Below are 225,211 nucleotides of genomic sequence, written 5' to 3'. Positions count from 1 at the left end.
CGCCGTCAAGGAGAAGGTGCTGGCGCACTTCTTCCCGGAAGGCCAGGAGCCGAAATACGACAAGCTTCGCGTCGCCGGCGTGTTCAAGGAACTGGAAGCCAAGATCGTTCGCTGGAACATCCTTGACACCGGCAAGCGCATCGACGGCCGTGACGCCAAGACCGTGCGCAACATCATCGCCGAAGCCGGCGTGCTGCCGCGCGCCCACGGCTCGGCGCTGTTCACCCGCGGTGAGACCCAGGCGATGGTCGTGACCACGCTCGGCACCGGCGAGGACGAGCAGTACATCGATGCACTGTCGGGGACGTACAAGGAAACGTTCCTGCTGCACTACAACTTCCCGCCCTACTCGGTCGGTGAAACCGGTCGCCTCGGCGGCACCAAGCGCCGCGAAATCGGCCACGGCAAGCTCGCCTGGCGCGCGATCCACCCGGTGCTGCCGCCGCACCACGAGTTCCCGTACACGATCCGCGTGGTCTCCGAGATCACCGAGTCGAACGGCTCGTCCTCGATGGCCTCGGTGTGCGGCGCCTCGCTGTCGCTGATGGACGCCGGAGTGCCGCTGAAGCGGCCGACCGCCGGTATCGCCATGGGCCTGATCCTCGAAGGTCAGCGCTTCGCGGTGCTGTCGGACATCCTCGGTGACGAGGATCATCTCGGCGACATGGACTTCAAGGTCGCCGGTACCGACCACGGCATCACCTCGCTCCAGATGGACATCAAGATCGAGGGCATCACCGAAGAGATCATGAAGGTTGCGCTTGGCCAGGCCAAGGAAGGGCGCATCCACATCCTCGGCGAGATGGCCAAGGCTCTGACCGCGGCGCGCGCCGAGCTCGGCGAATACGCACCGCGCATCGAGACCTTCAAGATCGCCACCGACAAGATCCGCGAAGTGATCGGCACCGGCGGCAAGGTGATCCGCGAGATCGTCGAGAAGACCGGCGCCAAGGTCAACATCGAGGACGACGGCACCGTGAAGGTCGCCTCCAACGATGGCGAGGCGATGAAGGCTGCGATCAAGTGGATCAAGTCGATCGCCTCCGATCCGGAGGTCGGCCAGATTTACGAGGGCACCGTCGTCAAGGTGATGGAGTTCGGCGCGTTCGTGAACTTCTTCGGCGCCAAGGACGGCCTCGTCCACATCAGCCAGCTCGCGTCCAACCGCGTGCAGAAGACCTCCGACGTCGTCAAGGAAGGCGACAAGGTCAAGGTCAAGCTGCTCGGCTTCGACGATCGCGGCAAGACCCGCCTGTCGATGAAGGCTGTCGACCAGGAGACCGGCGAGGATCTCGAGGCCAAGCAGAAGACCGAAGCGCCGGCTGCGGCGCCGCGCGAAGCTGCCGGCGAGTAAGCCAGGGCAAATCGATTGTTACCAAATCGACTGTTACGAAAAGGGCGGCCCTGTGGCCGCCCTTTTTGGTTTGCCGAGATGGGCGCAAATCAATCTCCGCTGATCGGCATGCGCGGTTTTGACCCGGCATTGTGACCGGATTCGCTGGAACCCGTTCACAACTCGGGCCTAACATCAGGAAGCTTTCCCAGCACGGAGAACCACGATGTCCTCGATGTCCCGACGCCATTTGATCATCGCAGCAGGCGGCATCGCCGCAGCCGCAGCCGCATCGCGCACGGCATTCGCGCAGGCCACGGCGCAGGTCCCAGCCGGACCGTTCAAGATCGATCCGCTGACCTATCCCACCAATGCGCTGGAGCCGCATATCGACGCCAAGACGATGGAAATCCATCACGACCGGCATCATCAGGCCTATGTCACCAACCTCAACAATTTCGCCAAGGACAATCCGCAGATCGCCGAGAAGCCGGTCGTCGAGGTGCTCGCCAATCTCGGCAGCGTGCCGGAGGCGATCCGCACCGGCGTGCGCAACAACATGGGCGGCCACGCCAACCACACCATGTTCTGGCAGATCATGGGACCGAACGGCGGCAAGGCGGACGGCGAGGTGCTCGCCGCGATCGATCGCGACCTCGGCGGCATGGAAAAATTCCAGACCGATTTCAACGCCGCCGGCGGGCGCGTGTTCGGCTCCGGCTGGGTGTTCGTCACCGTGACCAAGGACGGCAAGCTCGCGATCGAGACCCGGCCGAACCAGGACAATCCGATCATGGACGGCAAGCGCGCGCTGCTCGGCAATGACGTCTGGGAGCACGCCTATTACCTGACCTATCAGAACCGTCGGCCCGATTATCTCAAGGCGTGGTGGAATACGGTGAACTGGAAGGCCGTGGCTGAGCGCTATGCGGCAGCAAAGGCCGGCACGCTCGGCGTGTGAGCCGCCGGGCTCGCCGGTCGCACACAACTACGCTAGAGTTGAAAGCTCCGCGAGGCGCTCGCGGGCTTTCACCTTTATGCACCCACAGCGTCGCGCCGCCGGCGTCGAAGGCGATAGGGAACAATGACGCTGCCGATCATCCGCCCCGCTCGTCCCGACGAACATGACGCGATCGCGCGCGCCTGGATGGCGAGTTGGGTTTCGACCGGGCTCTCACAAGCCAGCGACAACCTGTTGAACGATCTGCGTGTCCGCCTGCCGCGCGAGATCGCTGGTGGCTGGAGCCTGTTCGTCGTCGACGATCGCGGCGCCATCGCCGCCATGCTTGCGCTGCACCTGCCGACCTCGCTGCTCGATCAGCTGATGGTGGTCCCCACCTATCAGGGCCGGAGCCTGGGACGCGAGCTGCTTGCCTTCACGCGCCGGCAGATGCCCGACGAGATCTGGCTGAAATGCGTCCGGGAGAACGAGAAGGCCTGGCGCTGGTACGAGCGCGAAGGCTTCATCTTCGAGAAGGAAGCGCCCCATCCGGTCACCGGCTTCATGATGAAGCACTATCGGTGGATGAGAACAAACCGCACATCGGAGGCTAAGCCATGATCAAGGTGTACTGGTCGCCGCGCTCGCGCTCGTTCTCAGCCATCTGGCTGCTGGAGGAATCCGGCCTGCCATACGAACGGGTGCTGACCGACATCAGCACCGGGGCGCAGAAATCGCCCGATTTTCTCAAGATCAACCCGATGGGCAAGGTGCCCGCGCTGACCGACGGCGACGCGCAGCTCGCCGAGGCCGCCGCGATCTGCGCCTATATCGCCGACCGCTATCCCGAGACCAAACTCGCGCCGGCAGCGACGGACCCGAAGCGGGCGCGCTATCTGCAGTGGCTGTTTTTCTCGCCGAGTTGCATCGAGCCGGCGCTGATCCAGCTCTTCACCAAGCTCGAGGTGCCGACCAGCACCGCGGCATGGGGCAACGCCGCGCAGGTGTTCGACGTGCTCGACGCCGAGCTGCAGAAGGGGCCATGGATCCTCGGCGATCAATTCTCCGCGGCCGACATCGCGATCGGCGCGGGACTGAACTTTGCGGTGCGCGTGTTCAAGATGGTGCCGTCGCGGCCGTCATTCGAGGCCTATATCGGCCGCTGCGTGGCCCGGCCCGCGTTCCAGCGCGCAGAGAAGATCGCGGCGGGGTGAGACATGTAGCCCGGATGAAGCGCAGCGAAATCCGGGGCTCTCTGCCACAGAGGGACTGTCCCGGATGCGCTGCGCTCCATCCGGGCTACGAAGCTGTGATTGCGATGTTTCCCGAACGGCCTAACCCGGCACGACGCGGGGATCGACATCCTGCGTATAGTCGACGCCGTCGATGCCGAAGCCGAACAGGCGCAGGAACTGGCTCTTGTACTCGCCGAGATCGGCCAACTCGCCGAGCGTCTCGGTGGTGAGCAGTGGCCAGCGCCGCGACACTTCCGTCTGCACTTCGGGCGAAAGCTCCCAATCGTCGACCCGGACGCGCTGCGCGTCATCGAGCTCGACGCCCTTACCGAGCTTCGTCCGGAACAGGCGATCAATCTGCTCGATGCAGCCTTCGTGAAGCCCGAGCTGCTTCATCACCTTGAACAGCACGGTGCCATAGAGCGGCACCACCGGAATCGCCGAGCTCGCCTGGGTGACCACGGCCTTCAGCGCGACGACGCGGGCGGCGTCCGCACCGAGCCGGCCGCGGATCGCTTCCGCCTTGCTGTCGAGATCGACCTTGGCGCGGCCGAGCGTGCCGTTCCAGTAGATCGGCCAGGTCAGTTCGCTGCCGATATAGGTGTAGTTGAGCGTCTGGAAGCCCGGCGCCAAAACGCCGGCATCCGCGAGCTGGTCGATCCAGCGCTTCCAGTCGTCGCCGCCCATCACCGCGACGGTGGCCGCGGTTTGCTCCTCGCTGGCCGGTTCGAGCGTGGTCTGGAACACCTCGCCGGTCTCGGTGTCGAGCGTCTTGATCTCGACCGGGGCGCCCAGCGGCTTGATCACCGAACGATAGGTCTTGCCGGTGTCGGGATCAGTGCGGACCGGAGCGGCCATGCTGTAGACCAGGAGGTCGAGCTGCCCGAATTTCTCGCGCACGCGCTCGATGAAGGTCGCCTTCAGCTCGTCGGAGAAGGCGTCGCCCTCCAGCGTGAGCGGCGAGCGTCCGACCTTCTGGGCCTCGATCTCGAAGGCGCGGTTGTTGTACCAGCCGGCGCTGGCGCTTCTCTTTTCCGACGGCTCACGCTCCAGCGACACGCCGATCGTATCGGCGCCGCCGGCGAAGGTCGCGACGATGCGGCTCGCGAGGCCATACCCCGTCGAGCAGCCCAGCACGGCAACGCGCTTCGGGCAGTCGGCGACCGGACCCTGCTTCAGAACATAGGCGATCTGTTCGCGGACATTCGTGGCGCAGCCGACGGGATGTGCCGTCGTGCAGATGAAGCCTCGCACGCGCGGTTCAATAATCATTCCCACCCCATTCCGGATCGTTGCAATGTTCCCATTCGCTGCCCGCGGATGTCCCTCAGCAAGCGAGGAGAGGCGAAATCACGCGTCAAGCCGCCTGAACACCAGCGTCGCGTTGGTACCGCCGAAGCCGAACGAGTTCGACAGCACGGTGTTGAGCTTGGCGTTGTCGATGCGCCTGCGCACGATCGGCATGTCGGCAAACACCGGATCGAGTTCGGTGATATGCGCGCTCTCGCAGATGAAGCCGTTGTTCAGCATCAGCAGCGAATAGATCGCTTCCTGCACGCCGGTGGCGCCGAGCGAGTGGCCGGTCAGCGCCTTGGTCGCCGAGATCGGCGGGCACTTGTCGCCGGTGCCGAACACCTTGCGGATCGCCTCGATCTCCGGCGGATCGCCGGCGGGCGTCGAAGTGGCGTGCGGATTGATGTAGTCGACCGGCGTGTTCACCGTCGACATCGCCATGCGCATGCAGCGCTCGGCGCCCTCGCCTGACGGCGCCACCATGTCGTAGCCGTCGGAGGTTGCGCCGTAGCCGACGACCTCGCCATAGATCCTGGCACCGCGCGCCTTGGCATGCTCGAGCTCTTCCAGCACCACGACACCCGCGCCGCCCGCGATGACGAAGCCGTCGCGGTTGAGATCGTAGGGACGCGAGGCGGTGGCGGGCGTGTCGTTGTATTTCGAGGACATCGCGCCCATGGCGTCGAACAGCACCGACAGCGTCCAGTCGAGTTCCTCGCAGCCGCCGGCGAAGATGACATCCTGCTTGCCGATCTGGATCGTCTCATAGGCGTTGCCGATGCAGTGGTTCGACGTCGCGCAGGCCGACGAGATCGAATAGTTCACGCCCTTGATCTTGAACCAGGTGGCGAGCGTCGCCGACGCGGTCGAGGACATGCCCTTCGGCACTGCGAACGGACCGACCCGCTTCGGGCCCTTGGCGCGCGCGATGTCGGCGGCCTCCACCAGCGTGCGCGTCGACGGACCGCCGGATCCCATGATGATGCCGGTGCGGATGTTGGAGACTTCGTTTTCCTCGAGGCCCGAGTCGCGGATCGCCTGTTCCATCGCAACGTGATTCCACGCCGCACCTTCGGCAAGGAACCGCATCGCGCGGCGATCGATCACCTCGGCAGGATTGAGTGTCGGCGCACCGTGCACCTGCGAGCGGAAGCCGAGTTCGGCGGCCTTCTCCGCGCGCGAAATGCCCGACTTCGCCTCGTAGAGGCTCGCAAGCACTTCCTGGGTGTTGTTACCGATGGACGAGACAATACCCATCCCCGTGATGACAACCCGCCTCATGTTCGCCTCGCCCTGCCTTTATGTTGCCGCATGATGATCCTGCTCAAGATGGAGCCGTGCCCTGCTTGAACAACCCGACCTTCAAGTCCTTGGCGCGATAGATAATCTCGTCGTCCATGGAAAGCCACCCGTCGGCAATTCCAAGCACGAGCTTTGACCGCATCACGCGCTTGATATCGATGTTGTACACAACCTTGCGCGCTTGCGGCAGCACCTGTCCGGAGAACTTCAGCTCGCCGAGGCCGAGCGCGCGGCCACGACCTTCGCCACCGATCCAGCCGAGGTAAAAGCCGACCATTTGCCACATGGCATCGAGGCCGAGGCAGCCCGGCATCACCGGATCATTCTTGAAATGGCAGCCGAAGAACCAGAGATCCGGTTTCACCTCGAGCTCGGCGCGCACCAGCCCCTTGCCGAACTCGCCGCCATTCTCCGAAATCTCGCTGATCCGATCGAACATGAGCATCGGCGGCAGCGGCAACTGGGCGTTGCCGGGACCGAAAAGCTCGCCCCGCCCGCAAGCCAGCAAATCCTCGTATTCGTAACCGCCGCGCCGATCCAGCATCCTCTTTCCACCTCTGATGTCCCGATGAGCGCTTTGCTTGGTCGGACCTTGATCTACCCACGGGAACCGGAATAACCCGTCCCGCATCTTGGCGCTACCTGGGTACGCTACGGCCTGTTATCTCTGCCGAAAGCGCATATGTGGTCCGCGCGCTCTCTAACATAGCGCCAACTGGGCGGCAAAGCGGCATTCCGAGGATAAATGACCGCTTCTCCTTAGGTTTCTACCGCAGCTTGGATTCGTTCTAGTTGCGAAAAACTTGCATCTGATAGGCATCCTTTTTATATTTATGAGGAATATTGCCTGAGTTGGGTGCATAGAGTGGATATGAACGAGGAAGTACCGGCTGTGAACGATGATGCCGTGCACCCGGCTGCCCGGGGCGCTGGGCACCACCCTGCCCTGACCGGCTGTCCGTGGCATGACGTCAACGAAATGTTGCAGTCTGCCGGTCTGCGGCCGACCCGTCAGCGCATGGCGCTGGGCTGGCTGTTGTTCGGCAAGGGTGCCCGCCACCTGACCGCTGAAATGCTGTACGAGGAAGCCACGCTGGCCAAGGTTCCGGTGTCGCTGGCGACCGTCTACAACACCCTGAACCAGCTGACCGACGCCGGCCTGCTGCGCCAGGTCAGCGTCGACGGCACGAAAACCTATTTCGATACCAACGTGTCGACGCACCACCACTTTTATCTCGAGCATAACCACGAGTTGGTCGACATTCCCGACCCGAACCTCGTGCTGTCGAAGATGCCCGACGTGCCCGAAGGCTACGAGATCTCCCGCGTCGACATGGTCGTACGGCTGCGCAAGAAGCGCTGAACCGTCTTACCGTCGATTTGAGTTGTGATGGCCGGGCTCGTCCCGGCCATTTTCATTTGCGGTCGGGGAAGCTCAATCAACCTTCTCGTCGGCGTAGACGCCCCACAGGCGCTGCTGCTCGATCCAGCCGTCGAACCCGCTGCCGGTGACCCGGCACCAGTTATTGGCGCATTTCTTCACCTGCGCGACGACGCCGGCCTGTAGGCGCGCCGCGATCGCGCTGGTGGCGTCGGGACGATCGTAGAGCGAGGCCAGATCGTCCTTGTTCTTCATGGTGACGACGGCGGTGCGGCGCCCGGACAGCAGGGAATGATAGACCCAGCCTTCGGCGCCCTCGGAATCGCGCACCCGGCGCCAGTTCTCGAACTCGGCGGTGATTTCGACCGGCAGCCCCGACCGCGTATAGACCCAGGCGACGTCATTGTCCTTGGTCGGGCCGGCCCGGACGTTCACGTGATCCGACTTCAGGCTGACATAGCGCGGGATCGGCAGGCCGCTGGTGGTGGGGCTCAAATCCTTGGCGGAATGTCCGGGCATGACCGACGCGCTCAGCATGCTTCCGACCAGCGCCACCAATGAACTGAAACGCCAGAACGCCACCATCAACTCGTCTCCTGCCGAAATGCCCAACCCGCACTCGGCGAATTGCAACCCAAACCACGCCCGAAGGCCCCTGCGCCTGCGCCGTTCGCTCCCGCACTGCAAGTCCGAGGGGTTCTTGTCTTGGCCCGGCCTTCTGCTAGAGAGGACGGAACGCCTGAGAGCCAGAACACCCGAATTTGCCCGTCGTTTCGCCTTGGCGAAGAGCCGGGGCAAGCATCGGGGAACCCTAGGAAACGCGAAGGAAACGCCGGGACAGCGCGGCTATCAGCAGTGTCGAACAACCGGGTTAATGAGGCCTCAACGGTTTGCTTTTTGGCAAGCCGCGCGTCATGAAAGCAGGACATGTCGGTGAAGAAAAAGCCTCTCGTCGTCGTCACCCGCAAGCTGCCGGACTCGATCGAGACCCGGATGCGCGAGCTGTTCGACGCCAGATTGAATCTCGACGACACGCCGATGACGCCGGAGCAGATCGCCGAGGCGGCGCGAACCGCCGACGTGCTGGTGCCGACCGTGACCGACATGATCCGCGAGGACGTGATCAATCAGCCCGACTGCAAGCTGAAGATGATCGCCAATTTCGGCAACGGCGTCGACAATATCGATGTCGCCGCGGCGCATGCCCGCGGCATCACGGTGACCAACACCCCGAAGGTGCTGACCGAGGACACCGCCGACATGACCATGGCGCTGATCCTGGCGGTGCCGCGGCGCCTGATCGAGGGCGCCTCGATCCTGACCGAAGGCAGGCAGCACTGGGCGGGCTGGTCGCCGACCTGGATGCTCGGCCACCGCATCGGCGGCAAGCGCCTCGGCATCGTCGGCATGGGCCGCATCGGCCAGGCCGTGGCGCGCCGTGCCCGCGCCTTCGGCCTGCAGATCCACTATCACAACCGCCGCCCGGTGGCGCCCATGATCGCCGAAGAGCTCGGGGCGACCTATTGGGAAAGCCTCGACCAGATGCTGGCGCGGATGGACATCATCTCGGTAAATTGCCCGCACACGCCGGCCACCTATCACCTGCTCTCGGCGCGGCGGCTCAAGCTGATCCGGAAAGAGGCCTATGTCGTCAACACCGCGCGCGGCGAGGTGATCGACGAGGACACGCTGATCAAGCTGATCGAAGCCGGCGATATCGGCGGCGCAGCCCTCGACGTCTATGAGCACGAGCCCGCGGTGAACCCGAAGCTGGTGCGGCTCGCCAAGGCCGGCAAGGTGACGCTGCTGCCGCATATGGGTTCGGCCACCATCGAAGGCCGCGTCGAGATGGGCGAGAAGGTGATCATCAACATCCGAACCTTCCTCGACGCCCACAAGCCGCCGGATCGCGTGCTGCCGAGCATGCTGTAAGCGCTCGTAGCCCGGATGGAGCCAACGGGTCGCGCGAACGCGCGCCCGATGACAGGCTCCGCGCAATCCGGGACCGCTTCTTTCCATAACCTCCCCTTGAAAAGGGGAGGTCGCTTTGCTCGCCAGAGCAAAGCGGGTGGGGATCATCTCTCTCCACGAGCGACGGTGCGTGTGGCTGGACCCCCCATCCCGACCTTCCCCCTTTCAGGGGGAAGAAGAGAGATCTGTAGCCCGGATGGAGCGCAGCGAAATCCGGGGCCTGTATCCGCGGACAGGCCGCCCCAGATTACGCTTCACTCCATCCGGGCTTCTGTAACGGGCCTTGGTTAGTCAATCCCTTTTCGCGTCATCCACTCGCCGGGCACTTGCTTCTGTACGGGATCGGCGCGAAGGCCGTCGCCTGATGGGGTGCATTGAGGAGCCGGCCGGCCAATCTACGGATTGCGTGGTCGTGAGCCACTTCCCGGATGGCGGCCTGACCGGATCCATCGTCCCAGCGGAGGGACTTCGCTCGGGGAGAGCCTGGTGTCGTGGCCCGCCCGGAACCGATTGCTGCTCCTGGCTAGATGGCCTTGGTCATCGGGTTGAACGGTTTGGTGTCGGCGAGCATGCGATGCAGGATCACGGCGAGCTTGCGAGCCAGCGCTACCTTGGCCTTGCGCATGCCTGCGCGCCGGGCAATCCGCATCGCCCAGCTCTTCAATGCCGAGCAATTCTTGACCGGCTTGGTCAGCATGACGTGAGCTGCCTGGTAGAGTGCCTCGCGCACGGAGGCATCCCCGATCTTGCTGATGCGGCCGGTGTAGTCGGTCTCACCGGACTGGTACTTCTTCGGGGTGAGCCCAAAGTGGGCTCCCGTGGCCTTCGAGGAGCGGAAGCGCTTCGGGTCGTCGATCGCCGCGGCATAGGTGAGCGCCACGATCGGACCAACGGACGGCGTTGTCATCAGGAGCTTGGCGGATGGATGCGTCCTGGCGAGCTTCTGGGTGTGCTTGTCCAGGCTCTTGAACTCCCGCAGCAGCACCGCATGGGCTTGGAGCAGCGCCGCCGCGACCAACTCCAGTCCGGGATGGCCGGTCACGAGCTCGCGGATGCGTCCGGCGAACGTGCGCTCGGTGGTCGCACCGACCTTCAGGCCAAAACCGCGAAGTATGCCGCGCAGGCTGTTCTCGACATCGCGAAGCTTGGATTGCAGCAGCTTGCGCGCCGTCAGGATGGCGCGGGTCTCCTGCGCCGCGACCGACTTGCAGTGCACCGGCCGGAACCAGCCGAGCCGCATCAACTGCGCGATCCGGCGGGCATCGTTGCGGTCCGTCTTCACCGGCATCGACTTGAAGGCTTCGCGAACGTGCCGCGTTTCCAGCAGCTCGACCGCAAGCCCTGCGTCTCGCAGACCCGCATACAGCCATTGCGACAAGGGGCCTGCCTCCAGCCCGATCCGTTCCAGTACCAGACCCAGCGACCGGAACCAGGCGATCAGCGCCGCCGGCTCGCTCGCAACCTTCGTCTCGCGCAAAATCTTGCCTGTCCCATCGACAAGGCAAACGCTCGAGCATTCCAAAGACACGTCAATTCCTGCATAGTGGTACATGGTCGTCCCTTAATGATGCTTGGAGCGGGCTTGCCCGACTCCGTTGAACACCATCAGTTTGAGGGACGACCGCCTTCCAACCAACAGGCCGCTCGCGAGCGCGCTTCCAAATTGCGCCGTAGCGAGCGGGCGGCCGGCCCGTTACCCCATCTACGGGACGTGGGTAGTCACACGCGACAGCCCTGCCGTCGCAGGGGCGCGCTGCCAAAATATCGAAAACAACCCCATGCAAAGGAGCCGGTGCGGCCGGCGAGGCGCATGCTGTAATCACGCATTCGGTGTCGTCCCTGCGAAAGCATGCGAAAGCAGGGACCCATAACCGCAGGGCCTCGTTGTTGCGAGGGCTGTGGCCCCAGCGCTGCAAGGCAATCCGCATTTGTGGGTACGGGTCCCGGCTCAAGGCCGGGACGACGATGTGGCGAGGTCCTGCTCTACTTCTTCCGTCGCGCCTGCTTGCGCCAGTCGGCGACGAACGACACGAACGCAGCGAGCGCCGGCGGCGGCTGGCGACGGCTCGGATAATAGAGGAACGGTCCGTCGAATGGCGGGCACCAGTCGTCGAGCACGCTGACCAGCGCACCGGATTTGACGCCGTAGCGGACATAGCCCTCGAACGTCGCCCAGTAGCCGACGCCGTCATGGACCGCGCGCAGCGCGAGGCCGAGATGGGTCGCGGTCAGCCTGGCCGGCGGCGAAATCTTCACCACGCGGCCGTTCTTCTCGAACTCCCAATCGAACATCACGCCGTTGCTGAAGCGGCTGCGGATGCAGGGGTGCGCCAGCAGATCTTTCGGATGCATCGGCCGGCCGTGCTTTGCGACATACGCGCTGGACGCCACGATCGCGTAACGTTGCGGCGCGCCAAGCGGAACCGCGACCATGTCCTGTGCCAGGTGCTCGCCGTAACGCACGCCGGCGTCAAAGCCCTGCGCGACGATGTCCACGAACGCACTCTCCGCAACGACGTCGAGCTCGACCCGCGGATATCTGGCGAGGAACGGCGCGATCATCGGCGCCAGCACCAGATCGACCGCGGGCGGCGGCGCGTTGATGCGCAACCGCCCCGACGGCTCGGCGCGCAGGCCGCGCACCTCGGTGATCGCATCGGCGACGTTGACCATGGCCGGCGCGACACGGGCAAGCAGCCGTTCGCCGGCCTCGGTCAGCGCGACGCTGCGGGTGGTGCGGTTCATCAGGCGGACGCCGAGCCGCTCTTCCATGTCGCGCAGGCGCTGGCTGAGGCTGGAAACCGAGACGCGCTGCTCGAGCGCCGCACGCCGGAAATTGCGCGTGCGCGCCACCGCCACAAAGGCGTCGAGATCGCGAAGGTCGAAATCCTGCATTGTTCGATATAGTGAACAAGCCATTCGCGATTGTCCAGCTTATCGTCCGAAACCGTCCGGCCCATATCACCTCGGCATTTAGCGACGGATTTCCGCCGCCAACGTTCGAGGAACATCCACATGGACACACGCAAACTCGGCTCAACCGGGCCCACCGTCGCGGCCCTCGGCCTCGGCTGCATGGGCATGTCCGAGGTCTATGGCCCAGCCGATCGCGGCGAGAGCATCGCCACGATCCATGCGGCGCTCGATGCCGGCATCACGCTGCTGGATACCGGCGACTTCTATGCCATGGGCCACAACGAGATGCTGGTGCAGGAAGCCCTGAAGGACGTCGCGCGCGACCGGCTGACGATCAGCGTCAAGTTCGGCGCGCTGCGCGGCCCCGCGGGTGAATTCGCCGGAATGGACACCCGGCCGGCCGCGACGAAGAATTTTCTCGCCTATTCGCTGCAACGTCTCGGCACCGACTACATCGACATCTACCGCCCGGCACGTCTCGATCCCAACGTTCCGATCGAGGAGACGATCGGCGGCCTCGCCGATCTGGTGAAGTCCGGCTACATCAGACATATCGGCCTGTCCGAGGTCGGCTCCGACACCATCCGCCGTGCTCACGCCGTGCATCCGATCGTCGATCTCCAGATCGAATACTCGCTGATCGAGCGTGGCATCGAGCGCGATATCCTGACGACCTGCCGCGAGCTTGGCATCGGCATCACCGCCTACGGCGTGCTGTCGCGCGGACTGATCAGCGGCCACTGGTCGAAGGAGTCCGGCAAGATCGGCAGGGACTACCGGCTGATGACGCCGCGCTTCCAGGGCGCGAACCTCGATGCCAATCTCGCGCTGGTCGAGCAGTTGCGCGCCGTTGCCGCCGAGATCGGGGCGACGCCGGCGCAGGTCGCGATTGCCTGGGTCGCGGCGCAGGGCAAGGAGATCGTGCCGCTGGTCGGCGCCCGCACCCGCAACCGTCTCACCGAAGCGCTCGGCGCGACCAGGCTGACGCTGACGCAAGCTCATCTCGCAGCGCTGGCGAAAGCCTTCCCGCCGGATATCGCTGCCGGCACGCGCTATGCGGCCGAGCAGATGGCGCATCTCGACAGCGAGAAGCCGGCCAGCAGATAACGGCAGCAATCAGGTGCGATGGGCGCTGAGGTCAGTGATGACAGGCCCATCGCCATTGAGCGGGTTCTGCGGATCGCGCGCGTAGCGCAGGGTTTCGAACCGCATCGCGCGCGCATCCACCATCAGGAGGCGGCCGACCAGGCCCTCGCCGAAGCCGACGATCTCGCGGATCGCCTCCAGCGCCATCATCGATCCCAGGACGCCGGCGAGCGCGCCCATCACGCCGGCCTCGGCGCAGGCCGGCACCGTGCCCGGCGGCGGCGCCTCCGGAAACAGGCAGCGATAGGTCGGATTGAACTCGCCGTCCGCATTCTTCTCATGCGCGCGGATCGTGGTCAGCGAACCGTCGAACTGGCCCAGTGCGGCCGTGATCAGCGGCCGCTTCGCGAGGAAGCAGGCATCGGCGACGAGATAGCGGGTCTCGAAATTGTCGGAGCCGTCGAGCACGAGGTCGTAGTTCGCGCTCAGCGCCATCGCATTGTCGGCGGTGAGCCGCATCGAATGCGCCTCGAACGTCACATGCGGATTGAGCGCATGGATCTGTGCCGCCGCGCTGTCGACCTTGCGCTTGCCGATATCAGACGTCGCATGGATGATCTGGCGCTGCAAATTGGAGAGCGAGACGATATCGTCATCGATCACGCCGAGCCGGCCGACACCGGCGGCCGCCAGATACATCAGCACCGGCGCGCCGAGGCCGCCGGCGCCGATCACCAGCACGGAGGCCTGCTTCAGCGCATTCTGGCCGGGGCCGCCCACCTCGCGCAGCACGATGTGGCGGGCATAGCGTTCAAGTTCGTCGGCACTCAGCATTGTCTCATCTATCCTACCCGTGACCCTCATGGTGAGGAGCGCGGCACGCGCGTCTCGAACCATGAGGCCCGGTCCGTGGCCTCATCCTTCGAGACGCGGCTGACGCCGCTCCTCGGGATGAGGGTTGACGCGCTCCCTGAACCCAGGCGCGGTTGTTGCCGACCAAGCAGATGTGCTTAATTGCCTGGACGTCAATGGTGTCAGTCATTCCCCCCGGATTTGTCATGAGATCGGTGCTTTCGGCAACATTGATGGCCGCTTCCATTACGGTCACAGGGATGGGCATGGCGCAGGCCCAGATGACGCCGCCCTCGACGGCGGGGGCGAAGCCGAAAACCGTGGCGACGGTGCCGATACGCCCCGGGCTGCAGAAGCCGGAGGATACCGCTGGCGCGATGGCGCAGGCCGAGCGGCTGGCGCTGCAATCCGACCTCGCCTGGGTCGGCGAATATAACGGCGCCATTACCGGCGACGTCAGCGAGCGCATGGTCAATGCGATCAAGGAATTCCAGAAGAAGCGCGGCGGCAAGCCGACCGGGGTGCTGAATCCGCAGGAGCGCGGCGTGCTCGCCGACACGGCGCGGCGGAAGCAGGAAGGTGTCGGCTGGCGGATCGTCACCGAGCCGGCCACCGGGGCGCGGCTCGGCATTCCCACAAAGCTGGTGCCGCAGCTCACCAGCGACGCTTCTGGCGCCAAATGGACCTCGCCGACCGGCACCGTCCAGGTGCTGCTGACCCGGCGCAAGGAAGCAAGCCCCGCCACCGCAAAGCTTGCCGAGCAGGAAAGGAAGGAGCCGGCCGGGCGCACCATCGACTACACCGTGGTGAAGCCGGATTTCTTCGTGCTGTCGGGCATGCAGGGCCTGAAGAAGTTCTATCTGCGCGGCACCTTGAAGGGCGACGAGGTCCGCATCCTCACCATCCTCTATGACCAGGCGATGCAGACCACGGTCGAGCCGGTGGTGATCGCGATGTCGAGCGCCTTCAACGCCTTTCCGTCCGCCGTGCAGGCCGGTCCGCCGCCGCGCAAGACCGTCGAATATGGCACCGGCGTAGTGGTCAGCGACGACGGCGCCATCGTTACCGATCGCGTGGCGACCGACGACTGCATCACGCTGACGATCCCGGGCTACGGCAATGCCGATCGGGTCGCCGAGGACAGGGATCACGATCTCGCGCTGCTGCGCATCTATGGCGCGCGCGGGCTGAAGCCGCTCAATATCGCAGGCCAGGCGACGCAGACCGCGCTCGACATCACCGGGATTGCCGATCCGCAGAACCAGGGCGGCGGAGCGGCCGCGAGCAACGTGAAGGCTTCGGCCGCACAGATCGGCGGCGGCGATCAGGCGCTGTCACCGGCGCCGGCGCTCGGGTTCTCCGGCGCAGCGGCGACCGATAGCGGCGGCAGGTTTGCTGGGATCGCGGTGCTGAAACCCGTCATCGTCGCAGGCCCCGCAAACGCGGCGCCGCCGGCGCAGGCCGCGCTGGTGCCGGCCGACACGGTGCGCAGCTTCCTGAAGGCGCATGGCGTCACCGCGTCGGGCGACTCGGCAGACGCCAAGGCGGCCGTGGTCCGCGTGATCTGCGTCAGGAAGTAGAGCTACCTCGCCCCGCTTGCGGGGAGAGGTCGGATTGCATCGCCAGATGCAATCCGGGTGAGGGGGTACAGGTCCATCAATGGACACCACCTCGTGGAGTGAGCCCCTCACCCCACCCTCTCCCCGCGAGAGCGGGGCGAGGGAGCCTAACCAACCTCACCTCAACGCAAAGCGCACCCCGGCGCGGGCGAGGCCGCCGGCAATGCCGACCGGGGTGCCGTCGGCGCGCCAGCAGGCTGCGCCCGACATCGTGCCGTCGGCGTGAAACTGGATCGCGTTCATGCCGCCGGCCACCGTCGGCACGACCTGCACCTTGTGGCCCTTGGCTGATAGCGCGGCGCGGACAGCCTCCGGCACCGCCTGCTCGACCTCCAGCGCATTGCCCTCGGTCCAGACCCGCGGCGCCTCGACCGCCTCCTGCAGGCTCATGCCGTGGTCGATCAGATTGATCAGCGCCTGCATCGCGCTCGGGAAGATGCGCTTGCCGCCGGGCAGGCCGAGCGCGTAGGCGAGCTTGCCGTCGCGCAGCGCCATCATCGGCGACATCGAGGTGGTGACGCGCTTGCCGGCGGCCAGCGACAGCGCGTGTCCCGGCCGCGGATCGAACAGGTTCATGTAGTTGTTCGGCACGGTGCCGAGGCCCGGGATCAGGATCTTGGCGCCGAACAGATTGTTGATGGTCTGGGTGGTCGCGACCACATTGCCCATCGCATCCGCCGCAGTCATGTGCGTGGTGTGCGCGCTTTCGAGCTGGGTGACGCCGGCGCTCCAGGCTTGCGCGCGGTCGGGATCGATCGCGCGGCGGCGCTCCTCGGCATAGGCCTTCGAGGTCAACCGCTCCACCGGCACGTTGATATAGGCGGGATCGCCGCTCGCGGCCGCGCGGTCGGCAAAGGCGATCTTCAGCACCTCGGCAAGATAATGGATCGTCTCGGTCGTGCCGAAGCCGAGCCGCGCGATGTCATAGCCTTCGAGGATGTTGAGCATCTGCGTGATATGCACGCCCGATGCCGCGGGCGGCGGAGGCCCGAGGATTTCCCAGCCGCGGTAGTCGCAGCGGATCGGCTGCCGCTCGACGGTCTTGTAGGTCGCGAGATCCTCCTGCGCGATGAAGCCGCTGCTCTTTTTCATGTAGTCGACCAGGATGTCGCCAAGCGGCCCCTGGTAGAGCGCGTTGTCGCCATGATCGGCGATGTATTTCAGCGTCTCGGCATATTCCGCCTGCACCACGCGCTCGCCGGGCTTCAGCGGCGTGCCATCAGGCAGATAGATCGCCGAGATCGGCTTGTCCTTCAGCATCTCCTCGGCGCCGTCGGTGATGCATTCATGCAAATAGGGCGTCGCCGCATAGCCGCGCGCGGCGTGCTTGATCGCGGGCTGCATCACATCGGCAAGGCTCATGGTGCCGAAGCGGCGCAGCGTTTCGCACCAGGCTTTCAGCGAGCCCGGCACCGCGACCGCTTTCGGCCCGTTCAAATTCTCGTTGCCGACGGTGTCGAACACGTCGTGCGCCGATCCTGGCTTCGAAGTGTAGGTGTCCGGCCGCACCGCGTTCGGCACCGTGCTCTGGCCGTCGATGAAGCGATGGCTGCCGTCGGCGAGACGAATATGCGCCATGCCGCCGCCGATGATGCCGATCATCATCGGCTCGACCACGGTCAGCGTGAACAAGGTGGCGATCGCCGCATCGATCGCATTGCCGCCGGCAGCCAACATCTCGGCGCCCGCGCTCGATGCCAGCGGATGATTGCTCACCACCATGCCGCGGCTGCTGGTGGCCGGCTGCTTCTCGCATTGAAAACTTGTCGCGGCGCGGTCGCGCCAGGCGTCATTCATCGACATGCCGTTCATCGCCATTGTGTTCTCGTTCTTGATGGAGCGATCGCAGCCATGTTCTCCGGCCGCGCGTGCACGGTCAAGCCGCCGCGATTTTCCTCGCGGCGGTATTCGCAAATAAGGTCACGGCTTCGCGCGATCGCGCAACCAGGTCTCGCGCGTCACCTTCCACTTCTCCGCTCTGGATTCGCCATTGTGGTGCGGAAGCTCGACGAAGCCGACGAATTCGGCTCCGGTCTTCTGCTTGACCCGGCGCGAGCCGACGTTGGACGGCGCGTTGCAGACATGGAAGTGATCGAGGCCGAGCGCCAGGAAGGCGAAATCGTTCACCGCCGCGATCGCCTCGGTCATGAGGCCCTGATTCCAATACGGCTCAGCGAGCCAGAATCCGCGATTGCCCTTGCGGCCGTCGGCGCGCGGCCGGAAATTGATGTTGCCGATCGCCTCGCCATCGCGGGCACGCAACACCAGTGCCCATTGATAGCTTTCCTCTCCGGCCGCGATCTTGTCGAGCTCGCGCCTGATAAAGCTTTCCGCGCCGTCGCCGGGATAAGGCCACGGCACCACCGTGGCGAGAGTCTTGATCACATTCCAATTGTTGAAGTGACTCTGGATCGCCGCGGCATCCGACAGCGCAAGCGGCCGCAGGATCAGGCGTGGCGTCTCGATGCGCGGGGTCTCGAACATTGCTACTTCTGGCACTTCGGGCACCAGAACGTCGAACGGCCGTTCTGGGTGAAGCGCCTGACAATACCTTCGCAGCCCGACGTACGGCACGTCTCGCCCTCGCGGTCATAGACCTGGAACGAATGCTGGAAATAGCCGAGATCGCCGTTGGTCAATCGATGGTCGCTGATCGAGGAGCCGCCGGCCTTGATCGCCTGGTTGAGCACCGAATGGATCGCGTCGACCAGCCGCCTGGCGTGGTCGGTCGGCTCGCCCCCGGCAACGCCCTTGCGTTGTCCGGACTTGGTCGCGAGCGTCGCGGCCAATCGCCGCGGCGACAGATGCGAACGAAACAGCGCCTCGCAGACATAGATGTTGCCAAGTCCCGCCACCACGCGCTGATCGAGCAGCGCGGCCTTCAGGCTGGTCTTCTTGTTGTGACAGGAGCGCGCCAGCATCGCCGCGTCGAACTCGTTGCCGAGCGGCTCGGGACCGAGCCCTTTCAGGAGCGGTTCATCCTCGATCGCGTTGCGCGCGATGATCTTCATATAGCCGAAGCGCCGCGGATCGTTGAAGACGACGGCCGCGCCCGACGACATGTGGAACACCACGTGATCATGCACGCGATCCTCGCTGCGCGGATGGTGGAATTGCCCCGGCGTCGCCGCGCCGTCCTGCTTCAGCACGCGGAACGAGCCCGACATGCCCAGATGCATCAGCAGCACGTCGCCGGAGTTCAGGTCCGCCATCAGATATTTGGCACGGCGGCCGAGCCCGGTGATGGTCCGGCCCTCCAGCCGGGCGATAAAGTCTTTTTGAAACGGAAACCGCAAATCCTTGCGGCGAGCCTCGGCCTTGAGGATCGTGGACCCCTCCATGGCCGGTTGCAGGCCGCGGCGGACGGTCTCGACTTCGGGTAATTCCGGCATGGCAGGCATTCACCTTTTGGAAGTGACGTGATAGCGCCATTGCGGCCGCCGCGCTATGGTTTGGCTGGAGCGTTTTTCGAGCCAAGCGGCTACCGGTTCGCGTGAAGAAAACGCGACCAAAAAGGGTAAGAGTTCTGAGTGATGGATCGGCCGGATCAAACCACCCATTTCGGCTTCAGGGATGTGCCCCTGGGCGAGAAGCAGACGCTGGTGAACGACGTGTTTCACAGCGTGGCGTCCCGCTACGACCTGATGAACGATCTGATGTCGGCGGGCCTGCACCGGGCCTGGAAGGACGTCATGATCACGATGCTCGATCCGCCGAAGGGCGACCGGCCGTTCGCGCTGCTCGACGTCGCTGGCGGCACCGGCGACATCGCGTTCCGGGCCGCCAAGACCGCGGGCGCGGGCTTTCATGCCACGGTCTGCGACATCAATGCCGACATGCTCGCCGTCGGCCGCGAGCGCGCCGCGAAGCAGCACCTCGATGACCGGGTGTCGTTCGTCGAGGGCAACGCCGAAACGCTGGGTTTTGCCGACCGCGCGTTCGACGCCTACACCATCGCATTCGGCATCCGTAACGTGCCGCAGATCGACCTCGCATTGCGCGAGGCCTATCGCGTGCTCAAGCCGGGCAGCCGCTTCCTGTGCCTGGAATTCTCCACCGTCGACGTGCCCGGCCTCGACAAGATCTACGATCTGTTTTCCTTCAAGGTGATCCCGCCGCTCGGCCGCGCCGTCACCGGTGACGCCGAGTCCTATCAATATCTCGTCGAGTCGATCCGCAAATTCCCGCGGCCGAACGCGTTCGCCGAGATGATCGGCGCCGCCGGCTTTGCCCGCGTGAAGTGGCAGAGCCTCTCCGGCGGCATCGTGGCGCTGCATTCGGGCTGGCGTTTGTGATCTCTGCACTGACCCACATCACGCGCCTCGCCCGCGCCGGTTTCGTGTTTGCGCGCGAGGGCGTGTTCGGCGTCGTCGATCCCGCGCTGGTGCCGCCGCCCGGGCAGCTCGCGCTGAAGCTGGCGCGGCTGATCGAGCGCCGCTCCGCCAAGTCAGGTCCGCGGTTGTCGCGCGCACTGACGCGGCTCGGACCGGCCTATCTCAAGCTCGGGCAATTCCTCGCCACCCGGCCCGACGTGGTCGGCGTGGCGATGGCGCGCGATCTCGAAGCCCTGCAGGACCGGCTGCCGCCGTTCGCGCAGGAAGCGGCCGAAACCGTCATCACGCAATCGCTGGAACGGCCGCTGCCGCAGGCCTTTGTGCATCTGGGCCCTGCGGTTGCCGCGGCCTCGATCGCGCAGGTGCATCGCGGCGAAATCGAGCGCGACGGGGTCCGGCATCAGGTTGCGGTCAAGGTGCTCCGGCCCAACGTCGCCGCGCGCTTCCGCCGCGACCTCAGCGACTTCTTCTTTGTCGCGCACAAGGCCGAGGCGCATTCCGCCGAGGCGCGGCGCTTGCGCCTGATCGAGGTCATCAACACGATGTCGCGCTCGGTCGCGATGGAGATGGATCTGCGGCTCGAGGCGGCCGCGCTGTCCGAGATGGCCGAGAACACCCGCGGCGATCCGGACTTCCGCGTCCCCGCGGTGGATTGGGATCGCACCGCGCACAGCGTGCTGACGATGGAGTGGATCGACGGCATCGCGCTGAACGATCACGTCCGGCTGGCGCAGGCCAAGGTCGATTTGCCCGATCTCGGCCGCAAGGTGATCCAGAGCTTCCTGCGCCACGCGCTGCGCGACGGCTTCTTCCATGCCGACATGCATCCCGGCAATTTGTTCCTCGACGAGGCCGGCCGGCTCGTTGCCGTGGATTTCGGCATCATGGGACGGCTCGGGCTGAAGGAGCGGCGCTTCCTGGCCGAGATCCTGCTCGGCTTCATCACCCGCGATTATCGCCGCGTCGCCGAGGTGCATTTCGAGGCCGGCTACGTGCCCGGCCACCATTCGGTGGAGAATTTCGCGCAGGCGATCCGCGCGATCGGCGAGCCGATCCACAACCGCACCGCCGAGGAAATCTCGATGGCGAAGCTGCTGACGCTTCTGCTCGAGGTCACCGGCCTGTTCGACATGCAGACGCGCCCCGAGCTGATCCTGCTGCAGAAGACCATGGTGGTGGTCGAGGGGGTGGCGCGCGGCTTCGACCCGAAGCTCGACATCTGGAAGATCGCCGACCCCGTGGTGCGCGAATGGATCACGCAGAATCTCGGCCCGGCCGGCCGCATCCAGGGCGCGATCTCAGGCGCGGGCGAGCTCGGCCGCATCCTCGCCAACTTGCCGTCGATCGCCAACCGCGCCGTCACGGTGCTCGAGCAGCTGGAGACCATGACGCTGGAGGGCCACATGCTGTCTTCGGACTCGATCGACGAAATGGCCCGCGCCGAGGCCCGCAAGGCGCGGGTGCAGACCGTCGGCCTCTGGGTCATTGCGATCGCCTCCATCGCGATCTTTTTCGCGATCCGGGCACACTGATTGCAATGCATGCACCATGTGATAGCATCGCTATCATATTTATTTGAGCATGATGCCTGAGGGCACGCCATGGCCAGCCTGACCATCCGCAAACTCGACGACACGCTGAAGGCCTATCTGCGGCTGCGCTCCGCCAGGAACGGCCGCTCGGTCGAGGAGGAGGTCCGGGTGATCCTCCGGGACCTCGCAGACGGCGGTACGGAGCCCTCCGAGGCGCCCGGCCCAGGTTCCGCGACAGTGGCAGCCCCTGCTCCACGGGCCGCCAGCGTGGCCGGCGAGCCGCGCGTCACCCTGATCATCGGCGGGGGGATTGCGGCCTACAAGGCGCTGGATCTGATCCGGCGACTCAAGGAACGGCACATCCAGGTCCGCTGCGTGCTGACCAGGGCGGCCCAGCAATTCGTCACCCCGCTCGCCGCCAGCGCGCTGTCGCATGAGCGCGTCTACACCGACCTGTTCGACGCCGAGAGTGAGTTCGACGCCGGCCATATCCGCCTGGCGCGGGACTGCGACCTGATCGTGGTGGCGCCGGCGACCGCCGACCTGATGGCCAAGATGGCGCAGGGCCATGCCGACGACCTCGCCACCGCCACCTTGCTGGCGGCCAACCGGCCGATCCTGCTGGCGCCGGCGATGAACCCGCTGATGTGGAACAATCCGGCCACCCGCCGCAACGTGCTGCAGCTCCGCCGCGACGGCGTCCACACCGTCGGCCCCAATGCGGGCGAGATGGCGGAAGCCGGCGAGGCCGGCGTCGGCCGGATGGCCGAGCCGACCGAGATCGCCGCCGCCGCCGACCGCATGCTGCGCCCGCCGCAGCCACGTCCGCTAGCCGGCAAGCGGGTGCTGATCACCGCGGGCCCGACCCATGAGGCGATCGATCCGGTCCGCTACATCGCCAACCGCTCGTCCGGCAAGCAGGGCTTTGCCATCGCCGCCGCCGCGCGCGCCGCCGGCGCCGAGGTGGTGCTGGTGACCGGCCCGGTCGAGCTCGACGACCCCCAGGGCATTTCGGTCATGCGCGTGGAGTCCGCGCGCGACATGCTGCACCGGGTCGAGGCGGCGCTGCCGGTCGACGTCGCGATCTTCGCCGCCGCGGTCGCCGACTGGCGGGTCGCCACCGAGGGCAGCCAGAAGCTGAAGAAGACCGCGGCCGGCATGCCGCCGCTGCAGCTGGTCGAGAACCCCGACATCCTCGCGACAATTTCCAAGCTGAAGGAGCAGCGGCCGCCGCTGGTGATTGGGTTCGCCGCCGAGACCGAGCATCTGATCGAGAACGCCAAGGCGAAGTTCGCGCGCAAGGGCTGCGACTGGATCGTCGCCAACGACGTCTCGCCGGCAACCGGGGTGATGGGCGGCGACCGCAACACCGTTCACCTGCTCTCGCGCGAGGGCAAGGACGTCACCGTCGACTCCTGGCCTGTCATGACCAAGGAGGAAGTCGCGACCGCGCTGGTGTCGCGCATCGCAAGAGCGTTTTCGAGCGAAGTGGTCACCGGTTCGCGTCAAGAAAACGCGACCAAACAAAAGGATTAGAGCATGATCCGATTCAATCGGATCATGCTCTAGAGCCGTAGGAACCGCATCGTGAGCGCCACCATCAAGGTCGAAGTCCATCAACTGCCGCACGGCGCCGATCTCCTGCTGCCGATCTATCAGACCGCCGACGCGGCCGGGCTCGACCTGCTCGCGGCGGTGCCGCAGTCGGCGCCGCTGCTGCTGCTCCCGGGCCGCTACGAGATGGTTCCGACCGGACTGACGATCGCGCTGCCGCCGGGCTACGAGGCGCAGGTGCGGCCGCGCTCCGGCCTTGCCGCCAAATACGGCGTCACGGTGCTGAACTCGCCCGGCACGATCGACGCCGACTATCGCGGCGAGATCAACGTGCTGCTGATCAACCACGGCCATGAGGTGTTCTCGATCCGGCGCGGCGAGCGTATCGCGCAGATGGTGATCGCGCCGGTCACACGGGCCGAGCTGGTTCCGGTCGACGTGCTGCCGGCGACCGGGCGCGGCAGCGGCGGCTTCGGCTCGACCGGACGCTAGTGCGCGACGACTTCACTCGAGCGGCGGCGCCACTTCACCTCGCCCCGCGTGCGGGGAGAGGTCGGAACGCATCGTCAGATGCGTTCCGGGTGAGGGGGAGTCTCCGCGAACGCAGCTATCACCGGATATGCGGAGACGGCCCCTCACCCCAACCCTCTCCCCGTAAGAACGGGGAGAGGGAGCCAAGCGCCTTCGCATCGGACAAGTGTGCGGACGAGCTCGGGAAGATCACGCTTCGTGCGCGCTCTCCGCACCAATACGGAGTCAATTCGCGTAAAATCCGCCCCACCCGGCGGCATTTTTTCACAGGGGATTCTGCGTTCACGGTCTGGACTCTTACTCGCCGAGTCCCGTTGGGACTATTCTGTCTTGATTCGAGCACGACGGGGGGTCTTCGTCGGGCTGTCTGGTCCTGCTTGGGCATGATCGGCGGACAAACGTCGTACGTTTGCCGTGAGGGAACACCGGTCTCCTCTTTTCCGGATCATGCCTTAAGGTTTGTGCGTTCTGGGGCAACATATGTCGGGCGTAGTCGCGGCAATGCGTCGAACCCTGCTGTCATGCACCTCACTGGCGCGCGACGGCATGATTGGGCTCGCCATCACCGCATTGCTGCCAGCCCGCACCGCGTTTGCCGCCGAGAGCCCGGTCGCCCAGGCGATGTCGGATCATTTCGGCTTCAATCACCAGGAGGTCGCGGTCCTCGCGACGTCGCTTGCGCTGGTCGGCTTCTCGGCCGTCGCCGCGATCCTCTTGATGCGCACCCGCGTGCGCGCGACGAGGAACGAGGAACAGCTGCAGTCCGAGATCACGGACCTGCAGGCGCAATCGGACCGGCTGCGCGCGCTGCTGTTCGTCGAGCCGCAGGTCCTGATCTCCTGGGCCGCGGGCGACAACCGGCCACAGATCTCGGGCGACATCTCGCTGGTGATGTCGCAGGAAGGATCGCCGCAACGCGTCCTCGCCTTCGGAACCTGGCTGCCGCCCGAGCCGGCGCTGCAGATGGATCACGCCGTCGACGCGCTGCGCGAGAAGGGCGAGGCGTTCCTGCTCAACCTCTCGACCTCGGCCGGCCGTGCCATCGAGGCGATGGGCCGCGCGATCGGCGGCCAGGCCATCGTGCGGATCCGCGAGCTCGGCGGCCTGCGCCGCGAGCTCGCCGAGTCCAACCTGCGCTACAAGGCGCTGCAGGAGGAAACCGAGCTGCTGCGCGATTTCGCCGCCGCCGCGCCATGGCCGATCTGGGCGAAGAGCCTCGAGGGCAATCTGCGCTATGCCAACGCGGCCTATGTCCGCGCCACCGAGGGCAAGAGCGTGTCGGACGCGCTGCAGCGCAATCTCGAACTGCTCGAAAGCGACCAGCGCGGCGAATTGACCCGCGCGCTGAACGACAATGCCAATTATGCCGCGCGGCTGCCGATCGTCGTCAGCGGCGAGCGGCGGATCTACGACGTGCAGGCGCTCAAGCTCTCCGGCGGCAGCGCCGGCATCGCGATCGACGCCAGCGAAGCTGCGGCGTTGCGCGCGGCGATCGCGCGGATGGTCGAAGCGCACCGGCGTACCCTCGACCAATTGTCCTCGGGCGTCGCGGTGTTCGATGCCGACCGGCGGCTCACCTTCTACAACGAGTCCTATCGGCGGCTGTGGGGCCTCGATCAGGCTTTCCTCGACGGCAACCCCGACGATTCCAGCGTGCTGGACCGGCTGCGCGCCAACCGCAAGCTGCCCGAGCAGCCGGATTTCCGCGCCTGGAAGGCCAAGCTGCACGAGGCCTATCGCGCGGTCGAATCCGAAACCTATACCTGGTTCCTGCCCGACGGCCGCGCCATCAGCGTCGTCACCACGCCGAACCTCGAGGGCGGCGTCACCTATCTGTTCGACAACGTCACCGAGAGCCTCGACCTCGCGCGCCGCTACGACCGCCTGACGCGGGTGCAGCGCGAGACCCTGGATAATCTCGGCGAGGCGGTCGCGGTGTTCGGCAGCAACGGCCGCGCGGAACTGTTCAACCCGCCCTTCGCCAAGATGTGGAAGCTGCCGGCCGACGCGCTGCAGGGCGAGCCGCATATCGAGGCGGTGGAAGCACTGTGCCGGCCGCTGTTCGACGACGCCCTGACCTGGCGGACGCTGCGCGAGCAGATCACCGCGATCGAGAACCGCGCCCAGGTCGCGCTCAAGCTCGAGCGCAAGGACGGCAGCGTGCTGAATTGCATGACCATCCCGCTGCCCGACGGCAAGACCCTGCTCGCCTTCCAGGACATCACCGACACCGAAAATGTTGAGCGGGCGCTGCGCGAGCGCAACGAGGCGCTGGAAGCCGCCGACCAGATGAAGGTGGATTTCGTCCACCACGTCTCCTACGAGCTGCGCGCACCGCTCACCACCATCATCGGCTTCGCGCATTTCCTCAGCGATCCCTCGACCGGACCGCTGACGCCGAAGCAGGCCGAATATCTCGACTACGTCACCAAATCGACCAACGCGCTGCTGGCGCTCACCAACAACATTCTCGATCTCGCCACCATCGACGCCGGCGCGATGAAGCTCGAGCTCGGTCCGGTCAATATCGGCCAGGCGATCGAAGGCGCCGCCGAAGGCATCCAGGATCGCCTCGCGACCGACCGCATCACCCTCAAGGTCGATATCGAGCCCGACATCGGCGCCTTTGTCGGCGACGAGCGGCGCGTGGTGCAGGTGCTGTATAATCTGCTCGCCAACGCGGTCGGCTTCTCGCCGCACGACGCCACCGTCACGATCAGCGCCCACCGCACCGAGCACAGCGTGGTGTTTGCGGTGACCGACGCCGGTCCCGGCATTCCGGCGGAGATGCGCGACAAGGTGTTCAACTGGTTCGAGAGCCATTCGCACGGCTCGCGGCACCGCGGCGCGGGCCTTGGCCTGTCGCTGGTCCGCTCCTTCGTCGAACTCCATGGCGGACGGGTGCGCGTCGATTCGACCGTAGGCCACGGCACGACCGTGACCTGCGACTTCCCGATCGACCAGACCGCACACCGCAACGCTGCTGAATGACGGCGACCTCGACATTCTCGGTGGCACTCGCGAACGAGACCGCGACAGCAGAGCTGATGGCCGACCTCGCGCTGCTGATCGGCGCCGGCGACGTCATTACGCTGTCCGGCGATCTCGGCGCCGGCAAGACCACGGCCGCGCGCGCGTTGATCCGCTATCTCGCCGACGACGACGCGCTGGAGGTACCGAGCCCGACCTTCACGCTGGCGCAGAGCTACGAGCTGCCGTCGTTTCCGCTGGTTCATGCCGACCTCTACCGCATCAACGACGCCGGCGAGCTCGAGGAGATCGGGCTGTCGCCGCTGCCCGACGACATCGTGGCGCTGATCGAGTGGCCGGAGCGCGCGCCCGACGCGATGCCCGCCGACCGCATCGATATCGCGTTCAGCCATCGCCCGGCGCTCGGATCGGCGGCACGCGCGGCCGAGATCACCGGCCATGGCAAGGGCGCGGCGAAGGTCGCGCGGCTCAACGAGCTGCGCCAGTTCCTCGACCGCGCGGGCTTTCTCAATGCCCGGCGCGAACGCATGCCGGGCGATGCCTCGACGCGCTCCTATGCGCGGCTGCGCAACGACGACGGCACCGTCATCCTGATGAACTCGCCGCGCCGTCCCGACGGCCCGGCGATCTACAGCGGCCAGTCCTACAGCGCAGCGGTGCATCTCGCCGAAGACGTCAGGCCGTTCGTCGCGATCGGAAACGGCCTGCGCAAGCATGGTTTCTCGGCGCCCGCGATCCGTCACATCGATCTCGGATCCGGCTTCCTTATCACCGAGGATTTCGGCGCCGAGGGCGTCATCGAGGGCGACCCACCGCAGCCGATCGCCGAGCGTTACGAGGCCGCCGTCGACATGCTGGCGGCGCTGCACCGCGAGGTGCTGCCGGAGCAATTGCCGCTGACGTCGGACGAGAGCTACGACATCCCGGTGTTCGACATCGACGCCTGGCTGATCGAGATCGGGCTGATGCTGGAATGGTACCTGCCAGACCGCGGCGCGCAGCCGAGCGAGGAGCTTCGCGCCGAATTTCTCGGGATGTGGCGCGGCCTGCTGGAGAAGCCCGCAGCCGCACCGCAGACCTGGGTGATCCGCGACTTCCATTCGCCGAACATCATCTGGCTTGCCGAACGCACCGGCATCCTGCGCGTCGGCGTCATCGATTTCCAGGACGCGCTGCTCGGCCCCGCGGCCTATGACGTGGTGTCGCTGCTGCAGGATGCCCGGATCGATGTGCCCGAGCAGCTCGAGCTGTCGCTCTTGACCCGCTACATCAAGGCGCGGCGCGCGACCGATGAAAGCTTCGATCCGGCCGGCTTCGCCGAGCTCTATGCGATCATGTCGGCGCAGCGCAACACCCGCCTGCTCGGCACCTTTGCGCGACTCAACCGCCGCGACGGCAAGCCGCAATATCTCAAGCACCAGCCGCGGATCTGGACCTATCTCGAGCGGTCGCTGGCTCACCCCGCGCTGACCAGCTTCCGCATCTGGTACAAAGCCAACGTCCCTCCTCCAGTACCGTAGTTTACGGGTTATTAGCCTCGCCTCCCCTAAGGTTGCGGAGCCCGCACCTGATCCATGGCGCGGCCGGATCTGGAGCGGGACCACACGATGGGGACGGAACGACGCAAGGGCGATCGTGTCACGTTTGAGCGCGGCATAGCAGCGCACATGATGGGCATCGACGGCACCTGGCGGCGCGACTGCACCATGGAAGACGTGTCGGAGACGGGCGCCAAGCTCTCCGTCGACGGCTCGGTCGAGGGCCTGAACCTGAAGGAGTTCTTTCTGCTGCTGTCGTCCACAGGATTGGCCTATCGCCGCTGCGAGCTGGCATGGGTCAATGGCGACCAGATCGGCGTCAACTTTCTCAAACAAGGCGACAAGAAGAAGAAAACCGCCAGACGCGGCACGCAAGCTGCCGACGTCTAGGCCAGGGTCGTCATTGCCGTCTTGCGGCCGTCATGTCTCGTGACTATGGCGTCTGATTGATGTGCTTGCCGAATCGCCGTGATATGATCGGCGCATGAGAGATGATGACCGAGAATATCCGGAAGATGCCCGTCACTCCCCATAAAGCCATGGTGCTCGCTGCGGGCCTCGGCGTGCGCATGCGCCCCCTGACCAACACGATGCCGAAGCCGCTGGTCAGCGTCGCCGGCCAGCCGCTGCTCGACCATGTGCTCGACAAGCTCGCCGGCGCCGGCGTCAGCGAAGCGGTCGTGAACGTGCACTATTTGCCTGACCAGATCATCGAGCACGTCAAGCCCCGCAGCCGTCCGCGCGTGATCATCTCCGACGAGCGCGACCAGGTGCTCGGCACCGGCGGCGCGGTAGTGAAGGCGCTGCCGCTGCTCGGCGATGCGCCGTTCTATCATCTGAACGCGGACACGATGTGGATCGACGGCGTGCGCTCCAATCTGGCGCGGCTCGCGGAAACCTTCGATCCCGCGCGGATGGATATCCTGCTGCTGATGGCGCCGACCGCTACGAGCATCGGCTATGGCGGGCGCGGCGACTATTCGATGTTGCCGGATGGCGCGTTGCGCAAGCGGCGCGAGCACCAGGTGGTGCCGTTCGTCTATGCCGGCGCCGCGATCATGTCGCCTGCGCTGTTCGCCGACGCGCCGGCCGGCGAGTTCTCGCTGACCAAGATGTTCGACCGCGCCAACGAGCAGGAGCGGCTGTTCGGCCTGCGCCTCGACGGCGTCTGGATGCATGTCGGCACTCCGGACGCGATCCAGGCTGCGGAAGAAGCTTACCTGGAAAGCGTCGCGTAGGCGGCGCCTTCGTCAGCCATCGGCGTCGATCGCGAGCACCGCGAAGCTCGCAAGCCAGTGTTCACCCATATAGTCGCTGGCGATATACGGCAGGCCGGCGTCGAGATGCCGGCGCGCGGCATCCTGCAGGATCGGACGGCGCGCATCGGCCGCCGGCAACGCACCGGCCAGCGCCCGCCAGCACCATGCGCGGCTGAGATTGAGCCCGTCGAGATGTGCCAGCTTGCCATCCGAGCGATCGGTGACCGTGGCGGGCCGGAACAGGGTTGCGGGTTCGCGCAGCTCGAGCCGCGGCAGGAAGCGGTCGAACCAGGGCAGGAAGTCACCCGGTGCCAGCAGCCGGCGCATGCACTCCGCTTCGATCAGCGCGGACGACTGGAAGTCATCACCGCTCGGCTCACCCCAGGCGGGGCAGTCCTGATCGGCGCCGTACCAGCGCAGCGCTGTGTCGCGCAACAGCGCACTGAGCGCATCGTCCTGTGTCACCGCGGCGTAGTCGGCTGCCATGCGCAGTCCGAACGCGGTGTTGAAATGGGTGCCGACCCGCACCGGATAGGTGGCGAGCGGCAGGAAATCGCGGTAGCGCTGCGCGAAGATCTCGGCGAGCGGAGCGATCCGATCGCGCCAGTTGGTGTTCTCGACGAGCGAGAGCTCTGCGGCGAGCTTCAACAGCCAGCCCCAGCCGTAAGGCCGCTTGAAGCCGCGCGCGGTCGGGGCGGCGAGATAGCTGCATTCGGCCGCGATCTTCTCCGCAACGAACTGCGCGTCGAACAGCGCGCGGATATCGTCCGCCGCCTCGGATGAGGGATAGCGGCGCAGCAACCGGGCAAGCATCCAGTAGCTGTGGACGCAGGAATGCCAGTCGTAGCTGCCGAAGAACACCGGATGCAGCTCGCGCGGCGTGCGCGCATCCTGCGGCCCCGCCAGCACGTGATCGGGCTTGTTCGGATATTCGCGCGTGACATGGCCGAGCGCGATGCGCGCGAAACGGACGGCGAGGTCTTCGGTCAGGATCGTCGCGCTCATGGTGAGGCATTCTCCTTGCGCTCGCGGCGAACAAGCATCTCGATCAGCCGCGGCGTCATATAGATCGGAAACTGCGTGGCGGCGAAGAACAACGCCGTCATCGGCGACACCGCGGCGCCCATCGCCGACCAGACCAGTCCGACATTGCGGTTGCCGAGAACGAGGCCACTTGTCAGCCGTGCAGCCAGATTGCCCGGCGTGAGCAGCGCGCCACACAATTGCAGGGCAAGATTGCAGGCGAAGGCAAGGCCGACGCAGGTGAACGCGGCGGCCGGTTGCGCTTCGATCTGGGTGCGCACCCCGGCCATGGTGGCGATCGCGAACAGCAGCAGCGAGGCCAGCACGAGCGCGTCGATGATGCGCGCATGCTGCACCAATCGTGCAGCGGCCTGACGGCGCAACAGCAACGCCAACGCGCCGGCGCCGCCAACCAGGAAGACCAGCCGCGTCGCAAGCGCCAGCGGATCGAGCGCGAGACCGGCAAATCCCGCGGCGATCAGCGGCACGGTAACCGGCGCCAGCGCCATCGACAGCAGCGTCACGGCAAGCGGAATGGTCGCATCGAAGCCGAGCATGCGCGCGACGGCCGCCGTGCCGCTCGACGGTGGCGCACACACCGACAGCACCAATGCGACGATCAGCTCGGGTCGAAAGCCGGCGCCGCGCGCGGCAAGGCCGACTGCAAGCGGGCTCGCCAGCATGGCCAGCGCCGGCAACAGCAGCCAGACCAGCGGCCGCTGCAACGCGCGCCGGAACGCCGTGCCGTCGACCTGGAGGAAGGTGCCGAGCACCAGAACGAAGATCGCCGCCGCCATCAGCGGGCGGGCGCCGTCCGCCAAGGCGGGGAAAGCCAATCCTGCCAGCACGCCGATGATCAGCAGTGTCGGCCCGCTTGGCACCAGCCTCGCAAATCTCGCCAAATTCCTGGGTCCCGTCGTCATGTCCGGCCAATGAGCATAGGCCGGGGCAAATCATTGTTGAAATCGATTATTCTTATAAGCATTATTGCTATAATGAATTTATCCGCCGTCGATCTCAACCTGCTGGTCGCCTTCGAAGCGCTGATGGAGGAGCGCCACGTCACCCGGGCGGCCGAGCGCATCGGGCTCGCCCAGCCGTCCATGAGCAGCGCGTTGCGAAGGCTGCGTGCGCTGTTTGCGGACGAACTGTTCCTGCGTGCCGGCGCGGGCATGCAGCCGACCGAAAAGGCGCTGGCGCTGGCCGGGCCGATCGGCGACGCGCTGCGGCAAATCCGGAGCGCGCTGGTGCCCGATCAGGGCTTCGATCCGGCGATCGCGCGACGGCGCATCACCATCGCCGCGACCGACTACGGCGATCTCGTCGTGGTGCCGGAATTGACCCGGCTGCTGCGCATCGAAGCGCCCGGCATTGACCTTGCGGTGCGCCCGCTCACCGATGCGACGGTGGCGCTGGCGAAGCTGGAGCGCGGCGAGCTCGATGCCCTGATCGGCGGGCACCTGCCGGACTCGCCGCGCTGTGTCCGGCACCGGCTGTTCGAGGAACGCTTCGTCTGCGTCCGCGATACCACGCGCACGAACCGATCGGAGCGCCTCAGTCTGGAAGATTACGCGACCTTGCCGCACGCGCTGTTCTCGGCGGCCGGCGGCGATGGCCTGCCGAGCGTGATCGACGCGCTGCTGGCGCGCCATGGACTGAAGCGACGGGTGGCGGTGACGCTTGCGCATGTGGTGGCCGTTCCGTTCGCCGTGGTCGGCACCGATCTGATCGCCACGATGTCCGAGCGCATCGCCCGGCGCTTCACGCATCTGGCCGACATTGCCGTCGTCGCGCCGCCGATCGACATCCCCGCCTTCGCGATCGACCTGATCCATACGAGCCGCGCCGCCCGGGATCCGGCGCTGCGCTGGTTCCTGGATGCCGCCGATCGCTGCGCCGGCCGATTGCGATATTGAGCGGTGACGGTTCTCCGACAGGGGTGGCTAACGACGGTCGCCGCTCCCTATATTGGCGCCGGATTCGAATCAGGCAGCCCATGCGCGTCTTCAGTGTTCCCGTTTCTGCGCCGTTCCTGCGGACCGTCATCTCGGCGCTGGTCGATGGCCGGCTGGTCGCGGGATTCGAGGCGCAGAGCGATCCGGCAAGGCTCGCCAACGCCACGCTGTATCTGCCGACCCGCCGTGCCGGGCGGCTGGCGCGGGAAATCTTCCTCGATGTGCTCAAGTCGGACGCCGCCGTGCTGCCGCGCATCGTCGCGCTTGGCGACATCGATGAGGACGAACTCGCCTTCGCCGACCAAAGCGAGGACGTCGGCGGCGCCGCGCCGCTGGAGATTCCGCCAAGGCTGGGCGAGCTCGAGCGCCGGCTGACGCTGGCGCATCTGGTCGCCGCCTGGGCGAAGACGCCGGTATCGGCGCCGCTGGTGGTCGGCGGGCCGGCCTCGACGCTGCAACTCGCCGGCGATCTGGCGCGGCTGATGGACGACATGGTGACGCGCCGCGTCGACTGGCGCGCGCTCGACCGCCTGGTGCCGGACCAGCTCGACAAATACTGGCAGCACTCGCTCGACTTCCTGCGCATCGCGCGCGACGCCTGGCCCAGCTACCTCAAGGAGATCGGCCGGATCGAACCCGCCGCGCGCCGCGATCTGCTGATCGAGGCGGAGGCGGCGCGGCTGACCGCGCACCACGCGGGCCCGGTGATCGCGGCCGGTTCGACCGGCTCGATGCCGGCGACGGCGAAATTCCTGCACGCGGTGGCGAAGCTGCCGAACGGTGCCGTGGTGCTGCCCGGGCTCGACACCGATCTCGACGAGGACTCCTGGGACACGATCGGCGGCGAGCGCGGCGACGACGGCAGGTTCGTAACGCCGCCCTCGTCGAACCATCCGCAATTCGCGATGCACGCCTTGCTCGACCGCTTCGGCATCACGCGCCGCGACGTCGAGAGCCTTGCCGAGCCGGCGCCGCTCGGCCGCGAGGTGCTGGTGTCGGAGACGATGCGTCCCTCGACCGCGACCGCGCAGTGGCACGACCGGCTGGAACGGCCGGAGATCGTGGCGCGGATTTCCGCCGGGATGACCAACCTCACCGTGGTCGAGGCGCCCAATCCGGAAATGGAGGCGCTGGCGATCGCGGTTGCGATGCGCGAGGCGCGGCATCTCGGCAAATCGGCCGCGCTGGTGACGCCGGATCGCGCGCTGGCGCGCCGCGTGATGGCGTCGCTGACGCGCTGGAAGCTCGAGTTCGACGATTCCGGCGGCGATGCGCTGATCGAGACGCCGGCCGGCGTGTTCGCCCGCCTGACCGCGGAGGCGGCGGCCAAGGGGCTGGAGCCGCCGACGCTGCTCGCGCTGCTCAAGCATCCGCTGTTCCGGCTCGGCGGTTCGCGTGGCGCGCTGCGGCGCGCGATCGAGGTGCTGGAGATCGCGCTGCTCCGCGGCACGCGGCCGCAAGCCGGGACCGGCGGCCTCGCCCGCGACTTCGCGCGCTTCCGCGCCGAGCTGGTCAAACTGCACGGCGGCGAGACCTCGTCGCTGCACGCCATGGAGCCGCGCGCCCGGCTGCGCGACAACGAGCTCAACCGGGCGCAGGACCTGATCGCCAGATTGCAGGCGGCGCTGGCGCCGCTCGAAGGCATGGCGTCGTCAAAACCCTATGATTTCGCGGAGTTGGCCGCGCGCCACCGGGAGGCCCTGATCGCGCTGTCCGGCGACCAGAACGGCGTTGCCGTCGTGTTCGAGGAGCGCGCCGGTGCGTCGCTGGCGTCTGCGTTCGACGAGCTGCTCGCCAAGCAGCAGCCGAGCGGGCTGATGACGCCGCTCGCCGATTATCCCGAGGTGTTCCAGACCGCGTTCGCCGACCGCATGGTGCGGCGGCCGGAATCGGCGCGCGCGCAGCTCAACATCTTCGGCCAGCTCGAAGCACGTCTCACCGAATCCGATCGCGTCATCCTCGGCGGCCTGGTCGAGGGCGTCTGGCCGCCGGCGCCGCGGATCGATCCGTGGCTGAGCCGGCCGATGCGGCACGAGCTCGGGCTCGATCTTCCCGAGCGGCGTATCGGGCTTTCCGCGCACGACTTTGCGCAGCTGCTCGGCCATGACGAGGTGATCCTCACCCACGCCGCAAAAGTCGGCGGTGCGCCGGCGGTCGCCTCGCGCTTCCTGCATCGGCTCGAAGCGGTCGCCGGCGAGGCGCGCTGGAAGGCCGCGACATCGGCCGGCGAAACTTACGTGCAATATGCCGCCGAGCTCGACCGGCCCGACAAGGTCGAGCCGATCCCGCAGCCGGAGCCGCGGCCGCCGCGCGAGGCACGTCCGCTGAAGATGTCTGTCACCGCGATCGAGGACTGGCTGCGCGATCCCTACACGATCTATGCGCGCTACATCCTGCGGCTCGATCCGCTCGACCCCGTCGACATGCCGTTGTCGGCGGCCGATCGCGGCTCGGCGATCCACGAGGCGCTCGGCGAGTTCACGCAGGTCTATGCCGACGCGCTGCCTGCCAACACCCTGCTCACGTTGCGCGAGATCGGGGCCAAATATTTTGCGCCGCTGATGGAGCGGCCCGAGGCGCGAGCGCTGTGGTGGCCGCGCTTCCAGCGCATCGCAACATGGTTTGCCGAATGGGAGCAGGCCCGGCGCGGCCAGATCGAGGCCATCAAGGCCGAGATCCGCGGCGAGATCGGCATCCCGCTCGACGATGCCAGGACCTTCACGCTCTCGGCGCGCGCCGACCGCATCGAGCGGCGCGATGACGGCAGCTTTGCGATCCTCGACTACAAGACCGGCCAGCCGCCGACTGGCAAGCAGGTGCGCATGGGCCTGTCGCCGCAGCTCACCCTGGAAGCCGCGATCCTGCGCGAGGGCGGCTTCGCCGACATCCCGGCCGACTCCTCGGTCGGCGACCTCGTCTATGTCAGGCTGAGCGGCAACAATCCGCCGGGCGAGCAGCGTTCGCTGGAGCTGAAGATCAAGACCAACGACACGCCGCAGCCGCCCGATGAGGCCGCCGACAGCGCGCGGCGCAAGCTCGAGGCCCTGATCCGCGCCTTCGACGACGAGCAGCAGGCCTACACCTCGCTGAACCTCTCGATGTGGGCGAACCGCTACGGCGCCTATGACGACCTCGCACGCATCAAGGAATGGTCCGCCGCCGGCGGCCTGGGGATCGAGGAATGGTGAAGGCGCCCCGTCCGATTCCGCCCGCCGTGCGCGACGCGCAGGCGCGCGCGTCCGATCCGAAAGCGTCGACCTTCGTGTCGGCCAACGCCGGCTCGGGCAAGACCCATGTGCTGGTGCAGCGCGTCATCCGCCTGCTGCTGTCGGGAGTGCCGCCGGAAAAGATCCTCTGCATCACCTTCACCAAGGCGGCTGCCGCGAACATGGCCGAGCGCGTGTTCACGACGCTCGGCCATTGGGTGACGCTCGACGACGCCGGGCTCGACGCCGCGATCCGCGAGGCCGGCATTGCCCATCCTTCCGCCACGTTGCGGCGCGAGGCGCGCAAACTGTTTGCCTGCGCGCTGGAGACCCCCGGCGGCTTGAAGGTGCAGACCATCCACGCGCTGTGCACCCGCCTGCTGCAGCAGTTTCCGTTCGAGGCCAACGTGCCGGCGCGCTTTGCCGTGCTCGACGACCGCGACCAGAACGAGATGATGGAGCGCGCCAATCTCGCGGTGTTCCTCGAAGCCTCGCGGATTCCCGACAGTCCGATCGGCCGCGCGCTGCGGACGGCGATGGCAAATGCCGCCGACGTCACTTTCAAGGAGGTGGTCCGCGAGGCCTGCCTCAGCCGCGACCATTTCATGGCCTGGACCGATGCCGCCGGCAACGCCGCGGCCGCCGCAGCGCAGATGTCGGCCGCGCTCGGCGTCTCCGCCGATGATCGCATCGAGGAGGTCGAGCGCGAGATCGTCGACGGGCCGAACCTGCCGCGCGCGAGCTGGAAGGAGATGGCGACGCTGCTCGATACCAGCAGCAAGGCGGATCAGAAGCAGGCCGAACGGCTGCGGAGCGCGCTGACCTTCACCGGTGCAGCGCAGGTCGACGAATATCTCGGCGTCTTCCTGACCGATGAACGCGCCCCGCGCGCGTCTGTCGTCACCAACAGTTTCATCAAGAAGAATGCGGTCGCGGGCCGTCGGTTCGAGGCGGAGATCGACCGTCTCGGTCCGTTGATCGAGCGCCGCCGCGCCGTGGTCGCGCGCGACCGCACCGAGGCGCTGATCCACATCGCGACCGCGGCCGCCGCGCACTACCGGCGCGAGAAGCTGGAACGCGGCCTGCTCGACTATGACGATCTGATCGACAAGACGCTGGCGATGCTCGACCGCGTCTCGTCGGGCTGGGTGCATTACAAGCTCGACCGCGGCGTCGATCACGTGCTGATCGACGAGGCGCAGGATACGAGCCCGCGGCAATGGGACATCGTCGCGCACATCATCTCGGAATTCACCTCCGGCGCCGGCGCGCGCGACGGCCTGGTGCGCACCGTGTTCGCGGTCGGCGACGAGAAGCAGTCGATCTTCTCGTTCCAGGGCGCGGCGCCGCGCGAATTCGACCTGCGCCGGCGCGAGCTGAAGCGGCGGTTCGAGGAAGCCGGGCTGAAATTCGACCCGGTGTCATTCACCTATTCGTTCCGCTCGGGGCCGGTGATCCTGCATTCGGTCGACCATGTGTTCCGCGAGCAGGAGATCTTCCGCAGCATTCATGCGATCGAGAACGGCTACCCGATCCACAACGCGATGGCCGATGCCGGCCCCAGCCAGATCGAGCTCTGGGATCTCGCCGTGGCCGACGATCGCCAGGATATCGAGGGCTGGCGCGCGCCGTTCGACGGCGTGTCGGTGACCAGCCCCGAGGTGAAACTGGCGCGTCGCATCCAGGCCGAGATCAAGCGCCTCGTTGCCAGCGGCACCATGACCGGCAGCACCGGCGGACGGCGGCCGCTCAGCTACGGCGACATGCTGATCCTGGTGCGGCGGCGCGGCAACGCCTTCGACGCGGTGATCCAGGCGCTGAAGCACGCGGGCATCCCGGTCGCCGGCGCCGACCGGCTGAAGCTGACCGAGCACATCGCGATCATCGACCTGATGAACCTCGCCGATGCGCTGTTGCTGCCGCAGGACGATCTCGCGCTGGCGGTGGCGTTGAAGAGCCCGCTGTTCGGCCTAGACGACGACGATCTATTCAAGCTGGCGTACCAGCGTCGCGGCTCGCTGCGCGAGGCACTGGCCGCGCAGGCACCCACCGATGAGCAATTTTCGGCCGCGCTGCGCCGTCTCGAACAATGCGAGCGCCGCTTCACCCAGGAGACGCCGTTCGCGTTCTACGCCTGGCTGCTCGGCGGCGATGGCGGGCGGGCGCGCATCCTGCGCCGGCTCGGCCATGAGGCGAACGACGCGCTCGACGAATTCCTCGAGCTTGCGCTGAGCTATGAGCGCAAGGCGCCGGCCTCGCTGCAGGGCTTCGTCGCCTGGCTGCGCGCCGCCGACACCGAGGTGAAGCGCGACATGGAGATTTCGCGCGACGAGGTCCGCGTCATGACCGTGCACGGCGCCAAGGGCCTCGAGGCGTCGGTGGTGTTCCTGGTCGACACCACGACCTCGCCGTCGGACACGCAGCGGCTGCGGCTGATCCATCTGCCGCAGGGCAATGCCGCGCCGAACGCGCCCGGCGTCGTGGTGTGGGCCGGCAAGAAGGCCGAGGATCCGCCCGGCGTCGCCGAGGCGCGCAAGGCGATGCTCGGCGACACCGAGGACGAGTATCGCCGCCTGCTCTATGTCGCGATGACCCGCGCCGCCGACCGGCTGATCGTCGGCGGCTGCATGCCCGGCAACATGAACACGGTGCGGAAATCGTCCTGGTACGATCTGATCACCAAGGGGCTCGCCAATTCCGGGCTCAAGCTCGAGGAGCTGGAGACGCCAGGCGGCAAGGTGATGCGCTATTCGCGGCCGGATGACGTCGCCGATCTCACCGGTGCGACAGCGTCAGCGGCCGCGGTGCCGATCGCATTGCCGTCCTGGCTGCGTGCTGCGGCCGCACCGGAAGCATCGGCGGCGAGCATGCTGCGTCCGTCAGATCCGGCTGATGACGACAGCCATCCGATCCGGACCGGCGAATCGGTGCTGCTGCGTGCCCGCGCCCTGCAACGCGGCACGCTGGTACATCGCCTGCTGCAGTCGCTGCCCGACGTCGCGCTCGAGCGGCGGCGCGCCGCCGCGCTCGGCTACCTCGCGCGCAATGCCGACGGCTGGAACGAACAGGAGCAGGTCGCGCTCGCCGATCAGGTGCTCGGCCTGATCGCCGATCCGCGCTTTGCCGCGGTGTTCGCGCCGGGCAGCCGCGCGGAAGTCTCGATCGTCGGGCGGCTGGAGCGGCCGGGCCAGCCGAAGGCGCTGGTGTCGGGCCAGATCGACCGCCTGGTGGTGACGCCAACCGACGTCCTGATCGTCGATTTCAAGACCAACCATGCTCCGCCCAAGACGGCAGCCGAGGCGCCGCGGGGCTATGTCCGGCAGCTCGCGCTATACCGCGCGGTGCTCGCCAGGCTTTATCCCCAGCTGCCCGTGCGGGCCGCCCTGCTCTGGACCGAAACGACTGAAATCATGGAGATTTCCGCCTCCGCGCTGGACGCTGCCCTGGCATAAGTTCATGTCGGCGTGAGCACGCTTGACCCGGCAAGGGGGCGTTCATAGGTTTGACCCATGCTCCCGGGCGCGATTCCCAACCGCGCCCTTTTGTCTCAACCGAACGAGGTATTCACATGGCCGTTGGCAAGGTTTCTGACGCCGATTTCGAAGCCGAAGTGCTCAAGGCGACCGGGCCGGTGGTCGTCGACTTCTGGGCCGAGTGGTGCGGCCCCTGCCGCATGATCGCGCCCGCTCTCGATGAGATTTCCGGCGCGATGGGCGACAAGGTCAAGATCGTGAAGCTCAACGTCGACGAGAGCCCGAAGACGGCGTCGAAGTATGGCGTGATGTCGATCCCGACCCTGATGATCTTCAAGGGCGGCGAGATGGCGTCCCGTCAGGTCGGCGCCGCGCCGAAGGCCAAGCTGCAGCAGTGGATCACCGCTGCGGTCTGATCCCGCTTCTTCTGATTAATAAATTCGTGCACGGCCGGCGGATTCGCCGGCCGTTTGCGTTGGGACCGTGTGTGTTGCGTTTGAAGGTCCCGGCACTTGCCCTCCCCGCGTCAAAAGCCCGCTTCCAGGTCCACGCCGCTCGTCGCGATGGAGGCGCGCTCGGTCGATGCCATCCCGCGCGGGAAGGAGTGGCAGTACGAACCCAAGTGGGACGGCTTCCGCTGCCTGCTGAAACGCGAAGGCCGCAAAGTCGACCTGCGCTCGAAATCCGGCGAAGATCTCGGCCGCTATTTCCCGGAGCTGGTCGCCGCGGCGCTGAGCGTGAAGGCAACGTCATTCGTGCTCGACGGCGAGATCGTGGTGCCGCACGGCCGAACGTTCTCCTTTGACGATCTCCTGCAGCGCATCCACCCTGCCGCCAGCCGGGTGACGCGGCTGGCACAGGAAACGCCCGCCTTGTTTCTGGCGTTCGATCTCTTGGCCTCGCCAACCAGGAAGAAGCTTTCCGGCCAGCCCTTGAGCGAACGACGACCGCAGCTCGAGACGTTCGCCAGGTCGCAATTGAAATCCAATTCCAGCGTTCGGTTGTCTCCCGCGACGACAAGCTACGCGCTTGCCGGGAAATGGCTGGCGCGATCCGGCGGCGGCTTCGACGGCGTGATCGCCAAGCGCCTGGACCTGCCATATCAGGCCGGCAATCGCGACGGCATGCAGAAGATCAAAAGGTTCAGGAGCGCCGACTGTGTGGTCGGCGGCTTTCGCTACGCCACCAACAGGACCGGCGGCCGCCAAGTGGTCGGCTCGCTGCTGCTCGGCCTCTATGACGACGACGGCTTGTTGCATCATGTCGGCTTCACCTCCGCAATCAGGCAACAGGACAAGGCGGCGCTCACCGACCGTCTCGAGCCGTTGATTGCAAAGCCCGGCTTTACCGGGAATGCGCCGGGCGGCCCGAGCCGGTGGTCGACCGAGCGCTCGGCGCAATGGTGTCCGCTGAAGCCGAAGCTCGTGATCGAGGTCTGCTACGACCATTTCAGTGGCGATCGTTTCCGCCACGGCACCTCGATCCTGCGCTGGCGTCCGGACAAGGCGCCGAAGCAATGCTCGTTCGAGCAACTGAAGCAGAAGGCGGCCGACCCGATGAAGCTGTTGAGGGGATAACGGCACTGCCGTTGCGGTGCAGCGAATTGGAACCCGGACAGGCAGTCCATGTTGAGGGATCAAATGGCCCTCAGGAGGGACCCATGTCGAACCCCAGATCAACCGCGCAGGTCGCGGGACATCCTATCCATCCGATGCTTATTCCATTTCCAGTCGTATGCTTTGTTTTGACCTTCGTTGCCGATCTCGCTTTCTGGAAGACGGGCACTGACTTCTGGGCCAGCGCCTCGCTCTGGCTGCTTGGCATCGGCTTGATCATGGCCGCGCTCGCCGCCATCGCCGGCGTGATCGATCTCCTCGGAGACGATCAGGTCCGCAATCTTTCCGATGCATGGCAGCACGCCGGCGGCAATGTCATCGCGGTGCTGATCGCGCTCTACAACTGGTATTTGCGCTTCGAGCACGGCGCATCCGCCATCGTGCCGACCGGTCTCGCGCTATCGTTCATCGTGGTCCTGATCCTGCTGTTCACCGGCTGGAAGGGCTGGGAGATGGTCTATCGCGAGCATGTCGGCGTCTCGGATGAGGCGCATATCCATTAGGCAAGTCAGCGAATCCATCCCGTCGCCAGCGCCGAGGCGAGTTCGGCCTGGCCGTGCTGCCGCGCCAGCGCCGCCATTGCTGCGTGGTCGTAGGGGATGTGGCGGAAGGTTACGTCCCAGCCACCATCGACCTGTTCGAGGATCGCATAGCGCGCATCGGGCGAACCGGCCTCGACGACATGCGGATGCGGCTTGCCGGCGCGATAGCCGGGCGAGCCGACGCTGCCGGGATTGACGATCAGCCGGCCGTCGCGAAGTCGCATGGCGCGCGCGGTATGCGTGTGTGCGCAGAGGATCAGCGATTGCGGCACGCCGGCCGCTCTCGCCTCGATCGCTTCCAGCGGGGACATGCAGACTTCGCCGCCCGGCAGCACCGTCTCGAGCCAGTAGGTCTCGTCATTCTGGGGCGTTGCATGACAGAGGAAAACTTCGTCGCGATAGATCGAATTCGCCGGCAGCGTGCGCAGCCAGTCGAGATGCCGCGGCTCGAGCTGGGTATAGGTCAGCCGCTCCCAGGAGCCCATTTTCTCATGCGGGCGGTCGATCAGGTAGCGGTCGTGATTGCCGAGCAGATGGACCGCATCGAGCGCCATCAGCGTATCGATGGTGGGGCGGGCGTCGAGCGGCCCGCTCACCATGTCGCCGAGGTCGACGATGTCGGAAATGCCCTGCGCGCGGATGTCCGACAGTACGGCTTCGAGCGCGAGATGGTTGCCGTGGATGTCGGCGATCGCAGCAAAACGCATGATGCTCGTCCTCCCTCATGCGCACCGCATCCGGGACGCGTCACCTGTTATGCAGGAGGCGTGCCGTTGGCCGCAAGCACGGGACCGGCCAGATACAGCGAGCCCGTGATCAGGATGCGCGGCGGCACCTCGTAGGCCAGCGCAGCAAGCCGCCGCAAGGCGGCGTCGACGCCATCAGCGATCTCGACCCGCATGCCGAGCGCTCGCGCGGCGTCAGCCAGTCTGTCCGGCGCCATGCCGTTGTCGCGGCCGGGCACCGGGACCGCGATGATGTGGCGGGTCAGTCCGGCGAAATTGGCGAGGAATGCGTCGGCATCCTTGTTGGCCATCATCCCGACGATCACCACCAGCGGCCGCGACACGCGCTCCTCGAGATCGCCGAGCGCCGCGGCCGCGACGCGCCCGCCCTCGGCATTGTGTCCGCCGTCGAGCCAGACCTCGGAGCCCTGCGGCCCCTGGCCGACCAGCGCGCCGGAAACCAGCCGCTGCATTCGCGCCGGCCATTCCGCGTTGACGATGCCGGCTTCAAAGGCCGCGATGTTGAGCTTGAATGCGTCGATCGCGCGCAGGGTCGCGATCGCAAGGCCCGCATTGTCGAACTGGTGCCGGCCAAACAGTTTTGGCGCGGCGAGATCCAGCAGGCCGCGCTCGTCCTGATAGACCAGCCGGCCGCGCTCGACGCCGACATGCCATTGCTGGCCGGCCGCATGCAGCGGCGCGCGCATGCGGTTCGCCTGCGCCTCAATCACGGCCATCGCATCCGGCGCCTGCTCGGCACACACCACCGGCACCTTGCGCTTGATGATCGCAGCCTTCTCGCCGGCGATTGCCGTCAGATTGTCGCCGAGGAATTCCATGTGGTCCATGCTGACCGGCGTGATCACCGAGGCGAGCGGCGCCTCGACCACATTGGTCGAATCGAGCCGGCCGCCGAGCCCGACCTCGAGCAATGCGACGTCGGCCGGATGCTTGGCGAACAGGCAGAACGCCACCGCCGTTTCCATCTCGAAGATGGTGATGGGACTATCGGCGTTGATGCGCTCGCAGTGCTCGAACGTCTCGCGCAGCTCTTCGTCGCCGACCAGCTTGCCGCCGCCGACGGCGCCCAGCCGGTAGCATTCGTTGATCCGCACCAGATAGGGCGAGGTGAAGACGTGCACGCGCAGGCCGGCGGCTTCGAGAATCGCGCGCAGATAGGCGATGGTCGAGCCCTTGCCGTTGGTGCCGGCGACATGGATCACCGGCGGCAGCTTGCGCTCGGGATGATCGAGCCGCTCCATCAGGCCGCGCATGCGATCGAGGCTGAGATCGATGCGCTTGGGATGCAGCGCCGATATCCGCGCGATCAACGCCTCGAACGAGGCTTGCGGTGAGGTGGCGCTTGCGGTCACGCGTGCGGCGCGGCCGGCACCGTCTCAGGCGCCGTGACGATCTGGGCCGGCTCGGTGACCGCGGCCTTGGGCTTCGATGCGGATTCAAGCGCCGGCGCCTTGGTCAGCAGGCGGCACAGCCGCGCCAGCGTGGCCTTCATGTCGTGGCGGTGCACCACCATGTCGACCATGCCGTGCTCGCGCAGATATTCGGCGCGCTGAAAGCCGTCCGGCAGCTTCTCGCGGATGGTCTGCTCGATCACGCGCGCGCCGGCAAAGCCGATCAGCGCACCGGGCTCGGCGATCTGGATGTCGCCGAGCATCGCATAGGACGCGGTGACACCGCCGGTGGTCGGATTGGTCAGCACCACGATGTAGGGCTGGCGCGCCTCGCGCAGCATCTGCACGCCGACGGTGGTGCGCGGCATCTGCATCAGCGACAAGATGCCTTCCTGCATCCGCGCGCCGCCGGATGCGGCGAACACGATGAAGGGCGACTTCTTCTCGACCGCGAGTTCGAGCCCGCGCACCATGGCTTCACCGGCGGCCATGCCGAGCGAGCCGCCCATGAAATCGAAATCCTGCACGGCGACCACGACGCCGGCACCTTCTAACTTGCCGTAGCCGACCTTGATCGCGTCGTTCAGCCCGGTCTTGGTGCGGGCGTCCTTGATGCGGTCGACATATTTGCGCTCGTCGCGGAATTTCAGCGGATCCGCCGTCACCTCGGGCAGCGCGACGTCGAACCAGGTCTCGTTGTCGAAAATCGACTTCAGCCGCGCCACCGCGCCCATGCGCATGTGGTAGTTCGAGCCGGGGATCACGAACTGGTTGGCCTCGACGTCCTTGTAGAACACGAGCTGCCCGGAATCCGGGCACTTGATCCAGAGGTTTTCCGGCGTCTCGCGCCGCAGGATGTTGCGGATCTTCGGCCGGACGACGTTGGTGAGCCAATTCATGGTTCGCTCCGAAATGCGGATCGGTTCCGCACCAGCTGGATATATGGCGGGCCGGGCGAGCCCGGCAAGCCGCCATCGGCGGCCTTGTTGCCGCAAAATGTGGCTTATTCAGCGGCCTGCTTGGCGCCCCGGACCCCCTGCGCCAGCGCCGACACCAGGTCCGCCACCGCGCTCACCGTCTTCGGCGTCGCACGGCCCTCGGCATCGAGATTGGCACGCACCACATCGACGATCGCGGTGCCGACCACCGCGCCGTTGGCGTTCTCGGCGATCGCGCGCGCCGTCTCCGGGGTGCGGATGCCGAAGCCGACGCAGACCGGCAGCTTGGTGTGCCGCTTGATGCGGGCCACGGCCTCCGCGACCACCTTCGAATCGGCCGTCGCGGCGCCGGTGATGCCGGTGATCGAGACGTAATAGACAAAGCCCGAGGTGTTGGCGAGCACCGCCGGCAGCCGCTTGTCGTCGGTGGTCGGCGTCGCCAGCCGGATGAAGTTCAGCCCGGCCTTCATCGCGGGGATGCAGAGCTCGGTATCTTCCTCCGGCGGCAGGTCGACGATGATCAGGCCGTCGACGCCGGCGGTCTTGGCGTCGGCCAGGAAGCGGTCGACGCCGTAGATGTAGATCGGATTATAGTAGCCCATCAGCACGATCGGCGTGGCGTTGTCCTCCTTGCGGAAGTCGCGGACCATCGCCAGCGTCTTGCGCAGCGTCATGCCGCCCTTGAGCGCGCGCAGACCGGCGGCCTGGATCGACGGGCCATCGGCCATCGGGTCGGTGAAGGGCATGCCGATCTCGATGACATCGGCGCCGGCCTTCGGCAGCGCCTTGAGGATGTCGAGCGAGGTCTTGGCGTCGGGATCGCCGGCCATCACGAAGGTGACGAAAGCGGAGCGGCCCTGCTGCTTCAGCTCGGAGAAACGTGCGTCGATACGGGTGGTCACTTCTTCCTCGCCTTCAAGATGTCGCCGACCTGCGGCACGTCCTTGTCGCCGCGGCCCGAGAGGTTGACCACCATCAGGTGATCCTTCGGTCGCTGCGGTGCGAGCTCGGACAGTTTCGCGATGGCGTGCGCCGATTCCAGCGCGGGGATGATGCCCTCGAGCCGCGACAGCAGCTGGAATGCGGCCAGCGCCTCCTCGTCGGTCGCCGAGAGATATTTCACGCGGCCGGTCTCGTGCAGCCAGGCGTGCTCCGGGCCGATGCCGGGATAATCGAGGCCGGCCGAGATCGAATGCGCTTCCTCGATCTGGCCGTCGGCGTCCATCAAGAGATAGGTGCGGTTGCCATGCAGCACGCCGGGACGGCCGCCGGCCAGCGAAGCGGCATGCAGCTGCGTCAGTCCGTGACCGGCAGCCTCGACGCCGAAAATCTCGATCAAGGGATCGTCGAGGAACGGATGGAACAGGCCCATCGCATTGGAGCCGCCGCCGATGCAGGCGATCAGCGAATCCGGCAGGCGGCCCTCGGCCTCCTGCATCTGCTTGCGTGTCTCGTGGCCGATGATCGACTGGAAGTCGCGCACCATCATCGGATAGGGGTGCGGACCCGCCACCGTGCCGATGCAATAGAAGGTGTTGTGCACGTTGGTGACCCAATCGCGCAGCGCGTCGTTCATCGCGTCCTTCAGCGTGCGCGCGCCCGACTGCACCGGGACGACCTTGGCGCCCAGCATCTCCATGCGGATCACGTTCGGCTGCTGCCGCTCGACGTCGACCGCGCCCATATAGACCACGCATCCGAGCCCGAACCGCGCGCACAGCGTCGCCGTCGCCACGCCATGCTGGCCGGCGCCGGTCTCGGCGATGATGCGCTTCTTGCCCATGCGGCGCGCGACCATGATCTGGCCGAGCACATTGTTGACCTTGTGCGAACCGGTGTGGTTGAGCTCCTCGCGCTTCAGATAGATCTTGGCGCCGCCGAGATGCTCGGTGAGCCGCTCGGCGAAATAGAGCGGCGAGGGCCGGCCGACATAATCCTTCAGATAGACATTCATCTCGGCCTGGAACGCCGGATCGGCCTTGGCGTCGGCATAGGCTTTTTCGAGATCGAGGATCAGCGGCATCAGCGTTTCCGCAACGAAGCGTCCGCCGAAAATGCCGAAATGCCCGCGCTCGTCGGGACCGCTGCGGAAGGAATTGGGCAGGTTTGGATTCATCGAACCATCAGTTCTTCTTGCCGGCTTGCGGCGCTGTTTCCGTTCCCTCGCCCCGCTCTTGCGGGGAGAGGGCTGGGGTGAGGGGTTTCTCCAATTGCTCGATCATCGTTGCAGCGCCCCTCACCCGCCCGCGCGTTGCGCGGTCGACCTCTCCCCGTGAACGGGGAGAGGTGAAGAAGGCTGGATTGCGCGCGCGGCGCGGATGAAGGCGCGGATCAATTCGGGATCCTTGACACCGGGCATGCGCTCGACGCCCGACGAGACATCGACGCCGCCGGCGCGCGTGACGCGGACGGCTTCAGTGACGTTGTCGGCGTTGAGCCCGCCGGAGACCATGTAGGGCAGCGCAAGATCGAGATTTTCCAGCACGTGCCAATCGAAGGGCGCGCCGAGGCCACCCGGCCGCGTGGCATCCTTCGGCGCGCGGGCATCGAACAGGATGCGATCGGCGACACCGGCATAACCCGGCAGCGGCGCAAGGTCGGCCGACGTCTCGACCGGCAGCGCCTTCATCAGCGGCAGGCCGAACTTCGCCTTGATGTCGCGCAGCCGCGCCGTGGTCTCCTTGCCATGCAATTGCAGGATATCCGGCCGCAGCGTCTCGACGATGTTTTCCAGGATCGCATCGTCGGCATCGACGGTGAGGGCGACCTTGACGGCGCGGCCCTTGGCGCGGCTGCCAAGCTCGCGCGCGGTCTCGAGGCTGATGTGACGCGGCGACGGCGGAAAGAATACGAACCCCACCATATCGGCACCGCCTTCAAGCGCGACGTCGAGCGTCTCGCGCGTGGACAGGCCGCAGATTTTGACGAGCAGGGGCATGGTCTCGAAACAGGTCTCAAAACGGGTTGTCGGGCGACCGGAACCGGGGTGAACCCTGGTCCGGTGGGGCGGGTTCTACAACGTCGCGCCCTGCTTGTCTCGCCCGGCGGCCCCGTAAAAGCCGAGTTGCGCCGGGGCCGAACGGCGCTGCGCGTCGTCCCGGGAGGCGGCGGCCTTGAGGTCGGCGAGCTCGGCGCGGACATGGCGGGCGTCAGCCTCGTGCTGCCGGGCCGCGCGGCGCCAGCGCCCTTGCTTGAACCAGGTTCCGATGCCGCCCGCGAGCACGCCCAGGATCGCGGAGGCGATGATGACGACGAACAACGGCAGCGTGACCGCAACCGTCGGGGTCACCGAATTGAAGGGATCAAACGACACCGTCACCCAGTGACGGTTAGCGACTGCAAAAATGATGAAGATCAGACCGAGCGGAACGACGACCACTGCCGTGAAGAACTTTCGCATGACCATCTCTCGCAGCGATGGAGCAAATGCGGGCATATCGCCCGCAACACGGCAACGCCTGACGTCGCGCCTTAAGCATCAGCCTTGGGCGCATCGACCTTGGCGGCGCCCGCCTCGGTCACGTCGCGGTTGAGGCGCTCGCGCATTTCCTTGCCGGTCTTGAAGAACGGCACGCTCTTCTGGTCGACCGGCACATGCTCGCCGGTGCGTGGATTGCGGCCGGCGCGCGCCGGGCGGTGCTTCACCGAGAATGCGCCAAAACCGCGCAACTCGACACGGTCGCCACGTGCCAGCGCTGCGACGATTTCATCGAGAATCGCATTCACAATGTTCTCGACATCCCGCTGATAGAGGTGCGGGTTGTGCTCGGCGATACGCTGAACAAGTTCGGATTTGATCATCGAAAGTGGGATCCGGGCTCTTGCGGAAACCCATTTCCGTGAAAATGCCGTGCACTGTCAAGACGCTAAATCGATTTAGGGCGTCGTGAAATCACGTGACAAATAGCCCAATTGGGGCATGCGGCGATTCCCGCAAAGCGGGAATAGCCTGACGAGCACGCCTTTGGCAGCCGATCAGTTGGTTCCAGCCGGGCTCCACAGCGCCAGCATGCCGTCAAGCCCGAACCGGTCGACCGCCTCGGCCACGCCGCCCTGCTCGATCCGCCGCGCGATCGCGCCAAGACCGAACGCATCGAGCGTCACGGACGCCGCCGTGCGCAGGAAGGTCAGGTCGCCGAACCGCGGATTAAGCTTGTAATTGCGCACCGGCAGGTCGCTTTTGACCTTCTTCTCGGCAACCAGCCAGGCGATCGCGGTCTTCTCGTCCCCCAGCTGATCGACCAGCTTGAGATCGACCGCCTGCCGGCCGGTGAAGACGCGACCGTCCGCGACCTTCTCCAGCAGGTCATCGTCCATGCCGCGCCGTTGCTTCACCAATCCACGGAACCATGCATAGGAGTCCTTGACGAGACCGTCGATCGCGGCGCGGGCCTCCGGGCTGGTGGGTTCGAAGCCGTTGGGCGCGGCCTTCAGCGGGGAAGATTTAATCTCCTCCATCTTCACGCCGACAGTCTTGAGCAACTCCGAAACGTTCGGATACTGGAACAGAACGCCGATCGAGCCGACCAGCGAGGTCTGCTGGGCGACGATATGATCGGAGGCGATCGCCGTGATGTAGCCGCCCGAGGCGGCCAATCCCTCGACCACGACGACAAGCGGCTTCTTCGCCTTCAGCTGCATCAGCGAGTCGTAAAGCTGCTCGGAGCCCGCGGTGGTGCCGCCGGGCGAATTGATGTGCACGACAACAGCCGCATAGCTCGACTTGCCGAGCCGCTCCAGCGCCTCGACGCGATCCTGGTCGCTGCGGATCAGTCCGTCGATATTGACCCGCGCGATCGTGTTCGATGTCGAAAAGGTGCCGCGTCCGCCGGCGGCGACCACGCCCACGCCGACGATGGCCGCGATCGCAATGACCGCGGCGGCGACGCGCCAAAAGGTCAGTTTGCGCCTGATGCGGCGACGATCGACGATCACGTCCGAATCCAGCGACATCCGATCTCTCCAGAAATGGTCAGCGCAATCCGCGCGTTTTGCAGTCGCAGCGTCACTATCAGCTTAGCCAAATACATCAATTGCGACGCAATATGAAGAAAACAAGGCCCGGTATTCGGAGGCACTCGTAGCCCGGGTGCACGTGCGCTTCATCCCAGCCGCGCCCTAACCTCCCCTTGAAAAGGGGAGGTCGCTTTGCTCGCCAGAGCAAAGCGGGTGGGGATCTGCTCTCTCCGCAAACAGCATCGCCTGCGGCTGACCCCCATCCCGACCTTCCCCCTTTCAGGGGGAAGGGGAAGACAAATCCGTAGCCCGGATGAAGCGAAGCGTAATCCGGGAGGCTTCAGCAGCACGGATAGAAAGTCCCGGATTTCGCTTCGCTTCATCCGGGCTACGGATGCCCCAAAGCAAAGGGCCCCGGCTTGCGCCGGGGCCCCGATTGTTCGCCTCAAATCGCGCGAACGCTTACTTGTCGGTGCCGCGGTTCTTCAGCGCGGTGCCGAGGATATCGCCAAGCGTCGCACCCGAATCGGAGGAGCCGTACTGCGCGATGGCTTCCTTCTCTTCGGCGACTTCCAGCGCCTTGATCGAGACCTGCACCTTGCGGGCCTTCTTGTCGAACTGGATGACGCGGGCATCGACCTTCTCGCCGACGGCGAAGCGCTCGGCGCGCTGGTCGTTGCGGTCGCGGGCCAGCTCGGACCGCTTGATGAAGGTGGTGAACTCGGTGCCCGAAATCCGGACCTCGATGCCGCTCTCCTTCACTTCGAGCACTTCGCAGGTCACGACCGCGCCCTTCTTGACGTCGCCCGGCTCGGCGAAGGGGTCGCCTTCGAGCTGCTTGACGCCGAGCGAGATGCGCTCCTTCTCGACATCGACATCGAGCACCACGGCCTTGACCATGTCGCCCTTCTTGAAGTTGTCGATGACCTGCTCGCCCGGAAGCTTCCAGTCGAGGTCGGAGAGGTGGACCATGCCGTCGACATCGCCCTCGAGACCGAGGAACAGACCGAACTCGGTCTTGTTCTTGACCTCACCCTCGACCACCGAACCGACCGGGAACTTCTCGACGAAGACTTCCCAGGGATTGCGCATGGTCTGCTTGAGACCGAGCGAGATGCGGCGCTTGACCGAATCCACTTCCAGCACCTGCACTTCGACTTCCTGCGAGGTCGAAACGATCTTGCCGGGGTGCATGTTCTTCTTGGTCCACGACATCTCGGAGACGTGGATCAGGCCTTCGATGCCCGGCTCGAGCTCGACGAACGCGCCGTAGTCGGTGATGTTGGTGACGCGGCCGGTGAAGCGGGCACCCAGCGGGTACTTGCCTTCGATGCCCTGCCACGGATCATCCAAGAGCTGCTTCATGCCGAGCGAGATGCGGTGCGTCTCGTGGTTGATCTTGATGATCTTGACCTTGACGGTCTGGCCGATGGTCAGCACCTCGGTCGGGTGGTTGACGCGGCGCCAGGCGATATCGGTCACGTGCAGCAGGCCGTCGATGCCGCCGAGATCAACGAACGCACCGTAATCGGTGATGTTCTTGACCACGCCGTCGATCACCTGACCCTCTTCGAGGTTCTGCACCAGCTCCTGGCGCTGCTCGGCGCGGGTCTCTTCGAGAACCGTGCGGCGCGACACCACGATGTTGCCGCGGCGGCGGTCCATCTTGAGGATCTGGAACGGCTGCGAATTGTTCATCAGCGGCGCAACGTCGCGGATCGGACGAATGTCGACCTGCGAGCGCGGCAGGAAGGCCACCGCACCGTCGAGGTCGACCGTGAAGCCGCCCTTTACCTGGTTGAAGATGACGCCGTTGACCTTTTCGTTGTTCTGGAACGCCTTCTCGAGCTTGCCCCAGCTTTCCTCGCGGCGCGCCTTGTCGCGCGACAGCACGGCTTCGCCGAGCGCATTCTCGATACGGTCGAGGAACACCTCGACTTCGTCACCGACCTTGAGATCGCTTTCACGGCCGGGGCCGGCGAACTCACGCAGCGCAACGCGACCTTCGGTCTTCAGGCCGACGTCGATGACGGCCATGTCCTTCTCAATTGCAACCACCTTGCCCTTGATGACCGAGCTTTCCTGCAAATTGCCGCCGGCAAAGGACTCATCAAGCATCGCCGCGAAGTCATCGCGGGTGGGAGTATAGGAAGACGCAGAATTCGAAACCATTTGTTCTCCAGATGCGGGATCTCGCCGGCCGTTCGGGTTGATGGGCGCACCGTGCGTGAAGTGTCGGGGTTCCGCAAACCCTGACGACCGCTCATTGCAGGAGGTGCAACAGCGGGCCGGCAGCAAGACTGCACGTTCGGTACGTATGATTGATCCGGAGCCTGAAACGAAAATATCGACTGCAAGACCTGGGAGCGGGCGTTCCTCCAGATGCGGCGTTGGTTTCGTTTGAGGAATAGCTCAAACCCATCGCCGGCCCGCTCAGACACGGCCTCGACATCGTCGATGCTGCTCCGAACGGCGCTGATATAGCCCTGCATGCGACTTTCGGCAAGCAGGAAATGCCCAATTTTGCTGGGTTTTCGGGCCGAGAGCGCCGCGGCGGCCCGCGATTCTAGCGCCTGGCGCGCGCCGCCTCGACGATGGCGATGGCGGCGCGGACGCCGGCCTCAATGTCCAGATTTGAATTGTCCAGCGTGTGGGCGTCCGGAGCCGGCCGCAGAGGCGCAATCGCCCGGTTCTTGTCTCGCTCGTCGCGCTTGAGGATGTCGGCGAGCACCGCCTCTTCGTCGGCGTCCTCGCCGCGGGCGCGCGCCTCCAGCGTGCGCCGCCGTGCCCGCACGCGGGGGTCGGCGACCACGAAGATCTTCACGTCGGCATCCGGGCAGATCACAGTGCCGATGTCGCGTCCATCCAGCACCGCACCGGGCGGATCGGCGGCGAACTGGCGCTGGAAGTTCACCAGCACCTCGCGAACCTGCGGAATCGCCGACACCACGGAGGCGGCATCGCCGACCTTCTGGGTCTTCAGGATCGGATTGCCGAACTTTTCGGGGTCGAGCTCGAGCGCCGCGGCCACGGCCAGCACCTCGTTGCTGAGCTCGGCACCAGCTTGAATCATCGCATAGGCCACCGCACGGTAGATCACGCCGGTGTCGAGATGACGATAGCCGTAGTGGTGGGCGAGCCGCTTGCCGAGCGTGCCCTTGCCCGAGGCGGCGGGTCCGTCGATGGCGATGATCATGCGAAATCAGCTCCGAGCGCGCGCATCATCGGGATGAAATCCGGAAAACTGGTGGCGATGAAGGCGGTATCGTCGATTTTCACCGGCCGATCGGAGGCGCAGCCCATCACGAGCGCCGACATCGCGATGCGGTGATCCATATGCGTGGCAACGAGGCCGCCGCCTGGAACATGGCCGCGGCCCTCGACGATCAGATCGTCGCCGGAGACCTCGACCTTGACGCCGTTGACCCGCAGCATGTCGGCGGTGGCTTCAAGGCGGTCGGATTCCTTGACGCGCAGCTCCTGCAGGCCGCGCATGGTCGTGGTGCCCTCGGCGAAGGCGGCCGCGACCGCCAGCACCAGATACTCGTCGATCATCGACGGCGCGCGCTCCGGCGGCACTTCGACACCCTTCAGCTTCGAGGCGCGCACACGCAGCTGCGCCATCGGCTCGCCGGCATCGCCGCGCACATCGCTCTCCTCGATCGAGGCGCCCATCTCGCGCAGCGTGGTGAACAGGCCGGTGCGCAGCGGATTGGTCATCACGTCTGAGAACACGACATCGGACCCTTCGACGATCAGTGCGGCCACGATCGGGAATGACGCGGAGGACGGATCGGCGGGCACCACGACGTTGGCGCCGTGCAGCTCGGGCTCGCCGTGCAGCGAGATTCGCCTGCCGTGGCTGCCTTCCTGCTCGGAGGAGATCTCGGCGCCGAAATGCTTCAGCATCAGCTCGGTGTGGTCGCGGCTTGCCTCCTGCTCGATCACCGTCGTGATGCCGGGCGCGGAGAGCCCCGCCAGCAACACCGCGGACTTGATCTGGGCCGAGGCGACCGGCGTCTTGTAGACGATCGGCACCGGATAGCGGGCGCCGTGCAGGGTGAGCGGCAGCCGGCCGCCCTCCCTTATGTCGCTGGTTCGGGCGCCCATCAGCTCCAGCGGGTCGAGGATGCGGCGCATCGGCCGCGAGCGCAGCGAGGCGTCGCCGTCGAAAATGGCGGCGATCGGGCAACCGGCCACCGCGCCCATCACCAGCCGGCAGCCGGTGCCGGAGTTGCCGAAATCGAGCGGCGCGGCAGGCTGGGCGAAGCCGCCGACCCCGACGCCGGACACCGACCAGGTAAACGGCGCCGACCGCTCCACTTTGGCGCCGAGCGCGCGCATGGATTTGGCGGTATTGAGGACGTCCTCGCCCTCCAGGAGGCCGGAAATGCGGGTTTCGCCGACCGAAAGCGCCCCCAGGATCAGGGCGCGGTGGGAAATCGATTTGTCGCCGGGAACGCGGACCGTGCCGGCCAGGGGGCCGCACGCGCGCGATTCCAGCGAGGTCGGGGTGTCAGAATGGGCCAAGATTGTGTCCTCTCGCGTCGCGGCAGGTATCACATAGGCAACACCGCGTCACGCGCCCGTCAAATGCGCGCAGACCGCTATTGACAGCGGCTCCTCAACTAGCCAAGTGAAGCTCCGTTTTTCAGGAAAATTCTGGGATTACCACGTGGCCAAGTCCGAGCTCGGAACCAAGCGCATTTGCCCGACCACGGGCAAGAAGTTCTACGACCTCAACAAGAATCCGGTGATCTCGCCCTATACCGGCGAAGTCGTGCCGATCGCGCCGATCGCCCCGCCGCGGGGCCGTGGCGCCACCGTCAGTTCGCCTGCGACCGCAGCCGACATGCCGGAGCCCGCCGAGGCCGAGGAGATGGTCTCGCTCGAGGAGGCCGATGCCGAGGAGAACACCGGGAAGGTCAAGGCCCAGGTTCCCGAATCCGAGGACGATATCGAGGTCGATGAGACCATCGACGACGATGACGACGACGATTCGACCTTCATCGCCGACGAGGAAGAGGGCGATGAGGACGTGACCGACATCATTGGTGACGTCGGAGGCGACGAAGAGACTTGAGATCGGCGCCGATCTATGATCAACGGTGCTGCCGCGCGAGTCGTCCAGGCCGCGCGGACCGGGATCGATCCCCCAGGATCATCCCAACTGGATAAGGGGCCATAGCTCAGCTGGGAGAGCGCTTGCATGGCATGCAAGAGGTCGGCGGTTCGATCCCGCCTGGCTCCACCAGCCTTCGCGAGCTTCGGCTCGGCAAGCCCGGATAGTCCATCGTAGCGAAGTGAGCGAAGGCTGCCGCGGCGTAGCCCAAAGGGCGGAGCCGGGCTCTCTCCGAAATCCGAATGCGTTAGCATCCACCCCATCAGCCGTGTGTTGGGGGGAACAGATGAAATACGTTTACATTCTCGAGAGCCTTGATTGCCTGCACTTCTATGTCCGGATTACCGATCTGCGGGCTAGACTGGCTAAGCACAATGCCGGGGAAGTGCCCCATACATCCAAATTTGGACCGTGGCGGCTCAAGACCTACGTCGCTTTCAGCGACGAGAAGCAGGCCGTCGCTTTTGAAAATATCTGAAGTCCGCATCCGGCCGCGCCTTCGCCAAGAAGCGCCTCTAACCGCCCCGACCGCCCCTACTCCCCCAGCACCGCATTCAGCCGGTCGCGCAGCGCGACGATCTCGTCCTTCATCGCCATCAGTTCGCCGACGGTGCAGTCCGAGGCCGCGAGGATCGACTGCGGCACGGCCTTGGCCTTTTCGCGCAGCGCGTGGCCCTGCGGCGTCAGCGCGATCAGCACCACCCGCTCGTCCGCGGTGCTGCGGGTCCGTTTGATCAACTCCGCCGCCTCCAGCCGCTTCAAGAGCGGCGTCAGCGTGCCGGAATCCAGGAACAGGCGCTCGCCGAGGTCCTTCACCGCGACGTCGTCGCGCTCCCACAGCGCCAGCATCACGAGATACTGCGGATAGGTCAGCCCGAGCCGGTCGAGCAGCGGCTTGTAGACGCGGTTGAAGGCATGCGCGGTCGAATAGACCGCAAAGCAGATCTGATTGTCGAGCCGCAGCGCCTGATCCGCGGCCGTCGGTTTCCTGGCCATGATTCCCATCGAATCCATCTCGTTTCCGGGTCATTCTGGGCTCACGGGACCGCGGATTCAATTGCGAACAATTAAATGTGAGACCGCATATTTTATATTGTGCGCAATCTATTTGCGTGCAATACATACGTCATCGAATTCAAGCCCAACCCACCGATGTCTGTGAACGTGCTCTACAAGACCAGCGCCAAGGCAACCGGCGGCCGCGACGGCCATGCGGCGACGCTCGACGGCGCACTCGACGTCAAGCTCACGACCCCGAAGGAGCTCGGTGGCGGCGGCGGCGCCGGCAACAATCCGGAGCAGCTGTTCGCGGCCGGCTATGCCGCCTGCTTCATCGGCGCGATGAAGTTCGTGGCCTCGCAGGGCGGCCCCAAGGTTCCCGCCGACGCCTCGGTGACCTCGACGGTCGGCATCGGCCCGCGCTCGGAAGGCGGCTTCGGCCTCGCCGTCGAGCTCGCGGTGTCGCTGCCCGGCCTTGCGCGCAACGATGCCGAAGCGCTGGTCGAGAAGGCCCACCATGTGTGCCCCTATTCCAACGCGACCCGTGGCAATGTCGACGTCAAGCTGAGCGTCGTCTAATTCCACATCACGCAATGGTCCGCCGCAACACGTGGCGGACCATTGCTCTTTCAGCGGCTGGTTCGCTTGGCGAACGCATGCGCCGCCTGCTGCATGGGCCTGCGCCGACGGAAGCATTGCTGCCCCGGCTGAAGACCGTTAGCTCTGGGACCCTCGTTATCTGATCCCAACTGAGCGAAGGTTGCTTCCATGAATACCCCAGCGGCTACGGGCGCGATGACCGGCCTGCGCGTGATCGATCTGACGCGCGTGCTCGGCGGTCCGTATTGCACCCAGATTCTCGCCGACCACGGCGCCGACGTGATCAAGGTCGAGCCGCCCGCCGGCGACGAGGTGCGAGACTGGGGTCCTCCCTTCCACGAAGAAGACGCGGCCTATTTCGTCGGCATCAACCGCAACAAGCGCTCGATCGGCCTCGACCTCGCTTCCGAGGGCGGACGCGCGGTGCTGATGAAGATGCTCGAGACCGCCGACGTGCTGATCGAGAATTTCAAGCCCGGCACGCTCGACAAATGGGGCATCGGCAACGACGTGCTGCGCGCGAAATTTCCGCGCCTCGTGCATTGCCGGATCTCCGGCTTCGGCGCCGACGGCCCGCGCGGCGGCAATCCCGGCTATGACGCGATCATCCAGGCGATGACCGGCATGATCGCGGCGACCGGCTCGCCGGAGAGCGGCCCGATGCGGATCGGCGTGCCGCTGGTCGACATCACCACCGGGCTCTACGCCACGATCGGCATCCTGATGGCGCTGTCGGAGCGGCAGCGCTCGGGGCTCGGCCAGTTCATCGAGACGACGCTGTACGAGACCGGGCTCGCGATCATGCATCCGCACACCGCGAACTACTTCATGCACGGCAAGCCGCCGTCGCTCACCGGCAACGAGCATCCCAACCTCGTGCCGTACGCGATCTTCCCGACCAAGACCGACAACATCTTCATCGGCGTCGGCAATGACGGAACCTTCCGCAAGCTCGCCAAGGAGATCGGCAAGCCCGAGCTCGGCACCGACCCGCGCTTTGCCCGCAACAAGGACCGCATCGCCAACCGCGATGCGCTCCGCGTCGAGCTGGCCGCGGTGTTCAGCCAGCACGAGGCCGAGCCGCTGTGCAACCGGCTGCTCGCCGCCGGCCTGCCGGCTGGCCCGGTGCAGAAGATCGACCAGGCGCTGACCAACCCGCACACCATTCATCGCGGCGACGTCATCGAGAAGGATTGGTACAAGGGCGTCGCCTCGCCGATCCGCCTCGAACGCACCAAGCCGAACCTGCGCCGGACGCCGCCGAAGTTCAGCCAGCACGCCGCGGAAGTGCTCGGCGAGTTCGGCTACTCGAAGGACGAGATCAACGGCCTGGTTGAGAAGGGCGTGGTCTGCGGTCCCCAGCGCAAGCGCTAAAGGCGTTTTCGAGCCTGTCCCGCACGCGATGCGGGATGCGCACCGGTTCGCGTCAGGACAAAGCTGGAGCGTCGGCCCGTATCGAACCGGCCGACGCATCAACACTGCGGTGCAACGTCGCGTTTGGCGCTGCACCGCACGGAGCCGGCTGCGGTCTTCGCCTTTTTTACCGCTTCCCTTCGCTTCGGCTTCCCCCCTACCATGACTTTCGTTTATACGGTCATTTGAACGTCATCCGGCGCTGATAACGCGCGCAACGAAAGATGATGTTCCAATTGGGAGGGGTTTTGATGTTCTTTCGACGACTAGGCGCTGCCGCGGCAGCCGCTGCCGCGCTTGCATTCGCGTCGCCCGCGTTCGCGGTGACCGAGATCCAGTGGTGGCACGCGATGACCGGCGCCAACAACGACGTCATCGTCAAGCTGGCCAACGACTTCAACGCCTCGCAATCCGACTACAAGGTGATCCCGACCTACAAGGGCGGCTACGCCGACACCATGAACGCCGGCATCGCCGCGTTCCGCGCCGGCAACGCGCCGCATATCATGCAGGTGTTCGAGGTCGGCACCGCGACGATGATGGCCGCCACCGGCGCCGTCAAACCGGTCTACAAGCTGATGGCCGACGCCGGCGAGAAGTTCGATCCGGGCGTCTATCTGCCCGCGATCACCGGCTACTACTCGACCTCCAAGGGCGAGATGCTGTCGTTCCCCTTCAACTCGTCGTCGACGGTGATGTGGATCAATCTCGATGCGCTGAAGAAGGCCAACATCGCGGAGATTCCCAAGACCTGGCCGCAAGTGTTCGACGACGCCAAGAAGCTGAAGGCAGCCGGCTATAACACCTGCGGCTTCTCCGGCTCGTGGGTCACCTGGGTCAATCTCGAACAGCTCTCGGCCTGGCACAATGTGCCGCTCGCCAGCAAGGCCAACGGCCTCGACGGCTTCGACACCGTGCTCGAATTCAACGGCCCGCTGCAGGTCAAGCATCTCGAGAGCCTCGTCGAGCTGCAGAAGGACAAGACCTACGACTATGCCGGCCGCACCAACACCGGCGAAGGCCGCTTCACCTCGGGCGAATGCCCGATCTACCTGACCTCGTCGGCGTTCTTCGGCAACGTCAAGGCGCAGGCCAAGTTCAACTTCACCGCGGCGCCGATGCCGTATTATCCCGACGCCAAGGGCGCGCCGCAGAACTCGATCATCGGCGGCGCCTCGCTCTGGGTGATGGGCGGCAAGTCGGCAGAGGAATACAAGGGCGTGGCCAAGTTCCTGACCTTCCTCTCGGACACCGACCGCCAGGTCTGGATCCACAAGGCCTCGGGTTATCTGCCGATCACCAAGGCCGCCTACGCCAAGGCCAAGGAAGAAGGCTTCTACAAGGACCAGCCCTATCTCGAGACCCCGCTGCTCGAGCTCACCAACAAGGAGCCGACCGCGAATTCCCGCGGTCTGCGCCTCGGCAACATGGTGCAGCTGCGCGACATGTGGTCGGAGGAGATCGAGCAGGCGCTGGCCGGCAAGAAGACCGCCAAGCAGGCGCTGGACGCCGCCGTCGAGCGCGGCAACCAGATGCTGCGGCAGTTTGAAAAGACCGCCGTCCGCTGACATGATGCCTTCGGGCATGAACCGGACAAGCGCGAAGCGGTTTTCCACCATGCCCAGACGACAAGCTAAGGCGCGATGACGATCCAACCTCATCTCATCGCGCTTTAGGGCGATCAACCGGCGGGCCGCATCCGCGGCCTGCCCTTCTTCCGAGCCCATGCAAAAGCAAGCGATTTTCCAATCAAAGCTGTTGCCTTACGCGCTGGTTGCCCCGCAACTCGCGATCGTCCTGATCTTTTTCTACTGGCCGGCCCTGCAGGCGGTGATCCAGTCCTTCCTGCTGCAGGACGCCTTCGGTCTCTCCACCAGCTTCGTCTGGTTCGAGAACTATCTCGAGCTGTTCAAGGAGCCGGCCTATTTCGAGGCGATCGTCCGAACCTTCGTGTTCTCGTTCGCGATCGCGGTCTCATCGCTGTCCTTCGCGCTGCTGCTCGCGGTGATGGCTGACAGGCCGCTGCGCGGCTCGACGCTGTATCGCACGCTGCTGATCTGGCCCTATGCGGTGGCCCCGCCGGTGGTCGGCGTACTCTGGGTGTTCATGCTGCACCCCTCGCTCGGCGTGCTGTCGCGCTATCTGCGCGCCATGGGCATCGACTGGAATCCGCTGCTCGACGGCGACCAGGCGGCGGCCCTGATCATCCTCGCCGCGGCCTGGAAGCAGATCTCCTACAATTTCCTGTTCTTCCTCGCCGGGCTGCAGAGCATCCCGAAAAGCGTGATCGAGGCCGCCGCGATCGACGGCGCCCGGCCGATGCGGCGGTTCTGGACCGTGATCTTCCCGCTGCTGTCGCCGACCATCTTCTTCCTCTTGGTCATCAACATCGTCTACGCCTTCTTCGACACTTTCGGCATCATCGACACCATGACCCGCGGCGGTCCCGGCAAGGCGACCGAGACGCTGGTTTACAAGGTCTATACGGACGGCCTGCTCGGCGGCAATCTCGGCTCGTCGGCGGCGCAGTCGGTCATCCTGATGGTCATCGTCGTCATGCTGACGGCGATCCAGTTCCGCTTCGTCGAACGCAAGGTGACCTACTGATGGTCGAGGAGGAAGGCTTCCAGCGCTATCTGGCTCACGCCATCCTGTGGATCGGGATCGCGATCGTCGCCTTCCCGGTCTATCTCGCGCTGGTCGCCTCGACCCAGGACAATGCCGTGATCGCCAACGGCCAGATGTCGCTGCTGCCCGGCGGCCATTTCCTCCAGACCTACTACCAGACGCTGTTTGTCGGCACGAGCGGCTCGACCCGCGAGCCGGTGCTCCACATGATGCTGAACTCGCTGGTCATGGCGCTCTTGATCGCGGTCGGCAAAATCGCGATCTCGATCATCTCGGCCTACGCGATCGTGTATTTCCGGTTTCCGTTCCGGATGGCGATCTTCTGGATCATCTTCATCACGTTGATGCTGCCGGTCGAGGTACGCATCTATCCGACCTACAAGATCGTCGCCGATCTGCATCTGCTCGACAGCTATGCCGGCCTGTCGCTGCCGCTGATTGCGTCGGCCACCGCGACGCTGCTGTTCCGCCAGTTCTTCATGACCGTGCCGGATGAATTGCTGGAGGCTTCGCGGATCGACGGCGCAGGCCCGTTCCGCTTCTTCTGGGATACGCTGCTGCCGCTGTCGCGCACCAACATGGCCGCGCTGTTCGTGATCCTCTTCATCCTCGGCTGGAATCAGTACCTCTGGCCGCTGTTGATCACCACGCGCGACGACATGCAGACCATCCAGGTCGGCATCCGCAAGATGATCACGACGACGGACGCGCTGACCGAATGGCCGATCGTGATGGCGACCGCGTTGCTCGCGATGCTGCCGCCGGTGTTCGTCGTCGTCGTGATGCAGAAACTGTTCGTGCGCGGATTGGTGGAGACGGAAAAGTAATGGCTAACGTCACGCTGCGCAGCGTCCGCAAGACCTATCCCGGCGGCTTCGAGGCCATCAAGGGTGTCGATGTCGACGTCGGCGACGGCCAGTTCTGCGTGCTGGTCGGCCCATCCGGCTGCGGCAAGTCCACGCTGCTCCGCATGGTCGCGGGGCTCGAGACCATCACCGGCGGCGAGATCGACATCGGCGGCCGCGTCGTGAACCAGGTCGAGCCTGCTGATCGCGACATCGCGATGGTGTTCCAGAACTACGCGCTCTATCCGCATATGAGCGTCTACAACAACATGGCCTACGGCCTGCGCAACCGCGGCATGGCCGAGGCCGAGATCAAGACCCGCGTCGAGGAAGCCGCGCGCGTCCTCGAGCTCTCGCCGATGCTGGAGCGCAAGCCGCGCCAGCTTTCCGGCGGCCAGCGCCAGCGCGTCGCGATGGGCCGCGCCATCGTGCGCCAGCCAAAAGTGTTCCTGTTCGACGAGCCGCTGTCGAACCTCGACGCCAAGTTGCGCATCGCGATGCGGGTCGAGATCCGCAAGCTGCAGCGCCGGCTCAACACCACATCGATCTACGTCACCCACGACCAGCTCGAGGCGATGACGCTCGCCGACATCCTCGTCGTCATGAACGGCGGCCAGGTCGAGCAGATCGGTAATCCGCTGGACATCTACCAGAAGCCGGCGACCACCTTCGTCGCCTCCTTCATCGGCGCCCCGCCGATGAACCTGATGCCGCTGCGCGCGGACGAGCTGAAGTCCCAGATCACGGGCGCCGACGGCGCCGGCATTGTCGGGATCCGGCCGGAGGATTTCGTGATCTCGAGCGAGACCGCATCCGGCGGCGTCGCGCTTGGCCTTACGGTCGAGGCGATCGAGCATGTCGGCGCCGAGACCTTCGTCTACGGCAGCCGCCAGCGCGAGGAGCAGGGCGTTGCCGCCAATCCGGGCGAGCTGCCGCCCGGTGAGGTGATCGTCCGGGTTCCCGGCGTCTCGGGTCCCGCCATCGGCGAGCGGATCCGGGCCGTCGCCCCCCGCGACAAGCTGCATCTCTTTACCGCCGATGGCCGCAAGCGCGTCGGGGAGTAACCGATCGGGAAGAATTTACCCCCATGTTGCGGGCGTTTAGGCTGGTTTCGGGGCTGCTTGAACGCTATCCAGATCGCCCCCATATCCCTCACTGACCGGAGGCCAGACGGCCCGCCGGTTGCATGGGGCGCCGCAAGGGCCCCTCAAAGTCGCTTCGAGAGGACTTTGTAATGTCTCGTGTTCCATCGTTGTCCAGTCCGTTCCTTCTGGGATTCGACGAGATCGAGCGTGCGCTCGACCGCGTCGTGAAGGGCGCCGACGGCTATCCTCCGTACAACATCGAGCGGTGCGACCGTACCAACGGGCAGCCTGAGCGGCTGCGCATCACGCTGGCGGTGGCGGGCTTCACCCGCGACCAACTCGATGTAACTATTGAGGAAAATCAGCTCGTCATCCGCGGCCGCCAGCAGGACGACAAGGCCCGGCAATACATCCATCGCGGCATCGCCGCGCGCCACTTCCAGCGCACCTTCGTGCTGGCGGAGGGGATGCATGTGCTGGGCGCGGATCTGAAGAACGGGTTGTTGTCGATCGACCTGGCCAGGCCGGAACCTGAACGGGTCATTAAGACAATCGCTATCAATGAGCACGAATAATAGAAACAACGAGCGGACTCGACCGCTTATCTGACTGAGGAGTCGAGACCATGAGTGAACTGAGTACCACCACCATCGAATCCGAGAGCGTCACGCCGGAAGCGCTGGCCCATCTGGGCGAAGGTCATATCGCCTACGTGAAGCAGGTCCGCTCCGAGGACGTGCCGGATCTCTTTCCGCAAGCGCCGAAGATCGCGCCGGGCCTCAAGCTGTTCGCACTGCACGCCGCCGACGGCACGCCGATCATGCTGACCGACAGCCGCGAAGCCGCGGTCGCAAATGCGTGGAGCAACGAGCTGCAGGCCGTCAGCGTCCACTGACGCAAATCTACGGCTGAATTCAGCATCCGCGAATTCAATGCGCGGGCCTGCTTCGTCACCGAGGGGGCCTGCGCATTTTTTATGGCGATGAGGTCGACGTGGCGAGCATCGGGCCCATGCTGAGCTGCACCTCGCCGGGCACGTTGTAGTCGCGCATCAGCATGCGGTTGTTGCGCAGCCCGCAGGCTTCCCGCTGCACCACGAACATCCAGAGCGCATGGCCGGCCTCCCGCACCAGGAGGCGCCGTGCCTGTTGTGTTGACGTCGATGTTTCAGCGCGCGGATGGGCGGCATCGAACTCGCGCAGCCTGGCGAGTGCCTGTTCCAGCGCGCGGCCCATGCGGCCGAGCGCACTCGCCCTCTCTTCGGCGAGCTCGTAAGCGAGAACGTCGACGGGAACGCGATCAAGGCGAAAATCGCGGGACATCAGTCATCCCTGGTTCGTTGCGCGCGTCCGTCTTCCGGCGTCATCGGCTGGTTGTCAATAGGTGCTCGTGTCTTCGATCGCCAAGCGAAAGCTCGCTCAACTTGAGCAATTCATTGCGCAGCCTTGGGCAGCGGACCATGGCCGCGGCTCCATTTCGCTCCGTGCATTTCCGTGCTGTAATAAGTTCCCGCGAGAAGCACTGCGACAAGGAATTTCCAGCACGAATCATTCGCCGCCAAATCGATTGAAGGAGATGCGACCATGCAGAAGAGCTCGCTGATCAATCTCGTTGCTTCGGTGTCGATTTCCGTCCTCGCGACAGGTGTCGCGATTTCCGCGCAGGACAAGTACAGCCTGCAGGTGCCCAACGGTCTCGCGTTCTCCGAGTTCAGGGGATACGAGGACTGGCCCGTGATCGCGATCAGCGAGAACGAAGGCGTCATCGCCGCGATCCTGGGCAATCCGGCGATGATCGGCGCCTTCCGGGAAGGCATACCCGGCAATGGCAAGCCGTTCCCGGACGGCGCCAAGATGGCGAAGATCCACTGGATCCCGAAGAAGCAGGAGGCGTATCCCGGTCAGCCGACGGTGCCGGGCGCGCAGCACGACGTCGACTTCATGGTCAAGGACAGCAAGAGGTTCGCCGACAGCGGCGGATGGGGATACGGCGCGTTCGAGTATGATCCCACCTCGGATGTGTTCAGGCCCGCCACCACGGCGGACAATCCGCCCCAGGAAAACGACGCGAAGTGCGGCCATGCGTGCCACACGGTGGTACAGAGTCGCGACTACGTGTTCACCGAGTACGGCAAGAGGTAGACACCGGATCGCACGGGCTAGCGTTGCACCAGCCGCGCGCGGATGTCCGGCTTCAGCACCTTGCCGACCTTGGAACGCGGAAGATCGTCCCAGACCTCGATCTGCTTCGGCGTCTTGATGCTGCCGATCTGCTGCTTGACGAAGGCGGCGAGCGCGGTCCCATCGACAGTGTGGCCGACGCGCGGCTGCACCACGGCGACGATCCGCTCGCCCCATTTGTCGTCGGGCAATCCGATGACGGCGCAATCCTGCACCGCCTCGTGGGCGCGCAACGCGTTCTCGACCTCGATCGAATATACGTTGAAGCCGCCGGTGATGATCATGTCCTTGGCGCGATCGACGATATAGAGATAGCCGTCGCCGTCGATGTAGCCGATGTCGCCGGTGTGGTGCCAGCCATGCGCCGAAGCCTCGCGCGTGGCCTCGGGGTTCCTGTAGTAGCCTTCCATCACCAGCGAGCCGCGTACCACAATCTCGCCGCGCGATCCCGCCGGCAACAGCTTGCCGTCGCCATCCATGATGCCGGCCTGCACCAGCGGGCCGATCCGCCCGGCCGACGAGAGTCGCTCCATCGCGATGGTGCCGTCCGGATTGTAGTGATCGGCGGGCGGCATCATCGAGATCATCATCGGCGCCTCGGTCTGGCCGAACAGCTGCGCCATCGGCCCGATCCGCTTCAAGGCTTCCGCTAGCCGCGTCGCCGAGATCGGTGCCGCGCCGTACCAGAAGCATTGCAGCGACCTGCGATCGGCCGCGTCGAGCCCGGGATGATCGAGCAGCATGTAGATCACGGTCGGCGGCAGGAAGGTGTGGGTGACGCGGTAGCGCTCGATCAGCGCCAGGAACTCGCCGATGTCAGGGTGGTGCATGATCACGACGCGGCCGCCCAACGTCATGATCGGGAAACAGAGCACGCCGGCGGCATGCGTCAGCGGCGCCAGCGCGAGATAAATCGGGCGGCCCTTGAACGGATAGCCCATCAGAGTCAGCGCGGTCATCGCCTCGATGTTGCGTCCCGACAGCATCACGCCCTTCGGCTTGCCGGTGGTGCCGCCGGTGCCCGGGATCATCGCGAGATCGTCGATCGTGGCGCGCTGATAGACATCGTCGGCGAGCCCGCCGAGCCAGCGGTCGAATGACGGCGCGAATGGCAGCTCGGCGTCGAGACAGACCAGCGCGCGCAGCTTGGGTAGGTCCTGCCGGACCGCGTCGACCATCGGCGCAAAGCTGGAATGAAACAGCAGCAGGCTGCAATCGAACTGATCGAGGATGAACTTGTTCTCGGTCGCCTCGTTGCGCGGATTGATCGGGCACCACACGGCAGCCGCGCGCGAGATGCCGAACACGCAGGCGAAAGCGAGCGGATCGTTGCCGGACAGGATCGCGACCTTCTCGCCGGGAGCGATGCCCGACCGGTCGAGCCCGCGCGCGATCCGGTAGCTCAGCCGCTGCACCTCGCCATAGCTGAGGTCGCGTCCGTCCATCGTGAGGCATGGCGCGTCAGCGCCGAGCGAGGCACCCTTATCGAGATAATCGATGAAGCGCATGGCAGGTCTCGCGCAAGGGGCGGGTGACGCGCTACTGCGTCACCCGCGGAAGGTGCGTTTTCGAGCAAAACGAAAACGCTTCAGGGAACGGAGTGTTGAGCCCCGATCCGGGCGGGGCTCAAGCTCAATCATGCACGGTCAGGACCGGCTTGCCGACCAAGCCGAAGCTGCGCAATTGCCCGAGCAGCTCGCGATGACCGAACGCCTGACAGCCGGAGGCGAAGCCTACGCGCTTGGGCGGCTGCTGCAGCAGGTGCGCGGCAGCATAGGCCTGCAACATGCCGGTCTGCTTGTAGTTGCTGTTGCCGTAGATGACGCAGTGCGCGCGCCCCAGCGGGCCGGAGGCATACACCGAATCCAGCGACTTGTTGACACGCGGGTTCTCGCGCGGCGGCATGGTGTTCATCACGCCGGCAGCGGTCTGTGCCAGCGCGGCGTAGCGCTCGTCGGGCTTCATGTCCTTGGTCGCCTCCAGCGCGGCGGCGACGATCTGCGGCACGCCCAGCATCAGCGCGCGATTGAACACGCCGCCCAGCACCTTCACGTTGGCGACGCGCGGATCCTGCTTGAACCACACCGGGTGCGACGTGCCGCCCCACGGCAGCGCCAGCGCCAGCTCGTGTTGGCCGGGGATGGCGAGGTTGTAGAGGCCGGCATCGGGCTGATGCTCGACGTACTTGTTCTGCTCCAGGTAGTAGGCCTTGGCCATCGCGGCGTTGACCAGGATGGTCTGCGTCGAGGCGATGGTCGGGCTGCCGCCCCAGAACACGGCGATATCGAGTGTGTCGAGGCCGGGCGTTTCCAGGCACAGCTGCGCGGCGATCTCGCCGGTGGTGTACATCTGCGCGGTGCCCGGCGCCAGCAACAGGCCGGCATTGGCGAATTTCGTGCCAAACTCGTGCTCGAGCGTGATCAGCCAGTCCTGCTCGCCGGTCGTATCCGTATAGTGGCACCTGGCAGCCAGGCAGGCCTGCACCACCTCGCCGCCGAACTTGGCGAAGGGGCCCACGGTGTTGAGCACCACCGAGGCGCCCTTGAACAATTCGGTCAGCGCGGCCACGGTGTGCGGCACCGACACGACCTCGTAGTCGGCGGTCTCGATGCCGGCCACGTTCGACTTCATCGCGGCGTTGAGCTTCTCGGCGCTGCGGCCAGCGGCGATGAAGGGGATGTTGTACTCGCGCAGATATTCGCAGACCAGCCGGCCGGTATAGCCGGAAGCGCCATAGACGATGACGGGCTTCTTGTCGCTCATTGCGATCCTCCGAAATGCTTGTTGTCGGCTTTGTTGCTACATGCCCATGCCGCCATCGACCGGCAGGCCGATGCCGGTGATGAATCGCGCATCGTTCGAGCACAGGAACACGGCGGCGTCGGCGATGTCGGAGACCTCCGCGAGCTTGCCGAGCGGCGTCTGCTCCACTACCGAACCGACAGCGGCGTTGACGTCGGGCGCGAGACCGATCTTCACGATGTCGTTGGCGAGCTGCAGGCCCATGTCAGTCGGGATCAGGCCTGGATAGATGCAGTTGACGCGCACGCCATAGCCGAGCTTGCCGGCTTCCATCGCGCCGACCCGCGTCATGCGGTCGACCGCGGATTTGGTGCCGGAATAGACCGCGATGCTCGGGAAGGCGATCGTCGCCGCGACCGAAGCGATATTGACGACCGCGCCGCCCTTGCCCGCGGCGCCGCCCGGCCGCATCGCGCGGAAGGCGTGCTTCATGCCGAGCACGGTGCCGACGATGTTGACGTCGCACATGCGGCGCGCGTCCTCGGCCTTGATGTCGGCGACCAGCGACGTGATCTCGATGCCGGCATTGTTGATCAGGATGTCGAAGCCGCCGAGAGTTTCGACCGTCGCTGCGGCGGCCCGCTCCCATTGCGCATCGTCAGTGACGTCGAGCTTGACGAAGCCGGTCTTGACCCCGGCCTTGGCGATCTCGGCGGCGCTGGCCTTGCCGGCGTCATCCAGAATGTCACCGATCATGACCGCGGCGCCGGACCGCGCCAATGCCTGCGCGATCGCCGCGCCAATCCCCCGGGCGCCGCCGGTGACCAGGGCTTTCCTGCCTTCAAGGCTCTTCCCACTCATGACGTAGTCCTCCCTTTGCTTGCCGATTGATGGTGGTGCTGACAGAGGCAGCGCGGGCCGGGGCCTGCGCATTTGGAGCGCAATGGTGATCGCGGCCGGCGTCGGCAGGGCGCAGCGTTGGCGCGCCCCGGCGGTGCATTTCCTCCTGGTTCGTCGATTGGTCAGCCGTCTTGACGGTTGTCCAAATTATTTCGCCAACCCTCGTCCAGGAACTTGACACTTGTCAAGTCTGAATTTGACAAGTGTCAAAGAGGATGGTTGTGAAGAGATGGAGCGCGCCGCGGTCGCCGCGGTATAGTTGCTCGAGGGAAGAAGCAGAGGGAAGGCACGGAATGGCGCGGCAAGCGACAGGAGCGGCCCAACGGGTGGCTGTAGCGGCCGAGGCGCTGCGCGACGAGAAGTTCAACGCGCGGCGCGTCGAGCTCGCGGAGGCCGCGCTGGAGACGCTTGGCGAGCTCGGCTTCGCGCGCACCAGCCTGCGCGAGATCGCGCAAAACTCCGCATTCACGCACGGCGTGTTTCACTACTACTTCAGCGACAAGCTCGATTTGATCTGCTGCTGCGTCCGCCACTACAAGGCGAAATGCGTGACGCGCTATGACGAGGTGGTGACGACAGCACGCAGCCGCGACGAATTGACCGAAGGTTTTCTCGCCAAGCTCGCGGCCACGCTCGAAAACGAAGCGCGCATGCATCGGCTCTGGTACGATCTGCGCTCGCAGGCGATGTTCGAGCCGGCGTTCCGCAAGGACGTGCTCGAGATCGACAAGAGCCTGGAAGCGATGATCTGGCGCATCGCCACGCGCTACGCCGAGCTCGGCAACAAGCGGCCGGCATCGTCACCGGCGGCGCTGTACGCGCTGTTCGACGGCCTGTTCCAGAGCGCGCTGCTCCGGCATCTCGCCAATGACGAGAAGGCAATCCCCGATCTGCTCGACGAGGTTCGCCGTCTGCTGCCGACGATCTGCTGAGAGGTTTGCGAACGCTCCGTAGCCCGGATGGAGCGCAGCGTAATCCGGGACTGAACTATCCGCAGTTAGAGTAGCTCCGGATTGCGCTTCGCTCCATCCGGGCTACGGACTACTCCAATGAAGCCTTGAGCGCCAACAGCGCGGCCTTCAGCGGTGGTAGATCATCCTTGACCGCTTTCCAGATGATCGTGGCGTCAACGCGCTGGTAATCATGCCGCAAGATGTTGCCTATGCCTGCGATGTCTTTCCAGCGGACATTCTCGTGCTGAGCCTTTAACTCGCTGCCGAGGTGGCGGCTCGCTTCCGAAATGACTTCGATTCCGCGTTCAATTGCGGAGCGCAGCAGCCACGAGCGCTCGTAGTCGCGGATGGATTTTCCTGCCAACGCCTTTTCGATGCCACGGATGCTTTCGAGCATGTCGTGGATACGAAGCAAGGGGGAGCGCACGATCATTCAGAAAACCCGCGTTGCCTCCGCCTCGATCCGCTCTCGAATCAGTGGATGAAGTCCTTTGCGTGTGGTGAGATCGACTTCGACGCCGAGACTCTCTTCGAGCAGTCGCTTGGTCGCGACCAGGTCGAGAGCATTGAACCGGCTGCGAGGATCGTAGTCCACGAAAAGATCAATATCACTCCCTGCACGAGCCTCGTCGCGCGCAGTCGAACCAAATAGATACAGCGAAGTCGCCCCGAGTGCCTTGATGGCATCGGCCTGGTCACGGAGCTTCCTGAGGGCTTCGGTTCGCGTCATGAACGAACTATACCACGGGCCGCCAAGCGCCCGCAAAATCGTACGGCAGGCGGACTTACGCCGCGCTCGCCGGCGGCAGTGCGAGCACCGAGTAGATCGCCTGGGCGTCGCGTGAGGCGCGCAGCTTCTTGGCGACGTCCTGGTCGCGCAGCAGGCGGGCGATCCGCGCCAGCGCCTTGAGATGGTCGGCGCCGGCGCCTTCCGGTGCGAGCAGCAGGAAGATCAGGTCGACCGGCTGGCCGTCCATCGCCTCGAAATCGATCGGGCGCTCAAGGCGGGCGAAGAAGCCGAACAGCTTCTCCAGCTTGGGCAGCTTGCCGTGCGGAATGGCGACGCCATAGCCGACCGCCGTGGTGCCGAGCTTCTCGCGCTGCAGCAGCACCTCGAAGATGGCGCGCTCATTCTGCCCGGTCAGCGCGGAGGCACGCGCGGCGAGTTCCTGCAGCGCCTGCTTCTTGCTGATGACTTTCAAAGCCGGGAGAATCGCCTCGGGTGCGACCAAATCGGTAATCGGCATTGGGACGTTCCGAGGTGAATGACCGTCAGGTTGCGAAATAGGCTTTACAGCGGCGGCGTCAAGAAGATGAGGTGGGATGCGGGCTTAGCCCGGGTCCGGTTGGCAGGGCTTCTACTCCAACGTATCGGCGGTGCCAACACCTGCGAACCCTGTTCCGCCCCCCTTGTTCCTGGAGGCGGCGGACCATAAGCAGGGCCGGCTTCGGACGTCAATGCCATCTGCCAACTATCCTCAAGGGCTCACCGCCGGCGGATCGACCCAGCCGACATTACCGTCCGTACGGCGGTAAATGATGTTCAACCGGCCGCTGCCGCCATGCTGGAACACCAGGCAGGAGGCGCCGGTCAGATCGAGCTCCATCACGGCTTCGCTGACCGACAGCCGCTTCAGCGCGGTGGTTGCCTCGGCAATGATCACCGGGCTGTATTCGGTGACCTCGTCCTCGTTCTCGGGCGCCTCGATGACGTAGCTCGGCGCGTCGAGCCCGACGCCGTTCAATTCGGCGAGCGCGGCCGTCGCGGCATAGGTCTTGCGGGCGGAGCGATCCTTGAGCCGGCTCTTGTAGCGGCGCAGGCGCTTCTCGATCATCAAGAGCGCGGCGTCCGCGCTGGCATAGGCGTCGGTGGCGTTGGATTCGGCTTCCAGCGTGATGCCGGAATCCAGATGCAGCGCGCAATCGGTTCGGAAGCCGAAGCCATCCTTGCTCAGCGTGATGTGACCCGAATAGTTGCCATCAAAATACTTTCGCAGGACCTCGTCGGTGCGCTCGCTGACGCGCGCGCGAAGCGCCTCGCCGATGCTGATGCTCTTTCCCGAGATTCGAAGGGTCATTTGATGCCTCAATTGCTGGATGCCTCGATCACTCTTGCAGGAGCATGATGCTTGCTGGGCTTCCGGTTACCTCCCCTTCTGGACGACGCTCGACCTGGAAAGATTGAGACTATCCCGATTTGGCGCGAACGCAACGAGCGCATGGCCCGGTCCGTACCCGAACGGGGTCACGCTCAAGAAGTAACCTAAACGGAGGCTGTATCGCGCGACCGGTCGGACGAGGAGGAAGGAGCCGAAAGGGCATTACCGAGCATGCTCTGTTTGTCACGGCGGCGCTGCACCGAGGATGGTATCCGCATCGCCTCGCGATACTTCGCGACGGTACGGCGGGCGATATCAATGCCCGAGGCGCGCAAACGTTCCACGATCGTGTCGTCGGACAGGATCGCCGACGGGGCCTCGCCGTCGATCAATTGCTTGATGTGATGACGCACCGCTTCGGCCGAATGCGCCTCGCCGCCGTCGGCCGACGCGATCGAGGCGGTGAAAAAATACTTCAATTCAAAACTGCCGCGATTGGTCGCCATGTATTTGTTGGCGGTGACGCGCGACACCGTTGATTCATGCATCTGGATCGCGTCCGCGACCGCCTTCAGATTGAGCGGCCGCAAATGCGCGACGCCATAAGTGAAGAAACCATCCTGCTGGCGGACGATTTCGGTCGCGACCTTCAGGATGGTGCGGGCGCGCTGATCGAGCGCGCGGACCAGCCAGGTCGCGTTCTGCAAGCAATCGGTGAAATACGACTTGTCACCGTCCTTGCGGATCGTCTTCGACAGTTCAGCGTAATAGGTCTGGTTGACCAGCACGCGCGGCAGAGTGTCGCTGTTGAGCTCGACATGCCAGCCGCCGTCGGGACCCGGACGCACATAGACGTCGGGCACCATGGTTTGCGTTCGCGCGGTGCCGAACTTCAGTCCGGGCTTCGGGTCGAGCCGGCGGATCTCGGCGATCATGTCGGTGATGTCTTCGTCGTCGACGCCGCAGAGCTTTCGCAAGGCCGCGATGTCGCGCTTGGCGAGCAGGTCGAGATGCTCGACCAGTGCCTGCATCGCGGGATCGTAGCGATCGAGCTCGCGCAGCTGGATCGCGAGGCATTCGCTCAGGTTTCGCGCGCATACGCCGGGCGGATCGAACTTCTGCAGCACGGCGACGACCTCGTCGACCGCTTGCTGCGACGCACCGAGCCGCTCGGCGGCCTGGCCGAGATCGGCCGGCAGGTAGCCGGCGTCGTCGACCAGGTCGATCAGATACTGCCCGATCATGCGCTGCGCCGGCGCCGAGAACGCGACCGCGAGTTGTTCGGCGAGGTGGTCGGCAAGCGTCAGCTCGGCGGCCACGAAAGCTTCGAGATTGTACTCGTCGTCGCTGGAGGCGCCGCCGCCCCATTCGGTGTAGACCGATGGCGGTGCATCCTGCGCGGCGCGCGCCGCCGCCTCCGCCGGCTCCTCGGAAAACACGTTGTCGAGGCGGGTATCGAGCGTCTGCTCGATTTCGGCGCGGCTGCCGAGGTCGCGGTTCAGCCATTCCTCCTGGCCGGGATCGAAGCCGGCCTCGCCGCCTGGGCCTGCGGCCATGTCGGAGGCGTCGCCATCGTCCCCATAGCTGCTGGAACCGTCGGAATCGCCGTAGTCCGGCCGCTCCATGGCGGGCTCGCCCGCCACCGGCGGCTCCGGTCCGTCGGCCGCCCGCTCCAGCAGCGGATTGCGCTCCAGCTCTTCCTCGACAAAGGCCGACAGATCAAGGTTCGACAGTTGCAGCAGCTTGATCGCCTGCATCAGCTGCGGCGTCATCACCAGCGACTGCGACTGGCGGAACTCTAGTCTTTGGGTCAGCGCCATGGAGGCAAGAACGATCCTAAAAGTTGGCTCGATTCTTGCTTATATTAGTCCGAAGCCCTTGTACACGGCTTGACGGATTGGAAAATAGCGATAACCGCGATCAGCAAAAGTGGACGCTCCGGTTTTGCGTCCGATCGCGCGTCAAATTCTTTAATTAGCGCATGATCTTATCGCCAAACCGCTTCACATTTGGCGGATCATGCGCTACAGGCGGAATTCCTCGCCAAGGTAAAGCCGACGTACATCGGGATCATTAACGATCTCCTCCGGGCTTCCCTCAGTCAAGATTTCACCGGCATAGACGATATAGGCGCGGTCGGTCAGCCCGAGCGTCTCGCGGACATTGTGGTCGGTGATGAGCACGCCGATGCCGCGGTTGGTGAGATGGCGGACGAGGTCCTGGATGTCGCCGACCGCGATCGGGTCGATGCCAGCGAACGGCTCGTCGAGCAGCATGTAATTGGGGCGCGTCGCCAGCGCGCGCGCAATCTCGACGCGGCGGCGCTCGCCGCCGGACAACGCAATCGACGGGCTCTTGCGCAGCCGCGTGATGTTGAACTCGTCGAGCAGCGAATCCAGCTCGTGCTCACGCTTCTTCTTCGAGGGCTCGACGACCTCGAGCACCGCGCGGATGTTCTGCTCGACCGACAGGCCGCGGAAGATCGAGGCTTCCTGCGGCAGATAGCCGATGCCAAGGCGCGCGCGCTGATACATCGGCAGCTTGGTGACGTCGTGGCCATCGAGCTCGATCGCGCCGCGATCGGCCTTGATCAGCCCGGTGATCATGTAGAACACGGTGGTCTTGCCGGCGCCGTTGGGCCCGAGCAGGCCGACCGCCTCGCCACGGCGCACATAGATGCTGACGCCGCGCACGACCTGGCGGCTGCCGAAGCTCTTTTCCACGCTATGCACAGCCAGATAACCCGGCCGCTTGATCAGCTGCGGCGCGGCGGGAGCGCTGTTCCTGGCCGGCCTCGCACGCGCCGGCGCTGCTGCCGGTTGGGATCGCGGCAGCTCGACGCCGGGAGCCGACGCGGCGCGCGCCATCGGCGGCGCGTCACGCACTGGAGACGTCAGCATCTCGCCGAACTGGTCATCGAGCGCCGTGATGTCGTCATGCGAGCGCGCAAATCCGGTACTGCGTTTCGCAGAGCGCCGCCGGAACATGCCGAGAAAATCCACCATCCCCGCTTCGCTTCAGCCTTTCACGGTGATCCCGCGACCTCGCCTGCGCATCGATCGATTCGCGTGCGAAGCCGCAAGCATGAGCCGGAAATCTGAATACCGGCCTTCCCGCGCGACAAAAGCGGACGCGTTTGCGCGGAGATCATGCTCGAACAACACGGCAAAGCGCGATCACCCGCGCCTTGAATGAATGGATGCCCCTGTCCCGGCCGACATATTCCCCTCGAGGCGCATTGTTCGGCCGGGCCGCTGCAGTAGATACAGTCTCGCCCCGCCGGCTTCAACCACGCGGCCGCAGAATATTATCTAACTGATTGATTCTGCTTGACCTTACGTGAAGCTTACTTGGACTTGCCGCCCGGAAGCAGCTGCATCGGCGACGGGGCCGGGGCTGAGCCGGGGGCGGCCGGCGTGCCGCACTTGCCGCTCTGTCCGCCCGGCGACTGGATGAACAGGCCCTGCACCTTGCCATTGTCGGCTTCGACGCGCGAGACGCCGGTGGTCATGTCGACCAAAAGGCGGTCGCCGCGCAGCACATTCTGGCACTGGGTCAGCACCACCTGGCTGCCGCCGCCGCCAAGCATCGTGATCAGATTGGTCTTGGTGTCGAAGATCGCGGTCTCGCCGGTGACGACCTGATCCTTCTGGGTCACGACGACATTGCCCTTCGCCTCCAGCCGCTTGATCGAGGAGGCGCCGCCGGGGCCCGGGGTTGCCGTCTGCATCGGCGCGGCGCCCTTGGCGTTTGCCCCCTTGGTGCCGGCCGGGGCGGGCGCCGGCGCCTGGGTCGATTTATCCTCGTAGAACACGACCAGCGTCTTCGACGTCATGGTGGTGTCGCCCTGCACGACCTTCACATTGCCGGCGAAGGTCGCCTCCTTTTTCTTGTCGCGCATTTCGAGCGAAGCAGCCTCGATCTGGATCGGCTGGTCGCGGTTCTGCGAGAAGCCCTGCATGGCGTTGGGCACGCCGCTCATCGAGCCCTGCGCGAACGCGGCACTCGCGGAGAAAAGCGCGAGCAGGAACGCCGCAATTGCCATGCCGTGCGGAAAACGTCTCATCATCAAAATCATTTCGTGTTGGCGGATTTGCGCGGCTTCGGCGGCGGCGGCGGTGGAGCGGGCTCGGCAGGCGGGGCAGCATTGTTGTCACCAAGCTTGTCGAGATTCATCACGACATTGCCTTCGAACCGCACCAGCTCGCCGCTGTTGTAGATCCGGAGCCTGTCGGCGGTCAGCGTGCCGTCGAGCAGCTTGACGTCGACATGCTCGTCCGACGACACGTTGCCCTTGTTGATGTCGACGAAGGCCTGCGTCAGCCTCGCCTCATAGCCGGTGGACGACTGCAGGAAGATGTCCTGGCGCAAGTCGAGCAGCTGCTTCTTGTTGTCGAAGAAGCCGGTGCGCGCATCCATCGTCACCGTCGACCGATCCTGCTGCGCCACCTTGGCGCGGATCGTCTTCAGCTCGACATGGTCGGGATCGGTGACATCCTGGATCGCCGCCTTGGCCCACATTTCGTAGGGCCGTCCGTCGTTGGAGAAGCCGGAGATATGCGGCGCTTCCATCGTGATCTTGGTGCCGGACACGACGAGGTTATCCATCTCGAGCGGCAGCTTGGGGATCAGGTCGTGGAACGGATTGAAGAGTGCGATGTAGATGATCACGGCCATCGCCAGCCCGACCATCGCGGGAACCGCGACGCGCAGAATCCGCACCATGCGACTGTGCCGCGCGGCGGCGGCAAAGCGCGCCTCGAGGCCCGTGACATAGGCTGGATTCTGAACCGAATTCACCTGAGCTCCAGAGGCGCGAAACTGCCCCTATTCTAGCCGGAGCCGCCCGAATATGCAGCCCGGACCTCACCTCGCGCCCCTGCACCGGACCACGCGTGAACAGTTTGGCCGAAACGGGGCGGAACTGCCCCGGCCGCGACGAATTCGGCGCTCATCATGAATGGGCGAAAATGTCCTCGGCCTCCCAGCCGTCGAGATCGAGCCTGGCACGGGCGGGAAGGAAATCGAAGCAGGCCTGGGCGAGATCGGTCCGTCCCTCGCGCGCGAGCATGACATTCAACTTGTCGCGCAGCGCATGCAGGTGCAGCACGTCGGAGGCCGCGTAGGCGAGCTGGGCCTCGCTGAGGCTTTGCGCGCCCCAGTCGCTCGACTGCTGCTGCTTCGACAATTCGACGTTCAGCACCTCGCGCACCAGATCCTTCAGGCCGTGGCGATCGGTGTAGGTGCGCGACAGCCGCGAGGCGATCTTGGTGCAATAGACCGGCGTCGGCATCACGCCGAACGTGTTGTAGAGCACCGCGACGTCGAACCGTGCGAAATGGAAGATCTTGGTGATCTTGGGATTGGCGAGCAGCGCCTTCAGGTTCGGCGAATCGGTGTGGCCCTTCGGAATCTGGATCACGTCGGCGGTGCCGTCGCCGTTCGACATCTGCACCACGCAGAGCCGGTCACGGTGCGGATGCAGCCCCATGGTCTCGGTGTCGATCGCCACCGAATCGGTGTAGCGGGACAGATCGGGCAGGTCGCCGCGATGCAGGCGGATGGTCATGCTGTCAAAAACCTCGTCGAATCGCTGTCGGAATAAACTACCGTCCAATCCGCCGACAGGCGAGCATGCGCCAGTCTTCGGATCGCGCATTGGTATCGGGGCCCGTCAGGGCCGGACACGAGCAGCGGGAATCCTTAATTGTTCCGGCACAGATAGTTCAGGGTGTACCGCCATTGTGCAGCGGAGACAATGGGTTGCTGTCCCCGCCGCGCGCCCCCCACGAGGGCGCGCCATCATTGCCAGCTGACGCGGAGGCCGAAGCGGCCAGTGATGTCCTCGCGATGGAGGCTGTCCACCGAGGTCGTGTAGTCGGCGCTCGCATAGGCGCATCGTGCGATTGAGCTGCGCGGAGACGCCGGCACCGATCTCGACGGCGGTGCCGCGGCTTTGCACGCGATCAGGTCCGTCGTCGCGAAGGCGATGCTGCGGTCGTTCGCGGCCGTGTGCCAGAGATTGGCCTCGAGATACGGACGCAGTTCGGTCGTGCCGGCGACGAAGGTTGAGGGAATGCGCACGCCGAGCCGCCCGGTCAACGTATCGGCACTGCCGAGCGCGACGCTCGAAAACATGTCGTTGAAGCTGTCGAACGACTGGCGCTGCCATATCAGCTGCACCTGCGGCTCGATCGCGAGAAAACTGTTCAGCGGGATCGGCGCGCCGGCTTCCAGCGATGCAGCGACGCCGGTGCCCGACACCCGTGCGCCGACCTGACGATCCGACTGCGGGCTTGCGCCGAAGAAGCTGCCCATCAGCACGGCGTCGACATACCAGCCCGACGGGCCGACATGGGTCCAGTAGCCGCCGATATTCTGGCTGTCGATCGAGAGCGTGCCGGTGCGGACGTCGTTCAGGCCGAGCGCGAAGCCGCTGATGTTGCCGCTGGCCCAGCCATACGCATAGAAGAAGCCGGCGCGATCATGATGCTCGGGCGCGGACTGGAAGCGCAGGATGTCGACGCCGACCTGCACGCCGGCCATGGTGCCGTCGAAGGCGGGGCTGACCGTGCCGGCCCAGCTCTGCGAGCTGTGCGAGCCATAGGCACGCGCCCACGCCGCCGGCTGTTCGCCGCCGCTGGTCAGCAAGGCCTGATCGCCCTGGCGCTGATGGAAGGTGCCGAGCGTCGCCAGCCCGAGCTTTTGCGCCACCTGCGGCAGCGCCGAATAGACCGACACCTCCTCACGGTAGAGCTGGACCGGCGCGGCGCCCGCCGGCGGCGGCGTCAGCGACGACAGATCCTCCGCAGGCAGCCCCGGAGGCGGCGGCACCACGTTGGGCGATAAAGGCGGCGCCGGCGCGGGCGAGGCCGTGCCGGGCAACAATGTCGAGCGCAGATACCAGTTGTCGGCGCTGCCGGCGGAGACGCCGCCGCGGAACAAGAGATATTCGTGCGCGCCCGCTACGACGGCGTTGGAGAGGCCGAACGCGCCCGCAGCCGTGGTGCCGCCGTTGACGGCCTGCACCACCATGATGCCGTCGGCGGTGGTCAGCGCGCCCGCGCCGCCGGCATTGGTGACGGTCACCGCGGTCGAGCCCGACGCATTGCCGCCGGAGATGACGAGCCGATCCGACGGCGACCCATCGCCGCCGAGCACGGTGCGCAGATAGAGCCCGCCGCCATTGCCGACATAGTTGCCGGCAATGGTCAGGCTGTTCGCCGCGGTAGCGCCGCCATTGGTCAGGTTGATGACGCCGGCTTGGTGACGGTGATCGGCGGGCCGCCCGGAAACGGCGCGATCGACGGATTGGCGCCGTTGCCCGCCAGCAGGCTGGTGCCGGCCGCGATCGACACATTGCCGGTCAGCGACGTCTGCAGCGTCAGCGAGCCGCTGTTGACGAAGGTGTTGGCGAAGGTGCCGGTGCCGGCCCAGGTCCAGTCATTGCCCTCCATCGTCAACGTCTGGAATCGCGCGAACGCATTGTTGGCCGTGCCGCTGCCTTGCAGCCGCACCTGGTTGTTGCCGCCGCCATCGGCAAGCCCGACGATCTGCGATCCGGTTTGCAGGATCAAATTCACCGCACCGCCGCTGCCCGCGAGCGCCGTACCGCTGTTGCCGGCGATCAGGCCGGCATTGACGATGGTGGTGGCGCCGTTGAGCGTGCGGATCGCGGGTCCCGCCTGGCTGATGATCTTGCCGCCGGCGAGGTTCTAGATGCGGGCGGTGAACGACGATCCGGCGGTGTTGGAGAACACGCCGTCGGCATTGACGCCGCGCGCCTCGATCATGCCGCTGTTGCGCAACACGCCCGCATTGCCTTGCATGAACACGGTGTTGTTGGCGCTGCCGCCCGCGTCCCCACCGGTCGTGAGCAGCGTGCCGGTATTGGTGATGGTCGCAAACTGGCCGGCGGAGAAGATCGCACGGGCGCCTGCGCCGGCCGTGGTGATGGTGCCGCTATTGGTGAAGGTGTTGCTGTCGCCGGTCTGCACATAAAGGCCGTGCGATTGCGGGCCCTGGGAGGTGATCGTCCCGGTATTAATCAGCGTGTTGTTGTGTGCTGCGTGAGACCGGTGATGGCAAGGCCGCGCGAGGTGCCGCTCTGCGTCGTGATCGTGCCGTTGTTGATCAGCGTGTTGCCGTTGCTGCTGGCGGCGATCACATTGCTGCCGGCGCCCGAGGTCGTGATCACGCCCGACGCGCCGTTGGTGAAGACGTTGCCGTCGCCGCTGCCGAAGATGCCGGTGCCACCGCCGCTGATGGTCAGCGTGCCGTTATTGGTGGCGGCACTGCCGGAGACAAGCCCGATCGCGGTCGCTCCGGCGCCGGGCGTGATGCCGGCGCCCTGCAGCACGTTCACGGTGACGTTCGAGCTGCCGGCAGCGGCCTGCACGCCGGCCGGCGAGGGATTCGGCGCTGCGGTCGAGCAGGTTACCGTCTGCCCGCTCGCCGGCGCGAGACTGTCGCAGGCGGCAAACGCCGGCGACGTGGACAACAGGCAACCGCCACTTAGAGCCGTGCACGACAGGATCGCCGCGAGCCGCGAGGAAACCATGCCCTTACTCCAACGTCGGCGCGAAGCCGAGCCCCCGGCCTCCCGCCACCCCCGCCCCGCTCTCAGCTCCGCCGATCGCTCCATTCAAACTTGAAACGATTTGCAGCGACCTGTTGCGCGGTCGCCACAGACGGAACCATGAGATGCATCCGCATGATTCACATCCTTGACGTGCGCACGCTTTCAAGGTTGTGAAGTACAGCATTCACCCGTTGCAGTTATCGACCGACACAACCGGAAACAAAATCGCCATGGCGTCTCGGGTGCGCCGCTGTCCCCATTTTCTCGCCAAGTTCGACGTGGGCACGCGGCCAAGTCGGGGCCAAGTCATTGCCGCGACGCGTTCAATTTCGAGGGAACTGTTGCCCGCGCGCCCCATGAAATCGGGCCGCGCCGACCCTATTTGTTGCCAGCCCGAACCCGCCGTCCCAAATGAAATGAGCCTTATGTCCGACCAAACCATCGCCGCGCCGATCGACGACCAGCAGGAGCGCGGCTTCTCGCGCTACCAATCGTTCCTGATCGCGCTGCTCGCCTTCACGCAATTCACGCTGATCCTCGACTTCATCATCATGTCGCCGCTCGGCGCCATCCTGATGCCGTCGCTGAACATCACGGCCGGGCAATTCGGCGTCGCGGTCTCGGCCTACGCGTTCGCGGCCGGGATTTCCGGCGTCCTCGCCGCCGGCTTTGCCGATCGCTTCGACCGCAAGCGGCTGCTGCTGTTCTTCTATGTCGGCTTCATGCTCGGCACCGTGCTCTGCGCGCTGGCGCAGAATTTCCACGTGCTGCTGCTCGGCCGCATCGTCACCGGCGTGTTCGGCGGGGTGATCGGCTCCGTCGTGCTTGCCATCGTCACCGACCTGTTCCCGCTGCAACAGCGCGGCCGCGCCATGGGCATCCTGCAGACGGCGTTCGCCGCGAGCCAGGTGCTCGGCGTCCCGGCCGGCCTGTTCCTGGCCAATCACTGGAACTGGCACATCTGCTTCGTGGCCATCGTCGGCCTGTCGATTGCCGCGATCGCGGCGATTGCGATCGCGATGCACCCGGTCGATGCCCATCTCAAATTGCAGCACGACAGCAATCCGTTCCGCCATCTGATCGCGACCGTCGGCCAGCCGCGCTACACGCTGGCCTTCCTGGTGACCACGCTGCTCGCGACCGGCGGCTTCATGCTGATGCCGTTCGGCAGCGCCTTCACGGTGCATAATCTCGGCATCGACATCGTCCACCTGCCGACGATCTATCTCGTCTCGGGCCTGTTCAGCATCATCATCGGGCCGCTGGTCGGCCGCGCCAGCGATGCGTTCGGCAAATATCCGACCTTCGTGTTCGGCTGCGTGGTGTCCGTCATCATGGTGCTGATCTACACCAACCTCGGCCACGTCTCGCTGCTGACCGCGATCCTGGTCAATGTGCTGATGTTCATCGGCATCTTCTCGCGCATGATCCCGTCCCAGGCCCTGATGTCGGCGATTCCCGACGCCAGCCAGCGCGGATCGTTCAGCGCGATCTCGGCCTCGGTGCAGCAGCTGTCGGGCGGGCTGGGCTCGGTCTTTGCGGCGGCGATCATCGCGGAAAATCCCGACGGTTCGCTGCTGCATTTCGACCGGCTGGGCTACATCGTCGTCGCAACGACCATCATTTCGATGATCGCGATGTATTTCGTGCAGCAGCCGATCGCGCGACGCGCGGGCCGACGGATCGTGTGACGGCAGGGGCCGCTCGTTCCGGCTACGCAGGCTTCGGCAGCTACATTTGAAGCGAGGAAACGAGAGGAATTGCGCAGAATGCTTTGTCAAGCAAGGCCTTGCGAAGGCGCTGCGCAACACCGCGGAGCTTCGGGTGGTGTTCCACCAGCCGCTTGGTGCGGTCCACCGCGGACATCACTCCGGCGGCCTGTCGGCCGAGCCTGGTGAGCGGAATGAAACTGTCGAACAATGGCTCGTCGTCCTTGCAGAACAGCCGCTTGTACTCATGCGAGCCGAGGCCGAAGTCGAAGGCGCGATAGTGCCGGCCGGCAAAATGATGGATGATTTCCTGCATCAGGAGCAGGCCGGGACTGAATTTCGCGTTGTCTGACAAAGTGTAGGTGTTGAACATCGTCGAGAAGCGGTGGCCATCGGCAGCCAAGGCGAAGATCGCGATCACTTCCTCGTCGCATTCGAGCGCATGGATTTCGATGACACGGCCGCCGTGGGACAGCCTTGTCGTGCAGGCGGCGCGGATGAATTTCTCCACGGCGCGTTCGGCGAACACGTTGGACACCTTCCGCTCGGCCAACCGCTCCGACTTCACGCGGAAAAACCAGTCGAGCAGGCGGGCGATATCGGCATCAGTGGAGGCAACGTGATAGCGGTAGCCGGTCAGCTCCGGCAGTTTGCGCTGCTTGAGCTTCATGCGGCGGGAGGGATTGCCGGTCAGGTTCGCGGCCGTTGCGCCCGGCTCGATTGTGCGCATCGGGCAGTTCAAGACCAGGGGCTCATGAGGCAGCAGCGCCAGCGGGTTTTGCACGCCGCGCCACTGCGCCGGCTGCTGGCGCAACGCCAGCACGTCGACTTTGTCACGCTTGGCGAGCATCGCCATGAATGCGTGGAGATCGGCCTTCGTGGCACCCAAGGCCAACCCACGCTCCCACAGGCCCATATTGAAGTTGCGTGCTCGCCGCCCATGAAGCTCGCGCGGCGCACGCCGAGAGCCGTTTGCAGGGCGAGCGGCAGCAAGCCCCGTGGTTGGCCATCGCCGTCACGCGCGATGACGATGAAAGGCGACAGGCCCGCGCGCTCACCGACCTCACGCTGCCACGGGGCGAGGAAGTCGAACCGCTGAAAGGGCGTGATGGAATGACTCGAGTTCTCAAGACTCCGCCAGATCATCTCGGCGGCGTCGAGATCTTGGACGACGTCGACGGCGGCGATGCGCGCTGATTGAGCTCGCGCCGTCCGGCTTTCGATCGCGATCATCGCCAAGCTCTGTCGTGGTGCATAGTCGGAGCGCGGCTGGGGCCGTCCAGTCGGCGCCCGATCTGAGCGTAATTCGATGTCGGGACAAAATTGGCAAAATGCCGCAGGACGAGAGAACTGGGATTACCTCCATCGTTTATTCGTTGGTCATGAAGCTGTCGCTTCGCGCGACGCGCGGGCCGACGGATCGTGTGACGGCAGGGGCTGCGGCGGCGATCGCCGGCGTTCTCAAATTCCCAGCATCGGCCGACGTGTTCAGCCAATCGCAAACATGTCGGCACGCTCAATGATCAGATCGCGGAATAGTCTCGCGCGGTGCGACATCCAATGCGGGTCAGGATAGACGAGATGCATCGGTAGCGATGGTACCGCATAATCCGGCAGCAGATGAACAAGCCGGCCTGCGGCGATGTGTTCGACGGCGCACCAGCTTGGCAGGACCGCGACGCCGAGCCCCTCAACCGTCGCGAGCGTCATCACGTCGGCGTCGTCGCAGGTCATGGACGGCGCGATCTCGACCACATGGCGGCCGGTCTCGGCTTCGAACGTCCACTGATTCCGCGGCGACAAGCGTGAATACGTTACGCTCGGCATGCGGCGCAGATGGTCGGGGAGGAGCGGGGCTTGATGCCGTGCGAGCAGTGAAGGGGCCGCCACCAGGAGGCGCTTGATGGTGCCGACGCGCCGCGCCACCAGCGAGCTGGAGTTCAGCATTCCGATCCGAATTGCCAGCTCCGTCCCGGTCTCCACCAGGTCTACGAACTGCTCGGTGAAGCTCGCATCGAGCCGCACGTCGGGATAGCGGCGAAGATACTCTGCGAAAATGCCGCGGAAAAAGTAGCGACCGAACGAGGTCGGCACAGTGATCCGCAAGGTCCCCGACGGACTGCGAACCCGGCTCTGCGCCGGCGTGCTGGCACTTTCCAACAGCGCGACGATATCCTTGGCGAGCTTGAGCACGCGATCGGCCTACGGCGTCGGACGAACCTTGCGCGTGGTGCGGACGAACAGCCGGCAGCCGAACTCCGCCTCCAACAACGCCACGCGCTTGCTGATGGCCGGCTGTCCGAGGCCCAGATCGCTCGCGGCCTGGCTGAAGCTGCCGGCCTCCATCACGCGAATGAAGGTTTGCAGCGCATCGATTCGATCCATGCATTCCTCCCAGGAATTTGTAATATTCTTATCATTCCCTACATGGACACAGTCGATCCGGTCTAGCCTCTCGGTAACCAGGGAGGATCAACAATGAACAAATCGATCGGGATCGTCGGCGCCGGAATCGGGGGCCTGCATCTGGCTCTTTATCTCCAACAGCATGGGATCCAGGCGACGGTGCTGACCGACCGCACTCCGGAGCAGTACGCCTCGGCGCGGCTGATGAACACGGTCGCCCATCACAGCGTCACCATCGCGCGTGAGAACGAACTAGGCGTGAACCATTGGGATGACGCCGCCACGATCTACCACCACCACGACCATTTCTTTAATTTCCCAGGCAACGGGCTGCTGTTTCGCGGCGCGTTCAAGAAGCCGAGCCGGGCAGTGGATTACCGCATGTACCTGCCCGCGCTGATGAGGGATTTCGAGCATCGCGGCGGCAGCATCGAATATGCCAGCATCCAGGACGACGACATCCCGGCTCTGGTTTCACGCTTTGACCTTCTCGTCGTGTCGACCGGCAAAGGTGCGCTCGGGCGAATGTTCGCCCATCGGCCGGAGTTGTCCCCCTACAGCCAGCCACAGCGCCTGCTCTGCGTGGGCCTCTATGACGGCGTCGATCACGGCAGCCCGGACGGTGACGACCCGCGCGGTGTCACGCTCTCGGTGTCGCCCGGACATGGCGAGATGATCGTCATTCCGACGCTGTCATTCAGCGGCATGAAGACGGCGCTCCTGATGGAGAACATTCCCGGCGGCGACATGGCCGATCTGGTCTCGCTGAGCTACGACGCGGACCCTGCAGCCTTCCGCCAGACAATTCTCGACAAGCTGGAAAAGCATCATCCGCACACCTACAACCGGATCGACACCCATCGCTTCGGGCTTGCCCAGCCGCTCGACCTGCTGCAAGGCGCGGTGGTGCCGACCGTGCGGCAATCGTCGGTCGCCTTCGATGGTGAGAAATTCGCCGTCGCGCTGGGCGACGTACATTCAGTGGTCGACCCGCTGATGGGCCAAGGCGCCAACATCGCCTCCTACGCCGCCTTCGAACTCGGCAAGGCGATCGTGGAAACGGTGGCCTTCGACGCACGCTTCGTTGAGGAGGTGGATCGCGCCCGCGAAAATCGCGTGTTCGCGGCTGCGCGCTGGACGAATCTGATGCTGCGGCCGCCGTCCGAGGCGATGGGTCGGCTGATCCTCACCATGGCGCAGGACCGAGAACTCTGCGACGAGTTCACCGATAATTTCAACTACCCGGAGCGTCAGTGGGATCGTGTCGCGACCGACAAGCGCATCCACGCTTGGATCGACAGGCGCGCGCCGCTCGCTGCCTGACGCAACAATGATCGCGAGCCGGCCGTACGGTCCACTTGCACCAGGCCGCGACTGCGTGCCGACAAACCATCTCTCGAACCACACGCCGAAAGGCGCGACCTCTTGCGGTTTCGCCATGGAGCGCGATCGATGAACCCGCATCCCGATCCGGCGAGCTTCCGGGCGGCCGCTGCGCGATTCCCCACAGGCGTGACAGTCGTGGCGAGCATCGACCGCGACGGCACTCCGGTCGGCATGACGGCCAACAGCTTCACGACCGTCTCCACCAAACCGCCGACCGTGCTGGTCTCGGTGATGCGAGGGCGGACCTGGCAGGCGATCATGGATTCGAAGCGTTACGCCGTGAATGTCCTTCACGCGGAAGATCTCGCACTCTGCGCGCACTTCTCCGGCAGGCCGCAGGCCGAAAGCTCGCCATCGCTGGTCAACCGGGAAGAGTTTCCCGTCCTGTCGCAAGCGATCGCCCAGTTCGCTTGCGACGTGGTCCGGTCAATTGACGTCGCCGACCACACGCTGTTCATTGGCGAGGTCCGCTGGTGCCGGCAGCGAGACGGTTCCCCGCTCGCCTTTTATTCCAGCCGATTCTGCAACGGGCTCGGCATGACGATCGAGCCCGCGGAGGCAGTCGCCTATCCCGCCGACGGATGGGCGATCTAAGGCGAAGCGCGAAGCCTTCGCGCGACGACCCCTGGAGAACCCGAAATTTGCGGCGCACTGGAGCGGTGGCGCCACGGGGGAACGATCGCAAGCGCCAGCTGAGCAGGGTGCCTGCCAAGCTCGTCAAGCCCGTCCTGAGATGGTGGAATGAAGATCGGGGACAGAGTCGAAGTCGTGGCGATTCCAGATTCGCTACCGGAATACACGGGAACGCGGACATTCTTCACGAGGTGTCTCGGCCGCCATTTTCCGACCGTCGATCTCAAGGGAGAACTGGTCGAACTCGAAGTCGGCGAGGTGGTCGAGGAGTCCAGCTACATGCACTCGATTTGGATCGAACGAGAATACGTCCGTCGCGTCTAACGACGAGAAATGAGGGCCAACGGTAGAATCGCTGTCTCGCCTCTACCCTCGCTGGGTGATGGCTTGCCCGCACCCACCCCCCGGATACTGAGCGATTTCAATCGCTTAAAAGGGGGTGGTGCCCAGGAAAGGACTCGAACCTTCACGGCCGTTAAGCCACTGGCACCTGAAGCCAGCGCGTCTACCAATTCCGCCACCTGGGCATGTGGAGCGGCTTAGTAAGGATCGGTTGCGCGCTTGTCAAATTCGCGATTGGAAATTCAAATACCCTGTACAGGATAAGGCCGATGGCGTATCGCCAGACGGTTAACCTACGTCAATCGCTCTCGAATCCCACAGGAATCACCCCATGGCATCGAACCTGGACACGCTGGTCACGGTCTTCGGCGGATCGGGTTTTCTGGGGCGGAACGTGGTCCGGGCGCTCTGCAAGCGCGATTACCGCGTCCGAGTCGCGGTGCGGCGGCCCGAGCTAGCCGGCCATCTGCAGCCGCTCGGCCGGGTCGGGCAGATCCATGCCGTCCAGGCCAATGTGCGCTACCCGGCCTCGGTCGAGGCGGCGATGCGTGATTCGCATATCGCCATCAACCTGGTCGGCATCCTGGCCGAGGGCGGTGGGCAGAGCTTCGATGCCGTGCAGGTGAAGGGCGCCGAGACCATCGCCAAGGCGGCGGCCGCGGCCGACGGGCGGATGGTCCATGTCTCGGCGATCGGGGCCGACGCGGATTCGCCCTCGAGCTATTTCCGCGCCAAGGCGGGCGGCGAGGCAGCGGTGCTGGCGGCGTTGCCGTCGGCCACCATCATGCGGCCGTCGCTGCTGTTCGGGCCCGAGGATCAGTTCACCAACCGCTTTGCGGCGCTGGCACGGATGTCACCGGTGCTGCCGCTGGTCGGCGGCGGGGTCAACACGGTGCAGCCGGCCTATGTCGGCGACGTCGCGGACGCCGTGGTCCATGCCGTGGACGGCGAGGCGAAGCAGGGCGCAGCTTACGAGCTCGGCGGGCCGGAAGTGCTGACCATGCGCGAGGTGATGCAGATCATCCTCAAGATCACCCAGCGCGATCGCATGCTGGCGCCGCTACCGTTCGGCCTCGCCAAGTTCCAGTCGTACTTCCTGCAGTTCGCGCCGGGGCCGTTCACGCTGACGCCGGACCAGGTCGAGATGCTGCGTTCGGACAATGTGGTGTCCGACGCCGCCAAGGCCGCCGGCCTGACCTTCGCAGGCCTCGGCATCTCGCCGGATTCGATGGAAGCGATCGCCCCGCAATATCTCTGGCGCTTCCGCGCGACGGGTCAGTTCCAGAAGAAGAGCGCGTAGGCAGCTCTCTCCACCTGTCGTCCCGGCCAAGCCAACGGGTCGCGCGAACGCGCGCCCGATGACAGGCTCCGCGCGAGCCGGCACGGCACCACTACGTTTTTCCCACGCTACCAAGCCCTTCCCCGTCATCCCCGCGCAAAGGCTTTGCCTTTGTCGCTGGAGGTGCGAGCCTCGAAGGATGAACGGCCGGGATCGGGGCCGTCGCCCTTCGAGACGGCCGCTTTGCGGCCTCCTCAGGGTGGCGGTGATGGGATGGTGTCCGTCGCGCCTTACCGTCCCATCGCCAGCGCGATCAGGCCGAGCGTGCCGACGATCACGCGCCACCAGGCGAAGAAGGTGAAGCCGCGGCGGGTGACGAAATTGAGGAAGGCCCGCACCACGATCATCGCCGTGATGAACGACACCACGAAGCCGACCGCGATGACGCTGAGATTGTCGGAGGTGAAGTCGGCCCGGTTCTTGTAGAAATCATAGGCGAACGCGCCGACCATGGTCGGGATCGCGAGGAAGAACGAGAACTCCGCCGCCGAGCGCTTGTCGGCGCCGAGCAGCATCGCGGCCACGATGCTGGCGCCCGAGCGCGACACGCCGGGAATCATCGCCAGGCACTGCGCGACGCCGATCCAGAAATACATCAGCAGCGGGAAGCGGGTCGCATCGTCCTCGTACACCTTGAGATCGAGCTGATCGACCCACAGCAGCACGGCGCCGCCGACGATCAGCGTGAAGCAGACCACCCACGGATTGAACAGGAACTCCTTGATGTATTTGCCGGCGATCAGGCCGATCACGACCGCGGGCAGGAACGCCACCAGCACGCCGATCACGAAGCGGCGGTCGTCGGGATTGGTGAACATTCCGAGCGCCACGCGCCACAATTTGACGAAGTAGAGCGCAAGGATCGCGAGGATCGCTCCGAGCTGGATCAGGATCGCAAAGCTCTTCCAGAAATTGCCTTCGCCCAGATTGAAGAAGCGCTCCGCAAGCAGCAGGTGGCCTGTCGAGGAGACTGGCAGGAACTCCGTGACGCCCTCGATGATGCCGAGAATCACCGCCCGCAGCATATCCGTCATCATGTTGTGGCCTGCCCTGTGTGGAAAACGGGATTCTTCTCGCTTATTCGTACATTGGCCGCAATCGCAAAAAATCGTCAAACAATGGGTTACCCGGCCGATTTGCTGAGCTATAGCGTTTTTGTGACCCGCACCATCTGCGGGGATGGCTACCGGTTTGCGTGCTGACGCGACATAGAGACGACCGGAACTAGTCTGGCCAAAGCACAGGTCCAGACCGCACAGGTTGATGATTTCTTAAGCGCCGCGAAACTACCAAGGGCTTCATGTACACGCTGTATCACCATCCGTTCTGTCCGCATTCGCGCTTCATTCGGCTCGTGCTCGGCGAGTATGGGCTCGATTTGCGCCTTGTGGAGGAACGGGTGTGGGAACGGCGCGAGGCGTTCCTGGCGCTCAATCCGGCAGCCACCACGCCGGTGCTGATCGCCGAGAGCTTTCCGCCGATTCCGGGTGCGCCTGTGATCGCCGAATATGTCGACGAGACGCACGGCCTCGATGCCGGCGATCGGCGGCTGTTGCCGACGTCGACGGCCGAGCGCGTCGAGGTGCGCCGGCTGATGGCGTGGTTCAACGAGAAATTCTTCGAGGAAGCCTCCAACCCGCTGGTGACCGAGCGGATCTACAAGCGGTTCATGAGCGAGGATAATGGCGGCGGCCCGCCGGCGCCCGACATCATGCGCGCCGCCAAGGTCAATGTGCGCTACCATCTGAGCTATATCGGCTGGCTGGCGAAGACGCGGAACTATCTCGCCGGCGACCGCCTGACCTACGCGGATCTCGCCGCCGCGGCGCATCTCTCGGCGATCGACTATCTAGGCGACGTGCCATGGAGCGAGGACGACGCGGCAAAGTCGTGGTACGCGCGGGTGAAGTCCCGCCCGTCGTTCCGCCCGCTGCTCAGCGAATGGCTGGCGGGGGTGCCGGCGTCGCGCACCTATGTGGATCTCGACTTCTGAACCCGGCGGTCAGGCTCTCCCCTTCCGATCTCAAGGCAGCGCTTCAGCGCGAGGCGCATGCGCTCGGCTTCGACGCCGTCGGCTTCACCGCGCCTGATGCGACCAGCGAGCCCGGAAAATATTTCCTCGAATTCCTCGGCTCCGGCGGCCATGGCGACATGGACTGGCTCGCGGCCAATCCGGAGCGGCGCACCGATCCGCGCGTGCTGTGGGGCGGCGTGCGCTCGATCATCATGCTCGGCGTCAATTACGGGCCCGACGACGACCCGCTCGACATCCTTGCACGCCGGTCGCATGGCGCGATCTCGGTCTATGCGCAGGGCGACGACTATCACGACGTGATCAAGAAGCGGCTGAAGGTCCTGGCGCGCTGGCTCGCCACGATCACCGGCGATGAGGTGAAGGTGTTCGTCGACACCGCCGCTGTCATGGAGAAGCCGCTTGCCCAGGCAGCCGGCATCGGCTGGCAGGGCAAGCACACCAACCTCGTGTCGCGCGAATTCGGCTCGTGGCTGTTTCTCGGCGCGATCTATTCGGCTACCGAGCTGCCGCGCGATGTTGCCGAGGCCGATCATTGCGGCAGCTGCCGCGCCTGCCAGGACATCTGTCCGACCGCGGCGTTCCCCGCGCCCTACAAGCTCGATGCGCGGCGCTGCATCTCGTATCTGACGATCGAGAACAAGGGTCCGATCCCGCACGAATTCCGCAAGAGCATCGGCAACCGCATCTATGGCTGCGACGATTGTCTCGCGGTGTGTCCGTGGAACAAGTTCGCGCAAGCGGGGCGCGAGCAGAAGCTCGCCGCGCGCGATGCGCTGCGGGCGCCCGCGCTTGCCGATCTCGCACGGCTCGATGATGCCGCCTTCCGCGCGCTGTTCACAAAGTCGCCGGTCAAGCGCATCGGCCGCGACCGCTTCATCCGCAATGTGCTGATCGCGATCGGCAACTCCGGTGACGCAAGCCTTGTCGGCGAAGCGCGGCGTTTGCTCGACGACGCGAGCCCGCTGGTGCGCGGCGCCGCGGTGTGGGCGCTGTCGCAACTGACCGCCCGCGAAGCATTCGCGGCGCTGGCGTCGCGGGCTGGCGGCGAGCGCGACGTCACCGTGCAGCAGGAGTGGCGCGCGGCCACCGCCTCTTGATTTCATCGCGCCATTCCCGTCATGGTCGCACGCCATGACAAACCAGCCCTTCTTCACCAGGCACGGCGACGGCTTCATGCCGACGGCCGTTGCGAACGGACCGTGGAGTCCGGAATCCCTGCACGGCCGCGTCGTGATCGGCCTCCTCGCCTTCGTCATCGAGGAGCGCCACGGCTCCGACGAATTCGTCCCGGCGCGGCTGACGGTCGACATGTTCCGGCTGCCCAGCATCACGACGCCGATCGAGGTGACGACCAAGCTCGTGCGCGACGGCATGCGCATCAAGATGATCGAGGCCGAGTTTGTCTCTGGCGGCACCAGCATGGCGCGCGCCTCCTGCCAATTGTTGCGCCGGACGGAAAATGCCCCCGGCAATGTGTGGTCGCCGCCGAACTGGAACGTGCCGGCGCCATCAGACATTCCGAAGCCGACCGATCCGAGGCTCGGCATGAACGGCAAATGGGAGACGCGGCCGATCGTCGGCCATATGGGCTCGCTCGGCGAGCGCCGGCTCTGGATGAGCGAGGTGCGCGAGCTCGTCGCGGGCGTGAAGATGACGCCGTTCGTCCATGTCGCGACCGGCGCGGATTTCGCCAGCCCCTTCGCCAATGCCGGCGACCAGGGGCTCGGCTACATCAACAGCGACGTCACGATCTATCTGCATCGCTTGCCGGTGACCAACTGGATCGGCTTCGAGGTGGTCAACCATCACGCCACGGACGGCATCGCGATCGGCGAATGCTGGCTCTATGACGAGAAGGGTCCGATCGGCACCTCCACGGTGGCCGCGCTCGCCCAGCGCAAGCCGATGACCAATCCGCCGCCGCCATGATTGTCATTCCCCGGTGCGCAATTGCGCACCTGAGGGCGATGCGCAGCATCGAACCCGGAATCCATCGGGCCGTAAAGACCAACGGAGAAATGGATTCCGGGTTCGCGCTTCGCGTGCCCCGGAATGACGACGGGGGGATTGAGGCTTAGACTAAGCCAGATGCCGCTGCATCTCCGGCCGCGCTTTCAGCTCCGCGCCCTGCTTGCCGACGATCTTGGCGATCCGCTTCGGCGCGAAGTTCAAATCGACGAAGGCCGGCGCGGTGTTGGCGACCTCGTGGTACTCCGTGATCTTGCCGTCGCGCAGCCGCATGATCGCGACGCCCTCGAACATCGCACGCGCGCCCTTGGCTTCCGGCAAGGTCGAGCGGTAGCTGAACGTGTAGCGCGCGTAGAGCGTCGTGCCATCGCTCACGGGATCATGCATCACCCAGCGGAAATCGGTCGCGGTCCGGTAGAACCAGTCGTCGATCATCTCGCCGATTTTGCCGTGGCCCTTGAAGGCACCGTAGAACACATCGTGATAGACGCCGTCCTCGGTGAAAAGGCTAGCGAAGGCCTTGCCGTTGCGCTGTTCGACCGCGTCGCAGAACGCGCGCAGCATTGTTGTCGTGTCCATTGGTAGTCTCTCCCGGCTCCTCGCTTCTTCTTCCCTCTCCCCTTGTGGCAGAGGGTGGATCGAATGAGCGAGAGCTCATTCGAGACGGGTGAGGGGTCTGTGTCCGCGGAGAGAACCCCTCATCCGGCGCGGACATCGTCCGCGCCACCTTCTCCCACAAGGGGAGAAGGAAAAAAGCTTAGCCGATCTCCGCCACCGCGGCGATGATGCGGGCGATGTCCTGCGGACGCGACAAGCGGTGGTCGCCGTCCTGGATCATGGTGAGCACGACATCTTCAGCCGGCAGGCGGTGCACCAGCGCGAAGGCGTGCTTCCACGGCACGTCGGGATCCTGCGCGCCCTGCAGGATGCGCACCGGGCAGCCGACGTCGATCTTGCTTCCGAGCAGCAAATGTTTGCGGCCCTCCTCGATCAGATTGCGTGTGATCGGATAGGGCGTGCCGTCGCCATAGTCGGACGGACGCAGCCACATGCCCTTGGCCTCGATCTCGGCGCGGACCTCCGGCGAGAAGGCCTTCCACATCAGCTCCTCGGTGAAGTCGGGCGCCGGCGCGATCAGCACGAGGCCGGCGAGCTGTGCCTTCCCGTTCCCGCGCCTGGCAATCTCGCGTGCGAGCAGCAGCGCCATCCAGCCGCCCATCGAGGACCCGATCACGACCTGCGGCCCACTGCAGAACTGCGAGAACACGGCCACGCTCTCCTCGAGCCAGCGGCCGATGGTGCCGTCGGCGAAATCGCCGCCGGATTCGCCGTGGCCGGAATAGTCGAACCTGACGCAGCCGCGGCCGTGCTCGGCCGCCCACGCATCGAGCGCCAGCGCCTTGGTGCCGGCCATGTCGGACTTGAAGCCGCCGAGCCAGAACAGCCCGGGATTGCTGCCGGCACGGGCCCGCACCGCGATCCGGCGCGCCTCGCTGCCCTCGCCGACCTCGATGAAGGCAGGTTCCTGTTCCGATGCGGCGGTTTGGCTCATGGTTCGGTCACTCGCGTGTCAGGCATCTGCTTTTCAATTGTCGCGCGGCACCGGTCAACGGCTGCGACCCCTGCCTTGCGGAGCAGACGAGCCCGCTATATGTGCCGGGCGTGGCCAAAATGCCTCGCAATTGGCGGTTTTGCCGCTTAAGAAGCGAGTTCGCTTGCCCGTTGCAGCATCTTGCTTCAAAATATCCGCCTTCCCTTTCACAACTTTGGAGAGTTACCCATTCGCCGTCCCAATAGAGCCCCGCCCACAGTCGCCAAAGAAGGGCCGCGCACCAATGACGAGATTCGCAACGCACAGATCCAGCTGATCGATGCGGAGGGTGTCAATCAGGGCACCGTCGAAACCATGGTGGCCATCAAGATGGCCATGGAAGCCGGCATGGATCTCGTCGAGATTTCGCCGAATACCAGCCCTCCCGTCTGCAAGATCATGGACTACGGGAAGTACAAGTATTCCGCGCAGAAGAAGGCTGCCGAAGCTCGCAAGAAGCAGAAGGTCGTCGAGATCAAGGAGATCAAGCTCCGCCCGATGATCGACGATCACGACTATGACGTGAAGATGCGCGCGATGCAGCGCTTCTTCGAGGAAGGCGACAAGGTCAAGATCACCTTGCGCTACCGCGGTCGTGAGATGGCGCACCAGGAGATCGGCACCAAGCTGCTGGACAAGGTGAAGGCCGACGTCGCCGAATTCGCCAAGGTCGAGCAGGACGCGAAGTTCGAGGGCCGCCAGGTCGTGATGGTTCTGGCGCCACGCTAGTTCGAATTTGTCGCTTTGTTGAAATGAAATGGCCCGTCAGGCGATCTGGCGGGCTGTTTCGTTTCCGTAGCCCGGATCCACCTCCCCTTGAAAAGGGGAGGTCGCTTTGCTCGCCGAGCAAAGCGGGTGGGGATCTGGTGCCCCCGCAGACGGGATCGCTTGCGGCTGACCCCCATCCCGACCTTCCCCCTTTCAGGGGGAAGGGGAAGACGGTTCCGACCCCGATTTCGCGCCGCAAACGTTGCAAAACCGCCGATCCTCTGTCATAAGCCGGGCCTTCGCCGCCCGGCTGATCAAGGGCTGCCGTGGCGACGTCTGGTGCAGGTTCTTTCAATTCGGAAAAAACCTTAGCACTTTCAACGCTCTAACGAGCATTTTAGCCGGCCGGACGCCTCTCGGGGCGATTTTCGTGCTGTGCGACAGGAGAGCCAAATGCCCAAGTTGAAGACCAAGTCGGGCGCTAAAAAGCGCTTCAAGGTGACCGCCACTGGCAAAGTCATGCACGCCCAGCGCGGCAAGCGCCACGGCATGATCAAGCGGACGAAGAAGCAAATCCGTCAGCTCCGCGGCACCCGCGTGCTGTTCAAGACCGACGGCGACAACGTCAAGAAGTACTTCTTGCCGAACGCCTGATCGCACCGATCGCTTGAACCCTCGCCGCGACTGCGCGGCGCCCCGTCACCTCTTCCAGATCAAGGATTTCCGTCATGTCTCGCGTCAAACGCGGTGTGACCGCTCACGCCAAGCACAAGAAAGTCTACAAGGCCGCCAAGGGCTATTACGGCCGCCGCAAGAACACCATCCGCGTCGCCAAGCAGGCCGTCGAAAAGGCCGGCCAGTACGCCTTCCGCGACCGCAAGCGCAAGAAGCGCACCTTCCGCGCGCTCTGGATCCAGCGCATCAACGCCGCGGTCCGTCCGTTCGGCATGACCTACAGCGTGTTTATCAACGGCCTCTCCAAGTCGGGCGTCGTCGTCGACCGCAAGGTGCTGTCGGATCTCGCGATCCACGAGCCGGTTGCGTTCCAGGCGATCGCCGAGAAGGCCAAGGCCGCGCTGGCCGCCTGAATCCTGGCGGGGCGGCCCTAACGCGATTTGGGGCCCGCCTTCAGCGCCTTCTGCGAATAGCGCTGGGCGACGATCGCCCGGCAGAACGCCGTGAACGAGCGGTACATGGTGCCGCTTTCGTGGTCGTATTTGTGGTCGCAGCGCTTGAGCTGGCCGGCATAGGCCTTCTTCTGCGACGCTCCGAGGCCGGACAGGAAGTCCCCCTCGCACCTCTTCTCGACCACGGCGCCGAACTGGACGTCTCCGCTGGCGCCGTATTCGCACGCCTCGAAGATCTTCATCGCGCGGTTGCAGCTCGGCGCCTTCTGAAGCTCCGCGATGATGTCGTCCATCTGGGTCGATTTGGCGGGACATTCCTCGGTCGCGGCATGCGCCGTGGTGAGCATCAACAGCACCGCCGGCACGGCCAGGCAAGATCGCAGCAACATCGCGTGGGCCTCCTTGAACTCCCCTTGGGTAGCCCGGCCTCCGCGCGGGGTTCAATGCTGCCGGCCACCGGCTCGAAATGACCGGCTTTTCGCTTGACGTTACCGCCTTCGGGCGGCGACAACCCAGCCGAATTTTGGCGCATGGTACCGGTTCGGGTAGCGGTTCTTCCCACCGGATCATGCTCCGCTCAAGCGCAGGAATTGACCGTGTCCGACCTCGCAACGCTCGAACAATCCATCCTCGACCAGATCGCCTCAGCCGCTGACGAGGCCGCCCTCGAGGCGGTCCGCGTCTCGGCGCTCGGCAAGAAGGGCTCGATCTCGGCCTTGCTCGCCACCCTCGGCAAGATGTCGCCGGAGGAGCGCAAGACCGAAGGCGCGAAGATCAACCTCGCCAAGGATGCGGTGACGCAGGCGCTCGCGGCCAGGCGCGACGTGCTGAAAGCGGCCGCGCTCGATGCGCGCCTCGCCGCCGAGACCATCGACGTCACGCTGCCGCTGCGCGAGGCGCCGGCGGAGACCGGCCGCATCCATCCGTTGAGCCAGGTCTGGGACGAACTCACCACGATCTTCGCCGACATGGGCTTTGCGGTCGCCGAAGGTCCCGACATCGAGACCGACGACTACAACTTCACCAAGCTGAACTTCCCCGAAGGCCATCCGGCGCGCGAGATGCACGACACCTTCTTCTTCAACCCGAAGGAGGACGGCTCGCGCATGCTGCTGCGGACCCACACCTCGCCGGTGCAGGTGCGCACCATGCTGACCCAGCAGCCGCCGATCCGCGTGATCTGCCCGGGCCGCACCTATCGCATCGATTCCGACGCGACGCACACGCCGCAATTCCATCAGGTCGAGGGCCTCGTGATCGACAAGGGTTCGCATCTCGGCCACCTCAAATGGATCCTGCACGAGTTCTGCAAGGCGTTCTTCGAGGTCGACCACATCAACATGCGGTTCCGGCCGTCGTTCTTCCCGTTCACCGAGCCGTCGCTCGAGGTCGACATCCAGTGCCGCCGCGACAAGGGCGAGATCCGCTTCGGCGAGGGCGAGGACTGGCTGGAGATTCTCGGCTGCGGCATGGTGCACCCCAACGTGCTGCGCGCCTGCGGCCTCGATCCCGACGTCTACCAGGGTTTTGCCTGGGGCATGGGCATCGACCGCATCGCGATGCTGAAATACGGCATCGCCGACCTGCGCCAATTGTTCGACAGCGACGTGCGCTGGCTCAGCCACTACGGCTTCAAGCCGCTCGACATCCCGTCGATCGCGGGAGGGCTGAGTACGTGAGTCAGGTTCTCCTTGACCTACGTCGCGCTCTCTCCGACAGCGCAACGTCCTTCCGAGCAAGTGGCTTACGCCTCTCCCCAATCCTCCCCCGCAAAGGGGGAGGGAGCCCTGCCGCCGTCGCAAGCACGCTAGTCAACACCAACAAGAACCGAGGCATGCAGCCGTGAAGTTCACCCTCTCCTGGCTGAAGGAACATCTCGAGACCGACGAGCCGCTCGACAAGCTCGCTGACAAGCTCACCATGATCGGGCTCGAAGTCGAGAACATCGAGGACAAGGCGAAGGCGCTCGCGCCGTTCACCATCGCGCGCGTGATCTCGGCCGAGCAGCATCCGAATGCGGACCGGCTGCGCGTGTGCATGGTCGACACCGGCGACGGGGCTGAGCCGGTGCAGGTGGTGTGCGGCGCGCCGAATGCGCGAGCCGGGCTGATCAGCGTGTTCTCGCCGCCCGGCACCTACATCCCCGGCAAGAACATCACCCTCGGCGTCGGCACTATCAGAGGCGTCGAGAGCCGCGGCATGCTGTGCTCGGCGGCGGAATTGCAGATCTCCGAGGATCACGACGGCATCATGGAGCTGCCGGCGGACGCGCCGCTCGGCAAGGGCTATGCCGACTGGGCCGGGCTCGGCGATCCCACCATCGAGATCAATTTGACGCCGAACCGGCAGGACTGCACCGGCGTGCACGGCATCGCGCGCGATCTGTCCGCCGCCGACATGGGCAAGTTCAAAGACCCCGGCATCAGGCCGATCAAGGGCGAATTCCCCTGCCCGGTCGAGGTGAAGGTGGAAGACGCCACGCTGTGTCCGGGCTTCGCGCTGCGGCTGGTGCGCGGCGTGAAGAACGGCCCGTCGCCGGAATGGCTGCAGAAGCGGCTGACCTCGATCGGCCTGCGCCCGATCAACGCGCTGGTCGACATCACCAACTTCATGACCTACGACCGCGCCCGCCCGCTGCACGTGTTCGACGCCAAGAAGGTGCAGGGCAACCTCACCGTCCGCCGCGCCAAGGACGGCGAGACGCTGCTCGCGCTCGACGGCCGCACCTATACGCTCGACAGCAACATCTGCGTGATCGCCGACGAGCACGGCGTCGAATCGCTCGCCGGCATCATGGGCGGCGAAGCCTCGGGCTGCGACGACAACACCACCGACGTGCTGATCGAATCGGCGCTCTGGAACGAGATCAACATCGCGCAGACCGGCCGGAAGCTCGGCATCAATTCGGACGCGCGCTATCGCTTCGAGCGCGGCGTCGATCCGGCCTTCATGGTGCCCGGGCTCGAGCTCGCGACCAAGCTGGTGCTGGCGCTGTGCGGCGGCACGCCGTCCGAGAACGTCGTGGTCGGCAAGCAGTTCGGCGAGGATCGCGTCATCGACTTCCCGCTCAGTGAAGTGAAGCGCCTCGCCGGCATCGAGGTGCCGCTGGTCGAGGTGAAGCTGATCCTCACCCGGCTCGGCTTCATGCTGGCCGGCAACGGCCCCGTGGTGAAGATCGCGATCCCGTCCTGGCGCACCGACGTGCACGGCAAGGCCGACATCGTCGAGGAGATCGTGCGCATCGTCGGCGTCGACAAGGTGCCGATGACGCCGTTCGAGCGCGGCGAGGAGCCGCGCAAGCCGGTGCTGACGCCGATGCAGCTGCGCACCCGCCGTGCCAAGCGCGCGCTCGGCGTGCGCGGCATGGTGGAAGCCGTGACCTGGTCGTTCATCACCAATGACGCGGCAAAACTGTTCGGCGGCGGCCAGAGCGAGCTCGTGCTTGCCAACCCGATCGCGGCCGATCTTTCCGACATGCGGCCGAGCCTGCTGCCGGGCCTCGTCGCGGCGGTTCAGGCCAACATCAATCGTGGCTATCCCGATGTGGCACTGTTCGAGGTCGGCCAGGTGTTCCGCGGCGACCGCCCGGAGGACCAGTTGGTCGCCGCCTCCGGCGTGCGCCATGGCTTCGCCTCGTCGAAGGGGATCGGGCGGCACTGGGCCGGCTCGGCTGCGGCGGATGCGATGGATGCCAAGGCCGACGCCTTCGCCGTGCTGGCGGCCGCCGGCGCGCCGATGCAGGCGCTGCAGATCGTCCCCGGCGGTCCGGCCTGGCTGCATCCGGGGCGCTCCGGCACCATCCAGATCGGCCCGCAGAACGTGCTCGGCACTTTCGGCGAGCTGCATCCGCGTGCGGCCGAGGCGCTCGGCGCCGACGGCCCGATGATCGTGTTCGAGGTGATCCTCGAGCGCATCCCGCAAGGCAAGCAGCGGGCGACGCGCGCCAAGCCGGTGCTGGAGCTCTCGGCATTCCAGCCGGTGTCGCGCGACTTCGCCTTCATCGTCGATCGCAGCGTCAAGGCGGGCGACATCGTCCGCGCGGCGCAGAATGTCGACAAGAAGCTGATCACTGATGTGACCGTGTTCGACGTCTACGAAGGCAAGGGCATCGACCCCGACAAGAAGTCGATCGCGATCGCGGTGACGATCCAGCCGCGCGAGAAGACCATGACCGACCAGGAGATCGACGCGGTCGCCGCCAAGGTCGTCGCCGATGTGACCAAGAAGACCGGCGGCACGCTGCGCGGGTGATGTGAACCACAGGCGGTCTATTGCACCGTCACCCTGAGGAGGCCGCGTAGCGGCCGTCTCGAAGGGTCGACGGCCCCGCCTGTGGCCGTGCATCCTTCGAGGCTCGCTCTGCTCGCACCTCCAGCGACAAAGGCGAAACCTTTGCGCGGGGATGACGGGTCTGAGTAGGGGCGCTTTGAGTTGCCAGCCAGCTAGTCGAATCTCGTTATCCTTTCATGACCTCCTTCAGCCTGATCCCCTCCGACATCTCGACCAGCATCGCGCTCGCGATTTGCGCGATCGCCTTCGTGTCGGGCACGGCGCGCGGCTTCTCGGGCTTCGGCTCGGCGCTGATCTTCATGCCGCTCGCGAGCAGCGTCGCGGCGCCGCGGCTGGTGGCGGCGCTGCTGCTCGTCATCGACTTCATCGCCGCCACGCCGCTGCTGCCGAACGCCTGGACCCACGCCGACCGCAAGGCGACCGCGGTCATGGTCGCCGGCGCGCTGGTCGGCGTCCCCATCGGCACCTATTTCCTGACCGTGCTCGAGCCTGTCACGACGCGCTGGATCATCTCCTGCTTCGTCGCGGTGCTGCTCGCACTGCTGCTGTCGGGCTGGCGCTATCACGGCAAGGAGCACGTCGCCCTCTCCGTCGGCGTCGGCGGCCTCTCCGGCTTCTGCAGCGGCCTCGCGCAGACCGGCGGCCCGCCGATCGTCGCCTACTGGCTGGGCCGCCCGATCTCGTCGGTGATCTCGCGCGCCAATATCGTGCTGTTCTTCGGTGCCTCGGACTTCTTCTCGCTGGTCAGCTACTGGTTCACCGGCCTGATCACGATCGAATCGGTCAAGTTCTCGCTGATCGTCGGCCCGATCTACGGCATCGGAGTCTGGTTCGGCGCCGCGCTGTTCGGCAAGGCGAGCGAAAATGTGTTTCGCGCGATCTGCTACGCGCTGATCGCGGCTGCCGTCATCGTCGGCCTGCCGGCGCTTGATGGCATCCTGCGCGGCGGCTAGGGTCGCAGCACAAAAAAGAGACCAGGGAGACACCGATGATCGATCGCCGCAACGCATTGAAACTGGCGCTCGGCAGCGCCGCCGTGCTCGCGGCACCGGGCGTGCGCGCGCAAACCGACAAGGCGCGGACCCGCATCGTGTTCCTCGGCACCAAGGGCGGGCCGCGCGTCGGCAACGGCGCTTCGAACCCTGCCAATCTCGTCGTCGTCAACGATACCCCGTTCGTGATCGATTGCGGCATGGGCGTCAGCCGCCAGCTTGTGCGCGCGGGCGTGCCGATCCCGCAGGTCAAGTACATCTTCATCAGCCATCATCATTCCGATCACAATCTGGAATACGGCAATCTGTTCTACAACGCCTGGGCGGCCGGCCTCTCGACGCCGATCCATTCGTTCGGCCCCAAGGGCATCGAGGCGATGACCAAGGAATATTGGGAGCTGAACAAGTTCGACGTCGAGACCCGGATCGAGGACGAAGGCCGCCCGGACCCGCGCAAGCTGCTGATCGCGAAAGACATCAGGGACGACGGTGTGGTGCTGAAGACATCGGACGTCACCGTGACCGCGTTCCGCACGCCGCATCCGCCGATCACGGATAACTTCGCCTACAAGTTCGAGACCCCGGACGGCACCATCGTGTTCTCCAGCGACACCGCCTACAACCCGAAGCTCGCCGAATTTGCCAAGGGCGTCGACGTGCTGGTGCACGAATGTCTCTATGTCCCCGCGGTCGATCGCCTGGTCGCCACGACCAAGAACGGCGCCACGCTGAAGAAGCATCTGCTCGACAGCCACACCTCGACCGAGGACGTCGGCCGCATCGCAGCCGCCGCCGGCGTGAAGACGCTGGTGCTCAGTCACTTCGTCCCCGGCGACGATCGGCAGGTCACCGACGATGACTGGACGAGGGACGTGAAGAAGAACTATTCCGGCCGCATCGTGGTGGCCAAGGATCTAATGGAGCTGAAGCTGCCGGTGTGATCGGACAAATCATGTCGCGAGAATGCGGATTCATGACCACCTGCTGCGCAACATACTCGGTGCCGTCCCTGCGAAAGCACTAGTGCATCTACACGTTTGTCGGGCCATTTGCGAGGATTTGGAAGCGGGCCATTCCGGTGTGGAAGGTGATTGGTCCAGGTGGACGGTGGGAGGCGTAGCCGGTCCATCCGCCGAGTTTTGCGATGATCCATGCCGCCCAAGCAAGAGTGTTGGGGCGATGGTGGTTTTTCTGAAGCTCGGTGCGACCTTTCATGGTTTTGTTGATGGCCCTGAGCGTCTCGATCTCTTCTGCGGTGAAGACAAATTCAGCCGGCAATTCTTCGCCACTGTTGCGGGCCTGAACGAGTTGAATGACGATACATGCCGCTCTGGTGGCGACCGCCACGAGCTTGATCAGGCCTTCGGCGCTCTCGATCTGACTATCCTCGATGCGCAAACCCTGGCTCTTCAGCGAGCGAAAGAGTTGCTCAATGATCCAGCGCTGGCGGTACCAGGAGACGATCTGCCAGGCGTCTTTAACGGTGGCGACCGGATGAGTGGTCAGGAGCAGCCAGCGAATGGGCTCCGCACCTCTCGGCGGATGCAACTCGACCACTTCTACGAAGCTGAGTTTGATGCCCTCCGCCAAGTCGGTGACGCCGGGCCTCTGCGGCCGCTTGAGCACGACGGTTCCGAAGCGCATCGAGAGATGGGCCTGCCGGCCGCGCCGATCCATTCGCTGCGGCAGATCGATCACCGCGTTGTCGCAGAAGCGGCTCCGCTCGACCGCCTGATAAAGTGTGTCGCCATCGACCAGCGCATGGTCGTGCATGGCACGCGACAGAAGATGGACATTCTCAGCTGGCGTCAGCGCCCAGTGAGCAAAGAAATCCCCCTCGCGGTCGTTGACGACGGTGATCATGCGGGCATCTGCCAGGACGTCGCGGCCTTGCTCGGCGGCCGTCACCCAGCGCGCCGACTCCTTGTCGGCCAAGGCGCGCCGCTCATGCGGGATTTTTACCTTGCCTTTGCGCGTCCAAACGTTGCCGCCAGTAAGGCCAAGACAGACCCCGCTGTCGGCATCCACCGCCATCATCGCATGCAACAGCACGCCGCGAGCATTGCCCTTGCCGACTTTGCCCAGCCCGCGCCGCCGTCCCGCCTGGGTCTGGAACTTGACCTCGCTCGTATCCTGGATCGCCAGCACATGACGCCCGCTGACCGCAGTCCGCGTCTGCGTGTTCCAGCCCTCAATCAATTTATCGATCGTGACTTGGGGGTTGTTCACAAACCGCCAGAACGTCATATTGGCAGCCCAATCGCCCCGGGCCATCTGGCGCAAGCAGACGCTGCGCGTGCAAAGCATAGCCCGGAGAAGCGTCGCCCCCTTTTGTCGAGACGAACGTCCCCGAACTCACCCAAAGACAAATCCGGCTGCATCGCTGGCGCTCCTTCGAATCAAAGCGCCAGTGAGAGAATCATACAACATGCTGCAGAGACGCCACTTCTTGCTGCACCGAGTCAATCTGTCGCGCCCCAAAACCGTGTAGACACGCTAGTGCTTTCGCAGGGACGACATCTGTCGTGCGGCAGCACTCGCCACCAAATCAAATCATCGCACACACGACGGTAAGGCCGGCCGCGCTCAACCGTCACCTCACCCGACCGTCAATTCATCGCCCCGGAGCGAGGCGACGTGCGGCGCTTGTGTTTTGCGGCGGGCGCTGCGGGCGCCGGTGTCGCTTCCTTCGCCCCGCCGATCCTGCGCAGCGCGGCGTCGGCGGCGCGCTCGCCGCTGTCCCAGGCGCCGTCGATGGTGCCCCACAGCGTCTCATGGGTGGCCTCGCCCGCGAGATACATCGCGCCGATCGGCTCGGCCAGGATTCGGCGCGAGAATTGTGCGCCGGGTGCAGCAGCCGACATCGCGCCCATAATGAAGGGCTGCGCATTCCAGCGCGTCGCGCTGGTCTTCTTCACGGCGGCGCCGACCTCGCTGCCATAGAGCTTGGTCAGCCATCCCACTGCGAAAGCCGACATCGCCTGCTCGCCCTGCGCCGACAGGTCGCGGCCGAACGAGCCTGCGACGTCGATCGTACACAGCGAGGAGCCTGCAATATTGCCGTAGAGCAGCGCCGTCTTGGTCGAATTGCTCTGCTCGATGATGACGTCATCGCGCGACAGTCCGAGCGGATTGCCGGGGATCTGCAGCGCGATGCGATCGTAGCTGCCGAGGCTGAGCTTGGCGGCGGCATCGAGCGCGCGCTTCGGAAGCTCCGGCGCGAATTTGATATTGCCGCTCGCGAGCACGTTGCTCGACACCGTGACGATGGCGGCGCGCGCGGTGATCTTGCCGGAGGGCGTCTCGACCATGACGTCGCGATTGCTCCACAGGATACGCTGCGCCGGCGTCGACAGCGCCAGCGGCAGTCCTTCGCCGAGCTTTGCGATCAGCGCGCCGAGCCCCTGCCGGCAAGCGATCGCGGTGTTGCGATCCTGCGCGCGCACCTTGTCGACGGCGGAGAGATCCTTCAGATCCTTGCCGCAGAAATTGGGCCCGAGCAGGAATTCCGCGGTGCCGGCCCAATCGCCGAGATCCTTCGGCATCGCAGCGGCGCAGGCGATATCGGCCTTGCGCCCAGCGTCGTCGATGGCGCGATTGGCGCGCACCAGCGCCGCCAAAAACTCCTCGGTCTCGCCGGGGCGGGCATAGCGCCGGCCGATGCGAATCTTCTGCCCCGCAGGCGCCGTGACGATGTCGAGGCCCGCGGAGCGGGCCAGCCGGATCATCGGATTGGTCTCGGGATTGTGCATCCAGCGCGCGCCGCGGTCGAACGGCACGCCGAATGTCGATGCATCGGTCTGGCAGCGACCGCCGACCTGGCCCGCCGCCTCCACCACGATCACCTTGCGGTTGGCGGCAACGATCCGTCGCGCCGCGGCAATGCCTGCGGCCCCTGCGCCGATCACGACGATGTCGGCCTCGCGCGGCGGCGGCGCCGCAAGCACCCGGCCGCCCAGCGCAGGCACCAGCGCGAAGGCTGCGGACGCCGACAGGAAATCGCGGCGGGTCACGGTCATGACATAGCTTCTGGCATGGTTTCCGGGGACTTGCGGAGAACGGGAACGCTTCGCGAACTGTGCCGCATCTCACCGACCGCAGCAACCATCACGGTAAATCAATCATGATTGATCCGCCGATGGCATGAACTAAATTGCAACAGCTTGCGACCATGATTAAGTGAAACACAAGCGGTCATAGAACCGCTGGGGGAAATCCATGGGCGTAATGCTCGATACCGTCGGTAAATGGATCGCGGGGTACCTGCAGAAGGAAGTCCCCGGTTACGAGCCGTTCACGCCGAGCGACCCGGACCATCTGCGGAGCATCATGCAGCCCGGCGACGTGCTGCTGGTCGAAGGCAACAACCGGATTTCCGGCATCATCAAATACCTCACGCAGTCGACCTGGTCGCACGCCGCGCTGTTTGTCGGGCCGATCGACGGCGCGTTCGAGCCTGACGGCGAACAGCATGTGCTGATCGAGGCCAATATCGGCGAAGGCGTGACCTCCGCGCCGCTGTCGAAATATCTCGCCTACCACACCCGCCTCTGCCGTCCGGTCGGACTGTCGTTCGAGGACCGCACCACGGTGTGCCGCTACGCCATCAACCGCATCGGCTTCGGCTACGACACCAAGAACATCGTCGATCTCGCGCGCTATCTGTTTCCGCTGCCGATCCCGCAGCGCTGGCGCCGCCGCATGATCGCGTTCGGCTCCGGCGATCCGACCAAGATCATCTGCTCGGCGCTGATCGCGCAGGCGTTCGACGCCGTGCGCTATCCGATCCTGCCCAAGATCACGCGCGCCGCCAGCCGCAAGGCGCGCCGCGAGATCCTGCATATCCGCGATTCTTCGCTCTACATGCCTCGCGATTTCGACATCTCGCCCTATTTCGAAGTCGTCAAACCCACCATCGTGCACGGTTTCGACTATACGGCCCTGCACTGGGCCGACAAGCAGAAGCCGCTCCAGGAGGTGGCGGGCGAATTCGGTGTGTTTCCAGAACGTAAGTCGCCGCCGCTTGTTCCTGAAGCGACTGACGAAGAGACGGCGCTTCCGGCTGCGGAAATGACCGCGGAAGGTCGCGCGCCGGTGTGACGATCAGAACGTTGCCGCAAGCGTCAGCCGAACGGCAAGCGGCTCGGCAGGATGCACATGGCGGTCGGCGACGCCATCGATCGGCTCGCCCGGCAGCCGCGACAGATAGTAGTATTCGATCTGGTTGGTTTGCGCGTTGAAGAGATTGAGGACGTCGAGCTGCAGCCGCATCCCGTTGTCGAATTTGTAGCCGGCGCGGGCGTTGACGATGAATGACGACAGCGAGCGCACGCTGTCATCCTCGATCAGCGGGCGCGGGCCGAAATAGCGGGCGCGCAGGCTGCCGAACCAGCCGGTCTCGCGGCCGAAGGTGACGCCGCCGCTGGCGACCCAGGCCGGCGCACCCGGAATGAAATTGCCGGCCGGATCGACATCCGTGAAGCGGGCGCGGGTATAGGCGAGGTCGAAATCGAGGCTCACCCACGGCAAGAGCTTGTACTGGTTGGTCCACTCGACGCCGACGCGCCGGCTCGGCCGGCTCGGCTCGGTGGTGCCGGCATCGCCGACGAACAGCAGCTCGGAATCGAAATCGAGCACGAACACGGCGAGCGACGAGGTGAGGCCGTCGATCGCCCTGGTGCGGATGCCGAGTTCGGCGCCCTTCGAGCGCACCAGCAGCGGCACGCGCTCGAGCGGCGTCACCTTGTCATTGGGATCGACGGTGATGGTCGCGCCCCTGATGTCGTTGGAATGCAAGCCGAAGCCGGCATTGCCGTAGAACTCGGTCCTGGACCAGGGGCCGAGCACGATGCCGGCCTTCGGGCTCGTCATCGCCGCCTGGGCGTTGCCGGAATTCTGCGGCGTGTCGCTCAGCACATGGCCGGCAAAATAATCCTCGCGGATGCCGACCGTGGTGCGCAGCCAGTCGGTCCAGCGCGCGGTGGTATCGGCCCACAGCGCGACGCTACCCTCCTGCACCTGGTCGTTGCGCACGCTGGACAGGATCTCGCGCTGCACGGTCTTGAACAGACCGACATTGATGTCGTCGTAGCGGGTCTGCACGCCGACCCGGGTCTGCGTATCGACGCCGGCGAAACGAAGGTCGAAAGCATGGCTGGCGTCGAGGCCATAGACGGTGCGCCTGTCGGTCTGGCTGAACTGGTCACCGTTGACGGGGTCGTCGAGGAAATAGGTGAAGTTGTTGTCAAGCTGCAGCGACGAGCGGATCACATAGGCGTTGAGCTTGCTCTGCCCGTAGTCGCTGGACTGCGCCCAGTTGCCGGACAGGCTGAAGCGGCTGGCGGTGCCGCCATCGGTCGGATCGAGCGTGCCATAACGGCCGATCAGGCCCTGGTCGATCGCACGTTGCGCGACCTGGTCGGTCGAATTCCAGCCATTGGAATAGGCCATCGCGGTCAGCGAGAAGCCGTCGGTCGCGGTACCCTGGCTATAGCGCAGTACGCCGTTGAGCTTGCGAATGTCGTCGGGCACGTCCCACGGGCCATTGTATTTGTTGGCCTCGAAGGCTGCGAGCAGCGTGCCATCGCCGGCCTTGGCCGAGCTGGCTGTCATCGCGCGCAGATAGCCGAAGCTGCCAACCGTCAGCTCGGCGATGTTCTTCGGCAGTGCGTTCAGATAATTGATGTCGACCGCGCCGGCGGAAGCGAAGTCGCCCTTGTCCGCGTAGTATGGACCCTTGCGGACATCCATCGACCGGATCAGCTCCGGGATCAGGAAATTGATGTCGGCATAGCCCTGGCCATGACCATGGGTCGGCATGTTGACCGGCATGCCGTCGACGGTGATGGCGAGGTCAGTGCCGTGATCGAGATTGAAGCCGCGCAGAAAATATTGATTGGCTTTGCCCTCGCCGGAATGCTGAGTGACGATCAGACCCGGCACCACCTCCAGAACTTCGCCGACGCGCGAGATCGGCCGCGCATTCACCTCGTCGCCGCTAATCTGCCGCGCGCTGGCGGCGGTCGGTTGCAGATCGGACGCGGACACGGTCGCCGAGCCGCCGGTGATTCCGTCGCTCGCAGCGGTGGGTTGACTTGGTTGGAGCGCGGCAGGCTTGCGGCCGCCGCTGGCGACATGGCGCGGACGCCGGGACGGTCTGGCGTGCCTGGGTGGCGCCTGGTCCGGCGACGTTACCGTCACCGGCGGCAACTGGCCGGGCACGGTGGCGACCGCCTGCGCTTCGGCGGCCGGCGCAAATGCTGCAATGGACGCGGCGGCGGGAAATATCCGCCATGCAGTACGACGCAACGCCCATGCCCCCGCATGATACCTGTTACAGTCACGCGACGACCGCACCAGTCCAACCAACCTCGGCAAAGCGACGCTAGCAAGCACAGTATGACGTTACAAGAAAAATGTCATACCGCCAGGCAATCGAGCCACCACGGATAATCCATGCAACGCATCACCATCACCATCGAGGATGACCTGCTCGCGGAGATCGACGCCGCCGCCGAGGCGCGCGGCTATCAGAACCGCTCCGAGATCATCCGCGATCTCGCACGCGCCGGCTTGCAGCAGAGCGCGGAAGAGGCGCCGTCAGGGCAATGCGTCGCGGCGCTGGTCTATGTCTACGACCACGCCGCGCGCGATTTGTCGAAGCGGCTGGTGCAGAATTTCCACGGCCATCACGACCTGTCGCTGGCGACGCTGCATGTGCATCTCGACGACGACAGCTGCATGGAGGTGACGGCGCTGAAGGGTGCCAGCAGCGAGGTCCGCCATCTCGCCGATCACGTCATCGCCGAACGCGGCGTGCGTTACGGCCGCGTGGTGATGATCCCGACCGCCCCGGACAAGAAGCCGCGCAAGCGGGGGCACGGGCACGATTGAGAGCGTGTCGTCTCGTAGCCCGGATGGAGCGCAGCGAAATCCGGGAAGCTCCGTCTGCGGGCGAGGCCCCGGATTTCGCTTCGCTCCATCCGGGCTACGCAATGAATACGCTACGCCGCCCTCGCCTTGGTGCCGCGCGGCAGGCCGGCGCGGGCGAGACCGCCATAGAGCGCCTCGTTCGGCATCTCCGATTTCAGGATCGCGCGCACCTCGACCAGGCGATCGAGATCGATGCCGGTCGGAAATCCCTTGCTCTCGCAGAGAAAGACGAGGTCCTCGAACACGACATTGCCGGTGGCGCCCGGCGCGAACGGGCAGCCGCCGAGGCCGCCGAGCGAGCCGTCGAGCACGCGGGCGCCCTCATCGAGCGCGGCGGAAGCATTCGCGATGCCCATGCCGCGGGTGTCGTGCAGATGCACGCAGACCGGCTTCGATCCCGCGATCTTCACCGCGCCCCGCGTCAGCTCGCCGACCTGCTTCGGCCCGGCATAACCCACCGTGTCCGCAATCGCGACCATGTCGACGCCGACCTCGTAGAGCTTCTCGGTGAGGCGCAGCACCTCGTTCGGATCGACGGGACCGACGATCGAGCAGCCCAGTGCCATCGAGATCGCGGCATTGACCAGCGGCTTGTGCGCGCTGGCATCGCGCAGCTCGCAAAGCCGCTTGATGTTCCCGATCGCGGATTCGCGCGAGCGGTTGGCGTTGGCCTGGCTGTGCTCCTCGGTCGCCGATACCACCGAGGCGATCTCGGCAACGCCGGTGGCCAGCGCCTCGTTGACGCCGCGCTCGTTCAGCGCCAGCGCGACGCCGTGCGCCCCGGGCAGCGCGGCGATGGAGGCGACCACGTCGCGGACATCGACGAATTGCGGGAAGGTCTTGGCCGGCAGGAACGAGCCAACCTCGAAATGCCGTACGCCGGCGGCGTATTCATCGCGCACCCAGCGCTGTTTCGCCGCGGTCGACGGGAACGTCTTCACGAGTTGCAGCCCGTCGCGCAGGCCGACCTCTCGCAGGCTCACCTTGTCGCTCGGATAGATATCGTGGACACGGGTCATGTCAGCCTCATGCAGCGTTTCCGGTTGATGAAATCGTCTGTTGTGTGAGCTCGGCGCGCACCGCTTCGGTATCGGCGCCGAGCACCGGCACCTTCAGACCTTCGCCGATATTGCGGCCGTTCCATTCGAGCGGCAGCGCGGGGACGCGGAACGGCTTGCCGTCGGCGTTCACGTTGTTGACCAGCCCGCCGGGACGCAGCACATGCGGATCCCCGAGCAGATCCTCCGGCCGGTTGATCGGCGAGAAGCAGATGTTAAGCGCGTCGAGCCTCGCCGAGAGGTCCGCCACGTTCCAATCCTTGATCACCGCGGCAACGCGCGGAATGATCCGGTCGCGCGCCATGATGCGGTCCGTGGTCGAGCGCAGCGTCGGATCGTCGGCGAATTCCGTGAGGCCGAACTCGCGGCAGAAGCTCTGCCAATGACCTTCGGTGACGACGCCGATGAAGATGCGATCGCCGCCGGCGGTATCGAAGATGTCGTAGATCGGCCAGGCATGCTCGCGTTCCGGCATCGAGCGCGGCTTGCGTCCGGTCATCTCGTACTCGACCATGTGCTGGGCGACCAGGAACAGGCAGTTCTCGAACAGGCCGATGCGGATGTCAGCGCCGCTCCTGTCGCCGCCACGCTTCTGATAGAGCGCGGCGAGGATCGAGATCACCCCGAACATGCCGCCCATGATGTCGTTGGCGGAGGAGCCGACGCGCTGCGGCTTGTCGCGCGTGCCGGTCATCGCCGCGAGCCCCGACATCATCTGCACGACCTCGTCGAGCGCCGGCCGATGATCATAGGGACCGGACAGAAAGCCCTTGTGGCCGGCGATGATCAGCTGCGGATATTTTTGGCGAAGCTCCTCGGCGCCGAGCCCCTGCTTGTCGAGCTGGCCGTCGCGAAAATTCTCCAGGAACACGTCGGCGCTGGCAAGCAGCCGGTGCATCGTGTCGCGGTCCTCGGACTTGGCGAAGTCGAGCACCACGCTGCGCTTGCCGCGGTTGAACAGCGGGAAGAACGACACTCCCATGCCGCCGAGCGAACGGGTCTTGTCGCCAGCGGGCGGTTCGACCTTGATCACCTCGGCGCCGAGTTGCGCCAGGATCATGCCGCAGGTCGGCCCCATCACCATGTGGGTCATCTCGACGACCCTCACGCCTTCCAGCGGCAGTCCGTTCCCGGTCATCGGTTTCTCCGTGCTCGTTGCGCTCTTGTTCTGACGCGTTTCTTCACGCGAACCGGTATCCGCTTCGCTCGAAAACGCTTTGTGATCGGCGCAGGTTAGGCTTCCGCACGCTATCTGAAAAATATAATCTGTCGAATAGAGTATTCGTGGTTCTAGAACGCTGAACCCTCATGGATTCGCGCCAGCTTCGCTATTTCATCGCGGTTTACGAGCAGCGCAACCTGTCGCGGGCGGCGGATCAGGCCAACGTCGCGCAATCCGCGCTCAGCCACCACATCGCTAATCTGGAAGCTGAATTCGCCACGCCGCTGTTCGAGCGCAAGCCACGCGGCATGGAACCGACCGCGGCGGGCGAGCGGCTCTATGAACATGCCCGCATCATCCTGCGCGCGATGGCGGCGGCCGAGCGCGAGATCAAGGAAGGCGCCAGCGTGATCGCCGGCGATATCTCGATCGGCATGGCCAATTCCGGGATGAAGGCGATCGGCGTGCCGCTGATGCGCACCGTGCTGACGAAATATCCGAACCTGAAGCTGTCGCTGACCGAGAGTCTCTCCGGCGCGACGCTGCTGCATCTGCTGAGTTCCGAGGTCGACCTCGCGCTGGTCTACAATCCGCCGTCGGAAAAGGACTTGGTCGCCGAGCCGGTGCTGGAGGAACAGATGTTCTGCGTCGGCACCGAGAAGCTGATCGGGAAGAAAACGCCAATCACCTTCGAGGAGGTGACGCGGCTGCCCCTGATCCTGTTGCGGTACGGACTATCGGCGCGCGCGCTGCTGGATGATCCCGTGCTGCTGAAGCGGCTCGAGGCCAATGCGATCATGCATCTCAACTCGACCAGCGGCATGATCGGCGCGCTGACCGCGGGCTTGGGCTGCACGATCGCGACGACGCATTTCGTCAGCGAGCCATTGAAGGCACGATCGCTGGTCGCGCGCGAAGTCATCGAACCAAAACTGACCCGCACGCTCTATCTTTGCCGCTTGCGCAACCGCCCAATGACTTACGTCATGGAGGAGATGTGCCGCCTGATCCGCGCCCTGATCGCAGACCAAGTGGGCCGCGGCGCCTGGGAGGCGACGCTGCTGATCTGAATGTATGACCCAGTGGTTGCACAGGTTCAGTGTCGTCCCTGCGAAAGCAGTGACCCATAACCACCGAACCGCAAAGTTGCGCACCAGTGGGACGACGAGTCCCTTTCACGACACCCGCCGCGGAGTATGGGTTCCTGCTTTCGCAGGGGCGACAGTTGAACAAGCCGTTTGAAAGGTGAATCAATGCAACCCTCCCCCCTGAGTTCGAAAATATCGAACGATTCCTTCGATATGTTCGTCTGGATTTCTGGCTCCCGGCTGCCAAACATGCGCGACCGGCACGCCTTCGCAAGAAGGGCGGCCGTTGCACCATTCGGGGAGGACCATCATGAGCGCCGTCGAACTCGGCTCGGTCGCCGATCTCGCCACCACGACAAGCGGACCCGACCAGATTTCGCGACGGCTCGAGGCGCTGCCCACGTCCGGCTACGTCTGGCGGCTGGTGATTCTACTCTCGCTCGGCGGCTGCTTCGAAATCTACGACCTGTTCTTTACCGGCTATATCGCGCCGGGCCTTGCCCGCAGCGGATTGATGACCACGACGACGCAGGCGTTCTTCGGCTTCTCCGGGATCGGCGCCTTCGTCGCGGCGACCTTCGCCGGCCTGTTCGTCGGCACGTTCTGCCTCGGCTTCCTCGCCGATCGCTTCGGGCGCAAGGCGGTCTTCACCTGGTCGCTGCTGTTCTACAGCGCCGCATCCGTGATCATGGCGTGCCAGACCACACCCGGCGGCCTGCTGCTGTGGCGCTTCATCGCCGGGATCGGGATCGGCATCGAGGTCATCACCATCGACGCCTACATCACCGAGTTGGTGCCGAGCTGGATGCGCGGCCGGGCGTTTGCGATCAACCAGGCGGTCATGCTGTCGGCGGTGCCGATCGTCGCGGCACTCGCGTGGTGGCTGGTGCCGCTCTCGCCGCACGGCATCGACGGCTGGCGCTGGGTCGTGCTGATCGGCGCCGCCGCCAGCATGATCATCTGGGTGCTGCGGCTCTACGTTCCGGAAAGCCCGCTCTGGCTGGCCCGCCATGGCCGCGCTGCCGAGGCCGAGACAATCATGCGGACGCTCGAAGCCGCATCGCCGACGGCGGCGCCGCGCCCGACCGCGACGGCAGCGATGGCGCCGGCAGGTGCGCCGGCCGAGACCGGCTATGCCGACCTGTTCAGGCCGCCCTACGCCTCGCTCGTCGTGCTGTTCATGATCTTCAATCTCTGCCAGGCATTCGGCGTCTACGGCTTCTCCAACTGGGTTCCGGCGCTCTTGGTGCAGAAGGGCATCAACGTCACCAAGAGCCTGCAATATTCCTTCATCATCGCCTTCGCCTATCCGCTCGCGCCGCTCTTGGCCGCAACCTTCGCCGACCGCTTCGAGCGCAAATGGATCATCTGCGGCGCGGCCACCGCGATCTCGGTGTTCGGTCTCGCCTTCTCGCAGCTCACCGAGCCGGTGCTGCTGATCGCCAGCGGCGTGCTGGTGACGGGGGCCAACATGACGCTGTCCTACGCCTATCACGCCTACCAGACCGAGGTGTTCCCGACCGCGATCCGGGCGCGCGCCGCGGGCCTCGTCTATTCGATGAGCCGGCTCAGCGCGACCTTCTCCGGCTTCATCGTGGCGTTCATGCTGAAGGAGGCCGGCGTCGGCGGCGTGTTCGGCCTGATCACCGCGGCGATGGTCATCGTGATCATTGCCATCGGTGTCTGGGGACCGAACGTCCGCGGCAGGCCGCTCGACGCCTAGAGCATTTCGCTCGAAAACGCTCTCGCCGCGGCACAAACGGCACTTGCCGAAGCCATATTGGGTGTCTACCTCTCGCGGGTCATTTGTGCAGAGGTAACCCAGTCATGTTAGCCGCCGCCGTCAAGGCGCTTTCGCAAATCCTGTCGCCGCCGATGCGCTCGATCCTGTGGCGCTCGATCGGGCTTGCGCTGGTGCTGATCACCGTGCTGGCGATCGGATTGCAGCGGCTGCTGAGCTGGTTTGCCGACTATGGAGAGGTCTGGGCCGAAGGCATGCTCGGCCCCAATTTCCATTCCACGCTGCACGTGCTGTCCTGGATCGTCTCGATCTCGGCGGGCCTTGGCGTCGTGCTCGGCGGCATCTTCCTGATGCCGGCGATCACCTCGCTGGTGGCGAGCCTGTTTGTCGACGACGTCGCCGACCATGTCGAGCGCGAGCATTATCCGGCCGACCATCCCGGCGTGGCGCTGCCGGTGACGCTCGCGACGATCGAGGGCGTCAAGACCGCGCTGCTGACGATCCTGGTCTATCTGGTCGCGCTGCCGTTCGTGCTGTTCGCGGGCGCGGGCTTCATCATCTTCTTCCTCGCGACCGCCTGGCTGCTCGGCCGCGAGTATTTCGAGCTTGCGGCGATGCGGTTCCGCTCGCCTGATGACGCCAAGGCGATGCGCAAGGAGAACGCGGCGACGGTCTTTACCGCGGGCCTGTTCATCGCTGCCTTCGTCTCGATCCCGATCGTCAATCTGGCGACGCCGCTGTTCGGCATGGCCTTCATGGTGCACATGTACAAGCGGCTGTCGGGCCCGCGGCGCGAGTTGATCGAACCGGCGCGGCGAACCAACGTGTCCTCGGTCTAGGTGGTATCCGGAAGCTCGGGCAGCGATGCCGGCACCCGATCGCTTGCGAAGGGCACGAGCAGCAGTCCGACGATCGCCACGCAGGCGAGCATCGCCCATGCTTCGTTCACGGTGAGTGCGAGCGACGCCCGTTCGACCAACGGCCGGATGAATGCCACCGTGGCGTCGTCCGGCAGACCCGGCGGCCGGTCGATCAGCAACTTCGGATCGAGCCCGATCGCCTGCGCCGCAGTGACATCCCCCGCCAGCAGGCGCAGGCGGAAATCCTCGCCATAGATCGGGCTTCGCCCATAGAGGATGGTATCGATCAGGGCGATCCCGATCGCGCCGCCCAGATTGCGCATCAGATTGAACAGTCCGCTGGCGTCGGCAATGTCCGCCTCCGGCAGGGCGCCCAGCGCAATGCGCGTCGGCGGTAGCAGGCAGAACATGATCGCGACGCCACGCACGACCTGCGGCCAGAACATCTCGCCAAAATCCGCCGTGCGCGGCTGAATGGCGCTCCAGCCGAGGCCGAGCGCGAACAAGGCGAAGCCCGCGCCGGTCAGCCGCCGCGCGCCGACGCGGCTTTCGAGGATCGCCGCAAGCGGCGCGGCGGCGAGCTGCGCAACCCCCGTGACCAGCATGATCGTGCCGATCTCGAAGGCGTCATGGCGGCGGACGAAACCGAGGAATACCGGCATCAGATAGGTCGATCCATACAGGCCAATGCCGAGGCAAAAGCTCAGTGCGCAACCGATCGCGAACGGACGCCGCTTGAAAAGCGTCAATTGCGCGATCGGATCCACCGCGCGGAGCGTGCGCCGGATCAGCAATGCCATCCCGGCAATGCTTCCGATCAGCAGGCCGAGACCAGGCATCGACGCCCAACCGCGTTGCGGCGCTTCCTTCAGACCAATCATGAAGCTTGCGAGCGTCGCTGCGAGCAGGACAAGCGACCATTTATCCAGTCTGGAGAACGCCCGAAGCTGCACGCCTTCCCTCGGAAGCAGCAACGGCGTGACCGAGGCCGCCACCGTTCCCGGAACCAGATTGATCAGGAACAGCCATGGCCACGACCAGGTCTGCGTGATCCAGCCGCCGACGACGGGTCCGACGGTCGGCGCGAGCACCGCGACGACGCCGCCGATCGTGGTGGCCACCGGATGAAGCCGCGCCGGGAACAGCGTGAACACGGCGGAGAACACTGCGGGGATCAGCACGCCGCCGGAAAATCCCTGCAGCACGCGAAACGCCAGCAGCGCGGCAAAGCCGCCGCTGAGGGCGCAGCCGACCGAGGCGGCAGTGAACAGGCTCACCGCAAGCGCGAACAGCCATCGCAACGACAGCGCATGCGTGAAGAGGCCGGTCAGCGGGATCGCGATCACCTCCGCGATCAGATAGGCGGTCTGGATCCAGCTCATCGCCGCCGGCGAGATCGCTAGCGCGCGCTGGATCGTCGGCAACGAGGTTGCGACGACCTGGATGTCGAGAATCGCCATGAACATGCCGAAGCACATCAGGAGAAAGCCGGTCCAGGTCGCAGCCGATGGGCCGTCGGTTCGGTGATCCGCCTTGCTCATGGCGTGCTTGTGCGCGGCCAATCGGAGACGGAGAGCGCGCGGTTCTCGATCCGAATCCGGACCGCAAGCACCGCGAGATTGAGGAGGGTAAAGATCAGCGCCAATCGCGGCAGGTGGAGCGCGAGGGGAAGAAGTGCGATTTCACCGACCACGACGGCGTAGTTTGGATGCGGGAAATATCGGTACGGCCCGGATGCGATCAGCGGCGCGCCCGGCAGCACGACGATTCGCGTGGTCCATCGCGGCCCCAGCGCGACGAGGATCCATATCCGCAAGCCTTGCAGCACCAGGAAACCCGCCAGCGCGGCCAGATTGACGTCCTGGTCGCGGCCCCAGATCCACAGCGCGGTCAGCCAGCCGGCGTGAACCAGGACAATGAGCGGGTAGTGATTGGCGCCGACCTCGACCGCGCCTCGTGCGAGAAGCCGCTCGGTGTTGCGACGTGACAGCACGAGCTCGCCGAGACGCTGCAGCGTGACCAGCAAGAGGATGACCGACGCGAAGCTCACGCCGCGTGCCTGAGCGCAACGCAGCTGAGCGTGAAGCCCGGCCCGAGCGCCGTGAGCAGCGAGCGCGGCGGCAATCCCTTGGCGCCGGCTCGTTCGAGAACAAAGAGAACCGTCGGGCCCGACATGTTGCCGCAAGCCGCGATGACGTCGCGTTCGTGATCGAGCGTGCCCTGATCGAGCGCGAGTGCCCGCTCCAGCGCGGCGATGACCTTGGCGCCGCCGGGATGGCAGAGGAAGCGGTCGATGTCATCGGCGGTCAGCTGCATCCGCGCCAGGATTTCGGCGACGGCTGGTCCAACATGGTCGCGGACGAAATCCGGAATGGTTCGCTGAAAGACCACGCCGAATCCTTCCGGATCGACCGTCCAGCCCATGATGTCGAGCGTATCCGGCCACAGCTTTTCGCCCATCGCCTCGATCCGCGTCGCGCCACCGTCGCCGGCACGCAGCACGATCGCGGCCGCGCCATCGCCGAACAGGCTGGCCGCAACGATATTTGCCTTGGTGAGCTCGTCGTGCCGGACCGCGAGCGTGCAGAGTTCGAGCGCAACCAGCAGCACGTTCGCTCCCGGCCGCGCTTCGGCCAGCCGCGCCGCGATCGACAGGCCCGACACGCCGCCCGCGCAGCCCAGGCCGAACACCGGCACGCGCGACACATCCGTCCGCAGACCGAGCTTGCCGGCGACGCGCGCCTCCAGCGTCGGCGTGGCTATACCCGTCGAGCACACCGTGACCACGATATCGATGTCCCCGCCGGTCAGGTCGGCGCGCGCAATCGCCTTGCGGGCCACGTCGACGTACAGCGTCTCCGCGCCCTCCAGGAACGCCAGCGTTCGCTCCGGCCAGCCGCGCCGTTCGAGATACCATTCGATCGGCTTGACGCCGTAGCGATGCTGGATGCCGGTGTTGGCGAACAGGCTGGAGAGCGTCTCGAATTCGGCATAGCGATCGGCGAGGAGATTGCGCGCGGCCTGCAGGACCTGTCCCTGATGGAATAGATGCGGTGGAACCGCCGTCGCCAGGGAAACAAGCGCGGCCGTCTGCTTTATCTCGATCATCATGGCTCCATTTCCCCCGCTCTTGGAACCGCGCGATGAGCAAAATATTTCAACACGCCTGCGACATCGCGCGAGCGCCGCATTCACTATAAATTGACCCGGCGCCGATATCCGCGCCGCCTCTTCGAAAATCAGGAAGCGGTGACGCCCAGCCTGCGCATCGCGCTCTTCACCAAGCCGAGCGGCGCCGGCGACAACGGGCCCTGCGGCGCGCGCGTGATGAAGGCGACCAGGACCAGCGCCAGGATCGCGAGCCAGAAGCACAGCCAGAAGCCGTCGATATAGGCGAGCGTGTTGGCCTCGCGCTGCACCAGCGCCGCCAGCGTGCCGACGGCGCGCCCCGTCGCCGTCCCAATGCCGTGGCCGGAAAATTCACCCGCCAGCCGCTTGAGCAGGTTCACGACGTCGATATCGCCATTCTGGACGTGCTGTCCGAGATAGTTCGAATGGATCTGCTCGCGGACCCGCAGCCAGGTCCCCATCAGCGCGACGCCGATCTCGGCGCCGCCGAGGCGCATGATCTGGATATAGGCCGCGAACGCCGTCGCCCGCGACGGATCGGAATTCGACAGCGCCATGATGATGATCGGCAGCAGCGTGAACGCCTGCCCGATCGAGGTGAGCAGGACGATGCCGACAAAGTCCTCGCGCGCCCAGACGTGGCTCAGCTGCGTGCCCCAGAGATTGGCGGCTGCGAACGCCGAGAAGCCGAGCACCACGACGATGCGCGGATCGAGGTGGCGCAGCAGCAGGATCGAGATCGGCACCAGCACGAACATCGGCGGCGCGCCGTAGGTGAACAGCAGCACGCCCGACTGCTCCGGCCGCAGCGCGCCGACGGTGCCGAGGAAATTCGGCACCAGCGACGAATTCGACAGGCTGGTCAGCGTGTACAGCAGGATGACGACCAGCGAGAGCCCGATATTGCGCGAGAACAGCACGTTGAAATGCGCCCAGGGCCGGCGCGCGATCATTTCGTTGATCATGAAGGCGACGATCAACAGCCCGCCGCCGATCAAGAGCGCCATCACTGTGCCCGACGACAGCCAGTCCAGCCGGTTGCCCTGATCGAGCCCGGCATAGACCATCGACACCCCGGCGCCGAGCAGCAGCATGCCGCCCCAATCGGCATGGTGCAGCAGGTCGCGATTGACGGGTTCTTTCGGCGTGCCGAGATACACCATCAGCCCCATCAGCGGCGCGATCACCACGCCCTGCCAATACAGCCACTGCCAGCCGAGATGCTCGACATAGAAACCGACCAGCGAGCTTGACGAGTCGAGCGCGAAGCCGACGCGGATCGAGTACATCGCAATCGCCGGCAGCCACCATCGGATCGGCAAATTGCGCAGGATGATCATCAGCGTCGCCGGCACGAAGGTGCCGAGCAGCATGCCGTGGGCGATGCTGAGCGCGATCAGCGTCGTGTAGTCGCGCACGAACGGGATGGTCAGCGAGACCACCGCATAGACCAGGCTCGGAATGCCGAGCACGCGGCGCAGGCCGAACACGGTGGCAAGCCAGGCCACCGCAGGCGCGACGAAGATCTGCGAGCCGATGGCGGCCGTCGAGAGCCAGGCGCCCTCGTCGAAGCTGAGCGAGAACGCGCCGCGCAGATCGGGCAGGCCGACCGAGGTCAGGCGGCTGTCGAAATTCGCCAGAAACGCGCCGAGCAGCACGGCGACGACCGCGAACAGCGGATAGCGCGCGACGTCGCCGCGCGAGACCGGACCACGGTCGCGGTCGTCACTTTCCGCCATTGGCGACCGCCTGGCCGGTGTCGATCCGCGTGACGACCGACATGCCCGGCAGCAGGCGCTCGAGCAAGGGCTGGCCCTTGTCGAAGTGGATACGCACCGGAATGCGCTGCACCACCTTGGTGAAATTGCCGGTGGCGTTATCGGGCGGCAGCAGCGCGAATTGCGATCCGCTTGCCGGCGCGATGCGCTCGACGACGCCGCGCAGCCTTTGGCCCGCGAACGTATCCACGGTGACCTCGACCGGCTGGCCCGGCTTGACGTTGGTCAGCTGGGTCTCCTTGTAGTTGGCGATCACATAGACGTTCGGCAGCGGCACGACGTTGATCAGATTGGCGCCGATGTTGACGTAGTCGCCCGGCTGCACCTGGCGCTCGCCGGTGACGCCGTCGAACGGCGCAACGATCTTGGTGTAGCCAAGCTTGAGCTTGGCCGATGCCAATAGCGCCTTGGCGGCGTCGAGGTCGGCGGCACGCTGCTTCTTGGTGCCTTGCAGGACCTCGAGCTGATGGCGCTGTGCCGCGATGACAGCGCGGCTGGCGCGCACGTCGGCCTCCGCCTTGGCGTAGGATGCGGTCGCCTGCTCGAGCCGCTGCCGCGTGCCGGCGTCGGTTTGCGACAGCGACTGCTGACGCTCTTCCTCCTGACGTGCCAAGGTCTGCTGCGCCTCCGCGGACAGCCGCGCAGCTTCGGCCTGCGCGATGGTTGCGTATTGCAGCTCGACCTGGTTGTTGAGGTTATCGAGCACGGCCTGCGCACCGACCACGCCGGCCTCGGCCTGCGCCACCTGCGCCTGATAATCGGCGGGATCGATCTGCACCAGGAGATCGCCGGCCTTGACGCGCTGGAAATCGGAGACGGCGACGGTGAGCACCTCGCCGGACACGCGGCTGGAGAGCTGGGTCAATTCGGCGCGCACATAGGCATCATTGGTGGTCTGGATCGTGGCGCTGCCGACCCAGGCATCCCAGCGGCTGGTCGCCACCGCGACGAACACCAGCGCGACGAGCACGACAAACAGCGGAATCGCGAAACGGCTCCAGAAGCCGCTTGCCGAAGGTTGCGCCTTGGCAGGCGCCGCAGCAGTCGCGGTCTGGCTGGCGGGTGACGGACCATCTTCAACCTGCTCTGCCACACCGCACTCCCTCAATCACCCACCGGAACAGCCGACGAACCTATCACGCGGACCGGCATCCACTTCGCTCGAGAACGCCCTGATAGCACATGACGACGATCATGCCTCAGACGGTCTTTTCCGGCCACCGGCAGAGATCATTGATCAGACACACGTCGCAACGTGGACCGCGGGCGAGGCAGGTGTAGCGGCCATGCAGGATCAGCCAGTGATGGGCGTGCAGCATGAACTCGGTCGGGATCACTTTTTCCAATCCCAGCTCGACCTCGAGCGGCGTCTTGCCGGGCGCGAGCCCGGTGCGGTTGCCGACGCGAAACACATGGGTGTCGACCGCCATCGTGTGCTCGCCGAACGCCATGTTGAGCACGACATTCGCGGTCTTGCGGCCGGCGCCGGGCAGCGATTCGATCTCGGCACGCGTGCGCGGCACCTTGCCGCCGAACTCGGCGATCAGCTTCTGCGAGAGCGCGATGACGTTCTTCGCCTTGTTGCGATAGAGCCCGATGGTCTTGATGTAGTCGCGCACTTTGTCCTCGCCGAGCTCAAGCATCTTGTCCGGCGTGTCGGCGACCGCGAACAGCGCTCGCGTCGCCTTGTTGACGCCGGCGTCGGTCGCCTGCGCCGACAGCACCACCGCAACGAGCAGCGTGTAGGGATTGAGGTGCTCGAGCTCGCCCTTGGGCTCGGGATTGGCTTTGCGGAACCGGTCGAAGGCCTCGTAGACCTCCTCCGATGTCCATGGCTTTGACTTTACGGTTCGCTTGGCGGCCTTCTTTGCCCCGCGTTTGGGCAGCAGCCTTGCCGCATTCGCAGGCTTCTTCTTCGGTGCGGAACGAACGCTTGATGTGCTGGCGCGTTGAGAGCGGATGATTTTGGCCATGAACCGGATATACTGATAGGCCATGACCGCAGGCAACGACTTTGATCCGGGCGAAGACCGCAGGGCCAATGATCTCGCGGCTGATGCCGCTGAGGCCGAGCCCAAACTGTTCTCGGCATTGCTGACGCCGCACCGCTCGCTGAATCGCACCGGCTTTATCGTGCTGATGTCGTTCGTCACCGTGGTCAGCTTCATCGCCGGCGCGGTGTTCTGGTGGCTCGGCGCCTGGCCGATCTTCGGCTTCTTCGGCCTCGACGCGCTGGTGATCTATTGGGCGTTCAAGGTCAATTTCCGCTCCGCCAAGGCGAGCGAGGAGATCACCGTCACACCGTCGGAACTGCGGGTGCGCAGGATCAGCCATCGCGGTCATGTGGCCGAATGGGTGCTCAATCCGCTCTGGGTGCGGTTCGAACAGATCTCGCATGAGGAGTTCGGTATCGAGCGGCTCTATCTGGTCTCCCGGGGCCGCCGGGTCAGCGTTGGCAGCTTCCTCGGACCGGACGAAAAGGCCAGCTTCTCCAAGGCCTTGACGGCGGCGCTCAACGCCGCAAAACGCGGCCCGACTTACAACCCCATCCACTAGTGTGCTGAATGCGAAGTTCGTGCGATTTCGCGGCAACCACTTTCACGAACTTCGCATTCATAAAGCACACTAGAATCAAAGGTTTGCTAGTGTCCTTATCGAATCCGAAGTTCGCTCCGAAAGTGCGGCAAATGATGCGAACTTCGGATTCGGGACACTAGTCGAGCTTACTTTTGAGCATGATCTCGTCGGAAAACCGGTCCCCACTTTTCCGGATCATGCTTGTCAGAAATCGGGTGGTTTGGACGCGCCATGGCTCCTAAATCAGACACCATGATGACACTCGCCATACACGACCAGCGCCTGGCCAAGCCGGGCCTCCAGAGCGCCGCGCTGCGCGACTATGACTCGGTTCGGCGCGCCATCGCGTTCATCTCGGAGCATTGGCGCACACAGCCGACCATCGAAGCGATGGCCGATGCCGCCGCCGTCACGCCGGATGAATTGCACCATCTGTTCCGCCGCTGGGCCGGGCTGACGCCGAAGGCCTTCATGCAGGCGCTGACCCTGGACCACGCCAAGAACCTGCTGCGCGATTCCGCCAGCGTGCTCGATGCGGCACTCGACTCCGGCCTGTCAGGGCCGGGACGGCTGCACGACCTGTTCGTCACGCATGAGGCGATGTCGCCGGGCGAATGGAAGACCGGCGCCGGCGGCATGACGCTGCGCTACGGCTTCCATCCCTCGCCGTTCGGCACCGCGATCGTGATCGCGACGGATCGCGGGCTTGCGGGGCTTGCCTTCGCCGATCACGGCGACGAGCAGACCGCATTCGCCGACATGAAGCGGCGCTGGCCGAACGCGAGCTATGTCGAGGACACCGACGGTACCGCAGCATTGGCGCAGCGCGTGTTCGATACAAGGTTGTGGCGGGCGGACCAGCCGCTGCGCGTCGTCTTGATCGGCACCGACTTCGAGGTGCGGGTGTGGGAGACGCTGCTCAAGGTCCCGATGGGCCGCGCGGTCAGCTATTCCGACATCGCCTGCAAGATCAACAGCCCGAAAGCCTCGCGCGCGGTCGGCGCCGCGGTCGGCCGCAACCCGGTGTCGTTCGTGGTGCCCTGCCATCGCGCACTCGGCAAAAGCGGCGCGCTGACCGGCTATCACTGGGGCATCACCCGCAAGCAGGCGATGCTGGGCTGGGAAGCCGGCCAGGTGGGGTTGCACTAACCTCTATCTCGTCATTACGGGATGGTCCGAAGGACCAGACCTCAGGTGCGCAATTGCGCACCGGGGAATCTCGAGATTCCGGGTTCGATGCTGCGCATCGCTCCGGAATGACAACATCAAACCTCTACCCCGCGAGATCGACCTTTGACGCTACGGTGGAATCGGCATTGAGCCGATAGATCACCGGCGCGCCGGTCGCGAGTTCGCGCTTGAGGATCTGCTCGGGCGTCAGCTTCTCCAGCACCATGATCAGCGCGCGCAGCGAATTGCCGTGGGCGGCGATCAGCGTGCGCTGGCCGCGCAGCACACCGGGCAGGATCTCCTGCACGTAATAAGGCAGCGTGCGCGCCAGCGTATCCTTCAGGCTTTCGCCGCCGGGTGGCGGCACGTCGTAGGAACGGCGCCAGATCAGAACCTGGTCCTCGCCCCACTTCTTGCGGGCGTCGTCCTTGTTGAGGCCGGAGAGATCACCGTAATCGCGTTCATTGAGCGCGAGATTCTTCGTGGTCGGCAATCCGGTCTGGCCGATCTGCTCCAGCATCAGCTTCAGCGTGTGCTGCGCACGGGTAAGATCGGAGGTGAACGCGACATCGAACGACAGGCCCTGCGCCTTCAGCTTGCGGCCGGCCTCGTTGGCTTCGTTGACGCCCTGCTCGGTGAGATCAGGGTCCTTCCACCCGGTGAACAGGTTCTTCAGATTCCAGTCGCTCTGACCGTGACGAACGAGCACAAGGAGACGATCACTCATTTCAGATTCCGTTTTCGCTTAGCCTGATTTCATTCCGTCGAGCGGTGTCAGTCGCTCAACCCGAGGACGTCGGCCATCGAATACATGCCGGGCTTCTTGCCATGCGCCCACAGCGCTGCCTTCAGCGCGCCCTGCGCGAACAGCGCGCGATCTTCTGCATGGTGCGAGAGCGTGATGCGCTCGGAGGGGCCGGCAAAGATCACGCTGTGATCGCCGGCCGCGGTGCCGCCGCGCAACGAGGCAAAGCCGATATCGCCCGCGCGCCGCGCGCCGGTGAGACCATCGCGGCCGCGCGCCGAATGCTGATCGAGCGCGATCTTGCGTCCCGCGGCCGCGGCTTCGCCGAGCATCAAGGCGGTGCCCGACGGCGCATCGATCTTGGACTTGTGGTGCATCTCGAGAATTTCGATGTCAAAGCTCTGGTCGAGCGATTGCGCGACGCGCTTGACGAGCGCGGCGAGCAGATTGACGCCGAGGCTCATATTGCCTGACTTCACCACGATGGCGCGGTTGGTCACGCTGCGGATCACCGCATCGTCGGACGGCGACATCCCGGTGGTGCCGATGACGTGAACAAGGCCGCGCTCGGCCGCGATCGCGACGTTGGCGATGGTCGCGGCCGGCACGGTGAAATCCAGGATGCCGTCGGCGCCGGCCGACATCGACCACAGATCGGCCGACAGCTTGACGTCATTGGCGGGGAGGCCGGCGAGCACGCCTGCGTCCTTGCCGAGCAGTTCCGAGCCCGGCGCTTCCAGAGCGCCGACCAGCACCGCCCCCGGGGTTTCGGAAATCACCCGGGTCAGCGTGCGGCCCATCCGGCCGCCGGCTCCCGCAACAATCAGACGCATGTCAGCCATGGCTCACCTCTCCACGCGATATAGCGAGCCAAGGCTGTTCCGGCAACCGAACCGGCTACCCGATGTGCGGACTATGGGCTGTCGTACCCCTCGATGATGATGAGGTCGGCGATCGAATGCGGCTGCCGCACCTTGATGTTGGCTTGGTATTCCGGCGATTGGTAGCAAGCGAGCGCGGTCGCGTAATCGGGGAATTCGATCACGACATTGCGGGAGCGGCTCTGTCCCTCCACGCCGGTGAACTTGCCACCGCGAACGATGAACTTGCCGCCGAATTTCTGGAAGATGGCGGGGTTGGCCGCCATGTAGGGCTTGTAGCCTTCCTCATTGTGAACGTCGACGCGTCCAATCCAGTATCCCTTCGCCATCTCTGTTCTCCCTCTTGTTGTTCAGGCGAGCGCCTGGGCGATTTCGGCGTGAATGGCTTCGGCTGATGCCTTCGGGTCGGCGGCTTCCATCACCGGACGTCCGACCACGAGATAGTCGGCGCCGGCGGCAATGGCGCGAGCCGGCGTCATGATGCGCTTCTGGTCGCCGGTCGCCGAGCCTGCGGGGCGGATGCCCGGGGTCACCAGGTTCATCTGGTCGCCGACGATCTTGCGCAAGGCGGCGGCCTCCTCGGGCGAGCTGACGAGGCCGTCAACGCCAAGCGCCTGCGCCTGTTTGGCGCGCGCTTCGACGAGATCGGAGACGTTGAGGCGATAGCCCGCCGCATGCAGATCGGTGTCGTCGTAGGAGGTCAGCACCGTCACCGCGAGGATCTTCAGGCCGGAGCCGGCGCGTGCCTCGACCGCCGCCTTCATGGTCTGCGGGTAGGCATGCACGGTGAGGAAGGTCGCGCCAAGCCCGGCGACGCTTTCGACCCCGCGCGCGACGGTGTTGCCGATGTCGTGCAGCTTCAGATCGAGGAAGACCTTCTTGCCGCTGCCTGCAAGCTGCTTCGCCAGGATGAGGCCGCCGGCATAACCGAGCTGATAGCCGATCTTGTAGAAGGTGACGGCATCGCCGAGCCGGTCGATCATCGCCTCGGCGCTGGCGACGGACGGCAGATCGAGCGCCACGATCAACCGGTCTCTTGGAGCGATCCTGGCTGGCTGCATGTCACCTCACATCATGCGTTGGGATTGGTCGATCAGCTGCCGCACCAGCGCCTGCATCGCGTCGATGTCGGCTTGGTGCTTCAGATGATCCATATCGTCATAGGCCTGCTCGGCGAATGACAGCGCGAGCTGGTTCGGGATCACGGTGGCGCGGCACGCCGACAGGATCAGGCGCAGCGCCGCGAGCGCGCGGGTGCCGCCGAGCCGGTTGCCGGATGCGGCTGAGATCGCGAACGCGCGGCCGTGGAACACCTGACCTCGCACCTCATGCGGATCCTGCACGCGGCTCACCCAGTCGATCGTGTTCTTCACCAGCGCCGGCACCGAGGAATTGTATTCCGGCGTCACGATCAGCACGCCATGATGGGCGCCGATCATCCGTTTCAGATTCACGGCATGCTGCGGCACGCCGGATTTCGCCTGCAGGTCGCCATCATAGATCGGCAGCGGAAAATCGCCGAGCGAGATGCGGGTGACGTCGGCGCCGGATTGCGCCAGTTCGTGCGCCAGCACGGCAGCCAGCTTCGCATTGAGCGAGCCTGACCGAAGCGATCCGGGGATCACGAGGATTTTCAGCGCGGACATTTTGAAATCGCAGGTAAGGCGCTCGCCCGGCGCGACGGCGCCGGGTGGTCAGCCCTTGCGATACACCCAGACCCGCGCGGGCGGAAGGTTCATCCAGATCCGCTCGGAGGCCTCTGTGGACACGCCCGGCAGCGACTTCGGAATCGGAGGCACCACCGAATAGGTGAACTGAATGAACGGCGCGCCGGGTGCGAGCGCCAGGAAAGCGTCACGGACCAGCCTCAGGCGGGTCAGCATCGGCTTGGTGACGAGCGGCAGGCCGGAGACCACGGCCGAGGCGGGAGATTTCAGCACCTCCCACAGCGTATCACGGAGCGTATAGGCGTCCCCCTGGACGACCCTGGCGTGCGGATAACGTTCGCGCAGCAACGCGCAGAAGCCGGGATTGTATTCGACCAGGACGAGACGCTTCTGGTCGACGCCGTGCTCGATCAGCGCGTTGGTGATCGCCCCGGTGCCGGGTCCAAGTTCGACGACCGGCCCCTCGGCGTCGCGATCGACATATTGCGCCATGGTGCGGGCGAGCAACCGTCCGGACGGCATCACCGCGCCCATATGCAGCGGCTTCTCCATCCATGAACGGAGAAATCGAACCTCGTCGTCGAGACGGAGGGGCTTCTTCGACGCACGCACGGACGATTGCAAAGGCATGTCGCTACCAGGCGGGGACCGCACAATCGAGCGGTTGTCAGAAAACAGTCACAAAGACGTATAGATCGAAGTCGTTACGGTCAAGCATAACGACTGCGGCTAGACGGAGCGATTGCCAAAGAAGTCCTTGACCTTAGAGAAGAAACCCGCTGCCTCCGGCTGGGTTGCGCCGGACGACAGCTTTTCGAACTCCATCAGCAGTTCTTGCTGCTTCTTGGTCAGATTCTGCGGCGTTTCGACCACGACCTGGACATACATGTCGCCGGTCTGGCGCGAACGGAGCACCGGCATACCCTTTGATGCGATGCGGAATCGCCGGCTGGACTGGGTGCCGGCCGGCACCTTCACCTTGGTCTTGCCCTTGTCGATGGTCGGCACTTCGAATTCGCCACCGAGCGCTGCGGTCACCATCGAGATCGGCACGCGGCAGTGCAGGTCGGCGCCGTCGCGCTGGAAGAACGGGTGCGTGGTCAGCGACAGGAAGATGTAGAGGTCGCCGGGCGGTCCGCCGCGGACACCGGCCTCGCCTTCACCGGCGAGACGAATGCGGGTGCCGTCCTCGACGCCAGGGGGAATGTTGACCGACAGCGTGCGCTCGCGCGTCACCCGGCCGGAACCGGCGCATGAGGTGCAGGCATCCTCGATCATCTGGCCGCGACCCTGACAGCCGGGACAGGTCCGCTCCAGCGTGAAGAAGCCCTGGGCCTGCCGGACACGGCCGGCGCCGCCGCAATGCGAGCAGGTCTTCGGCTTGGTGCCGGCCTTGGCGCCGGTGCCCGAGCAGGATTCGCAGGTGACCGAGACCGGAATCTCGATCTGCGCGGTCTTGCCCTGGAAGGCCTCCTCGAGCGTGATCTCCATGTTGTAGCGCAGATCGGCGCCGCGCTCGCGGCCGCCGCTGCGGCGCTGCCCGGCCATGCCGAACAGGTCCTCGAAAATGTCGGAGAAGGATGAGGCGAAGCCGGCGCCGAAGCCGGGGCCGCCACCGCCCATGCCCTGCTCGAAAGCGGCATGGCCGAAGCGGTCATAGGCGGCGCGCTTGTCGCCGTCCTTCAGCACCTCATAGGCTTCGTTGATTTCCTTGAACCGGACTTCGCTGGTGGCGTCGCCCGGATTCTTGTCCGGATGCCATTTCATCGCGAGCTTGCGGAAAGCCGATTTCAGCTTGGTCTCGTCCGCGTTCCGCTCAACCTCGAGGGTCTCGTAATAGCAGCGCTTGGTGGACATCCTTCAATTCCGTCCGAAGTTCATCGCGATCGCCAAAGATTGCGCCGACGATTGCGTCAAGGATTGCGCCTGTCTGGAAGATGCAGCGATCGCCTTAAAGAAAAATGACCCCCACTCCTCCGAGACGCGGCGCGTGCTCATTGGTGTGAGGGTCATGATCGCAAATCCGCGCTTAAGCAGACTTCTTGTTGTTCTTGTCGTCGTCCACCTCGGTGAACTCCGCGTCGACAACGTCATCCTTAGCAGCGTCCTTGGCCGCATCGGCCTCGGCCTGCTGCTTGTACATGGCCTCGCCGAGCTTCATCGAAGCCTGCGCCAGCGTGTTGGTCTTGGCCTTGATCGCCTCGGCGTCGTCGCCCTTCAGCGCTTCCTTGAGGTCGCTGACGGCGTCTTCGATCGCGCGGCGCTCGGTGTCGGCGATCTTCGAACCGTGTTCGGCCAGAGCCTTCTCGGTCGAGTGAACCAGCCCGTCGGCATGGTTCTTGGCGTCGACAGCCTCGCGGCGCTTCTTGTCCTCGGCCGCGTTGACCTCGGCGTCCTTGACCATCTTGTCGATGTCGGCTTCGGACAGACCGCCGGATGCCTGGATCCGGATCTGCTGTTCCTTGCCGGTCGCCTTGTCCTTGGCCGAGACGTTGACGATACCGTTGGCGTCGATGTCGAAGGTCACCTCGATCTGCGGCATGCCGCGCGGAGCCGGCGGAATACCCATCAGGTCGAACTGGCCGAGCATCTTGTTGTCGGCAGCCATTTCACGCTCGCCCTGGAAGACCCGGATGGTGACAGCGCCCTGATTGTCTTCGGCGGTCGAGAACACCTGGCTCTTCTTGGTCGGGATCGTGGTGTTGCGGTCGATGATGCGGGTGAACACACCGCCCAGCGTCTCGATGCCCAGCGACAGCGGGGTCACGTCGAGCAGCAGCACGTCCTTGACATCGCCCTGCAGCACGCCGGCCTGGATCGCAGCGCCGATCGCGACGACCTCGTCGGGATTGACGCCCTTATGCGGCTCCTTGCCGAAGAACTGCTTCACGACTTCCTGGATCTTCGGCATGCGGGTCATGCCGCCGACCAGCACCACTTCGCCGATCTCGCCGGCGGTCAGGCCGGCATCCTTCAGCGCCTTGCGGCACGGCTCGATGGTCTTCTCGACGAGATCGGCCACCAGCGCCTCGAACTTGGCGCGGGTCAGCTTCATCGTCAGATGCTTCGGACCGGTCTGGTCAGCCGTGATGAACGGCAGGTTGATTTCGGTCTGCGTGGTCGACGACAGCTCGATCTTGGCCTTCTCCGCAGCCTCCTTCAGGCGCTGCAGGGCAAGCTTGTCGTTGCGCAGGTTGATGCCCTGTTCCTTCTGGAATTCGTCGGCGAGATAGCCAACCAGGCGCATGTCGAAATCTTCACCGCCGAGGAAGGTGTCGCCGTTGGTCGACTTCACCTCGAACACGCCGTCGCCGATCTCGAGGATCGAGACGTCGAAGGTGCCGCCGCCGAGGTCGTACACGGCGATCGTGCCGGACTTCGACTTGTCGAGACCGTAGGCGAGCGCGGCAGCCGTCGGCTCGTTGATGATGCGCAGCACTTCGAGGCCGGCGATCTTGCCGGCGTCCTTGGTGGCCTGACGCTGCGCGTCGTTGAAATAGGCGGGAACCGTGATGACGGCCTGCTCGACCTTCTGGCCGAGATGCGCCTCAGCGGTCTCCTTCATCTTCTGCAGAATGAAGGCCGAGACCTGCGAGGGCGAATAGGTCTTGCCATCGGCTTCGACCCAGGCGTCGCCGTTCGATGCCTTGACGATCTTGTAGGGAACGAGCTTCTTGTCCTTCTCGACCATCGGGTCGTCATAGCGGCGGCCAATGAGGCGCTTCACCGCAAAGAACGTACGCTCGGGATTGGTCACCGCCTGGCGCTTCGCCGGCTGGCCGACGAGGCGCTCGCCATCGTCAGTGAAAGCAACGATCGACGGCGTCGTTCGCATGCCCTCGGCATTCTCGATCACCTTGGCGTTCTTGCCATCCATTACGGCGACGCACGAATTCGTGGTGCCGAGGTCGATCCCAATGACCTTACCCATGGTTTTGATATCCTCTTTGCTACGGCAGGTTGGTTGGGCCCTGACGGCGCTCCGTACCGAACCCCCAGACGTTCACATACTCGCGATATTGCGACGGTGAGCCTGATATAGGAGAGAGGGTCCTGCCCGCAAGGACTGGACGCAACGTTGAGGCCTGAAAAGACTGACGTTTGAAAGATTGTGTCAGCCCGGCCGCAGCGCCGGTTCAAGCCCGATCCAAGTTAACAAATCGGCAATGATGCGGCCCGCTGGCGACCGCGAACATCCGCTGCACGACGTCCGCGCTGTTGAGTGAACACTCACAAACGTCGTATGCGGAAGCGGGCGCAGGCCGAGGGCGCGCTGTTTGGCCGCTGGTGGCCGATCGTCGGAAACGTGGGGAAACTGGAAAGTGCCGGCCAATCGGGACGAAAAGCCCCTGGAATCGGGCCTGCAGGCCCGGAGCGCGGCTTTGGCGGCCTGTTGCAGGGTCATCAAAACCGCTAAAAGCGGTCCGACTGAAAGAGGCCATCCAGCCCTGCACCGGCCCCGTTGCGCGGCCACCAAGCAAAACCGGTAGATCCCCCATGACGCCTTTTCGACTTCTCGTTGCGGTTGCCTTGCTGCTTGCTGCCACCTGTCGTGGCTTTGCCGCCGACGTGGTGTTTCCGCCGGGCGCGCATGTCGGGATGAAGCCGCTGGTGGGCCTCAACCGCGCCAAGTCGTTCATCGGCTTCGAGACCGAGGACCAGGGCGTGAAGGTCTTGATCGCCGATCTGCCCGCGGACGCCTACAACGAGGTCGTGAGCGCCTTCAAGGCCAACCCGGCCGGTAGCGGAAACATCAAGCCGGAGAGCCTCGAGACGCCGGCGGGCCTCGCCTATTACACCGTGGAGAGCGCGCGTGACGGCACCACCAATGTGCGGCGCTACTCCATGATCCTGCCGGGACCGACCTTCTCCGGCTATGTCGCGGTCCAGGTGCCGGAGAACGCGAGCAAGATCTACACCGACGACGCCGTGCGGCAGATGTTCGCCACCGCCCAGATCCGCAACGAGGTGCCGGTCGACGAGCAGCTAAGCATGATGCCGTTCAAGGTCACCGAGCTGAGCAGCTTCAAGAATGTCCGCATGCTGGCGCCGGGCGCGGCGCTGCTGATGGCCGACGGCGACGACAAGGGCCTTGAGACCAAGCCCTTTATGCTGCTTGGCATCATCGGCTCGGCCCCGGCCACACCGGATGATCGCGGCCGCTTCGCCCAGCAGATCGCCACCACGATCCCCGGCGTGCGCGACGGGCGGATCACCATGTCCGAACCGATCCGGATCGACGGCCAGCCCGGCTTCGAGACGCGCATCGACGCCGTCAGCGGCAAGGACAATACCCCGGTGACCATCGTGCAGTGGCTGCGGTTCGGCGCGCAAACATCGATGCGCATCATCGGCAGCTCCCCGCGCACCGATTGGGAGAAGGCCTTCCCGCGCTTCCGCGCGGTGCGCGACGGCATCCAGCCGCGCGGCTGACAGGCCCGCCGAAAAATCGGACTTTCGCAGCTCCACGAACGGAACTAGCCTCCTCGTGCAATTATCAAAGCGAGGAGGGGCGCGATGCCGGATCGACGACAGGTTGTTGCAGGCCTCGGTACGCTGGCGCTTGCCGCGCTGGTTCCAAAACATCTCTGGGCGGCTGCGATCAAGCCCGACGACGGCTCCGCGCTGCTCGTGATCGACGTCCAGAACTGCTTCCTGCCCGGCGGCAGCCTTGCCGTGAAGGACGGCGAGCAGGTGGTGCCGGTGATCAACCGGATCGCCAAGAGCTTTGCCAATGTGGTGATGACGCAGGACTGGCACACGCCCGGACACATCTCCTTTGCCTCGACCCATTCCGGCAAGAAGCCGTTCGAGACCGTCGACCTTGCCTATGGCAAGCAGGTGCTGTGGCCCGACCACTGCGTGCAGGGCACCGACGGCGCATCGCTGTCGAAGGAACTCGCGATCCCGCAGGCCGAGCTGATCATCCGCAAGGGTTTTCACAAGGACGTCGACAGCTACTCCGCCTTCACCGAGGCCGACGGCAAGACCACCACCGGGCTCGCCGCCTATCTCAAGGCGCGCAACGTCGAGCGGGTTTTCGTGGCCGGGCTCGCCACCGATTTCTGCGTGGCATGGACCGCGCTCGATGCGCGCAAGGCCGGCTTCGAGACCTATGTGGTGGAAGACGCCTGTCGCGGCATCGACACCCAGGGATCGCTCGCCAAGGCCTGGGACGACATGGCCAAGGCCGGCGTCAAGCGCATCCAGTCCTCGGATATCGCGTAAGACGCAGCCTCGCGAGATTCGCATGGCCGAGCCTGCGTCACCTCATGCATTCGATCTCGCGCAGCGCCTGCCGTCGCCGCGCATGGCTGGCCTGATCGTCCGGATCACCGGTTATCGCGAGACCGCAACGGGCCGGTTCGCGCAGCGGCAGACCGCGCCGCTGATCGTCCCGCTGATCATCAGTTTCGGCTCGCCGTTCCTGATCGCGCTGTCGCGCGAGCCCGGTGCGGCCGATCGTCAGCTCAGCTTCGCCGCCGGCCTGCATGCCGGGCCTGTCTACATCGAGTCCGACGGGCGCGCCGCCTGCGTGCAGGTCGATTTCACCCCGCTCGGCGCCTACGGCTTCTTCGGCGGCGCCGTGACCGACCTGGTCGGGCGCATGGTCGATATCGACGATGTGCTCGGCCATGATGGCCGTCGTCTGCGCGAACAGCTCGGCGCCGTGACCTGCTGGCAGCGCCGCTTCGACCTGATCGAGGCGTTCGTGCTGCGCCGCGCCGGCCACATGCCGTCTCCCGAAGTCGCGTTCGCCTATCGAAAACTGGCGCGTTCGGCCGGCGCTATCAGCATCACGGCATTGGCCGACGAGATCGGCTGGAGCCGCAAGCATCTGGCTGGCCGGTTTCGGTCCGAACTCGGCCTCGCCCCCAAATCGCTGGCGCGCATGATGCGGTTTCACCGGGCGAGCCGGCTGGCGCAAAGCGGCGCAGCGCTTGGCTGGGCGGGGATCGCGGCGGAAAGCGGCTATGCCGACCAGGCCCATCTCGCCCGCGAGTTCGTCGAATTCGCAGGCGAACCGCCAACCGCCTGGGCGCGCCGCCGGGCGCTGACCGACCGCCGGCTGGTTCACGCCGGCGATGGGCTGGCGGACTGGTAACAAACCTTCAAGCTAACGCCGCGTTGCCCCGTGCAGGATGGCGCCGTCAGCCAAGGAGATGAGCGACCATGACGCACGACATCGAACCGCCCCGCATCTACCCGACCCTGCGCTGCAAGGATGCCGAGGCGATGACCAATTGGCTCACGACGGTGCTTGGGTTCACCGAACACGTCGTCTACCGCGATGGCGGCGTGATCCATCACGCCGAGCTCGCCTATGGTTCCTCGATGCTGATGCTGGGCCAGAGCCGCGACGACGCATATGGCAGGCTGGTCGGCGACCTCGACAACCGCCGCACCGACTCGATCTATATCGCCGTCGACGATCCCGACGCGCTGTACGCGAAGGTCAAGGCTGCCGGAGCGAAGATCGAGATGGAACTGCGAAACACGGATTATGGCAGCCGCGACTTCGCCTGCCGCGATCCGGAAGGAAATCTCTGGAGCTTCGGCACCTATTGGCCGAAGGCACACGAGAAGCCGCGACCGTGAGCCCGCGCAATCCGCGAGCTCACAGACGGGTGTCCGGGATCGGACGGATCAGGCGGTGATGTCGGCGGTCGGGGCGGCCTTGGCGCCGCCCTTGGAGACGCCGACCAGCGCCGGACGCAGGATGCGCTCGCCGATCATGTAACCGGCCTGCACGACCTGCACCACGGTGCCCGACGGCACCGACGGATCGGGCACCTCGAACATCGCCTGCTGGAAGTTCGGATCGAACTTCTCGCCGATCGGGTCGAACTTCTTGACGCCGTTCTTCTCCAGCGCGTTGAGCAGCGAACGTTCGGTCAGCTCGACGCCTTCGATCAGCGCCTTCAGGCCGGGATCGGCGGCTTCCTTGGTCTCGGCTGGCACCGCATCGAGCGCGCGCTGCAGGTTGTCGGCGATATCGAGCACGTCGCGGGCAAAGCCGGTGATGCCGTAGGTCTTAGCGTCGGCGACCTCGCGGCGGGTGCGCTGGCGGAGATTCTCCATCTCGGCCAGGGTGCGCAGCGTCCGGTCGCGCGCCTCGGCGAGCTCCTTGGTCAGCGCCTCCGCCGATCCGGCCTCGGGCTCGTCAGGCATGATGTAGGGTTTCGAGACCACGGGCTCACCCGTCGGCGCCGAATTCTCGGTGTTGTCATTGGCCCGGTTCGGATCGGTCATGGCTTGCCTTCTCGAAAAGTCGCGTCGGTTCAAATCTTGGGGATTGCTTGCCGGGATATCGTGCTTTGGCCGGCGAAAATCAAGCGCAACATACCGGTCTCGGGAACAGGAATCTCCGGCTTGGGTGAAGAAAACCCGTCAAATGAAAGCGAAATCGCCCTCCGGTCAGCCGCCCAGCATCTTGCTGACGATGCGCGCGGCATAATCGACGGTCGGGATCACCCGCGCATAGTTCAGCCGCGTCGGTCCGATCACGCCGAGAACGCCCACGATCCGCCCCTGGGCGTCGCCGTAGGGCGCGATGATGGTCGAGGAACCCGACAGCGAGAACAGCTTGTTCTCCGAGCCGATGAAGATCCGCACGCCCTCGCCGCGTTCGGCGCGGCCGAGCAGATCGATCACCCCGCGCTTGGTTTCGAGATCGTCGAACAGCGACTTGATGCGCTCGAGATCGTCGAGCGCGTGCAGGTCCTCGAGCAGATTGGCGTGACCGCGCACGATCAGCTGGCGGTCCTCATTCTCGCCGCCGGACCAGCTCGCGATGCCCGCCGTGACCACCTTTTGCGTGAGCTGATCGAGCTCGGCGCGATTTTGCGTCAGTGCCGTCTCGAGCTCGAGCCGCGCTTCGGCCAGCGTCCGGCCGCGGATCCGCGCATTGAGGAAATTGGTCGCCTCGGTCAGGGCTGAGGATGGAACACCCGGCGGCAGTGCCAGCACGCGGTTTTCGACCTGGCCGTCTTCGCCGACCAACACGACCAGCGCCTTTTCCGGCTCCAGCCGGACGAACTCGATATGCTTCAGCCGTGCATTCGACTTCTGCGTCAGCACCACCGCCGCGGCGCGGGTCAGTCCCGACAGCCGCGTCAAGGCTTCGCCGAGCGCGGCCTCGACGGATTGCGCGCGGCCGACGGCCGCAAGCTGGGTCTGGATCGACTGACGCTCGGCCTCGGTGAGGTCGCCGACCTGCATCAGCGCGTCGACGAAGAAGCGCAGCCCGAGTTCGGTCGGCAACCGGCCGGCGGAGGTGTGCGGCGCATAGATCAGGCCGAGTTGCTCGAGATCCGACATCACATTGCGGACCGAGGCCGGCGACAGCGGTAATGCGATCAGGCGCGAAATGTTGCGCGAACCGACCGGCTCGCCGGTTGCGAGATAGCTTTCGACGATTTGACGAAAAATGTCGCGCGAACGCTCGTTGAGCTGGGCGAGCCCGGCATGCGGCGCGATCAGGCCAATCGGATCGTGGTGAGTCACACTCCAGTCCCTCACAATTGCTGCATAATTTGTCGATCCGGGAGGCCGATGACAAGCATGCATTCGGCCCCCTCGTACCGGACCCCACCGGGGCCGAAAACCCTCGCCAAAACCCTTGCCGCTGCCCCTTCCCGCTCCTACAAGCACGGCCAGCCAATTTTCTCGGATTTCTGGAGGATTTCATGCGGCCAAGCCGCCGTGCACCCGACGAACTGCGTCCCGTGTCGCTGGAACGCGGCGTCGTCAAATATGCCGAGGGTTCCTGCATGGTGAAGTTCGGCGACACCCATGTGCTGGTGACCGCCACGCTGGAAGAGCGATTGCCGCCGTGGCTGAAGGGCCAGGGCCGCGGCTGGGTCACCGCCGAATACGGCATGCTGCCGCGTGCTACCCTGGAACGCACCCGCCGCGAGGCCTCGGCCGGCAAGCAGGGCGGCCGGACGGTCGAGATTCAGCGGCTGATCGGCCGCTCGCTGCGCGCGGCCGTCGATCTCGAGGCGCTCGGCGAACGCCAGATCACGGTCGATTGCGACGTCATCCAGGCCGACGGCGGCACCCGCACCGCCTCGATCACCGGTGCCTGGGTGGCGCTGGCCGACTGCATCAACTGGATGAAGACCCGCAACATGCTGAAGACCAACGTGTTGCGCGACAATGTGGCGGCGATCTCCTGCGGCATCTACCAGGGCACGCCGGTGCTCGATCTCGACTATGCCGAGGATTCCGAAGCCGACACCGACGCCAATTTCGTCATGACCGGCGACGGCCGGATCATCGAGGTGCAGGGCACCGCCGAGAAGACGCCGTTCTCGGAAGGCGAATTCCTGGCGCTGATGGCGCTGGCGCGCAAAGGTGTCGCGCGTCTGGTCGACTTGCAAAAGATCGCGGTGGCGTAGTCAGATTGGTCATGCACCGCCGAATCACCGGAAGGCTCGTCATCGCCACCCATAATCCCGGCAAGCTTGCCGAGATGCGGGAACTGCTGGCGCCGCACGGCGTGGAGGTGGTGTCGGCCGGCGAGCTCGACCTCGCCGAGCCCGAGGAGACCGGCGACAATTTTCGCGCCAACGCGGCGATCAAGGCGATCGCGGCAGCGAAGGCGACCGGACTGCCCGCCTTCGCCGACGATTCCGGCCTCGTGGTCGATGCGCTCGACGGAGCGCCCGGAATCTACTCGGCGCGCTGGGCCGGCGAGGGCAAGGACTTCATGGCGGCAATGACGCGGATCGAGCGGCTGCTGCAGGAACGCGGCGCCACCGCACCGGACCGGCGCAAGGCGCACTTCGTGTCGGCGTTGTGCGTGGCCTGGCCCGACGATCATCTCGAGCAGGTCGAGGCCCGCGTCGATGGAACCCTGGTCTGGCCGCCGCGTGGCACCGCCGGCTTTGGCTACGATCCGGCCTTCCTGCCCGACGGCTACACGCGGACCTTCGGCGAGATGACCAGCATCGAGAAGCACGGCCTGCCGCCGCTCGGGCTCGGCCTGTCGCATCGCGCCCGCGCCTTCGTGAAGCTCGCGGAGATCTGCCTTGAGCCACGCTGACCGAGAAGCCTTCGGCGTCTACGTGCACTGGCCGTTCTGCCTGTCGAAATGCCCGTATTGTGATTTCAACAGCCATGTGCGGCATGCGCCGGTCGACGAGGAGCGTTTCGTGCGCGCGTTCGCCCGCGAGATCGAGACGACGGCCGCGCGCGTGCCGGGGCGGCAGGTGTCCTCGATCTTCCTCGGCGGCGGCACGCCGTCGCTGATGCAGCCGAAGACCGTCGGTGCCGTGCTCGATGCGATCGGCAAGCACTGGCAGGTGGCGCGCGATGTCGAGGTCACGCTCGAGGCCAATCCGACCAGCGTCGAGGCGACGCGCTTTCGCGGCTATCGCGCAGCCGGCGTCAACCGCGTCTCGCTCGGCGTGCAGGCGCTCGATGACGCCTCGCTGAAAGCGCTAGGCCGCCTGCACACCGCGCGCGAGGCGCTCGACGCGGTCGCGATCGCGCGCTCTGCGTTCGACCGTTACTCGTTCGATCTGATCTATGCCCGCCCCGACCAGACGCCGCGGATGTGGGCCGATGAACTGAAGCAGGCGATCTCGGAAGCGGCCGAGCATCTGTCGCTGTACCAGCTCACGATCGAGGAAGGCACGCCGTTCTTCGGGCTGCATGCCGCCGGCAAATTGCAGACGCCGGACGAAGCGACCGCGCGCGCGCTCTACGACGTGACGCAGGAGGTCTGCGCCCGCGAAGGGTTGCCGGCCTATGAGATCTCCAATCACGCCCGCGCCGGCGCGGAGTGCAAGCACAACCTCGTCTACTGGCGCGGTGAGGAATATGCCGGCATCGGCCCCGGCGCACATGGCCGGCTCGACATCGATGGCGTCAGGCACGCGACCGCAACCGAGCGGCGCCCCGAGGCGTGGCTGTTGAACGTCGAGGAGCGCGGTCACGGCGTCGTCAGCGATGACAGCCTCAACAGCGAAGAACGCGCCGACGAGTTTCTGCTGATGGGGCTGCGGCTCGCCGAGGGCATCGATCCCAAGCGCTATGCGAAGCTCTCCGGCCGCCAGCTCGACCCGCACCGGATCGCGATGCTGCGCGAGGAAGGCGCGATCGCCGTCGACGCCGACGGACGACTGCGGGTGACGACGTCGGGATTCCCGGTGCTCGACGCGGTCGTTGCGGATCTCGCCGCCTAGAACCTATCCCGTTCCGATTGAATCGGAACGAGGCTCTAGATTCTTGTTTCGACGCGTTTTCTTCACGCGAACCGGTATCCACTTCGCTCGAAACCGCTCTAGGTGCACGCTGCCAAATATCGAAAACAACCCCATGCAAAGGAGCTGGCGGGTGCCGGCGCTCGACAAGGCAGCTTGACCGCCCGACGAAAATCAAGCGCCAAAGCTCTTCGGCGAGCCTGCCACCGGCGTGCTGCCGCCTGAGGCCACCTTCATGACCGCAAGGCCACGCTCATTGGTGCCGTCGGAGCGGAAGCGGAACAGACCGTCGATACCGGCAAAGCCGGACGGATTGGTCAATGTCTCCGGCGCAAAGCGCTGCGCCCCTTGCGTGCGCGCGAGCGCCGCCATCAGCGCCACGGCATCATAGGCAAGCGTCGCGGTGCGCACGGGCTCGCCGCCATATTTGCCGCGGTAGCGCCCGGCGAAGCTGCGGAAGCCGGACGGATCGGGCGCGGCGTAGAGGCCACCCTGCAAGACGGGGCTCGCGAACACCCGCGGATTGTCCCACAGCCCGGTGCCGAGCAGCTGGATGTTGCGCAGATTGGCGCCGGCTGCGGTCAAGGCATCGGCGGTCGCGACCACCGAATCACCATCGTCGGCGATCAGCAGCGCATCGGCTTGGCCGAGCGCCTGCGCCACGGTTCGCGCCGGCGTCGCGCGATCGGCGCCATATTTCTCGAATGCGACGACGCGGCCGTTCTTGCGGCCGACCGCCTGCTTGAACGCGGCCTCGACCACGTTGCCATAGGCGTTGTCCGGCACCATCGCGGCGAACGAGCGCTTTCCGATCCCCGCCGAGTAGTCGACGATGCGGTTGATGTCGGACTCCGGCAGGAAGCTCAGCAGATAGACGCCGCGCCCGGCCACGCTCGAATCGGTGGAGAACGCGATCACCGAGGTTCCGCGCGGCCGCGTCAGTTGCGCGACGGCCGGCACCGAGCCTGCGAACAGCGGTCCCAGAATGATCTCGGCGCCTTCGGACAGTGCCTGCTGGGCACCCTGCGATGCGCCCTGCGGGCTGCCGCCATCGTCCTTGATCAGGAGCTGGATGTTCGGGTTCTGAAATTCCGCCAGCGCCATTTCGGCCGCGTTCCGCATCGACTGGGCGGCAAGCCCGGCATTGCCGGACGCCGACAGCGGCAGGATCAGGCCGATCTTGACCTGCCCGGTGCCGACCGCCTGCGGCTGCTGCTGCGGGCCGGCAGGACCGCCTTCCTGGTTGCCGCCGAACGGGCTGGAAAACTGGCTCAAGCTTTGCTGCACGCCGGAACAGGCCGTCAGCAGCGGCGCGCCCACGATGAGGCCGAGCGCGGTCCGCCGGGTGGTGCCCGACGGCGGGGACTTGCGGTGATGCGGGCCTTCCATCGTCTCTCTTCTCTTGGCCGACCGTGATCAGCCAGGACTCCATCCAGCTCTGATGAGGCGGGTGGATTCAGGCATATTCTCGGCGAATAGTTAACTAAAACAAAAGGATTATGGCCCCGCGGCGCCCTTGCCGCGGCCTCCATTTCCCCCGTCAGCCAGCGTTCCGTCACCGCCGTTTGCGGATGTGGCGCAAGCGCCGCCATCCCTCTAGATTGGCATTATGCGCGCAAAAGCCAGTTCCCTCCACAGTTCGGATGCCACGACAGGCGCTGCGGCCAGAACATTTTCGATCGGCGGCCAGCAATTGGCCGCGCCAAGGGCAGCACCCGGGCTCCATCTGGTCGCGACCCCGATCGGAAATCTCGCCGACATCACCCTGCGCGCGCTGGAAACGCTGGCCGGTGTCGACGTCATCGCCTGCGAGGACACAAGGATCACGCGCCGGCTGACCGAGCGTTATGCGATCGCCGCGGAGCTTGCGCTCTACCACGAGCACAACGCGGCCCAGGCCCGTCCAAAAATCCTGGAGCGGCTGGCGCAGGGCGCCGCGATCGCGCTGGTTTCCGACGCCGGCACGCCACTGATCTCCGATCCCGGCTTCAAGCTGGTGCGCGACGTCTGCGCCGCCGGGCATGCCGTCATCGCGGTGCCGGGGCCATCATCGGTGCTGACGGCGCTGTCGGTCGCGGCATTGCCGACCGACCGGTTTTTCTTCGAGGGATTTTTGCCCGCCAAGGAGCACGCGCGCCGCGCCCGGCTCAACGAGCTGGCGAGGGTCGATTCGACGCTCGTGATGTTCGAATCCGGCAATCGCGTACAGGACACGCTGCGCGATCTCGCCGCGATCATGGCCGGCCGCGATGCCGCGATCTGCCGCGAGCTGACCAAGCTGCACGAGGAGATCACGCGCGCGCCGGTCGCCGCGCTGGCGGCAGGCGCGGACGCGCTGGAAACGCGCGGCGAGTTCGTGCTGGTCATCGGACCGCCGGCCGATGATGCCGGGGTGATGGACCAGGATACGCTCGACGATCTGCTGCGGGCGCAACTCGGCCGCGGCAGCGTCAAGGATGCGGTCGCCCATGCGGTCGAACTGTCGGGCCGGCCGCGCCGCGAGGTCTATGCCCGTGCCCTCGAGCTTGCGAAGACCATCGGGGACGGCAATGGCGAAGACTGACAGCGCCTCGCCCGAGCGCGTCGCGGCGTTCCGGACCGGCATCTCGGCGGAGAGCCGCGCCGCAGCGCTTCTGATCGCCAAGGGCTATCGCATCCTGGCACGACGCTTCCGCACCCCCTTTGGCGAGATCGACCTGGTGGTGCGCCGGCGCAATCTGCTGGCCTTCGTCGAGGTCAAGGCCCGGGCCAGCCTCGACGACGCCGCCTATGCGGTGACGCCGCGGCAGCAGCTGCGCATCATCAATGCCGCCCAGGCCTGGCTGATGGCGCATCCCGAACATGCCGAATTCGAGCTCAGATTCGACGCCGTGCTGATTGCGCCGAAGAGCCTGCCGCGCCATCTGTTAGCGGCATTCGACGCCAGCCCTAATTAACCTCAAGACCTCGCGGGACACGCTTATGAAATTGAAGATCGCCGTCCAGATGGATCCCATCGCGCGCATCAATATCCGCGGCGATTCGACCTTTGCGCTGCTGCTCGAGGCGCAAAAACGCGGCCACGACATTTCCTACTACACGCCCGACAAGCTGTCGCTGCGCGGCGAGGAGCTGGTGGCGCCGGTGCAGCCTCTCACCGTGCGCGACGAGGTCGGCAATCACTTCACGCTGGGCGAGCCGAAGCGCGAGGCGCTCAACGGCTTCGACGTCGTGCTGCTGCGGCAGGATCCGCCGTTCGACCTCGCCTACATCACCTCGACCCATTTCCTCGAGCGCATCCATCCGAAGACCTTGGTCGTCAACGACCCGGCCAGCGTGCGCAACGCGCCGGAAAAGCTGTTCGTGATGAATTTCCCGCAGCTGATGCCGCCGACCCTGATCTCGCGCGATCTCGACGAGATCAACGCATTCCGCGACCAGCATGGCGCCGTCGTCATGAAGCCGTTGCACGGCCATGGCGGCGCCGCCGTCTTCCGCGTGATGCCGCAGGACATGAACTTCGGCTCGCTGTTCGACATGTTCTCGGTCACGTTCAAGGAGCCCTGGGTGATCCAGCGCTTCCTCCCCGAGGTGAAGCATGGCGACAAGCGCATCATCCTGGTCGACGGCGAGTTCGCCGGCGCCGTCAACCGCGTGCCGGCGGCGGACGATCTGCGCTCCAACATGGTCCGTGGCGGCGCAGCCACGGCGACCGAACTCTCGGATCGCGAGCGCGAAATCTGCGCCACGCTCGGACCGGCGCTGCGCGAACGCGGCCTGCTGTTCGTCGGCATCGACGTGATCGACGGCAACCTGACCGAGATCAACGTCACCTCGCCGACCGGCATCCGCGCAATCCAACGGCTCAATGGCCCCGACGTCGCGGCGATGATCTGGGATACCATCGAGAAGAAGCGCGCCGCGAAATAATCCTCCCTTGTGCGCCGCACAGCTGGCTGAAATTTTAGCCAGCGTTCGATCGCGCATGCGTTCTCCTTATTCTTCTTGCCAGCTTGCGCGGGCGAGGGCAGCATCCGCTTGCCTGCGTCAGGTCAAGCAGCGGGTCAACGCGCGGGCACAACGCGAAAATCTTATAAAAATTCTGGAGGAAGACGTTATGACGCTCAATGTCTCACGACGATCCTTGCTCGCGCTCGGTGCCGGTCTCGGCGCCAGCACCCTGCTCGGGGGCACCGCACAGGCACGCGCGCCAAAGCTCGGCACGCAGACACCCTACTGGCACCGCTTCATGCTCGGCGAAGCCGAAGTGACCGTCGTATCCGACGGGCCGCTTCCGCTCGGCGACCCCTCCGGCACCTTCACCGGTGTGCCGAAGGAGGAGGTGAAGAAGATGCTCTCCGACAACTTCCTCTCGCCCGACAATGTCGTGCTCGAGCAGAATTCGCCGATCGTCAACACCGGCGACAAGCTGATCCTGTTCGACACCGGCATGGGCACGTCGCAACTATTCGGCAAGACCACCGGGCGGCAGCAGAAGAGCATGCAGGAAGCCGGCATCAAGCCGGAGGACATCGACGCCGTCGTGCTGTCGCACGCGCATATCGATCATATCGGCGGCATCGTCGGCGCCAACGACAAGCCGTTGTTCCCGAATGCGCAATACTACATCGCGCAGAGCGATCTCGAGTTCTGGACCGACGAAGGCAAGATGGGCAGCCCGTTGAAGGATTTCATCGTGCATGCCCGCAAGAACCTGCTGCCGGTGCGCGACCGCATCGTGTTCTTCAAGGACGGCCAGGAATTCCTGCCCGGCGTGACGGCAATCGCAGCGCCCGGCCACACCGTGGGCCACACCATCTTCATGGTGAGCTCGGGCGGCAAATCCTTCGCCTTCCTCGGCGACCTCTCGCATCACGCGGTGCTGCTGCTGGAGCGTCCGCGGATGGAGTTCTCCTACGACACCGATCCGAAGCAGGCGGCGGCGTCGCGGGTCAAGCTGCTGGAAATGCTGGCCGCGAACAAGACGGCCGTGATGTCCTATCACTTCGCCTGGCCGGGCTACGGCCACGTCGCCAAGGCCGGCGAAGGCTTCCACTACTATCCGGAGCCGATGCAGATGAACCTGTGACGGACTGATTGCGAAGACGGACTGCCTCGGGAGCGGCCGCCGCCGCTCCCGAATGCATTTGCCGCCCGGTGTAAGGAGTGCACGGGGCGCCCGGCCTATTCCGCCGGCGCAAGGCGGCTCGCGGAGCGAGTGCGCATCGTCTCTCGCGCGCCAATCCGCGCACGACGTTTGCGCCACCAGATCACGACGCCCGTCACCGACAGCGTCGCAACCACCAATCCCATCAGCGAGATCAGGATGCGCCCGGGCAGGCCGGCGATCCGGCCGGAATGCAGCGGAAACTGCATCTGCACGAACACGTCGGCCGCTGTGCCGACCCATGGCAGCCGCTCGCCGAGCGGACGGCCGTCCTCGCTGTCGTAGTAAAGCTGCGCCGGCCCGACGCCCGCGGCGCCATGTTCGTCGCCCGGCTCGAAGAATGCGACCGCATAGACGCCATGCGCCGGACCATAATTGATCGAACCGGCCGGTGTGGTCCAGCCGCGCGCCTTGCCGTCGGCCGCGGCGCGCGCGGCGATCTCCGCATAGGTGATCCTCGGCTCGATCGGATCGTCGAGATGACGATATGGTCGCTGCTCGTAGGGTGTCGGCGTGTAGTTGGACACGGTCTTCATCAACGGCGAGAACACCTCGAAATAGAGGTTCAGCGAGAATGCCGTGAATGCGATCACGAACAGCAAGGCCCAGGTCCACAGGCTGAAGGCGCGATGAATGTCGAAATTGATTCGATAGGCGCTGCCTGAGGTCTTGATCTTCCAGGCCGGTGCCCAGCGGGTCCAGAAACTCTTGCCGCGTGCGGCCGGTATCGCCGCCGCCCGCTGCGCCCTTGCGCGCCGCCGCGACGGCAGGGTCAGGTAGAAGCCGACGAAACAATCGATCGTCCAGATCACGGCGATGACGCCGAGGAAGCGCATGCCCCAGCGATCGCTGCCCCAGAATTCAGGGATATGCATCGTGTAATGCAGCTTGTAGAGGAATGAGACGAAGTTTTCGCGGGTCACCGGCCAGACCGCGCCCCAATAGCGGCGTCCGAGCTCGGCGCCGGTGTTTGGATCGAGAAAGACCTGGTTGTAGTCGAGCGCGTAGCGCTTGCCGGTCGCCGGATCGATCCGCGGCAGCACGAAGAACCACAGCGACTCGCCTTTCTCCGCCGTCATGAACATGTGGACGACGCGGGCGCGATGATCGCGCTGCTCGATCAGCCGGGCGAGCTCGACGGACTGGATCGCCGGTCCGGAGCTCGTCACCTCGAACAGCTTCCTGTTGAGCACATCGTCGATCTCGTGGTCCCACGAGATGATCGCGCCGGTGATGCCCGAGAAGAACAGGAAGGCCGCGGTGACAAGGCCCGCCCAGCGATGCAGTCGTCCGAAGATGGGTCTCATGGGGATTTCAGCAAGTTGTGGGGTGATCACCAGCGATAGGTCAGCTTCGCGATCGCCTTGCGGCCCTCCGCGTAGAAGCAGCTGGTGTTGCCGTAGCAGGCTGCCACGTAGCGCGTATCGGCAAGGTTGGTGACGTTGAGCGAGAGGCGATAATTGTCCCTGGTATAGGCGACGAGCGCATCGACGACCGTCGACGCCGGCACCTTGAAGGTGTTGGCGTCGTCACCGAACGTCGATCCGACATAGCGGACGCCGGCCCCGAACTGGACGCCGGCGAGCGGGCCGCCCTGAACGGTGTAATCGCCCCACAGCGAGAAACGGTTGAGCGGCACCGTGGTTGGCGCCTTGCCGACATTGACGGGATCCTTGGTGACTTCAGCGTCGACATAGGCGTAGCCGCCGCGGATGTTGACGCCCTCGACCAGCGTCGCGGTGCCCTCGAGCTCAACGCCGCGCGACCTGACTTCGCCGGTCTGCTCGGCGAAATAGAACGGCGGGGCGTAGGTGACGACGTTGGACCGGGTCAGGTCGAAGGCGGCCAGCGTGATCAGCGCATTGATGCCGACCGGCTGGTACTTGACGCCGATTTCGTACTGCACGCCGGACTCCGGCTTCAGCAGCTCGCCGGCGGCATTGGTGCTCAGCACCGGCAGGAATGACTCCGAATAGCTGAAATAGGGCGCGATGCCGTTGTCGAAATTGTACATCACGGCGGCGCGACCGGTGAATGCCGAGGCGTCGGTCGACGTCGACGTTTTCGCGAGATTGTTGTCGAGGTCGGTAGTGACGAAATCCTGCCGCCCGCCAAGCAGAAACGACAGCCGGCCGAGCCTGATCTGGTCCTGCAGATAGAGGCCGGCCTGCGACTGCTTGATGCCGGTGTCGTCATACGGTCCGTTGTTGGTCCAGCTGTTGGTATAGACTGGCGCGAAGACGTTGAGCTTGCCGGTGCTGTAGCTCGAGGCCATGTCGCGGAACGAGGTGTTGCGGTAATCGACGCCGAACAGCGTCGTGTGGCTCAGCATGCCGGTGACGAACTTGCCCTGCAGCTGGTTGTCGACCGCGAAGGAATCGATCGTCGAGCTGCCGCCGGCGCCGCCGCGCGACAGCAGGCCCGCGGCTTCGTCGGCCGCCGATGCATAGCCGGTGCCGTAGAAGCTCTTCTGCTCGTTGTGCATCCACGAATAGCGCAGGTTCTGGCGGAAGGTCAGCGCCTCGTTGAAGTCGTGCGACAGCATGTAGCCGACCGAGGATTGCTCGGTGTCGAACTGGTTGAAGCCGGGCTCGCCGACGAAGCGCGTGTTCGGAATGTAGCGGCCGTTATTGGCCCAGACGGTGCCGGACGGCGGCAGGAATTGCAGGCCCCAGCCGGTGCGTTCCTTCTGGTAGTTCGCGAGGAAGGTGATCGTGGTGTCCTCGTTCGGCTTCACGGTGACGGCGGGCGCGATGAAGACGCGATTGTCCTTGGTGTAGTCGACCTGGGTCTCGCCATCGCGCGCGACGCCGGTCAGGCGCCACAGCACCGTTCCTTCCTTGTTGGCGCGGCCGCCGATGTCGAACTCGCCCTGATAGCGGTTGAAGCTGCCGCCCGACAGCGACACTTCCCCGAACTCGCGTGCAGTCGGCAGCTTGCTGACATAGTTGAGGATGCCGCCGGTGCCACTGCCGCCGAACATCGCCGAGGATGGCCCCTTCAGGACCTCGAGGCGCTCGGCTCCGTACGGATCGAGCCCGAGGAAGTGCACATAGTTGCTGCTCGGCAGCCGCAGGCCGTCGAGATAGAGGCCCGGCATCGTCATGTCGAAGCCGCGGATCTGCAGGCCGCCGAAGCGGGTGTCCGAGCCGCCATTCACGTCGCCGCTGACGCCTGCGGTGTAGCGCAATGCCGCGCCCACCGATTCCGCACCCTGGTTCCTGATCTGGTCGGTCGTGACGACCGAGATCGATTGCGGGATTTCGATCAGCGGCGTGTCGGTCTTGGTCGCCGTGCCCGAACGCGTGGCAACGAACCCGACCACCGGACCGCCGGCTCGCTCGCCGGCGCCGGCACCGGATCGTGCCGCAGCTGGCGTCGTCGCCTGCTGGGATCGAGCCACACGATTGGCGCGGCTCGCGCGTGCGGCCACCGGACGACGAACCGGTTTTGCATTCGCAGTGATCGCGCGCTGCTGAGGCGCGTCCACGCTCACCGGCGGCAGTTCCGATTGCGCGTCGGCGCGTTCGGTCGCGACTCCTGCGGCAAGGACGGCGGCGGTACATAGACCGATCGTTCGCAGCGCTGGATGTTGACGGGTGGAATGCGAAACAAGTCGACCGATCACGCGAAGGCGCCCCTGATGTCAGCCTGGATGGATTTGTGATCCGGCTCTACAGCGCGGGGCTCGCGAGTACAGACCTCGGCAGTTGGAATAGATCGAGACTGCGCGCGCGATCAGCGTGCGATCGCTGAAACAGCGGGGAAATCGACGACGCGCTGCGACAATAAGCGCGCGATGCTCGTCGTGCTGGAATGATTCTTGAGAATGATTCCTGCAGTTGTCGACGATGCGAGCTGTGTTCGATCGCGCGAGGCGCGCGTCATGGCGCCGACGCCCGACGCCTCCGCGCCGGCCGGAAACGGATGCGCCGCGCGGTGAACTGGTACCGGGCGACCAGCCCTCGGCGCCGCGAATGTTCCTGTAATGTTCTTGCACTTGCCGCCCGGTTCCGCTACCTTCGATTGCGGAAGAATAGGGGCAGCATGGTCCAGCGCGTTTCCACCGTCGCATTCGAGGGGATTGAAGCCCGCGCGGTCGACGTGCAGGTGCAGGTCGCGCCGGGATTGCCGGCATTCGCCATTGCAGGGTGTGAATGCCAACGCTATAGGGCGGTGGCAATCAGTATCACACGGAGATTGCAATGGAATTGGGGAACACCATCACCAGCATCGGGCTCAGGTCCACCGTTAGGCTCGCTTGGGGCATAGCACGAGCAGCAAGGGCAATGGGAGCCCTTGGGGAGCGCGTTGAGCTGGCTGCGGACCGGCAGGCTCACAGGAGCCGGGTGGACATGGCCAAGGTGCTTGAGCCCCTGATTTCCGACGCCAGAGCCTGAGGCAGCGCCATGGACGCCCCTGTGCGCACCGAGGCCCAGACCAAGGCCTACTCTTACGTTCGCTTCTCGACACCATCGCAAGCCGCTGGAGCAAGCCTACAGCGTCAGACTGAGAAGGCGGCCAAGTATGCCCTTGACCACGGGCTTACTCTGGACACCGAGTTGAACATGACGGACTTGGGCGTGTCTGCCTTCAGAGGCAAGAACGTGCGCACAGGGACGCTGGGCCGGTTCCTGGAAGCGGTCGAGAGAGGCTACGTCGAGCGCGGCAGCTACCTGCTGATCGAGAACATGGACCGGCTCTCCCGGGCCGACATCGTCACTGCGCAGGGCCTGTTCCTGCAGTTGGTCGGAAGTGGCATCAATCTCGTGACGTTGACGAACGGTGAAGCGTACTCGGCCGAGCGCCTACAACGAGAGCCTGAGGCAATCTTCTTGGTCGTGTTGGAGCTGATCAGAGCCAACAAGGAGAGCGTGCGCAAGGCACAGCTGATCGGTGACGCCAAGGCGCGGAAGAAGAAGCGACTTGCGGAACATGGCCTTGAGGGCAAGCCGTACACTCGACAGACCCCTGCGTGGATCACGTGGTGTGAGGAGGAGAAGCAATACACCTTGATCCCGGAGCGAGCAGACATCGTGCGGGAGATGTTCGTGAGGATGGACAAGGGCGATGGCCTTACACGGATTGCCCGAGACCTCAATCTGCGCGGTGTGCCTACATGGGCGCGGAGCGGAAACCAGAGAACCGCTGATCACTGGAGGACCAGCTACATCCGCAAGGTGCTCACGAGCAGTGCGCCAATCGGTACGTTCACGCCGCACACCACGACGCATGATGAGACCACGAGGGCACGCCGTGACGAGCCCATGACCCCCGTGGAGAACCTGTTCCCTGCTGCGGTCGATGCCGACACGTACTGGAGAGTTCACCGCAAGCTCAGCACCAAGGCGCCCCGAGGGCGTAATGCCAGACGGCCGCCCAAGTCCATCGTGTCAGGTATCGTGTTCTGCGCCACATGCGGGCACGCGGTGACGCGGGTGACCAAGGGCGACTACGTGTACCTCGTGTGCTCCAGAGCGAACATGCGGGCTGATGGGCATCCCTATAAGGCGGTGCGATATGAAGCCGTTGAGAAGGCCCTCCGGGGGAACGCGCGGCAGCTTGTCAAGGATGCGCCCCGAGGGAAGAGCACTACCGAGCTGGAGAGGAAGATTGAGACGCTGCAGGCGGATGCCGACGCAGCTGAGCAAAACACCTTTGACTTGGCGGACCTCGCTGCGCGCGAGAACAGCCCAGCAGCAAGACGCAGACTTTCCGACATGGAACGACAGCTGAAGGCGTTGCAGAAGCAGTTGCGTGACCTAAGAACCCAGAGGGACACCCTGACCACCGCCAGCGTGAAGGATCGCCTCAAGGCGGTGGAACGCGCGCTGACTGGCAAGGCGGACGTGGTGGAGGTCAACGAAGTTCTCAGGGACGCCATACGCCGCGTCGTGCTTGATCCTGAGCAGGGGCACCTGTGGGTTCGTTGGCACCACTCGGAGGAGATACAGGACATTCTGTGTGTCACGAGGCACATGGATTGGACAGAGATGCGAGAAACGACACCGCCAATGCACGCGTTGTTCCCAGAGCAGGCGACAGACCGAACGTAAGGACACCCAGTGGCCACCCAAGCTATCAAGACCAACAAAACCGTTCCCGAATGGGATAAGCCCGCCCGCATCCGGCGGGCAGACGTAAGAATGCCCGATGACAGCGGCATCACAGTGGAACAGTTGCAGGCTCAGATTGATCGAGCGTCGTCGACACCTCAGGGACCAGTATCCCAGACGGTAGACCGGAGCGCGATCCTCCTCGCAGAGAACGTGTTCCAGTGGCGCGGGGATCACAGCAGGGACCAACTGCCACGCGAGAACCACATCCACACTCTGGCCAAAGCCATCAGGGAAACGAACAAGCCATTGGAAAGCCTCTTGGTGCTGCCGGTGGGCTCACAGTTCTACGTGATTGATGGTCATCATCGTCTTGCAGCCTACGATACCGCTGGGTGGACCAAGGGCATTCCGGTGGAGGTCTTCAAGGGCACCCTTGCCGAAGCGCGTGTGCGAGTGCGTGTTTCGGCAATTTCCGGACAGCAATTTCGGTAATTCGCGGACAGCGATTTCAGTAATTCCGGGACAGGGATTCCGCTAAATCGCGGACAGTTGCGGGAGGTTGGTTTTCGGGAGCGCCGTTCAGGCAATGTTCTCTCTCAAGCTGAGTTTGAGAGGGGCAATGCCGAGACGGAAGCAAGCGAAACGAACCACTGTGAAGGACCTACGATCGATCCTGAGGCTGACGTACGAGCAGGACCTGTCGGTTCGGGAGATCTCGGAACGGCTGCAGATCAGCAAGAGTTCGGTTGCCACCTACCTGCTGCGAGCGCGTGAAGCGGGTTTGAGCTGGCCGCTGCCGCCGATTTACGAGAGCGAGGCGGCCTTGCAGCGAGCCTTGTTCCGGCGGGTCGGGCGCCCCCCGCAGGACTTGAGCGAGCCTGAGTGGCCACGGGTGGCGCAGGAGCTCAAGCGCAAGGGCGTGACGCTGACGCTGCTGTGGCAGGAATACCGGACGGCGCATCCCGACGGCTATGGTTACACGTGGTTCTGCGAGAAGTTTGACGCCTATCGGCGCCGGGCGAACCCGACCTTCCGTCATCGCCACGCGGCGGGTGCAGTGATGCAGACCGACTATGCCGGTCCGACGGTGGAGGTGATCGATCCGCAAACCGGCGAGATCCGTCAGGCGCAGATATTTGTCGCGGTGCTCGGGGCCTCGTCGCTGACCTTCGCTATGGGGAGCTTCGGTCAGCGACTACCAGATTGGATCGAAGGCCAGACCCGAGCCTTGTCGTACTTCGGCGGAGTTCCCAAGGCGATCGTCTGCGACAATCTGAAGGCCGGGGTCGTCAAGGCGTTGTGGTTCGAGCCGACGCTCAACCAAACCTTTGCCGCCATGGCCGAGCACTACGACACGACGATTTTGCCGACCCGCAGCCGCAAGCCGCGCGACAAGGGCAAGGTTGAAGGCGCGGTGCTGATTGTTGAGCGCTGGATTCTGGCACGGCTGCGCCATCGGCGGTTCTTCAACCTGACCGATCTCAATACTGCGATCGGCGGTCTGCTGGAGGAGCTGAACCATCGGCCGATGCGCCATATCGGCAAATCCCGCCGGCAGCTGTTCGAGGAGATCGAGCGCGCTGCGTTGACGCCGCTGCCGGGCGAGCCGTTCGAATACGCCGAGTGGAAAACGGCGAAGGTCCACCCCGATTATCACGTCGAAGTCGACAAGACCTTTTACTCGGTGCCGCACCGGCTGATCGGCCGTCGGGTGGACGTCCGGCTCACCTATCGAGCCGTCGAGATCTTCCAGGATCACACGCGTGTCGCCAGCCATGTGCGCCGCTCTCAGCGCGGCGGCCATGTCACCGTGAACGAGCACATGCCCAAGGCCCATCAGCGTTATGCCAATATGACGCCGGCGAGCTTGATCAAGATGGCAGCGCGGATCGGCGTCAACACCGCCACTCTGGTCGAGCGGATGATGCGTGAGCGCCCGCATCCCGAGCAGGGTTATCGCTCCGCCATGGGGATCATCGCCCTGGCACGGCGCTACGAGCGCGATCGGCTCGAAGCGGCCTGCGAGCGGGCACTCGTCATCAACGCGATCAGCTACTCCTCGGTGAGCGCGATCCTCAAATCCGGGCTCGACCGCGCGAGCCCTGCTGCCGCACCCGTCAAAGCCACCCCCTCGCACGCCAACATCCGTGGTGGGGGCTATTATCAATGAAGGAAAGGAACATCGCGATGCTGACCCACCCGACCCTCGAGCAGATGCAGGCGCTCGGCCTTGCCGGAATGGCGGCCGCTTACCGGCAACTAGCCGAACAGGACAATGCCGCCGATCTCAGCCGGGATGAGTGGCTCGGCCTGATGCTCGATCGCGAAGCCGCCATGCGTGCCGACCGGCGCCTGACCAATCGGCTGGCCGCAGCCAAGCTGCGCTTCGTCGACGCCTGTATCGAAGACGTCGACTTCGCTTCCCGCCGCGGCCTTGACCGGCGCAACACCCTGCAGCTGGCGCAAGGCGCCTGGCTGAAAGCCCATGAGAACTTCATCATCACCGGCCTGACCGGGACTGGCAAAACCTGGTTGGCATGTGCCTTCGGACGCCAGGCGGCCAGGCTCGATCATTCCGTCCTTTATTTGCGTATGCCGCGCTTGTTCGAAGACCTCGCCATGGCCCGTCTCGATGGTCGCTTCCCGCGCCTCATCGATAAGCTTGCACGTGTCCAGTTGCTCATCCTCGACGATTGGGGCACCCACACCCTCAATGACCAGCAGCGCCTTGATCTCCTCGAAATCTTCGAAGAGCGCTACAGGCGCAAATCGACCTTGATTACCGCTCAGCTGCCCGTTGCCCAATGGCACGACATGATCGGCGAGCCAACCATCGCAGATGCTATCCTCGACCGGATCATCCACAACTCCCACCGTATCGCCCTCGAAGGCGACAGCATGCGAAGGAAAAAAGCCGCGCGCCCCTTGACCGACGTCGAAAACAGCGAAACGAATATCAACTGACTTCAACAACCAGGCAACCAAAAGCCAGCGCCGCCACGCTGTCCGCGATTTAGCGAAACTGCTGTCCGTCAGTTAGCGAAACCGCTGTCCCGTTTTTGCGAAATACGCATGCGAGCACTCTCCAGTAACACCAAAGACAAGCTGCCCATGACCACGCCAGCCAAGAGTGAGGCTGCTTGGCGGATTACGAAGGAGGACCTTGGGGCACTCACTGCGGCTCAGATCGTCGAACTAACCGGCATCTCGATACGTCAGGTGCGCATCATGCGAAAGGTTTGGCGGGAGCTAAATGAACGGGAGGGCCTCGACCGAGACTCATTGAGCATGCTGACGTGGAACAAGGCGCGTGCCCTCTGGGAGGGCAAGGAGATTGAGGGCGACTTCGATCAGGAGGGCTGGAAGGAAAGGAAGGCGCAGGAGATGGTCGATTTGATCAGGCGGACCAACGTTGCCAACAGCCTCCTTCAGGACGCGGAGGTCACCGCACTTGCCTTGCAGAGGCTCCACGAGGGCCTCCCGGCGACCCTGATCGAACTGTGGGCGGTAGACCATCAGGAGCTGATTTCGGACCTCGCCGAGCGAATCGCCAATCCGCCGGACGACATTTCCTTCTGAGGGTGCAGATACAGGGCGTGCAAAATGCACCCTTGCTCGGTGAATTAGGAGTAACATAGCACCTAATTTGTAACTAACCGGATTCCGACCACGAGCGCCGCCGAAGGAGGCGGGACGGGTTAATCCATACGGACAGTTAGCCCGCTTCGGGCTTGAGCTTTGCGAGGTGGACCAGCTCCGAAATGACCTTCGCGAACGGCACCCGTTGTTCATCTATGTCGCGCTGTCGGGTCACGTAGGTTGGATGGTGAGCGGCAGTATCTCCCAGCTCCTTTATTTTCATGAGGGTGGCGGCGGCGCCCCGAGCGAGCTTCACGTGTCGTGTCGCTGATACTTGAGCAATGATCTTTTCCAGGGTCACGTAATCACCCTTTGCATCTTGGATGGCTTCTCGTGCACCCGCCGCCTCGAACGCCAAGATGAGCAAACATTCTTCCAGCCGTCTGGATAAAACGGCGCACGCGTCATAGAAGCCGAAATGATAGCTGCCATTGATTTGCTGCACGAGGGACTGAAGATACTGCCGCGTACCCTCAACGATGTCCGCAGGTAGCAGGTGGTCATCAATCTTTGGTTTGGGGACGGAGCCCGCCAAAACGGCGTACTTGGTCGAGAGCTGCGGAATCGCTGCCAGACGGAGTTTCACGGTGCCCGCGAGCTTGCCACGTATGATATTCCGATCATCGCGCAACTGACTTCCTAAGCGCGAAGAGTTGACCGCCCCGCGCAAGGACAGGTCGTGCATTAGCTTCGCCAAGTCGGCAGGACGCTGCTCTGGTTGGTTCTCAACTTCGGTATAAAACCACAACAGAGCGATGGCGCAGCCCTTTTCGGACAACCCCAATCGCGCGAGACCGTCTGCGAATATTGATAGTTTAGTCTTCATCTTCAGCGGCGAGCAGCCAACTTTCGAAATCCGCGCGGGCCTTCGCGGTCAGTTGGTAGGCGGCAGGGGCGCCACCGCGACTACGGGCCCGATCCGTCGTTAGCTTCTTCATGTTGCTCTTCAGAACGACAGACACTGCGGATAACGTGATCCGGACACCGAGGGCGCTCAACAGCCGATGTATGTCACCTGACGTCAGCGGCTGATTAACGAACCAAATCGCAAACGCCACCTTGTTGTAGCGCTGTCCCGATGCGTGCAAGATTTTTTGCTCGATTTCAGAGAAGTGCTCATTCTCTTTCACTTGATTGGCGATGGCATTTACATCAAGCGAGCCATCGAGCGTATCGGCTTCACTGTTCGCGCGTTGACTGGGCTTGCGCCGAGTCTTCGCGGCCCCATTCACGCGTGCTGGAGGAGCAGAAGAGGCTGCTTTCAACTGCCACCAGCGTTCAAGTAGTTGATCAACGTCGCCTCGAGACCCTTCTATCTCGATTTCCGCGTCTCCTGACCGAAGGCGGACCTTAAGGCTACTGCTCATTGTTGAGCCCCCCGTTTCCGACCATGGCATATCATAGGTAGAGCAATCGGCGCAGTTCCCCCATTTGGGTAGCCAACAGCTTTGTTTCGGACAGCCATTTCGAGTTGCGACGCTGCAGTGGTGACTTGGGCGGTGGCCGACCCCTTAAAGCCGAGCAGTTTGAAACTGGACTGCTGGGGTCGACCAGTAAGGGGCCCGGTGTCGAAACGGGGCCCCATTTTTCTGCGTGGGCTCGCAGCGGCGTCTCGGACGCGGGGATGCGCCGGTCCCGCACCAGACAGAGCAAGACCGGCGCGATACGCTACGCCTTGGGGCACTCAGGGAGCGACAGCAGATTGTTCGGCTGCTCTCCATCGGCCGTCGTCTTCAGGTACTTGTTACCAAATCGGCTGACTGCGACGACAACCCAGACAGGGTCAGCATTCGGAGGCTTCACCCAGAAGTCCCATTGTCGCGTCTCAATCAGGACAATGGCGTCCTGTTGAGTGATGCGCCAGCCACCACCAGCAGTTCCGCCCACGTGCGTAATGCGCTCGTGTGGATTGTGGCGGTCGCTCTTGTTGATGCAGCTGATCTGGGCGGTCTGCGTTTTTATAGTGAGGTTCATCAATATCACCTGTGTCTTGCGAGACAGGCTTGACCACTGGCTGTATCTCTGACTCTATCAGAGTTGCGTAACGACCAATGTCCCGCTTCACCTGTCTCGCGGGTTAGTAGCGGACCAGAACTGCAGAAGCCGTTGGACCCTTGGCCGGGTTTGGCGGCTTCGTTCGTTCAGTTCCCCCGCAGGGTGATTGTTGATCCCGATTCCGTCAAGCCTTAGTCGGGCTTCTCTCACCATACCGCTATATATGGGGGAAAAGCGGGATAACCTCCTTTCAGAGTTGAATTGGGCGCACTTACATCGGTCTCGGCAAGAAGTCCGAATCAGCGTCTTTTTGTCATTGACAGCCAGCATTCGCAATAGTAGGCCTGCCCGACAAGGCGGTGTCGGAAGCCCGCGAACGCGTGCGTTCGGCGCTGATCGCCTCCGGCCTCGCGCTTCCCGCCCGCCGCATCACCGTCAACCTCGCACCCGCCGACCTGCCCAAGGAGGGCAGCCATTACGACCTGCCGATCGCGCTCGGCCTGATGGCGGCGATCGGCGCGATCCCGCCGGATGCGCTGAACGGCTTCACCGTGCTCGGCGAGCTCGGGCTCGACGGCTCGCTCGCGCCGGTGGCGGGCGTGCTGCCCGCGGCAATCGGCGCCAATTCGCGCGACGAGGGATTGATCTGCCCGGCCGCCTGCGGCTCGGAAGCCGCCTGGGCCAGTCCGGACATCCAGATCATCGCGGCAGATTCGCTGATCCAGATCGCCAACCACTTCAAGGGCACGCAGGTGCTGTCGCGGCCGCAGCCGAAGGTGCATGAGCGCGAGGAAACGCTTTTGGACCTGCGCGACATCAAGGGCCAGGAGAGCGCGAAACGCGCGCTCGAGATCGCCGCCGCCGGCGGTCATCATCTTCTGATGATCGGCTCGCCCGGCGCCGGCAAATCGATGCTGGCGGCGCGACTGCCCTCGATCCTGCCGCCGCTGTCGCCGTCGGAGCTGCTCGAAGTCTCGATGATCGCCTCGGTTGCCGGCGAGATCCGCGACGGCGCCCTGACCGCGCGACGCCCGTTCCGCAGCCCGCATCATTCCGCCAGCATGGCCGCGCTGACCGGCGGCGGCATGCGCGCCAAACCGGGCGAGATCTCGCTGGCGCATCAGGGCGTGCTGTTCCTCGACGAATTGCCGGAGTTCGATCCGCGCGTGCTGGATTCGCTGCGTCAGCCGCTGGAGAACGGCGAGGTTTCGGTGAGCAGGGCCAACCACCGCGTCACCTATCCGGCGCGCTTCATGCTGGTCGCAGCCATGAACCCGTGCCGTTGCGGCCATGCCTATGAACCCGGCTATTCCTGCAAGCGCGGCCGGCTCGACCGCTGCACCGGCGACTACCAGATGCGGATCTCCGGCCCGCTGATGGATCGCATCGACCTGCGGATCGAGGTGCCCGCCGTGACCGCGGCCGATCTGATCCTGCCGCCGCCGGCGGAGGGATCGGCCGAGGTTGCCGCCCGCGTCGCGGCCGCGCGCGACATCCAGCTCGCGCGCTATGCGGCTGCCGGCATGCCGCATGTCCGCACCAATGCGGAAGCGCCGAGTTCGCTGCTCGAGACCATCGCGCAACCCGACGCGCATGGGCAGAAGCTGCTGCGCGAGGCCGCCGACAACATGCACCTCACCGCGCGCGGCTATCACCGCGTGCTGCGGGTGGCGCGCACGCTTGCCGATCTCGACGGCGCCGAGACGATCGGCCGGCTACATCTCGCCGAAGCGCTGTCTTATCGTGCATTGGCCGACGATTTGCGCCGCGCGGCGTGATCTCCGCCGGCTTCCGGCCGGTGCCCGCCGCGTCAACGTGACAGTAACCACTCTCATTTACGCTCCGCAAACCATAAGCACCGCGATCGGCGGCAAGCTTGGGTCGAGCGAGTTGTGTCATGTTGCGTTTGAAGATTTTGACCTCGGTGGTCCCCCTTGCCGTGGCCGCGGTCCTTGCCCGCGCCGAATTCCTGCCGGGCCCGCGGCCCTGCATCGAGGTGGGCGGCGCCACGATGCAGATCGCATCGATCCCCTGGCTGGCGCAGCTTCACGTCAGCTTCACTGACGACCCCAGCCAGGCCACCGTCCGGGTCCAGATCGCCGACAGCGCCGACGCCGCCGACTTCACCGTGATCGACGACATCGACGACGCCGAGGCCGGCGCCTGCGAGAGCAGCGCGACGGCGCAGCTGATCGGGATTTCCGGCGATGCCTCGGCAACCGGCCCCGTCATCTATCTGACGCGTGATGCTGGCCCGTCCGACTACCGTGTCTTCGTGCAATCGAAGACGTTCTCGGTGCGGGATGCCGCGGCCTTGATCGTCAGCGCCCGCGGCGGACACCGCCGACTTGAAGCCGCATCGCCCGCACCTGACACGCGCGTCCCGAACCGGGTCATGGCGGAATTAACCTCCCACTAACCCTGTTCTGAGGGCAGCGCGAAATGGCCACCAATTTCAAGCACTTTGCAAGCTGGCCGACGCATCGTCAGCGCCAGATCAAGCTGTCTCAGGGTCACCATTGATGGGGCGTTTCTTCCGGATCAAGTTGCGCCTTCGCCGCTTCCTCCGGCGCCATTCCTGGCTCGCGACGATCGTGCGCTCGTTCACGATCTTCTCCGTCGCGTTTGGCAGCGCCTTCGGGTTCATTTCGGGCGCGCTCTCGCAACAGAGCGGCTACGATCCCAATGCATTCGCGATCGGGGTCAGCTTCCTGTTCGCGCTCGCCTGCCTTTGGATCGTGACGCTCGGCATCCGCCTGCGGCTGATGCGCAAGCGGCTGCGCACCATCGCCATGCACAATGAAGCGATGGCCGACCGCAACTGGGAACTGCAGGAGGCCGAGCAGCGCGCCTCTACCCTGTTCGAGGCGCAGGACGATTTGATCGTGCTGCGCGACCTCGACGGGCTCATCACCTATGCCAACGATGCCTATTGCGAGCTGGCGCAGAGGCCCCGCAGCGAATTGATCGGCAGCACCGCGACGCTGAAGGTGCTCGAACAAGGCGACACCGCGCTCGAATCCAACGGCACGCGGGTCTACGACCAGAAGATCGAGGGACCGCTCGGACCGCGCTGGATCGCCTGGCGTGAAGGCCTCGTGCGCAACGATGCCGGCGCGCCCGCGGAAATGCAGAGCGTCGGCCGCGACGTCACCGACCGCACCGAGAGCGAGCGCGCGCTCGCCGAAGCGCGCGATCAGGCCGACGCCGCCAACCGCGCCAAGTCGCGCTTCCTTGCGATGGCGAGCCACGAGATCCGCACCCCGCTGAACGGCATCATCGGCATGAGCGGATTGCTGATGGATACGCAGCTGACGTTGGAGCAGATGACCTACGTCAAGGCGGTCAAGACATCCGGCGACGCGCTGCTCGCGCTGATCGAGGAGCTGCTCGATTATTCCAAGATCGAGGCCGGCAAGATCGATCTCGAACACCGCGCGTTCGCGCTGTCCGGCCTGATCGAGGACATCACCGAGCTGCTGGCGCCGCGCGCGCAGACCAAGGGCATCGAGATCGCCGCCTATGTCGACGAACGGCTGCCGATGCAGGTGACCGGCGACGCCGCGCGGCTGCGTCAGGTGCTGCTCAATCTCGCCGGCAACGCCATCAAGTTCACCGCGACCGGTGGCGTGGCGCTGATCGTCGAGCCCGGCATCTGGCCGAACGAGATCAGCTTCCTGGTCCGCGACACCGGCATCGGCATCGCGCCGGAAGCGCAGCAGCGCATCTTCCGGGAGTTCGAGCAGGCCGACGACCGGATCGCGCGCAGCTATGGCGGCACCGGCCTCGGCCTCTCGATCAGCGACCGCATCGTCAAGCGGATGGGCGGCCGCATCACGCTCGCAAGCACGCCGGGCGCCGGCTCGACCTTCGAGGTGTCGATCCCGCTCGTCGCCGCCGATACCGGCGAGGCCAACGGCTTCGCCGCGCCCGACTTGACGGGACAGTCGATCATGCTGGTGGCGCCACACAGCATCGAGGTCTCGCTGATCTCGCGGCGGTTGCAGCGCTGGGGCGCACAGACCTGCATCGTGTCGGATGCCAACGTCGCCGAGGCGCTGCTGCCGGAGCGGAGCTGGCATGCGGTGCTGATCGACCACACGCTTGGCACGCCGACGATGGAGGCGTTTGCCGACGCCTCCCGCCTCCATGCAACCCATCGCATCGTGATGTTCACGCCGGCGACGCGGCAGGACCTTTCGGCTTCCGAGTCAGCCATGTTCACCGGCTACCTGGTGAAGCCATTGCGCGCGTCGTCGCTCGCCGCGCGCCTGACCGCATCGCCGGAAGTCGCTGCGCCGAGCCTTGCGATCGAGGCGGCCGCCGAGTCCGCGCCCACAGCGCTTGCATCCGCGCTGCCGGACAAGGGGTTCTCGATCCTGGTCGCCGAGGACAATGAGATCAACGCGCTGTTGATGCGCTCGCTGCTCACCCGGCTCGGCCACAACGTGGTCATCACCACCAATGGCGAGCAGGCGATGGAGTCCTGGCTGTCGGCGACCTCAGCCGGCACGCCCTATGATCTCGTGCTGATGGACATCCAGATGCCGCGCCTCAACGGCATCGAGACCACCAAGCAGATCCGCACCCATGAAGCGGCACAATCCGTCCGCCGGACCCCGATCCTGGCACTGACGGCAAATACGCTGGTGGAGGACCGCTATGCCTGCTTCGAAGCCGGCATGGACGGCTTTCTGATCAAGCCGCTCGACCGCGAAAAGCTGGAAGAAGCGCTCGCGGGCCTCGCCGCCGCACGGCACATTGCGGCGTAGCAGCCAATACCTCGGTGTCGTCCCTGCGCAAGCAGGGACCCATAACCACCGAAGCCAGTTTTACGCCCGCTGGGGCTACAGCGCTGCAAATCACAGACACCTGTGGCTATGGGTCCCCGCGTTCGCGGGGACGACAGCTGTGATGTGGCGCGTTCGCTGGAATGCGGTGCCGGCTACAGCCGGCGCAGCGCGACCGACTGCACCACGTGGTCGGCGCCCTTCTTCAGGATCAGCGTCGCGCGCGGGCGGGTCGGCAGGATGTTGTCCTCGAGATTGGCGAGGTTGGTGCGCTCCCAGATCGCGATCGCGGTCGCCGTTGCTTCCTCGTCCGACAGCGGCGCGTAGCGGTGGAAGTAGGACCTCGGATCGGTGAACGCGGTGTCACGCAGCGCCAGGAAGCGCTTGATGTACCACTCCCGCAGCACGGCCTCGTCGGCGTCGATATAGACCGAGAAGTCGAAGAAGTCGGAGACGAACGGCACCGCCTTGCCGTCGCGCGGCAGCCGCCCGGTCTGCAGCACGTTGACGCCCTCGACGATCAGGATGTCCGGCTGGTCGATCTCGACCCATTTGTTCGGCACGATGTCGTAGGTCAGATGCGAATAGACCGGCGCGCGCACGCGGCGCCGCCCCGCCTTGATGTCGCTGAGGAACGACAGCAGCGTCGGCAGGTCGTAGCTTTCCGGAAAGCCCTTCTTCTGCATGATGCCCTGCCGCTCGAGCACCGCGTTCGGAAACAGGAAACCGTCGGTCGTGATCAGATCGACCTTCGGCCGCGGCGACCAGCGCGCCAGCAGCGCCTGCAGCACGCGAGCCGTGGTCGACTTGCCGACCGCGACGGATCCGGCGACACCGACGATGTAGGGCATCTTGCGGTCGCGGATGTTGAGGAACTGGCGCTGCGAGTAATACAGCCGCTGGGTCGCATCGACATAGATCGAGAGCAGCCGCGACAGCGGCAGGTAGATGTCCTCGACCTCCTGCAAATCGAGGCGATCGTGCATCGAACGCAGGCGATCGAACTCGCCGGGCTCGAGCGTCATCGGCGTATCGTCACGCAGATGCGACCATTGCTGGCGCGTGAAGATGCGGTAGGGGTTGTACTGTTGATCTGGTGCCCGGATGTCCATGAGGCTGCCCCTCTCGATGCGCTCGATCATTTGCGCTAGTCGCGCTTGCGCGACGCCTTCTCTTCCAGTCCCGACATCGAGGTGCGCTTCTCCAGCGCGGCCTCGACGTCCTCCAGCTTCACGCCGCGGGATTTCAACAGAACCAGCAGGTGAAACACGAGATCGGCACTTTCGGCGATGAGGTGATCGCGGTCATTCTCGACCGCGGCGATCACGGTCTCGACCGCTTCCTCGCCCAATTTCTTGGCGCAATGCTCCGCGCCCTTGTCGAGCAGCTTGCGGGTGTAGGACGCCTCACCGCCCGTTGCAGCGCGGGCGTCGATGGTGGCGGCCAGATCGTGGACCGTGAAACGCGACATCAACTCAACTCAAGCATGCACAGCGGCACCGCACGGGTACCATCCCTTAGGTGGGGACTTAGCATTTTTGTGACAAGGAGTCCCAGCTCTCCCTGTTTGAGCGTGGTCTTCACGGAAAACCGGTTTCCACTTTTCCTGACCACGCTCACGCTAGGGATCGAGCCGCATCGGCAGGCCGGCGCGCACCATGTGATCCTTGGCCTGGCGGATAGTGAATTCCCCGAAGTGGAAGATCGACGCGGCCAGCACGCCGGTGGCGTGACCCTCGCGGACGCCGTCGACCAGGTGGTCGAGATTGCCGACACCACCGGACGCGATGACCGGTACGGGGACACTGTCCGCGATCGCCCGGGTCAGCGGCAGGTCAAAGCCCTGCCTGGTGCCGTCCCGGTCCATCGAGGTCAGCAGGATTTCGCCGGCGCCGAGCGAGACGACCTCCTGGGCGTACTCGATGGCGTCGATCCCGGTGGCATTCCGTCCACCATGGGTGAAGATCTCCCAGCGGTCCGAGCCGCCGGCGCGCTTGACCCGCTTGGCGTCGATCGCGACCACGATGCATTGCTCGCCGTATTTCTCGGCCGCTTCCTTGACGAATTCGCGCCGGCTGACGGCCGCTGAATTGATCGAGACCTTGTCGGCGCCGGAGCGCAGCAGGGTCTTGATGTCGTCGACGGTGCGGACGCCGCCGCCCACGGTCAGCGGCATGAAGCAGGCTTCCGCCGTCCGCCGCACCACATCGAGCATGATGCCGCGGTTTTCATGGGTGGCGGTGATGTCGAGGAAGGTGAGCTCGTCGGCACCGGCGGCGTCATAGGCGATCGCGGCTTCGACCGGGTCGCCGGCGTCGCGCAGATCGACGAAGTTGACGCCCTTGACCACGCGCCCGTCCTTGACGTCGAGGCAGGGGATCACGCGAACCTTGAACATGACCTCCTCCTAAGCGCCGCGGATCAGCTGAAGGGCGGCGGCCGGATCGAGCCGTCCGTCATAGAGCGCACGGCCGACGATCGCGCCGGCCAGCTTCTTCGCACGCGGCTCCAGCAGCGCCTTGACGTCGTCGATCGAGGCAAAGCCGCCGGAGGCAATCACTGGAATCGAGATGCGGTCGGCGAGCGCGATGGTGGCGTCGAGATTGAGGCCCTTGAGCAGACCGTCGCGGGCGATGTCGGTGAAGATGATCGCGGCGACGCCGGCATCCTCGAAGCGCTGTGCGATCTCGAGCGCGGTCACGTGCGAGGTCTCGGCCCAGCCTTCGACCGCCACCTTGCCGTCGCGCGCATCGAGACCGACCGCGACGCGGCCGGGGAATGTGTTCGCCGCGCCCTTCACGAGCTCAGGATCGCGCACCGCGGCGGTGCCGATGATGACGCGCGTGATGCCCTTGTCGAGCCAGGCCTCGATGGTCTTGAGGTCGCGGATGCCGCCGCCGAGCTGCACCGGCATGGTGACGGCCTTCAGCATCGCCTCCACCGCATGCGCATTCATCGGCTTGCCGGCGAAGGCACCGTCGAGATCGACGACGTGGAGATATTCGAAGCCCTGCGCGGCGAAGCTCGCCGCCTGCGCCGCCGGATCGAGATTGAACACGGTGGCGCGCGCCATGTCGCCCTGCTCCAGGCGCACGCACTGGCCGTTCTTCAGATCAATCGCTGGAAAGAGAATCACGGCTTCCACTTCAAGAAATTGGCGATCAAAGCGAGGCCGAAGCGCTGGCTCTTCTCGGGGTGAAACTGGGTGCCGATCGCGGTGTCCTTGCCGACGATCGCGGTCACCGGCCCGCCATAGTCGGCGCGCGCGAGCACGTCCGCCTCATTGGCGGCGTTGAGGTGATAGGAGTGCACGAAATAGGCGTGACGTCCTTTCGGCCCGAGCGGCAGCCGCTCCAGCACCGGATGCTCGCGCACCATGTCGAGCGTATTCCAGCCCATATGCGGGACCTTCAGGCTCTCGTCGCGCGGCTCGATCTTCTCGACATCGCCGCCGATCCAGTTGAAGCCCTCGGTGATCACGTGCTCCTTGCCGCGCGTCGCCATCAGCTGCATGCCGACGCAGATACCGAAGAACGGCCGGGCCTTGACCCGCACCGCCTCGGTCAGCGCCTCCAGCATGCCGTCGACCGCGTCGACGCCGCGGCGGCAATCGGCGAACGCGCCGACGCCGGGCAGCACGATGCGATCGGCGCGATACACCGCATCGGGATCGCGCGTCACCTTGATGGCTTGCGGATCCTCCATGCTGCGCGCGGCGCGCTCAAAGGCCTTGGCCGCCGAATGCAGATTGCCGGAGCCGTAATCGATGATTGCAACGGTCATCGCGTTCCTCCTGGCTCTGGAAACAATCCGATGATGCCGCCTTGCGGCATCGACGGGGGTTTTGAGAATGACTGACCCGGAACGTCGCGGGTCGGCGGCGGCGCGCCGCGATCGACGGAGCGCTGATCGTGGACGGCGCCGCGATGCCGCGCGGTCCAGCGCGCGAAGAAGCGGCGCTCGGCGGCCTCCGCATCGTCGCCCACGACGATGTCGATCTGGCGCCACCTGCGCCGCGACAGCGTCCAGCGCTGCAGGGTCGCGGCCTCGAGGCCGAGCAACACCATCAGCACCAGGTCGACGAAGAAGATCGCGCTACGGCCGACGCCAAGCTTGGCCAGCGCGTAATCGATCACGAAAGTAAGAACGAACCAGCCGATCAGCGCCAGCCAGAGCCGATGCCAGGCCAACCAGATCACGCCCGCAACCGCGGCCCAGAAATGGAAGCCGTCTCGCACGAAGACGAACTTGTCGGTCGCCGCGAGATCGGCGCCGTTGGCCACGGGGGCATGCACTGTATAGACCGGCATCGAACGCTCCGCCGAGGATGGACTCTTAGTTAAAGCACGATCTTTCGGAAAACCGGCATCCACTCTCCCGGATCATGCTCCAGAGATCAGCCGCCGAGCTGACCCTTGGTCGAGGGCACTTCGCCCTGGGCACGCGGATCGATCGCAATTGCCGTCCGCAGCGCCCTCGCCAGACCCTTGAAACAGGATTCGGCGATATGATGGCTGTTCTCGCCATATAGGGTCTCGACGTGCAGAGTCACGCCGGCGTTCATCGCGAAGGCGTTGAACCACTCGCGCACCAGCTCGGTGTCGAACTCACCGATCTTGTCGCGCGGGAATTCGGCCTTGAACACCAGCACCGGGCGGCCGGAAATGTCGATCACGACGCGCGAGAGCGTCTCGTCCATCGGCATGTGGATCGAGGCATAGCGGGTGATGCCGGCCATGTTGCCGAGCGCCTGCTTCACGGCCTGCCCGAGCGCGATCCCGACGTCTTCGGTGGTGTGGTGGTAATCGACATGGAGATCGCCATCCGCCTTCACCGTGATGTCGATGCGCGAATGCCGGGCCAGGAGGTCGAGCATATGGTCGAAGAAGCCGATCCCGGTCGAAACCGTGGATACGCCTGCTCCGTCGAGGTTGACCGTCACCTCGATGTCGGTCTCCTTGGTCTTGCGCTTGATGGTTGCGGTGCGCATGAAAATTGAGCTTTCCCGTGCCGAAAACGCCGGTCTTTTAACAGGCTGATGTCACCTTCGCTACTGCGGGATGACCTCGAAACGCCCCAACTTCCGGCCATGGTGACCGGAAATCGTTGTCGATCTGGTTCTGCCGCGCTTTCCTCACGCGAACCGGTGCCCACTTCGCCTGAAAACACGCCGATTTCGTCCCGATTGTAACCCCCTGCCCGACCGCCTAAATCTGCCCGGAAGAGAGGTAACCTATGCAAGCATCCCCAAATGAGCTGCCGGTCTGGCATGGCACCACGATCTGCACGGTCCGCAAGGGCGGCAAGGTGGTGATTGGCGGCGACGGGCAGGTCTCGATCGGCCAGACCGTGATCAAGGCCAATGCCAAGAAGGTCCGCCGGATCGGCAAGGGCGACGTGATCGGCGGCTTTGCCGGCGCCACCGCCGACGCCTTCACCCTGTTCGAGCGACTGGAAAGCAAACTGGAGCAATATCCGGGGCAGCTCACCCGGGCGGCCGTCGAGCTCGCCAAGGACTGGCGGACCGACCGCTACCTGCGCCGGCTGGAGGCCATGATGATCGTGGCCGACAAGGACGTTTCCCTGGTGCTGACCGGCACCGGCGACGTGCTGGAGCCCGAATCAGGGGTCATGGCGATCGGTTCCGGCGGCAATTACGCCCTCGCCGCGGCCCGCGCGCTGGTCGATACCGACAAGGACGCCGAGACCATCGTCCGCCGCGCCCTGGATATCGCCGCTGATATCTGCGTCTACACCAACCGGAACGTGACGATCGAGACGATCGGCGGCTGAGCATGGCCAGCCCCTATCATTTCCGCCCGATGACGCCGGCCGACCTGCCGCTGGTCAAGCAGTGGCTGGCGTTGCCGCATGTCCGGGAATGGTGGGGCGATCCGGCCGAGCAATATGCGCTGGTCAGCGGCGACCTCGATGAGCCGGCCATGGACCAGTTCATCGTCGCAACCGATGCGTCCGATTTGGGCTACATCCAGTGCTACGACCTGACGGCGTGGAATTCCGGCTTCGGGGTCCAGCCTGAGGGCACGCGCGGGGTCGACCTCTTCATCGGCGAGCCCGACATGATGGCAGGTGGCCACGGCTCGGCGCTGATCCGCGCCTTTGTCGATGACCGGCTGGCGCAGGGCGCGCCACGCATCGTCACCGATCCCGATCCGGCCAATGCGCGCGCGATCCGCGCCTACGAGAAGGCGGGTTTTCGAAAGATGGGTATGGTCGACACGCCGGACGGGCCGGCGCTGCTGATGGCGCGCGACGCATGACGATCGCGCACAAGCCCATCACCGGCGTTTCAGCGCGGCATTGGCTGGCGATCGCGGCAGCACTGCTCGTGCTGCAAGCAGCGCTGCTTTATGCGATGGGCCGTCTTCCGATCTGTGCCTGCGGCTACGTCAAGCTCTGGCATGGCTCGGTTCAGAGCTCGGAGAACTCGCAGCACATCGCCGATTGGTACACGCTGTCGCATGTGCTGCATGGCCTGCTGTTCTACGGTCTGACCTTCCTCCTGTTGCCGCGCCTCGCCTGGCCCGGGCGGCTGATTGTCGCGATGCTGATCGAAGGCAGCTGGGAGCTCGTCGAAAACTCCAACTGGATCATCGAGCGCTACCGCGCCGGCACGATCTCGCTGGACTATTACGGCGACACCATCGTCAATTCGGTGTCGGACACCCTTGCGATGGTTGTCGGCTTCCTGCTGGCGCGCAAGCTGCCGATCGCGGCGACCGTCGCGCTCGGCGTGTTGTTCGAAACCGTGCTGCTGCTTCACATTCGCGACAATCTGACACTGAACATCATCATGCTGATCCACCCGTTCGAGGCGATCAGGCAGTGGCAGGCCGGGCCGCCGATTCTTTAGGGGACCATGCCTTGGGGGACTGCCGCTTGCCGAGACCGCGATTCCAACCTAGCTAGAGCCAATGACTCACTTCTCTCCCCGTGAAATCGTTTCTGAACTCGACCGCTTCATCGTCGGCCAGACCGACGCCAAGCGCGCCGTCTCGATCGCGCTGCGCAACCGCTGGCGGCGGCTGCAGCTCGCCGGTTCCCTGCGCGAGGAGGTTCTGCCCAAGAACATCCTGATGATCGGGCCGACCGGCGTCGGCAAGACCGAGATCGCGCGGCGGCTGGCCAAGCTCGCCGGCGCGCCGTTCCTCAAGGTCGAGGCCACCAAGTTCACCGAGGTCGGCTATGTCGGCCGCGACGTCGAGCAGATCGTCCGCGACCTCGTCGAGGTCGCGATCGCACAGACCCGCGAGCGCAAGCGCAAGGACGTTCAGGCCCGCGCCCAGCTTGCCGCCGAGGAACGCGTGCTGGACGCGCTGGTCGGCCCGGGATCGAGCCCGGCGACGCGCGAGTCGTTCCGCAAGAAGCTGCGCGCCGGCGAGCTCAACGACAAGGAAATCGAGATCGAGACGCAGTCGGGCGGCAGCGGCATGCCGATGTTCGAAATCCCCGGCATGCCCGGCGCCCAGATGGGCGCGATCTCGCTCGGCGACATCTTCGGCAAGATGGGCGGACGCAGCAAGACTCGCCGCCTGACGGTGGAGGGCTCGCACGAAATCCTCGTCAACGAGGAATCCGACAAGCTGCTCGACACCGATCAGCTGGTGCAGGAGGCGATCAACGCGGTCGAGAACAACGGCATCGTGTTCCTCGACGAGATCGACAAGATCTGCGTGCGCGAGAACCGCGCCGGCGGCGACGTCTCCCGCGAGGGCGTGCAGCGCGACCTGCTGCCGCTGATCGAGGGCACCACGGTCTCGACCAAGCACGGCGCCGTCAAGACCGACCACATCCTGTTCATCGCCTCGGGTGCGTTCCATATCGCCAAGCCGTCGGACCTTTTGCCGGAGCTGCAGGGCCGCCTGCCGATCCGCGTCGAGCTGCAGGCACTGACCCGCGACGACATGCGCCGGATCCTGACCGAGCCGGAGGCGTCGCTGATCAAGCAATATGTCGCGCTGATGAAGACCGAAGGCGTCACGCTCGACATCACCGACAATGCCATCGACGCGCTGGCCGATGTCGCCGTGGCGGTGAATTCCACGGTCGAGAATATCGGCGCAAGGCGGCTGCAGACGGTGATGGAGCGAGTGCTGGACGAGATCTCCTTCACCGCGCCCGATCGCCACGGTGAGACCATCCAGGTCGACGCCGACTACGTCACCAAGCATGTCGGCGACCTCGCCAAGAACACCGACCTGAGCCGATTTATTTTGTAGGCGGCCACCATAGTCGTCCCGGCGAAAGTCGGGACCCATAACCCCGACAGTCCGCGGTGACAAAGACTCGGGCCGACATTCCTTCTAGAACTACCTTCGGTGGTTATGGGTCCCAGGTCGCGCTTCGCTTGCCCGGGACGACAAGAGTGGGCGATCGATGAATCTGCGGGTGTGGCAAAACCCCTGGCGCCTGATGCTGGCTGTCAATGCGGCGGTGCTGGTCGGCGTGTTCCTGCACAAGATCGCGCTGCCGCCCTTCGTTCCCTACATCCATCTGCTGGTCGACTATCATTACGGCTTCACCAAGCGCGCGCTGGTCGGGGCGATCGTGTCGCTGTTCACCGACAAGGTGCCCGTATGGCTGGTGTTCGCGCTGGCCGGCGCGATCTGGCTGGTGACGCTGGGGCTGTTCATCAAACTGTTCCGCCGCACATTCGGCTTCAACGACGCGCATTGGCCGTTGTTCGTCTTCATCGCGGGCTCGCCGTTCTTCCTGAAGAACTTCATGCACACGCTCGGCCATTTCGACATCTATGGCTGTGCGCTGACGATCGTGCTGCTGCTGATCCCGGCGCGCTCAGTGGCGTATGTGCTGATTGCCGCGCTGTTCTCGATCCTGCTGATCCTGGTCCATCACATCTTCGTCTTGATGTATGTGCCGACCATCACGGCGATCGTGGTGCTGCGCTTTTATCTGGTGCAGGGCGTGACGCCGCGGAACGCCGTCTTCGGCATCGCAGCGCTCGCAGGGATCGGCATCCTGTTCCTGGTCGCGCAATTCGCTGGCACGGTCGACGTGCCCTATGACGAATTCATCCGTCATCTGCAGAGCCGGATGGCCGATCCGTCACGCACCGACCTGCTTCAGTTCGGCTACATCTGGTACCAGCCGCTGTCGAAGGAGTTCGCCGACACCTGGGCGCGCATGCCCTCGAACATCCTGGGCGTTCCGGTGTTTGCGCTGCTGATCTGGCTGCACACGCCGCTGTGGCGCTATTTCGCGCGACTGATTGGCGCGCTCGCGAGTGAACTGCATCGCCGGATCGTGCTCGGAGCGCTCGTTGTGATCAGCGCCGGCTATTTCGTGATGTTCGTGACCGTGTTCGACTATTCGCGCTGGATCTCGAACTGGGCGGTCTGCATGTTCCTGATGCTGCATGCCACCAGGATGCTGCCGGCGTCGAAGGACGTGCCGGCGATCCCGTCGGACGACCGCAAGACGACGATATCAGGCTGGATCGTAACGCTGATCCCGCGCGTCGGGATCGTCCGCCCGTTTTAGCTTTAGGCTCGCGCGCGCCGGACACGCACGTAAAGCGCGCCCTCGCCGCCATGGCCGACATGCGCTTCCTCGAAGCCGACAACCAGCGAGCGGAATTCCGGCAGGCTGAGCCATTCCGGGACCTGGCGGCGCAGCACGCCGCGTTCGGAATCGAGACCACCGACCTTGCCCTTGCCGGTGATGACGAGCACGAAAGTGAGCCCGTCGCTGTGCGCGCGCTGCAGGAAGGTGAACAGCACGCGATGCGCGCGCAGCTGGGTCATGCCGTGCAGATCGAGCCGCGCATCGATCTCCTGCCGGCCGCGCGAGAGCTTTGCACGTTCGCGACGGCCGATCGGCGCCAGCGGCGGCGCGTGCGGGCGTTGCGCCGGCGCAGCCTTGACCGCTGTCGCCGGCTTGACCGGGATGGGTTTGGCAATCGCGTGATGGGTGGCCGGGTCAGAGGCGGCGGCGGGGGCCTTCGCGGCGACCGGCCGCTTGCGCAGTGGCTTGACCTGCTTTGCCACGCTCTCCCAGAGCGCGCGCTCCTCTTCGCTCAGCGCGCGCTTGCGCCGCGACGGCGCGGACAGATCGGGGATCGGCGCGGGTCGTTTCATTGATCGCGGTAATGGCGATAGCGCCGGAAGCGCCGCTTCTCCGGTTGCGGAATATCGGGCCGGGCGACCGGCAGCGGCACCGGTTCTGCCACAGGTGCGGCCTGCGCGACAGGGGTCGTCGCTGCCGGCGTTGCGGGCGCGACATCCTTCGCGGCCGGGTTCCTGGCGGCGCTATTGCCTGAGTCTTTCACCGCGCTTCTGGCGATGCCGGCGGTCGGCACATCCGCAGCCTTCGCCGCCGGCTTGTCCTTCGGCGGCTCGGTCTGCGGAAACAGCTTTGCGATCTTGGCCGAGGGCCGCTCATCCGGGAGAGGCAGCTTGTGGCCGCGCGCGACAGGGTCGAGACCCCTCGGCACCAGCATGACGAACTGCATGTTGTGCCGCAGGCGGCCCGAGACCTTTCCAGCTTCCGCGCCGGCGCCGAAATAAAGATCGGCGCGCGCCGGGCCGACGATCGCAGAGCCAGTGTCCTGCGCGATCATCAGCCGGTGGAACGGCGTCTTCGACTGCTCGGATTCGATCGGCAGCTCGCCGGCGATGAAGAACGGCGTGCCGTAGACATGCAGCGCCTTGTCGACCGCGATCGAGCGGCCCGGCGTCAGCGGCACGCCCTGCGCGCCGACGGCCTCGTCCTTGTCGGACAGCGGAACCTCGCGGAAGAAGACGAAGGAGCGGTTTTGCCGGCGCAGGTCCTTGGCGCCGTCGGGGTTCTGCTCCATCCACTCCCTGATCTTCTGCATCGACATCTGATCCTTCGGGATGATGCCGCGGTCGATCAGGACGCGTCCGACCGGCGTATAGGGATAACCATTATGCGCGTCGTAATTGATGCGCAGCGTGATGCCGTCCTCGAGCTTGATCCGCGCCGAGCCCTGGATCTGCGCGAACAGGAGATCGGTCTGGCTCTTCAGCCAGCAGATCTCGAGCCCGCGGCCGGCGATCGCGCCGTCCTCGATCTGGCCGCGGTCGTAATAGGGCACGAGCTTGCGGCGGCCGATCTTGCGATACACCGCGCCGCCATTGGGCAGCCCGACCGAATTCTGCGTCTTGCCGCGCACGAACAGGTTGGACGGACGGCGATAGACCGGCACGTTGTAGACGTCGGTCTGGGTCCGCGATCCATCGAGCACCGGCTCGTAGTAACCGGTGACGAAGCCGGCGTCCTCGCCGAGCCGCGAGATACGCAACGGCACGAAATTCTGCTCGAAGAAGTCCTTCGCCTTGACGCCGTCGCTCAGCGCGAGTCCCTTGGCGATCCGGCAGGGATCGCGCAGCGAGCTCCCGAGCGCTTTCGAATCTGCAGGCGCACCCTGCTGGGCCGCGATCGGCTTGCAGCTGGTGCGAAACGCCTTGTAGGCCGCGAGATGATCGTCGGCGCTCCAGCCGGCGACGTTGGACCAGGCGAGCGGCTCGTACTGGCTGCCGCTGACCTGCAGCGGCATTTCCAGATTGGGATAGGGGATCGGGTGGCTATGCTCGTGTCGCGGCGGAGGGTGCCGGCTTGATCTGTAGCGCGCGGCAATCGCTGCGGTGGAGCACAGCACCGCGAGCGCGCAGCACGCCACCGCGAGCCGCCCGTAGCTGAGATGCTTAGTGAGCGCTTCCAGTGCCAACCAGCTTCCAATTCGGATCGCGGGAAGTCGAGTCGCGGGCGAATGTCCAGATATCGGTGATGTCGGCGACCTTGTCCGGGCTGCCGTCGACGATGGTGCCGGCCTTATCGCGCGTGACCGAGATCATCTGCGACACGAAGCGGACGGTGAGCTGGGTCGAGCGGTCGCGCGTCTCCGCGCTGACGATCTCGGCCTTGTCGATCGAGACGAACCGCGTCTCGGTCTTCTGCTCGTGCTTCTCGCGATCCTTGATTGCGGCCTCGAAGCTTTCATAGACCTCGGTCGACAGCAGGTCGCGCAGCGCGCGGCGATCGCCATTGGCGAACGCCAGCACGATCATTTCATAGGCCGAGCGGGCACCTGAGAGGAAATGCCGCGGATCGAACGAGGAATCCTGGACGGCCACCGCGTCGAGACCCTGCGCCAGCGCCGTGCCGGGCTCGGCGATGCCCTTCCAGCGTTCCGTGGGCTCGACCGGCTCGGTGGGCGCCGCCGAGGCCGGCTGGTCGATCACCGATCCGGGGATCGGAACGACGTTGTTGTCCTGACCGCGCTGCACGACGTTGGGCGCGGCGCGATCATAAGGCGGCCGCTCGCTTCCCGTGCGCTGTCCGAGAACGCTGCGCAGGCGCAGGAAGATAAACACGGCCAGCGCCAGGAAGATGATGGTGTAAATATCCACGTCGAATTCGCTTTCTGGTCTCTGCCGGCAACGGGCCGGCCGTCAAAGCGTTCCCGGTCGGGAACAGCAGAGATCACATCACCGATAGAGTCCGAAGATGTAGGCACGAAACTATGCCCGGCCAATGGCGCTTTTTGGCACGGGTATTGTAGCGCGTTTTGACCCCCGGGGGAAACCGTTCCTTTTCAGGAAATCGCGCATCTTCAATAATTTAGGAAGCTGTTAAGAGATTGTGCAGGCTTGCGCGCGCTGCCCTTTGTCGGGAGAATTCGCCGCCGGCCCGCCCTTTCGTCGTCCTTGTGGACCGAGCCGGGCCTATGATAGCCACTCGCCCGGCATCGGCATTCTCAACACCTTAACGCGTGCCGTCGGACATTCTGTCCATCGAGCGCTGCTCCAGGAGACATTTTCATGACCAATGGCAACGGCGCCCCCGTCGAACAACCCGCTCCCCAGCTCAACGTACTGGCGCAGTACACCAAGGACCTGTCGTTCGAGAACCCGAATGCGCCGGCTTCGCTCGGCCAGCAGCAACAGCAGCCGGCGATCAACATCCAGATCAACGTCTCCGCCAACAACCTGTCGGAGAACGAGTACGAGGTGATCCTCTCGATCGAGGGCAAGGCCGAGACCGCAGGCAAGGTGATGTTCAGCTTCGACCTCGCCTATGCCGGCGTCTTCCGGATCGTGAATGTGCCGAAGGAGAACCTGCACCCGCTGGTCATGATCGAGTGCCCGCGGCTGCTGTTCCCGTTCGCACGCGAGATCGTCGCGACCGCGGTCCGCGACGGCGGCTTCCCGCCCTTGTTGCTCGACCCCGTCGATTTCCTCGGTCTCTACCGCCAGAACATGGAGCGGCAGGCGGCCGCCCAGGCCGCTCCCGGCGTCAAGCCGAGCTGAGTTCTAAACTCGAAAAAATGTAACACGCGCGGAAGTGTGATCCGTCATCCTGAGGAGCCCGCGCTTGCGGGCGTCTCGAAGGATCGACGGCCCGACTGCGGCCGCGCATCCTTCGAGGCTCGCTCCGCTCGCGCCTCAGGATGACGGGGATAGAGCGCAATAGGGGCTCAAGCCGCCGGTGCTGCAGCAGGCGCTGGCGGCGGCAGGTAATCGTTCCAGATCGGCTTGTCGCCGAGCGTGGCAATGAAGGCCCTGTGGGCCTCTCGATCGGCGTCACTGACCCGCGCGAGTAGCGGGGTTTCGCGCTGCCGCCGCGGCGTATCACCACTATGGCCGCCCGCGCGCGCATCCGACGTTTCCGATGCCAGGATCAGCTGCGACTGCCGCGCGCCGATCAGATCGATATAGACCTCGGCCAGCAGCTCGGCGTCGAGCAAGGCGCCGTGCTTGGTGCGGCGGGAATTGTCGATCTGATAGCGCGAACAGAGATCGTCGAGCCGGTTCGACACGCCGGGATGCTTGCGCCGTGCCAGCAACAGCGTATCGACCAGCTGGTCCTTCGGGATCGCCTTCCGCTTGATGCGGTCGAGCTCGGCGTTGATGAAGCTGATGTCGAACGACGCGTTGTGGATCACCAGCGGCGTATCGCCGATGAAGGCCAGGAACTCGTCGACCACTTCAGTGAACAGCGGCTTGGAGGCCAGGAACTCGGTCGACAGCCCATGCACGGCGAACGCCTCCGCCGGCATGTCGCGCTCGGGATTGATGTAGACGTGGTAGGTCTGTCCCGTCGGCATGCGGTTGAAAATCTCGACGCAGCCGATCTCAACCAGCCGGTCGCCGCGCAGCGGATCGAGGCCAGTGGTTTCGGTATCGAGAACGATTTCGCGCATGACGTGAATGAATCCGAAAAGGCGGGCGAATCAGGCGCGCCGCTTCGGCATCTTAACAACCTCGGCCAGAATGTCGCGGATACGCGCCCGCACCGGATCTAGGCCGTGCGAGGTATCCACTATGAAATCCGCGCGTTTGCGCTTCTCGGCGTCCGGCATCTGCTTGGCGATGATGGCGTCGAGCTTGGCCGCATCCATCGTGCCGCGGGCCAGCACCCGCTCGCGCTGCAGTTCCGGCGAGGTGGTGACGACAACGACGGCATCGACACGCTTCTCGCCGCCGGTTTCGAACAATAGCGGCACGTCGACAACGACGATCGGGTTACCGGCGGCTTCCGCATCGGCGAAGAATTTCTGGCGCGACGCGCCGAGCATCGGATGCACGATCTGCTCGAGCTGCTTCATCGCAGCAGGATCGTGTACCACGCGCGCTGACAGTTTCGCGCGATCGACCTTGCCGCCGGCGGTGGTGCCGGGAAAGGCGGCCTCGATCGCCGGCGCGGCTTCGCCTTCGTAGAGCTGATGCACGGCCGCATCGGCGTCATAGACCGGCACGCCGGCCTCCATGAACAGTTTGGCCGTGGTGGATTTCCCCATCCCGATCGAGCCGGTCAGTCCAACTATTAACATCGGTTCAGCATCTCTCCCGTCGCCACGCCTCACACCGCGAGCAGTTTCTCAGCACGCAGGAACGCAAGCAGCGACAATAGCGGCAGGCCGAGGATGGTGAAATGGTCACCTTCGATCCGCTCGAACAGATGCACGCCGAGGCCCTCGAGCTGGTAGGCGCCGACGCTGGTCATCACCGCCTCCCCGGCATGGTCGAGATAGCTCTCGATCTCGTCGGCGGCGAGCCGCCGCATCGTCATGCGGGCCACACCCACATCGCTGAACAGGACCTTTCCATCGCGTGCGACCGAGACGGCGGAATGCAGCTCATGGGTCCGTCCGGCGAGCAGGCCGAGCTGCTCGGCCGCCTGCGTGCGGCCGGCGGGCTTGCTGAACATCCGTTGCCCCAGCGCCAGCGTCTGGTCGGCGCCGACGACATATTGACCGGGCCTCTGCCTGGAGACGAACAACGCCTTCTCGCGCGCCAGGAGCGATGCGATCTCGCCCGGGGCCGAAAGGCCGGAATTCTTCTGCACCGCGCGTTCATCGATGTCGGCCGGCAGCGCCTCGAAATCGAGGCCGGCATTTTCAAGCAGCATCTTTCGCGCGCGGCTCTGCGACGCGAGGATCAGCTTCTGTGGGCCGCGCCAGATGCTCATGACGTGGGAATCATTCCGACGGCCGCGCGCGCTGGCGGTCGTTGAAGAGTTTCATCACCGCGGCCGCGGTCTCCTCGATCGAACGCCGTGTGACGTCGAGCAGCGCCCAGTTGAATTTCGCGCTGAGGCGCCGGGCAAAGGCGACCTCGTCGGCTACCGACTGCTTGTCGATGTAGGTGTCATTGTCGCGGTCGCCCATCGTGAGCAGGCGGTTCTGCCGGACCTGGATCAGGCGCTCGGGCGTCGCATGCAGGCTGACCACCAGCGGCTTCTTCAGGGTCTCGAGCTGGTGCGGCAGCGGGATGCCCGGCACCAGCGGCACATTCGCCGTTCGGATGCCGCGGTTGGCGAGATAGATCGAGGTCGGTGTCTTCGAGGTGCGCGATACCCCGACCAGCACGACATCGGCCTCCTCGAGGCCTTCGACATGCTGACCATCGTCATGCATCATCGTGTAGTTCAGCGCATCGATGCGGCGGAAATATTCCGCGTTCAGCACGTGCTGCGCGCCGACGCGCCCGGTCGTCGCGGCACCCAGATACGCCTCGAACAACTGCATCACCGGCCCGATGATCGACAGGCTCGGAACGTTGATCTCCTTGCACTTGCCCTCGAGCCGGCCGACCAGATCCTTCTCCAGCAGCGTGAACAGGACGATGCCGGGCGATTCCTCGATCTCGTCGAGCACGCGATCGAGCTGCTTCTGGCTGCGCACCAGGGGGTAGACATGCTCGACCGCGGTCACATTGGCGTATTGCGCGGCGACCGCGCGCGCCACGGTGATTAACGTCTCGCCGGTCGAGTCCGACACCAGATGCAAATGGAAGTAGTTGGAGGTCGTCGGCACCAGAGCCCCTGTCTATCCTGTGAATCCCTGTGGAGGTCGAGGAGAAGAATCCGGGTCCATGGCCAGGCCCCTGTATATCTCGCCCCCTTCTTCACAGCACGTCGCAAAAGGATAAGTCGACGTCATGGCGGAGATGATAGTGAAGCAGTGTGGATTTGTCTCTTCATAAGCTGGCCATAGAGGCGCACAACCAATTGAGTCCTGCGACAGATTCCGGATATCCGCCGCCGCCGACCGGAATGTTGAGGGATGTGAACAAGCGCGCAGCAACCGCTGGACCGGATTGCATGAGTCAAATTCACTGCCATTAAGACTCAAACCTTAGATTCTAAAATTAATTAGGTTTAGGAGAGCCGTGTGTGCGGATATGTATCCGTCCCTCGCCGGCGAAGCCTTGCGCGCAGCGCTGAGCCCTCCCGAACTGTTCCCCGAAAGGCATCACTGCGATGTTCGACTGGATCAACGCCCTGCCGATCTATGCCTGGGTCAAGGCCCTGCACATCGTCGCCGTGATCTCGTGGATGGCCGGCATGCTCTATCTGCCGCGGCTGTTCGTCTATCATTGCGAGGCCGAGGTCGGCTCCAGGCAGTCCGAGACCTTCAAGATCATGGAGCGGCGGCTTTTGAAGGGGATCATCAACCCCGCGATGATAGTGACCTGGCTGGCCGGGCTTTTCCTGGTCTGGGCCGGACACTGGTACCTATCCGGCTGGTTTCACGTCAAATTTGCGCTGGTGCTCGCCATGTCGGGTATCCACGGCTTTTTGTCCCGCTGCGTGAAGGATTTCGCCGCCGACCGGAATCAACGAACCCAGAAATTCTATCGTATTATCAATGAGGTGCCGACGGTTCTGATGATCCTGATCGTGATCATGGTGGTGGTGAAGCCGTTCTAGACATCACGATGGTCAAGACGCATGCTTCAGTCCTTCTTGCGAAGGACGAATCGATTTTCTATATAGGATTTATCCCACCCCACGCAGGCGGATGTGGTCGCGTTCCGGTTCTTTTCGGACCGGCGCCGCATCAGGTTTGAAAGCCCAAACGGCACTTTCCTGGCTGAGACCTGCGGACCTTCCTTTGGCGTCCGCTTTTTCCAGAGCCACCTCGCACCCCTTCCCTACCTACTTCCTCACAGGACGACCCCAATGCGGGAAATCAAACTCCAGGACCTCAAATCGAAAACGCCGGCCGAGCTCGTCTCGTTCGCGGAAGAGAATGGGGTCGAGAATGCCAGCACCATGCGCAAGCAGGAGCTGATGTTCGCAATTCTCAAGCAGCTCGCGATCGCCGAGACCGACATTATCGGTGAGGGCGTTGTCGAGGTGCTGTCCGACGGCTTCGGCTTCCTTCGTTCGCCCGACGCGAACTACCTGCCCGGTCCCGACGACATCTACGTTTCGCCGTCGCAGATCCGCCGTTTCGGCCTGCGCACCGGCGACACGATCGAAGGCCATATTCGCAGCCCGAAGGAAGGCGAACGCTATTTCGCGCTGCTGAAAGTCAACACGCTCAATTTCGAAGATCCGGAAAAGTCGAAGCACAAGGTCAATTTCGACAACCTCACGCCGCTGTTTCCCAATCAGCGTTTCCGCATGGAGCTCGAGGATTCCACCAAGAAGGACCTTTCCGCCCGCGTGATCGATATCGTCGCGCCGATCGGCAAGGGCCAGCGCGCGCTGATCGTGGCGCCGCCGCGCACCGGCAAAACGGTGCTGATGCAGAACATCGCGCACTCCATCACCGCCAATCATCCCGACTGCTATCTGATCGTGCTTCTGATCGACGAGCGTCCGGAAGAAGTCACGGACATGCAGCGCTCGGTGAAGGGCGAGGTGGTGTCGTCGACCTTCGACGAGCCTGCGGTGCGTCACGTCCAGGTCGCCGAGATGGTGATCGAGAAGGCCAAGCGCCTCGTCGAGCACGGCCGCGACGTCGTGATCCTGCTCGATTCGATCACGCGCCTCGGCCGCGCCTACAACACCGTCGTGCCGTCATCCGGCAAGGTGCTGACCGGCGGTGTCGACGCCAACGCGCTGCAGCGGCCGAAGCGCTTCTTCGGTGCCGCGCGCAACATCGAGGAGGGCGGTTCGCTGACCATCATCGCGACCGCGCTGGTCGATACCGGCAGCCGCATGGACGAAGTCATCTTCGAAGAGTTCAAGGGCACCGGTAACTCCGAACTGATCCTCGACCGCAAGGTTTCGGACAAGCGGACCTTCCCGGCGATCGATATTGCCCGTTCCGGCACCCGCAAGGAGGAGCTGATCACTGATCCGCAGGTGCTGAAGAAGATGTACGTCCTGCGCCGCATCCTCAATCCGATGGGCACCATGGACGCCATCGACTTCCTGCTCGACAAGCTCCGCAATACGAAGAGTAACTCGGAATTCTTCGATTCCATGAACACCTGAGGCCACGGCCGAAAAGAACAGGCGCTCCGCACAAACGGGGCGCCTTTTTTCATGCTGCTGATTTGCTGCAGCGAAGTGCAGCATAAAGGGAGCGGCTCCCCCCACTAACTTTTCATTTAACTATCTGAATTTATTTATATTTATATCGTAGCTTTGTGAGCTAGCTGACGACACCCGCAGCAAAATTGCTGCGCGGCTGCTTGCAGTGAAACCAGACGATGCTGCGCTGCAACATTCTGAGGAAGGCGTGCGAAATCGAAGCGGCATTGCCTTTGCCGATTTGCTGGAAGAAATAGGCGATGCATCCACGCGACCAGACTATTTTCGCGTTATCCTCGGGGCGGCCGCCGAGTGCGATCGCCATCGTCAGGTTGTCTGGCCCAATGGCCGAGTCGGTCATTGCAGGACTGGCGGGCAAGACGCCGGTGCCGCGGCTGGCGACCCGCGCGCTGCTCCGCGATTCGAACCATCAACCGATCGATGACGCGGTCGTGCTGTGGTTTCCAGGCCCGGCCAGTGCCACCGGCGAAGACGTCGCCGAATTTCATGTCCATGGCGGACGCGCGGTGTTGGCGGCGATGTTCGATGCGATCGCGGCATTCGACAATGTGCGGCCGGCCGAGCCGGGCGAGTTCACCCGGCGGGCCTTCGAGAACGGCAAGCTCGACCTGACCGAGGCCGAGGGCCTCGACGACCTGATCCACGCCGACACTGACCGTCAAAGGCGCCAGGCGCTGCGCCAGCTGAAGGGGTTGCTCGGCGACCGCGCGCGGGACTGGCGCGAGCGGATCATCGCGGCGTCGGCGCTGATCGAGGCCGGCATCGATTTCTCAGACGAAGGCGATGTGCCGGCCGAGCTGATCGGGTCGGCGCTCGAGAAAATCCGCGCGCTGCATGATGAGATCAAGCAAGTCCTTGCAGGGCAGGGGCTTGGCGAGCGGTTGCGCGACGGCCTGGTGGTCGCGATCGCCGGTCCGCCGAATGTCGGCAAATCAACCCTGATCAATCAGCTCGCCAAGCGCGAGGTCGCGATCGTCTCGCCGCATGCCGGCACGACCCGCGATGTGATCGAGGTGCAGCTCGACCTCGACGGCTATCCGGTGACGGTCATCGACACCGCCGGCATTCGCGAGACCGACGACCCGGTGGAGCAGGAGGGCGTCCGCCGCGCCCGCGCCCGCGCCGCGGAGGCGGACCTGGTGCTGTGGCTGGCCGACAGCGGCGATGCAAAGGCGGGACATGGCGGAGCGACGCCGACCTGGCTGGTGCGAAACAAGATCGACCTCGTCAGGACCATGACGGGCGAGGGCGGCAGTTACCCCGAATTCAGGATCTCGGCTGCTCGTGGCGATGGGTTGTCAGAGCTGATCGCCGCGCTGGTCGGGTTCGCTCAGGACTATTTTGGAACCAGCGAAGGCGGCTTGATCAGTCGGACGCGGCAGCGCGGATTGTTGCAGGAGACGGTCGAATCCCTTCAGCGCGGCATCGACGTGGTCGGGCAGGGCGAAGAACTGGCGGCAGAGGAACTCCGGCGGGCCGCTTTCTCACTCGGTCGTCTGCTCGGCCGGGTGGATGTTGAAGACATCCTAGATGTCATCTTCCGCGAGTTCTGCGTCGGGAAGTAGCGGGCGCCCATCTTGTTTCACGTGAAACATGGTTTCGATCTGGTTAAGGAACCCTCATCCTGTTTCACGTGAAACAATTGCCAATCATACAGCCGCACTGTTTCACGTGAAACGGTCCCATCCGTCATTGCGGGCGAAGCGAAGCAGTCCATATTTGCCTTTGCCTCGGGCTTCGGTCTCAGAGCGGCGATCCCAACTTCGTTCTTCCGGCTTTCATGACTCCACGATAGAAGTCCCGGCATGACTTCCAGGGCAGACTCATTTGACGTCATCGTCATCGGCGGCGGCCATGCCGGCTGCGAGGCCGCGAGCGCTTCTGCCCGGATGGGCGCAAAGACCGCCTTGGTGACCCATCGTTTCGCGACGATCGGCGCGATGTCGTGCAATCCCGCCATCGGCGGGCTCGGCAAGGGCCATCTGGTCCGCGAAGTCGATGCACTCGACGGTTTGATGGGCCGGGTTGCCGATGCCGGTGGCATCCAGTTTCGCATGCTCAATCGTCGAAAGGGTCCGGCGGTTCGGGGCCCCCGGGCCCAGGCCGACCGCAAGCTCTATGCGGCCGCGATGCAGGCCGCGATCGCCGAGACCGCGAACCTCAGCGTCATCGAAGGCGAAGCGGATGGACTGATCGTCGTCGACGGTCGCGTGACCGGCATTCGTCTGGGCGATGGCTGCCGGCTATCGGCGGGGGCGGTTGTCATCACGACCGGGACCTTCCTGCGCGGTCTGATCCATCTCGGCGAGAAGAACTGGCCGGCGGGCCGGGTCGGCGAGGCGCCGGCCATGGGCCTGTCGGCTTCCTTTGAACGGGCAGGGTTTGTGCTCGGCCGGCTCAAGACCGGAACGCCGCCGCGCCTCGACGGCACCACGATCGACTGGTCCGCGGTCGAAATGCAGCCCGGAGACGAGCCTCCGGAGCCGTTTTCGGTCATGACTGACCGGATTACGACCCCGCAGATCCAGTGCGGCATCACCCGGACCACGCCGGCGACCCACGAGGTGATCCGGGCCAATGTGCATCGCTCGCCGATGTATTCCGGCCAGATCAAGAGCTCCGGACCGCGCTATTGCCCCTCGATCGAGGACAAGATCGTCCGCTTCGGCGACCGCGACGGTCATCAGATCTTCCTGGAGCCGGAAGGGCTCGACGACACCACGGTCTATCCGAACGGCATCTCGACCTCGCTGCCGGAAGAGGTCCAGCTTGCGATCCTCGCCAGCATCCCGGGCCTCGAGCGGGTCAAGATGGTCCGGCCGGGCTATGCGATCGAATACGACCACGTCGACCCGCGCGAGCTCGATCCGACCCTGCAGACCAAGCGTCTGCGCGGGCTTTTCCTGGCCGGCCAGATCAATGGCACCACGGGCTATGAGGAGGCCGCGGGGCAGGGTGTTGTCGCCGGACTCAATGCCGCGCTCGCTGCCGGCAGTGCAGATCCGATCGTGTTCGACCGCGCCGACGGCTATCTCGGCGTGATGATCGACGATCTCGTGACCCGCGGGATCACCGAGCCGTATCGCATGTTCACTTCGCGCGCCGAATATCGGCTGACGCTGCGTGCTGACAATGCCGACCAGCGCCTGACCGACAAGGGCATTGCGCTCGGATGCGTCGGAACGGCGCGCGCCGAGCGCCATCGGACCAAGATGGCGGCGCTGGAGGCGGCCAAGCGGCTGGCGAAATCGCTCGCGATTACGCCGAATGAGGCCGCCAAGCACGGGCTCGCGCTCAATCGCGACGGCCACCGCCGGTCGGCCTTCGAGTTGCTGGCTTACCCCGAGATCGAGTGGCCCGCGGTCCGGGCCATCTGGCCGGAGCTGTCGGCCATTGACCCTGCGATCGCGGTGCATCTCGAGATCGATGCCAAATACGATGTCTATCTGAAGCGCCAGACCGCCGATGTCGATGCCTTCCGGCGTGACGAGGGTCTGGTTCTGACCGACGTCGACTATGCCGATGTTCCCGGTCTTTCGAACGAAGCGCGCGTCAAGCTGCAGAAGGCGCAGCCGCGGACGGTCGGGCAGGCGGGCCGGATCGACGGCATGACGCCGGCGGCATTGGGTATCCTGGCGGCCTATCTGCGGCGCGAGGCGCGACGGAAGACTGCGAAGGCCTCTGCCTGACGTTTCACGTGAAACGGCGGCGGCCCTCGTCATTGCGAGGAGCGGAAGCGACGAAGCAATCCATCGCTTCCTCACGCGGCACTACGGATTGCTTCGCTTCGCTCGCAACGACGAGCTCGACCGGCATTCCAGAGAATGGCTTCAATTTCGCAATCCGCCGAACTCAGTGTCTCCGTCAAGGACAAGGCCGCGGCGCTCGCGCTGACGCCTGTTTCACGTGAAACAGAGGCACGGCTCGACCGCTACGTCGCCCTCCTCCTGGCGTGGCAGGCCAAGACCAATCTCGTCGCGCCATCGACGCTGCCGACCCTCTGGACCCGCCACGTCTCCGATTCGCTGCAGCTCCTGAGTCTGGCGCCGACGGCGAAGTCGTGGGTCGATCTCGGTAGCGGCGGCGGCTTCCCCGGCGTCGTGCTGGCCTGCGCACTGGCCGAAACTCCGGGCGCGTCGATTCATTTGGTTGAGCGAATCGCCAAGAAGGCGGCATTCTTGCGCGAGGCGATACGGGTGACGGGCTCGCCGGGGACGGTGCACCTGGCTGATATCGGGGATACTGTGGATAGAATCCCGGGGCCCATCGATTGCGTCACCGCGCGGGCGCTGGCTCCGTTACATCAACTCATCGGCTTTGCGGAGCCGTGGGTCAAAAAGGGCGCCAAGGCGCTGTTTTTGAAGGGTCAAGATGTAGAGGCTGAATTGACCGAGGCCACTAAATATTGGATTATTGAGCCAAAGCTACACTCCAGCCGGACCGGCGGACAGGGCTGGATCGTCGAACTCGGGTCAATCGAGCGGCGCTAGGGGACTCCGCGAGAGCAAATGGTATTTTGGTATGACTGTGATGGACGAGGTTTATCAAGAGGATAAGGCGTCCCAGCCGCCTGGCCATCCGCGCATCCTGTCGCTCGCCAACCAGAAGGGCGGCGTCGGCAAGACCACCACAGCGATCAATCTTGGGACCGCACTCGCTGCGATTGGCGAGCGCGTCCTGATCGTCGATCTCGATCCGCAGGGCAACGCCTCGACCGGCCTCGGCATCGATCGCCGCAACCGCAGCTGCTCGACCTACGACGTCCTGATCGGCGAAGCGCCGCTGCGCGATGCCGTGGTCGCGACCGCGGTGCCGCGGCTGCACATCGCGGCTTCCACCATGGACCTCTCCGGCCTCGAGCTCGAGCTCGGCACCACGCCGGGCCGCGCGTTCCGGCTGCGCGATGCGATCGCAGGATTGAACAACAATGTCTCGCCGGAAGCCGACTACACCTACGTGCTGATCGACTGCCCGCCCTCGCTCAATTTGCTCACGGTGAATGCGATGGCGGCGTCGGACGCGATCCTGGTGCCGCTGCAATGCGAGTTCTTTGCGCTCGAAGGTCTGTCGCAATTGCTGCAGACCGTGGAGCAGGTGCGCTCGACGCTCAATCCGAACCTGTCGATCCACGGCATCGTGCTGACCATGTTCGACTCGCGCAACAACCTCTCCAACCAGGTCGTTGCCGACGTGCGCCAGTTCATGGGCGACAAGGTCTACGACACCATGATCCCGCGCAACGTGCGTATCTCCGAGGCGCCGTCCTACGGCAAGCCGGTTCTGGTCTACGACCTCAAATGTGCCGGCAGCGATGCGTATCTCAAGCTCGCCACCGAAGTGATCCAGCGCGAGCGCGAGCTGCGCACGCATTGATGTTGCGTAGGATGGGTAGAGCGAAGCGAAACCCATCACTCTCATTGCGAGCCGCGATGGGTTTCGCTTCGCTCTACCCATCCTACGTTTCTTTTGAAATTCAAGTCTGGAGTACTGCGTGTGAATCCAAGGGAGCTCGCAACAATGGCCGATGAAGCGCGTTCGCGACTGGGGCGCGGGCTGGCAAGCCTGATCGGAGATGTCGGCGGCGAGGCGGCCGCGCATGTCGAGCGGCCGCGCACCCAGCGCAAGGTGCCGATCGAATTCCTCAAGGCCAACCCGCGTAACCCGCGGCGCACCTTCGCCGACACCGAGCTCGGCGAGCTTGCCGATTCGATCAGGCAGCGCGGCGTGATCCAGCCGATCGTGGTGCGTGCGATCAAGGGCGCGCAGGACCGCTACGAGATCATCGCCGGCGAGCGCCGCTGGCGCGCCTCGCAACTCGCCGGCCTGCACGAAGTGCCGATCGTGCCGGTCGAGGTCTCTGATTCCGACGCGCTCGAGATCATGATCATCGAGAACGTCCAGCGCGAAGACCTCAATGCGATGGAAGAGGCGCAGGGCTATCACGCGCTCGCCGACGAGTTCAAACGCAGCCAGGAAGACATCGCCAAGATCGTCGGCAAGAGCCGCAGCCATGTCGCCAACATGATGCGGCTGACCAAGCTGCCCGTCGAGGTGCAGGCGCTGATCTCGAAAGGCGATCTCTCCGCCGGCCACGCCCGCGCGCTGATCGGCGTGCCGGATCCGCTCGCTGCAGCGAAGCGCATCGTCGCCGAGGGTCTCAACGTTCGCCAGGCCGAGGCGCTGGCGCATGAGGAGGGCGTGCCGGAGCGCAAGCCGCAGAAGGCGCGCAGTGGCAGCGCGGCCAAGGTCGACAAGGATGCCGACACGCTGGCGCTCGAGAAACGCGTCAGCGATGCGCTCGGCCTTGCCGTTACCGTCAGCCATCGCGATCCCGGCGGCACCGTCCAGATCAGCTACCGCAACCTCGAGCAGCTCGACGAAGTGGTGCGGCGGCTGGAGGGCGGCTAGCGGTTTCGTCATTCCGGGCGCGCGTCAGCGCGAACCCGGAATCTCTTTTTCCACATCTCTGGATTCCGGGTTCATGCTTCGCATGCCCCGGAATGACTTCTTCAATTTACCCCCGCCGCTTCGCATTCGCCGCGATCGAGAGCAGCGCGCGCTGCGCGATGACGGCGGCGAGCGAGGCCTGCTTGCGCATGTCGAGTGCCGCGGTGGCGAGCTGATCGATCACGTTCACCAGCCGCGGCGGCGTGAAATTGCGCAGCGCGATCTCGACCGCGGGTTTGCGCGAGAAGTGCAGCCGCGGGAATCCGCCTTCGAGCACGGCTGACGCCGGCGTGCCGTCCGCGATCGCGAGCGCTGATTTGTGCAGCCATGCCGCCTGGCGCTGCGCGGCCGAGATGATCACGCCGGGATAGGTGCCGGCGACCATTGCCTTGGTGAACTCGCTTTCGACCAGCGCGGCGTTGCCGGCGAAGGCGCCGTCGACGATCGGGTCGAGCTTCAGCTCGGAGGCGTCGGACACCACGGTCATGACGTCCTCGAGCGTGATCTCGCCCTTGCCGTGCGCGAACAGCGCCAGCTTGCGCAGCTCGTTGCGCGAAGCCATGCGGTCGCCGCCGAGCAGCGACATCAGTACCGCGCGCGCATCCTGTGCGAGCCGCAGATTCGATGCGCGCAGCTCGTCCTCGATCAGCTTGGTGAGATCGCGCTCGGTGTCGGGATAACAGCCGATCGCCACCGCATTCTTGGCGCGCTCGCAGATCTTGCGCAGCGGCGATTCCGGCCTGAGCTCGCCGGCCTCGATCACGATGCGGCAATCCCTGAGCGCCGTGGTCTCGGTCAGCGTCTCGACGCCACTCGAGAAGTTGCGCGAGCCGGCGCGGACGCGGATGGCGCGGCGGCCGCCGAACAGCGGCACCGTCATGGCCTCGTCGACCAGCCGCGACGGCTCGGCGGCGAGCTCGTCGCCATCGAGCCGCACCAGCGAGAATGGATCGTTGGGATCGTCGACCGCGGAGGCCATCAGCGCGTCGGCACGCTCGCGCACCAGCCCGAGGTCCGGGCCGTACAGCAGGATGATCGGACGGCCGGCGTCAGGCCGGGCGAGGAAGCTGTCGATCTCTTTTCCGCGAAGCGCGACCATCTCGCCTTAAACTGTCATTCCGGGGCGCCTCGTCAGAGGCGAACCCGGAATCTCGATCCATCATCTCCAGATCCCGGGTTCGCGCCGGTGGCGCGCCCCGGAATGACCTCCCGCCTCAGGTTCCGGTGGAGAAGAAGGAGGCGAGGCGGGTCTGGATGTTGTCGGCGATCTCCTGCGCGGCGCGGTCCTCGGCGTCGCGGAAGGCGCGGGCGCGGGCGAAGCGCTGGTAGGAGCCGGGCATGTCATAGGACACGCGCGAGAACGTGGTGCCGGTCATCACAGACTTGTTCGACGCAATCTCGATCAGGTTGAACTGGGCGTCGATGGCGTAGTTCTCGCTGGTCGGCAGCGCAGTGGCCGGATCGATCATCAGCGAGGAGCGGCTGGTGTTGAAGCGCAGCACCAGCCGATGCGTCGGCGGCATGCCGGTGGCGGTGCCGTAGAGCTTGAAGGCGAGGGCGTTGCGGACCTCGACGCCAACCCGGGCCTCGCGCGAGGCGTTCGGCTTGTCGACCGGCGGAACCTCGACGCCCATCAGCTTTTCGCGCAGCGCGGACGACTGGCCGTCGAGGGTACGCTCGGCATACATCGGCTGGAAGCATCCGGCCGTCAGCGCGGCCAAGGCAGCCACGGCCACGAGCCGGGCGGCGATCCTGATCCTAGCCGACAACATTGACGATCCTCATGGGCACCACGATCACCTTGCGGACGGGTTTGCCGCCCAAGGCCGCTTTTACCGCATCGAGCGCCAAAACGGCAGCCTCTATATCCGCATTTTGGGCCGCCCGTGGCACGGTAACATCACCTCGTTTTTTACCGTTGACCTGGACAACCAGGGTCACGCTGTCTTCGACCAGCAAATCGCGCTCGATTTGCGGCCAATCGGCCTCGGAAACCAGCCCGGTCTGGCCCAGAACCACCCAGCACTCCTCGGCCAGATGCGGCATCATCGGCGAAAACAGCTGCACCAGGATGGTCGCCGCCTCCTTGACGGCCCAAGAAACTTCTGGAGCCAGGTCCGGCGCCGGCTTGTCGCCCTTTGCCAGCACCTCGGACAGCGCATTGGCGAACTCGCGGATATGGGCGAGACACACGTTGAAATGCAGCCGCTCGATCCCGGACGACACCTTGTCGAGCGCGCCATGGGCGGCCTTGCGCAGCGCCAGCGCCTCGGCTCCGAACGTGGCCGGCCGGGCCGCCGGCGCCGTCTTGGCAATCTCGGCCGATTCGTTCACCAGCCGCCACAGCCGCTGCACGAAGCGTGAGGCGCCCTGCACGCGCTCGTCGCTCCAGATCACGTCGCGGTCCGGCGGCGAGTCCGACAGCATGAACCAGCGCGCGACGTCGGCGCCGTAGCTCGCGATGATGTCGTCGGGGTCGACGGTGTTCTTCTTCGACTTCGACATCTTCTCGATCGGGCCGATCGCGACGTCCTCGCCGGTCGCCATCAGCACCGCGCGGCGGCCGTTGCCGCCAACCTCGATCTTCACCTCGGCCGGCGTGACCCAGCTGCCGTCGGCCTTCTGGTAGGTCTCGTGCACCACCATGCCCTGGGTGAACATGCCGGCGAACGGCTCGCTCATGTCGACGTGGCCGGTGGCCTTCATCGCGCGGGTGAAGAAGCGGCTGTAGAGCAGATGCAGGATCGCGTGCTCGACGCCGCCGATATACTGATCGACCGGCATCATCCGGTTGGCGACCGCAGGCGTGGTCGGCGCGGTCTCGTTCCACGGGTCGGTGAAGCGCGCGAAATACCAGGACGAGTCCACGAAGGTGTCCATCGTGTCGGTCTCGCGCACGGCCTTGGCCCCGCACTTCGGGCAGCTGACGTGCTTCCAGGTCGGGTGATGGTCGAGCGCGTTGCCCGGCTTGTCGAAGCTGACATCCTCCGGCAGCGTCACCGGCAGCTGGTCGTCGGGCACCGGCACCACGTCGCATTTCGGGCAGTGGATCACCGGGATCGGGCAGCCCCAGTAGCGCTGGCGCGAAATGCCCCAGTCGCGCAGGCGGAAATTCACCTGCCGCTCGCCGACCGGCGCATTACCGCGGACTTCGCTTTCCAGCCGCTTGGCGACCTCTTCCTTGGCCGCTTCGATCGTCATGCCGTCGAGGAAGCGCGAATTGATCATGCGGCCGTCGCCGTCATAGGCGACGTCGGTGATGACGAACGTCTTCGGGTCCTGGCCCTCGGGGCAGACCACCGGCACATTGCCGAGATTGTACTTGTTGACGAAGTCGAGGTCGCGCTGGTCGTGCGCCGGGCAGCCGAAGATCGCGCCGGTGCCGTATTCCATCAGCACGAAGTTCGCGACATAGACCGGCAGCTTCCAGCTCGGATCGAACGGATGCACCGCCTTGATGCCGGTGTCGAAACCCTGCTTTTCTGCGGTGTCGATGATCGACTGCGCGGTGCCGATCTTCTTGATGTCGGCGATGAACTCCGCGAGCTTCGGGTTCTTCGCGGCAGCCGCTACCGCCAGCGGATGATCCGCCGAGATCGCCATGAACTTGGCGCCGAACAGCGTGTCCGGCCGCGTGGTGAAGATCTTCAGCTCGCTCTCGCCGGCCGGCGTGGTCGCCGCATCCAGTGCAAAGCGGATCAACAGGCCCTCGGAGCGGCCGATCCAGTTGCGCTGCATCAGCCGCACCTTGTCGGGCCAGCGCTCGAGACCATCCAGCGCTTCCAGGAGCTCCTGCGAGTACTTCGTGATCTTGAAGACCCACTGGCTCATCTCGCGCTGCTCGACGACGGCGCCCGAGCGCCAGCCACGGCCGTCGATCACCTGCTCGTTGGCGAGCACGGTCATGTCGACCGGATCCCAGTTCAGCTTGCGCTTCTCGCGCTCGGCGAGGCCGGCGCGCAGCATGTCCAAAAACATCTTCTGCTGATGCTTGTAGTAGCTGGGGTCGCAGGTCGCGAACTCGCGCGACCAGTCGAGCGACAGCCCGATCGACCGCAGCTGCTTCTTCATCGCGGCGATGTTGTCGTAGGTCCAGGCCTTCGGCGCCACCTTGCGCTCGATCGCGGCATTCTCCGCCGGCAGGCCGAACGCGTCCCAGCCCATCGGGTGCAGCACGTTGTAGCCCCTGGCGCGCATGAAGCGGGCCAGCACGTCGCCGAGCGTGTAGTTGCGGACATGGCCGATATGGATGCGCCCCGACGGATAGGGGAACATCTCGAGCACGTAGTATTTCGGCCGCGGATCGTCGTTCTTGGAGGCGAAGATCGCCTTTTCGTCCCACAGGCGCTGCCAGCGGGGCTCGGATTCACGGGCGTTGTAGCGTTCGGCGGTCATGAAATCGCAGGGATTTTGGGTGGCTCTGGGTGATTTTCGGGCCCCGTCCGGGGACGGCGGACTAGGCCACAAAAGCGCCTGCGCGGTCAACGGCTTGGGGCCTCCAAACGTCCCATCCCCTCGCGCAGCCGCCCTGCCGCTGTCGCAGGGGGGCGCCGTCTGCAGCCTTCTCGACGTCCTGGCGAAGGCCTGGACCACAGAGCTTTGTCGAGGAAGGGATCGTGGCCCCAGCTTCGCGCAATAATAAACGGTGGGGGTAATGGGTCCTAGGCTTCGCCAGGACGACGCTGAATATGCGGCGTCGCCGAATATGCGGCGTCGCCGATGGTCATGGTTCCGCGCTCATGGCGCGGCTCGATCACGCACGATCTCAACTCGCCAGCGCCATCCCGGCTTCGTCCAGCGTCTGCAGGAAGCCGTGCTCGATCACGGCATTCCTGCCGCGGCGCTTGGCGGCGTAGAGGGCGGCATCTGCAGCTTCGATCAGGTCGCCGGGGCGCTGGGTCTCGTTCGGTCTGGTCGTCGCGACGCCGACGCTGACGGTGACGACGCAATGGCTCGAGGACGCGTGCGGCACGGCGAGGCCGAGCACCGCGGTGCGCACGGTCTCGCCGATCGCGAGCGCATGCGCGGCGTCAGTGTTCGGCAGCAAGAGGCAGAATTCCTCGCCGCCATAGCGGCCGGCGAAGCCCATGGTGTCGGCGGCGATCCCCGACAGCACTTCGCCGATTCGGGTCAGGCAGGCATCGCCTTCGGGATGGCCGTAGGTGTCGTTGTAGAGCTTGAAGTGATCGACATCGATCATCATCAGCGACAGCTCGCATTCATATTGCTGCGCCCGCATCCACTCGAAGTCGAGCCGGCTCTGGAAGCCGCGGCGATTGGCAAGGCCGGACAGCGCATCGATCGAGGCCATCACGGTGAGACGATCGTTGGAGGCGACCAGCTCGCGCTCGCGCTGGCTGAGCTGCGCCGCCATCGCGTTGAAGGCACGCGCCAGCGGCACGAATTCCGCCGGCAGCTTGTGCTTGGCGACGCGCGCCGACCAGTCGCCCTCGCCGAACCGCCGCGCCATGCCGGTCATCAGCTCGATCGGATGGATGACGAGTCGCTCGGCGCCGACCAGGGCGCCCAACAAGACGAAAAGGCAGACAAATCCAAGCTGCAGATAGGCGGTGCGGATCTCGCGGTTGATCGCCGCGGTCACCTTGGCCTCGTCCATGCTCACGATCAGCCGGGACTGCGTGCCGGCGATGCGCGCGAAGCTCAGCGTGCGCTGTGCGCCGTCGGACGCGGTGAACGACACCGAGCCGGACGGCTCGTCATAGCTCAGCGCCTTCTCGGCGATCGCTGCCATCAGCGGGATGGTGTCGAGCGAGCGGCCGATCAGGCTCGCATGATCGGCGGGCGCGGCGATCACGACGCCGGTAGAGTCGACCAGCACGGCCGACATGCCGGGCTGGCCGCCGAGATTGGCCATGATCTGCGACAGCCAGTCGATATTGATGCCGGCGACCACGACGGCATCCTGCTCCGGATTGATCGCGGCCACCGGATACGCGGCCATCATCATCGGGCGGCCATTGGTCCTGCCGCGCAGATAGTCGCTGAACACGAAGTCGCGGTTGTCCTGCGCCTTCTTGAAATATTCGCGGTCGCCGACATTGAGGCCGACCTGGACGTTGAGGGTCGAGCACTGCACCAGCCCGTCCCTGGAGACGAACATGATGCTGCGGATCCAGGGCAGCACCGTCGGCAGGCTGGCGCGCAGCACCTCGCAGCTCTGCGCGATGCCGCCGGAGGCGCGGATATAGGCGGCGGATTTCAGCATGGTCTCGACCGAGGAGACCACCTCGCGCTGGGTTTCCGCGGCATGCGCGGTGAGGCTGGCATAGCCGGCCGCGGCCTGCGCGATCTGCTTGCTGCGGGAATCCTCCAGCGTGCGGACGCGGTCCAGCATCAGGGGCGCGACCAGCATCAGCGCAAGCAAGGCCAGCCGGGCACGAATTCCCAGAACCTTCTTGAGCCTGACCCGGTTGCGGTTGAAAGTGACGCCCGACATTCTATTCCCTTGCCCGTGCGCAAGTTAGAATGCAGGGCTTCAAAAAGCCTTTCCCGAATTTGGTAAAATTCGAGCCAACCCCCCGCACCTGTCAGAGAACGGCACAAGCATGACGCAAAGCCCGACCACGCCGTTACCGGCCGATTCACCACATGGCCTCGCCGCCGTCGAACGCGAGATCGCCCATGCCTGCAAGGAAGCGCGGCGCGACCGCATGTCGGTGACCTTGATCGCGGTGTCGAAGACGTTCGCGGCCGACGCAATTTTGCCGATTATCGGCGCCGGACAGCGCGTATTTGGCGAAAATCGCGTGCAGGAGGCCAAGGGCAAGTGGCCGGCGCTAACCCAGGCTCATCCGGGATTGCAGCTGCATCTGATCGGACCGTTGCAGTCGAACAAGGCCAAGGAGGCCGTCGCGCTGTTCGATGCGATCCATTCGGTCGATCGCGCCAGCATTTGCGAAGCGTTAGCCAAGGAAATCAAAAATCAAGGCAAGCACCCGGAACTGTTCGTCCAGATCAATACCGGCGAGGAGCCGCAGAAGGCCGGCGTGGCACCGCAGGACGCAGATACCTTCATCGCGGCATGCCGTGACACCTACGGCCTGCAGATATCAGGACTGATGTGCATCCCGCCGGTCGACCAGGCGCCGGCGCCGCACTTTGCGCTCTGCGCCAAGATCGCCGCGCGCAACGGGCTGACGAATCTCTCGATGGGCATGAGCGCGGACTTTGCCGTCGCGATCCAGATGGGGGCCACCCATGTGCGGGTGGGCTCGGCGATCTTCGGGACGCGGACGGTGCCGCATAACTGACTGTCGTCCCGCTGCTTTCGAAAGCAGGGACGACAGCGGTGTGTGTGGCGCGTGCGCGGCCTACACGAACCGCACCGACACTTTTCCGATCGCGCCAAAATCGGCGGCGAATTTATCGCCGGCGGTGATCGGCAGCGGGGGATGGCAGGTGCCTGTGGTGACGACTTCCTCTGCCCGCAAGGTCAGCCCGAGCGCGCGCAGCTCGTTGGCGCACCAGGCGAGCGCTGCGCAGGGATCGCCGAGCACGTTCTTGCCGTGGCCGATATAGCGCTCGCCGCGCAGCGTGATGACCGGGCGGTCCTCGACCAGGTCGATCGCGCGCCAGTCGGCCGAGGTTGCGGGTCCGAGCACGAACAGATGCGCGCAGGCATTGTCGGCGATCAGCTGCGCCTCGCCGGCGGCGACAAAATCGGCGAAACGCGAATCCGGAATCTCGATCGCCGGATGCAGCGTCCCGACGGCCTCCAGCACCTCCTGCACGCTGTACGGCGTCGTGCGCGGCGCGAGATCGCGCGCCATGCGGAAGGCGTATTCCGGCTCGCCGACGCGCATCTCGTTGCCCTGCATCGACGCGGTGCCGCCATCCGGTATCACCGTCTCGGCAAGGATGCGCCCGGCGAGCGGTCCGGCGACATTGATGTGCTTCTGGCCGGCCGCGCTGGTCGCCGCGATCTTCCAGCCGAACAGTTTTTTGCGCGACGTCTTTTCCAGTTCGGCCTGCACCGCATAGCCCTCGGCGCGATCGCGCGGCCGAATGGCGACATCGAGCGCTGCGAGCTTGGTGCCGGCGTGCCAGTGATCGTGCAGGACCTTCGAGGCGGCGGCGATCTTGTTGTTGTCGAGCATGCTGTTTCGCTCCCCGCGGGAATTATTTTCTGGTGTGCACGATCTCAGCACAAACGCGTCGCGTCTGTCGCGCGGGAAAAGCGATGTTCAGCCATTCGACAACTCTAGCCGATGATGATCCTGGTCTGCGGCGACATCCGCCGCAACAACCGCAGCATCGAGGCCTTCGTCATCGAGACGCAGCCCGCGGTCGGCGAGAAGTTCGGCCGCGCCAGATGCAGGAACACCGCGCTGCCGCGGCCGGCGACGCGCGGCGCGGCGTTGTGATCGATCTCGACAATGAAGTCGTAGAGATGATCCTCGCGGGTCAGGCGGTCGCCGCCCTGCTCGCGGTCGAGCCGGATCGGCTGGTTGTAGTGACGGTCGGCGGGGTCCTCGCACCAGGCGTCCTCGCGGCGGATCGGCCGGGTCGGCAGGAAAGTCGCCGGACGCTGGTGCCGGTCGGCGCGCCACCAGAGCTGGCGCGGATGGAAGACGCCGCGCGGCGTGCCGCCGTCGCCCTCGCGCTTGTTGGCGAGGATTCCGCCGCGTCCGAGCGCCACCGGCACGGTCCAGCCGTCAGCCGACAGCCAGCCCCGGCGCGGGTCGCCGGCGGCTGCTCGGACCTCGATGATGGAGAGCGGTCGATCACGTTTGGCTGTCATATAAGTGATTGAAATAGCTGACCTTCCCTTAAGAATCGTTCCAAACTGAGCTTGCCTTGGAGGTTCAGAACATCCTATTTCCCGGCATTACAGGACATTCACGTCCTGCCCCGCCGGATTTGAGGTAGACTGCGTTGCCTTGTGAATCGGTAACAATCGCCTACCTGAACACATATCTAGCCGATGTTACGGCCATAAGCGTCCTCTGCTTCTGACCGCCCGCCCCCGAAGGATTGTACCTATGGCCAATGCCCGCAAGATCTTGATCGTGGATGACGATACCGATCTGCGCGATACGCTGGTCGAGCAGCTGTCGCTGCACGAGGAATTCGAAGCCTCCGCAGTCGACACCGGCGCCAAGGGCGCCACTGCCGCCAAAGCCAATTCCCCCGATCTGGTCCTGATGGACGTCGGCCTGCCCGACACCGATGGCCGCGAAGTGGTCCGCTCGCTCCGCAAGGGCGGCTTCAAGGCTCCGATCATCATGCTGACCGGCCACGACACCGATTCCGATACGATCCTGGGGCTCGAATCCGGCGCCAACGACTATGTGGCGAAGCCATTTCGCTTCGCGGTGCTGCTGGCCCGGATCCGGGCGCAGCTCCGCCAGCACGAGGCCAGCGAGGACGCGGTGTTCTCGGTCGGTCCGTACTCGTTCCGGCCCGGCTCGAAGATGCTGACCGGCGCCAATGCCAGGAAGGTGCGGCTGACCGAGAAGGAAACCGCGATCCTCCGCTTCCTCTACCGCGCCGGCCAGATGCCGGTGTCGCGCGAGACGCTGCTCCAGGAAGTCTGGGGCTACAATTCCGGTGTCACCACCCACACGCTGGAAACCCACATCTACCGCCTCCGCCAGAAGATCGAGAAGGACGCCGCCAACCCGGAAATCCTGGTGACGGAAGCCGGTGGCTACAAGCTGGTGCCGTGATACGCTTTGCGCTCAACGATTCGTGAAATCGAGGCGCACCGCGGTTACCGGACCTGAATGTCGATCGATGATGACGTAGCCCTGCTCGAGCGGGTCCCGACAATGCGTCTGTTGGGCGAAAGCTCCTTGCGCATGCTGGCGATCGGCTCCGAGCAACGTGATTTCAACGCAGGCGACGTGCTGTTCAAGGCCGGCGACGCCGCGGACGCCGGCTATGTCGTGCAGCGCGGCACCTTCCGCGTCGAGGAAGGCGGCGCCGAGATCATCGCCGGTCCCGGCGCGCTGATCGGCGAGCTCGCATTGATCGTCGCGATGAAGCGGCCATCGACCGCCACCGCGCTGGAGCGCGGCTCGGTGATCCGAGTCGCGCGTAGCTTGTTCCAGCGCGTGCTGGAAAGCGATCCCGCCGCGGCCCTTCGGCTACGCGACGAGCTCGCGCTGCGCACCAGCCAGCTCGCAAGCGATATCCTGATGGCGGGCGGGAAGCTGAGTACGTGATCTTTCCGCGCGTCATTCCGCAAGTTCATTGAACCGTCACCTGAGGTGCGAGCCTTGCGGCGCAATTGCGCCGCTGGGCGAGCCTCGAAGGGTCGACGGCCACCAGCCGGGCCGTGCACCCTTCGAGACGCGCGTTCCGCGCTCCTCAGGATGACGGGTCGAGGGTCGGCGGCGCACTTAAACCTCCATCACCGCCGTCACCGGCACGTGGTCCGACGGGCGCTCCCAGCTGCGGGCGTCGCGGGTGATCTTGAAATCGCTGACCTGATCCTTCAGCGCGCGCGAGACCCAGATGTGATCGAGCCGTCGGCCGCGATCGCCGACGGTCCAGTCCGCCGCGCGGTAGCTCCACCAGGTGTAGACCTTTTCCGACATCGGGATCCGCTCGCGCGCGATGTCGAACCATTCGCCATGCGCCTGCGCGGCGAGCAGCTTCTCGGTTTCGACCGGCGTGTGCGAGACCACCTTGAGCAGCTGCTTGTGCGACCACACGTCGTTCTCATGCGGCGCGACGTTGAGGTCGCCGACCAGGATGTGGCGGTCGTCGCCGCGCGGATGCAGCGGCTCGCAGGCCTTCATCTCGTCGAGGAATTGCAGCTTGTGCTCGAATTTCCGATTGAGCGCGGGATCAGGAATGTCGCCGCCGGCCGGCACGTAGAAATTATGCAGCACCAGCGGCTTTGACAGCTGCGCCTTCTCGCCGAACGACACCGAGATGTGCCGTGAATCGATCTTGTCGCAGAACGTCCTGATGTCGGTCGTCTCGAACGGCAGGCGCGAGACGATAGCGACGCCGTGATAGCCCTTCTGTCCGTTCAGCGCGACGTGTTCATAGCCGAGCCGCTTGAAGCGTTTCAGCGGAAACGCATCGTCGATGCATTTGGTCTCCTGCAGGCACAGCACATCCGGCCGCGCGCTCTTGATGAACTTGGCGACGGTGTCGATGCGCAGGCGCACCGAGTTGATATTCCAGGTGGTGACGGAGAACCGCATGAGAGGTGCGTCTTAGCACGGTTCTCGGTGCGGATTTCAATTGTCCACAGGGAGGCTCCCACCTCGCCCCGCTTGCGGGGAGAGGTCGGATCGCATGGAGCGAAGCGCAATGTGATCCGGGTGAAGGGACTCACCGCGTACTCGCGTCTTTCGGATTCGTGGAGGCAGCCCCTCACCCAACCCTCCAAGAGCGAGCTTCGCTCGTCTCGACCCCGCAAGAGCGGGGCGGGGGAGAAGGAAAGGCGATCAGCCCGGCGAGGTGCCGGGATAGGTCGTGAAGTCGATCTTGAACAGCGCCGGATCGGGCTTCTGCGTCGCGTCGAGATTGTAGACCGCAACTGTCGTGTCGTAGCCCTGCGGGTCGGTAACGGTCCACTGCTTGAGCTTGCCGTCCTTGGCGCCGATCATCAGCAGGAAGCGGCTGGTGCCGACCAGCGCCTGCTTTTCCTCGATCGTGATGCTGACGAACACGTCGTCGGCGGTGACGCTGATGACGTTGGTGTCCTTCATCAGGTCGATGCGGTCCGACAGCAGATAGCGCAGCGGGGTCTGCGACAGCGGATAGACGTCCTGGGTGGCGAGCCTGCGGTCGCGCACCGCGACCGAGGAGCCGTCCGCGATCACCTCGATCGGGCTCGGATCGTCATATTCGAAGCGCAGCTTGCCGGGCTTCTGGATGTAGAAATCGCCCTTGGTCTTGGTGCCGTCGGGGCCGACCTGGACGAAATTTCCGACCAGCGTTTGCAGCGACGAGAGATAGGCCGAGACCTTGGCAGCCTGCGCCTTCTGGTTGGCGTCGAAGGTCTGGAAGATGTTGGCGGGCACGTTGCGGCGCGGATCGGGAATCACCGGGTTCGGCGGTGCCTGGGTGGCGCCCGTCGTCGTCGGACCCTTGTCCGCATTGGTCTGCGCGCCGGCGTCCTTCTTTGGCGCAGCCTTGGATCCGGCGTTGGGCGCGGGCTTCGGGGGCGGCGCATTCTGCGCAGTCGCAGCGCCGGCGATCGCGGCGGTGACGAGAAGAGCGAGCGCAGTGCGCGTGCCGCGGTCAATGAGGTGTTTTGCCATCAGATATGTCAGGTCTCTGTTCGACGCTCGTCCCGCTGCGCCGGATTTTATCCCGCCTCTTCCGAGGGAGATATGGTTTTTCCGTGATGATCGTCCCCGATCAGAACTGGCCTTCTTCCTCCCCGACCAGGATTTCGCGCTTTCCGGCGTGATTCGCCGGACCGACGATGCCCTCAAGTTCCATCCGCTCCATCAGCGAGGCCGCGCGGTTATAGCCGATCTGCAGCCGGCGCTGAATGTAGGAGGTCGACGCCTTGCGGTCGCGCTTGACGATCGCAACCGCCTGCGTGAACAGATCGCCGCCGCCGTCGCCGCCCATGCCGGTGGCATCGAACACGGCGCCGTCCTCGTCGGTCGGCTCTTCCGCGGTGACGGCTTCGAGATACTCCGGTGCGCCTTGCGTCTTGAGGTGACGCACGACCTTCTCGACTTCCTCGTCCGAGGCGAACGGTCCGTGCACGCGGCTGATGCGGCCGCCGCCCGCCATGTAGAGCATGTCGCCCTGGCCGAGCAGCTGCTCGGCGCCCATCTCGCCAAGGATGGTGCGGCTGTCGATCTTCGACGTCACCTGGAAGGCGATCCGGGTCGGGAAGTTCGCCTTGATCGTGCCGGTGATGACGTCGACCGACGGACGCTGCGTGGCAAGGATGACATGCAGGCCGGCGGCGCGAGCCATCTGTGCGAGGCGCTGCACCGCGCCTTCGATATCCTTGCCGGCGACCATCATCAGGTCGGCCATCTCGTCGACGATGATGACGATGTAGGGCAGCGGTTCGAGGTCGAGCTTCTCTTCCTCGTAGATCGCCTTGCCGCTCTCCTTGTCGAAGCCGGTGTGGACGGTGCGCGTCAGCTCTTCGCCCTTGGCCTTGGCTTCGACGAGGCGCGCATTGTAGCCGTCGATGTTGCGCACGCCGAGCTTGGCCATCCGCTTGTAGCGCTCTTCCATCTCGCGCACGGCCCATTTCAGCGCCACCACCGCCTTCTTCGGATCGGTGACGACGGGCGTCAACAGATGCGGGATGCCGTCATAGACGGAGAGTTCGAGCATCTTCGGATCCACCATGATCAGGCGGCATTGATCCGGCCGCAGCCGGTAGACCAGGCTCAGGATCATGGTGTTGATCGCGACCGATTTGCCGGAGCCGGTAGTGCCGGCGATCAGCATATGCGGCGTGCGCGCCAGATCGATGATGACGGGGTCGCCGCCGATCGTCTTGCCGAGGCACAGCGGCAGCTTCGCAACCGAATCGACGCTTTCCTTGGCGACCAGAAGCTCGCGCAGATAGACCTTCTCGCGATGCGCGTTGGGCAGCTCGATGCCGATCGCGTTACGGCCGGCGACGACCGCGACGCGGGCCGACAGCGCGCTCATCGAGCGCGCGATGTCGTCGGACAACCCGATCACGCGCGACGACTTGATGCCGGGCGCCGGCTCGAGCTCGTACAGCGTGACCACCGGGCCGGGATTGGCCTTGACGATCTCGCCGCGCACGCCGAAGTCCTGCAGCACGCCCTCGAGCGAGCGCGAATTGGCTTCGAGCTCGGCCTTGCTCAGCGGCTGTCGATCGCTGGCCTTCGGCGCACTGAGCACGGAGACCGAGGGCAGCTCGAACTTGTCGGAATTCTTCTTCTTCGGCTCGGCCTTCTTGCGCGGGGCGCGGGCGGCGGGAGCTTCGTCCTCCTCGTCCTCCTCTTCCTCATCGTCGTCGAAAGCTTCAGCCTCGTCCTCATCATGGTCTTCATGCGCGGGCGCGATCGAGGGCGCCGGGCGGCCGCCGCCGATATTCGGCTCTTGGCGCTCGAACGCAGCGCTGCGGCTCTGGGCTCCGCTCGAGACCAGCGATTTGTAGGCGGTGGTCAGCAGCCAGCCGAGCCGCGCTTTGGCGCTCATCAGCGCATGGAACAGCCAGCCCAGCGAGACCGAGCTGCGGTCGTTGTCTTCTTCCTCGACGAACGGCTCGTCGTCGTCGGAGATCGGCGTCAGCTCGTCGTCCTGCTCCTTGGCACCCCAGCCGCAGGCGAACAGGAAGCTTGCCGCCATCGCGACGAACAGGATCAGGCCGAGCACGACGCGATAGATGAAGCCGGGCGGGCCGAACACGACGGCCGGCGCACGCAGCAGCGCGTCGCCGACCACGCCGCCGAGCCCGGTCGGCAGCGGCCATGCGGTGTTGTGCGGCCAGCAGCTGGCGAAGCCCGCCGCGATCACCGTGCACAGGATCCAGCAGCCGAGCCGCAGCGCCTCGCGGTCGAACGGGCGATGCGTCAGCATCCGCCAGCCCCACACCGCGACCGGCAGCAGCAGCATGATCGCGCCGAGACCGAGAATCTGCATCAGGAGGTCGGCGCCGATCGCGCCGGGATAGCCGAGCACGTTGCGGATCGCGCGCGAGGTGGCGTGGCTCAGCGACGGATCCTGCACCGACCAGGTCATCAGCGCCGCCGTGATGGCGCCGGACAGCGCGATCAGGCCGAGCCCGGTGAGTTCGCGCAGCCGTCGCGCCAGCGCCTCGCGGAGCGAGAGCGGCAGATGGCCGACCAGGGGGATGACACGTTCGATCGCTGGCATACTCAATCTTCGCGCTTCGCGATTAACCCAGGGTTTCGACCAGGCGATGCATCGCCTCGGCCGTCGATTCACTGTCGGAGACGAGCGCAAGGCGGATATAGCCCGCGCCCGGATTGGAACCGTCGTTCTGCTGGCGCGCCAGATAGCTGCCGGGAATCACGCGCACGCCGGCGTCGCGATAGAGCCTGACCGCCGCAGCCTCGTCGCCGCCGCGCTCGGAGACGTCGAGCCAGACGCAGAACCCGCCGGCGGGACGCTTGTAGCCGTAGCGGTTGCCGAGGATCTGGTCGGCGAAATCGAACTTGATGCGATAGAGCCGGCGGTTCTCCTCGACATGCGCCTCGTCGCTATAGGCGGCGACCGCGACATGCTGCAGCGGCACCGGCACCTGCGGTGCGGCGACATTGCGCAGCTCGTGGAATGCGGCCAGAAACTTCCTGTCGCCCGCGGCAAAGCCGACGCGCATGCCCGGCAGGTTCGAGCGCTTCGACAGCGACTGGAACGCCACGACATTGCTGAAGTCGGGACCGGCGCATTCGAGAATGCTGCCCGGCGCCTCGCGGGTGTAGATTTCCGAGTAGCACTCGTCGCTCAGGATGATGAAGCCATAGCGATCGGCGAGCTCTTTCAGCCGTGTGAAGTAGGCGCGCGAGGCGACCGAGCCCTGCGGATTGGCGGGCGAGGCGATGAAGAACGCGACGGTGCGCGCCAGCGTCGCCTCGTCGATCGAATCGAGGTCGGGCAGGAAACCGTTAGCGAGCGTGGTCGGCAGGTAGATCTGCTCGCAGCCGGCCGCGCGGGCGCCGGCGCCATAGGCCGGATAGAACGGGTTCGGCATCAGGATCGCCGGCCGGCCCTTGCGCGGCGCGACGTAGCGCGAGGCTGATATCGCGGCAAAGAACAGCCCCTCGCGGCTGCCGTTCAGCACCATCACCTCGCTCTCCGGATCGACCGGTCGCGGCAACTGGAACCGGCTTCCCAGCCAGGTCGCGACGGCGCGGCGGAACGGTTCGATGCCCTTGGCGATCGGGTATCGGCCGAAATCGGCGGTATGTTTTGCCAGCACCGGTCCGACGAAATCGGGCACCGGGTGCTGCGGCTCGCCTAATGACAGCGTAATCAAGGGCTTGGCGGGCTGATACGGCGCCAGCAGCTCGGTCGTGCGCAGGAAAGGGGAACGCTCGGCCTGGCCGGCGGATGCGACATCGCCGGCGCCCTGCGCCAAGCCGGATGAGGCGGTCATTGCCATGATTGAAATGCCAGCACTTTCACTGCGGTCGGAGGGTAGGGGCGCCGACCGTAAACTGATCAAGTCACCATAGATAGGGCGAGGTTAAGACGCGATTAACCATCGGCGGTGCGGCACGATCGGCCGACGCGTGATATCCGCGCTGATCCCAAGGCACCGCATCGAAATTGCTCCGAGACATGATCCACCGCCGCGCCGTCCGGGCGCTCATCATCACCGGCGAGCGCGAAGTCCTGCTGATGCGGATTCGCTCGCCGCACGGCGGCGACTGCTTCTGGATCGCGCCGGGCGGCGGCGTCGAGGGCGACGAGACGGCTGAAGCGACGTTGCAGCGGGAACTGGCCGAGGAGTTGGGGCTGATCGATTTCGAGCCCGGGCCCGCATTATGGCGGCGGCACCACACCTTCAACTGGGGCGGCAGGCGGATTTCCCAGAAAGAGGAATACCGGATCGTTCATGCGGATCGCTTCACGCCGGTGATGGCCGACGAGGCCGAGGCGCGCGTGCTCGATTGCTTCCGCTGGTGGTCGATCGCCGACCTACCCGGTGCGAGCGAGCGCCTGACGCCGCTGTCGCTTGCCGACATCTTGGAGCGCTATTTGTGCAACGGCGCGCCAAGCGAGCTGCCGGATGAGGAAGTTTTGATCGACTGACGCGGCTCCATGGCGTGACCCACAACTTGTCATGCCCGGGCTTGACCCGGGCATCCATCGACTAAGCCAGAGTCTTGCGAAGCGGGATGGATGGCCGGGGCAAGCCCGGCCATGACGATTCCAATTTTCCGGTCCATCCGGGCTACGCGCGCGATGGGTGACGGCTACCGCGCCGGCAGCTTCTCGAACGACGGCTTGCCATCGGGCACATGGTGGAAGGTCTGCTTGTCGCAGGTGTAGATCGTCATCTGCGGGGTGAACACCGAGGGGTCGTCGAAGGTGCCGACCTTCAGGATGGTGGCGGGCAGGCCCGGCACCTTGGTCACGAGATGCGTGCCGCATTCCGGGCAGAACTCGCGGGTCACGGCGCGGTCGAGATCCTTGCGGGTGAACTGCTTGGGCTCGCTGGCGGTGTATTTGAAGCCGGTGGTCGGCATCGCCATGAACATGTTCGGTCCGCCGCCCGTGATGTACTGGCATTCGCGGCACAGGCACTGCGCCGCCATCATCGGCTCGCCCTCGGCCTCATAGCGCACGTTGCCGCAGTAGCATCTGCCTTGCACCTTCATGACGTCCTCCCGCTTTCGTTGTTTGTAGCCTGTCATTCCACAATGGCAGGCAATTCCGACAATATTTTCTCAAGCAGCGGAAAAAAGAAAGGGGCCCCAGCTTGCGCTGGAGCCCCTCAACGGTCCGGACATTGCCGGGTATGTGCCCGAACCGTAGTTCTGGACCCGGCCCCGGAGGGAGCCAGAGTCCCGGGAGAACTCACATGTTGTAGGCGCGCTCCGTGTGCTCGGTGATGTCGAGGCCTTCACGTTCGGTCTCGACGTTGGCGCGCAGGCCGACGATCACGTCGACGATCTTGTAGAGGATCGCCGAACCGATGCCCGACCACACCAGCGTGGTGCAGACGCCCCAGACCTGCGAGATCATCTGCGCCGCGAAGTCATAATCGGCGACCTTCGGCGGGATCGCGGTGTAGTCGATGATGCCTGCACCGCCGAGCGCCGGGTTGACCAGGATGCCGGTGCCGAGCGCGCCGACGATGCCGCCGACGCAGTGGACGCCGAACACGTCGAGCGAGTCGTCATAGCCGAGCGCGTTCTTCACGACCGTGCAGAAGAACAGGCAGACCACGCCGACCACGAGGCCGAGCACGATGGCGCCCATCGGGCCGGCATAGCCGGCCGCCGGGGTCACCGCGACGAGGCCCGCGACCGCGCCCGAGAGCGCGCCGAGCAGCGAGGGATGGCCCTTGATGATCCATTCCGCGAACATCCAGGCCAGCGCCGCCGCGGCAGTGGCCACGAAGGAGTTGGTCATGGCGAGCGCAGCGCCGCCATTGGCTTCGAGGTTGGAGCCGGCGTTGAAACCGAACCAGCCGACCCAGAGCAGCGAGGCGCCGATCATGGTCATGGTCAGCGAGTGCGGAGCCATCAGCTCCTTGCCGTAGCCGGTCCGCTTGCCGATCAGCAGCGCGCCGACCAGGCCGGCGATACCCGCGTTGATGTGCACGACGGTGCCGCCCGCGAAGTCGATCGCGCCCTTCTTGAAGATCCAGCCGGCATCGGCGTTGATCTCGTCGAGCTTGGCCTGCGCCGCGGTCTTCGCCGCGCCGTCAGCCGCAGCGGCGAGCGCCTTGGCGGCATCCTGGATCGCGTCCGGGCCCGGCCAGTACCAGACCATGTGCGCGATCGGGAAATAGATCAGCGTCACCCAGAGCGGGATGAACAGCGCGATCGCCGCGAACTTCATGCGTTCGGCGAAGGCGCCGACGATGAGGGCCGGCGTGATCGCCGCGAACGTCATCTGGAAGCACATATAGATGAGTTCCGAGATGTTGGCGTCGACCGAGAAGGTCGCCGCCTTCGAGTCCGGCGTGACGCCCATCAGGAAGGCCTTGGAGAAGCCCCCGATGAAGTCGGAGCCGCCGGTGAAAGCGAGGCTGTAGCCGTAGAGGGCCCAGAGCACGGTGACGAGGCAGACCGTGTAGAACACCTGCGCCAGCACCGAGAGCATGTTCTTGGAGCGGACCAGGCCGCCATAGAACAGCGCGAGGCCCGGGATGGTCATCAGCAGCACCAGCACCGTCGAGGTCAGCATCCAGGCGTTGTCGCCCTTGTTGACGGTCGGCTCGGCGTAGGCGGCGGTCGCGGCGAACAGGCCGACTGCAAGGGCCGCCAGTCCCGCGCCATAGGGACGCTTGAACGTCATGTTATTTCACTCCTGAGGTCTTAAGGTTTGAGCGCGAAATCAGAGGGCCGCGGCATCGGCCTCGCCGGTGCGGATGCGCACGGCGTGTTCGAGGCTGATGACGAAGATCTTGCCGTCGCCGATCTGGCCGGTCTTGGCGGCGGAGGTGATGGCGTCGATGGTCTTGTCGACCTGATCGGAGTTGACCGCGACCTCGATCTTGATCTTCGGCAGGAAGCTCACGGCATATTCGGCGCCGCGATAGATTTCCGTGTGACCCTTCTGACGGCCGTACCCCTTGACTTCCGTCACCGTGAGACCGTGAACGCCAATGGCGGTCAGGGCGTCACGGACCTCTTCCAGCTTGAATGGCTTAATGATCGCCATAACAATTTTCATGAGTCCTATCCCCGCTTGGGCCCGGTGCGAATGAACACCGGGAGTTTCGACTGAGGTTCACCACGCGGAGGACATCCACTACGCGGGCACAGCCTGGAGCCTTAGAATCAAATGCCGTGCCAAACGGCCGGAGCTCGCTAATGGATTATGAATCCGGACCTTTTCCCGCTTTACGGGTGGGAGGTGCCCCTGCGCTATTCCGCCGCGCCTAAAATATGGTCAGACCTGTCTAGAACGCAGGCACGGCTAACTCCGGACACAATTCTGCTCAGCCGCGGGGCAGCAGGCGGTATCCGGCGAGGGCTTCCGGGCTCGCCCCGCGGTCCGCGAACACCCTCTCGATCATTTCGCCATTGGCGTCTGTCGGACCATTGCGCGATGGGAATTTGATGTTGGGCTTCATCGGCTTGTTTGGGTTCCCACCCGAAACGGGACCGGCGCGAAGACAGTTGCGGGCATCCTCGCCGCGTCGTTCTGCGCGAAGCGGACAAGGGCTCGCATCAGGTACGCCCGACCGGACAGCAATGCTGGACTTTTGCCGGCGCTCGTTACCGATCGTTAGCTGTCTGTAACATTGTCGTTCCGGCGTTAACGCCGCGGTTGCCGTCGTTGCGCTATTGCCGCCGCATAAGAACTTCAATGACAGGTGGGGCAACCAATGATTGATCGTATCCGCGCGCTGCTCGAGCAGCAGCCGATGATTTCGCTGGATTTCAACACAATCACCGACGACACGAATCTCTATGACGCAGGGCTGACATCCTTCGCCACGGTGCAGGTGATGCTGGCGCTCGAGGAAGAGTTCAACATCGAATTTCCCGAAGCGATGCTCACGCGACGGACCTTCTCGTCGCTCGCCAACGTCGCGGACGCCGTTTCACGGCTGACACAGCGGACGGCGTAAGACCATGAGCGTGGTGAGAAAGATGGAGCCCGTGCCGGCCTCTGCCGCCACGCCGGCCGAGCGCATGCGTCGGGTCGCCAAGGTCGCGGCGCAGCAGGTCGATGCGGTAGACCGTGAGGGCCGCTTCCCGGCCGATACCATCGAAGCATTGAAGCGCGAGCGCCTGCTCGGCGTCGCGATTCCCGTCGAGCATGGCGGGGAGGCATTGGGCACGATGGAGATCGCGGAGCTGATCGTTCAGCTCGCCCAGGCCTGCGGCTCGAGCGCCATGATCTACGCCATGCACCAGATCAAGACGTCGAGCTTCGTCAGCCATGGCGGCGCCAGCGACTGGCATCTGGCCTATATGCGCCGCATTGCGGCGGAGCAGTTGCTGATGGCCTCGGCGACCACGGAAGCCGGCATCGGCGGCAATCTGCGCAATTCGATCTGTGCGGTCGAAGTGGCAGACGGCCGCTTCTCGCTGACAAAGGAAGCAACCGTTATTTCCTACGGCCGCCACGCCGACGCGATTCTTGCCACGGCGCGGCGCGCTCCCGACGCGGCAAGCTCCGATCAGGTGATGGTTGTCATTCCCGCGGACCTGAACCGCACGCTGGAGCGCACCTCCGTATGGGATACGCTCGGAATGCGCGGCACCTGTTCGGACGGTTTTCATCTCGTCGCGCACGGTGACGCGGCGCAGATTTTCCCCAAGCCGTTCTCGGAGATCGCGGCACAGTCGATGCTGGCGAGCTCGCATATCTTCTGGGCGGCGACCTGGTTCGGTATCGCCACCGATGCCTTCAATCGCGCGCAAGCATTCGTCAAGGCTGCGGCGCGCAAGCAGGCGGATGGAAGTCTGCCGCCGGGCGCGCTTCGGCTCGCCGAGGCGGCCGCCCTGCTTCAGGAGATGAAGGGTCATCTCACGGCCGCCATTGACCGCTTCGATGCGGCCAAGGGCAATGACGACGCGCTCTCCTCGATTGGCTTTACCGCCGAGATCAACGCGCTGAAGGTCGCCGCGAGCGAGAAGGCCGGGGCGATCGTGCGGCTCGCCATGCTGATCAACGGCATCGTCGGCTACAAGAACGGCACGCCGTTCAGCGTCGGCAGACACCTGCGCGATGTGAGCTCAGCGCCGCTGATGATTTCGAACGACCGTATTCTTTCCAACACCGCGACGCTCCTGCTGATGAGCCGCTTTGACACCAGCCTGAGAGGTTGAGATGGACGCCAAGACGTTCGATGCCAAGAGCCTGCTCGACACCCTGTTCGACAAGAGCATCCTGTTCAAGACCGGAGTAGACGGGCTTTATGGCCGCTCCGGCGTTTTCGAAGACGTGATCGAGCGCTTTGAGCGGCTCGTGACCAGCATCGGAGCGCCAGACAAGGCAACCCGCATCCACTTCCCGCCGGGCATGAGCCGCGCCACGCTTGAAGGCAGTGGCTATATGAAAAGCTTCCCCCAGCTTGCAGGCTGCGTGCATTCCTTCATGGGCGGCGAGCGCGAGCATGCGCAGCTTCTCGGCATGATGGCTGCGGGAGAGGACTGGACCGAACTGCAGCAAGCGACCAACGTCGTGCTGACGCCAGCCGCCTGCTATCCGCTCTATCCGACCGTTGCCGCGCGCGGTCCGGTGCCCGATGACGGTGTGCTGTTCGAGCTTTCCTCTTACTGCTTCCGTCATGAGCCTTCCAAGGATCCCGCGCGCATGCAGCTGTTCCGCATGCGCGAATTCGTCCGCATCGGTACGGCCGAGCAGGTGTGCGCCTTCCGCGAAAGCTGGCTGGAGCGCGGCAAGGCGATGATCGAATCCCTCGACCTGCCCTGCGAGGTTGATCTCGCCAACGATCCGTTCTTCGGTCGCGGCGGCAAGATGATGGCCAACAACCAGCGCGACGAGGGACTCAAGTTCGAGCTGCTGATCCCGGTGACCAGCATCGAGAAACCGACGGCCTGCTTGTCCTTCAACTATCATCGCGACCATTTTGGCCAGACCTGGGGCCTCAAATTCGCGGATGGCAGCCTGTGCCACTCGGCCTGCGTCGGCTTCGGGCTGGAGCGCGTGGCGCTCGCGCTGTTCCGCCATCACGGCCCTGAGGTCGAGGCATGGCCGGCTTCCGTGCGCGACACGCTTTGGGGCAACTGAAATGCAGAGTGCCATCGCCGGGCTCGATCCGGCCGACTACAAGCCGCACCGGCTACACGATCCGGAGCGGCGATGGCCGCAGACCAACTGCTATGTCGATCTTCTGATCGAAGTCATGCATGCGAACGGGAATGACCCGGTCGCTGCGCTCGGCTTCACCGTGGCGCAGGATTTCGAAGGCGACCAGTTCACGTTCTTCAAATTCCCGACGGCCGACCTGCAGCGATTGGCCGGCCTGGATATCCAGGAACTGTCCGTGTTCGATCGTCTGGAGGCGCACGTTCTCAACCAGATCGAGCGCGGGCGGCTGCCGCTGGTCGAGGTCGATGCCTTCTACCTGCCCGACACGAAGGGCATCACCTATCGCAGTGGCCATTCCAAGACGACGATCGGCGTCAACGTCCTCGTTCCCGGGCGCCGCCACATGGCCTACTTCCACAACGACGGCTACTTCGCCCTGGACGGCGAGGACTATGACGGCATTTTCGGGCAGCGCAACGGCGCGCCGGCCGGCGGCCTGCCGCTGTTTCCCTATGCCGAGTTCGTCAAGTTCGACACCACGCGCCCCTCGCGCGATCCGGTCAGTGCAGCCACGGAAATCCTCGCGCAGCATCTGCGGCGCAGGCCGAAGCGCAATCCGCTCGATGCCTATGCGGCCGTGTTCGGCGGCCATGCCGAGGCACTGGCTGCCCGGTCACCGGAGTATTTTCACATCTACGCCTTCAACACGTTGCGGCAGGTGGGCGCCAATTTCGAACTCCTCTCCAGTCATCTGGAATGGCTGGGACGGCACGGCGAGACCGGTCTGGCCGAGGCGATCGAAGCCGCCGCGGCAATCGCCGAGGGCGCCAAGGTCATGCAATTCAAGCTCGCCCGCGCCATGGCCCGGCATCGGTTCGATGGGCTCGCGGACGCCATCGGGCCGATGGCCAAGGCCTGGCAAACGGTGATGAACGCTCTGGATGGTCGCATGGCGGATCTCGCCAGCAAGGCAGCGTAGGACCGGCCCGCCGGTCATGGGAATGCATGTGTATGGACGCTTTGGTGTCGACGACCGACACGGCCGAGCCTCTGGACAGCGGCTGGTGCATGGTCGTCTCGCCGGCCGGCGCGTGGGCGTCTCCGGCGGCGATCGACGGCAGCGCCGAATGGCTGGAGGCGGCGTGCCCCGGCACGGCCGCTGCTGCGCTGGAACGGCTTGGCCGCTGGGACCGCAACCATCCCACTCCGCTGCACGACCAGGACGTCTGGTATCGTCGCCGGCTCGACGTCACCGGCCCGGCCCGTCTCGTATTTGACGGCTTGGCGACGGTTGCAGAGGTCTGGCTCGACGATCGCCTCGTGCTGTCCTCGACCTCGATGTTCGAGCGCCATGATGTGGCCCTGACGCTTGCCGGCGGCGAGCAACTGGCCATCGCATTCCGCAGTCTCGACCGCCATCTGGAAACCCTGACCGGTCCGCGTGCGCGCTGGCGGCCGCGCATGATCGACGATCAGCGGCTGAGGCTCGTACGGACCACGCTGATCGGCCATATGCCGGGTTGGTCCCCTGGCTTCGACATCGTCGGACCATGGCGACCGATCAAGCTGATCCGCGATACCAACCGGCGAGGCGTGCGCGATGTGCAAATGCAGGCCGACCTCGCCGGCACAACAGGGCATCTTTCCGTCGCGATCACGCTGGACGAGCCGTTTGATGACGCGCCGGCCATGGTCGCCTGCGCGGGCGCTGTCGCCGCATTGACCTCGGAGACAGCGACGCGGCTGACGGCGAAACTGGATATTGCGAACGTTGGGCCATGGTGGCCGAGCAGCCATGGCGATCCGGCGCTGCACGAGGTTGTCGTCACGCTAGGCTCGATGCGAGTAGCGCTCGGCCGCGTCGGCTTCCGGCATATCGAGATCGATCGCGGCACCGACGGACGCGGCTTTCGGCTGGTCGTCAACGGCGTATCCGTCTTTTGTCGCGGCGCGGTGTGGACGCCGTCCGACCCGGTGCGGCTGCCGTCCTCACGCGAAGAGATCACGCGCGACCTCGATCTTGCACGACGGGCGGGCGTCAACATGCTCAGGGTCGGCGGCACGTTCGTCTACGAGAGCGACGCGTTTCACGAGCTCTGCGACGAGATGGGCATCCTGGTCTGGCAGGATCTGATGCTCGCCAATTTCGACTATCCGGCGAAGGACGAAGTCTGGCAGGCGTCGCTCTCGCGCGAGGTCGGGAATTTGCTCGGGCGGCTCAGGCATTCGCCGTCACTCGCCGTTCTGTGCGGCGGCAGCGAGGTGGCACAGCAGGCGGCGATGATGGGCATGCCGATGTCGATGGATCCGACGCCCTGGTTCGACAAGGTGGTGCGCCCCATCGCTGAAGCGAAGCGTCCCGACCTGGTGCTTGTGACGTCATCGCCATCCGGCGGCAACCTGCCTTTCACGGCTGATGGCGGGCCGATGCATTATTACGGGGTCGGCGCCTATTGCCGGCCGCTGGATGACGCGCGCCGGGCCGAAGTGCGCTTCGCGAGCGAATGTCTTGCCTTTGCCAATGTGCCTGACCAGGCAACGCTGGATGCGCATCTGCCGGTGCCGCCGGTGCACGATCCGCGCTGGAAGGCGGGTGTGCCGCGCGACGTCGGCGCGTCGTGGGACTTCGAGGATGTGCGCGAGCACTATCTGGAAACGCTTTTTTCCGTCGACGCGCGCCGGCTGCGCATCGAAAATACCAGACGCTATCTCGAGCTCTCCCGTGCGGTGACGACCGAGATAGTGGAGCGCACCATCGACGAATGGCGCAGACCCTGTTCGCCGACGGCGGGAGCGCTGCTGTTCTTCTGGAAGGACTTGCGGCCGGGCGCGGGTTGGGGCGTGGTCGATTCGACCGGCCGGCCTAAGCCCGTCTGGCACGGGCTGAGGCGGGCATTTGCCCCGCTACGGCTGATCCTGAGCGACGAGGGCGTCAACGGGCTGACCGTCCATGCCGTCAACGATACCGCGCAGACCGTTCGGGCGACATTATCGCTGACCTGTCTGCGGGACGGCGTCACGCCGGTGGTGTCGGCGCGCCAACCGATCAGCGTGCCGGCGCACGGCGGCCTGTCGCTTTCGGCCTTCTCGGTACTCGGCGCCTTTTTCGATATTTCCTACGCCTATCGCTTCGGGCCGCCCGGCCATGAAGTCACCGTTGCAAGGCTGGAAGGCGACGACGGGAAGGTCTTTGCCGAGGCCTTCCATGTGCTGCCGGGTGTCATGACCGCGCAGCGCGACGTCGGCCTGACTGTGAGTTTGGTGCGTCGGAAGGACGCGTGGCGGCTGCGGCTGGCCTGCAAACGCGCGGCCTACCACGTCTCCGTCCAGGACGATCGGTTCGTTCCAACGGAGAACAATTTCCACCTGATGCCGGGCATCGAGCGGGAGGTCGGCCTTGACGGTCCGTCCCTGGCGACACCTGGCGGCGCGGTGACAGCGCTCAATGCCGATCGCGACGCGAGCTACGAGGTGCCGAGAGCGGAAGAATTGGAAGTCGTGCGGACAAGGGAGTCCGCCGGGAGCATGACATGAAACCAGTTGTCTTTGCCGATACCATCGGCTGGCTGAACGTAGCGAAGGGGCGGCGGGGCGTTGTCATCGCCGGCGCGCATGGTCATGAGGATCTGTGCAGTCGCCGATTCCTGAAGCTGTTGTCCGACAGGGCGGCCGCGGCGGGCCTGCCTGTCCTGCTGTTTGACTATCCCGGTTGTGGCGACGCTGCCGGCGACCATTCGGCGCCGGGCCGGGTGATGGCCTGGACCGCAAGCATCGGCGCGGCGATCGACCGGTTGAAGCGGGATTGCGGCGTGGAGGATGTCATCCTCGCCGGCTTCCGTCTCGGCGCGCTGCTGGCCCCGCTCGCTGCGGCGGGGCGGGACGACGTGGCAGGCCTTGCGCTGCTTGCGCCACCGAGTTCCGGAAAAACCTATGTGCGCGAAATCACCGCGATGTCGCGTGTGATCGATGGGTCGCTCGCCAAGAGCGCCGCAAGCGACGCGACGTTCGCCGAGGGCCGCGAGGTCGTCGGCTTCCGGCTTTCGCATGAGACGCTCGCCGATCTATCGAGGCTGGATTGGCGGCGGGCCGTCGCGGCCCTTCCGCCCCTGCCGATGCTTTTGATCGCGAACGGAAAGCCGTTGGCAGGCTCTGAAATCCGCGACGGTCGAACTTCTTTCGAAGGCGCGACAATCGCGGAGTTCAAGGACTATCACCTGCTCATGTGCGACCCGACCGCGAACCGGATCCCGGCCGACGTTGTCGATTGCTGGGCGGATTGGTTGTCCGACCGGGCCGTCGCCGGCGTAGCTCAGGGCGTCGAGTCCCTGACCGGCCACGAACTATTGGAGGGATCGCACTACACGGAAGAGCCGGTTGTGATCAGGCAGGCGCCATTGATCTGTGGCGTGCTGACCCGGCCACGTGACGGCCATGCTGCGGCCGATCCGGTCATCTTCCTCAACTCCGGCGGCGTGCCGCATGTCGGTTGGGCGCGCGGCACGGTCGAGGCGGCGCGCGAGCTTGCCGCCGCCGGCGTGGCGTCGCTACGCATTGACCTGCCGGGCCTCGGCCTGAGCGACGATGCCGGGAGCAATCGTCTGTTCCTCTATGATTCCCGCACCCGCTTCGACGTCGGCGCGGCGATTGACTGGATGCAGCGGGCGGGCTTTGCCAAAGTCGAGCTTGTGGGCATATGCTCGGGCGCCTTCCAGGCCTTTCACACTGCGCGCGCGGACCGCCGCGTCCGCGCCCTGACCATGATCAACCCGCTCTGCTTTGCCTGGAACAGTTCCTACGCGCTGGAGCTTACGGCCTGGAAAGCATACGAAGCCTCCAAGGCGAATCGCGGAAGCCAGCCGCAGATCGGGCCGGAGGAGGGGTCTGCGATGACAACCAGGTCCGCCTGGAGGCTGTCAGTGTCAGATAGCGCCAGGCGGCTGGTGCGGCGCGGATTGGAAGCCGTCAAGTCGACGCTGTCGGCGATGCATCCGTCCGCCTTGCTTGGTCGTAACCGCGTCGAGCGCTGGATGCGCGAGCTTTGTAGCCGCGGCGTGCGCGTCCTCATGGTCACCTCGGACGGCGATCTCAGCCTGCAGGAGATCGCACGGCATTTCGGTCAGGACGGCAAACGGCTCACAAGTATCCCTGGCGTCACGCGGTTGACGCTGCCGAACGCCGACCATTCGCTGACGCCTCGTCATGCGCGGCGCGCTGTCGTCGCGCGCCTGATCGACCACCGCGGCGGCGGCAGGCGCGGAGGATCGAGCCGTCCCGATGCCGTGCGGGTCACGGCGCAGCATGCCGAGGTGAAGCCTAAATCGATGGCGCTGTCATGAAACGGCTTGGCCGCTCGAGCTACGAAGATCAGCGCGGCACCGGATCATGTTTTTCGGCGGCGTCGCGTTCGGCGAAGACCTTGTCGATCAGTCCCCATTCGAGCGCCTGCTGCGCGGACATGAAGTGATCGCGATCCAGGGTCCGTTCCACGTCGGCTTCGGTGCGCCCGCAGTGCTGCGCATAGAGCCGGATGATGCGCCGCTTGGTCTCCTGCATCTCGGTGGCATGGATCAGGATGTCGGACGCCTGGCCCTGGAAGCCACCGAGCGGCTGATGCACGTGGAGGCTCGCATTCGGCAGCGCGGCGCGGTGACCGGGCTCGCCGGCCATCAAAAGGAACGACCCCATCGAGCGCGCCGTGCCCATGCACAGCGTGTGCACCGGCGCCTTGATGAACTGCATGGTGTCGTACATCGCAAGCCCGCTGGTGATCACGCCGCCATAGGAGTTGATGTAGAGGTTGATCGGCTTGTTGGGGTTGTCGGCTTCGAGGAACAGCAGCTGCGCGCAGACCAGGCCGGACATCGCATCATTGACCTCGCCGTTCAGGAAGATGATGCGCTCGCGCAGGAGCCTGGAATAGATGTCGAAGGAACGTTCGCCGCGGCTCGACTGTTCGACGACCATAGGGACGAGTTGCATCATGTCGCGCATCGGCGACCTCCATTGCTGCAGGTGATGAAGTCTCGGTAGGTGAGGTTGGGGATCAGGCCGCGCGCATCATTGTGCGGTTGTTGCTGTTGGCCGGTTGCGGCTGTTTTGCCCTGATGTCGCAGGCTTGCTGGACGATGCGAAACCTTGTGCCGCCGGCCTCGTTCGGCTCGATCCGGAAGGTGACATGGCTTTCGCGAAACGGCGGCTCGGACTCGCGCAGCCGGAAGCGCACCTCTTCGCCAGCGATCGATGACAGGGGTTCAGCGTCCGCGAGATCGCAATCCGGGAGCCAGCGTTCGCGCAGAGCCGGAATGGTCACCGCGCGCCATACTTTTTCAGGCGGTGCATCGAGCTCGTATTCGAGCATCAGGTCGGCGTCGGCATGATCAGGCTCAACTGTGTCGCTCATTGATCCATGTCCTTCAGCAGATCGGAGAGCGCTTCGATGCGCTTCGGCCAATAGGCGCGGTAGCGGGCAAGCCAGGTCCCGATGCTGGCGATGCCGTCCGGGTCGACCTCATAATTCACGAAGCGGCCCTGTCGCTGCTCGCGCACCAGCCCTGCCGCGCGCAGCACCGCCAGATGCTGCGACATTGCCGGTTGGCTGATCTCAAGTCCGTCGCGCAAGGCGCTGGCGTTCAGACTGCCGCCGGCCAGCTTCTCAAAGACCTTGCGGCGGGTCGGATCGGCCAGCGCCTTGAAGATGTCGGTGTCGACCATGACGACACATAAGCATACACTTATGTGTCGTGCAAGCCCGAACCTTGCTCGCGCCGTACTTCGTGACGTCGCGGCGCTCGGGTCCTTTGCATGGGGTTGTTTTACAAATTCGCCCTCGCGGTGGCCGGTGTCGTCGTCCTGGCCCCGTGAGTCCGGCTGCCACCGCCGCCTCGGCTACTTACTGCAGCGCCTCGCCATGCTGGGAGATGTCGAGACCTTCGAGCTCCTGCTGCATCGAGACGCGCAGCGGGACGAAGGCGCTGACCAGCTTGAGCAGCACGAAGGTGACGCCGCCGCACCAGACAAAGGTGACCGCGACGCCGTAGAGCTGGATCAGCAGCTGCTTCGGATTGCCCTCGAGCAGGCCGGGACGTGCCGCCGATCGCCGAGGCCGCGAACACGCCGGCAAGCAGCGTGCCGGTCAGGCCGCCGATGCCGTGCACGCCGAACACGTCGAGCGAGTCGTCATACTTGAAGCGATGCTTCAGCCAGGTGCAGGCCCAGAAGCAGACCAGGCCGGCAATGATGCCGATGACGACGCCGTGCCACGGCGCGACGAAGCCGGATGCCGGGGTGATGGTGCCGAGTCCCGCGACCGCACCCGAGATCATGCCGAGCACCGACGGCTTGCGGCGCGTCGCCCATTCGATCGCGCCCCAGGTCAGCGCGCCGGCGCAGGCCGCAAGATGGGTGGCGGTGATCGCCATCACCGCGCGCGAATTGGCCGCGAGCGCCGAACCGCCGTTGAAGCCGAACCAGCCGACCCAGAGCAGGCCGGTGCCGACCACCGCGAGCGACAGATCGAACGGCGAAAGATTGTCATGGCCATAGCCGTGGCGGTTGCCCATCACCTTGGCCGCGACCAGGCCGCTGATGCCGGCGGAGAGATGCACCACAAGACCGCCGGCGAAATCCAGCACGCCCGTTGCAGCGAGGAAGCCGCCGCCCCACACCCAATGCGCCAGCGGCACATAGGCGAAGATGAACCAGCCGATCGAGAACAGCACATAGGCGGAGAACCGCATGCGGTCGGCGACCGAGCCTGCGACCAGCGCCACCGTGATGATCGCGAACGTCATCTGGTACAGCATGAACAGCGCTTCGGGGATGGTCTTCGCCGCCGGATTGATGCTGTCCATGGTGATGCCGGCCAGGAACCAGCGATCGAGCGAGCCGAGCCAAGGACCGTCGCCGACGAAGCTCAGCGAATAGCCGAAGGTGACCCAGAGGATCGAGACGAGCGCAACGGCGGTGAGGCTCTGCGCCATCGTCGCCAGCACGTTCTTCTTGCGCACCATGCCGGAGTAGAACAGCGCCAGTCCGGGGATCGTCATCATCAGCACCAGCGCGGTGGCGACGATCATCCAGGCGGTGTCGGCGGCGTTGACGCCGGAGCTGGATGCCGAATCTTGCGCGAAGGCCGGCGTGGCTTGCGCGAACAGGATTGCAGCAGTGATCGGCGCAGCTGATATCGCTGCACGAAGAGCTCGTGCCCCCATCATCATTCCCCGGCGGTCGTCGTTTCTTGGTGTGCGGTTGTGGCTGCGCCGGCGTCGTTGCCGGCGATGATCTCGATCGTTTTGTTTGGGCATGATCTCCGCGCAAACGCTTTCCGCGTTTGTCGCGAGGGATCAGGCTCCAGGGTTCAGAGCGCGTCGTTGTCGGTCTCGCCGGTGCGGATGCGCAGCGCATGATCGATCGGCGTCACGAAGATCTTGCCGTCGCCGATCTGGCCGGTGCGGGCGTGCTCGGTGATGACGCTGACCGCCTTGTCGGCGAGCTCGGTATCGACGGCGATCTCGATCCGAAGCTTGGGCAGGAAGTTCACGACATATTCGGCGCCGCGATAGATCTCGGTGTGGCCCTTCTGGCGGCCATAGCCCTTCACCTCGGTCACAGTCATGCCGTGGACGCCGATCGCGGTCAGCGCCTGGCGCACCTCATCGAGCTTGAACGGTTTGATGATCGCGACGACGAGTTTCATGGTTCAGGCCTTCATTCCCTTGAGGTTTTCCGTGTGCGCCCGTCCCGGAGCGGCACTTGCCGTCCCGCGAGCCGGCACCTGCTGCCTCCCGGAGCGGCAATTTGCCATCCCTGAGCGGCACTTGCGTCCGCCAAATCTGGCAGCTTTCTGGGCAAATGGCATAAAAAACTTGCAGGCTGAAGCGGAAAACATGCGCAGCGCGTGTGCTCCCTCACTGTACGGAATGGAAACGCTCGGCCACAATGTGGCTTTCCCGCCCCGGCCAGCGCTCTTGCTGGTTCGTTTCGCCTATCGCGTGTCCCTGTGCGCGCGCCCCGAGGAAACAAGAAATGTCGAACCGAAACTGGTTTTATGCATCCGAAGGCCAGCAAAAGGGCCCCCTGCCTGAAACCCAGCTCCGCGACCTGATCACCCGGGGCACGGTGGGGGCCGACACCCTGGTGTGGACCGAGGGCATGGCCGGCTGGCAGAAGGCCGGGGAGATTCCGGGCCTCGTCCCGAGCGCCGGCGCGCCGCCGGTATTTCCGCAAGCCGGCGGACCGCCGCCGGTGGTGGCGTCCGGAAGCTATAGCGGCGGCACGCTGTCCGCCGACTTCCCGATCTGGGGCCTGTTCGGCCGCAGCCTCCTGATGTTCATCGGCCAGATTCTCGTCATCCCGGCGCCGTGGACCGCGACCGGCCTGTACCGCTTTGCGATCCCCTATATCCGCGTGCCGGGCCGGCCGCATTTCGCCTTCACCGGGCAGCCGCTCGACATCTGGTGGGTCTTCATCGTGCTCGGCCTTCTGACCTATGCCGGCGCGGCCGACAGCAACATCGTGACGCTGCTCTCGCTGCTGTTGCAGGGCTTCCTGAGCTGGATGATCCTGCGCTGGATCATCGGCCATCTCAGCTCGAGCGGCCAGGACCTGCCGATCTCGTTCAAGGGCAGCCCGGTCGCCTATGTCGGCTGGTACGTGGCGATGGTGGTCTCGGCCATCACCATCATCGGCTGGGCCTGGGTGCTGACCGCCTGGATGCGCTGGATCTGCCGCAACATCGACGGCACGCGTCGCGAGGTCAGCTTCAATGCGTCCGGCATCGAGGTGCTGTGGCGAACCATCGTGTTCACCATCGCCTGCGGCTTCCTGATCCCGATTCCGTGGGTGCTGCGCTGGTACGGCAACTGGTTCGTCTCGCAATTCGCGCTGACCGAGCGCGGTGCCTACGCCGGCCAGTAAGCGCGACCGCATCGTGCCGACCGGCTTTGTTCGAGCGTGAGGCCTCCGGAAACCGCTCCGCGCTTTTTCCGGATCGCGCTGTGAGCGCTACGCCTTTCGCTCGCGCACCGATCCTTCCTGCGCGACGGACGCCACCAGCGTGCCGTCGGGCTTGAAGATCAGGCCGCGTGTCAGGCCGCGGCCCGACTGCGCGCTCGGCGAATCCTGCGCGTAGAGCAGCCATTCGTCGGCGCGGAACGGGCGGTGAAACCACATCGCGTGATCGAGGCTCGCAGGCATCATGCGCTTGTCGAACAGCGTGCGGCCGTAGCGCGCCATCACGGCATCGAGCAGCGAGAAATCCGACGCATAGGCGAGCGCGCACAGATGCAGCGCGGGATCGTCGGGCAGCTTGGCCGCGGTGCGGATCCAGACATGGATGCGGCCGTCGTCGATCTTCTGGCCGAAATAACGGCCGAGCTCGACCGGGCGCAGCTCGATCGGCCGGTCGCTCTCGTAATAGCGGCGGATGAACTCCGGCATCTCCTTGAACATCGGCTGCTTCGACACTTCCTCCGCGGTCAGCTTCTCCGGCGGCGGCACGTCGGGCATCTTCTCCTGATGATTGAAGTTGCTCTCCTCCTCGGCATGGAACGACACCATGATGGAGAAGATCGCGTTGCCGTGCTGGATCGCGGTGACGCGGCGGGTGGTGTAGCTCTTGCCGTCGCGCAGCCGCTCGACCTGGTAGATGATCGGGATCTGCGGATCGCCGGGCAGAATGAAGTAGCAATGGATCGAGTGCGGCAGCCGGCCCTCGACGGTGCGGCAGGCCGCCACCATTGCCTGGCCGATCACCTGGCCGCCGAACACGCGCTGCCAGCTCGTCTTCGGGCTGTTGCCGCGGAACAAATTCACCTCGAGCTGCTCGAGATCGAGGATGGACAGCAGGTCGATCAGGCTCTTGGACATCGGCGGCTTTCGGTTTGACTTGAACGGTCATTCCGGGGCACGGGCAAGCGTGAACCCGGAATCTCGAGATTCCGGGTTCGATGCTGACGCATCGCCCCGGAATGACGTCCGTTAGGTTCGTGACCTTGTTTCTGGCCCCTGTTTCGCCCAGCTATTATCAGGTAGCAAGCATAGTCTGAGAGCGTGAGGCGCGTAAGGGAAGGGCAATGCCGGCACAGCGAAGTATTGTCATCTGCGGGGGCGCATTTGCAGGGTTGGCGCTGGCCGTGGCGCTGCGCCAGGGGCTCGGGCCCGACATCCCGGTCATCGTGGCCGATCCGGCGCTGAGCCAGCGCCCGAGCCGCGATCCGCGCGCGACCGCGATCGTGGCGGCCTGCCGGCGGCTGTTCGAGACCCTCGGCGTCTGGGGCCAGGTGGCGCCGACGGCGCAGCCGATCACGGATATGGTCGTGACCGACTCCAAGCTGGAGGACGCGACGCGCCCGGTATTCCTGACCTTCGCCGGCAATGTCGCGCCCGGCGAGCCGTTCGCCCATATGGTCGAGAACCGCTATTTGATCGATGCGCTCGCGAGCCGTGCCGAAGCCGAGGGCGTCGAGCTGCGCGCCGCCGCGGTGTCGAGCTTCGCGTCGCGGCCCGACGGCGTCAGCGTTACGCTGGCCGACGGCACCGTGATCGATGCGAGCCTGCTGGTTGCCGCCGACGGCGCCCGCTCGAAGCTGCGCGAGCGCGCCGGGATTGCGACCCATGGCTGGGACTACGACCAGTCCGGCATCGTGGTCACGGTCGGGCACGAGCGCGAACATCACGGCCGCGCCGAGGAGCATTTCCTGCCCGCCGGGCCGTTCGCGATCCTGCCGCTGACCGGTAATCGCTCGTCGCTGGTGTGGACCGAGACGCGCAACGATGCCGCGCGCATTGTCGCCTTGAACGAAGAGCAATTCCACGCCGAGCTCGAGCAGCGCTTCGGTCTGCATCTCGGCGAGATCAAGCCGCTCGACAAGCCGCGCGCCTTCCCGCTCGGCTATTTCGTCGCGCGCTCGTTCATCGCCGAACGGCTGGCGCTGATCGGCGACGCCGCGCATGTGATCCATCCGATCGCGGGGCAGGGGCTCAACATGGGCCTGAAGGATGTCGCTGCGCTCGCCGAGGTCGTGGTCGATGCGGCGCGGCTCGGCATGGACCTCGGCCAGGCCGACGTGCTCGAGCGCTACCAGCGCTGGCGCCGCTTCGATACGATGGCGATGGGCGTCGCCACCAACTCGCTGAACTTCCTGTTCTCCAACGAATCGACGCTGCTGCGCACCGTGCGCGACATTGGCCTCGGGCTCGTCGATCGCGCGCCGCCGCTGAAGGAGATGTTCATCCGCCAGGCGGCGGGACTGTCAGGCGAGGTGCCGCGGCTGCTGAAGGGCGAGGCGCTTTAGCCCTCGTAGCCCGGATGAAGCCGACGGGTCGCACGAATGCGCGCCCGATGGCAGGCTCCGCGAAATCCGGGGCAGACTATCCGGAGTGACACTTTCCCGGATTGCGCTGCGCTTCATCCGGGCTACATCGTCTTCAATCGATCTTTCTCGCCTCTTCCGGCAGCATGATCGGAATGCCGTCGCGGATCGGATAGGCGAGCTTGGCCGAGCGCGAGATCAGCTCCTGCCGCGCGGCGTCGAACTCCAGCGGCCCCTTGGTGATCGGGCACACCAGGATTTCCAGCAGTTTTGGGTCGGCGGTGCTCTCGAGATGGTCGGTCGTGGAATTCATGGGAGTCTCCGGCTCGCCGTGATGTAGCACATCCAAATAAGCGCTGTCAGCGCTTGGCCATCCGCAGCAGTTCATCGATCGCGGCCTGCTGACGCGGCTTCGGCAGCGCCTGCTCGGACAGCGCGTAGCCGATGAACGCCCAGTAGAAGATCTGCGCGCGGCCGCGCGCCACGTCGTCCGGGAATCCGGCCTGCCGCAGCAGGGTTTCGATATAGCCGATCCGGCGCTCGTCGACCTCGAGCACGACGGCGCGCGCCACGGCATCGGCGGTGGCCCAGCTGCGCACCGCGCGTTCCAGCGCCAGCCGCGCCGAGAAGGCACGGCGCAGCAACAGCGCCAGCGCGTCGCCGCCCTCCGGAATGGTCTCGAGCTCGGCGATCACCTGCTCGGCCGCGACCTCGCGCCAATGGGTCAGGATCGCGGCGCGGTAGGCGCCGATGTCGGCGAAATGCCAGTAGAAGCTGCCGCGCGAGACGCCCATGGCCTTGGCCAGCGGCTCGGCCTTGAGCGCCGTGAAGCCGCGCCGCGCCAGCGTCTTCAGGCCCTGATCGAGCCAGTCCTTGACCGAGAGCTGATCCGTCATGGTTCCCCGTCCCGCCGCCACCATACACAAGTGTATTGACAGGCGCCAGCGGCCGGTATCATATCCATACAGTAGTGTATGGAGGCATCGCGATGCGTGATCTTCTGCTGCAGGGCGCCGGCGTCGTCGCCATTCTGGTCAGCCTGATCCATGGCGTGCTCGGCGAGACCAGGATATTCGCGCGCGCCACCGTCGAGCCGCCGCGGCTGCGGCTCTTGCTCCGCCTGGTCTATCAGGCCGGTACCGTCGCCTGGATCGGCGGCGGTGTGCTGCTGATCGCTGCGCCCGCGATGGCCTCCGATGCCGCGCGGCACTGGATCGTGGCGACGCTCGGCGTCGTGTTCGGCATCGCGGCGCTCGCCAACGCGGTGGCGACCCGCGGCCGCCACTTCGGCTGGATGGCGATGAGCGCCGTGGTGGCGCTCGCCGCCGCCGGCTATTAGCGAGGGCGACCATGACGACTGATCGCATCAGCCTCAGCATCGCCGATGGCGTCGCGGACGTCAGGCTCAACCGCCCCGACAAGCTCAATGCGCTCGATCCGGCGATGTTCGCCGCGATCGCCGAGATCGGTGCGCAGCTTGCGGACAACCGCAAGCTCCGCGCTGTGGTGCTCTCGGGCGAAGGGCAGGCCTTCTGCGCAGGCCTCGACATGGAGCGGCTGGTCGCAACGACGGAGGGCGAGTCCATCCTGCCCTTTGCCGATCTCGGCCGGCGGACCCACGGCATTGCCAACTTTGCGCAGCATCTGGTGTGGCTCTGGCGCGAGCTGCCGGTGCCGGTCATCGCCGCCGTTCATGGCGTTGCGTTCGGCGGCGGCTTTCAGCTGATGCTTGGTGCCGACATCAGATATCTCGCACCCGGCACGCGCCTTGCGATCATCGAAGCCAAATGGGGGTTGGTGCCCGACATGGCCGGCACGCAGCTGATGCGTCATCTCGCGCGCGAGGATGTGGTCCGTGAACTCACCTACACCGCGCGCATCTTCTCCGCGGAGGATGCGCTTGGTCATGGCTTCGCCACCCGCATCGTCGAACAGCCGCGCGAGGCCGCGCTGGAGACGGCGCGCGCGATCGCGGACCGCAGCCCGGATGCGATCCGCGCGGCCAAGCGGCTGCTCAATCTTGCAGCCGATCGCGATGCGGCGACCGGACTCGCGGCCGAAACGGCCGAACAGGCGCTTCTGCTCGGCTCGCCCAATCACATCGAGGCCGTCAGAGCGAATCTCGAACGGCGACCCCCGCAATGGAGTTTTACATGACGACTGGCCCGGGCTTCGATCTCGAACGTCTCGTTGCGACCAATGCGTCGGCGGCCTTCAATCGGCTTGCCGGCTTCGAGGTCGTCTCCACCGGCACCGGCACGGTGGAACTGCGGATGCCCTGGCGCGACGATCTCACCCAATATGCGGGTCACCTCCATGCCGGCGTGATCGCGGCGCTGCTCGACGCCGCCTGCGGCTTTGCCGCGGCGTCGATCGCAGGTTCCGTCACCGCATCGCATTTCTCGATGAATTGCCTGAAGCCCGCGCTGGGCCGCTGCTTCATCGCCAGAGGAACCACATTGCGTGCCGGACGCAGGCAGGTCTTCGCGCGCGCGGAACTTTTTGCGGAGAACGAGCAAGGTGAGACCTCGCTGGTTGCAACCGGTGAAACCGTGCTCGTTCCGCTGCCAGGCTGAGCCGCGCGGATCGCGCATCGTTGTGAAATTTATGGAGCCATCAATTTCGGTGCGGAATCGGCTTACGCGCGGATAACCATGCCACTGAAAGTTGCAGAATATTATCGAGAAGACAATTCAATCAGCCTAGCCTGTGCGCACGGACAACCATGGACCGACGCATGTTTCGTGTTCTTACGTGCCTTTCAGGTGAGCATGACTGGCGGCTCGTTCTGCTCGCCGGACTGGTCTGCTTCGTTGCCAGTATTGTGGCCGTCAATATTTTTCATCGCGCAATTGCATCGCAGGCGAGGACCCGGCTGATCTGGATTGCGATCGCGGGAGCCGCCATCGGCTACGGCATCTGGGCAACGCATTTCATCGCCATGCTGGCCTATGAGCCGGGAATCCCGACCGGCTACGGTATCGTCCTCACCGCGCTGTCGCTCGCCGCGGCGATGATGCTGACATCCGGCGGCCTCGGGCTTGCCGCCAGCGACTCCAGCCGCTGGCGCGCGCCGGTCGGCGGCGCCGTGATCGGAGCCGGGATCGCCAGCATGCACTATCTCGGGATGTGGGCGCTGGAAGTACCGGGCCACGTGGTCTGGTCGTTCGATCTCGTGGCGGCCTCCGTCGTGCTCGGCATGCTGTTCGGCTACGCCGCGCTGGCGATCGCGGTGCGCCGTCAGGACCGCTGGATGTCGCTCGTCGCTGCGCTGCTGTTGACGCTTGCGATCGTGTCGCATCATTTCACCGCGATGGGCGCGGTCGAGATCGTTCCGGATCCGTTGCTGGCTCCGGCGGCCCTGTCGCTCTCGCCTGCCTTCCTCGCCATCGTGATCGCCGGTGTGGCGCTATCGGTGCTCGGGATGAGCCTGGTCGGCGTGCTCGCGGATCGCCGGCTGGCGCTTCGCACCCGCCGCTTCGAGGAGATCATCAGCCAGCTTTCGTCGGCGCGACAGCAGGTCGAGGCGTCGCAGAAGGAGCTGGAGGAGCAGAGGTTCCGGCTGGATACGGCGATCAACCACATGGGCGAGGGCCTCTGCATGTTCGATGCGGAGAAGCGCCTCGTCGTCTGCAACGATCGCTACGCCAAGATGTACCGGCTGCCGCCGGAATTGCTGCTGCCCGGCACGGCCCATCGCGCGATCATCAGGCATCGCATCGCCAACGGCATTCTCAAGGGCGAGACCAGCGACAGCGCCGCGACGCAGGTGCTCGCGACACTGAACGCGCTCCCGGCCGGCGAGATCAACAGCCGGGTCGACGAGCTCGCCGACGGCCGGCTGATCTGCGTGACGCGGCAGCCGATGCCCGGCGGCGGCTGGGTGGCGACGCATCGCGACGTCACCGAGCAGCGGCGCTCCGAGGCCAAGATCACCTATATGGCGCAGCATGACGCGCTGACCGATCTGCCGAATCGCGTGCTGCTCAAGGAATGGATGGAGCGCGCGCTGTCCGGTGCCCGGTGCGGCGGACCGAGTCTTGCGGTGCTGATGCTCGATCTCGACCGCTTCAAGGACGTCAACGACACGCTCGGGCATCCGGCGGGCGATGCGCTGCTGAAGTCGGTGGCCGCGCGCTTGCGCAGATCCGTCAGCGATACGACGCTGGTTGCGCGGCTCGGCGGCGACGAGTTCGCGGTGATCGACCATGTCAGCGATCCGGTCACGGAAGCGGGCCTGCTCGCCGAGAAGATCAGGAAGGCGCTCAGCGAGCCGATCGATCTCGGCGATCATCGGGTGACCACCACGACCAGCATCGGCATTGCGATCGCTCCGCGCGACGGCACCGATTCGGACGAGGTGCTGCGCAGCGCCGATCTCGCGCTTTACTCGGCCAAGAGCGGCGGGCGCGGCTCGTTCCGCTTCTTCGAGCCGGAGCTCGATCGGCTGCTGCAGGCCCGCCGCAGCCTCGAGCGCGACATGCGCAGTGCGCTCGCCAATGGCGAGTTCGAGCTGCACTATCAGCCGTTCATCCACGTCGCGAGCGGGGAGACCTGCGGCTTCGAGGCGCTGCTCCGCTGGCACCATCCGCAACGCGGCATGGTATCTCCGGCGCAGTTCATTTCGCTGGCGGAAGAGACCGGCCTGATCGTGCCGCTCGGGGAATGGGTGCTGCGCACCGCGTGCGCGGAGGCCGCCAAATGGCCCGACGACCTCAAGATCGCGATCAACCTGTCGCCTGTGCAGTTCAGGAGTCCGGAGTTGGTCCCGGTGATCGTGCACGCGCTGGCGAGTGCCGGAATTTCGCCGAAGCGCCTCGAGCTCGAGGTCACCGAAACGGCCATCATTCAGGACAGCGAAGCGGTGTTTACCGCGCTTAGCCAACTGCACGATCTCGGGGTGCGGATCGCGCTCGACGACTTCGGCACCGGCTACTCGTCGCTGAGCTTTCTGCAGAAGTTTCCGTTCGACAAGGTCAAGATCGACCGCAGCTTCGTGTCCGAGCTCTCGGGCGCGACCGACGAGTCGCGCCGGATCGCGCGCGCGATCGTGCGCTTTGCCGTCAGCCTCGGCAAGACCACGACGGCCGAAGGCGTCGAAACCAGGGAGCAGCTCGACATCCTCCGCGCCGATGCCTGCGTGGAAGTGCAGGGCTTCCACTTCAGCCCGCCGGTGCAGAGCGAGAAGGTCGCACAGATGATCGGCGGGCGAACCCCGGCAGCGGCCGAACGGCCTACGGTCCGTCTTGCAATGGCGGGTGCCGCGTCCTGATCGATGGGCTGCGCCGGGCGGCCCGATACGCATGAGGCTTAAGGCCGCAGCACGCGGTCAAAACCGATCTGCGCGTGGAGCGCAAAGGTGTTTTGGCGACCGTTAGAATTCCTCTAAAGCCAGCCGTCGCGGCGCTTCCTTGACTTGGCAATCGCGTCAGCATTCGTCACGCATGTGCCCTGCGCGAAGGCGTTGTGGGTAAG

At 65.0% G+C, this 225,211-nt stretch carries 211 protein-coding genes, 2 tRNA genes and 5 pseudogenes (1 of these 218 running past the window's edge); 106 read left to right on the top strand and 112 right to left on the bottom strand.

The window, feature by feature from the left end; translation table 11 throughout:
- The 4 genes from pnp to ACVMB1_RS34655 form a co-directional block, all read left to right on the top strand.
- Positions 1–1,354: the 3' portion of a polyribonucleotide nucleotidyltransferase gene (gene pnp, locus ACVMB1_RS34670; protein ID WP_050383431.1), read on the top strand. It extends 809 nt beyond the left edge of the window; 1,354 of the gene's 2,163 nt are visible here — the last part of the coding sequence; the start codon falls outside the window, past its left edge; it ends in the stop codon at positions 1,352–1,354.
- A gap of 205 nt (positions 1,355–1,559) precedes the next feature.
- Positions 1,560–2,294: a superoxide dismutase gene (locus ACVMB1_RS34665; protein ID WP_076824497.1), complete on the top strand. Its 735-nt coding sequence runs from the start codon at positions 1,560–1,562 to the stop codon at positions 2,292–2,294.
- Positions 2,295–2,417: 123 nt separating this feature from the next.
- Positions 2,418–2,894, top strand: a complete 477-nt coding sequence (locus tag ACVMB1_RS34660) for a GNAT family N-acetyltransferase (protein ID WP_076824495.1) — start codon at positions 2,418–2,420, stop codon at positions 2,892–2,894.
- On the top strand, positions 2,891–3,487 hold the full coding sequence (locus tag ACVMB1_RS34655) for a glutathione S-transferase family protein (RefSeq protein ID WP_076824493.1): 597 nt from the start codon (positions 2,891–2,893) through the stop codon (positions 3,485–3,487). Before ACVMB1_RS34660 ends, ACVMB1_RS34655 begins: the two co-directional genes overlap by 4 nt.
- 120 nt (positions 3,488–3,607) lie before the next feature.
- On the opposite strand, the gene fabV is transcribed toward ACVMB1_RS34655, so the two are convergent.
- From fabV to fabA, 3 genes are all read right to left on the bottom strand, one after another.
- A complete protein-coding gene (gene fabV, locus ACVMB1_RS34650; protein ID WP_057015291.1) occupies positions 3,608–4,780 on the bottom strand; it encodes an enoyl-ACP reductase FabV in 1,173 nt (390 codons plus the stop codon).
- A 78-nt stretch (positions 4,781–4,858) separates the two neighbouring features.
- Complete coding sequence (fabB, locus tag ACVMB1_RS34645) at positions 4,859–6,082, bottom strand: beta-ketoacyl-ACP synthase I (RefSeq protein ID WP_057015290.1); 1,224 nt, start codon at positions 6,080–6,082, stop codon at positions 4,859–4,861.
- Positions 6,083–6,125: 43 nt separating this feature from the next.
- Positions 6,126–6,647, bottom strand: coding sequence for a 3-hydroxyacyl-[acyl-carrier-protein] dehydratase FabA (gene fabA, locus ACVMB1_RS34640; protein WP_057015289.1), 522 nt, complete (start codon positions 6,645–6,647; stop codon positions 6,126–6,128).
- 327 nt (positions 6,648–6,974) lie between these two features.
- Between fabA and irrA the strand changes: the two genes are divergently transcribed.
- Positions 6,975–7,466 carry an iron response transcriptional regulator IrrA gene (gene irrA, locus ACVMB1_RS34635; RefSeq protein WP_026192029.1) on the top strand — a complete coding sequence of 164 codons (492 nt, stop codon included), beginning with the start codon at positions 6,975–6,977 and terminating at the stop codon, positions 7,464–7,466.
- Between the two features lie 72 nt (positions 7,467–7,538).
- On the opposite strand, the gene ACVMB1_RS34630 is transcribed toward irrA, so the two are convergent.
- On the bottom strand, positions 7,539–8,066 hold the full coding sequence (locus ACVMB1_RS34630; protein WP_076824741.1) for an SH3 domain-containing protein: 528 nt from the start codon (positions 8,064–8,066) through the stop codon (positions 7,539–7,541).
- A gap of 345 nt (positions 8,067–8,411) precedes the next feature.
- On the opposite strand from ACVMB1_RS34630, the gene ACVMB1_RS34625 reads away from it, so the two are divergent.
- Positions 8,412–9,416: a 2-hydroxyacid dehydrogenase gene (locus ACVMB1_RS34625; protein ID WP_028335496.1), complete on the top strand. Its 1,005-nt coding sequence runs from the start codon at positions 8,412–8,414 to the stop codon at positions 9,414–9,416.
- Positions 9,417–9,978: 562 nt separating this feature from the next.
- Here the strand turns inward: ACVMB1_RS34625 and ACVMB1_RS34620 are convergent.
- Together ACVMB1_RS34620 and ACVMB1_RS34615 are read right to left on the bottom strand one after the other, a co-directional pair.
- Positions 9,979–11,007 carry an IS110 family RNA-guided transposase gene (locus ACVMB1_RS34620; RefSeq protein ID WP_057016162.1) on the bottom strand — a complete coding sequence of 343 codons (1,029 nt, stop codon included), beginning with the start codon at positions 11,005–11,007 and terminating at the stop codon, positions 9,979–9,981.
- Positions 11,008–11,438: 431 nt separating this feature from the next.
- Entirely contained in the window at positions 11,439–12,350 is a 912-nt protein-coding gene (locus tag ACVMB1_RS34615) for a LysR family transcriptional regulator (RefSeq protein WP_076833835.1), read from the bottom strand.
- Positions 12,351–12,470: 120 nt separating this feature from the next.
- Here ACVMB1_RS34615 and ACVMB1_RS34610 point away from each other — a divergent pair, with 120 nt between their 5' ends.
- The gene (locus ACVMB1_RS34610; protein ID WP_076833833.1) at positions 12,471–13,478 is read left to right on the top strand and encodes an aldo/keto reductase; all 1,008 of its coding nucleotides are present in this window, start codon (positions 12,471–12,473) and stop codon (positions 13,476–13,478) included.
- Positions 13,479–13,487: 9 nt separating this feature from the next.
- Here the strand turns inward: ACVMB1_RS34610 and ACVMB1_RS34605 are convergent, their stop codons facing one another.
- The gene (locus ACVMB1_RS34605; protein ID WP_076833831.1) at positions 13,488–14,291 is read right to left on the bottom strand and encodes a HesA/MoeB/ThiF family protein; all 804 of its coding nucleotides are present in this window, start codon (positions 14,289–14,291) and stop codon (positions 13,488–13,490) included.
- 224 nt (positions 14,292–14,515) lie between these two features.
- Between ACVMB1_RS34605 and ACVMB1_RS34600 the strand changes: the two genes are divergently transcribed.
- Complete coding sequence (locus ACVMB1_RS34600; protein ID WP_076833829.1) at positions 14,516–15,889, top strand: serine protease; 1,374 nt, start codon at positions 14,516–14,518, stop codon at positions 15,887–15,889.
- Between the two features lie 156 nt (positions 15,890–16,045).
- Here ACVMB1_RS34600 and ggt read toward each other — a convergent pair whose 3' ends face one another.
- From ggt to mutM, 3 genes are all read right to left on the bottom strand, one after another.
- Entirely contained in the window at positions 16,046–17,725 is a 1,680-nt protein-coding gene (gene ggt / locus ACVMB1_RS34595) for a gamma-glutamyltransferase (RefSeq protein WP_076833864.1), read from the bottom strand.
- Between the two features lie 123 nt (positions 17,726–17,848).
- Positions 17,849–18,412 (bottom strand): GNAT family N-acetyltransferase, encoded by a 564-nt coding sequence (locus ACVMB1_RS34590; protein ID WP_057020429.1) that lies wholly within the window; start codon positions 18,410–18,412, stop codon positions 17,849–17,851.
- A gap of 2 nt (positions 18,413–18,414) precedes the next feature.
- Positions 18,415–19,320, bottom strand: coding sequence for a bifunctional DNA-formamidopyrimidine glycosylase/DNA-(apurinic or apyrimidinic site) lyase (mutM, locus tag ACVMB1_RS34585; RefSeq protein WP_076833827.1), 906 nt, complete (start codon positions 19,318–19,320; stop codon positions 18,415–18,417).
- Positions 19,321–19,461: 141 nt separating this feature from the next.
- Between mutM and ubiE the strand changes: the two genes are divergently transcribed.
- The 8 genes from ubiE to ACVMB1_RS34545 all read left to right on the top strand — a co-directional run bounded on the left by ubiE (position 19,462) and on the right by ACVMB1_RS34545 (position 29,646).
- Positions 19,462–20,223, top strand: a complete 762-nt coding sequence (gene ubiE / locus ACVMB1_RS34580; protein WP_057020427.1) for a bifunctional demethylmenaquinone methyltransferase/2-methoxy-6-polyprenyl-1,4-benzoquinol methylase UbiE — start codon at positions 19,462–19,464, stop codon at positions 20,221–20,223.
- Positions 20,220–21,794, top strand: coding sequence for a 2-polyprenylphenol 6-hydroxylase (ubiB, locus tag ACVMB1_RS34575; RefSeq protein ID WP_076833825.1), 1,575 nt, complete (start codon positions 20,220–20,222; stop codon positions 21,792–21,794). The genes ubiE and ubiB overlap by 4 nt, the downstream gene beginning before the upstream one ends.
- Positions 21,795–21,863: 69 nt before the next feature.
- A complete protein-coding gene (gene coaBC / locus ACVMB1_RS34570; RefSeq protein WP_076833822.1) occupies positions 21,864–23,330 on the top strand; it encodes a bifunctional phosphopantothenoylcysteine decarboxylase/phosphopantothenate--cysteine ligase CoaBC in 1,467 nt (488 codons plus the stop codon).
- Positions 23,331–23,381: 51 nt separating this feature from the next.
- Positions 23,382–23,840, top strand: coding sequence for a dUTP diphosphatase (gene dut / locus ACVMB1_RS34565; RefSeq protein ID WP_076833820.1), 459 nt, complete (start codon positions 23,382–23,384; stop codon positions 23,838–23,840).
- Positions 23,841–24,359: 519 nt separating this feature from the next.
- Entirely contained in the window at positions 24,360–26,870 is a 2,511-nt protein-coding gene (locus ACVMB1_RS34560; protein ID WP_456849688.1) for an ATP-binding protein, read from the top strand.
- On the top strand, positions 26,867–28,390 hold the full coding sequence (tsaE, locus tag ACVMB1_RS34555) for a tRNA (adenosine(37)-N6)-threonylcarbamoyltransferase complex ATPase subunit type 1 TsaE (RefSeq protein WP_076833817.1): 1,524 nt from the start codon (positions 26,867–26,869) through the stop codon (positions 28,388–28,390). Before ACVMB1_RS34560 ends, tsaE begins: the two co-directional genes overlap by 4 nt.
- Before the next feature lie 87 nt (positions 28,391–28,477).
- The gene (locus ACVMB1_RS34550) at positions 28,478–28,798 is read left to right on the top strand and encodes a PilZ domain-containing protein (RefSeq protein WP_028337556.1); all 321 of its coding nucleotides are present in this window, start codon (positions 28,478–28,480) and stop codon (positions 28,796–28,798) included.
- Between the two features lie 125 nt (positions 28,799–28,923).
- Complete coding sequence (locus ACVMB1_RS34545; protein ID WP_057020444.1) at positions 28,924–29,646, top strand: nucleotidyltransferase family protein; 723 nt, start codon at positions 28,924–28,926, stop codon at positions 29,644–29,646.
- A 12-nt stretch (positions 29,647–29,658) separates the two neighbouring features.
- Here ACVMB1_RS34545 and ACVMB1_RS34540 read toward each other — a convergent pair whose 3' ends face one another.
- Both ACVMB1_RS34540 and ACVMB1_RS34535 read right to left on the bottom strand, forming a co-directional pair.
- Positions 29,659–30,672 (bottom strand): DUF2891 domain-containing protein, encoded by a 1,014-nt coding sequence (locus ACVMB1_RS34540; protein WP_076833815.1) that lies wholly within the window; start codon positions 30,670–30,672, stop codon positions 29,659–29,661.
- Positions 30,669–31,592, bottom strand: coding sequence for a hypothetical protein (locus tag ACVMB1_RS34535; protein ID WP_244558982.1), 924 nt, complete (start codon positions 31,590–31,592; stop codon positions 30,669–30,671). The genes ACVMB1_RS34540 and ACVMB1_RS34535 overlap by 4 nt, the downstream gene beginning before the upstream one ends.
- A gap of 57 nt (positions 31,593–31,649) precedes the next feature.
- Here ACVMB1_RS34535 and ACVMB1_RS34530 point away from each other — a divergent pair, with 57 nt between their 5' ends.
- The 6 genes from ACVMB1_RS34530 to ACVMB1_RS34505 all read left to right on the top strand — a co-directional run bounded on the left by ACVMB1_RS34530 (position 31,650) and on the right by ACVMB1_RS34505 (position 41,443).
- On the top strand, positions 31,650–32,606 hold the full coding sequence (locus tag ACVMB1_RS34530; RefSeq protein ID WP_456815195.1) for a LysR family transcriptional regulator: 957 nt from the start codon (positions 31,650–31,652) through the stop codon (positions 32,604–32,606).
- An 80-nt stretch (positions 32,607–32,686) separates the two neighbouring features.
- Positions 32,687–35,833, top strand: a complete 3,147-nt coding sequence (gene addB / locus ACVMB1_RS34525) for a double-strand break repair protein AddB (protein ID WP_076833810.1) — start codon at positions 32,687–32,689, stop codon at positions 35,831–35,833.
- Positions 35,827–39,303, top strand: a complete 3,477-nt coding sequence (addA, locus tag ACVMB1_RS34520; protein WP_076833808.1) for a double-strand break repair helicase AddA — start codon at positions 35,827–35,829, stop codon at positions 39,301–39,303. Before addB ends, addA begins: the two co-directional genes overlap by 7 nt.
- Before the next feature lie 116 nt (positions 39,304–39,419).
- Positions 39,420–39,740 (top strand): thioredoxin, encoded by a 321-nt coding sequence (gene trxA, locus ACVMB1_RS34515; RefSeq protein WP_016847387.1) that lies wholly within the window; start codon positions 39,420–39,422, stop codon positions 39,738–39,740.
- A gap of 96 nt (positions 39,741–39,836) precedes the next feature.
- The gene (locus tag ACVMB1_RS34510; protein ID WP_283805983.1) at positions 39,837–40,901 is read left to right on the top strand and encodes an ATP-dependent DNA ligase; all 1,065 of its coding nucleotides are present in this window, start codon (positions 39,837–39,839) and stop codon (positions 40,899–40,901) included.
- A gap of 83 nt (positions 40,902–40,984) precedes the next feature.
- Positions 40,985–41,443, top strand: a complete 459-nt coding sequence (locus ACVMB1_RS34505; RefSeq protein ID WP_076833804.1) for a DUF2231 domain-containing protein — start codon at positions 40,985–40,987, stop codon at positions 41,441–41,443.
- 5 nt (positions 41,444–41,448) lie between these two features.
- Here the strand turns inward: ACVMB1_RS34505 and ACVMB1_RS34500 are convergent, their stop codons facing one another.
- The 12 genes from ACVMB1_RS34500 to aroA all read right to left on the bottom strand — a co-directional run bounded on the left by ACVMB1_RS34500 (position 41,449) and on the right by aroA (position 54,043).
- On the bottom strand, positions 41,449–42,189 hold the full coding sequence (locus tag ACVMB1_RS34500; RefSeq protein WP_076833802.1) for a metallophosphoesterase family protein: 741 nt from the start codon (positions 42,187–42,189) through the stop codon (positions 41,449–41,451).
- A 47-nt stretch (positions 42,190–42,236) separates the two neighbouring features.
- On the bottom strand, positions 42,237–43,481 hold the full coding sequence (locus tag ACVMB1_RS34495; protein ID WP_244558984.1) for a bifunctional folylpolyglutamate synthase/dihydrofolate synthase: 1,245 nt from the start codon (positions 43,479–43,481) through the stop codon (positions 42,237–42,239).
- Positions 43,482–43,576: 95 nt separating this feature from the next.
- On the bottom strand, positions 43,577–44,518 hold the full coding sequence (gene accD, locus ACVMB1_RS34490; protein WP_076833798.1) for an acetyl-CoA carboxylase, carboxyltransferase subunit beta: 942 nt from the start codon (positions 44,516–44,518) through the stop codon (positions 43,577–43,579).
- 104 nt (positions 44,519–44,622) lie between these two features.
- Positions 44,623–45,459, bottom strand: coding sequence for a tryptophan synthase subunit alpha (gene trpA / locus ACVMB1_RS34485; protein ID WP_076833796.1), 837 nt, complete (start codon positions 45,457–45,459; stop codon positions 44,623–44,625).
- Entirely contained in the window at positions 45,456–46,673 is a 1,218-nt protein-coding gene (gene trpB, locus ACVMB1_RS34480) for a tryptophan synthase subunit beta (protein WP_076833794.1), read from the bottom strand. Before trpB ends, trpA begins: the two co-directional genes overlap by 4 nt.
- Before the next feature lie 120 nt (positions 46,674–46,793).
- Positions 46,794–47,495: a phosphoribosylanthranilate isomerase gene (locus tag ACVMB1_RS34475; protein ID WP_057020412.1), complete on the bottom strand. Its 702-nt coding sequence runs from the start codon at positions 47,493–47,495 to the stop codon at positions 46,794–46,796.
- Between the two features lie 75 nt (positions 47,496–47,570).
- Positions 47,571–47,957 (bottom strand): LapA family protein, encoded by a 387-nt coding sequence (locus ACVMB1_RS34470; RefSeq protein ID WP_057020442.1) that lies wholly within the window; start codon positions 47,955–47,957, stop codon positions 47,571–47,573.
- Positions 47,958–48,028: 71 nt separating this feature from the next.
- Positions 48,029–48,358: an integration host factor subunit beta gene (locus tag ACVMB1_RS34465; RefSeq protein ID WP_016847379.1), complete on the bottom strand. Its 330-nt coding sequence runs from the start codon at positions 48,356–48,358 to the stop codon at positions 48,029–48,031.
- Positions 48,359–48,532: 174 nt separating this feature from the next.
- Positions 48,533–49,510, bottom strand: a complete 978-nt coding sequence (sppA, locus tag ACVMB1_RS34460) for a signal peptide peptidase SppA (protein ID WP_057020411.1) — start codon at positions 49,508–49,510, stop codon at positions 48,533–48,535.
- A gap of 465 nt (positions 49,511–49,975) precedes the next feature.
- Positions 49,976–51,685, bottom strand: a complete 1,710-nt coding sequence (gene rpsA / locus ACVMB1_RS34455; RefSeq protein ID WP_028337539.1) for a 30S ribosomal protein S1 — start codon at positions 51,683–51,685, stop codon at positions 49,976–49,978.
- A gap of 394 nt (positions 51,686–52,079) precedes the next feature.
- Positions 52,080–52,709, bottom strand: coding sequence for a (d)CMP kinase (gene cmk / locus ACVMB1_RS34450; RefSeq protein ID WP_057020410.1), 630 nt, complete (start codon positions 52,707–52,709; stop codon positions 52,080–52,082).
- Entirely contained in the window at positions 52,706–54,043 is a 1,338-nt protein-coding gene (gene aroA, locus ACVMB1_RS34445; protein ID WP_057020409.1) for a 3-phosphoshikimate 1-carboxyvinyltransferase, read from the bottom strand. Before aroA ends, cmk begins: the two co-directional genes overlap by 4 nt.
- Positions 54,044–54,188: 145 nt before the next feature.
- Here aroA and ACVMB1_RS34440 point away from each other — a divergent pair, with 145 nt between their 5' ends.
- The 3 genes from ACVMB1_RS34440 to ACVMB1_RS34430 all read left to right on the top strand — a co-directional run bounded on the left by ACVMB1_RS34440 (position 54,189) and on the right by ACVMB1_RS34430 (position 55,113).
- Entirely contained in the window at positions 54,189–54,596 is a 408-nt protein-coding gene (locus ACVMB1_RS34440) for a TIGR02300 family protein (protein ID WP_057020408.1), read from the top strand.
- A 95-nt stretch (positions 54,597–54,691) separates the two neighbouring features.
- A tRNA-Ala gene (locus ACVMB1_RS34435) sits at positions 54,692–54,767 on the top strand.
- Positions 54,768–54,921: 154 nt separating this feature from the next.
- On the top strand, positions 54,922–55,113 hold the full coding sequence (locus ACVMB1_RS34430; RefSeq protein WP_076833793.1) for a GIY-YIG nuclease family protein: 192 nt from the start codon (positions 54,922–54,924) through the stop codon (positions 55,111–55,113).
- 56 nt (positions 55,114–55,169) lie between these two features.
- Here the strand turns inward: ACVMB1_RS34430 and ACVMB1_RS34425 are convergent, their stop codons facing one another.
- A complete protein-coding gene (locus ACVMB1_RS34425) occupies positions 55,170–55,631 on the bottom strand; it encodes a MarR family winged helix-turn-helix transcriptional regulator (protein WP_057020441.1) in 462 nt (153 codons plus the stop codon).
- A 156-nt stretch (positions 55,632–55,787) separates the two neighbouring features.
- On the opposite strand from ACVMB1_RS34425, the gene ACVMB1_RS34420 reads away from it, so the two are divergent.
- The 8 genes from ACVMB1_RS34420 to ACVMB1_RS34385 all read left to right on the top strand — a co-directional run bounded on the left by ACVMB1_RS34420 (position 55,788) and on the right by ACVMB1_RS34385 (position 63,100).
- On the top strand, positions 55,788–56,213 hold the full coding sequence (locus ACVMB1_RS34420; RefSeq protein WP_076833862.1) for an organic hydroperoxide resistance protein: 426 nt from the start codon (positions 55,788–55,790) through the stop codon (positions 56,211–56,213).
- A 189-nt stretch (positions 56,214–56,402) separates the two neighbouring features.
- A complete protein-coding gene (locus ACVMB1_RS34415; protein WP_076833791.1) occupies positions 56,403–57,608 on the top strand; it encodes a CaiB/BaiF CoA transferase family protein in 1,206 nt (401 codons plus the stop codon).
- 290 nt (positions 57,609–57,898) lie between these two features.
- Positions 57,899–59,215 carry a sn-glycerol-3-phosphate ABC transporter substrate-binding protein UgpB gene (ugpB, locus tag ACVMB1_RS34410; RefSeq protein WP_076833789.1) on the top strand — a complete coding sequence of 439 codons (1,317 nt, stop codon included), beginning with the start codon at positions 57,899–57,901 and terminating at the stop codon, positions 59,213–59,215.
- Positions 59,216–59,372: 157 nt separating this feature from the next.
- Positions 59,373–60,254: a sn-glycerol-3-phosphate ABC transporter permease UgpA gene (gene ugpA / locus ACVMB1_RS34405; protein ID WP_076833788.1), complete on the top strand. Its 882-nt coding sequence runs from the start codon at positions 59,373–59,375 to the stop codon at positions 60,252–60,254.
- Positions 60,254–61,102, top strand: coding sequence for a sn-glycerol-3-phosphate ABC transporter permease UgpE (gene ugpE / locus ACVMB1_RS34400; protein ID WP_057020404.1), 849 nt, complete (start codon positions 60,254–60,256; stop codon positions 61,100–61,102). The genes ugpA and ugpE overlap by 1 nt, the downstream gene beginning before the upstream one ends.
- Positions 61,102–62,184 (top strand): sn-glycerol-3-phosphate import ATP-binding protein UgpC, encoded by a 1,083-nt coding sequence (locus ACVMB1_RS34395; protein WP_057020403.1) that lies wholly within the window; start codon positions 61,102–61,104, stop codon positions 62,182–62,184. Before ugpE ends, ACVMB1_RS34395 begins: the two co-directional genes overlap by 1 nt.
- Before the next feature lie 170 nt (positions 62,185–62,354).
- Positions 62,355–62,780: an Hsp20 family protein gene (locus ACVMB1_RS34390; protein ID WP_057020402.1), complete on the top strand. Its 426-nt coding sequence runs from the start codon at positions 62,355–62,357 to the stop codon at positions 62,778–62,780.
- Positions 62,781–62,830: 50 nt separating this feature from the next.
- A complete protein-coding gene (locus tag ACVMB1_RS34385; protein ID WP_016843536.1) occupies positions 62,831–63,100 on the top strand; it encodes a BQ00720 family protein in 270 nt (89 codons plus the stop codon).
- 79 nt (positions 63,101–63,179) lie between these two features.
- Here ACVMB1_RS34385 and ACVMB1_RS34380 read toward each other — a convergent pair whose 3' ends face one another.
- Positions 63,180–63,527: a DUF6665 family protein gene (locus tag ACVMB1_RS34380; RefSeq protein ID WP_057020400.1), complete on the bottom strand. Its 348-nt coding sequence runs from the start codon at positions 63,525–63,527 to the stop codon at positions 63,180–63,182.
- A gap of 261 nt (positions 63,528–63,788) precedes the next feature.
- On the opposite strand from ACVMB1_RS34380, the gene ACVMB1_RS34375 reads away from it, so the two are divergent.
- Positions 63,789–64,346: a cytochrome P460 family protein gene (locus tag ACVMB1_RS34375; RefSeq protein ID WP_076833784.1), complete on the top strand. Its 558-nt coding sequence runs from the start codon at positions 63,789–63,791 to the stop codon at positions 64,344–64,346.
- A gap of 17 nt (positions 64,347–64,363) precedes the next feature.
- On the opposite strand, the gene ACVMB1_RS34370 is transcribed toward ACVMB1_RS34375, so the two are convergent.
- The 3 genes from ACVMB1_RS34370 to ACVMB1_RS34360 form a co-directional block, all read right to left on the bottom strand.
- Complete coding sequence (locus tag ACVMB1_RS34370) at positions 64,364–65,893, bottom strand: AMP-binding protein (protein WP_076833782.1); 1,530 nt, start codon at positions 65,891–65,893, stop codon at positions 64,364–64,366.
- A gap of 124 nt (positions 65,894–66,017) precedes the next feature.
- Entirely contained in the window at positions 66,018–67,148 is a 1,131-nt protein-coding gene (locus ACVMB1_RS34365; RefSeq protein ID WP_076833780.1) for a DUF5938 domain-containing protein, read from the bottom strand.
- A gap of 36 nt (positions 67,149–67,184) precedes the next feature.
- Positions 67,185–67,988, bottom strand: a complete 804-nt coding sequence (locus ACVMB1_RS34360; protein WP_016843541.1) for an SDR family NAD(P)-dependent oxidoreductase — start codon at positions 67,986–67,988, stop codon at positions 67,185–67,187.
- Positions 67,989–68,353: 365 nt separating this feature from the next.
- Here ACVMB1_RS34360 and ACVMB1_RS34355 point away from each other — a divergent pair, with 365 nt between their 5' ends.
- Positions 68,354–68,959 (top strand): TetR/AcrR family transcriptional regulator, encoded by a 606-nt coding sequence (locus ACVMB1_RS34355; protein ID WP_026192040.1) that lies wholly within the window; start codon positions 68,354–68,356, stop codon positions 68,957–68,959.
- Positions 68,960–69,068: 109 nt separating this feature from the next.
- On the opposite strand, the gene ACVMB1_RS34350 is transcribed toward ACVMB1_RS34355, so the two are convergent.
- From ACVMB1_RS34350 to ACVMB1_RS34290, 13 genes are all read right to left on the bottom strand, one after another.
- Complete coding sequence (locus tag ACVMB1_RS34350) at positions 69,069–69,413, bottom strand: HepT-like ribonuclease domain-containing protein (RefSeq protein WP_076833778.1); 345 nt, start codon at positions 69,411–69,413, stop codon at positions 69,069–69,071.
- Positions 69,414–69,710: a nucleotidyltransferase family protein gene (locus ACVMB1_RS34345; protein ID WP_057020394.1), complete on the bottom strand. Its 297-nt coding sequence runs from the start codon at positions 69,708–69,710 to the stop codon at positions 69,414–69,416. It lies immediately after the preceding gene.
- Positions 69,711–69,765: 55 nt separating this feature from the next.
- The gene (gene ptsN, locus ACVMB1_RS34340; RefSeq protein WP_016843543.1) at positions 69,766–70,227 is read right to left on the bottom strand and encodes a PTS IIA-like nitrogen regulatory protein PtsN; all 462 of its coding nucleotides are present in this window, start codon (positions 70,225–70,227) and stop codon (positions 69,766–69,768) included.
- A gap of 231 nt (positions 70,228–70,458) precedes the next feature.
- Complete coding sequence (gene hpf / locus ACVMB1_RS34335) at positions 70,459–71,058, bottom strand: ribosome hibernation-promoting factor, HPF/YfiA family (protein WP_028337939.1); 600 nt, start codon at positions 71,056–71,058, stop codon at positions 70,459–70,461.
- Positions 71,059–71,243: 185 nt separating this feature from the next.
- Positions 71,244–72,899, bottom strand: coding sequence for an RNA polymerase factor sigma-54 (gene rpoN, locus ACVMB1_RS34330; protein WP_456849685.1), 1,656 nt, complete (start codon positions 72,897–72,899; stop codon positions 71,244–71,246).
- 204 nt (positions 72,900–73,103) lie between these two features.
- Positions 73,104–74,084, bottom strand: a complete 981-nt coding sequence (lptB, locus tag ACVMB1_RS34325) for an LPS export ABC transporter ATP-binding protein (RefSeq protein WP_028341724.1) — start codon at positions 74,082–74,084, stop codon at positions 73,104–73,106.
- Between the two features lie 341 nt (positions 74,085–74,425).
- Positions 74,426–75,148: an LptA/OstA family protein gene (locus tag ACVMB1_RS34320; protein WP_229193451.1), complete on the bottom strand. Its 723-nt coding sequence runs from the start codon at positions 75,146–75,148 to the stop codon at positions 74,426–74,428.
- Positions 75,149–75,153: 5 nt separating this feature from the next.
- Positions 75,154–75,879 (bottom strand): LPS export ABC transporter periplasmic protein LptC, encoded by a 726-nt coding sequence (gene lptC, locus ACVMB1_RS34315; protein ID WP_076833775.1) that lies wholly within the window; start codon positions 75,877–75,879, stop codon positions 75,154–75,156.
- Positions 75,880–76,033: 154 nt separating this feature from the next.
- Positions 76,034–76,648 carry a ribonuclease D gene (locus ACVMB1_RS34310; protein ID WP_076833773.1) on the bottom strand — a complete coding sequence of 205 codons (615 nt, stop codon included), beginning with the start codon at positions 76,646–76,648 and terminating at the stop codon, positions 76,034–76,036.
- 233 nt (positions 76,649–76,881) lie between these two features.
- Positions 76,882–78,327 carry an autotransporter family protein gene (locus ACVMB1_RS34305; RefSeq protein ID WP_283805984.1) on the bottom strand — a complete coding sequence of 482 codons (1,446 nt, stop codon included), beginning with the start codon at positions 78,325–78,327 and terminating at the stop codon, positions 76,882–76,884.
- The gene (locus ACVMB1_RS34300; RefSeq protein ID WP_076833770.1) at positions 78,324–78,662 is read right to left on the bottom strand and encodes a hypothetical protein; all 339 of its coding nucleotides are present in this window, start codon (positions 78,660–78,662) and stop codon (positions 78,324–78,326) included. Before ACVMB1_RS34300 ends, ACVMB1_RS34305 begins: the two co-directional genes overlap by 4 nt.
- Before the next feature lie 132 nt (positions 78,663–78,794).
- Entirely contained in the window at positions 78,795–79,076 is a 282-nt protein-coding gene (locus ACVMB1_RS34295) for a hypothetical protein (protein WP_076833769.1), read from the bottom strand.
- Positions 79,077–79,126: 50 nt separating this feature from the next.
- Positions 79,127–79,639, bottom strand: coding sequence for a hypothetical protein (locus tag ACVMB1_RS34290; protein ID WP_141340869.1), 513 nt, complete (start codon positions 79,637–79,639; stop codon positions 79,127–79,129).
- Between the two features lie 446 nt (positions 79,640–80,085).
- Between ACVMB1_RS34290 and ACVMB1_RS34285 the strand changes: the two genes are divergently transcribed.
- Positions 80,086–81,351 carry an MFS transporter gene (locus tag ACVMB1_RS34285; protein WP_076833765.1) on the top strand — a complete coding sequence of 422 codons (1,266 nt, stop codon included), beginning with the start codon at positions 80,086–80,088 and terminating at the stop codon, positions 81,349–81,351.
- A 40-nt stretch (positions 81,352–81,391) separates the two neighbouring features.
- Here ACVMB1_RS34285 and ACVMB1_RS34280 read toward each other — a convergent pair.
- Both ACVMB1_RS34280 and ACVMB1_RS34275 read right to left on the bottom strand, forming a co-directional pair.
- A pseudogene (locus ACVMB1_RS34280) lies at positions 81,392–82,602 on the bottom strand (GNAT family N-acetyltransferase).
- A 255-nt stretch (positions 82,603–82,857) separates the two neighbouring features.
- Positions 82,858–83,754: pseudogene (locus ACVMB1_RS34275) on the bottom strand (LysR family transcriptional regulator).
- Between the two features lie 93 nt (positions 83,755–83,847).
- Between ACVMB1_RS34275 and styA the strand changes: the two are divergent.
- From styA to ACVMB1_RS34260, 3 genes are all read left to right on the top strand, one after another.
- Positions 83,848–85,098, top strand: coding sequence for a styrene monooxygenase subunit StyA (gene styA / locus ACVMB1_RS34270; RefSeq protein WP_057020386.1), 1,251 nt, complete (start codon positions 83,848–83,850; stop codon positions 85,096–85,098).
- 129 nt (positions 85,099–85,227) lie between these two features.
- Positions 85,228–85,755, top strand: a complete 528-nt coding sequence (locus tag ACVMB1_RS34265; RefSeq protein WP_076833763.1) for a flavin reductase family protein — start codon at positions 85,228–85,230, stop codon at positions 85,753–85,755.
- Between the two features lie 174 nt (positions 85,756–85,929).
- Entirely contained in the window at positions 85,930–86,118 is a 189-nt protein-coding gene (locus ACVMB1_RS34260; protein ID WP_141340868.1) for a hypothetical protein, read from the top strand.
- A 116-nt stretch (positions 86,119–86,234) separates the two neighbouring features.
- On the opposite strand, the gene ACVMB1_RS34255 is transcribed toward ACVMB1_RS34260, so the two are convergent.
- Positions 86,235–86,321 (bottom strand) — tRNA-Leu (locus ACVMB1_RS34255).
- A 146-nt stretch (positions 86,322–86,467) separates the two neighbouring features.
- On the opposite strand from ACVMB1_RS34255, the gene ACVMB1_RS34250 reads away from it, so the two are divergent.
- Positions 86,468–87,436, top strand: a complete 969-nt coding sequence (locus ACVMB1_RS34250) for a complex I NDUFA9 subunit family protein (protein WP_076833759.1) — start codon at positions 86,468–86,470, stop codon at positions 87,434–87,436.
- 269 nt (positions 87,437–87,705) lie between these two features.
- Here the strand turns inward: ACVMB1_RS34250 and ACVMB1_RS34245 are convergent, their stop codons facing one another.
- Complete coding sequence (locus ACVMB1_RS34245) at positions 87,706–88,512, bottom strand: undecaprenyl-diphosphate phosphatase (protein WP_028341730.1); 807 nt, start codon at positions 88,510–88,512, stop codon at positions 87,706–87,708.
- 263 nt (positions 88,513–88,775) lie between these two features.
- On the opposite strand from ACVMB1_RS34245, the gene ACVMB1_RS34240 reads away from it, so the two are divergent.
- The 3 genes from ACVMB1_RS34240 to ACVMB1_RS34230 are packed head-to-tail and all read left to right on the top strand — an operon-like array spanning position 88,776 to position 91,439.
- On the top strand, positions 88,776–89,468 hold the full coding sequence (locus ACVMB1_RS34240; protein WP_057020382.1) for a glutathione S-transferase family protein: 693 nt from the start codon (positions 88,776–88,778) through the stop codon (positions 89,466–89,468).
- Complete coding sequence (gene queG, locus ACVMB1_RS34235; RefSeq protein WP_076833758.1) at positions 89,417–90,607, top strand: tRNA epoxyqueuosine(34) reductase QueG; 1,191 nt, start codon at positions 89,417–89,419, stop codon at positions 90,605–90,607. Before ACVMB1_RS34240 ends, queG begins: the two co-directional genes overlap by 52 nt.
- Positions 90,608–90,641: 34 nt before the next feature.
- Positions 90,642–91,439 carry an acyl-CoA thioesterase domain-containing protein gene (locus ACVMB1_RS34230; RefSeq protein WP_057020380.1) on the top strand — a complete coding sequence of 266 codons (798 nt, stop codon included), beginning with the start codon at positions 90,642–90,644 and terminating at the stop codon, positions 91,437–91,439.
- Between the two features lie 150 nt (positions 91,440–91,589).
- Here ACVMB1_RS34230 and ACVMB1_RS34225 read toward each other — a convergent pair whose 3' ends face one another.
- Both ACVMB1_RS34225 and ACVMB1_RS34220 read right to left on the bottom strand, forming a co-directional pair.
- Entirely contained in the window at positions 91,590–92,057 is a 468-nt protein-coding gene (locus ACVMB1_RS34225; RefSeq protein WP_076833756.1) for a nuclear transport factor 2 family protein, read from the bottom strand.
- Between the two features lie 178 nt (positions 92,058–92,235).
- On the bottom strand, positions 92,236–93,030 hold the full coding sequence (locus ACVMB1_RS34220) for an alpha/beta hydrolase (protein ID WP_076833754.1): 795 nt from the start codon (positions 93,028–93,030) through the stop codon (positions 92,236–92,238).
- A 228-nt stretch (positions 93,031–93,258) separates the two neighbouring features.
- On the opposite strand from ACVMB1_RS34220, the gene infC reads away from it, so the two are divergent.
- The 3 genes from infC (at position 93,259) to rplT (ending at position 94,865) form a co-directional block, all read left to right on the top strand.
- Positions 93,259–93,798, top strand: a complete 540-nt coding sequence (infC, locus tag ACVMB1_RS34215; protein ID WP_026192043.1) for a translation initiation factor IF-3 — start codon at positions 93,259–93,261, stop codon at positions 93,796–93,798.
- Between the two features lie 432 nt (positions 93,799–94,230).
- Positions 94,231–94,431, top strand: coding sequence for a 50S ribosomal protein L35 (gene rpmI / locus ACVMB1_RS34210; protein ID WP_008539890.1), 201 nt, complete (start codon positions 94,231–94,233; stop codon positions 94,429–94,431).
- Positions 94,432–94,505: 74 nt separating this feature from the next.
- The gene (gene rplT, locus ACVMB1_RS34205) at positions 94,506–94,865 is read left to right on the top strand and encodes a 50S ribosomal protein L20 (RefSeq protein ID WP_018269297.1); all 360 of its coding nucleotides are present in this window, start codon (positions 94,506–94,508) and stop codon (positions 94,863–94,865) included.
- A gap of 17 nt (positions 94,866–94,882) precedes the next feature.
- On the opposite strand, the gene ACVMB1_RS34200 is transcribed toward rplT, so the two are convergent.
- Complete coding sequence (locus ACVMB1_RS34200) at positions 94,883–95,293, bottom strand: hypothetical protein (RefSeq protein WP_057020377.1); 411 nt, start codon at positions 95,291–95,293, stop codon at positions 94,883–94,885.
- A gap of 207 nt (positions 95,294–95,500) precedes the next feature.
- On the opposite strand from ACVMB1_RS34200, the gene pheS reads away from it, so the two are divergent.
- The 4 genes from pheS to ACVMB1_RS34180 all read left to right on the top strand — a co-directional run bounded on the left by pheS (position 95,501) and on the right by ACVMB1_RS34180 (position 101,127).
- A complete protein-coding gene (gene pheS / locus ACVMB1_RS34195) occupies positions 95,501–96,583 on the top strand; it encodes a phenylalanine--tRNA ligase subunit alpha (protein WP_076833859.1) in 1,083 nt (360 codons plus the stop codon).
- A gap of 163 nt (positions 96,584–96,746) precedes the next feature.
- Positions 96,747–99,155, top strand: a complete 2,409-nt coding sequence (pheT, locus tag ACVMB1_RS34190) for a phenylalanine--tRNA ligase subunit beta (RefSeq protein WP_076833752.1) — start codon at positions 96,747–96,749, stop codon at positions 99,153–99,155.
- A 215-nt stretch (positions 99,156–99,370) separates the two neighbouring features.
- The gene (locus ACVMB1_RS34185; RefSeq protein ID WP_076833750.1) at positions 99,371–100,147 is read left to right on the top strand and encodes a sulfite exporter TauE/SafE family protein; all 777 of its coding nucleotides are present in this window, start codon (positions 99,371–99,373) and stop codon (positions 100,145–100,147) included.
- 35 nt (positions 100,148–100,182) lie between these two features.
- Positions 100,183–101,127 (top strand): MBL fold metallo-hydrolase, encoded by a 945-nt coding sequence (locus ACVMB1_RS34180; protein ID WP_076833748.1) that lies wholly within the window; start codon positions 100,183–100,185, stop codon positions 101,125–101,127.
- Between the two features lie 88 nt (positions 101,128–101,215).
- Here the strand turns inward: ACVMB1_RS34180 and ACVMB1_RS34175 are convergent, their stop codons facing one another.
- Positions 101,216–102,460 (bottom strand): IS4 family transposase, encoded by a 1,245-nt coding sequence (locus ACVMB1_RS34175; RefSeq protein WP_253626092.1) that lies wholly within the window; start codon positions 102,458–102,460, stop codon positions 101,216–101,218.
- Positions 102,461–102,795: 335 nt separating this feature from the next.
- On the bottom strand, positions 102,796–104,205 hold the full coding sequence (locus ACVMB1_RS34170; protein ID WP_076833746.1) for a flavin monoamine oxidase family protein: 1,410 nt from the start codon (positions 104,203–104,205) through the stop codon (positions 102,796–102,798).
- 199 nt (positions 104,206–104,404) lie between these two features.
- On the opposite strand from ACVMB1_RS34170, the gene ACVMB1_RS34165 reads away from it, so the two are divergent.
- Entirely contained in the window at positions 104,405–105,286 is an 882-nt protein-coding gene (locus ACVMB1_RS34165; RefSeq protein WP_057020373.1) for a YiiX/YebB-like N1pC/P60 family cysteine hydrolase, read from the top strand.
- A gap of 3 nt (positions 105,287–105,289) precedes the next feature.
- On the opposite strand, the gene ACVMB1_RS34160 is transcribed toward ACVMB1_RS34165, so the two are convergent.
- On the bottom strand, positions 105,290–107,494 hold the full coding sequence (locus tag ACVMB1_RS34160; RefSeq protein WP_244558981.1) for a TonB-dependent receptor: 2,205 nt from the start codon (positions 107,492–107,494) through the stop codon (positions 105,290–105,292).
- Positions 107,495–107,641: 147 nt separating this feature from the next.
- Here ACVMB1_RS34160 and nikR point away from each other — a divergent pair, with 147 nt between their 5' ends.
- Entirely contained in the window at positions 107,642–108,079 is a 438-nt protein-coding gene (gene nikR / locus ACVMB1_RS34155; RefSeq protein WP_076833744.1) for a nickel-responsive transcriptional regulator NikR, read from the top strand.
- A 110-nt stretch (positions 108,080–108,189) separates the two neighbouring features.
- On the opposite strand, the gene ACVMB1_RS34150 is transcribed toward nikR, so the two are convergent.
- Positions 108,190–109,137: a hydroxymethylglutaryl-CoA lyase gene (locus tag ACVMB1_RS34150; RefSeq protein ID WP_076833742.1), complete on the bottom strand. Its 948-nt coding sequence runs from the start codon at positions 109,135–109,137 to the stop codon at positions 108,190–108,192.
- A 7-nt stretch (positions 109,138–109,144) separates the two neighbouring features.
- A complete protein-coding gene (locus ACVMB1_RS34145; RefSeq protein ID WP_076833740.1) occupies positions 109,145–110,314 on the bottom strand; it encodes a CaiB/BaiF CoA transferase family protein in 1,170 nt (389 codons plus the stop codon).
- A 170-nt stretch (positions 110,315–110,484) separates the two neighbouring features.
- On the opposite strand from ACVMB1_RS34145, the gene ACVMB1_RS34140 reads away from it, so the two are divergent.
- The 3 genes from ACVMB1_RS34140 (at position 110,485) to ACVMB1_RS34130 (ending at position 114,006) form a co-directional block, all read left to right on the top strand.
- Positions 110,485–111,408 carry a LysR family transcriptional regulator gene (locus ACVMB1_RS34140; RefSeq protein WP_076833738.1) on the top strand — a complete coding sequence of 308 codons (924 nt, stop codon included), beginning with the start codon at positions 110,485–110,487 and terminating at the stop codon, positions 111,406–111,408.
- Between the two features lie 328 nt (positions 111,409–111,736).
- Positions 111,737–113,149, top strand: coding sequence for an MFS transporter (locus ACVMB1_RS34135; RefSeq protein WP_076833736.1), 1,413 nt, complete (start codon positions 111,737–111,739; stop codon positions 113,147–113,149).
- A 104-nt stretch (positions 113,150–113,253) separates the two neighbouring features.
- Complete coding sequence (locus tag ACVMB1_RS34130) at positions 113,254–114,006, top strand: sulfate transporter family protein (protein WP_057020368.1); 753 nt, start codon at positions 113,254–113,256, stop codon at positions 114,004–114,006.
- Here ACVMB1_RS34130 and ACVMB1_RS34125 read toward each other — a convergent pair.
- The 6 genes from ACVMB1_RS34125 to nth form a co-directional block, all read right to left on the bottom strand.
- A complete protein-coding gene (locus ACVMB1_RS34125; protein WP_371852181.1) occupies positions 114,003–115,568 on the bottom strand; it encodes a DHA2 family efflux MFS transporter permease subunit in 1,566 nt (521 codons plus the stop codon). The genes ACVMB1_RS34130 and ACVMB1_RS34125 overlap by 4 nt on opposite strands.
- Positions 115,565–116,077 carry an isoprenylcysteine carboxyl methyltransferase family protein gene (locus tag ACVMB1_RS34120; protein WP_076833735.1) on the bottom strand — a complete coding sequence of 171 codons (513 nt, stop codon included), beginning with the start codon at positions 116,075–116,077 and terminating at the stop codon, positions 115,565–115,567. The genes ACVMB1_RS34125 and ACVMB1_RS34120 overlap by 4 nt, the downstream gene beginning before the upstream one ends.
- Positions 116,074–117,126, bottom strand: coding sequence for a type III polyketide synthase (locus ACVMB1_RS34115; RefSeq protein ID WP_141339866.1), 1,053 nt, complete (start codon positions 117,124–117,126; stop codon positions 116,074–116,076). Before ACVMB1_RS34115 ends, ACVMB1_RS34120 begins: the two co-directional genes overlap by 4 nt.
- Positions 117,127–117,266: 140 nt before the next feature.
- Positions 117,267–118,895 (bottom strand): MFS transporter, encoded by a 1,629-nt coding sequence (locus tag ACVMB1_RS34110; protein WP_076833733.1) that lies wholly within the window; start codon positions 118,893–118,895, stop codon positions 117,267–117,269.
- Positions 118,882–120,027, bottom strand: a complete 1,146-nt coding sequence (locus ACVMB1_RS34105; RefSeq protein WP_076833731.1) for an HlyD family secretion protein — start codon at positions 120,025–120,027, stop codon at positions 118,882–118,884. Before ACVMB1_RS34105 ends, ACVMB1_RS34110 begins: the two co-directional genes overlap by 14 nt.
- Positions 120,028–120,133: 106 nt before the next feature.
- Positions 120,134–120,907: an endonuclease III gene (gene nth / locus ACVMB1_RS34100; protein WP_456849942.1), complete on the bottom strand. Its 774-nt coding sequence runs from the start codon at positions 120,905–120,907 to the stop codon at positions 120,134–120,136.
- 22 nt (positions 120,908–120,929) lie between these two features.
- On the opposite strand from nth, the gene ACVMB1_RS34095 reads away from it, so the two are divergent.
- Together ACVMB1_RS34095 and ACVMB1_RS34090 are read left to right on the top strand one after the other, a co-directional pair.
- Positions 120,930–121,490: a DUF2244 domain-containing protein gene (locus tag ACVMB1_RS34095; protein WP_244558980.1), complete on the top strand. Its 561-nt coding sequence runs from the start codon at positions 120,930–120,932 to the stop codon at positions 121,488–121,490.
- Positions 121,491–121,763: 273 nt separating this feature from the next.
- Positions 121,764–122,660 carry a methylated-DNA--[protein]-cysteine S-methyltransferase gene (locus ACVMB1_RS34090; RefSeq protein WP_076833729.1) on the top strand — a complete coding sequence of 299 codons (897 nt, stop codon included), beginning with the start codon at positions 121,764–121,766 and terminating at the stop codon, positions 122,658–122,660.
- Positions 122,661–122,784: 124 nt separating this feature from the next.
- Here ACVMB1_RS34090 and ACVMB1_RS34085 read toward each other — a convergent pair whose 3' ends face one another.
- The 8 genes from ACVMB1_RS34085 to dnaK form a co-directional block, all read right to left on the bottom strand.
- The gene (locus ACVMB1_RS34085; protein ID WP_076833727.1) at positions 122,785–123,408 is read right to left on the bottom strand and encodes a 2,3-bisphosphoglycerate-dependent phosphoglycerate mutase; all 624 of its coding nucleotides are present in this window, start codon (positions 123,406–123,408) and stop codon (positions 122,785–122,787) included.
- A gap of 47 nt (positions 123,409–123,455) precedes the next feature.
- Entirely contained in the window at positions 123,456–124,268 is an 813-nt protein-coding gene (dapB, locus tag ACVMB1_RS34080) for a 4-hydroxy-tetrahydrodipicolinate reductase (protein ID WP_028341754.1), read from the bottom strand.
- Positions 124,269–124,339: 71 nt separating this feature from the next.
- Positions 124,340–124,636, bottom strand: coding sequence for a DUF1330 domain-containing protein (locus ACVMB1_RS34075; RefSeq protein WP_076833726.1), 297 nt, complete (start codon positions 124,634–124,636; stop codon positions 124,340–124,342).
- 21 nt (positions 124,637–124,657) lie between these two features.
- Positions 124,658–125,368: an orotidine-5'-phosphate decarboxylase gene (pyrF, locus tag ACVMB1_RS34070; protein ID WP_057020362.1), complete on the bottom strand. Its 711-nt coding sequence runs from the start codon at positions 125,366–125,368 to the stop codon at positions 124,658–124,660.
- Between the two features lie 6 nt (positions 125,369–125,374).
- Positions 125,375–125,953: an NADPH-dependent FMN reductase gene (locus ACVMB1_RS34065; RefSeq protein ID WP_076833724.1), complete on the bottom strand. Its 579-nt coding sequence runs from the start codon at positions 125,951–125,953 to the stop codon at positions 125,375–125,377.
- 48 nt (positions 125,954–126,001) lie between these two features.
- A complete protein-coding gene (locus ACVMB1_RS34060; RefSeq protein ID WP_076833722.1) occupies positions 126,002–126,604 on the bottom strand; it encodes a class I SAM-dependent methyltransferase in 603 nt (200 codons plus the stop codon).
- Between the two features lie 99 nt (positions 126,605–126,703).
- Positions 126,704–127,831: a molecular chaperone DnaJ gene (gene dnaJ, locus ACVMB1_RS34055; protein WP_076833720.1), complete on the bottom strand. Its 1,128-nt coding sequence runs from the start codon at positions 127,829–127,831 to the stop codon at positions 126,704–126,706.
- 172 nt (positions 127,832–128,003) lie between these two features.
- Entirely contained in the window at positions 128,004–129,905 is a 1,902-nt protein-coding gene (gene dnaK / locus ACVMB1_RS34050) for a molecular chaperone DnaK (RefSeq protein ID WP_028335770.1), read from the bottom strand.
- Positions 129,906–130,471: 566 nt separating this feature from the next.
- Between dnaK and ACVMB1_RS34045 the strand changes: the two genes are divergently transcribed.
- The 4 genes from ACVMB1_RS34045 to ACVMB1_RS34030 all read left to right on the top strand — a co-directional run bounded on the left by ACVMB1_RS34045 (position 130,472) and on the right by ACVMB1_RS34030 (position 133,573).
- Complete coding sequence (locus tag ACVMB1_RS34045) at positions 130,472–131,407, top strand: hypothetical protein (protein WP_057020358.1); 936 nt, start codon at positions 130,472–130,474, stop codon at positions 131,405–131,407.
- Between the two features lie 84 nt (positions 131,408–131,491).
- Entirely contained in the window at positions 131,492–132,202 is a 711-nt protein-coding gene (gene pncA, locus ACVMB1_RS34040; protein ID WP_057020357.1) for a bifunctional nicotinamidase/pyrazinamidase, read from the top strand.
- 22 nt (positions 132,203–132,224) lie between these two features.
- Positions 132,225–133,079, top strand: a complete 855-nt coding sequence (locus ACVMB1_RS34035) for a helix-turn-helix domain-containing protein (protein WP_076833719.1) — start codon at positions 132,225–132,227, stop codon at positions 133,077–133,079.
- A 68-nt stretch (positions 133,080–133,147) separates the two neighbouring features.
- Complete coding sequence (locus tag ACVMB1_RS34030; RefSeq protein WP_076833716.1) at positions 133,148–133,573, top strand: VOC family protein; 426 nt, start codon at positions 133,148–133,150, stop codon at positions 133,571–133,573.
- A 48-nt stretch (positions 133,574–133,621) separates the two neighbouring features.
- Here ACVMB1_RS34030 and grpE read toward each other — a convergent pair whose 3' ends face one another.
- Positions 133,622–134,227 carry a nucleotide exchange factor GrpE gene (gene grpE, locus ACVMB1_RS34025; RefSeq protein ID WP_028341763.1) on the bottom strand — a complete coding sequence of 202 codons (606 nt, stop codon included), beginning with the start codon at positions 134,225–134,227 and terminating at the stop codon, positions 133,622–133,624.
- Between the two features lie 165 nt (positions 134,228–134,392).
- A complete protein-coding gene (hrcA, locus tag ACVMB1_RS34020; protein WP_076833714.1) occupies positions 134,393–135,481 on the bottom strand; it encodes a heat-inducible transcriptional repressor HrcA in 1,089 nt (362 codons plus the stop codon).
- A 182-nt stretch (positions 135,482–135,663) separates the two neighbouring features.
- Between hrcA and rph the strand changes: the two genes are divergently transcribed.
- From rph to hemW, 3 genes are read left to right on the top strand one after another with little or no spacing between them, the layout of a single operon-like run.
- Positions 135,664–136,377: a ribonuclease PH gene (gene rph, locus ACVMB1_RS34015; RefSeq protein WP_016841497.1), complete on the top strand. Its 714-nt coding sequence runs from the start codon at positions 135,664–135,666 to the stop codon at positions 136,375–136,377.
- Between the two features lie 11 nt (positions 136,378–136,388).
- Positions 136,389–137,024, top strand: coding sequence for an RdgB/HAM1 family non-canonical purine NTP pyrophosphatase (gene rdgB, locus ACVMB1_RS34010; protein WP_057020354.1), 636 nt, complete (start codon positions 136,389–136,391; stop codon positions 137,022–137,024).
- The gene (gene hemW, locus ACVMB1_RS34005; RefSeq protein ID WP_057020353.1) at positions 137,011–138,168 is read left to right on the top strand and encodes a radical SAM family heme chaperone HemW; all 1,158 of its coding nucleotides are present in this window, start codon (positions 137,011–137,013) and stop codon (positions 138,166–138,168) included. The genes rdgB and hemW overlap by 14 nt, the downstream gene beginning before the upstream one ends.
- A gap of 192 nt (positions 138,169–138,360) precedes the next feature.
- On the opposite strand, the gene ACVMB1_RS34000 is transcribed toward hemW, so the two are convergent.
- Positions 138,361–139,575, bottom strand: a complete 1,215-nt coding sequence (locus tag ACVMB1_RS34000; protein ID WP_057020352.1) for a penicillin-binding protein activator — start codon at positions 139,573–139,575, stop codon at positions 138,361–138,363.
- 220 nt (positions 139,576–139,795) lie between these two features.
- Between ACVMB1_RS34000 and rsmI the strand changes: the two genes are divergently transcribed.
- From rsmI to ACVMB1_RS33980, 4 genes are all read left to right on the top strand, one after another.
- Entirely contained in the window at positions 139,796–140,749 is a 954-nt protein-coding gene (rsmI, locus tag ACVMB1_RS33995) for a 16S rRNA (cytidine(1402)-2'-O)-methyltransferase (RefSeq protein WP_076833712.1), read from the top strand.
- Positions 140,736–141,122 (top strand): YraN family protein, encoded by a 387-nt coding sequence (locus tag ACVMB1_RS33990; RefSeq protein WP_076833711.1) that lies wholly within the window; start codon positions 140,736–140,738, stop codon positions 141,120–141,122. Before rsmI ends, ACVMB1_RS33990 begins: the two co-directional genes overlap by 14 nt.
- Before the next feature lie 25 nt (positions 141,123–141,147).
- Positions 141,148–142,095 (top strand): glutathione synthase, encoded by a 948-nt coding sequence (gshB, locus tag ACVMB1_RS33985; RefSeq protein ID WP_076833709.1) that lies wholly within the window; start codon positions 141,148–141,150, stop codon positions 142,093–142,095.
- Positions 142,096–142,282: 187 nt separating this feature from the next.
- On the top strand, positions 142,283–143,254 hold the full coding sequence (locus tag ACVMB1_RS33980; protein WP_057020349.1) for an MBL fold metallo-hydrolase: 972 nt from the start codon (positions 142,283–142,285) through the stop codon (positions 143,252–143,254).
- A gap of 95 nt (positions 143,255–143,349) precedes the next feature.
- Here the strand turns inward: ACVMB1_RS33980 and fsrB are convergent, their stop codons facing one another.
- Together fsrB and ACVMB1_RS33970 are read right to left on the bottom strand one after the other, a co-directional pair.
- Entirely contained in the window at positions 143,350–144,639 is a 1,290-nt protein-coding gene (gene fsrB / locus ACVMB1_RS33975) for a siderophore utilization protein FsrB (protein ID WP_076833707.1), read from the bottom strand.
- Positions 144,640–144,665: 26 nt separating this feature from the next.
- Entirely contained in the window at positions 144,666–146,657 is a 1,992-nt protein-coding gene (locus ACVMB1_RS33970; protein WP_076833705.1) for a TonB-dependent siderophore receptor, read from the bottom strand.
- 722 nt (positions 146,658–147,379) lie between these two features.
- Between ACVMB1_RS33970 and ACVMB1_RS33965 the strand changes: the two are divergent.
- From ACVMB1_RS33965 to ACVMB1_RS33940, 6 genes and pseudogenes are all read left to right on the top strand, one after another.
- Positions 147,380–147,484, top strand: a pseudogene (locus ACVMB1_RS33965) (ATP-binding protein); the annotation flags it as partial.
- A gap of 257 nt (positions 147,485–147,741) precedes the next feature.
- Positions 147,742–149,388, top strand: coding sequence for a recombinase family protein (locus ACVMB1_RS33960; RefSeq protein ID WP_076833699.1), 1,647 nt, complete (start codon positions 147,742–147,744; stop codon positions 149,386–149,388).
- 9 nt (positions 149,389–149,397) lie between these two features.
- Positions 149,398–149,883, top strand: coding sequence for a ParB/RepB/Spo0J family partition protein (locus ACVMB1_RS33955; RefSeq protein WP_456849683.1), 486 nt, complete (start codon positions 149,398–149,400; stop codon positions 149,881–149,883).
- 127 nt (positions 149,884–150,010) lie between these two features.
- Positions 150,011–151,561, top strand: a complete 1,551-nt coding sequence (gene istA / locus ACVMB1_RS33950) for an IS21 family transposase (RefSeq protein ID WP_253603713.1) — start codon at positions 150,011–150,013, stop codon at positions 151,559–151,561.
- 17 nt (positions 151,562–151,578) lie between these two features.
- The gene (istB, locus tag ACVMB1_RS33945) at positions 151,579–152,355 is read left to right on the top strand and encodes an IS21-like element helper ATPase IstB (protein WP_253609770.1); all 777 of its coding nucleotides are present in this window, start codon (positions 151,579–151,581) and stop codon (positions 152,353–152,355) included.
- 108 nt (positions 152,356–152,463) lie between these two features.
- Positions 152,464–152,970, top strand: a complete 507-nt coding sequence (locus ACVMB1_RS33940) for a hypothetical protein (protein WP_456849681.1) — start codon at positions 152,464–152,466, stop codon at positions 152,968–152,970.
- A gap of 136 nt (positions 152,971–153,106) precedes the next feature.
- Here ACVMB1_RS33940 and ACVMB1_RS33935 read toward each other — a convergent pair whose 3' ends face one another.
- The 3 genes from ACVMB1_RS33935 to ACVMB1_RS33925 all read right to left on the bottom strand — a co-directional run bounded on the left by ACVMB1_RS33935 (position 153,107) and on the right by ACVMB1_RS33925 (position 155,004).
- Entirely contained in the window at positions 153,107–153,808 is a 702-nt protein-coding gene (locus ACVMB1_RS33935; protein WP_143271222.1) for a hypothetical protein, read from the bottom strand.
- A 37-nt stretch (positions 153,809–153,845) separates the two neighbouring features.
- Positions 153,846–154,397, bottom strand: coding sequence for a hypothetical protein (locus tag ACVMB1_RS33930; RefSeq protein WP_076833702.1), 552 nt, complete (start codon positions 154,395–154,397; stop codon positions 153,846–153,848).
- A 301-nt stretch (positions 154,398–154,698) separates the two neighbouring features.
- Positions 154,699–155,004: a DUF3892 domain-containing protein gene (locus ACVMB1_RS33925; RefSeq protein WP_076833703.1), complete on the bottom strand. Its 306-nt coding sequence runs from the start codon at positions 155,002–155,004 to the stop codon at positions 154,699–154,701.
- 344 nt (positions 155,005–155,348) lie between these two features.
- On the opposite strand from ACVMB1_RS33925, the pseudogene ACVMB1_RS33920 reads away from it, so the two are divergent.
- From ACVMB1_RS33920 to ACVMB1_RS33910, 3 genes and pseudogenes are all read left to right on the top strand, one after another.
- A pseudogene (locus ACVMB1_RS33920) lies at positions 155,349–156,803 on the top strand (YifB family Mg chelatase-like AAA ATPase); the annotation flags it as partial.
- 119 nt (positions 156,804–156,922) lie between these two features.
- Entirely contained in the window at positions 156,923–157,444 is a 522-nt protein-coding gene (locus ACVMB1_RS33915) for a protease-associated domain-containing protein (protein WP_076833695.1), read from the top strand.
- Positions 157,445–157,547: 103 nt separating this feature from the next.
- Complete coding sequence (locus ACVMB1_RS33910; RefSeq protein ID WP_076833693.1) at positions 157,548–159,797, top strand: PAS domain-containing hybrid sensor histidine kinase/response regulator; 2,250 nt, start codon at positions 157,548–157,550, stop codon at positions 159,795–159,797.
- A gap of 173 nt (positions 159,798–159,970) precedes the next feature.
- Here the strand turns inward: ACVMB1_RS33910 and coaA are convergent, their stop codons facing one another.
- From coaA to hisB, 7 genes are all read right to left on the bottom strand, one after another.
- Positions 159,971–160,927 carry a type I pantothenate kinase gene (coaA, locus tag ACVMB1_RS33905; protein ID WP_026192056.1) on the bottom strand — a complete coding sequence of 319 codons (957 nt, stop codon included), beginning with the start codon at positions 160,925–160,927 and terminating at the stop codon, positions 159,971–159,973.
- Positions 160,928–160,962: 35 nt separating this feature from the next.
- Positions 160,963–161,286, bottom strand: a complete 324-nt coding sequence (locus ACVMB1_RS33900) for a phosphoribosyl-ATP diphosphatase (RefSeq protein WP_028341982.1) — start codon at positions 161,284–161,286, stop codon at positions 160,963–160,965.
- A gap of 150 nt (positions 161,287–161,436) precedes the next feature.
- Positions 161,437–162,213 (bottom strand): imidazole glycerol phosphate synthase subunit HisF, encoded by a 777-nt coding sequence (gene hisF, locus ACVMB1_RS33895; protein WP_038382736.1) that lies wholly within the window; start codon positions 162,211–162,213, stop codon positions 161,437–161,439.
- 9 nt (positions 162,214–162,222) lie between these two features.
- The gene (gene hisA, locus ACVMB1_RS33890) at positions 162,223–162,951 is read right to left on the bottom strand and encodes a 1-(5-phosphoribosyl)-5-[(5-phosphoribosylamino)methylideneamino]imidazole-4-carboxamide isomerase (RefSeq protein WP_076833848.1); all 729 of its coding nucleotides are present in this window, start codon (positions 162,949–162,951) and stop codon (positions 162,223–162,225) included.
- Complete coding sequence (hisH, locus tag ACVMB1_RS33885) at positions 162,948–163,598, bottom strand: imidazole glycerol phosphate synthase subunit HisH (protein WP_028341984.1); 651 nt, start codon at positions 163,596–163,598, stop codon at positions 162,948–162,950. The genes hisA and hisH overlap by 4 nt, the downstream gene beginning before the upstream one ends.
- Entirely contained in the window at positions 163,595–164,125 is a 531-nt protein-coding gene (locus ACVMB1_RS33880) for a DUF2628 domain-containing protein (RefSeq protein ID WP_076833691.1), read from the bottom strand. The genes hisH and ACVMB1_RS33880 overlap by 4 nt, the downstream gene beginning before the upstream one ends.
- Positions 164,126–164,211: 86 nt before the next feature.
- The gene (hisB, locus tag ACVMB1_RS33875; protein WP_016841476.1) at positions 164,212–164,805 is read right to left on the bottom strand and encodes an imidazoleglycerol-phosphate dehydratase HisB; all 594 of its coding nucleotides are present in this window, start codon (positions 164,803–164,805) and stop codon (positions 164,212–164,214) included.
- 245 nt (positions 164,806–165,050) lie between these two features.
- Between hisB and hslV the strand changes: the two genes are divergently transcribed.
- The 5 genes from hslV (at position 165,051) to ACVMB1_RS33850 (ending at position 169,337) form a co-directional block, all read left to right on the top strand.
- The gene (hslV, locus tag ACVMB1_RS33870) at positions 165,051–165,608 is read left to right on the top strand and encodes an ATP-dependent protease subunit HslV (protein ID WP_057020343.1); all 558 of its coding nucleotides are present in this window, start codon (positions 165,051–165,053) and stop codon (positions 165,606–165,608) included.
- Positions 165,609–165,610: 2 nt separating this feature from the next.
- Positions 165,611–166,096 carry a GNAT family N-acetyltransferase gene (locus ACVMB1_RS33865; RefSeq protein ID WP_076833690.1) on the top strand — a complete coding sequence of 162 codons (486 nt, stop codon included), beginning with the start codon at positions 165,611–165,613 and terminating at the stop codon, positions 166,094–166,096.
- Positions 166,093–166,689 (top strand): DUF2585 domain-containing protein, encoded by a 597-nt coding sequence (locus ACVMB1_RS33860; protein ID WP_076833688.1) that lies wholly within the window; start codon positions 166,093–166,095, stop codon positions 166,687–166,689. The genes ACVMB1_RS33865 and ACVMB1_RS33860 overlap by 4 nt, the downstream gene beginning before the upstream one ends.
- A gap of 61 nt (positions 166,690–166,750) precedes the next feature.
- A complete protein-coding gene (gene hslU / locus ACVMB1_RS33855; RefSeq protein ID WP_057020340.1) occupies positions 166,751–168,055 on the top strand; it encodes an ATP-dependent protease ATPase subunit HslU in 1,305 nt (434 codons plus the stop codon).
- 157 nt (positions 168,056–168,212) lie between these two features.
- Positions 168,213–169,337: a hypothetical protein gene (locus ACVMB1_RS33850; protein WP_076833686.1), complete on the top strand. Its 1,125-nt coding sequence runs from the start codon at positions 168,213–168,215 to the stop codon at positions 169,335–169,337.
- A gap of 2 nt (positions 169,338–169,339) precedes the next feature.
- Here ACVMB1_RS33850 and ACVMB1_RS33845 read toward each other — a convergent pair whose 3' ends face one another.
- Genes ACVMB1_RS33845 through ACVMB1_RS33835 form a run of 3 tightly spaced genes read right to left on the bottom strand, consistent with a single transcriptional unit; the run spans position 169,340 to position 172,228 of the window.
- Positions 169,340–169,933, bottom strand: coding sequence for a Smr/MutS family protein (locus ACVMB1_RS33845; RefSeq protein ID WP_076833684.1), 594 nt, complete (start codon positions 169,931–169,933; stop codon positions 169,340–169,342).
- Entirely contained in the window at positions 169,930–171,546 is a 1,617-nt protein-coding gene (gene mltA / locus ACVMB1_RS33840) for a murein transglycosylase A (protein ID WP_233285960.1), read from the bottom strand. The genes ACVMB1_RS33845 and mltA overlap by 4 nt, the downstream gene beginning before the upstream one ends.
- Entirely contained in the window at positions 171,524–172,228 is a 705-nt protein-coding gene (locus ACVMB1_RS33835; RefSeq protein ID WP_076833679.1) for a Tim44/TimA family putative adaptor protein, read from the bottom strand. The genes mltA and ACVMB1_RS33835 overlap by 23 nt, the downstream gene beginning before the upstream one ends.
- A 411-nt stretch (positions 172,229–172,639) precedes the next feature.
- Here ACVMB1_RS33835 and secB point away from each other — a divergent pair, with 411 nt between their 5' ends.
- Positions 172,640–173,128 (top strand): protein-export chaperone SecB, encoded by a 489-nt coding sequence (gene secB, locus ACVMB1_RS33830; protein ID WP_069279084.1) that lies wholly within the window; start codon positions 172,640–172,642, stop codon positions 173,126–173,128.
- A gap of 167 nt (positions 173,129–173,295) precedes the next feature.
- Here secB and dnaQ read toward each other — a convergent pair whose 3' ends face one another.
- Genes dnaQ through ACVMB1_RS33810 form a run of 4 tightly spaced genes read right to left on the bottom strand, consistent with a single transcriptional unit; the run spans position 173,296 to position 176,136 of the window.
- Complete coding sequence (gene dnaQ / locus ACVMB1_RS33825) at positions 173,296–174,021, bottom strand: DNA polymerase III subunit epsilon (RefSeq protein ID WP_050383510.1); 726 nt, start codon at positions 174,019–174,021, stop codon at positions 173,296–173,298.
- Between the two features lie 30 nt (positions 174,022–174,051).
- Positions 174,052–174,651, bottom strand: coding sequence for a dephospho-CoA kinase (gene coaE / locus ACVMB1_RS33820; protein WP_057020333.1), 600 nt, complete (start codon positions 174,649–174,651; stop codon positions 174,052–174,054).
- 29 nt (positions 174,652–174,680) lie between these two features.
- Positions 174,681–175,289 (bottom strand): Maf family protein, encoded by a 609-nt coding sequence (locus ACVMB1_RS33815; RefSeq protein WP_057020332.1) that lies wholly within the window; start codon positions 175,287–175,289, stop codon positions 174,681–174,683.
- Between the two features lie 10 nt (positions 175,290–175,299).
- Entirely contained in the window at positions 175,300–176,136 is an 837-nt protein-coding gene (locus ACVMB1_RS33810; RefSeq protein ID WP_016841463.1) for a pyruvate, water dikinase regulatory protein, read from the bottom strand.
- A 473-nt stretch (positions 176,137–176,609) separates the two neighbouring features.
- On the opposite strand from ACVMB1_RS33810, the gene hemJ reads away from it, so the two are divergent.
- Positions 176,610–177,032, top strand: a complete 423-nt coding sequence (gene hemJ / locus ACVMB1_RS33805) for a protoporphyrinogen oxidase HemJ (protein ID WP_057020433.1) — start codon at positions 176,610–176,612, stop codon at positions 177,030–177,032.
- Between the two features lie 252 nt (positions 177,033–177,284).
- Positions 177,285–178,550: a transcription termination factor Rho gene (gene rho, locus ACVMB1_RS33800; RefSeq protein WP_021078151.1), complete on the top strand. Its 1,266-nt coding sequence runs from the start codon at positions 177,285–177,287 to the stop codon at positions 178,548–178,550.
- Between the two features lie 160 nt (positions 178,551–178,710).
- On the opposite strand, the gene ACVMB1_RS33795 is transcribed toward rho, so the two are convergent.
- Positions 178,711–178,950, bottom strand: coding sequence for a hypothetical protein (locus ACVMB1_RS33795; protein ID WP_244558985.1), 240 nt, complete (start codon positions 178,948–178,950; stop codon positions 178,711–178,713).
- Here ACVMB1_RS33795 and mnmE point away from each other — a divergent pair.
- From mnmE to ACVMB1_RS33770, 5 genes are all read left to right on the top strand, one after another.
- On the top strand, positions 178,850–180,175 hold the full coding sequence (gene mnmE, locus ACVMB1_RS33790; protein WP_076833677.1) for a tRNA uridine-5-carboxymethylaminomethyl(34) synthesis GTPase MnmE: 1,326 nt from the start codon (positions 178,850–178,852) through the stop codon (positions 180,173–180,175). The two genes, ACVMB1_RS33795 and mnmE, sit on opposite strands and share 101 nt — an antisense overlap.
- 240 nt (positions 180,176–180,415) lie before the next feature.
- The gene (gene mnmG, locus ACVMB1_RS33785) at positions 180,416–182,299 is read left to right on the top strand and encodes a tRNA uridine-5-carboxymethylaminomethyl(34) synthesis enzyme MnmG (protein WP_076833675.1); all 1,884 of its coding nucleotides are present in this window, start codon (positions 180,416–180,418) and stop codon (positions 182,297–182,299) included.
- Positions 182,300–182,434: 135 nt separating this feature from the next.
- On the top strand, positions 182,435–183,100 hold the full coding sequence (gene rsmG, locus ACVMB1_RS33780; RefSeq protein WP_194295419.1) for a 16S rRNA (guanine(527)-N(7))-methyltransferase RsmG: 666 nt from the start codon (positions 182,435–182,437) through the stop codon (positions 183,098–183,100).
- A 31-nt stretch (positions 183,101–183,131) separates the two neighbouring features.
- The gene (locus tag ACVMB1_RS33775; RefSeq protein WP_028335813.1) at positions 183,132–183,983 is read left to right on the top strand and encodes a ParA family protein; all 852 of its coding nucleotides are present in this window, start codon (positions 183,132–183,134) and stop codon (positions 183,981–183,983) included.
- A gap of 144 nt (positions 183,984–184,127) precedes the next feature.
- Entirely contained in the window at positions 184,128–185,018 is an 891-nt protein-coding gene (locus ACVMB1_RS33770) for a ParB/RepB/Spo0J family partition protein (RefSeq protein ID WP_076833674.1), read from the top strand.
- A gap of 106 nt (positions 185,019–185,124) precedes the next feature.
- On the opposite strand, the gene holA is transcribed toward ACVMB1_RS33770, so the two are convergent.
- From holA to ACVMB1_RS33750, 4 genes are all read right to left on the bottom strand, one after another.
- Positions 185,125–186,156, bottom strand: coding sequence for a DNA polymerase III subunit delta (gene holA, locus ACVMB1_RS33765; RefSeq protein ID WP_057020328.1), 1,032 nt, complete (start codon positions 186,154–186,156; stop codon positions 185,125–185,127).
- A gap of 115 nt (positions 186,157–186,271) precedes the next feature.
- Positions 186,272–186,829, bottom strand: a complete 558-nt coding sequence (gene lptE, locus ACVMB1_RS33760) for an LPS assembly lipoprotein LptE (protein WP_076833672.1) — start codon at positions 186,827–186,829, stop codon at positions 186,272–186,274.
- Complete coding sequence (leuS, locus tag ACVMB1_RS33755) at positions 186,816–189,452, bottom strand: leucine--tRNA ligase (RefSeq protein ID WP_076833671.1); 2,637 nt, start codon at positions 189,450–189,452, stop codon at positions 186,816–186,818. The genes lptE and leuS overlap by 14 nt, the downstream gene beginning before the upstream one ends.
- A 370-nt stretch (positions 189,453–189,822) precedes the next feature.
- Positions 189,823–191,514, bottom strand: a complete 1,692-nt coding sequence (locus ACVMB1_RS33750; RefSeq protein WP_076833669.1) for a sensor domain-containing diguanylate cyclase — start codon at positions 191,512–191,514, stop codon at positions 189,823–189,825.
- A 109-nt stretch (positions 191,515–191,623) separates the two neighbouring features.
- Here ACVMB1_RS33750 and ACVMB1_RS33745 point away from each other — a divergent pair, with 109 nt between their 5' ends.
- A complete protein-coding gene (locus tag ACVMB1_RS33745) occupies positions 191,624–192,328 on the top strand; it encodes a YggS family pyridoxal phosphate-dependent enzyme (RefSeq protein WP_076833667.1) in 705 nt (234 codons plus the stop codon).
- A 60-nt stretch (positions 192,329–192,388) separates the two neighbouring features.
- Here the strand turns inward: ACVMB1_RS33745 and ACVMB1_RS33740 are convergent, their stop codons facing one another.
- Positions 192,389–193,174, bottom strand: coding sequence for a 2-keto-4-pentenoate hydratase (locus ACVMB1_RS33740; RefSeq protein ID WP_076833665.1), 786 nt, complete (start codon positions 193,172–193,174; stop codon positions 192,389–192,391).
- Positions 193,175–193,278: 104 nt separating this feature from the next.
- Positions 193,279–193,818, bottom strand: a complete 540-nt coding sequence (locus ACVMB1_RS33735) for a L,D-transpeptidase family protein (RefSeq protein WP_076833664.1) — start codon at positions 193,816–193,818, stop codon at positions 193,279–193,281.
- 241 nt (positions 193,819–194,059) lie between these two features.
- Between ACVMB1_RS33735 and ACVMB1_RS33730 the strand changes: the two genes are divergently transcribed.
- Positions 194,060–194,746 (top strand): response regulator transcription factor, encoded by a 687-nt coding sequence (locus tag ACVMB1_RS33730; protein ID WP_016841446.1) that lies wholly within the window; start codon positions 194,060–194,062, stop codon positions 194,744–194,746.
- Positions 194,747–194,803: 57 nt separating this feature from the next.
- Positions 194,804–195,244 (top strand): cyclic nucleotide-binding domain-containing protein, encoded by a 441-nt coding sequence (locus ACVMB1_RS33725; protein WP_076833662.1) that lies wholly within the window; start codon positions 194,804–194,806, stop codon positions 195,242–195,244.
- A gap of 177 nt (positions 195,245–195,421) precedes the next feature.
- Here ACVMB1_RS33725 and ACVMB1_RS33720 read toward each other — a convergent pair whose 3' ends face one another.
- From ACVMB1_RS33720 to ACVMB1_RS33705, 4 genes are all read right to left on the bottom strand, one after another.
- The gene (locus ACVMB1_RS33720; protein ID WP_076833660.1) at positions 195,422–196,237 is read right to left on the bottom strand and encodes an exodeoxyribonuclease III; all 816 of its coding nucleotides are present in this window, start codon (positions 196,235–196,237) and stop codon (positions 195,422–195,424) included.
- A gap of 246 nt (positions 196,238–196,483) precedes the next feature.
- Positions 196,484–197,302 carry an outer membrane lipoprotein carrier protein LolA gene (locus tag ACVMB1_RS33715; RefSeq protein ID WP_028335823.1) on the bottom strand — a complete coding sequence of 273 codons (819 nt, stop codon included), beginning with the start codon at positions 197,300–197,302 and terminating at the stop codon, positions 196,484–196,486.
- 100 nt (positions 197,303–197,402) lie between these two features.
- A complete protein-coding gene (locus ACVMB1_RS33710) occupies positions 197,403–199,877 on the bottom strand; it encodes a DNA translocase FtsK (protein ID WP_076833658.1) in 2,475 nt (824 codons plus the stop codon).
- A 16-nt stretch (positions 199,878–199,893) separates the two neighbouring features.
- Positions 199,894–201,120 (bottom strand): aminotransferase class I/II-fold pyridoxal phosphate-dependent enzyme, encoded by a 1,227-nt coding sequence (locus ACVMB1_RS33705; protein ID WP_076833657.1) that lies wholly within the window; start codon positions 201,118–201,120, stop codon positions 199,894–199,896.
- A 179-nt stretch (positions 201,121–201,299) separates the two neighbouring features.
- Between ACVMB1_RS33705 and ACVMB1_RS33700 the strand changes: the two genes are divergently transcribed.
- A complete protein-coding gene (locus ACVMB1_RS33700; protein ID WP_076833655.1) occupies positions 201,300–201,773 on the top strand; it encodes an NUDIX domain-containing protein in 474 nt (157 codons plus the stop codon).
- A 164-nt stretch (positions 201,774–201,937) separates the two neighbouring features.
- Here the strand turns inward: ACVMB1_RS33700 and ACVMB1_RS33695 are convergent, their stop codons facing one another.
- The 3 genes from ACVMB1_RS33695 to ACVMB1_RS33685 form a co-directional block, all read right to left on the bottom strand.
- The gene (locus ACVMB1_RS33695; RefSeq protein ID WP_028342016.1) at positions 201,938–202,342 is read right to left on the bottom strand and encodes a GFA family protein; all 405 of its coding nucleotides are present in this window, start codon (positions 202,340–202,342) and stop codon (positions 201,938–201,940) included.
- Between the two features lie 199 nt (positions 202,343–202,541).
- Positions 202,542–203,990, bottom strand: a complete 1,449-nt coding sequence (locus ACVMB1_RS33690; RefSeq protein ID WP_057020316.1) for an ammonium transporter — start codon at positions 203,988–203,990, stop codon at positions 202,542–202,544.
- Positions 203,991–204,029: 39 nt separating this feature from the next.
- Positions 204,030–204,368 (bottom strand): P-II family nitrogen regulator, encoded by a 339-nt coding sequence (locus ACVMB1_RS33685; RefSeq protein ID WP_024583097.1) that lies wholly within the window; start codon positions 204,366–204,368, stop codon positions 204,030–204,032.
- Positions 204,369–205,026: 658 nt separating this feature from the next.
- On the opposite strand from ACVMB1_RS33685, the gene ACVMB1_RS33680 reads away from it, so the two are divergent.
- Genes ACVMB1_RS33680 through ACVMB1_RS33655 form a run of 6 tightly spaced genes read left to right on the top strand, consistent with a single transcriptional unit; the run spans position 205,027 to position 212,761 of the window.
- Positions 205,027–205,272 (top strand): acyl carrier protein, encoded by a 246-nt coding sequence (locus ACVMB1_RS33680; protein ID WP_076833653.1) that lies wholly within the window; start codon positions 205,027–205,029, stop codon positions 205,270–205,272.
- Positions 205,273–205,276: 4 nt separating this feature from the next.
- On the top strand, positions 205,277–206,479 hold the full coding sequence (locus tag ACVMB1_RS33675) for an acyl-CoA dehydrogenase family protein (protein WP_371852180.1): 1,203 nt from the start codon (positions 205,277–205,279) through the stop codon (positions 206,477–206,479).
- Between the two features lies 1 nt (position 206,480).
- Positions 206,481–207,404 carry an amino acid--[acyl-carrier-protein] ligase gene (locus tag ACVMB1_RS33670; protein WP_028335830.1) on the top strand — a complete coding sequence of 308 codons (924 nt, stop codon included), beginning with the start codon at positions 206,481–206,483 and terminating at the stop codon, positions 207,402–207,404.
- 1 nt (position 207,405) lies between these two features.
- The gene (locus ACVMB1_RS33665) at positions 207,406–208,404 is read left to right on the top strand and encodes a DUF1839 family protein (RefSeq protein ID WP_076833650.1); all 999 of its coding nucleotides are present in this window, start codon (positions 207,406–207,408) and stop codon (positions 208,402–208,404) included.
- A gap of 44 nt (positions 208,405–208,448) precedes the next feature.
- Positions 208,449–210,959 (top strand): glycoside hydrolase family 2 protein, encoded by a 2,511-nt coding sequence (locus ACVMB1_RS33660; RefSeq protein ID WP_200844513.1) that lies wholly within the window; start codon positions 208,449–208,451, stop codon positions 210,957–210,959.
- Positions 210,956–212,761 carry an alpha/beta fold hydrolase gene (locus ACVMB1_RS33655; RefSeq protein WP_076833646.1) on the top strand — a complete coding sequence of 602 codons (1,806 nt, stop codon included), beginning with the start codon at positions 210,956–210,958 and terminating at the stop codon, positions 212,759–212,761. The genes ACVMB1_RS33660 and ACVMB1_RS33655 overlap by 4 nt, the downstream gene beginning before the upstream one ends.
- Before the next feature lie 28 nt (positions 212,762–212,789).
- On the opposite strand, the gene ACVMB1_RS33650 is transcribed toward ACVMB1_RS33655, so the two are convergent.
- From ACVMB1_RS33650 to ACVMB1_RS33630, 5 genes and pseudogenes are all read right to left on the bottom strand, one after another.
- On the bottom strand, positions 212,790–213,416 hold the full coding sequence (locus ACVMB1_RS33650) for an ATP-dependent Clp protease proteolytic subunit (RefSeq protein WP_057020311.1): 627 nt from the start codon (positions 213,414–213,416) through the stop codon (positions 212,790–212,792).
- Between the two features lie 52 nt (positions 213,417–213,468).
- A complete protein-coding gene (locus tag ACVMB1_RS33645) occupies positions 213,469–213,825 on the bottom strand; it encodes an SRPBCC family protein (protein ID WP_076833645.1) in 357 nt (118 codons plus the stop codon).
- A complete protein-coding gene (locus ACVMB1_RS33640; RefSeq protein ID WP_016841428.1) occupies positions 213,822–214,136 on the bottom strand; it encodes an ArsR/SmtB family transcription factor in 315 nt (104 codons plus the stop codon). Before ACVMB1_RS33640 ends, ACVMB1_RS33645 begins: the two co-directional genes overlap by 4 nt.
- 178 nt (positions 214,137–214,314) lie before the next feature.
- Positions 214,315–215,635: pseudogene (locus tag ACVMB1_RS33635) on the bottom strand (ammonium transporter).
- A gap of 146 nt (positions 215,636–215,781) precedes the next feature.
- Positions 215,782–216,120, bottom strand: coding sequence for a P-II family nitrogen regulator (locus ACVMB1_RS33630; protein WP_028335836.1), 339 nt, complete (start codon positions 216,118–216,120; stop codon positions 215,782–215,784).
- A 329-nt stretch (positions 216,121–216,449) separates the two neighbouring features.
- On the opposite strand from ACVMB1_RS33630, the gene ACVMB1_RS33625 reads away from it, so the two are divergent.
- Positions 216,450–217,340: a DUF4339 domain-containing protein gene (locus ACVMB1_RS33625; RefSeq protein WP_456849678.1), complete on the top strand. Its 891-nt coding sequence runs from the start codon at positions 216,450–216,452 to the stop codon at positions 217,338–217,340.
- Between the two features lie 87 nt (positions 217,341–217,427).
- On the opposite strand, the gene tesB is transcribed toward ACVMB1_RS33625, so the two are convergent.
- Positions 217,428–218,291, bottom strand: coding sequence for an acyl-CoA thioesterase II (gene tesB / locus ACVMB1_RS33620; RefSeq protein WP_016841424.1), 864 nt, complete (start codon positions 218,289–218,291; stop codon positions 217,428–217,430).
- 206 nt (positions 218,292–218,497) lie between these two features.
- On the opposite strand from tesB, the gene ACVMB1_RS33615 reads away from it, so the two are divergent.
- Positions 218,498–219,718: a ubiquinone biosynthesis hydroxylase gene (locus tag ACVMB1_RS33615; protein WP_076833641.1), complete on the top strand. Its 1,221-nt coding sequence runs from the start codon at positions 218,498–218,500 to the stop codon at positions 219,716–219,718.
- Between the two features lie 133 nt (positions 219,719–219,851).
- Here ACVMB1_RS33615 and ACVMB1_RS33610 read toward each other — a convergent pair whose 3' ends face one another.
- A complete protein-coding gene (locus ACVMB1_RS33610; RefSeq protein ID WP_018269337.1) occupies positions 219,852–220,049 on the bottom strand; it encodes a Trm112 family protein in 198 nt (65 codons plus the stop codon).
- A gap of 46 nt (positions 220,050–220,095) precedes the next feature.
- Positions 220,096–220,632: a TetR/AcrR family transcriptional regulator gene (locus ACVMB1_RS33605; protein WP_076833639.1), complete on the bottom strand. Its 537-nt coding sequence runs from the start codon at positions 220,630–220,632 to the stop codon at positions 220,096–220,098.
- A gap of 92 nt (positions 220,633–220,724) precedes the next feature.
- Here ACVMB1_RS33605 and ACVMB1_RS33600 point away from each other — a divergent pair, with 92 nt between their 5' ends.
- From ACVMB1_RS33600 to ACVMB1_RS33585, 4 genes are all read left to right on the top strand, one after another.
- Positions 220,725–221,075: a hypothetical protein gene (locus ACVMB1_RS33600; protein ID WP_076833637.1), complete on the top strand. Its 351-nt coding sequence runs from the start codon at positions 220,725–220,727 to the stop codon at positions 221,073–221,075.
- Positions 221,076–221,086: 11 nt separating this feature from the next.
- A complete protein-coding gene (locus tag ACVMB1_RS33595) occupies positions 221,087–221,893 on the top strand; it encodes a crotonase/enoyl-CoA hydratase family protein (RefSeq protein WP_076833635.1) in 807 nt (268 codons plus the stop codon).
- A complete protein-coding gene (locus tag ACVMB1_RS33590) occupies positions 221,890–222,312 on the top strand; it encodes a PaaI family thioesterase (RefSeq protein ID WP_076833634.1) in 423 nt (140 codons plus the stop codon). The genes ACVMB1_RS33595 and ACVMB1_RS33590 overlap by 4 nt, the downstream gene beginning before the upstream one ends.
- A 161-nt stretch (positions 222,313–222,473) precedes the next feature.
- Complete coding sequence (locus tag ACVMB1_RS33585) at positions 222,474–225,008, top strand: bifunctional diguanylate cyclase/phosphodiesterase (protein ID WP_244558979.1); 2,535 nt, start codon at positions 222,474–222,476, stop codon at positions 225,006–225,008.
- Positions 225,009–225,211 lie beyond the last annotated feature (203 nt).

It is taken from the genome of Bradyrhizobium sp. USDA 4504, assembly GCF_054063995.1.
The sequence above is the reverse complement of the archived record's forward strand: the minus strand, read 5'-3'. Positions and strand labels throughout refer to the sequence as shown.

Bases quoted from the DNA above. Each gene is read 5' to 3' on its own strand.
- lptB (WP_028341724.1), bottom strand. From the start codon at position 74,084: ATGGTGGATTTTCTCGGCATGTTCCGGCGGCGCTCTGCGAAACGCAGT.
- ACVMB1_RS34045 (WP_057020358.1), top strand. From the start codon at position 130,472: ATGACGCCTTTTCGACTTCTCGTTGCGGTTGCCTTGCTGCTTGCTGCC.
- rpoN (WP_456849685.1), bottom strand. From the start codon at position 72,899: ATGGCGCTGACCCAAAGACTAGAGTTCCGCCAGTCGCAGTCGCTGGTG.
- hslU (WP_057020340.1), top strand. From the start codon at position 166,751: ATGACTCACTTCTCTCCCCGTGAAATCGTTTCTGAACTCGACCGCTTC.
- ACVMB1_RS33750 (WP_076833669.1), bottom strand. From the start codon at position 191,514: ATGTCGGGCGTCACTTTCAACCGCAACCGGGTCAGGCTCAAGAAGGTT.
- ACVMB1_RS33585 (WP_244558979.1), top strand. From the start codon at position 222,474: ATGTTTCGTGTTCTTACGTGCCTTTCAGGTGAGCATGACTGGCGGCTC.
- queG (WP_076833758.1), top strand. From the start codon at position 89,417: ATGGCTGGCGGGGGTGCCGGCGTCGCGCACCTATGTGGATCTCGACTT.
- dapB (WP_028341754.1), bottom strand. From the start codon at position 124,268: ATGGCTGACATGCGTCTGATTGTTGCGGGAGCCGGCGGCCGGATGGGC.
- ACVMB1_RS34360 (WP_016843541.1), bottom strand. From the start codon at position 67,988: ATGAGTGGGAAGAGCCTTGAAGGCAGGAAAGCCCTGGTCACCGGCGGC.
- ACVMB1_RS34285 (WP_076833765.1), top strand. From the start codon at position 80,086: ATGTCCGACCAAACCATCGCCGCGCCGATCGACGACCAGCAGGAGCGC.
- ACVMB1_RS34170 (WP_076833746.1), bottom strand. From the start codon at position 104,205: ATGACCGTGACCCGCCGCGATTTCCTGTCGGCGTCCGCAGCCTTCGCG.
- ACVMB1_RS34075 (WP_076833726.1), bottom strand. From the start codon at position 124,636: ATGGCGAAGGGATACTGGATTGGACGCGTCGACGTTCACAATGAGGAA.
- ACVMB1_RS34065 (WP_076833724.1), bottom strand. From the start codon at position 125,953: ATGTCCGCGCTGAAAATCCTCGTGATCCCCGGATCGCTTCGGTCAGGC.
- ACVMB1_RS33675 (WP_371852180.1), top strand. From the start codon at position 205,277: ATGAGCGTGGTGAGAAAGATGGAGCCCGTGCCGGCCTCTGCCGCCACG.
- tesB (WP_016841424.1), bottom strand. From the start codon at position 218,291: ATGTCCAAGAGCCTGATCGACCTGCTGTCCATCCTCGATCTCGAGCAG.
- irrA (WP_026192029.1), top strand. From the start codon at position 6,975: ATGAACGAGGAAGTACCGGCTGTGAACGATGATGCCGTGCACCCGGCT.
- ACVMB1_RS33735 (WP_076833664.1), bottom strand. From the start codon at position 193,818: ATGACAGCCAAACGTGATCGACCGCTCTCCATCATCGAGGTCCGAGCA.
- hisF (WP_038382736.1), bottom strand. From the start codon at position 162,213: ATGTTCAAGGTTCGCGTGATCCCCTGCCTCGACGTCAAGGACGGGCGC.
- rsmG (WP_194295419.1), top strand. From the start codon at position 182,435: ATGGCTTCAATTTCGCAATCCGCCGAACTCAGTGTCTCCGTCAAGGAC.
- ACVMB1_RS34310 (WP_076833773.1), bottom strand. From the start codon at position 76,648: ATGACCATCCGCCTGCATCGCGGCGACCTGCCCGATCTGTCCCGCTAC.
- ACVMB1_RS33940 (WP_456849681.1), top strand. From the start codon at position 152,464: ATGCGAGCACTCTCCAGTAACACCAAAGACAAGCTGCCCATGACCACG.
- ACVMB1_RS34350 (WP_076833778.1), bottom strand. From the start codon at position 69,413: ATGATCGTGCGCTCCCCCTTGCTTCGTATCCACGACATGCTCGAAAGC.
- ACVMB1_RS34225 (WP_076833756.1), bottom strand. From the start codon at position 92,057: ATGGACACGACAACAATGCTGCGCGCGTTCTGCGACGCGGTCGAACAG.
- trpB (WP_076833794.1), bottom strand. From the start codon at position 46,673: ATGAATCCAAACCTGCCCAATTCCTTCCGCAGCGGTCCCGACGAGCGC.
- ACVMB1_RS33980 (WP_057020349.1), top strand. From the start codon at position 142,283: ATGACGCTCAATGTCTCACGACGATCCTTGCTCGCGCTCGGTGCCGGT.
- ACVMB1_RS33925 (WP_076833703.1), bottom strand. From the start codon at position 155,004: ATGAACCTCACTATAAAAACGCAGACCGCCCAGATCAGCTGCATCAAC.
- ACVMB1_RS34545 (WP_057020444.1), top strand. From the start codon at position 28,924: ATGCCCGTCACTCCCCATAAAGCCATGGTGCTCGCTGCGGGCCTCGGC.
- ACVMB1_RS34420 (WP_076833862.1), top strand. From the start codon at position 55,788: ATGTCTGTGAACGTGCTCTACAAGACCAGCGCCAAGGCAACCGGCGGC.
- ACVMB1_RS34610 (WP_076833833.1), top strand. From the start codon at position 12,471: ATGGACACACGCAAACTCGGCTCAACCGGGCCCACCGTCGCGGCCCTC.
- fabB (WP_057015290.1), bottom strand. From the start codon at position 6,082: ATGAGGCGGGTTGTCATCACGGGGATGGGTATTGTCTCGTCCATCGGT.
- trxA (WP_016847387.1), top strand. From the start codon at position 39,420: ATGGCCGTTGGCAAGGTTTCTGACGCCGATTTCGAAGCCGAAGTGCTC.
- ACVMB1_RS33630 (WP_028335836.1), bottom strand. From the start codon at position 216,120: ATGAAACTCGTCGTCGCGATCATCAAACCGTTCAAGCTCGATGAGGTG.
- ugpE (WP_057020404.1), top strand. From the start codon at position 60,254: ATGGTCGAGGAGGAAGGCTTCCAGCGCTATCTGGCTCACGCCATCCTG.
- ACVMB1_RS33640 (WP_016841428.1), bottom strand. From the start codon at position 214,136: ATGGTCGACACCGACATCTTCAAGGCGCTGGCCGATCCGACCCGCCGC.
- cmk (WP_057020410.1), bottom strand. From the start codon at position 52,709: ATGATCATCGCCATCGACGGACCCGCCGCCTCGGGCAAGGGCACGCTC.
- ACVMB1_RS34130 (WP_057020368.1), top strand. From the start codon at position 113,254: ATGTTAGCCGCCGCCGTCAAGGCGCTTTCGCAAATCCTGTCGCCGCCG.
- ACVMB1_RS34250 (WP_076833759.1), top strand. From the start codon at position 86,468: ATGGCATCGAACCTGGACACGCTGGTCACGGTCTTCGGCGGATCGGGT.
- ptsN (WP_016843543.1), bottom strand. From the start codon at position 70,227: ATGCCGATTACCGATTTGGTCGCACCCGAGGCGATTCTCCCGGCTTTG.
- fabA (WP_057015289.1), bottom strand. From the start codon at position 6,647: ATGCTGGATCGGCGCGGCGGTTACGAATACGAGGATTTGCTGGCTTGC.
- hslV (WP_057020343.1), top strand. From the start codon at position 165,051: ATGCAAGCATCCCCAAATGAGCTGCCGGTCTGGCATGGCACCACGATC.
- ACVMB1_RS33700 (WP_076833655.1), top strand. From the start codon at position 201,300: ATGATCCACCGCCGCGCCGTCCGGGCGCTCATCATCACCGGCGAGCGC.
- ACVMB1_RS34380 (WP_057020400.1), bottom strand. From the start codon at position 63,527: ATGTCCCGCGATTTTCGCCTTGATCGCGTTCCCGTCGACGTTCTCGCT.
- ACVMB1_RS34145 (WP_076833740.1), bottom strand. From the start codon at position 110,314: ATGACCGGGAACGGACTGCCGCTGGAAGGCGTGAGGGTCGTCGAGATG.
- ACVMB1_RS33880 (WP_076833691.1), bottom strand. From the start codon at position 164,125: ATGCCGGTCTATACAGTGCATGCCCCCGTGGCCAACGGCGCCGATCTC.
- coaA (WP_026192056.1), bottom strand. From the start codon at position 160,927: ATGGACATCCGGGCACCAGATCAACAGTACAACCCCTACCGCATCTTC.
- fsrB (WP_076833707.1), bottom strand. From the start codon at position 144,639: ATGAGACCCATCTTCGGACGACTGCATCGCTGGGCGGGCCTTGTCACC.
- ACVMB1_RS34345 (WP_057020394.1), bottom strand. From the start codon at position 69,710: ATGACGCGAACCGAAGCCCTCAGGAAGCTCCGTGACCAGGCCGATGCC.
- ACVMB1_RS34495 (WP_244558984.1), bottom strand. From the start codon at position 43,481: ATGCGCGGCCTGATGGAGCGGCTCGATCATCCCGAGCGCAAGCTGCCG.
- ACVMB1_RS33770 (WP_076833674.1), top strand. From the start codon at position 184,128: ATGGCCGATGAAGCGCGTTCGCGACTGGGGCGCGGGCTGGCAAGCCTG.
- istB (WP_253609770.1), top strand. From the start codon at position 151,579: ATGCTGACCCACCCGACCCTCGAGCAGATGCAGGCGCTCGGCCTTGCC.
- rdgB (WP_057020354.1), top strand. From the start codon at position 136,389: ATGCACCGCCGAATCACCGGAAGGCTCGTCATCGCCACCCATAATCCC.
- ACVMB1_RS34550 (WP_028337556.1), top strand. From the start codon at position 28,478: ATGGGGACGGAACGACGCAAGGGCGATCGTGTCACGTTTGAGCGCGGC.
- pyrF (WP_057020362.1), bottom strand. From the start codon at position 125,368: ATGCAGCCAGCCAGGATCGCTCCAAGAGACCGGTTGATCGTGGCGCTC.
- ACVMB1_RS33865 (WP_076833690.1), top strand. From the start codon at position 165,611: ATGGCCAGCCCCTATCATTTCCGCCCGATGACGCCGGCCGACCTGCCG.
- ugpA (WP_076833788.1), top strand. From the start codon at position 59,373: ATGCAAAAGCAAGCGATTTTCCAATCAAAGCTGTTGCCTTACGCGCTG.
- ACVMB1_RS34095 (WP_244558980.1), top strand. From the start codon at position 120,930: ATGACCGCAGGCAACGACTTTGATCCGGGCGAAGACCGCAGGGCCAAT.
- ACVMB1_RS33595 (WP_076833635.1), top strand. From the start codon at position 221,087: ATGACGACTGATCGCATCAGCCTCAGCATCGCCGATGGCGTCGCGGAC.
- ACVMB1_RS34475 (WP_057020412.1), bottom strand. From the start codon at position 47,495: ATGCCCCTGCTCGTCAAAATCTGCGGCCTGTCCACGCGCGAGACGCTC.
- ACVMB1_RS33680 (WP_076833653.1), top strand. From the start codon at position 205,027: ATGATTGATCGTATCCGCGCGCTGCTCGAGCAGCAGCCGATGATTTCG.
- ACVMB1_RS33705 (WP_076833657.1), bottom strand. From the start codon at position 201,120: ATGGCAATGACCGCCTCATCCGGCTTGGCGCAGGGCGCCGGCGATGTC.
- ACVMB1_RS33910 (WP_076833693.1), top strand. From the start codon at position 157,548: ATGGGGCGTTTCTTCCGGATCAAGTTGCGCCTTCGCCGCTTCCTCCGG.
- dnaQ (WP_050383510.1), bottom strand. From the start codon at position 174,021: ATGCGCGAAATCGTTCTCGATACCGAAACCACTGGCCTCGATCCGCTG.
- hisH (WP_028341984.1), bottom strand. From the start codon at position 163,598: ATGACCGTTGCAATCATCGATTACGGCTCCGGCAATCTGCATTCGGCG.
- ACVMB1_RS33745 (WP_076833667.1), top strand. From the start codon at position 191,624: ATGACGCAAAGCCCGACCACGCCGTTACCGGCCGATTCACCACATGGC.
- ACVMB1_RS34370 (WP_076833782.1), bottom strand. From the start codon at position 65,893: ATGCGCTTCATCGATTATCTCGATAAGGGTGCCTCGCTCGGCGCTGAC.
- hisB (WP_016841476.1), bottom strand. From the start codon at position 164,805: ATGCGCACCGCAACCATCAAGCGCAAGACCAAGGAGACCGACATCGAG.
- ACVMB1_RS34265 (WP_076833763.1), top strand. From the start codon at position 85,228: ATGAACCCGCATCCCGATCCGGCGAGCTTCCGGGCGGCCGCTGCGCGA.
- rho (WP_021078151.1), top strand. From the start codon at position 177,285: ATGCGGGAAATCAAACTCCAGGACCTCAAATCGAAAACGCCGGCCGAG.
- ACVMB1_RS33850 (WP_076833686.1), top strand. From the start codon at position 168,213: ATGAATCTGCGGGTGTGGCAAAACCCCTGGCGCCTGATGCTGGCTGTC.
- ACVMB1_RS34185 (WP_076833750.1), top strand. From the start codon at position 99,371: ATGACCTCCTTCAGCCTGATCCCCTCCGACATCTCGACCAGCATCGCG.
- ACVMB1_RS34030 (WP_076833716.1), top strand. From the start codon at position 133,148: ATGACGCACGACATCGAACCGCCCCGCATCTACCCGACCCTGCGCTGC.
- ACVMB1_RS33815 (WP_057020332.1), bottom strand. From the start codon at position 175,289: ATGAGCATCTGGCGCGGCCCACAGAAGCTGATCCTCGCGTCGCAGAGC.
- ACVMB1_RS34140 (WP_076833738.1), top strand. From the start codon at position 110,485: ATGGATTCGCGCCAGCTTCGCTATTTCATCGCGGTTTACGAGCAGCGC.
- ACVMB1_RS34415 (WP_076833791.1), top strand. From the start codon at position 56,403: ATGAATACCCCAGCGGCTACGGGCGCGATGACCGGCCTGCGCGTGATC.
- ACVMB1_RS33600 (WP_076833637.1), top strand. From the start codon at position 220,725: ATGCGTGATCTTCTGCTGCAGGGCGCCGGCGTCGTCGCCATTCTGGTC.
- ACVMB1_RS34620 (WP_057016162.1), bottom strand. From the start codon at position 11,007: ATGTACCACTATGCAGGAATTGACGTGTCTTTGGAATGCTCGAGCGTT.
- ACVMB1_RS33725 (WP_076833662.1), top strand. From the start codon at position 194,804: ATGTCGATCGATGATGACGTAGCCCTGCTCGAGCGGGTCCCGACAATG.
- ACVMB1_RS33915 (WP_076833695.1), top strand. From the start codon at position 156,923: ATGTTGCGTTTGAAGATTTTGACCTCGGTGGTCCCCCTTGCCGTGGCC.
- ACVMB1_RS33960 (WP_076833699.1), top strand. From the start codon at position 147,742: ATGGACGCCCCTGTGCGCACCGAGGCCCAGACCAAGGCCTACTCTTAC.
- leuS (WP_076833671.1), bottom strand. From the start codon at position 189,452: ATGACCGCCGAACGCTACAACGCCCGTGAATCCGAGCCCCGCTGGCAG.
- ACVMB1_RS33990 (WP_076833711.1), top strand. From the start codon at position 140,736: ATGGCGAAGACTGACAGCGCCTCGCCCGAGCGCGTCGCGGCGTTCCGG.
- ACVMB1_RS34180 (WP_076833748.1), top strand. From the start codon at position 100,183: ATGATCGATCGCCGCAACGCATTGAAACTGGCGCTCGGCAGCGCCGCC.
- pncA (WP_057020357.1), top strand. From the start codon at position 131,492: ATGCCGGATCGACGACAGGTTGTTGCAGGCCTCGGTACGCTGGCGCTT.
- mnmG (WP_076833675.1), top strand. From the start codon at position 180,416: ATGACTTCCAGGGCAGACTCATTTGACGTCATCGTCATCGGCGGCGGC.
- ACVMB1_RS34470 (WP_057020442.1), bottom strand. From the start codon at position 47,957: ATGCGAAAGTTCTTCACGGCAGTGGTCGTCGTTCCGCTCGGTCTGATC.
- ACVMB1_RS34540 (WP_076833815.1), bottom strand. From the start codon at position 30,672: ATGAGCGCGACGATCCTGACCGAAGACCTCGCCGTCCGTTTCGCGCGC.
- ACVMB1_RS33625 (WP_456849678.1), top strand. From the start codon at position 216,450: ATGTCGAACCGAAACTGGTTTTATGCATCCGAAGGCCAGCAAAAGGGC.
- rpsA (WP_028337539.1), bottom strand. From the start codon at position 51,685: ATGGTTTCGAATTCTGCGTCTTCCTATACTCCCACCCGCGATGACTTC.
- ACVMB1_RS33590 (WP_076833634.1), top strand. From the start codon at position 221,890: ATGACGACTGGCCCGGGCTTCGATCTCGAACGTCTCGTTGCGACCAAT.
- ACVMB1_RS34110 (WP_076833733.1), bottom strand. From the start codon at position 118,895: ATGGCGGAAAGTGACGACCGCGACCGTGGTCCGGTCTCGCGCGGCGAC.
- ACVMB1_RS33900 (WP_028341982.1), bottom strand. From the start codon at position 161,286: ATGTCGCGTTTCACGGTCCACGATCTGGCCGCCACCATCGACGCCCGC.
- nikR (WP_076833744.1), top strand. From the start codon at position 107,642: ATGCAACGCATCACCATCACCATCGAGGATGACCTGCTCGCGGAGATC.
- ACVMB1_RS34600 (WP_076833829.1), top strand. From the start codon at position 14,516: ATGAGATCGGTGCTTTCGGCAACATTGATGGCCGCTTCCATTACGGTC.
- mnmE (WP_076833677.1), top strand. From the start codon at position 178,850: ATGCATCCACGCGACCAGACTATTTTCGCGTTATCCTCGGGGCGGCCG.
- ACVMB1_RS33610 (WP_018269337.1), bottom strand. From the start codon at position 220,049: ATGAATTCCACGACCGACCATCTCGAGAGCACCGCCGACCCAAAACTG.
- addA (WP_076833808.1), top strand. From the start codon at position 35,827: ATGGTGAAGGCGCCCCGTCCGATTCCGCCCGCCGTGCGCGACGCGCAG.
- ACVMB1_RS34425 (WP_057020441.1), bottom strand. From the start codon at position 55,631: ATGGCCAGGAAACCGACGGCCGCGGATCAGGCGCTGCGGCTCGACAAT.
- accD (WP_076833798.1), bottom strand. From the start codon at position 44,518: ATGAATTGGCTCACCAACGTCGTCCGGCCGAAGATCCGCAACATCCTG.
- istA (WP_253603713.1), top strand. From the start codon at position 150,011: ATGCCGAGACGGAAGCAAGCGAAACGAACCACTGTGAAGGACCTACGA.
- ACVMB1_RS34220 (WP_076833754.1), bottom strand. From the start codon at position 93,030: ATGAGCCAAACCGCCGCATCGGAACAGGAACCTGCCTTCATCGAGGTC.
- ACVMB1_RS34125 (WP_371852181.1), bottom strand. From the start codon at position 115,568: ATGAGCAAGGCGGATCACCGAACCGACGGCCCATCGGCTGCGACCTGG.
- coaE (WP_057020333.1), bottom strand. From the start codon at position 174,651: ATGTTAATAGTTGGACTGACCGGCTCGATCGGGATGGGGAAATCCACC.
- ACVMB1_RS34060 (WP_076833722.1), bottom strand. From the start codon at position 126,604: ATGCCTTTGCAATCGTCCGTGCGTGCGTCGAAGAAGCCCCTCCGTCTC.
- ACVMB1_RS33720 (WP_076833660.1), bottom strand. From the start codon at position 196,237: ATGCGGTTCTCCGTCACCACCTGGAATATCAACTCGGTGCGCCTGCGC.
- ACVMB1_RS34090 (WP_076833729.1), top strand. From the start codon at position 121,764: ATGATGACACTCGCCATACACGACCAGCGCCTGGCCAAGCCGGGCCTC.
- ACVMB1_RS34500 (WP_076833802.1), bottom strand. From the start codon at position 42,189: ATGCGTTTTGCTGCGATCGCCGACATCCACGGCAACCATCTCGCGCTC.
- ACVMB1_RS33615 (WP_076833641.1), top strand. From the start codon at position 218,498: ATGCCGGCACAGCGAAGTATTGTCATCTGCGGGGGCGCATTTGCAGGG.
- ACVMB1_RS33645 (WP_076833645.1), bottom strand. From the start codon at position 213,825: ATGAGCGACACAGTTGAGCCTGATCATGCCGACGCCGACCTGATGCTC.
- dnaK (WP_028335770.1), bottom strand. From the start codon at position 129,905: ATGGGTAAGGTCATTGGGATCGACCTCGGCACCACGAATTCGTGCGTC.
- ACVMB1_RS34390 (WP_057020402.1), top strand. From the start codon at position 62,355: ATGTCTCGTGTTCCATCGTTGTCCAGTCCGTTCCTTCTGGGATTCGAC.
- ACVMB1_RS34505 (WP_076833804.1), top strand. From the start codon at position 40,985: ATGTCGAACCCCAGATCAACCGCGCAGGTCGCGGGACATCCTATCCAT.
- ACVMB1_RS34150 (WP_076833742.1), bottom strand. From the start codon at position 109,137: ATGACCCGTGTCCACGATATCTATCCGAGCGACAAGGTGAGCCTGCGA.
- tsaE (WP_076833817.1), top strand. From the start codon at position 26,867: ATGACGGCGACCTCGACATTCTCGGTGGCACTCGCGAACGAGACCGCG.
- ACVMB1_RS34590 (WP_057020429.1), bottom strand. From the start codon at position 18,412: ATGTTCGAGACCCCGCGCATCGAGACGCCACGCCTGATCCTGCGGCCG.
- sppA (WP_057020411.1), bottom strand. From the start codon at position 49,510: ATGTCGCTGGATTCGGACGTGATCGTCGATCGTCGCCGCATCAGGCGC.
- ACVMB1_RS33930 (WP_076833702.1), bottom strand. From the start codon at position 154,397: ATGAGCAGTAGCCTTAAGGTCCGCCTTCGGTCAGGAGACGCGGAAATC.
- ACVMB1_RS34085 (WP_076833727.1), bottom strand. From the start codon at position 123,408: ATGAGTGATCGTCTCCTTGTGCTCGTTCGTCACGGTCAGAGCGACTGG.
- ACVMB1_RS33775 (WP_028335813.1), top strand. From the start codon at position 183,132: ATGACTGTGATGGACGAGGTTTATCAAGAGGATAAGGCGTCCCAGCCG.
- holA (WP_057020328.1), bottom strand. From the start codon at position 186,156: ATGGTCGCGCTTCGCGGAAAAGAGATCGACAGCTTCCTCGCCCGGCCT.
- ACVMB1_RS34560 (WP_456849688.1), top strand. From the start codon at position 24,360: ATGTCGGGCGTAGTCGCGGCAATGCGTCGAACCCTGCTGTCATGCACC.
- ACVMB1_RS33665 (WP_076833650.1), top strand. From the start codon at position 207,406: ATGCAGAGTGCCATCGCCGGGCTCGATCCGGCCGACTACAAGCCGCAC.
- ubiE (WP_057020427.1), top strand. From the start codon at position 19,462: ATGGATCGGCCGGATCAAACCACCCATTTCGGCTTCAGGGATGTGCCC.
- ACVMB1_RS34240 (WP_057020382.1), top strand. From the start codon at position 88,776: ATGTACACGCTGTATCACCATCCGTTCTGTCCGCATTCGCGCTTCATT.
- ggt (WP_076833864.1), bottom strand. From the start codon at position 17,725: ATGAATGACGCCTGGCGCGACCGCGCCGCGACAAGTTTTCAATGCGAG.
- secB (WP_069279084.1), top strand. From the start codon at position 172,640: ATGACCAATGGCAACGGCGCCCCCGTCGAACAACCCGCTCCCCAGCTC.
- addB (WP_076833810.1), top strand. From the start codon at position 32,687: ATGCGCGTCTTCAGTGTTCCCGTTTCTGCGCCGTTCCTGCGGACCGTC.
- ACVMB1_RS33690 (WP_057020316.1), bottom strand. From the start codon at position 203,990: ATGACGTTCAAGCGTCCCTATGGCGCGGGACTGGCGGCCCTTGCAGTC.
- ACVMB1_RS33740 (WP_076833665.1), bottom strand. From the start codon at position 193,174: ATGCTCGACAACAACAAGATCGCCGCCGCCTCGAAGGTCCTGCACGAT.
- ACVMB1_RS34365 (WP_076833780.1), bottom strand. From the start codon at position 67,148: ATGAGCGACAAGAAGCCCGTCATCGTCTATGGCGCTTCCGGCTATACC.
- ACVMB1_RS34165 (WP_057020373.1), top strand. From the start codon at position 104,405: ATGGGCGTAATGCTCGATACCGTCGGTAAATGGATCGCGGGGTACCTG.
- dnaJ (WP_076833720.1), bottom strand. From the start codon at position 127,831: ATGTCCACCAAGCGCTGCTATTACGAGACCCTCGAGGTTGAGCGGAAC.
- ACVMB1_RS34665 (WP_076824497.1), top strand. From the start codon at position 1,560: ATGTCCTCGATGTCCCGACGCCATTTGATCATCGCAGCAGGCGGCATC.
- ugpB (WP_076833789.1), top strand. From the start codon at position 57,899: ATGTTCTTTCGACGACTAGGCGCTGCCGCGGCAGCCGCTGCCGCGCTT.
- ACVMB1_RS34465 (WP_016847379.1), bottom strand. From the start codon at position 48,358: ATGATCAAATCCGAACTTGTTCAGCGTATCGCCGAGCACAACCCGCAC.
- grpE (WP_028341763.1), bottom strand. From the start codon at position 134,227: ATGACCGATCCGAACCGGGCCAATGACAACACCGAGAATTCGGCGCCG.
- ACVMB1_RS33715 (WP_028335823.1), bottom strand. From the start codon at position 197,302: ATGGCAAAACACCTCATTGACCGCGGCACGCGCACTGCGCTCGCTCTT.
- ACVMB1_RS33860 (WP_076833688.1), top strand. From the start codon at position 166,093: ATGACGATCGCGCACAAGCCCATCACCGGCGTTTCAGCGCGGCATTGG.
- fabV (WP_057015291.1), bottom strand. From the start codon at position 4,780: ATGATTATTGAACCGCGCGTGCGAGGCTTCATCTGCACGACGGCACAT.
- ACVMB1_RS33685 (WP_024583097.1), bottom strand. From the start codon at position 204,368: ATGAAAATTGTTATGGCGATCATTAAGCCATTCAAGCTGGAAGAGGTC.
- gshB (WP_076833709.1), top strand. From the start codon at position 141,148: ATGAAATTGAAGATCGCCGTCCAGATGGATCCCATCGCGCGCATCAAT.
- ACVMB1_RS34320 (WP_229193451.1), bottom strand. From the start codon at position 75,148: ATGATGAGACGTTTTCCGCACGGCATGGCAATTGCGGCGTTCCTGCTC.
- ACVMB1_RS34615 (WP_076833835.1), bottom strand. From the start codon at position 12,350: ATGCAGGATTTCGACCTTCGCGATCTCGACGCCTTTGTGGCGGTGGCG.
- rsmI (WP_076833712.1), top strand. From the start codon at position 139,796: ATGCGCGCAAAAGCCAGTTCCCTCCACAGTTCGGATGCCACGACAGGC.
- ACVMB1_RS34135 (WP_076833736.1), top strand. From the start codon at position 111,737: ATGAGCGCCGTCGAACTCGGCTCGGTCGCCGATCTCGCCACCACGACA.
- rph (WP_016841497.1), top strand. From the start codon at position 135,664: ATGCGGCCAAGCCGCCGTGCACCCGACGAACTGCGTCCCGTGTCGCTG.
- hpf (WP_028337939.1), bottom strand. From the start codon at position 71,058: ATGACCCTTCGAATCTCGGGAAAGAGCATCAGCATCGGCGAGGCGCTT.
- ACVMB1_RS34035 (WP_076833719.1), top strand. From the start codon at position 132,225: ATGGCCGAGCCTGCGTCACCTCATGCATTCGATCTCGCGCAGCGCCTG.
- ACVMB1_RS34655 (WP_076824493.1), top strand. From the start codon at position 2,891: ATGATCAAGGTGTACTGGTCGCCGCGCTCGCGCTCGTTCTCAGCCATC.
- ACVMB1_RS34175 (WP_253626092.1), bottom strand. From the start codon at position 102,460: ATGGCCCGGGGCGATTGGGCTGCCAATATGACGTTCTGGCGGTTTGTG.
- ACVMB1_RS34200 (WP_057020377.1), bottom strand. From the start codon at position 95,293: ATGTTGCTGCGATCTTGCCTGGCCGTGCCGGCGGTGCTGTTGATGCTC.
- ACVMB1_RS34290 (WP_141340869.1), bottom strand. From the start codon at position 79,639: ATGGTTTCCTCGCGGCTCGCGGCGATCCTGTCGTGCACGGCTCTAAGT.
- ACVMB1_RS34230 (WP_057020380.1), top strand. From the start codon at position 90,642: ATGACAAACCAGCCCTTCTTCACCAGGCACGGCGACGGCTTCATGCCG.
- ACVMB1_RS33795 (WP_244558985.1), bottom strand. From the start codon at position 178,950: ATGACCGACTCGGCCATTGGGCCAGACAACCTGACGATGGCGATCGCA.
- ACVMB1_RS34395 (WP_057020403.1), top strand. From the start codon at position 61,102: ATGGCTAACGTCACGCTGCGCAGCGTCCGCAAGACCTATCCCGGCGGC.
- ACVMB1_RS34660 (WP_076824495.1), top strand. From the start codon at position 2,418: ATGACGCTGCCGATCATCCGCCCCGCTCGTCCCGACGAACATGACGCG.
- ACVMB1_RS34245 (WP_028341730.1), bottom strand. From the start codon at position 88,512: ATGATGACGGATATGCTGCGGGCGGTGATTCTCGGCATCATCGAGGGC.
- ACVMB1_RS33650 (WP_057020311.1), bottom strand. From the start codon at position 213,416: ATGCGCGACATGATGCAACTCGTCCCTATGGTCGTCGAACAGTCGAGC.
- ACVMB1_RS34430 (WP_076833793.1), top strand. From the start codon at position 54,922: ATGAAATACGTTTACATTCTCGAGAGCCTTGATTGCCTGCACTTCTAT.
- ACVMB1_RS33655 (WP_076833646.1), top strand. From the start codon at position 210,956: ATGAAACCAGTTGTCTTTGCCGATACCATCGGCTGGCTGAACGTAGCG.
- ACVMB1_RS33670 (WP_028335830.1), top strand. From the start codon at position 206,481: ATGGACGCCAAGACGTTCGATGCCAAGAGCCTGCTCGACACCCTGTTC.
- ACVMB1_RS34385 (WP_016843536.1), top strand. From the start codon at position 62,831: ATGAGTGAACTGAGTACCACCACCATCGAATCCGAGAGCGTCACGCCG.
- ACVMB1_RS33695 (WP_028342016.1), bottom strand. From the start codon at position 202,342: ATGAAGGTGCAAGGCAGATGCTACTGCGGCAACGTGCGCTATGAGGCC.
- ACVMB1_RS33605 (WP_076833639.1), bottom strand. From the start codon at position 220,632: ATGACGGATCAGCTCTCGGTCAAGGACTGGCTCGATCAGGGCCTGAAG.
- ACVMB1_RS34625 (WP_028335496.1), top strand. From the start codon at position 8,412: ATGTCGGTGAAGAAAAAGCCTCTCGTCGTCGTCACCCGCAAGCTGCCG.
- ACVMB1_RS34375 (WP_076833784.1), top strand. From the start codon at position 63,789: ATGCAGAAGAGCTCGCTGATCAATCTCGTTGCTTCGGTGTCGATTTCC.
- ACVMB1_RS34000 (WP_057020352.1), bottom strand. From the start codon at position 139,575: ATGGAAGGCCCGCATCACCGCAAGTCCCCGCCGTCGGGCACCACCCGG.
- ACVMB1_RS33845 (WP_076833684.1), bottom strand. From the start codon at position 169,933: ATGAAACGACCCGCGCCGATCCCCGATCTGTCCGCGCCGTCGCGGCGC.
- ACVMB1_RS34605 (WP_076833831.1), bottom strand. From the start codon at position 14,291: ATGCTGAGTGCCGACGAACTTGAACGCTATGCCCGCCACATCGTGCTG.
- rplT (WP_018269297.1), top strand. From the start codon at position 94,506: ATGTCTCGCGTCAAACGCGGTGTGACCGCTCACGCCAAGCACAAGAAA.
- rpmI (WP_008539890.1), top strand. From the start codon at position 94,231: ATGCCCAAGTTGAAGACCAAGTCGGGCGCTAAAAAGCGCTTCAAGGTG.
- styA (WP_057020386.1), top strand. From the start codon at position 83,848: ATGAACAAATCGATCGGGATCGTCGGCGCCGGAATCGGGGGCCTGCAT.
- ACVMB1_RS33730 (WP_016841446.1), top strand. From the start codon at position 194,060: ATGGCCAATGCCCGCAAGATCTTGATCGTGGATGACGATACCGATCTG.
- nth (WP_456849942.1), bottom strand. From the start codon at position 120,907: ATGGCCAAAATCATCCGCTCTCAACGCGCCAGCACATCAAGCGTTCGT.
- mutM (WP_076833827.1), bottom strand. From the start codon at position 19,320: ATGCCGGAATTACCCGAAGTCGAGACCGTCCGCCGCGGCCTGCAACCG.
- lptE (WP_076833672.1), bottom strand. From the start codon at position 186,829: ATGTTGTCGGCTAGGATCAGGATCGCCGCCCGGCTCGTGGCCGTGGCT.
- coaBC (WP_076833822.1), top strand. From the start codon at position 21,864: ATGGCCAGCCTGACCATCCGCAAACTCGACGACACGCTGAAGGCCTAT.